At 63.0% G+C, this 227,987-nt stretch carries 216 protein-coding genes, 1 other RNA gene and 1 pseudogene (2 of these 218 running past the window's edge); 95 read left to right on the top strand and 123 right to left on the bottom strand.

From position 1 onward, the window contains the following. Window positions 1-306: the 3' portion of a flavin reductase family protein gene (locus SB756_RS12950; RefSeq protein WP_341796664.1), read on the top strand. 300 nt of this gene lie to the left of the window's left edge; only the last 306 of its 606 coding nucleotides appear in the window; the start codon falls outside the window, past its left edge; it ends in the stop codon at window positions 304-306. Here the strand turns inward: SB756_RS12950 and SB756_RS12945 are convergent, their stop codons facing one another. Then, window positions 307-540, bottom strand: a complete 234-nt coding sequence (locus tag SB756_RS12945; RefSeq protein ID WP_041167964.1) for a hypothetical protein — start codon at window positions 538-540, stop codon at window positions 307-309. It abuts the gene before it with no gap. 49 nt (window positions 541-589) lie between these two features. Continuing rightward, window positions 590-883 carry a putative quinol monooxygenase gene (locus tag SB756_RS12940; protein ID WP_049278214.1) on the bottom strand — a complete coding sequence of 98 codons (294 nt, stop codon included), beginning with the start codon at window positions 881-883 and terminating at the stop codon, window positions 590-592. A 202-nt stretch (window positions 884-1,085) separates the two neighbouring features. On the opposite strand from SB756_RS12940, the gene SB756_RS12935 reads away from it, so the two are divergent. After that, window positions 1,086-2,006, top strand: coding sequence for an AraC family transcriptional regulator (locus SB756_RS12935; RefSeq protein ID WP_341796665.1), 921 nt, complete (start codon window positions 1,086-1,088; stop codon window positions 2,004-2,006). Window positions 2,007-2,078: 72 nt separating this feature from the next. On the opposite strand, the gene SB756_RS12930 is transcribed toward SB756_RS12935, so the two are convergent. Next, complete coding sequence (locus SB756_RS12930) at window positions 2,079-3,716, bottom strand: 5-guanidino-2-oxopentanoate decarboxylase (RefSeq protein WP_410910922.1); 1,638 nt, start codon at window positions 3,714-3,716, stop codon at window positions 2,079-2,081. 114 nt (window positions 3,717-3,830) lie between these two features. On the opposite strand from SB756_RS12930, the gene SB756_RS12925 reads away from it, so the two are divergent. Next, on the top strand, window positions 3,831-4,706 hold the full coding sequence (locus SB756_RS12925) for a LysR substrate-binding domain-containing protein (RefSeq protein WP_341796667.1): 876 nt from the start codon (window positions 3,831-3,833) through the stop codon (window positions 4,704-4,706). A gap of 98 nt (window positions 4,707-4,804) precedes the next feature. On the opposite strand, the gene SB756_RS12920 is transcribed toward SB756_RS12925, so the two are convergent. Together SB756_RS12920 and SB756_RS12915 are read right to left on the bottom strand one after the other, a co-directional pair. Further along, window positions 4,805-5,419, bottom strand: a complete 615-nt coding sequence (locus SB756_RS12920) for an NAD(P)-dependent oxidoreductase (protein WP_341796668.1) — start codon at window positions 5,417-5,419, stop codon at window positions 4,805-4,807. 28 nt (window positions 5,420-5,447) lie between these two features. Further along, a complete protein-coding gene (locus SB756_RS12915; protein WP_016498135.1) occupies window positions 5,448-6,323 on the bottom strand; it encodes an MBL fold metallo-hydrolase in 876 nt (291 codons plus the stop codon). 102 nt (window positions 6,324-6,425) lie between these two features. Here SB756_RS12915 and SB756_RS12910 point away from each other — a divergent pair, with 102 nt between their 5' ends. Then, window positions 6,426-7,331: a LysR family transcriptional regulator gene (locus tag SB756_RS12910; RefSeq protein ID WP_341796669.1), complete on the top strand. Its 906-nt coding sequence runs from the start codon at window positions 6,426-6,428 to the stop codon at window positions 7,329-7,331. A 252-nt stretch (window positions 7,332-7,583) separates the two neighbouring features. Here the strand turns inward: SB756_RS12910 and SB756_RS12905 are convergent, their stop codons facing one another. Continuing rightward, on the bottom strand, window positions 7,584-8,453 hold the full coding sequence (locus tag SB756_RS12905) for an oxaloacetate decarboxylase (RefSeq protein WP_016498133.1): 870 nt from the start codon (window positions 8,451-8,453) through the stop codon (window positions 7,584-7,586). A 362-nt stretch (window positions 8,454-8,815) separates the two neighbouring features. Between SB756_RS12905 and SB756_RS12900 the strand changes: the two genes are divergently transcribed. Next, on the top strand, window positions 8,816-10,267 hold the full coding sequence (locus SB756_RS12900; RefSeq protein ID WP_410910921.1) for an MDR family MFS transporter: 1,452 nt from the start codon (window positions 8,816-8,818) through the stop codon (window positions 10,265-10,267). 99 nt (window positions 10,268-10,366) lie between these two features. Here the strand turns inward: SB756_RS12900 and ttgR are convergent, their stop codons facing one another. Continuing rightward, complete coding sequence (ttgR, locus tag SB756_RS12895; protein ID WP_016488872.1) at window positions 10,367-10,999, bottom strand: efflux transport transcriptional regulator TtgR; 633 nt, start codon at window positions 10,997-10,999, stop codon at window positions 10,367-10,369. A gap of 257 nt (window positions 11,000-11,256) precedes the next feature. On the opposite strand from ttgR, the gene ttgA reads away from it, so the two are divergent. The 6 genes from ttgA (at window position 11,257) to SB756_RS12865 (ending at window position 20,375) form a co-directional block, all read left to right on the top strand. After that, complete coding sequence (gene ttgA / locus SB756_RS12890) at window positions 11,257-12,411, top strand: toluene efflux RND transporter periplasmic adaptor subunit TtgA (RefSeq protein WP_341796671.1); 1,155 nt, start codon at window positions 11,257-11,259, stop codon at window positions 12,409-12,411. Window positions 12,412-12,414: 3 nt separating this feature from the next. Continuing rightward, on the top strand, window positions 12,415-15,567 hold the full coding sequence (gene ttgB / locus SB756_RS12885) for a multidrug efflux RND transporter permease subunit TtgB (protein WP_410910920.1): 3,153 nt from the start codon (window positions 12,415-12,417) through the stop codon (window positions 15,565-15,567). Then, the gene (locus SB756_RS12880; RefSeq protein WP_016498128.1) at window positions 15,564-17,018 is read left to right on the top strand and encodes an AdeC/AdeK/OprM family multidrug efflux complex outer membrane factor; all 1,455 of its coding nucleotides are present in this window, start codon (window positions 15,564-15,566) and stop codon (window positions 17,016-17,018) included. The genes ttgB and SB756_RS12880 overlap by 4 nt, the downstream gene beginning before the upstream one ends. 318 nt (window positions 17,019-17,336) lie before the next feature. Beyond that, on the top strand, window positions 17,337-18,593 hold the full coding sequence (locus tag SB756_RS12875) for an OprD family porin (RefSeq protein WP_016498127.1): 1,257 nt from the start codon (window positions 17,337-17,339) through the stop codon (window positions 18,591-18,593). Between the two features lie 202 nt (window positions 18,594-18,795). Then, window positions 18,796-19,719, top strand: coding sequence for a LysR family transcriptional regulator (locus SB756_RS12870; RefSeq protein ID WP_410910919.1), 924 nt, complete (start codon window positions 18,796-18,798; stop codon window positions 19,717-19,719). A gap of 131 nt (window positions 19,720-19,850) precedes the next feature. Then, the gene (locus SB756_RS12865) at window positions 19,851-20,375 is read left to right on the top strand and encodes a DUF962 domain-containing protein (protein WP_410910918.1); all 525 of its coding nucleotides are present in this window, start codon (window positions 19,851-19,853) and stop codon (window positions 20,373-20,375) included. 113 nt (window positions 20,376-20,488) lie between these two features. Here SB756_RS12865 and pcaC read toward each other — a convergent pair whose 3' ends face one another. The 7 genes from pcaC to pcaR form a co-directional block, all read right to left on the bottom strand. Beyond that, window positions 20,489-20,884, bottom strand: a complete 396-nt coding sequence (pcaC, locus tag SB756_RS12860; RefSeq protein WP_016498124.1) for a 4-carboxymuconolactone decarboxylase — start codon at window positions 20,882-20,884, stop codon at window positions 20,489-20,491. Between the two features lie 10 nt (window positions 20,885-20,894). Next, window positions 20,895-21,686, bottom strand: coding sequence for a 3-oxoadipate enol-lactonase (pcaD, locus tag SB756_RS12855; protein WP_410910917.1), 792 nt, complete (start codon window positions 21,684-21,686; stop codon window positions 20,895-20,897). Window positions 21,687-21,697: 11 nt separating this feature from the next. Next, window positions 21,698-23,050 carry a 3-carboxy-cis,cis-muconate cycloisomerase gene (locus tag SB756_RS12850; RefSeq protein ID WP_341796676.1) on the bottom strand — a complete coding sequence of 451 codons (1,353 nt, stop codon included), beginning with the start codon at window positions 23,048-23,050 and terminating at the stop codon, window positions 21,698-21,700. Between the two features lie 9 nt (window positions 23,051-23,059). Further along, window positions 23,060-24,349 (bottom strand): MFS family transporter, encoded by a 1,290-nt coding sequence (locus SB756_RS12845; protein ID WP_341796677.1) that lies wholly within the window; start codon window positions 24,347-24,349, stop codon window positions 23,060-23,062. A gap of 185 nt (window positions 24,350-24,534) precedes the next feature. Then, a complete protein-coding gene (gene pcaF / locus SB756_RS12840; protein ID WP_016498120.1) occupies window positions 24,535-25,737 on the bottom strand; it encodes a 3-oxoadipyl-CoA thiolase in 1,203 nt (400 codons plus the stop codon). A 260-nt stretch (window positions 25,738-25,997) separates the two neighbouring features. Continuing rightward, window positions 25,998-27,344 (bottom strand): MFS transporter, encoded by a 1,347-nt coding sequence (locus SB756_RS12835; RefSeq protein WP_016498119.1) that lies wholly within the window; start codon window positions 27,342-27,344, stop codon window positions 25,998-26,000. 326 nt (window positions 27,345-27,670) lie between these two features. Next, a complete protein-coding gene (gene pcaR, locus SB756_RS12830) occupies window positions 27,671-28,480 on the bottom strand; it encodes a pca regulon transcriptional regulator PcaR (RefSeq protein WP_033732052.1) in 810 nt (269 codons plus the stop codon). A gap of 539 nt (window positions 28,481-29,019) precedes the next feature. On the opposite strand from pcaR, the gene SB756_RS12825 reads away from it, so the two are divergent. Both SB756_RS12825 and SB756_RS12820 read left to right on the top strand, forming a co-directional pair. Beyond that, complete coding sequence (locus tag SB756_RS12825) at window positions 29,020-29,220, top strand: hypothetical protein (RefSeq protein ID WP_016488886.1); 201 nt, start codon at window positions 29,020-29,022, stop codon at window positions 29,218-29,220. A gap of 311 nt (window positions 29,221-29,531) precedes the next feature. Then, complete coding sequence (locus SB756_RS12820; protein ID WP_341796678.1) at window positions 29,532-31,004, top strand: inorganic phosphate transporter; 1,473 nt, start codon at window positions 29,532-29,534, stop codon at window positions 31,002-31,004. A gap of 151 nt (window positions 31,005-31,155) precedes the next feature. Here SB756_RS12820 and SB756_RS12815 read toward each other — a convergent pair whose 3' ends face one another. Further along, window positions 31,156-32,631 (bottom strand): helicase HerA-like domain-containing protein, encoded by a 1,476-nt coding sequence (locus tag SB756_RS12815; RefSeq protein WP_341796679.1) that lies wholly within the window; start codon window positions 32,629-32,631, stop codon window positions 31,156-31,158. A 170-nt stretch (window positions 32,632-32,801) separates the two neighbouring features. Here SB756_RS12815 and SB756_RS12810 point away from each other — a divergent pair. The 5 genes and pseudogenes from SB756_RS12810 to SB756_RS12790 form a co-directional block, all read left to right on the top strand. Beyond that, window positions 32,802-33,818 (top strand): annotated as a pseudogene (locus SB756_RS12810) (cache domain-containing protein); the annotation flags it as partial. Window positions 33,819-33,911: 93 nt separating this feature from the next. Continuing rightward, window positions 33,912-34,676: a methyl-accepting chemotaxis protein gene (locus SB756_RS12805; RefSeq protein WP_370453622.1), complete on the top strand. Its 765-nt coding sequence runs from the start codon at window positions 33,912-33,914 to the stop codon at window positions 34,674-34,676. A gap of 237 nt (window positions 34,677-34,913) precedes the next feature. Then, window positions 34,914-36,035 (top strand): glycosyltransferase family 4 protein, encoded by a 1,122-nt coding sequence (locus SB756_RS12800; protein WP_341796681.1) that lies wholly within the window; start codon window positions 34,914-34,916, stop codon window positions 36,033-36,035. Beyond that, window positions 36,028-36,792 (top strand): DUF2334 domain-containing protein, encoded by a 765-nt coding sequence (locus SB756_RS12795; protein ID WP_410910916.1) that lies wholly within the window; start codon window positions 36,028-36,030, stop codon window positions 36,790-36,792. The genes SB756_RS12800 and SB756_RS12795 overlap by 8 nt, the downstream gene beginning before the upstream one ends. After that, window positions 36,789-37,781 carry a lysylphosphatidylglycerol synthase transmembrane domain-containing protein gene (locus tag SB756_RS12790; protein WP_016498112.1) on the top strand — a complete coding sequence of 331 codons (993 nt, stop codon included), beginning with the start codon at window positions 36,789-36,791 and terminating at the stop codon, window positions 37,779-37,781. Before SB756_RS12795 ends, SB756_RS12790 begins: the two co-directional genes overlap by 4 nt. 187 nt (window positions 37,782-37,968) lie before the next feature. Here SB756_RS12790 and purU read toward each other — a convergent pair whose 3' ends face one another. After that, window positions 37,969-38,820, bottom strand: a complete 852-nt coding sequence (purU, locus tag SB756_RS12785; protein ID WP_063422272.1) for a formyltetrahydrofolate deformylase — start codon at window positions 38,818-38,820, stop codon at window positions 37,969-37,971. A 285-nt stretch (window positions 38,821-39,105) separates the two neighbouring features. Between purU and mvaT the strand changes: the two genes are divergently transcribed. After that, complete coding sequence (gene mvaT, locus SB756_RS12780; RefSeq protein ID WP_016498109.1) at window positions 39,106-39,483, top strand: histone-like nucleoid-structuring protein MvaT; 378 nt, start codon at window positions 39,106-39,108, stop codon at window positions 39,481-39,483. Between the two features lie 73 nt (window positions 39,484-39,556). On the opposite strand, the gene sbcB is transcribed toward mvaT, so the two are convergent. From sbcB to SB756_RS12765, 3 genes are all read right to left on the bottom strand, one after another. Next, a complete protein-coding gene (sbcB, locus tag SB756_RS12775; protein ID WP_041167573.1) occupies window positions 39,557-40,990 on the bottom strand; it encodes an exodeoxyribonuclease I in 1,434 nt (477 codons plus the stop codon). Between the two features lie 42 nt (window positions 40,991-41,032). Then, the gene (locus SB756_RS12770; RefSeq protein ID WP_016498107.1) at window positions 41,033-41,392 is read right to left on the bottom strand and encodes a PilZ domain-containing protein; all 360 of its coding nucleotides are present in this window, start codon (window positions 41,390-41,392) and stop codon (window positions 41,033-41,035) included. A 123-nt stretch (window positions 41,393-41,515) separates the two neighbouring features. Then, the gene (locus SB756_RS12765) at window positions 41,516-41,902 is read right to left on the bottom strand and encodes a tetratricopeptide repeat protein (RefSeq protein WP_410910915.1); all 387 of its coding nucleotides are present in this window, start codon (window positions 41,900-41,902) and stop codon (window positions 41,516-41,518) included. 179 nt (window positions 41,903-42,081) lie between these two features. Here SB756_RS12765 and pyk point away from each other — a divergent pair, with 179 nt between their 5' ends. Continuing rightward, on the top strand, window positions 42,082-43,536 hold the full coding sequence (pyk, locus tag SB756_RS12760; RefSeq protein WP_016498105.1) for a pyruvate kinase: 1,455 nt from the start codon (window positions 42,082-42,084) through the stop codon (window positions 43,534-43,536). A 35-nt stretch (window positions 43,537-43,571) separates the two neighbouring features. Here pyk and SB756_RS12755 read toward each other — a convergent pair whose 3' ends face one another. After that, on the bottom strand, window positions 43,572-44,492 hold the full coding sequence (locus SB756_RS12755; protein ID WP_063422274.1) for an iron-sulfur-binding ferredoxin reductase: 921 nt from the start codon (window positions 44,490-44,492) through the stop codon (window positions 43,572-43,574). 296 nt (window positions 44,493-44,788) lie between these two features. On the opposite strand from SB756_RS12755, the gene SB756_RS12750 reads away from it, so the two are divergent. Continuing rightward, window positions 44,789-46,312: a fumarate hydratase gene (locus SB756_RS12750; protein WP_016498103.1), complete on the top strand. Its 1,524-nt coding sequence runs from the start codon at window positions 44,789-44,791 to the stop codon at window positions 46,310-46,312. Window positions 46,313-46,355: 43 nt separating this feature from the next. On the opposite strand, the gene SB756_RS12745 is transcribed toward SB756_RS12750, so the two are convergent. Both SB756_RS12745 and SB756_RS12740 read right to left on the bottom strand, forming a co-directional pair. Next, entirely contained in the window at window positions 46,356-47,228 is an 873-nt protein-coding gene (locus tag SB756_RS12745) for a carbon-nitrogen hydrolase family protein (RefSeq protein WP_410910914.1), read from the bottom strand. After that, window positions 47,225-47,815, bottom strand: coding sequence for a GNAT family N-acetyltransferase (locus SB756_RS12740; RefSeq protein ID WP_016498101.1), 591 nt, complete (start codon window positions 47,813-47,815; stop codon window positions 47,225-47,227). Before SB756_RS12740 ends, SB756_RS12745 begins: the two co-directional genes overlap by 4 nt. A gap of 115 nt (window positions 47,816-47,930) precedes the next feature. Here SB756_RS12740 and SB756_RS12735 point away from each other — a divergent pair, with 115 nt between their 5' ends. Then, on the top strand, window positions 47,931-48,329 hold the full coding sequence (locus SB756_RS12735; RefSeq protein WP_016498100.1) for a nuclear transport factor 2 family protein: 399 nt from the start codon (window positions 47,931-47,933) through the stop codon (window positions 48,327-48,329). A 126-nt stretch (window positions 48,330-48,455) separates the two neighbouring features. Here the strand turns inward: SB756_RS12735 and SB756_RS12730 are convergent, their stop codons facing one another. From SB756_RS12730 to SB756_RS12705, 6 genes are all read right to left on the bottom strand, one after another. Continuing rightward, window positions 48,456-49,034 carry a DJ-1/PfpI family protein gene (locus tag SB756_RS12730; RefSeq protein WP_016498099.1) on the bottom strand — a complete coding sequence of 193 codons (579 nt, stop codon included), beginning with the start codon at window positions 49,032-49,034 and terminating at the stop codon, window positions 48,456-48,458. A gap of 44 nt (window positions 49,035-49,078) precedes the next feature. Next, the gene (locus SB756_RS12725; protein ID WP_341796686.1) at window positions 49,079-50,236 is read right to left on the bottom strand and encodes a phospholipase D-like domain-containing protein; all 1,158 of its coding nucleotides are present in this window, start codon (window positions 50,234-50,236) and stop codon (window positions 49,079-49,081) included. A gap of 1 nt (window position 50,237) precedes the next feature. Continuing rightward, window positions 50,238-50,819 (bottom strand): YceI family protein, encoded by a 582-nt coding sequence (locus tag SB756_RS12720; RefSeq protein ID WP_016498097.1) that lies wholly within the window; start codon window positions 50,817-50,819, stop codon window positions 50,238-50,240. A gap of 44 nt (window positions 50,820-50,863) precedes the next feature. Beyond that, window positions 50,864-51,169, bottom strand: a complete 306-nt coding sequence (locus SB756_RS12715; protein WP_410910913.1) for an amidase — start codon at window positions 51,167-51,169, stop codon at window positions 50,864-50,866. After that, window positions 51,166-52,248, bottom strand: coding sequence for a serine hydrolase domain-containing protein (locus tag SB756_RS12710; RefSeq protein ID WP_410910912.1), 1,083 nt, complete (start codon window positions 52,246-52,248; stop codon window positions 51,166-51,168). Before SB756_RS12710 ends, SB756_RS12715 begins: the two co-directional genes overlap by 4 nt. A gap of 94 nt (window positions 52,249-52,342) precedes the next feature. Further along, on the bottom strand, window positions 52,343-53,230 hold the full coding sequence (locus SB756_RS12705; RefSeq protein WP_341796689.1) for an acyl-CoA dehydrogenase: 888 nt from the start codon (window positions 53,228-53,230) through the stop codon (window positions 52,343-52,345). Between the two features lie 157 nt (window positions 53,231-53,387). Between SB756_RS12705 and olsB the strand changes: the two genes are divergently transcribed. Further along, window positions 53,388-54,143 carry an L-ornithine N(alpha)-acyltransferase gene (olsB, locus tag SB756_RS12700; RefSeq protein WP_410910911.1) on the top strand — a complete coding sequence of 252 codons (756 nt, stop codon included), beginning with the start codon at window positions 53,388-53,390 and terminating at the stop codon, window positions 54,141-54,143. Beyond that, window positions 54,143-54,931 carry a lysophospholipid acyltransferase family protein gene (locus SB756_RS12695; RefSeq protein ID WP_341798923.1) on the top strand — a complete coding sequence of 263 codons (789 nt, stop codon included), beginning with the start codon at window positions 54,143-54,145 and terminating at the stop codon, window positions 54,929-54,931. The genes olsB and SB756_RS12695 overlap by 1 nt, the downstream gene beginning before the upstream one ends. 259 nt (window positions 54,932-55,190) lie before the next feature. Here the strand turns inward: SB756_RS12695 and SB756_RS12690 are convergent, their stop codons facing one another. Further along, window positions 55,191-55,778: an ACP phosphodiesterase gene (locus SB756_RS12690; RefSeq protein ID WP_410910910.1), complete on the bottom strand. Its 588-nt coding sequence runs from the start codon at window positions 55,776-55,778 to the stop codon at window positions 55,191-55,193. 150 nt (window positions 55,779-55,928) lie between these two features. Here SB756_RS12690 and SB756_RS12685 point away from each other — a divergent pair, with 150 nt between their 5' ends. Then, window positions 55,929-56,231: an ArsR/SmtB family transcription factor gene (locus SB756_RS12685; RefSeq protein ID WP_016498090.1), complete on the top strand. Its 303-nt coding sequence runs from the start codon at window positions 55,929-55,931 to the stop codon at window positions 56,229-56,231. Between the two features lie 17 nt (window positions 56,232-56,248). Next, a complete protein-coding gene (locus tag SB756_RS12680) occupies window positions 56,249-57,298 on the top strand; it encodes an alkene reductase (protein WP_016498089.1) in 1,050 nt (349 codons plus the stop codon). A gap of 115 nt (window positions 57,299-57,413) precedes the next feature. Here SB756_RS12680 and SB756_RS12675 read toward each other — a convergent pair whose 3' ends face one another. The 3 genes from SB756_RS12675 to SB756_RS12665 all read right to left on the bottom strand — a co-directional run bounded on the left by SB756_RS12675 (window position 57,414) and on the right by SB756_RS12665 (window position 60,306). Beyond that, window positions 57,414-58,283 carry an ATPase gene (locus SB756_RS12675; RefSeq protein WP_341796692.1) on the bottom strand — a complete coding sequence of 290 codons (870 nt, stop codon included), beginning with the start codon at window positions 58,281-58,283 and terminating at the stop codon, window positions 57,414-57,416. Between the two features lie 87 nt (window positions 58,284-58,370). After that, window positions 58,371-59,366: an NAD-dependent epimerase/dehydratase family protein gene (locus SB756_RS12670; RefSeq protein ID WP_341796693.1), complete on the bottom strand. Its 996-nt coding sequence runs from the start codon at window positions 59,364-59,366 to the stop codon at window positions 58,371-58,373. Between the two features lie 49 nt (window positions 59,367-59,415). Continuing rightward, a complete protein-coding gene (locus SB756_RS12665) occupies window positions 59,416-60,306 on the bottom strand; it encodes a LysR family transcriptional regulator ArgP (RefSeq protein WP_410910909.1) in 891 nt (296 codons plus the stop codon). A 99-nt stretch (window positions 60,307-60,405) separates the two neighbouring features. Between SB756_RS12665 and SB756_RS12660 the strand changes: the two genes are divergently transcribed. The 9 genes from SB756_RS12660 to SB756_RS12620 all read left to right on the top strand — a co-directional run bounded on the left by SB756_RS12660 (window position 60,406) and on the right by SB756_RS12620 (window position 74,014). Further along, window positions 60,406-61,005, top strand: a complete 600-nt coding sequence (locus SB756_RS12660) for a LysE/ArgO family amino acid transporter (protein ID WP_049273246.1) — start codon at window positions 60,406-60,408, stop codon at window positions 61,003-61,005. A 238-nt stretch (window positions 61,006-61,243) separates the two neighbouring features. Beyond that, window positions 61,244-61,840, top strand: a complete 597-nt coding sequence (locus tag SB756_RS12655; protein WP_341796694.1) for a superoxide dismutase — start codon at window positions 61,244-61,246, stop codon at window positions 61,838-61,840. 248 nt (window positions 61,841-62,088) lie between these two features. Beyond that, on the top strand, window positions 62,089-64,143 hold the full coding sequence (locus tag SB756_RS12650; protein WP_016498084.1) for a putative bifunctional diguanylate cyclase/phosphodiesterase: 2,055 nt from the start codon (window positions 62,089-62,091) through the stop codon (window positions 64,141-64,143). A gap of 158 nt (window positions 64,144-64,301) precedes the next feature. Further along, a complete protein-coding gene (locus SB756_RS12645; protein ID WP_341796695.1) occupies window positions 64,302-65,639 on the top strand; it encodes an imelysin family protein in 1,338 nt (445 codons plus the stop codon). Window positions 65,640-65,916: 277 nt separating this feature from the next. Further along, entirely contained in the window at window positions 65,917-67,344 is a 1,428-nt protein-coding gene (locus SB756_RS12640) for a di-heme oxidoredictase family protein (protein WP_016498082.1), read from the top strand. Between the two features lie 20 nt (window positions 67,345-67,364). After that, window positions 67,365-68,429: an imelysin family protein gene (locus SB756_RS12635; RefSeq protein ID WP_341796696.1), complete on the top strand. Its 1,065-nt coding sequence runs from the start codon at window positions 67,365-67,367 to the stop codon at window positions 68,427-68,429. 2 nt (window positions 68,430-68,431) lie between these two features. Beyond that, a complete protein-coding gene (locus tag SB756_RS12630; protein WP_341796697.1) occupies window positions 68,432-69,529 on the top strand; it encodes a DUF1513 domain-containing protein in 1,098 nt (365 codons plus the stop codon). Window positions 69,530-69,808: 279 nt separating this feature from the next. Continuing rightward, window positions 69,809-70,957 (top strand): efflux RND transporter periplasmic adaptor subunit, encoded by a 1,149-nt coding sequence (locus tag SB756_RS12625; RefSeq protein WP_341796698.1) that lies wholly within the window; start codon window positions 69,809-69,811, stop codon window positions 70,955-70,957. A 12-nt stretch (window positions 70,958-70,969) separates the two neighbouring features. Further along, complete coding sequence (locus SB756_RS12620; RefSeq protein ID WP_341796699.1) at window positions 70,970-74,014, top strand: multidrug efflux RND transporter permease subunit; 3,045 nt, start codon at window positions 70,970-70,972, stop codon at window positions 74,012-74,014. A gap of 168 nt (window positions 74,015-74,182) precedes the next feature. Here SB756_RS12620 and SB756_RS12615 read toward each other — a convergent pair whose 3' ends face one another. From SB756_RS12615 to colR, 5 genes are all read right to left on the bottom strand, one after another. Next, entirely contained in the window at window positions 74,183-74,416 is a 234-nt protein-coding gene (locus SB756_RS12615) for a hypothetical protein (RefSeq protein WP_341796700.1), read from the bottom strand. Then, on the bottom strand, window positions 74,416-75,114 hold the full coding sequence (locus SB756_RS12610; protein WP_341796701.1) for a lipopolysaccharide kinase InaA family protein: 699 nt from the start codon (window positions 75,112-75,114) through the stop codon (window positions 74,416-74,418). Before SB756_RS12610 ends, SB756_RS12615 begins: the two co-directional genes overlap by 1 nt. A 6-nt stretch (window positions 75,115-75,120) precedes the next feature. Next, entirely contained in the window at window positions 75,121-75,801 is a 681-nt protein-coding gene (locus tag SB756_RS12605) for a class I SAM-dependent methyltransferase (RefSeq protein WP_341796702.1), read from the bottom strand. Between the two features lie 108 nt (window positions 75,802-75,909). Further along, window positions 75,910-77,214 (bottom strand): sensor histidine kinase, encoded by a 1,305-nt coding sequence (locus tag SB756_RS12600; RefSeq protein ID WP_084966573.1) that lies wholly within the window; start codon window positions 77,212-77,214, stop codon window positions 75,910-75,912. Further along, the gene (gene colR, locus SB756_RS12595) at window positions 77,204-77,887 is read right to left on the bottom strand and encodes a two-component system response regulator ColR (protein ID WP_016488935.1); all 684 of its coding nucleotides are present in this window, start codon (window positions 77,885-77,887) and stop codon (window positions 77,204-77,206) included. The genes SB756_RS12600 and colR overlap by 11 nt, the downstream gene beginning before the upstream one ends. A gap of 183 nt (window positions 77,888-78,070) precedes the next feature. Here colR and SB756_RS12590 point away from each other — a divergent pair, with 183 nt between their 5' ends. Continuing rightward, window positions 78,071-78,799, top strand: a complete 729-nt coding sequence (locus SB756_RS12590; protein ID WP_341796703.1) for a phosphatase PAP2 family protein — start codon at window positions 78,071-78,073, stop codon at window positions 78,797-78,799. A 185-nt stretch (window positions 78,800-78,984) separates the two neighbouring features. On the opposite strand, the gene groL is transcribed toward SB756_RS12590, so the two are convergent. The 5 genes from groL to SB756_RS12565 form a co-directional block, all read right to left on the bottom strand. After that, window positions 78,985-80,628 carry a chaperonin GroEL gene (gene groL, locus SB756_RS12585; protein WP_016498071.1) on the bottom strand — a complete coding sequence of 548 codons (1,644 nt, stop codon included), beginning with the start codon at window positions 80,626-80,628 and terminating at the stop codon, window positions 78,985-78,987. Between the two features lie 48 nt (window positions 80,629-80,676). Beyond that, window positions 80,677-80,970, bottom strand: a complete 294-nt coding sequence (locus SB756_RS12580; RefSeq protein WP_016488938.1) for a co-chaperone GroES — start codon at window positions 80,968-80,970, stop codon at window positions 80,677-80,679. Between the two features lie 242 nt (window positions 80,971-81,212). Then, window positions 81,213-81,674 (bottom strand): FxsA family protein, encoded by a 462-nt coding sequence (locus SB756_RS12575; RefSeq protein WP_341796704.1) that lies wholly within the window; start codon window positions 81,672-81,674, stop codon window positions 81,213-81,215. A gap of 65 nt (window positions 81,675-81,739) precedes the next feature. Then, on the bottom strand, window positions 81,740-82,471 hold the full coding sequence (locus SB756_RS12570; protein ID WP_016498069.1) for a HugZ family protein: 732 nt from the start codon (window positions 82,469-82,471) through the stop codon (window positions 81,740-81,742). Between the two features lie 190 nt (window positions 82,472-82,661). Next, on the bottom strand, window positions 82,662-83,672 hold the full coding sequence (locus SB756_RS12565) for a DUF481 domain-containing protein (RefSeq protein ID WP_041167566.1): 1,011 nt from the start codon (window positions 83,670-83,672) through the stop codon (window positions 82,662-82,664). 151 nt (window positions 83,673-83,823) lie between these two features. Between SB756_RS12565 and SB756_RS12560 the strand changes: the two genes are divergently transcribed. Both SB756_RS12560 and SB756_RS12555 read left to right on the top strand, forming a co-directional pair. Then, window positions 83,824-84,177: an MGMT family protein gene (locus SB756_RS12560; RefSeq protein WP_016498067.1), complete on the top strand. Its 354-nt coding sequence runs from the start codon at window positions 83,824-83,826 to the stop codon at window positions 84,175-84,177. Between the two features lie 43 nt (window positions 84,178-84,220). Next, a complete protein-coding gene (locus SB756_RS12555) occupies window positions 84,221-85,768 on the top strand; it encodes an AmpG family muropeptide MFS transporter (protein ID WP_016498066.1) in 1,548 nt (515 codons plus the stop codon). Window positions 85,769-85,903: 135 nt separating this feature from the next. On the opposite strand, the gene SB756_RS12550 is transcribed toward SB756_RS12555, so the two are convergent. The 3 genes from SB756_RS12550 to SB756_RS12540 all read right to left on the bottom strand — a co-directional run bounded on the left by SB756_RS12550 (window position 85,904) and on the right by SB756_RS12540 (window position 88,791). Then, window positions 85,904-87,148, bottom strand: coding sequence for an MFS transporter (locus tag SB756_RS12550; RefSeq protein ID WP_410910908.1), 1,245 nt, complete (start codon window positions 87,146-87,148; stop codon window positions 85,904-85,906). Window positions 87,149-87,348: 200 nt separating this feature from the next. Beyond that, the gene (locus SB756_RS12545) at window positions 87,349-88,191 is read right to left on the bottom strand and encodes a mechanosensitive ion channel family protein (RefSeq protein WP_016498064.1); all 843 of its coding nucleotides are present in this window, start codon (window positions 88,189-88,191) and stop codon (window positions 87,349-87,351) included. A 114-nt stretch (window positions 88,192-88,305) separates the two neighbouring features. Further along, on the bottom strand, window positions 88,306-88,791 hold the full coding sequence (locus SB756_RS12540) for a YajQ family cyclic di-GMP-binding protein (RefSeq protein WP_016498063.1): 486 nt from the start codon (window positions 88,789-88,791) through the stop codon (window positions 88,306-88,308). A 100-nt stretch (window positions 88,792-88,891) separates the two neighbouring features. Between SB756_RS12540 and SB756_RS12535 the strand changes: the two genes are divergently transcribed. The 3 genes from SB756_RS12535 to SB756_RS12525 are packed head-to-tail and all read left to right on the top strand — an operon-like array spanning window position 88,892 to window position 92,440. Continuing rightward, window positions 88,892-89,809, top strand: a complete 918-nt coding sequence (locus tag SB756_RS12535; protein ID WP_341796706.1) for a putative 2-dehydropantoate 2-reductase — start codon at window positions 88,892-88,894, stop codon at window positions 89,807-89,809. A gap of 38 nt (window positions 89,810-89,847) precedes the next feature. After that, entirely contained in the window at window positions 89,848-91,872 is a 2,025-nt protein-coding gene (locus SB756_RS12530; RefSeq protein ID WP_341796707.1) for an ATP-binding protein, read from the top strand. 1 nt (window position 91,873) lies between these two features. Further along, window positions 91,874-92,440: a cob(I)yrinic acid a,c-diamide adenosyltransferase gene (locus SB756_RS12525; RefSeq protein ID WP_016498060.1), complete on the top strand. Its 567-nt coding sequence runs from the start codon at window positions 91,874-91,876 to the stop codon at window positions 92,438-92,440. Between the two features lie 31 nt (window positions 92,441-92,471). Here the strand turns inward: SB756_RS12525 and SB756_RS12520 are convergent, their stop codons facing one another. The 4 genes from SB756_RS12520 to secA form a co-directional block, all read right to left on the bottom strand. Next, entirely contained in the window at window positions 92,472-93,416 is a 945-nt protein-coding gene (locus SB756_RS12520; protein ID WP_341796708.1) for a Nudix family hydrolase, read from the bottom strand. Then, complete coding sequence (locus tag SB756_RS12515; protein ID WP_019471522.1) at window positions 93,413-94,045, bottom strand: glutathione S-transferase family protein; 633 nt, start codon at window positions 94,043-94,045, stop codon at window positions 93,413-93,415. Before SB756_RS12515 ends, SB756_RS12520 begins: the two co-directional genes overlap by 4 nt. 54 nt (window positions 94,046-94,099) lie before the next feature. Then, on the bottom strand, window positions 94,100-95,317 hold the full coding sequence (argJ, locus tag SB756_RS12510; RefSeq protein ID WP_410910907.1) for a bifunctional glutamate N-acetyltransferase/amino-acid acetyltransferase ArgJ: 1,218 nt from the start codon (window positions 95,315-95,317) through the stop codon (window positions 94,100-94,102). Between the two features lie 195 nt (window positions 95,318-95,512). After that, complete coding sequence (secA, locus tag SB756_RS12505) at window positions 95,513-98,248, bottom strand: preprotein translocase subunit SecA (RefSeq protein ID WP_341796710.1); 2,736 nt, start codon at window positions 98,246-98,248, stop codon at window positions 95,513-95,515. A 302-nt stretch (window positions 98,249-98,550) separates the two neighbouring features. Between secA and SB756_RS12500 the strand changes: the two genes are divergently transcribed. Beyond that, the gene (locus SB756_RS12500; protein ID WP_043198044.1) at window positions 98,551-99,006 is read left to right on the top strand and encodes a DUF721 domain-containing protein; all 456 of its coding nucleotides are present in this window, start codon (window positions 98,551-98,553) and stop codon (window positions 99,004-99,006) included. Window positions 99,007-99,053: 47 nt separating this feature from the next. Here the strand turns inward: SB756_RS12500 and lpxC are convergent, their stop codons facing one another. The 18 genes from lpxC to rsmI form a co-directional block, all read right to left on the bottom strand. Next, entirely contained in the window at window positions 99,054-99,965 is a 912-nt protein-coding gene (gene lpxC / locus SB756_RS12495; RefSeq protein WP_003251873.1) for a UDP-3-O-acyl-N-acetylglucosamine deacetylase, read from the bottom strand. 112 nt (window positions 99,966-100,077) lie between these two features. Next, complete coding sequence (gene ftsZ, locus SB756_RS12490) at window positions 100,078-101,274, bottom strand: cell division protein FtsZ (RefSeq protein WP_016488958.1); 1,197 nt, start codon at window positions 101,272-101,274, stop codon at window positions 100,078-100,080. 55 nt (window positions 101,275-101,329) lie between these two features. Continuing rightward, complete coding sequence (ftsA, locus tag SB756_RS12485; RefSeq protein ID WP_016488959.1) at window positions 101,330-102,592, bottom strand: cell division protein FtsA; 1,263 nt, start codon at window positions 102,590-102,592, stop codon at window positions 101,330-101,332. 14 nt (window positions 102,593-102,606) lie between these two features. Continuing rightward, entirely contained in the window at window positions 102,607-103,476 is an 870-nt protein-coding gene (locus SB756_RS12480) for a cell division protein FtsQ/DivIB (RefSeq protein WP_016498051.1), read from the bottom strand. A 5-nt stretch (window positions 103,477-103,481) separates the two neighbouring features. Next, window positions 103,482-104,438: a D-alanine--D-alanine ligase gene (locus SB756_RS12475; RefSeq protein WP_063422306.1), complete on the bottom strand. Its 957-nt coding sequence runs from the start codon at window positions 104,436-104,438 to the stop codon at window positions 103,482-103,484. After that, window positions 104,435-105,883 (bottom strand): UDP-N-acetylmuramate--L-alanine ligase, encoded by a 1,449-nt coding sequence (murC, locus tag SB756_RS12470; protein ID WP_016498049.1) that lies wholly within the window; start codon window positions 105,881-105,883, stop codon window positions 104,435-104,437. Before murC ends, SB756_RS12475 begins: the two co-directional genes overlap by 4 nt. After that, window positions 105,876-106,955 (bottom strand): undecaprenyldiphospho-muramoylpentapeptide beta-N-acetylglucosaminyltransferase, encoded by a 1,080-nt coding sequence (gene murG, locus SB756_RS12465; RefSeq protein ID WP_059395143.1) that lies wholly within the window; start codon window positions 106,953-106,955, stop codon window positions 105,876-105,878. The genes murC and murG overlap by 8 nt, the downstream gene beginning before the upstream one ends. Beyond that, window positions 106,945-108,159 (bottom strand): putative lipid II flippase FtsW, encoded by a 1,215-nt coding sequence (gene ftsW, locus SB756_RS12460; RefSeq protein ID WP_016488963.1) that lies wholly within the window; start codon window positions 108,157-108,159, stop codon window positions 106,945-106,947. The genes murG and ftsW overlap by 11 nt, the downstream gene beginning before the upstream one ends. Then, a complete protein-coding gene (murD, locus tag SB756_RS12455) occupies window positions 108,156-109,502 on the bottom strand; it encodes a UDP-N-acetylmuramoyl-L-alanine--D-glutamate ligase (protein ID WP_341796712.1) in 1,347 nt (448 codons plus the stop codon). Before murD ends, ftsW begins: the two co-directional genes overlap by 4 nt. 6 nt (window positions 109,503-109,508) lie before the next feature. Then, window positions 109,509-110,591, bottom strand: coding sequence for a phospho-N-acetylmuramoyl-pentapeptide-transferase (gene mraY / locus SB756_RS12450; RefSeq protein WP_016498046.1), 1,083 nt, complete (start codon window positions 110,589-110,591; stop codon window positions 109,509-109,511). Next, window positions 110,591-111,958 (bottom strand): UDP-N-acetylmuramoyl-tripeptide--D-alanyl-D-alanine ligase, encoded by a 1,368-nt coding sequence (locus SB756_RS12445; protein WP_341796713.1) that lies wholly within the window; start codon window positions 111,956-111,958, stop codon window positions 110,591-110,593. Before SB756_RS12445 ends, mraY begins: the two co-directional genes overlap by 1 nt. Continuing rightward, entirely contained in the window at window positions 111,951-113,441 is a 1,491-nt protein-coding gene (locus tag SB756_RS12440; RefSeq protein ID WP_410910906.1) for a UDP-N-acetylmuramoyl-L-alanyl-D-glutamate--2,6-diaminopimelate ligase, read from the bottom strand. Before SB756_RS12440 ends, SB756_RS12445 begins: the two co-directional genes overlap by 8 nt. Next, a complete protein-coding gene (locus SB756_RS12435) occupies window positions 113,438-115,177 on the bottom strand; it encodes a peptidoglycan D,D-transpeptidase FtsI family protein (protein WP_162471779.1) in 1,740 nt (579 codons plus the stop codon). Before SB756_RS12435 ends, SB756_RS12440 begins: the two co-directional genes overlap by 4 nt. Next, window positions 115,177-115,470 carry a cell division protein FtsL gene (gene ftsL, locus SB756_RS12430; RefSeq protein WP_063422309.1) on the bottom strand — a complete coding sequence of 98 codons (294 nt, stop codon included), beginning with the start codon at window positions 115,468-115,470 and terminating at the stop codon, window positions 115,177-115,179. Before ftsL ends, SB756_RS12435 begins: the two co-directional genes overlap by 1 nt. Beyond that, window positions 115,467-116,414 carry a 16S rRNA (cytosine(1402)-N(4))-methyltransferase RsmH gene (rsmH, locus tag SB756_RS12425; protein WP_016488970.1) on the bottom strand — a complete coding sequence of 316 codons (948 nt, stop codon included), beginning with the start codon at window positions 116,412-116,414 and terminating at the stop codon, window positions 115,467-115,469. Before rsmH ends, ftsL begins: the two co-directional genes overlap by 4 nt. Further along, the gene (gene mraZ, locus SB756_RS12420; protein WP_019439042.1) at window positions 116,411-116,866 is read right to left on the bottom strand and encodes a division/cell wall cluster transcriptional repressor MraZ; all 456 of its coding nucleotides are present in this window, start codon (window positions 116,864-116,866) and stop codon (window positions 116,411-116,413) included. The genes rsmH and mraZ overlap by 4 nt, the downstream gene beginning before the upstream one ends. A 309-nt stretch (window positions 116,867-117,175) precedes the next feature. Then, window positions 117,176-117,551: RNase P RNA component class A (rnpB, locus tag SB756_RS12415), an RNA gene on the bottom strand. Between the two features lie 67 nt (window positions 117,552-117,618). After that, window positions 117,619-118,494: a 16S rRNA (cytidine(1402)-2'-O)-methyltransferase gene (rsmI, locus tag SB756_RS12410; protein ID WP_341796715.1), complete on the bottom strand. Its 876-nt coding sequence runs from the start codon at window positions 118,492-118,494 to the stop codon at window positions 117,619-117,621. Between the two features lie 186 nt (window positions 118,495-118,680). On the opposite strand from rsmI, the gene SB756_RS12405 reads away from it, so the two are divergent. From SB756_RS12405 to SB756_RS12385, 5 genes are all read left to right on the top strand, one after another. After that, window positions 118,681-120,498: a penicillin-binding protein activator gene (locus SB756_RS12405; RefSeq protein WP_410910905.1), complete on the top strand. Its 1,818-nt coding sequence runs from the start codon at window positions 118,681-118,683 to the stop codon at window positions 120,496-120,498. Continuing rightward, window positions 120,498-120,869: a YraN family protein gene (locus tag SB756_RS12400; RefSeq protein ID WP_341796717.1), complete on the top strand. Its 372-nt coding sequence runs from the start codon at window positions 120,498-120,500 to the stop codon at window positions 120,867-120,869. The genes SB756_RS12405 and SB756_RS12400 overlap by 1 nt, the downstream gene beginning before the upstream one ends. Before the next feature lie 86 nt (window positions 120,870-120,955). Then, the gene (locus SB756_RS12395; protein WP_012274070.1) at window positions 120,956-121,549 is read left to right on the top strand and encodes a phosphoheptose isomerase; all 594 of its coding nucleotides are present in this window, start codon (window positions 120,956-120,958) and stop codon (window positions 121,547-121,549) included. After that, a complete protein-coding gene (locus tag SB756_RS12390; protein ID WP_016498037.1) occupies window positions 121,546-122,124 on the top strand; it encodes a BON domain-containing protein in 579 nt (192 codons plus the stop codon). The genes SB756_RS12395 and SB756_RS12390 overlap by 4 nt, the downstream gene beginning before the upstream one ends. A gap of 100 nt (window positions 122,125-122,224) precedes the next feature. Next, a complete protein-coding gene (locus SB756_RS12385) occupies window positions 122,225-122,443 on the top strand; it encodes a YgdI/YgdR family lipoprotein (RefSeq protein WP_016488976.1) in 219 nt (72 codons plus the stop codon). A gap of 48 nt (window positions 122,444-122,491) precedes the next feature. Here the strand turns inward: SB756_RS12385 and SB756_RS12380 are convergent, their stop codons facing one another. The 7 genes from SB756_RS12380 to rplM form a co-directional block, all read right to left on the bottom strand. After that, complete coding sequence (locus SB756_RS12380; protein ID WP_258653920.1) at window positions 122,492-122,920, bottom strand: ClpXP protease specificity-enhancing factor; 429 nt, start codon at window positions 122,918-122,920, stop codon at window positions 122,492-122,494. A gap of 10 nt (window positions 122,921-122,930) precedes the next feature. Next, on the bottom strand, window positions 122,931-123,554 hold the full coding sequence (locus tag SB756_RS12375) for a glutathione S-transferase N-terminal domain-containing protein (protein WP_016498035.1): 624 nt from the start codon (window positions 123,552-123,554) through the stop codon (window positions 122,931-122,933). 117 nt (window positions 123,555-123,671) lie between these two features. Continuing rightward, complete coding sequence (locus SB756_RS12370) at window positions 123,672-124,451, bottom strand: cytochrome c1 (protein WP_341796719.1); 780 nt, start codon at window positions 124,449-124,451, stop codon at window positions 123,672-123,674. Next, a complete protein-coding gene (locus SB756_RS12365) occupies window positions 124,451-125,662 on the bottom strand; it encodes a cytochrome b (RefSeq protein ID WP_003251825.1) in 1,212 nt (403 codons plus the stop codon). Before SB756_RS12365 ends, SB756_RS12370 begins: the two co-directional genes overlap by 1 nt. Further along, on the bottom strand, window positions 125,662-126,255 hold the full coding sequence (gene petA / locus SB756_RS12360) for a ubiquinol-cytochrome c reductase iron-sulfur subunit (RefSeq protein WP_016498033.1): 594 nt from the start codon (window positions 126,253-126,255) through the stop codon (window positions 125,662-125,664). Before petA ends, SB756_RS12365 begins: the two co-directional genes overlap by 1 nt. 262 nt (window positions 126,256-126,517) lie before the next feature. Continuing rightward, window positions 126,518-126,910 (bottom strand): 30S ribosomal protein S9, encoded by a 393-nt coding sequence (rpsI, locus tag SB756_RS12355; protein ID WP_003260797.1) that lies wholly within the window; start codon window positions 126,908-126,910, stop codon window positions 126,518-126,520. Window positions 126,911-126,924: 14 nt separating this feature from the next. Then, window positions 126,925-127,353 carry a 50S ribosomal protein L13 gene (gene rplM, locus SB756_RS12350; protein WP_003251819.1) on the bottom strand — a complete coding sequence of 143 codons (429 nt, stop codon included), beginning with the start codon at window positions 127,351-127,353 and terminating at the stop codon, window positions 126,925-126,927. A gap of 258 nt (window positions 127,354-127,611) precedes the next feature. Here rplM and SB756_RS12345 point away from each other — a divergent pair, with 258 nt between their 5' ends. Further along, window positions 127,612-128,652 (top strand): NADP(H)-dependent aldo-keto reductase, encoded by a 1,041-nt coding sequence (locus SB756_RS12345; protein WP_341796720.1) that lies wholly within the window; start codon window positions 127,612-127,614, stop codon window positions 128,650-128,652. Window positions 128,653-128,841: 189 nt separating this feature from the next. Continuing rightward, window positions 128,842-129,762 carry a GlxA family transcriptional regulator gene (locus tag SB756_RS12340; protein WP_341798924.1) on the top strand — a complete coding sequence of 307 codons (921 nt, stop codon included), beginning with the start codon at window positions 128,842-128,844 and terminating at the stop codon, window positions 129,760-129,762. Between the two features lie 32 nt (window positions 129,763-129,794). Here the strand turns inward: SB756_RS12340 and zapE are convergent, their stop codons facing one another. The 3 genes from zapE to SB756_RS12325 form a co-directional block, all read right to left on the bottom strand. Continuing rightward, a complete protein-coding gene (zapE, locus tag SB756_RS12335; RefSeq protein ID WP_016498030.1) occupies window positions 129,795-130,889 on the bottom strand; it encodes a cell division protein ZapE in 1,095 nt (364 codons plus the stop codon). A gap of 84 nt (window positions 130,890-130,973) precedes the next feature. After that, window positions 130,974-132,323, bottom strand: a complete 1,350-nt coding sequence (locus SB756_RS12330; protein WP_341796721.1) for a tryptophan--tRNA ligase — start codon at window positions 132,321-132,323, stop codon at window positions 130,974-130,976. A gap of 25 nt (window positions 132,324-132,348) precedes the next feature. Beyond that, window positions 132,349-132,984, bottom strand: a complete 636-nt coding sequence (locus SB756_RS12325; protein ID WP_410910904.1) for an alpha/beta hydrolase — start codon at window positions 132,982-132,984, stop codon at window positions 132,349-132,351. 135 nt (window positions 132,985-133,119) lie between these two features. On the opposite strand from SB756_RS12325, the gene SB756_RS12320 reads away from it, so the two are divergent. Then, the gene (locus SB756_RS12320) at window positions 133,120-133,557 is read left to right on the top strand and encodes a YhcB family protein (protein WP_016488987.1); all 438 of its coding nucleotides are present in this window, start codon (window positions 133,120-133,122) and stop codon (window positions 133,555-133,557) included. A 288-nt stretch (window positions 133,558-133,845) separates the two neighbouring features. Here SB756_RS12320 and SB756_RS12315 read toward each other — a convergent pair whose 3' ends face one another. Continuing rightward, the gene (locus tag SB756_RS12315) at window positions 133,846-135,042 is read right to left on the bottom strand and encodes a methionine gamma-lyase (protein WP_410910903.1); all 1,197 of its coding nucleotides are present in this window, start codon (window positions 135,040-135,042) and stop codon (window positions 133,846-133,848) included. 127 nt (window positions 135,043-135,169) lie between these two features. Here SB756_RS12315 and SB756_RS12310 point away from each other — a divergent pair, with 127 nt between their 5' ends. Then, a complete protein-coding gene (locus tag SB756_RS12310; protein ID WP_016498026.1) occupies window positions 135,170-135,649 on the top strand; it encodes an Lrp/AsnC family transcriptional regulator in 480 nt (159 codons plus the stop codon). A 76-nt stretch (window positions 135,650-135,725) separates the two neighbouring features. Here SB756_RS12310 and cysN read toward each other — a convergent pair whose 3' ends face one another. From cysN to SB756_RS12295, 3 genes are all read right to left on the bottom strand, one after another. Continuing rightward, window positions 135,726-137,627 carry a sulfate adenylyltransferase subunit CysN gene (cysN, locus tag SB756_RS12305; RefSeq protein ID WP_341796724.1) on the bottom strand — a complete coding sequence of 634 codons (1,902 nt, stop codon included), beginning with the start codon at window positions 137,625-137,627 and terminating at the stop codon, window positions 135,726-135,728. A gap of 16 nt (window positions 137,628-137,643) precedes the next feature. Continuing rightward, complete coding sequence (cysD, locus tag SB756_RS12300) at window positions 137,644-138,561, bottom strand: sulfate adenylyltransferase subunit CysD (protein WP_003251799.1); 918 nt, start codon at window positions 138,559-138,561, stop codon at window positions 137,644-137,646. A gap of 276 nt (window positions 138,562-138,837) precedes the next feature. Beyond that, window positions 138,838-139,596 carry a Nif3-like dinuclear metal center hexameric protein gene (locus SB756_RS12295; protein WP_049274848.1) on the bottom strand — a complete coding sequence of 253 codons (759 nt, stop codon included), beginning with the start codon at window positions 139,594-139,596 and terminating at the stop codon, window positions 138,838-138,840. Between the two features lie 168 nt (window positions 139,597-139,764). On the opposite strand from SB756_RS12295, the gene algW reads away from it, so the two are divergent. Then, complete coding sequence (gene algW, locus SB756_RS12290) at window positions 139,765-140,925, top strand: Do family serine endopeptidase AlgW (protein ID WP_063422316.1); 1,161 nt, start codon at window positions 139,765-139,767, stop codon at window positions 140,923-140,925. Between the two features lie 166 nt (window positions 140,926-141,091). Here the strand turns inward: algW and SB756_RS12285 are convergent, their stop codons facing one another. The 4 genes from SB756_RS12285 to SB756_RS12270 form a co-directional block, all read right to left on the bottom strand. Beyond that, window positions 141,092-141,856 (bottom strand): amino acid ABC transporter ATP-binding protein, encoded by a 765-nt coding sequence (locus tag SB756_RS12285; protein ID WP_016498022.1) that lies wholly within the window; start codon window positions 141,854-141,856, stop codon window positions 141,092-141,094. A 10-nt stretch (window positions 141,857-141,866) separates the two neighbouring features. Continuing rightward, window positions 141,867-142,964 carry an amino acid ABC transporter permease gene (locus SB756_RS12280; RefSeq protein WP_341796725.1) on the bottom strand — a complete coding sequence of 366 codons (1,098 nt, stop codon included), beginning with the start codon at window positions 142,962-142,964 and terminating at the stop codon, window positions 141,867-141,869. 10 nt (window positions 142,965-142,974) lie between these two features. Then, window positions 142,975-144,153, bottom strand: coding sequence for an amino acid ABC transporter permease (locus tag SB756_RS12275; RefSeq protein WP_341796726.1), 1,179 nt, complete (start codon window positions 144,151-144,153; stop codon window positions 142,975-142,977). 67 nt (window positions 144,154-144,220) lie between these two features. Continuing rightward, window positions 144,221-145,249, bottom strand: a complete 1,029-nt coding sequence (locus SB756_RS12270) for an amino acid ABC transporter substrate-binding protein (protein WP_043197986.1) — start codon at window positions 145,247-145,249, stop codon at window positions 144,221-144,223. A 332-nt stretch (window positions 145,250-145,581) separates the two neighbouring features. Here SB756_RS12270 and SB756_RS12265 point away from each other — a divergent pair, with 332 nt between their 5' ends. Together SB756_RS12265 and rhlB are read left to right on the top strand one after the other, a co-directional pair. After that, a complete protein-coding gene (locus tag SB756_RS12265; RefSeq protein WP_341796727.1) occupies window positions 145,582-146,238 on the top strand; it encodes an alpha/beta hydrolase in 657 nt (218 codons plus the stop codon). Between the two features lie 100 nt (window positions 146,239-146,338). After that, window positions 146,339-147,808 carry an ATP-dependent RNA helicase RhlB gene (gene rhlB / locus SB756_RS12260; RefSeq protein WP_341796728.1) on the top strand — a complete coding sequence of 490 codons (1,470 nt, stop codon included), beginning with the start codon at window positions 146,339-146,341 and terminating at the stop codon, window positions 147,806-147,808. Between the two features lie 137 nt (window positions 147,809-147,945). On the opposite strand, the gene moaE is transcribed toward rhlB, so the two are convergent. The 5 genes from moaE to SB756_RS12235 form a co-directional block, all read right to left on the bottom strand. After that, window positions 147,946-148,392: a molybdopterin synthase catalytic subunit MoaE gene (gene moaE / locus SB756_RS12255; protein WP_012274094.1), complete on the bottom strand. Its 447-nt coding sequence runs from the start codon at window positions 148,390-148,392 to the stop codon at window positions 147,946-147,948. A gap of 2 nt (window positions 148,393-148,394) precedes the next feature. Next, entirely contained in the window at window positions 148,395-148,640 is a 246-nt protein-coding gene (locus tag SB756_RS12250; protein WP_061202735.1) for a MoaD/ThiS family protein, read from the bottom strand. Then, window positions 148,640-149,110, bottom strand: coding sequence for a cyclic pyranopterin monophosphate synthase MoaC (moaC, locus tag SB756_RS12245; protein ID WP_016498014.1), 471 nt, complete (start codon window positions 149,108-149,110; stop codon window positions 148,640-148,642). The genes SB756_RS12250 and moaC overlap by 1 nt, the downstream gene beginning before the upstream one ends. Window positions 149,111-149,320: 210 nt before the next feature. Continuing rightward, entirely contained in the window at window positions 149,321-150,715 is a 1,395-nt protein-coding gene (locus tag SB756_RS12240) for a PhoH family protein (RefSeq protein WP_016498013.1), read from the bottom strand. Between the two features lie 271 nt (window positions 150,716-150,986). After that, complete coding sequence (locus SB756_RS12235) at window positions 150,987-152,123, bottom strand: polysaccharide deacetylase family protein (RefSeq protein ID WP_341796730.1); 1,137 nt, start codon at window positions 152,121-152,123, stop codon at window positions 150,987-150,989. Window positions 152,124-152,260: 137 nt separating this feature from the next. Between SB756_RS12235 and yaaA the strand changes: the two genes are divergently transcribed. The 15 genes from yaaA to SB756_RS12160 all read left to right on the top strand — a co-directional run bounded on the left by yaaA (window position 152,261) and on the right by SB756_RS12160 (window position 171,541). Next, window positions 152,261-153,040: a peroxide stress protein YaaA gene (gene yaaA / locus SB756_RS12230; RefSeq protein ID WP_341796731.1), complete on the top strand. Its 780-nt coding sequence runs from the start codon at window positions 152,261-152,263 to the stop codon at window positions 153,038-153,040. A gap of 863 nt (window positions 153,041-153,903) precedes the next feature. Next, a complete protein-coding gene (locus SB756_RS12225; RefSeq protein ID WP_016498010.1) occupies window positions 153,904-155,220 on the top strand; it encodes a nucleotide sugar dehydrogenase in 1,317 nt (438 codons plus the stop codon). A 74-nt stretch (window positions 155,221-155,294) separates the two neighbouring features. Further along, the gene (locus SB756_RS12220; RefSeq protein ID WP_016498009.1) at window positions 155,295-156,776 is read left to right on the top strand and encodes a glycosyltransferase family 2 protein; all 1,482 of its coding nucleotides are present in this window, start codon (window positions 155,295-155,297) and stop codon (window positions 156,774-156,776) included. A gap of 37 nt (window positions 156,777-156,813) precedes the next feature. After that, on the top strand, window positions 156,814-157,980 hold the full coding sequence (locus SB756_RS12215) for an alginate biosynthesis protein Alg44 (RefSeq protein WP_016498008.1): 1,167 nt from the start codon (window positions 156,814-156,816) through the stop codon (window positions 157,978-157,980). A gap of 12 nt (window positions 157,981-157,992) precedes the next feature. Further along, on the top strand, window positions 157,993-159,420 hold the full coding sequence (algK, locus tag SB756_RS12210; protein WP_410910902.1) for an alginate biosynthesis TPR repeat lipoprotein AlgK: 1,428 nt from the start codon (window positions 157,993-157,995) through the stop codon (window positions 159,418-159,420). Beyond that, window positions 159,417-160,895: an alginate export family protein gene (locus SB756_RS12205; RefSeq protein ID WP_410910901.1), complete on the top strand. Its 1,479-nt coding sequence runs from the start codon at window positions 159,417-159,419 to the stop codon at window positions 160,893-160,895. Before algK ends, SB756_RS12205 begins: the two co-directional genes overlap by 4 nt. Window positions 160,896-160,917: 22 nt before the next feature. Then, a complete protein-coding gene (algG, locus tag SB756_RS12200) occupies window positions 160,918-162,477 on the top strand; it encodes a mannuronan 5-epimerase AlgG (protein WP_016498005.1) in 1,560 nt (519 codons plus the stop codon). Window positions 162,478-162,490: 13 nt separating this feature from the next. Then, complete coding sequence (locus SB756_RS12195; RefSeq protein WP_410910900.1) at window positions 162,491-163,930, top strand: alginate O-acetyltransferase; 1,440 nt, start codon at window positions 162,491-162,493, stop codon at window positions 163,928-163,930. 8 nt (window positions 163,931-163,938) lie between these two features. Beyond that, entirely contained in the window at window positions 163,939-165,042 is a 1,104-nt protein-coding gene (locus SB756_RS12190; protein WP_410910899.1) for a mannuronate-specific alginate lyase, read from the top strand. A 198-nt stretch (window positions 165,043-165,240) separates the two neighbouring features. Further along, on the top strand, window positions 165,241-166,698 hold the full coding sequence (locus SB756_RS12185) for an MBOAT family O-acyltransferase (RefSeq protein ID WP_016498002.1): 1,458 nt from the start codon (window positions 165,241-165,243) through the stop codon (window positions 166,696-166,698). A 10-nt stretch (window positions 166,699-166,708) separates the two neighbouring features. Next, the gene (locus SB756_RS12180; protein ID WP_049274672.1) at window positions 166,709-167,866 is read left to right on the top strand and encodes an alginate O-acetyltransferase; all 1,158 of its coding nucleotides are present in this window, start codon (window positions 166,709-166,711) and stop codon (window positions 167,864-167,866) included. 20 nt (window positions 167,867-167,886) lie between these two features. Then, a complete protein-coding gene (locus tag SB756_RS12175) occupies window positions 167,887-168,534 on the top strand; it encodes an alginate O-acetyltransferase AlgF (RefSeq protein WP_016489019.1) in 648 nt (215 codons plus the stop codon). Between the two features lie 34 nt (window positions 168,535-168,568). Next, on the top strand, window positions 168,569-170,023 hold the full coding sequence (locus tag SB756_RS12170) for a mannose-1-phosphate guanylyltransferase/mannose-6-phosphate isomerase (protein ID WP_016497999.1): 1,455 nt from the start codon (window positions 168,569-168,571) through the stop codon (window positions 170,021-170,023). 153 nt (window positions 170,024-170,176) lie between these two features. After that, window positions 170,177-170,641, top strand: a complete 465-nt coding sequence (locus SB756_RS12165) for a multidrug transporter (RefSeq protein WP_341796737.1) — start codon at window positions 170,177-170,179, stop codon at window positions 170,639-170,641. A gap of 87 nt (window positions 170,642-170,728) precedes the next feature. Beyond that, complete coding sequence (locus tag SB756_RS12160; protein WP_410910898.1) at window positions 170,729-171,541, top strand: SDR family oxidoreductase; 813 nt, start codon at window positions 170,729-170,731, stop codon at window positions 171,539-171,541. A 58-nt stretch (window positions 171,542-171,599) separates the two neighbouring features. Here the strand turns inward: SB756_RS12160 and SB756_RS12155 are convergent, their stop codons facing one another. From SB756_RS12155 to SB756_RS12140, 4 genes are all read right to left on the bottom strand, one after another. Then, window positions 171,600-173,051: an efflux transporter outer membrane subunit gene (locus SB756_RS12155; protein ID WP_410910897.1), complete on the bottom strand. Its 1,452-nt coding sequence runs from the start codon at window positions 173,049-173,051 to the stop codon at window positions 171,600-171,602. Continuing rightward, window positions 173,048-174,109 (bottom strand): HlyD family secretion protein, encoded by a 1,062-nt coding sequence (locus tag SB756_RS12150; protein ID WP_341796740.1) that lies wholly within the window; start codon window positions 174,107-174,109, stop codon window positions 173,048-173,050. Before SB756_RS12150 ends, SB756_RS12155 begins: the two co-directional genes overlap by 4 nt. A 28-nt stretch (window positions 174,110-174,137) precedes the next feature. Continuing rightward, window positions 174,138-175,679, bottom strand: a complete 1,542-nt coding sequence (locus SB756_RS12145; RefSeq protein ID WP_341796741.1) for an MFS transporter — start codon at window positions 175,677-175,679, stop codon at window positions 174,138-174,140. Window positions 175,680-175,795: 116 nt separating this feature from the next. Beyond that, window positions 175,796-176,701 carry a LysR family transcriptional regulator gene (locus tag SB756_RS12140; protein ID WP_016497993.1) on the bottom strand — a complete coding sequence of 302 codons (906 nt, stop codon included), beginning with the start codon at window positions 176,699-176,701 and terminating at the stop codon, window positions 175,796-175,798. Between the two features lie 273 nt (window positions 176,702-176,974). On the opposite strand from SB756_RS12140, the gene SB756_RS12135 reads away from it, so the two are divergent. Next, window positions 176,975-177,424, top strand: a complete 450-nt coding sequence (locus SB756_RS12135) for a universal stress protein (protein ID WP_410910896.1) — start codon at window positions 176,975-176,977, stop codon at window positions 177,422-177,424. A gap of 24 nt (window positions 177,425-177,448) precedes the next feature. Here SB756_RS12135 and SB756_RS12130 read toward each other — a convergent pair whose 3' ends face one another. The 5 genes from SB756_RS12130 to SB756_RS12110 all read right to left on the bottom strand — a co-directional run bounded on the left by SB756_RS12130 (window position 177,449) and on the right by SB756_RS12110 (window position 183,087). Continuing rightward, the gene (locus SB756_RS12130) at window positions 177,449-178,225 is read right to left on the bottom strand and encodes an RHS repeat-associated core domain-containing protein (protein WP_341796743.1); all 777 of its coding nucleotides are present in this window, start codon (window positions 178,223-178,225) and stop codon (window positions 177,449-177,451) included. 97 nt (window positions 178,226-178,322) lie between these two features. Then, window positions 178,323-179,183 carry an efflux RND transporter periplasmic adaptor subunit gene (locus tag SB756_RS12125; protein WP_234227734.1) on the bottom strand — a complete coding sequence of 287 codons (861 nt, stop codon included), beginning with the start codon at window positions 179,181-179,183 and terminating at the stop codon, window positions 178,323-178,325. 10 nt (window positions 179,184-179,193) lie between these two features. Then, on the bottom strand, window positions 179,194-179,394 hold the full coding sequence (locus SB756_RS12120) for a DUF1656 domain-containing protein (RefSeq protein ID WP_009685040.1): 201 nt from the start codon (window positions 179,392-179,394) through the stop codon (window positions 179,194-179,196). Continuing rightward, window positions 179,384-181,561 (bottom strand): FUSC family protein, encoded by a 2,178-nt coding sequence (locus tag SB756_RS12115; RefSeq protein WP_341796744.1) that lies wholly within the window; start codon window positions 181,559-181,561, stop codon window positions 179,384-179,386. Before SB756_RS12115 ends, SB756_RS12120 begins: the two co-directional genes overlap by 11 nt. Then, window positions 181,558-183,087: an efflux transporter outer membrane subunit gene (locus SB756_RS12110; RefSeq protein ID WP_341796745.1), complete on the bottom strand. Its 1,530-nt coding sequence runs from the start codon at window positions 183,085-183,087 to the stop codon at window positions 181,558-181,560. Before SB756_RS12110 ends, SB756_RS12115 begins: the two co-directional genes overlap by 4 nt. Window positions 183,088-183,279: 192 nt before the next feature. On the opposite strand from SB756_RS12110, the gene SB756_RS12105 reads away from it, so the two are divergent. Both SB756_RS12105 and SB756_RS12100 read left to right on the top strand, forming a co-directional pair. Further along, window positions 183,280-184,227 (top strand): LysR family transcriptional regulator, encoded by a 948-nt coding sequence (locus tag SB756_RS12105; protein ID WP_410910895.1) that lies wholly within the window; start codon window positions 183,280-183,282, stop codon window positions 184,225-184,227. Window positions 184,228-184,421: 194 nt separating this feature from the next. Then, window positions 184,422-185,396 (top strand): 2-hydroxyacid dehydrogenase, encoded by a 975-nt coding sequence (locus SB756_RS12100; protein WP_016497986.1) that lies wholly within the window; start codon window positions 184,422-184,424, stop codon window positions 185,394-185,396. Window positions 185,397-185,468: 72 nt separating this feature from the next. On the opposite strand, the gene SB756_RS12095 is transcribed toward SB756_RS12100, so the two are convergent. Further along, entirely contained in the window at window positions 185,469-186,371 is a 903-nt protein-coding gene (locus SB756_RS12095) for a DMT family transporter (protein WP_341796746.1), read from the bottom strand. A 274-nt stretch (window positions 186,372-186,645) separates the two neighbouring features. Here SB756_RS12095 and SB756_RS12090 point away from each other — a divergent pair, with 274 nt between their 5' ends. Further along, window positions 186,646-187,521 carry an AraC family transcriptional regulator gene (locus SB756_RS12090; RefSeq protein WP_341796747.1) on the top strand — a complete coding sequence of 292 codons (876 nt, stop codon included), beginning with the start codon at window positions 186,646-186,648 and terminating at the stop codon, window positions 187,519-187,521. Window positions 187,522-187,620: 99 nt separating this feature from the next. Here SB756_RS12090 and SB756_RS12085 read toward each other — a convergent pair whose 3' ends face one another. From SB756_RS12085 to SB756_RS12060, 6 genes are all read right to left on the bottom strand, one after another. Continuing rightward, window positions 187,621-190,011, bottom strand: a complete 2,391-nt coding sequence (locus SB756_RS12085) for a TonB-dependent siderophore receptor (protein ID WP_410910894.1) — start codon at window positions 190,009-190,011, stop codon at window positions 187,621-187,623. 168 nt (window positions 190,012-190,179) lie between these two features. After that, window positions 190,180-191,160 carry a FecR family protein gene (locus SB756_RS12080; RefSeq protein WP_410910893.1) on the bottom strand — a complete coding sequence of 327 codons (981 nt, stop codon included), beginning with the start codon at window positions 191,158-191,160 and terminating at the stop codon, window positions 190,180-190,182. Further along, a complete protein-coding gene (locus SB756_RS12075) occupies window positions 191,157-191,732 on the bottom strand; it encodes an RNA polymerase sigma factor (RefSeq protein ID WP_059395166.1) in 576 nt (191 codons plus the stop codon). The genes SB756_RS12080 and SB756_RS12075 overlap by 4 nt, the downstream gene beginning before the upstream one ends. A gap of 4 nt (window positions 191,733-191,736) precedes the next feature. After that, window positions 191,737-192,063, bottom strand: coding sequence for a DUF3325 domain-containing protein (locus tag SB756_RS12070; RefSeq protein WP_410910892.1), 327 nt, complete (start codon window positions 192,061-192,063; stop codon window positions 191,737-191,739). After that, window positions 192,063-193,637, bottom strand: a complete 1,575-nt coding sequence (locus tag SB756_RS12065; protein WP_410910891.1) for a PepSY-associated TM helix domain-containing protein — start codon at window positions 193,635-193,637, stop codon at window positions 192,063-192,065. The genes SB756_RS12070 and SB756_RS12065 overlap by 1 nt, the downstream gene beginning before the upstream one ends. Further along, window positions 193,634-193,939, bottom strand: a complete 306-nt coding sequence (locus tag SB756_RS12060) for a DUF3649 domain-containing protein (RefSeq protein WP_016497978.1) — start codon at window positions 193,937-193,939, stop codon at window positions 193,634-193,636. The genes SB756_RS12065 and SB756_RS12060 overlap by 4 nt, the downstream gene beginning before the upstream one ends. Window positions 193,940-194,414: 475 nt before the next feature. Here SB756_RS12060 and SB756_RS12055 point away from each other — a divergent pair, with 475 nt between their 5' ends. After that, window positions 194,415-194,762 carry an HPF/RaiA family ribosome-associated protein gene (locus SB756_RS12055; protein WP_016489041.1) on the top strand — a complete coding sequence of 116 codons (348 nt, stop codon included), beginning with the start codon at window positions 194,415-194,417 and terminating at the stop codon, window positions 194,760-194,762. 75 nt (window positions 194,763-194,837) lie between these two features. On the opposite strand, the gene SB756_RS12050 is transcribed toward SB756_RS12055, so the two are convergent. Both SB756_RS12050 and SB756_RS12045 read right to left on the bottom strand, forming a co-directional pair. Continuing rightward, window positions 194,838-195,245, bottom strand: coding sequence for a response regulator (locus SB756_RS12050; RefSeq protein ID WP_341796753.1), 408 nt, complete (start codon window positions 195,243-195,245; stop codon window positions 194,838-194,840). A gap of 22 nt (window positions 195,246-195,267) precedes the next feature. After that, window positions 195,268-195,438, bottom strand: a complete 171-nt coding sequence (locus SB756_RS12045) for a Flp family type IVb pilin (protein WP_016497973.1) — start codon at window positions 195,436-195,438, stop codon at window positions 195,268-195,270. Window positions 195,439-195,730: 292 nt separating this feature from the next. Here SB756_RS12045 and cpaB point away from each other — a divergent pair, with 292 nt between their 5' ends. From cpaB to SB756_RS12005, 8 genes are read left to right on the top strand one after another with little or no spacing between them, the layout of a single operon-like run. Then, window positions 195,731-196,681: a Flp pilus assembly protein CpaB gene (gene cpaB, locus SB756_RS12040; RefSeq protein WP_410910890.1), complete on the top strand. Its 951-nt coding sequence runs from the start codon at window positions 195,731-195,733 to the stop codon at window positions 196,679-196,681. Between the two features lie 18 nt (window positions 196,682-196,699). Further along, window positions 196,700-197,938 (top strand): type II and III secretion system protein family protein, encoded by a 1,239-nt coding sequence (locus SB756_RS12035; protein ID WP_410910889.1) that lies wholly within the window; start codon window positions 196,700-196,702, stop codon window positions 197,936-197,938. Then, on the top strand, window positions 197,935-199,125 hold the full coding sequence (locus tag SB756_RS12030) for a pilus assembly protein (RefSeq protein WP_410910888.1): 1,191 nt from the start codon (window positions 197,935-197,937) through the stop codon (window positions 199,123-199,125). Before SB756_RS12035 ends, SB756_RS12030 begins: the two co-directional genes overlap by 4 nt. Next, window positions 199,122-200,378 carry a CpaF family protein gene (locus tag SB756_RS12025; protein WP_016497969.1) on the top strand — a complete coding sequence of 419 codons (1,257 nt, stop codon included), beginning with the start codon at window positions 199,122-199,124 and terminating at the stop codon, window positions 200,376-200,378. The genes SB756_RS12030 and SB756_RS12025 overlap by 4 nt, the downstream gene beginning before the upstream one ends. Next, on the top strand, window positions 200,375-201,256 hold the full coding sequence (locus SB756_RS12020; protein WP_410910887.1) for a type II secretion system F family protein: 882 nt from the start codon (window positions 200,375-200,377) through the stop codon (window positions 201,254-201,256). The genes SB756_RS12025 and SB756_RS12020 overlap by 4 nt, the downstream gene beginning before the upstream one ends. Window positions 201,257-201,258: 2 nt before the next feature. Then, window positions 201,259-202,146 (top strand): type II secretion system F family protein, encoded by an 888-nt coding sequence (locus SB756_RS12015; protein WP_410910886.1) that lies wholly within the window; start codon window positions 201,259-201,261, stop codon window positions 202,144-202,146. 10 nt (window positions 202,147-202,156) lie between these two features. Further along, window positions 202,157-202,858, top strand: a complete 702-nt coding sequence (locus tag SB756_RS12010; protein ID WP_016497966.1) for a tetratricopeptide repeat protein — start codon at window positions 202,157-202,159, stop codon at window positions 202,856-202,858. 15 nt (window positions 202,859-202,873) lie between these two features. Continuing rightward, window positions 202,874-203,137, top strand: a complete 264-nt coding sequence (locus tag SB756_RS12005; RefSeq protein WP_341796758.1) for a DUF3613 domain-containing protein — start codon at window positions 202,874-202,876, stop codon at window positions 203,135-203,137. 57 nt (window positions 203,138-203,194) lie between these two features. Here SB756_RS12005 and SB756_RS12000 read toward each other — a convergent pair whose 3' ends face one another. Continuing rightward, on the bottom strand, window positions 203,195-203,632 hold the full coding sequence (locus SB756_RS12000; protein WP_341798925.1) for a prepilin peptidase: 438 nt from the start codon (window positions 203,630-203,632) through the stop codon (window positions 203,195-203,197). Between the two features lie 75 nt (window positions 203,633-203,707). Between SB756_RS12000 and SB756_RS11995 the strand changes: the two genes are divergently transcribed. Further along, window positions 203,708-204,151, top strand: a complete 444-nt coding sequence (locus SB756_RS11995; protein WP_341796759.1) for a TadE/TadG family type IV pilus assembly protein — start codon at window positions 203,708-203,710, stop codon at window positions 204,149-204,151. Then, a complete protein-coding gene (locus tag SB756_RS11990) occupies window positions 204,148-206,793 on the top strand; it encodes an ATP-binding protein (protein ID WP_410910885.1) in 2,646 nt (881 codons plus the stop codon). Before SB756_RS11995 ends, SB756_RS11990 begins: the two co-directional genes overlap by 4 nt. Here the strand turns inward: SB756_RS11990 and SB756_RS11985 are convergent. Beyond that, the gene (locus SB756_RS11985) at window positions 206,778-208,736 is read right to left on the bottom strand and encodes a pilus assembly protein TadG-related protein (protein ID WP_410910884.1); all 1,959 of its coding nucleotides are present in this window, start codon (window positions 208,734-208,736) and stop codon (window positions 206,778-206,780) included. The two genes, SB756_RS11990 and SB756_RS11985, sit on opposite strands and share 16 nt — an antisense overlap. 142 nt (window positions 208,737-208,878) lie before the next feature. On the opposite strand from SB756_RS11985, the gene SB756_RS11980 reads away from it, so the two are divergent. Beyond that, window positions 208,879-209,169, top strand: a complete 291-nt coding sequence (locus tag SB756_RS11980) for a DUF3509 domain-containing protein (RefSeq protein ID WP_341796762.1) — start codon at window positions 208,879-208,881, stop codon at window positions 209,167-209,169. A 3-nt stretch (window positions 209,170-209,172) separates the two neighbouring features. Here the strand turns inward: SB756_RS11980 and SB756_RS11975 are convergent, their stop codons facing one another. Then, window positions 209,173-209,643, bottom strand: a complete 471-nt coding sequence (locus SB756_RS11975) for a phosphate-starvation-inducible protein PsiE (protein ID WP_016497960.1) — start codon at window positions 209,641-209,643, stop codon at window positions 209,173-209,175. Window positions 209,644-209,940: 297 nt separating this feature from the next. Here SB756_RS11975 and SB756_RS11970 point away from each other — a divergent pair, with 297 nt between their 5' ends. Next, window positions 209,941-210,204 carry a YebG family protein gene (locus SB756_RS11970; protein WP_341796763.1) on the top strand — a complete coding sequence of 88 codons (264 nt, stop codon included), beginning with the start codon at window positions 209,941-209,943 and terminating at the stop codon, window positions 210,202-210,204. Window positions 210,205-210,266: 62 nt separating this feature from the next. Here SB756_RS11970 and SB756_RS11965 read toward each other — a convergent pair whose 3' ends face one another. Continuing rightward, entirely contained in the window at window positions 210,267-211,286 is a 1,020-nt protein-coding gene (locus tag SB756_RS11965) for a Leu/Phe/Val dehydrogenase (RefSeq protein WP_258653978.1), read from the bottom strand. Between the two features lie 124 nt (window positions 211,287-211,410). Between SB756_RS11965 and SB756_RS11960 the strand changes: the two genes are divergently transcribed. Next, window positions 211,411-212,217 (top strand): SirB1 family protein, encoded by an 807-nt coding sequence (locus SB756_RS11960; RefSeq protein WP_410910883.1) that lies wholly within the window; start codon window positions 211,411-211,413, stop codon window positions 212,215-212,217. On the opposite strand, the gene maiA is transcribed toward SB756_RS11960, so the two are convergent. Genes maiA through hmgA form a run of 3 tightly spaced genes read right to left on the bottom strand, consistent with a single transcriptional unit; the run spans window position 212,211 to window position 215,453 of the window. Further along, on the bottom strand, window positions 212,211-212,843 hold the full coding sequence (maiA, locus tag SB756_RS11955; RefSeq protein WP_410910882.1) for a maleylacetoacetate isomerase: 633 nt from the start codon (window positions 212,841-212,843) through the stop codon (window positions 212,211-212,213). The two genes, SB756_RS11960 and maiA, sit on opposite strands and share 7 nt — an antisense overlap. A 12-nt stretch (window positions 212,844-212,855) precedes the next feature. Continuing rightward, the gene (fahA, locus tag SB756_RS11950; RefSeq protein ID WP_410910881.1) at window positions 212,856-214,148 is read right to left on the bottom strand and encodes a fumarylacetoacetase; all 1,293 of its coding nucleotides are present in this window, start codon (window positions 214,146-214,148) and stop codon (window positions 212,856-212,858) included. A gap of 3 nt (window positions 214,149-214,151) precedes the next feature. After that, on the bottom strand, window positions 214,152-215,453 hold the full coding sequence (gene hmgA, locus SB756_RS11945; RefSeq protein ID WP_410910880.1) for a homogentisate 1,2-dioxygenase: 1,302 nt from the start codon (window positions 215,451-215,453) through the stop codon (window positions 214,152-214,154). Between the two features lie 174 nt (window positions 215,454-215,627). Between hmgA and SB756_RS11940 the strand changes: the two genes are divergently transcribed. Next, entirely contained in the window at window positions 215,628-216,410 is a 783-nt protein-coding gene (locus SB756_RS11940; protein ID WP_016497953.1) for an IclR family transcriptional regulator, read from the top strand. A gap of 273 nt (window positions 216,411-216,683) precedes the next feature. Here SB756_RS11940 and SB756_RS11935 read toward each other — a convergent pair whose 3' ends face one another. From SB756_RS11935 to SB756_RS11920, 4 genes are all read right to left on the bottom strand, one after another. Next, window positions 216,684-217,595 carry an SDR family oxidoreductase gene (locus SB756_RS11935; protein ID WP_341796767.1) on the bottom strand — a complete coding sequence of 304 codons (912 nt, stop codon included), beginning with the start codon at window positions 217,593-217,595 and terminating at the stop codon, window positions 216,684-216,686. 114 nt (window positions 217,596-217,709) lie between these two features. Continuing rightward, window positions 217,710-218,615, bottom strand: a complete 906-nt coding sequence (locus tag SB756_RS11930) for an alpha/beta fold hydrolase (RefSeq protein WP_341796768.1) — start codon at window positions 218,613-218,615, stop codon at window positions 217,710-217,712. A gap of 176 nt (window positions 218,616-218,791) precedes the next feature. Beyond that, window positions 218,792-219,478, bottom strand: coding sequence for an LrgB family protein (locus SB756_RS11925; protein ID WP_016497950.1), 687 nt, complete (start codon window positions 219,476-219,478; stop codon window positions 218,792-218,794). Next, window positions 219,468-219,854, bottom strand: a complete 387-nt coding sequence (locus SB756_RS11920; RefSeq protein WP_016497949.1) for a CidA/LrgA family protein — start codon at window positions 219,852-219,854, stop codon at window positions 219,468-219,470. The genes SB756_RS11925 and SB756_RS11920 overlap by 11 nt, the downstream gene beginning before the upstream one ends. Before the next feature lie 98 nt (window positions 219,855-219,952). Here SB756_RS11920 and SB756_RS11915 point away from each other — a divergent pair, with 98 nt between their 5' ends. Then, entirely contained in the window at window positions 219,953-220,846 is an 894-nt protein-coding gene (locus SB756_RS11915) for a LysR family transcriptional regulator (protein WP_341796769.1), read from the top strand. 69 nt (window positions 220,847-220,915) lie between these two features. Here SB756_RS11915 and SB756_RS11910 read toward each other — a convergent pair whose 3' ends face one another. After that, window positions 220,916-221,371 (bottom strand): flavodoxin, encoded by a 456-nt coding sequence (locus SB756_RS11910; RefSeq protein ID WP_174369724.1) that lies wholly within the window; start codon window positions 221,369-221,371, stop codon window positions 220,916-220,918. A 116-nt stretch (window positions 221,372-221,487) separates the two neighbouring features. Between SB756_RS11910 and SB756_RS11905 the strand changes: the two genes are divergently transcribed. Next, window positions 221,488-221,916 (top strand): PAS domain S-box protein, encoded by a 429-nt coding sequence (locus tag SB756_RS11905; RefSeq protein WP_341796770.1) that lies wholly within the window; start codon window positions 221,488-221,490, stop codon window positions 221,914-221,916. A gap of 59 nt (window positions 221,917-221,975) precedes the next feature. Further along, the gene (locus tag SB756_RS11900; RefSeq protein WP_049275444.1) at window positions 221,976-222,593 is read left to right on the top strand and encodes a PilZ domain-containing protein; all 618 of its coding nucleotides are present in this window, start codon (window positions 221,976-221,978) and stop codon (window positions 222,591-222,593) included. Here the strand turns inward: SB756_RS11900 and SB756_RS11895 are convergent. Further along, a complete protein-coding gene (locus tag SB756_RS11895) occupies window positions 222,578-223,513 on the bottom strand; it encodes a MerR family transcriptional regulator (RefSeq protein WP_410910966.1) in 936 nt (311 codons plus the stop codon). The genes SB756_RS11900 and SB756_RS11895 overlap by 16 nt on opposite strands. 218 nt (window positions 223,514-223,731) lie before the next feature. Here SB756_RS11895 and SB756_RS11890 point away from each other — a divergent pair, with 218 nt between their 5' ends. From SB756_RS11890 to SB756_RS11875, 4 genes are all read left to right on the top strand, one after another. After that, window positions 223,732-224,292, top strand: coding sequence for an antibiotic biosynthesis monooxygenase (locus tag SB756_RS11890; RefSeq protein WP_049275446.1), 561 nt, complete (start codon window positions 223,732-223,734; stop codon window positions 224,290-224,292). A gap of 77 nt (window positions 224,293-224,369) precedes the next feature. Continuing rightward, on the top strand, window positions 224,370-225,062 hold the full coding sequence (gene folM, locus SB756_RS11885; RefSeq protein WP_059395190.1) for a dihydromonapterin reductase: 693 nt from the start codon (window positions 224,370-224,372) through the stop codon (window positions 225,060-225,062). 9 nt (window positions 225,063-225,071) lie between these two features. Further along, window positions 225,072-225,368 (top strand): DUF1244 domain-containing protein, encoded by a 297-nt coding sequence (locus SB756_RS11880; protein ID WP_341796771.1) that lies wholly within the window; start codon window positions 225,072-225,074, stop codon window positions 225,366-225,368. Next, complete coding sequence (locus SB756_RS11875; protein WP_016497941.1) at window positions 225,361-225,702, top strand: HopJ type III effector protein; 342 nt, start codon at window positions 225,361-225,363, stop codon at window positions 225,700-225,702. The genes SB756_RS11880 and SB756_RS11875 overlap by 8 nt, the downstream gene beginning before the upstream one ends. 44 nt (window positions 225,703-225,746) lie before the next feature. Here SB756_RS11875 and SB756_RS11870 read toward each other — a convergent pair whose 3' ends face one another. Both SB756_RS11870 and fabV read right to left on the bottom strand, forming a co-directional pair. After that, window positions 225,747-226,649 carry an alpha/beta fold hydrolase gene (locus tag SB756_RS11870; protein WP_410910879.1) on the bottom strand — a complete coding sequence of 301 codons (903 nt, stop codon included), beginning with the start codon at window positions 226,647-226,649 and terminating at the stop codon, window positions 225,747-225,749. Between the two features lie 166 nt (window positions 226,650-226,815). Next, a protein-coding gene (gene fabV / locus SB756_RS11865) for an enoyl-ACP reductase FabV (protein ID WP_016497939.1) crosses the window boundary here: on the bottom strand, window positions 226,816-227,987 show its 3' portion. Its footprint extends 40 nt past the window's final position; only the last 1,172 of its 1,212 coding nucleotides appear in the window; the start codon falls outside the window, past its right edge — the gene reads right to left on this strand; its stop codon occupies window positions 226,816-226,818.

The raw sequence follows: 227,987 nt of genomic DNA, 5'->3' as shown, positions 1-227,987 counted from the left end.
AGCGAGTTCGAGTTGAGCGGCCTTACCGCCACGCCGTCGAGCATCGTCAGCGTGCCCCGCGTAGGCGAAACCCCGGTGGCGTTCGAGTGCAAGGTCAGCCAGATCGTCCAGCTCAAGCGGGCCGACCAGGCACTGGTGCCCAGCTGGCTGATCCTCGGTGAGGTGGTGGCGGTGCACATTGCCGAGCACCTGCTGAAAAACGGCATCTACGATACCGCGGCCGCCGAACCGATCCTGCGTGGCGGTGGCCCGGCGGACTATTTCGAGCTGGGCAACCTGTTCAAGATGGGACGCCCGCCGGCCTGATCACCAGATCAGTTCACCCTCTTCGCTGACGCCTTGCAGGCGCTGCAGCTCGGCCGTGGCCGCTTCGTCGGCGGCCACGGCGCCCTTGAACACCTGCCCGTCCAGGACCTTGTGAAAGCGCGGCGCGCCGCCCATGGCCAAGGCCTTGACCGCAATGGCCGCGTTGTAGCCGCCACCTTCCACCGGCACCATCGCCGATACCGCTTCGAAATGAGTGAATTCCCTACGTGCCATGTTGCTATCCGCGTGGTTGAACAAGGGCGCTACTTTACCTCATCCACCCTCAATCGAAGGTGTGCAAGTCCAGGCTGCTGACCACCTGTGCCTGCACCAGCTCGCCAAACACATCCAGTGTCGGCGAAGCAAAGTAGCCACTCATCGCCTGCTGATCCTGCCAGCTGCCACTGAGCAACCACAGGTCGGCATCGGCCTGGGAGCGCTGTACCGTGAAGCTCAGGCAGCCCGGCGCACGCAGCGAGGGCTCGAGCAGGTCGCGCAGGCGCGCGCCCAGTTCTGCCGAGCGCCCGCTGCTGGCACGGATGAAAGCAAGATGGGTGACCGGTTGTTTTAGGGTCATTGCACAATCTCCTTGAAGCAGGCGGACGAAAAAGCCAGGCTGCCAAGGTTAGGGGCTCACCCGCGCGCCGCGTTAGGCCATTACTGCTCGCCGATTGCCTGATCCTGCTGCGCGGCAGGATCAGGCAAGCGACGTGCAGCTTTCGACTAGCGCCCCTCTTTGCCCAAACCTATGCTGCGTCGGTCAGCAGAGGAAAGCCATCATGACCACCGTCACGTCCATCGACCCGACCCTGGAACTGCAGCGCCTGGAACTGGCCGAGCTGATCCGCCGCCATGCCGGCGACCCCCATGGTCCCGCATCGGCCATCGATGACCTGTATCTGGTGCGCTACACCGAGAACGTGCGCTCGGTGCCGACCCTGGCGCAACCGGCGCTGTGCATCCTTGCCCAGGGCAGCAAAAGCCTGTTCCTTGGTGACGAGCAGTACGCCTACGACCCCCTGCACTACATGGTGGTGTCGGTGACCTTGCCGCTGAGCGGGGTGAGGCTCGACGCCAGCCCGGAAAACCCCAGCCTGGGCCTGCGCATGGACCTGGACCCGGCCGAGATCAGCCAGCTGATCGCCGAGAGCGGGCCGATGCTGGTACCCAACCGGCCTTCAGGCCGTGGTTTGTATGTGGAAAGGACCGATGCCGCATTGCTCGACGCCTTGCTGCGGCTGCTACGCCTGCTGGATACCCCGCGCGACATCGCCATGCTCGCGCCACTGTTCCGCCGCGAGATTCTCTATCGCCTGCTGCGTGGGCCGCAGGGTTGCCGGCTGTATGAAATTGCCTTGGCCAACAGCCAGACTCACCGGGTGTGCCAGGCCATTACCTGGCTCAACAACAACTACCAGTTGCCCCTGCGCATCGAGGACCTGGCCCGGGAGGTCAACCTCAGCACTTCGACCTTGCACCATCGCTTCAAGGCCGTGACGTCGATGAGCCCGTTGCAGTACCAGAAGCAGCTGCGCCTGCAGGAGGCGCGGCGGTTGATGCTCAACGACGGGCTAGAGGCGGCGGTGGCAGCCTACAGGGTGGGGTATGAAAGCCCGTCGCAGTTCAGCCGTGAATACAGCCGGCTGTATGGCGCACCACCGATTCGGGATGTGGCGCGGCTGCGGGCTACTGCTGGCTGAGTCCTGTTTTTCCTGTACCGGCCTCTTCGCGGGCTTGCCCGCGAAAGGGCCAGTACAGGCAATAGCTTGAATTCAACCCGCCACGGTTTCCTGCCACTGATTCTGGTCAACCTGGATCAAGGTCGGCCCCTTGCGCTCCACCGCCTGCCCCAGCGCCGCCTGCAGCTGCTTCACGTCGGTCACATGCTCCGCCGCAGCCCCCAGCGCCCGCGCCACGCCGATGAAGTCCGGGGTATGGATATCTACCCCGACCGGCTCGATCGCCCGGTTGACCATGTACTTCTTGATCTCCTCGTACCCCTGGTTATTCCACAGCAGCACGATCAGCGGCACCTGCGCCTCCACCGCACTGGCCAGCTCCGGCAGGGTGAACTGCAAGCCGCCGTCACCAATCAGGCACACCGCAGGCGCGCGCTGGCCGATTTGCTCCGCACTCCCCAACCACGCGCCCATGGCCGCAGGCAGCGCATAACCCAGGGTGCCGTAGCCGGTTGAGGCATTGAACCAGCGACGTGGCTGATGCATGTCCAGGGTCAGGTTGCCGGTGTACACCGGCTGGGTCGAATCGCCCACCAGCACGGCATTGGGCAGTCGCTCCAGGATCGCGCTCAGCAGACGCGTCTGGCTCAGGGTTGGCTGGTCCCAACCTGCCGCGAGTGCCTGGCGCAGGTTGGACACGCGAGCCACACCCCAGGTGCTTTCGCGCACAGGTTGCGGCTGGGCCTGCAAGGCAGCGAGCAATGCCTCGGCGGCCAGCTCGGCATCGGCTACCAGCGCCAGCTCCGGCAGGTAGTTACGCACGGTCTGGTCCGGATCGATATCGATGCGCAGCAGGCGACCCGGGATCTCGAAGCCACCCTTGAAGGTCACGTCATAATCGGTTTCAGCCAGTTCGGTACCGATCGCCAGCACCACGTCCGCTTCAGCCACCAGCTCTCGAGTAGCCGGCAGTGACTGGGTCGAACCGATCTGCAGCGGGTGGCTGGCCGGGAGCAAACCCTTGGCATTGATGGTCAGGGCCACCGGGGCCTGAAGGTGTTCGGCCAGGCGCGCCAGCGCAGCACCCGCGGCCAACGCGCCACCGCCCGCCAGGATCAACGGCCGCTTGGCACCTGCCAGGCGCTCGGCCATCTGTGCCACGGCCTGCGGCGCTGCCCCTGCCCGGCTGCCACGCACCGGGCGGCCCGGCAGCAGGAAGTCGGCCGGTTCGACCAGCACGTCCAGCGGGATTTCGATATGCACCGGGCGTGGCCGGGCGCTCTCGAACACGGCAAATGCCCGCGCCAGCACCTGCGGCAGGTCTGCAGCACTCATCAAGGTGTGAGAAAACGCCGCCACTCCCGACACCAGCGCCGACTGGTTGGGCAGTTCGTGCAGCTTGCCGCGGCCACCGCCCAGCTGATCACGGGACTGCACACTGGAAATCACCAGCATCGGGATCGAGTCGGCATACGCCTGGCCCATGGCAGTGGTGATATTGGTCATGCCAGGGCCGGTAATGATGAAGCAAACCCCAGGTTTGCCACGGGTGCGCGCATAGCCGTCAGCCATGAACCCTGCACCCTGCTCATGGCGCGGGGTGATGTGGCGAATGGACGAGCCCGCCAGGCCACGGTAGAGCTCAACGGTATGTACACCGGGAATGCCGAAGACATGGTCGACGCCATAGCCTTCAAGGAGATTGACCAGTACTTCGCCGCAGGTTGCCATCGGGTTTCACCATGAATCTTGTTGGAGTATGCCCTTATTGGACCCAAGCCACGGCTATCGCCACAATGCAAAAAAACACATACTAGCCATGTCCTGTCATCATGGCTTAGTGCGATGAAACGCCTCCCGCCCCTGCCCGCCCTGCACACCTTTCTGGTCACCGCCCAGCACTGCAACTTCACCCGTGCAGGGCAACAGCTGCACATCACCCAAGGCGCCGTCAGCCGCCAGATCGCCGCCCTCGAAGAGCACCTGGGTTATGCCCTGTTCCAGCGCCAGGCCCGCGGGCTTAGCCTGACCCGTGAAGGGCAGGACTGGCTGCCTCGGGTGCAGCAGGTGTTCGCGCTCATCGAGCAAGGCGTGCGTGAAGTGGGTGGGCGCAGCACGACCTTGCAGCTCAAGGCCCCGACGTGCGTGATGCGCTGGCTGCTACCGCGCCTGATGGAATGGCAGGCACTGCGCCCGGATGTACCGGTGGAATTGACCACCACGGTGCAGCATGGGGTGGATTTTCGTCGCGAGGGCTTCGATGCGGCGGTGGTCTACGGCGATGCGCCGAACCACGGGCTGCAGGTGCGCAAGCTGTTCGATGAACAACTTACGCCAGTGTGCGCCCCCTCGCTGCGTGAGGGGCCGATACCGTTGCGCCAGGTGGAAGACCTGGCGCGACACATGCTACTGCACCCCTCGCGGGATGAACATGACTGGCAATTGTGGCTACAGGCCGCTGGGGTGACGTTGGCCACTCATGGGCCGAAGCAGCATTTCGAGACACTGGACATGGCGATGGCCATGGCCTCGCAGGGGACAGGCGTGGCCATCGGCGACTGGTCGCTGATTGGCGATGACTTGCGCGGGGGGCGGCTGTGCATGCCGTTTGCGCTGAAGGTGGTGACCGGGAAAGGGTATTACCTGGTGAGCCAGGCCAGAAGCTTGCCGCCGGGGTTGGTGGAGTTACTGGACTGGCTGGAGAGCCAGGCTAGCCAATAAGGGTCTCTTCGCGGGCGCGCCCGCTCCCACAGGTACAGCCAGGGCCTCGGAGTCTGTGCTGTACCTGTGGGAGCGGGCATGCCCGCGAAGCAGGCGACTCAATACCCGACGGTAAACCGCTGCCGCGAATGCGCCGGCTTTTCCAGCTCGTCGAGCATGGCAATCGCATAGTCGGCAAAGGTGATCCAGCTTTTGCCATCCGCACCGATCAGCAGATGATCCTTGCCCACTTTGTAGCGCCCGCTGCGCTCACCTTCAACAAACTCCGCCGACGGCGAGAGGAAGGTCCAGTCCAGGTTCGGGTCGCGCTGCAACGCTTCCAGAAAACGCACCCCGGCCGTGGCCTCGGCCTTGTAGGCTTCCGGGAAGTCCGGGCTGTCGATCACCCGATGCCCCGACGGCAGCAACAAGCTGCCGGCACCCCCCACCACCAGCAGGCGCTTTACCCCGGCCCGCTTGACCGGCTCGATGATGGCATGCGGCTCGATGGTCGAGAAATGCGCCGCGCTCACCACTACGTCCACACCCGTTACCGCCGCTTGCAGGGCGGCACTGTCCTTGGCATCCAGCGCCTTGACGGTCACCCCTTCACGCCCCTGCAGTGGCGAAGGGTCGCGGGCGATGGCCAGCACACTGTGGCCACGGCGCAGGGCTTCTTCCAGCAACTGGCTACCAGCGCGGCCAGTGGCACCGATGATTGCGATCTTGCTCATGGGAACACTCTCCATCAATTGAACGGAATTACCACTTCATCTCGCCCTTGGCGACCTTGGCCCCGAGCTCCAGCGAGCTTTCATCGGCCAGGCCCGGGTAACGCTGCTTCATGGCCTCGATCAGCGCGTTGGCGTCTTTCGCCTTGGCGGTTTCAGCATCGAACCCACGAATGTAGTCTGCAGTGAAGCGAACAGCTTTCAGTGAACGGCTGCTGTCTCCCAGGTAGTGCCCAGGGATGACCGTGCGTGGCCCCAGCGCTTCGATATGCGCCAATGTGCCAAGCCAGTCGGCGTGGGACTTGGCCGATTGAGTATCGGCCATCCACACATGAATGTTCTCGGCCACCACCACGCCACCCACCACCGCCTTGATTGACGGGATCCACACGAAGCTGCGGTCTGGCTGCGGGCCGTCCAGGCCAACCACGTCGAGGGCTTGCCCTTCCAGTGTCAGGCGCTGGCCTTCGAGCACCTGCGGCACCACCAGTCGCGCCGGTTTGTCTGCCCCCATCTGCGGCCCCCAGTACGCCAGCTTGGCATCCATGGTCTGGCGGATATGTGCAACCGTGGCGGCAGAGGCCAGCACCTTGGCGTCGGGGAAGGCCTGGGTCAGGGTGTCCAGGCCAAAGTAATAGTCCGGGTCGCCGTGACTGATGTAGATGGTGGTCAGGTGTTTGCCGCCAGCCTGCAGGCGCTGCACCAGTTGCTGGGCCTGGGCCTTGCCGAACTGGGCATCGACCAGCACGGCATCGTGCTCGCCACTGACAATCACCGAGCTGACCGGGAAAATGGCCGCGTGCCCGGGGTTGTAGACGTCCAGTTGCAACGGTTCGGCAGCCAGCGCCGGGCCGGCCAGGGTCACGCAGGCCAGTAGCAGGCCACGCAGGGGGGTGAACAGGGACATGGGCAAGGCCTTCAGTTGAACGATGCCCAGCAGCTTAGTTGCCCGATCCGTTGCAAAAAATGCGATGCTCGAACATAGTTTGTTTCTAAAACCGGGCAAATCATGGACCGTCTCAACGCCATGCGCGTTTTCGTCACCGTCGTCGACCTGGGCAGCCAGTCAGCAGCGGCAGACCATCTGCAGCTGTCTCGCCCCGTGGTGTCGCGTTACCTGGCAGAGCTGGAGGACTGGGTTGGCGCGCGGCTCATGCAGCGCACCACTCGCAAACTCAGCCTCACCGCAGCCGGCCAGGAAACCCTGCCCCGCTGCCGGCAACTACTGGAACTGGCCGGCGACCTGCAGGCCGCAGTGCAGCAGCCGGATGACGCGCCAAAAGGCGCGCTGCGCATCAGCGTCAGCACCTCGTTCGGCCAGGCGCAGCTGGTGGACGCGGTGGCTGCCTATGTGCGGCGCTATCCTGGGGTGAAGGTGGAACTGCAAATGCTCGACCGCACCGTCAACCTGGTGGATGAACGCATCGACCTGGCCATCCGCACCAGCAACGAGCTGGACCCCAACCTGATCGCCCGGCGCCTGAGCGTGTGCCGCTCGGTGGTGTGCGCGTCCCCGGCCTACCTGAGCGAGCACGGCGTGCCGCAACGGGTCGAGGACCTGAGCCGGCACAACTGCCTGACCCATGCCTATTTCGGCCATAGCCTTTGGCAGTTCGAGGTAGCCGGCCAGCCGGTCGCCGTACCGGTCGCGGGAAACATCAGCGCCAACGAAGCAATGACATTGCAGAAGGCGGCACTGGCCGGCGCTGGCATCGCCATGCTGCCGAGCTACCAGACCGCCGACGCCCTGCGCAGGGGCGAACTGGTGCGCCTCCTACCCGAAGCGCAGCCGCGTACACTGAACCTGAATGCGGTTTATACGTCGCGCAAGCACATGCCGGCGACCTTGCGCAGCATGCTGGATTTTCTGGTGCAGCGGTTCAAGGACGAACCGGAGTGGGATCGGCATCTGTGACGCTTGAATTGGCCTAAGCTGGAAGGTATCACCTAGCGCTGTAACAGGAGGTGAGTACCATGGGCATCAAGTCCAGAAGAGTCGCCCTCGTCATGGCCCTGACGGCCGTCGCAGGGCTGTACGGTTCTGCCTGCTGGCGCGCCGAGCTGCTACGCAGCCAGCCCAGCGCCGCAGCCAGCTGCGAGCAGGCACATTGCGTGCCTCACACTGCAACCTTGAGCGCCGTCCGTTGAGTTGACGGCGCCCTGCCGGTCACTCTTCGACGCTCATGTATTCCTTGGCCCAGCGGATGTAATCCTCGGGCTGGGTGTAGGTGTGCGAGAGTTCGGTGGCGCTCAGGTTTTCCGACTTGTTCTGCTTGCCACGCTGCAAGCGCAGGCAATCGTAAGTGGCCTTGATCGCAGCGAAGTAGGCGCCATGGCCGTCGACTGCGATACGCACACCCAGGCGCGCCAGGCGTTCATCGTCATGCAGGTTGGGGTTGCCATAGGTGACCAGCATCAGCGGCACCGTCAGGTGCTCGGCAATCTGCTCGAGCTGCTCGAAGTCCTTCACGCCCACCATGCAGATGCCATCGGCACCGGCCTTCTGGTAGCTCTGGGTGCGCACGATGATTTCTTCGGTGGTGAGCACGCCAGCGTTGGTGCGGGCGATGATCGACAACGACGAATCGACCCGTGCCTCCAGCGCCGCACGAATCTTGCCAACGCCTTCCTCGACCGGGATCAGGTCAGTGGACTTGCGCCCGAACTGGGCAGGCAGCAAGGTGTCCTCGATGGTCAGCCCGGCCACGCCGGCGCGCTCCAGTTCGATCACCGTGCGCATCACGTTCAGCGCGTTGCCGTAGCCGTGGTCGGCATCAGCCAGCACGGGCAATTGCGCTACCCGGCCAATACGGGTGGCCTGCTCGACGAACTCGCTGAGGGTAATCAGGGCGAAGTCCGGCGCGGCCAGTACCTGCAACGAAGCGACAGACCCCCCCAGGATGCCGACCTCGAAGCCCAGGTCTGCGGCAATGCGTGCCGACATCGGGTCGAACACCGATGCCGTGTGGTAACAGGAACCTGAAGCGAGCAGTTCGCGGAAGGCAAAACGCAGATCTTGATGGGAAGCCTTGGGCATGATCACTCCGCAAATAAGTTGAAATTTGAACGGTAACTACCGACCCCTGTAATCGGGTCTACCTGACCTGTTCCAACCGTCGCCATCTGGGCGGTCATGCTCGACATGCAGGCAGAGGAATAAAAGGTGTGGGAGACAGCGGGCTGAAAAACCTGCGGCATATTGTTGCACCAAGCTGGTGCAAGCCCCGGATTTCAGCCCCTGTGGCATACCAACGATATCACGCAGCCATGCTGCACTGGATGAATGCGCCAATGCCGATTCGGCATAGGGGATGCAGATAGTACATAGGAAGCTACCTAACTCAGGTTACAATCCGACTTGCCCGCGAAGAGGCCGCCACAGACAAACAAGGTATTCCCGTGACCGCCGCCCTGCCCCCCACCACACTGCGCAATGTGCTGACCGCCCTGATGCTGGCGATCTTCCTCGGCGCACTGGACCAGACCATCGTCGCCGTTTCGCTGCCCGCGATCTCGGCTCAGTTCAACGATGTCGGCCTGCTGGCGTGGGTCATCTCCGGCTACATGGTGGCCATGACCGTGGCCGTGCCGATTTACGGCAAGCTGGGTGACCTCTACGGGCGGCGGCGGATGATCCTGACCGGCATCAGCCTGTTCACCCTGGCCTCGATCGCCTGCGCCCTGGCCCAGGACATGCAGCAACTGGTGCTGGCCCGGGTACTGCAGGGCATTGGCGCGGGCGGCATGGTTTCGGTCAGCCAGGCAATCATCGGCGACTTCGTGCCCCCGCGTGAACGCGGCCGCTACCAGGGCTATTTCAGCAGCATGTATGCAGTGGCGAGTGTCGCCGGGCCGGTGCTGGGAGGATGGTTGACCGAGTACCTGTCATGGCGCTGGGTGTTCTGGATCAACCTGCCGCTGGGGCTGGTTGCCTTGTGGGCGATCCACCGGGCCCTGGGCGGCATGCCGGCGCAGCGCCGCGAGGCACAGGTGGACTACCTCGGCGCCGTGCTGCTGATCCTCGGCCTGGGCAGCCTGTTACTGGGCATCACCCTGGTTGGCCAGGGCCACGCCTGGGTTGACCCGGCCGTAGTGGCCCTGTTCGCCTGCGCCGTGCTTGGCCTGGCGCTGTTCATCATTCATGAGCGCCGCTGCCCGGAGCCGCTGCTGCCCTTGGGCCTGTTCGGCAACCGGGTGGCGGTGCTGTGCTGGGGCGTGATCTTTTTCGCCAGCTTCCAGTCGATTTCGCTGACCATGCTCATGCCGTTGCGCTACCAGGGCATCACCGGCGCCGGTGCCGACAGCGCCGCCCTGCACCTGCTGCCACTGGCGATGGGGCTGCCCCTGGGCGCCTTCACCGGCGGGCGCATGACCAGCCGCACCGGGCGCTACAAGCCGCAGATTCTGGCGGGCGCACTGCTGATGCCAGTGGCCATTTTTGCCATGGCGCTGACCCCGCCGCAGTCTGGGTGGCTCAGTGCATTGTTCATGCTGCTGACCGGCATTGCCTGCGGGTTGCAGTTCCCGACATCGCTGGTGGGCACGCAAAGCGCGGTGGACAGCAAGGACATCGGGGTGGCCACCAGCACCACCAACCTGTTCCGTTCGCTGGGCGGGGCGATGGGCGTGGCCTGCATGTCCAGCCTGCTGCTGGCGCTGCTGCACCAAGGCGGGTTCGAAATGCTGGGGAATCCATTGCTGGGGAGCCTGAAGGCCGGGGAGGTGGACCTGGTGACGCAGGGCCGGTTGACGGAGACGTTCCGGCATTTGCTGATGGGGAGTGCGCTGGTTGCGGTGCTGGGGGTGTTTGCGGCATTTGCGCTGCCCGACCGGCAATTACGCGGCCGCTGAAGGGTGCGCTGTTCCTGTGCTTCGTTCAGGGCACCCCGGAAGTATTAATCCTCTCTTAATACAGACGGGAAACACTCCCTCACAATCCTTCACAAAGTGTCATTTGCGCAGCGCCGGGCTCAAGCGCAGCATATCCAGCCCGGTGTCGACCCATTTTTCGACATCACCCAACAGATCGACACTGTCCGGCAGCAACAACCAGCGCCCGATCAGGCCATCGACATAGGCAAACATGGCCACCGCCGCGCGCTCCACGTCCAGCTCGCCAGGCAACTGGCCCCGGCGCACGGCATTGGCCAACGCCAGGGCAATGCCCTTGTGGCAATCCAGCACTGCGCCTTGGCGCTGCTGGCGAATTTCACACATGTCATCGGTGAACTCGCACTTGTGATGCAGGATTTCATTGATACGCCGGGTTCGGGCATCGAGCACAAGCTCGTTGAACACTTGCAACAGCAGCTTGCGCATGCAGCCAAGCGGGTCGACTTCGTCCTCGCTTTCACTCGCCCGCGCCAAGTGGTCATGGGTTTCGTGCAGGCTGTCGAGCAACGCCTGCACCAGCTCTGCCTTGTTGTTGAAATGCCAGTAGATCGCCCCGCGCGTCACACCCGCCAGCTCGGCGATGTCGGCCAGGGTGGTTCGCGCAACCCCGCGCTTGTAGAAGGCCTTTTCCGCCGCCTCGATGATCTGGGCGCGGGTTTCCTGGGCTTCTTCTTTGGTTCGACGGACCATGGCAGTACAACCTCATCTGGCCCGAACGCGCGGCGCGTGCGGGGGACGCTCCGGGGCTCCTCTGCAGGGAACCTCGCGGATGAGCTAATCAAGAGCTGTGGCAGTACCTGAGTACAACCCAGCGGTATTTACAAACAACCATGAATGTAAGTATATTCCTTAGCAAGCTATTTATCCACCGGATAGCAATTTTTCCAGATCAAGATCTCTTCCATTACTCTTGAGCGTCTCCCTGCTCCAGCGACCCGAGGATCCTCATGCAATTCAAGCCAGCCGTTACCGCTCTGGTTTCCGCCGTCGCCCTGGCAACCCTGCTCAGTGGCTGTAAGAAAGAAGAAGCAGCGCCAGCGGCGCAGGCTCCTCAGGTCGGCGTGGTTACCCTTCAGCCGCAAGCCTTCACCCTGACCTCGGAACTGCCGGGGCGTACCAGTGCCTACCGGGTCGCCGAAGTGCGCCCGCAGGTCAACGGCATCATCCTCAAGCGCCTGTTCAAGGAAGGCAGTGAGGTGAAGGAAGGCCAGCAGCTGTACCAGATCGACCCTGCCGTGTACGAAGCCAACCTGGCCAACGCCCAGGCCAACTTGCAAGCTACTCGCTCCCTGGCCGAGCGCTACAAGCAGCTGATCGACGAACAGGCGGTGTCCAAGCAGGAATACGACGACGCCAATGCCAAACGATTGCAGGCCGATGCCTCGCTCAAAAGCGCCCAGATCGACCTGCGCTACACCAAGGTGCTGGCGCCCATCAGTGGTCGCATCGGCCGCTCGTCGTTTACCGAAGGCGCGCTGGTGAGCAATGGCCAGACCAACGCCATGGCCACCATCCAGCAGCTCGACCCGATCTACGTCGACGTCACCCAGTCCACCGCCGAGCTGCTGAAGCTGCGCCGTGAACTGGAAAGCGGCCAACTGCAGAAGTCTGGCGCCAACACCGCATCGGTTCAGCTGGTGCTGGAAGACGGCAGCCTGTTCAAGCAGGAAGGTCGCCTGGAGTTTTCCGAAGTGGCGGTCGACGAGACCACCGGCTCGGTGACCCTGCGTGCCATCTTCCCCAACCCGGACCACACCCTGCTGCCAGGCATGTTCGTGCATGCGCGGCTCAAGGCCGGGGTCAACAGCCAAGCCATCCTGGCACCGCAACAGGGCGTGACGCGCGACCTCAAAGGCGCCCCAACCGCCCTGGTGGTCAACCAGGAGAACAAGGTCGAACTGCGCCAGCTGAAGGCCAGCCGTACCCTGGGCAGCGACTGGCTGATCGAGGAAGGCCTCAACCCAGGCGACCGCCTGATCACCGAAGGGCTGCAGTACGTGCGCCCGGGCGTCGAGGTCAAGGTCAGCGAAGCCACCAACGTCAAGAAGCCGGGCAGCCCTGATCAGGCCAACGCGGCGAAAGCAGACGCCAAAGCGGAGTAAACCATGTCGAAGTTCTTTATCGATCGCCCGATCTTCGCCTGGGTGATCGCCTTGGTGATCATGCTGGTCGGCGCCTTGTCGATCCTGAAGCTGCCTATCAACCAGTACCCCAGCATCGCGCCGCCGGCCATCGCCATCGCCGTGACCTACCCGGGCGCCTCGGCGCAAACCGTGCAGGACACCGTGGTGCAGGTGATCGAGCAGCAGCTCAACGGTATCGACAACCTGCGTTATGTGTCGTCGGAAAGCAACTCCGACGGCAGCATGACCATTACTGCCACCTTCGAACAAGGCACCAACCCCGACACCGCCCAGGTCCAGGTACAGAACAAGCTGAACCTGGCCACCCCATTGCTGCCGCAGGAAGTGCAGCAGCAAGGTATCCGCGTCACCAAGGCAGTGAAAAACTTCCTGCTGGTGATCGGCCTGGTGTCCGAAGACGGCAGCATGACCAAGGACGACCTGGCCAACTACATCGTCTCCAACATGCAGGACCCGATCTCGCGTACTGCGGGTGTGGGTGACTTCCAGGTGTTCGGTGCGCAGTACGCCATGCGTATCTGGCTCGATCCGGCCAAGCTGAACAAGTTCCAGCTGACCCCGGTCGACGTCAAGACCGCCGTGGCCGCCCAGAACGTGCAGGTTTCGTCCGGCCAGCTCGGCGGCCTGCCAGCCCTGCCTGGTACCCAGCTGAACGCCACCATCATCGGCAAGACCCGCCTGCAAACCGCCGAGCAGTTCGAGAAGATCCTGCTCAAGGTCAACAAGGATGGCTCCCAGGTACGACTGGGTGACGTCGCGCAAGTGGGCCTGGGCGGTGAAAACTACGCGGTCAGCGCCCAGTTCAACGGCAAGCCGGCTTCCGGCCTGGCCGTAAAACTGGCTACCGGCGCCAACGCGCTGGACACCGCCAAGGCACTGCGCGAGACCATCAAAGGCCTGGAACCGTTCTTCCCGCCTGGCGTGAAAGCGGTATTCCCGTACGACACCACCCCGGTGGTCACCGAATCGATCAGCGGTGTGATCCACACCCTGATCGAAGCCGTGGTCCTGGTGTTCCTGGTGATGTACCTGTTCCTGCAGAACTTCCGCGCCACCATCATCACCACCATGACCGTACCGGTGGTGTTGCTGGGTACGTTCGGCATCCTTGCCGCCGCAGGCTTCAGTATCAACACCCTGACCATGTTCGCCATGGTCCTGGCCATCGGCTTGCTGGTGGACGACGCCATCGTCGTGGTGGAGAACGTCGAACGGGTCATGTCCGAGGAAGGGTTACCGCCCAAGGAGGCGACCAAACGTTCGATGGAACAGATCCAGGGCGCCCTGGTGGGTATTGCCCTGGTACTGTCGGCGGTACTGCTGCCCATGGCGTTCTTCGGTGGTTCCACAGGTGTGATCTACCGGCAGTTCTCCATCACCATCGTGTCGGCCATGGGCCTCTCGGTGCTGGTAGCGCTTATCTTCACCCCGGCACTGTGCGCCACCATGCTCAAGCCGCTGAAGAAAGGTGAGCACCACACTGCCAAAGGCGGGTTCTTTGGCTGGTTCAACCGCAACTTCGACCGCAGCGTGAACGGCTACGAGCGCAGCGTGGGCACGATCCTGCGCAACAAGGTACCGTTCCTGCTCGGCTACGCGCTGATCGTGGTCGGCATGATCTGGCTGTTCACCCGCATCCCTACTGCTTTCCTCCCGGAAGAAGACCAGGGCGTACTGTTTGCCCAGGTACAGACCCCGGCCGGCTCCAGTGCCGAACGTACGCAGGTTGTGGTTGACCAGATGCGTGAGTACCTGTTGAAGGAAGAGGCCGACACCGTGGCATCGGTGTTCACTGTCAACGGCTTCAACTTCGCCGGCCGCGGCCAGAGCTCGGGCATGGCGTTCATCATGCTCAAGCCGTGGGGTGAACGCTCCAAGGAAAACAGTGTGTTCGCCCTGGCCGAACGTGCCCAGAAGCACTTCTTCACCTTCCGCGACGCAATGGTGTTCGCCTTCGCGCCGCCTGCGGTACTCGAACTGGGTAATGCTACCGGCTTCGACGTGTTCCTGCAGGACCGCGGTGGTGTCGGCCATGCCAAACTCATGGAAGCGCGCAACCAGTTCCTGGCAAAGGCCGCACAAAGCAAGGTGCTCAGCGCCGTGCGCCCGAACGGCCTGAACGATGAGCCGCAGTACCAGCTGACTATCGATGACGAACGTGCAAGCGCCCTGGGCGTGACCATTGCCGACATCAACAACACCCTGTCGATTGCGCTGGGTGCCAGCTATGTCAACGACTTCATCGACCGTGGCCGAGTCAAGAAGGTGTACATCCAGGGCGAACCAAACGCGCGGATGAGCCCGGAAGACCTGCAGAAGTGGTACGTGCGCAACGGTGCAGGCGAAATGGTCCCGTTCTCGTCGTTCGCCAAAGGCGAGTGGACGTACGGTTCGCCCAAGCTGTCCCGGTACAACGGCGTAGAGGCGATGGAAATCCTGGGTGCTCCGGCCCCGGGCTACAGTACCGGTGATGCCATGGCCGAGGTGGAACGCATCGCGGGCGAGTTGCCGGACGGTATCGGCTTCTCCTGGACCGGCATGTCTTACGAGGAAAAACTCTCCGGCTCGCAGATGCCGGCACTGTTCGCCCTCTCTGTGCTGTTCGTGTTCCTGTGCCTGGCTGCACTGTATGAAAGCTGGTCGATCCCGATCGCCGTCGTGCTGGTAGTACCGCTGGGTATCATCGGTGCACTGATCGCCACCAGCCTGCGCGGGCTGTCCAACGACACGTACTTCCTGGTCGGCCTGTTGACCACCATCGGTCTGGCGGCGAAAAACGCCATTTTGATCGTCGAGTTCGCCAAGGAACTGCACGAGCAAGGCCGCAGCCTGTACGACGCAGCGATCGAAGCGTGCCGCATGCGTCTGCGCCCGATCATCATGACCTCGCTGGCGTTCATCCTCGGCGTGGTACCGTTGACCATCGCCAGCGGCGCCGGCGCCGGCAGCCAGCACGCCATTGGTACTGGCGTGATCGGCGGCATGATCAGTGCGACCGTGCTTGCTATCTTCTGGGTACCACTGTTCTTCGTCGCAGTGTCGTCGCTGTTCGGCAGCAAAGAGCCGGAAAAAGACGCCACCCCTGAAACTCCACGTTATGAGGCTGGGCAATGACCAAGTCTTTGTTGTCCCTGGCGGTAACCGCTTTCATTCTTGGCGGCTGCTCGCTGATCCCTGACTACCAGACCCCGGAAGCGCCGGTGGCAGCGCAGTGGCCGCAAGGCCCTGCGTACTCGCCGACGCAATCGGCAGACGTTGCTGCCGCCGAACAGGGCTGGCGCCAGTTCTTCCACGACCCGGCACTGCAACAGCTGATCCAGACTTCGCTGGTCAACAACCGCGACCTGCGCGTCGCGGCGCTGAACCTCGACGCTTACCGCGCGCAGTACCGCATCCAGCGTGCCGACCTGTTCCCGGCGGTTTCGGCCACCGGCAGCGGCAGCCGCCAACGCGTACCGGCGAACATGTCGCAAACCGGCGAATCTGGCATCACCAGCCAGTACTCGGCCACCTTGGGCGTCAGCGCTTATGAGCTGGACCTGTTCGGCCGTGTGCGCAGCCTGACCGAGCAGGCGCTGGAAACCTACCTGTCCAGCGAGCAGGCGCGTCGCTCCACGCAAATCGCCCTGGTGGCCAGCGTGGCCAACGCCTACTACACCTGGCAGGCCGACCAGGCCCTGTTCAAGCTGACCGAAGAAACGCTGAAGACCTACGAGCAAAGCTACAACCTCACCCGTCGCAGCAATGAAGTCGGCGTGGCTTCTGCCCTCGACGTCAGCCAGGCGCGCACCGCTGTGGAAGGCGCCCGGGTCAAGTACTCGCAGTACCAGCGCCTGGTCGCCCAGGACGTCAACAGCCTGACCGTGCTGCTGGGTACCGGCGTTCCTGCCAACCTGGCGAAGCCGCTGGAGCTCAACGCCGACCAGCTGGCCGAAGTGCCGGCCGGCCTGCCGTCGGACATCCTCCAGCGTCGCCCGGACATCCAGGAAGCCGAGCACCTGCTCAAGGCCGCCAATGCCAACATTGGTGCCGCCCGTGCAGCGTTCTTCCCGAGCATCAGCCTGACCGCCAACGCTGGCAGCCTGAGCCCCGACATGGGTCACCTGTTCGCCGGTGGCCAAGGCACCTGGCTGTTCCAGCCGCAGATCAACCTGCCGATCTTCAACGCCGGCAGCCTGAAGGCCAGCCTGGACTACTCGAAGATCCAGAAGGACATAAACGTCGCCAAGTACGAAAAAACCATCCAGACCGCCTTCCAGGAAGTCTCCGATGGCCTGGCGGCGCGCAAGACCTTCGAAGAGCAGCTGCAGGCCCAGCGCGACCTGGTGCAGGCGAACCAGGATTACTACCGCCTGGCTGAGCGCCGTTACCGCATCGGGATCGACAGCAACCTGACCTTCCTCGACGCCCAGCGCAACCTGTTCAGCGCCCAACAGTCGCTGATTACCGACCGCCTTTCGCAGCTGACCAGCGAGGTCAATCTGTACAAGGCGCTCGGCGGTGGCTGGTATGAGCAGACCGGGCAGGCCAACCAGCAGGCATCGGTGCAAGCACCGAAAGGCTGATTGAGTTTGTAGCAGCATCGAGCCCACCTTTACGGTGGGCTTTTTGTTTGTCGCTGCCAGTGCAGGGCTCGTAGGCAAGGGTTCATCGAGGCATCGAACCGCCGCGAAACGTCTGTCAAAGCAAAACAATTAACCAGCTGGAACATTCCGTTCGATTATCGCCCCGTTCCGTTTGCGGCGAATTGCCTCACCCCCGCACTACCCCGCAACATCCGCTTACGCAACGTTGCCCAAGTTCATCAAAAAAAAGACCCGCACCTGCAGGCTTGATCCAGCAGTGCACCGGCTCGCCCCATAAAAACAAGAGATCCACGACAGATGAGCACTTTGCAACCCGCACGCCAGCTGCTGCCCGGCCTGTTGGCCATGTCCTGCGCCCTCCCCGTCTTCGCCGCCAACGAAGGTGGTTTCATGGAAGACGCCAAGGCCACCCTCAACCTGCGCAACTTCTATATCAATCGCAATTTCGTCGACCCGGCCAACCCGCAGGGCAAGGCCGAAGAATGGACGCAAAGCTTCATTCTTGACGCCCGCTCCGGCTTCACCCAAGGCACCGTCGGTTTCGGGGTGGACGTGCTGGGCCTGTACTCGGTCAAGCTCGACGGCGGCAAAGGCACCACCAACACACACCTGCTGCCCGTGCATGACGACGGCCGCCCGGCCGATGACTTCGGCCGCCTGGGTGTGGCACTGAAAGCCAAGTTGTCCGAAACCGAGCTGAAAGTCGGTGAATGGATGCCGGTACTGCCCATCCTGCGCTCGGACGATGGCCGCTCGCTGCCGCAAACCTTCCGTGGTGGCCAGTTGACCTCCAAGGAAATTGCCGGCCTGACGCTGTACGCCGGGCAGTTCCGCGGTAACAGCCCGCGCAACGACGCCAGCATGGAAGACATGTCGATGAACGGCAAAGGCGCGTTCACCTCCGATCGTTTCAACTTCGGCGGTGGTGAGTACACCTTCAACGACAAGCGCACCATGATCGGCCTGTGGGATGCCCAGCTCAAGGACATCTACCGTCAGCAATACCTCAACCTGACGCACAGCCAGCCGCTGGGCGACTGGACCCTGGGCGCCAACCTGGGCTACTTCATCGGCAAGGAAGACGGCGCAGAGCGCGCCGGCAAGCTGGATAACCGCACCGCCTCGGCCATGCTTTCGGCGCGTTACCAGGGCCACACCTTCTACGTCGGCCTGCAAAAGGTCAGCGGCGACGACGCCTGGATGCGGGTCAACGGTACCAGCGGCGGCACTCTGGCCAACGACAGCTACAACTCCAGCTTCGACAATGCCAAGGAGCGTTCCTGGCAAGTGCGCCATGACTTCAACTTCGCTACCGTTGGCGTGCCTGGGCTGACCCTGATGAACCGCTACATCAAGGGTGAAAACGTCACCGTGGGCAGCGTGGATGATGGCAAGGAATGGGCTCGCGAGACCGAACTGGCCTATGTGGTGCAGTCGGGGAGCTTGAAGGACCTGTCGGTGAAATGGCGCAACTCCACCATGCGCCGGGACTTCAGTACCAACGCCTTTGACGAGAACCGGCTGATCGTGAGTTACCCGCTGAATCTCCTTTGAATGCTTCGCGGGCACGCCCGCTCCCACAGGGATTGCACCAGCCTTGAATTCTGCGCCCTACCTGTGGGAGCGGGCATGCCCGCGAAGAGGCCAGAAGCCCTTGCAAATAACCAAAAGAAATAACCAAATCCATAAACCTTCTTGGACGACATAAGCTGTAACAGCTTGAATAGGGCCCTGATCCCCGCCCCAGAGCCGTGACATGGACCTCCGCCAGCTGCGTTACTTCATCGCCCTCACCGAATACCGCAGTTTCGTCCGTGCCGCCGAGGCCATGGGCATCACTCAACCCGCCTTCAGCCGCGCCATCCAGGGCCTCGAACACACGTTCGGCTGCCCGCTGGTGGACCGCGCCAGCAAAGCCCTGCTGCCAACCCCCGAGGGCCTGGTGGTACTGCAGCACGCCCGCCGCCTGGTGCAGGGTGCCGCGCAACTGAGCAACGAAGTACTGCAAATGACCAAGCTCGACGCCGGCGAGCTGCATTTCGGCAGTGGCCCGGCGCTGGCCGTGCGCCTGGTCCCCGACGCCTTGCGCCATTTCATCGAACGCCACCCGGGCATCCGCACCTCGCTGCTGGTAGATAATGCCGAACGCCTGGGCCAGGCCCTGCGCCGTGAACAGATCGAGTTTTTCGTCGACGATATCCGACCGTTCGAAGCCGACCCCAATTTCCACACCGAGCCCCTGTCGCCACGGCCCGGCCTGTTCTTCTGCCGGCCTGGCCACCCGTTGCTGGCCAAGGACAGCCTGTCGACCAACGACCTGTTCAGCTACCCGCTGGCCAGCGCCCTGCTCGCCCCCGGCGTGCGCAAGCGCCTGGCCAACCTGAGCGGGCGCAGCGACTTCATCCCGCACCTGCAGACCGAGCACCTGGCGATACTGCGCAGCGTGGTGCAGGCCAGCGACGCCATTGGCACGGCCAGCGAGGAGGCCGTGGCCGAAGACCTGGCCACCGGCACACTGGTGCGCCTGCACTGGCGCAACCTGCCGCCGGCGCTGGAGGTACTGAGCGTGCGCTGCGGCGTGGTCAGCCGTAGCGGTTACCGGTTGTCGCCGGCGGCGCGGGCGATGATCGAGACACTGGTAGGGCTGGATACGCCGGTACGGGCTGCTGCCATTCGCTGAGCTGATGATAGTAGTAGCTGCGGGCTATCCTGAGCTATATGGGTTACCAGTGCCGGCCCTTTCGCGGGTTCACCCGCGAAGGGCCGGTACAGGCAATACACCTAGATCAGGCACACCAGGGAGGCACAACAATGAAAACCCTCGTCGACCACCTGAGCCAATACGCCAGCTACCACCGCGACCCACGCAACATCGCCACCCACTTCGCAGGCATCCCGATGATCGTGTTGGCAGTCACCATCCTGCTGTCACGCCCAGGCTGGGAAATAGTTGGCATGTGGCTGTCCCCTGCCCTGCTGGCAGCGGCGGCTTCGGTGTGGTTTTACCTGCGCCTGGACCTGCGCTTCGGGCTGGTGATGGGGCTGTTGCTGGGACTGTGCCTGTGGGTCGGCCAGGTGCTGGCAGTACAGACGACAACACTGTGGCTCAGCGCCGGGCTGGGGGCATTCCTGGTGGGCTGGATCATCCAGTTCGTCGGCCATTACTACGAAGGCCGCAAACCTGCATTTGTCGACGATGTCAGCGGGCTGATCATCGGGCCGCTGTTCGTGGTGGCAGAAGCGGCATTCATGCTCGGCCTGTGCCCGAACCTGAAACACGCCGTAGAAAACAACGCAGGCCCGGTAGCCATGCGTCAGAAGAATACGGTCATGTAAACATTCCATGGCCCTATCGCCTGCAAGCCAGCTCCCACAGGGAGTGCACTGCCCTCAGGCCTGATGCAATCCCTGTGGGAGCTGGCTTGCCGGCGATAGGGCCAGTGCAGGCATTACTGCTGTCGAGACTCTACACCCAGTTCATCCCACACCGACTCAGCCAAGTGGAACGTGGCATTGGCCGCCGGGATGCCGCAATAGATCGCGCTCTGCATCAGCACTTCCTTGATCTCTTCGCGGGTCACGCCATTGTTGGCTGCGGCGCGCAGGTGCAGTTTCAGTTCATCATTGCGGTTCATGCCGATCAGCATGGCGATGGTGATCAGGCTGCGGGTATGGCGCGGCAGGCCGGGGCGGGTCCAGATATCACCCCAGGCGTGGCGGGTGATCATCTCCTGGAACTCGCCGTTGAAGTCATTGAGCTTTTCCAGGCTACGGTCCACGTGGGCATCGCCAAGTACCGCACGGCGCACTTGCATGCCCGCGTCGTAACGTTGTTTCTCATCCATGGCGTTGTCCTCAGTGAGCCAGCAGGAAGTCGAGCACGCGGCGGCTGAACGCCTCACCGATTTCGACGTTGGACAGGTGCGCTGCCGGGAAGTCGACGTACTCGGCACCTTTGATACCGGCCTGCATGAAGCGGCCATGTGCAGGGGTGGTGACCACGTCTTCGGTGCCAGCAACGATCAGCGCGGGCACCTGGATGCGGCCCAGTTGCTCACGGTAATCGGCATCACGCACCGCTGCGCAGTTGGCGGCATAACCTTGCGGGCTGGTGTGCGCCAGCATCTGGCAAATGCGCTGGGCTTGCTCAGGCTGGGCCTGGACGAAGCCCGGGGTGAACCAGCGGGCGATAGAGCCATCGCGCAGGTCGACCATGGCCTGCTGGCCACCCTTGAGCACGGTGTCGATACGGGGGTTCCACACCTCGTCACTGGCGATCTTGGCGGCGGTGTTGCACAGGGTCAGGCTGTGCAGGCGCTCACCGGCGTTGATGCCCAACCACTGGCCGATCAGGCCACCCATCGACAGGCCGACGAAATGCGCTTTCTGGATGTCCAGGCCATCAAGGAGGGCGAGCACGTCACCGCCCAGCTGTTCGATGGTGTAAGGGCCTTCGGTGACCAACGATGCGCCGTGGCCACGGGTGTCGTAGCGCAGCACGCGAAAGTGCTGGCTCCACAGCGGAATCTGGGTGTCCCACATGCCCAGGTCGGTGCCCAGCGAGTTGGACAGGACCAGCACCGGAGCGTTTTCCGGGCCATCGATCTGGTAGTTCAAAACGCCATCGGCCAGTTGCAAATGCGCCACAGCAGTCTCCTTCAGGCAGTGAAATGTTGATGTTCGGATACGGCGCGCGCGACCCAGACGCGGGCTTGGCCCAGGTAATGGGCAGGGTCGAGCAGGCGATCAAGTTCTTCGGCAGACAGCTCGGCACTGACCTGCGGGTCATCACCCAGCACCGCACGCAGGTGGCGCTGTTCGGCCACGGCGCGCTGGCAGCATTGTTCCAGCAAGTGGTGGGCACGGTCGCGGCCCAGGCGTTGGGCCAGGACGATACTCACCGCTTCTGCCAGCACCAGCCCTTGGGTCAGGTCGAGGTTACGGCGCATGCGCGCTGCGTCCACTTCCACGCCCTCGGCAATCACCTGGGCCTGGCGCAGCGCGCCGGAGACCAGGCAGCAGATGTCCGGGAGGGTTTCCCATTCGGCATGCCACAGGCCCAGGCTGCGCTCGTGCTCCTGGGGCATGGCGGCGAACAGCGTCGATACCAGCCCCGGCACGCGGGTCGCGGCACCGATCAGCACCGCAGCGCCCACCGGGTTGCGCTTGTGTGGCATGGTCGAAGAGCCGCCCTTGCCTGGTGCGGAAGGCTCGAATACCTCCCCCGCCTCGGTTTGCATCAGCAGGCTGACATCGCGGCCGAACTTGCCCAGGCTGCCGGCCACAAGGCCAAGCACCGAGGCAAACTCTACCAGGCGATCACGCTGGGTGTGCCAGGGTTGCTCGGGCAGGGTCAGCTTCAGTTGCTCGGCCAGGGCCTCGGCCACCGGCATCGCCTTGCTGCCCAGAGCGGCCAGGCTGCCCGAGGCGCCGCCGAACTGCAGCACCAACAGGCGCGGGCGCAGCTCTTGCAGGCGCTGACGGTGGCGGGTCAATGCCCCCAGCACGCCAGCCAGTTTCATGCCCAGGGTCACCGGGGTAGCGTGTTGCAGCCAGGTGCGGCCCACCATTGGCGTATCGGCGTGCTTCAAGGCCTGCTGCGACAGGGTATCGGCCAGTTTGCCCAGGTCCGCTTCGATCAGGTCGAGGGCATCGCGCAACTGCAACACCAGACCGGTGTCCATCGCGTCCTGGCTGGTGGCGCCCAGGTGCACATAGCGCTCGGCCTCGGGCACGCCACTGGCAATCACCCTGCCCAACGCCTTCACCAGCGGGATTGCCGAGTTGCCAGCGGTTGCGATGGCATTGGCCAGCGCCCCCACGTCATAGCGCTCGGCCTTGCATGCCGCCTCGATGGCGGCCACGGCGCTGTGCGGGACCAGCCCCACAGCAGCTTCGGCACGGGCCAGCGCGGCTTCGAAATCGAGCATGCCCTGTAAGCGGCCACGGTCGGAGAAAATCTCGCGCATGGCCGGCGCGGTGAAGTAGGCGTCGAACAGTTGGTTGGTCATGCCACGTCCTTAGTCATCGTGGTGCAGGTACGCGGCCTGCCTCGGCAGGCGCAGGCTGAACAGGAAGGCAATCGCCATCATGGCCGTCACGTACCAGTAGAAAGTGTTTTCCATGCCCAGGGTCTTCAGGCCCAAGGCCACGTACTCGGCGGAGCCGCCAAATGCCGCGTTGGCCACTGCGTAGGCCAGGCCTACACCCAGCGCACGTACTTGTGGCGGGAACATCTCGGCCTTCACCAGGCCGCTGATCGAGGTGTAGAAACTGACAATACACAACGCCAGGCTGATCAGCACGAAGGCCATGAACGGACTGGTGACTGTTTTCAGCGCCATCAGCAGCGGCACGGTGCACAAGGTCCCGAGCGCGCCAAACAGCAGCATCGAATTGCGTCGGCCGATGCGGTCGGACAGCATGCCGAAGAACGGCTGCACCACCATGAACAGGAACAGCGCGCCGGTCATCACGTAGCTGGCGTTTTTCGCCGTCATACCCGCGGTGTTGACCAGGTACTTCTGCATGTAGGTGGTGAAGGTGTAGAAGATCAGCGAGCCGCCGGCGGTGTAGCCAAGCACGGTGATGAAGGCCGCCGCATGGTTGCGGAACAGGCCCTTGATGGTGCCTGCATCTTTGTCGTTGCGGGTTTCGGCGCTGCTGGTCTCGTGCAGCGAGCGGCGCAACATCAACGAGATCAGCGCGGCGATGGCCCCTACCACGAATGGAATGCGCCAGCCCCAGGCACGCAGTTCATCCTCAGTCAGCAACTGCTGCAGGATCACCACCACCAGCACCGCCAGCAACTGCCCACCAATCAGGGTGACGTACTGGAACGAGGCAAAGAAGCCACGCTGCCCACGCAGGGCCACTTCACTCATGTAGGTGGCGGTGGTGCCGTATTCGCCACCCACCGACAGGCCCTGGATCAGGCGGGCCAGCAACAGCAGCGCCGGGGCCCAGGTGCCGATGCTGTCATAGGTGGGCAGGCAGGCGATCATCAGGGAGCCGAAGCACATCATCAGCACCGAGATCATCAGGGAATTCTTGCGACCATGGCGGTCAGCGAGGCGGCCGAAGATCCAGCCACCGATGGGGCGCATCAAAAACCCTGCGGCGAACACACCAGCCGTGTTCAACAGCTGGACGGTAGGGTCGTCGGAAGGGAAGAAGGCCGGGGCGAAGTAGATTGCGCAGAAGGCGTAGACGTAGAAGTCGAACCATTCCACCAGGTTGCCTGAGGAGGCACCGACGATAGCGAAGATGCGCTTGCTGCGTTCTTCGCCGGTGTAATAGGTTGAGGTCATGACGGTTTTACTCCTGGAGGGTCCTAGGTAAGTCTAGACATACCTGGTAACACACTCGTTCCGCTATCTGGCTGGCAATTGGCCTTATGTCGAAGCTACCGGCCCTATCGCGGGCAAGCCCGCTCCTACAGGGAGAGCGTGGTTCCTTGTAGGAGCGGGCTTGCCCGCGATAGGGCCGGTACAGGTCAAACCCGCTCGATGGCCAGCGCCAGACCTTGTCCGACACCCACACACATGGTCGCCAGGCCCTTGCGCCCGCCACTTTTCTCCAGCTGATGCAGCGCAGTCAGCACCAGGCGCGCACCGCTCATGCCCAGCGGGTGCCCCAGGGCGATTGCGCCGCCATTAGGGTTCACCTGCGGCGCATCGTCGGCCACACCCAGCTCACGCAGCACCGCCAGGCCTTGGCTGGCAAAGGCTTCGTTGAGCTCGATCACGTCGAAATCACTTACCGCCACACCCAGGCGCTCGGTCAGTTTACGCACCGCCGGCACCGGGCCAATGCCCATCACCCGTGGTGCAACACCGCCGCTGGCCATGCCCAGTACCCGGGCACGCGGGGTCAGGCCGTGCTTCTTCACCGCTTCTGCCGACGCCAGGATCAGCGCCGCAGCACCGTCGTTCACGCCCGAGGCGTTGCCGGCGGTGACCGTCTTGTCCGGGCCGTTGACCGGCTTGAGCTTGGTCAGCGCCTCCAGCGTGGTTTCCGGGCGCAGGTGCTCGTCACGCTCGACGATGGTTTCGCCCTTCTTGTGGGCAATGCGCACCGGCACGATCTCTTCGGCGAAGAAGCCGGCAGCCTGGGCGGCTGCAGCCTTCTGCTGGCTGCGCAGGGCGAAAGCGTCCTGGTCAGCGCGCGAAACCTGGTAATCATCGGCTACGTTATCGGCGGTTTCCGGCATGGAGTCCACACCGTACTGGCTCTTCATCAGCGGGTTGATGAAGCGCCAGCCGATGGTAGTGTCTTCCAGCTTCATGTTGCGCGAATAGCCGCTTTCAGCCTTACCCATGACGAACGGAGCGCGCGACATCGACTCGACGCCGCCGGCAATCGCCAGCTCCATTTCGCCGCTGGCGATGGCGCGGAAGGCAGTGCCGATGGCATCCATGCCCGATGCGCACAGGCGGTTCAGGGTGACGCCCGGGATGCTCTCCGGCAGGCCGGCCAGCAGCAGCGCCATGCGCGCCACGTTGCGGTTGTCTTCACCGGCCTGGTTAGCGCAGCCGAAGAACACTTCATCAACCTGGTCCCACTGCACCGCAGGGTTGCGCTCGATCAGCGCTTTCAGCGGCACGGCAGCCAGGTCGTCGGCACGCACACCCGCCAGGGCGCCGCCGAAGCGGCCGATGGGGGTGCGGATGGCGTCACAGATAAATACGTCGCGCATTAGGCTTCTCCTGCCACTGGCCATGGGCCGCGGCGGTACGTGTGGAGGCTACTGGTCAGGGTGCTTCGATGAGCTCAGATTAAGGAGAGTAGCGGTAGGCTTACAATCCGATAATCGACTATTTGTGCGATTATCGAACTATTTGTTGCGCTGCTACTAATCTGCAGGCCGGGCTGCTGCGCAGCCCTATCGCGACACAAGGCCGCTCCCTGTAGGAGCAGCCTTGTACTGCGAAGGGTCCACAAAGTGGCCCCCGCTTCTCAGGTCGCGTCGGCGTGGCTGACCAACCCTTTGACGATCACACCTACGGTCGCCAGCGCCGCAGGCACCAGCAACGCGGTCAGCACCTGCTCGAAGTTCCAGCCCAGGCCCAGTAGCGTTGCGCCGCTCCAGGCCCCCAGAATCGCACCAAAGCGGCCGATACCCAGCATCCACGATACACCCGTGGCACGGCCCTGGGTCGGGTAGAAGCGTGCCGCCAGCGACGGCATTGCCGATTGCGCGCCGTTCACGCACATGCCGGCGATCAGCACCAACGTGGCCAACACGGTGATGTTGCCCAGGCTCTGCCCCACGGCGTAGGCGAACACCCCAGCCAGCAGGTAGAAAATGCCGATCACCTTGTGTGGGTTGTAACGGTCCATGGCCCAGCCCACACCCACGGCACTCAGCACGCCGCCGAACTGGAACAACGCACCGATGAATGCGGCCTGCTCCATGCTCGCGCCGCTATCACGCATCAGGGTTGGCAACCAGCTGGTCAGCAGGTAGACGATTACCAGGCCCATGAAGTAGGTCAGCCACAGCAGCATGGTGCCCAGGCCATAAGTGCCGGAGAAAATCACCGCAAACACGCTGCGCGCGGCCACGGCCTTTTGCTCTGGCACGCTAAAGCTGCCCGCCTCGGCCACCACCTGCGGCGCAATGGGCGAGAGGGTCTTGCGGATCTTGTCGGTACCACGGTTGCGCACCACCAGGAACCGCGCCGACTCCGGCAACCACACCATCAACACCAGCGCCAGCAGCAGTGGCAGCACGCCGCCGATCACCAGCAGGCTGTGCCAGCCATAGGCCGGGATCATCTTGGCGGAAATGAAGCCACCACCGGCCATGCCCAGGTTGAAGCCGCAGAACATGCTGGTCACCAGCAGCGACTTGAGGCGTTCGGGGGTGTATTCGGACAGCAGCGTGGTGGCATTGGGCATGCCGGCACCCAGGCCCAGGCCAGTCAGGAAGCGCAGCACCAGCAACTGGTCGACGTTGGTGGCATAGGCCGAGGCCAGGCTGAAACCGCCAAACACCAGCACCGCGCCCACCAGCACACCTTTGCGGCCGAAGCGGTCAGCCAACGGCCCGGAGCCCAGGGCACCGAACACCATGCCGATCAATGCGGCGCTCATCACCGGGCCAAGGCTGGCCCGGTCGATGCCCCACTCCTGCGACAGCGCCGGGGCGATGAAGCCCATGGCGGCCGTGTCCAGGCCGTCGAGGAAGACGATCAGAAAGCACAGCAACACGACCCGCCACTGGTAGCGGGACAGCGGCTGCTGGTTGATGAATGACTGGACGTCGAGGCTTTTGCCGACGCTGTTTTGTGCTTGGTTCATTGTTGTTATCCAGAATGTAGGGCACAGCCAGACCACTGCACACGGGCAACCGGTACAGGGGACGATGATTGGGGAATATGGCCTGCGTCAGCCTGGATACAACGGTACTGCGTGCGGGTGCGGCCGCAGCAATAAGTGGACAGTATTCATGGTAAGTGCCTCTTGTATTTTTTGTTCGGTCGGCTTGGCCGACCGTTGCGAGAGACATTAATCAGCGGGCGGCGGTGGCGCAATTCGCCCGGAGCGACACTGTGCGTTTATCGCACAAGAAACCGTTTTGCCTGTTCTAAATGTGAAAGGGGGCCGCTTGGCGCCCCCCTGCAATCTCAGCCAAACAACTGATGGCAAAGGTCCCGGCTGGCCGCCAGCAGGATCGGCAGGAAGCGCTGTTCCAGCTCGCTACGCGTCACCCGACCCACATGGGTGCTCACGTTCAGCGCCGCCAACACCTGCCCCGACGCGTCGTAGATCGGCACGGCAATCGAACGCAGCCCCTGCTCCAGCTCCTGGTCCACCACGCACCAGCCCTGGGCGCGCACCTGCTGGATGCAGGCGAACAGTGACTCAGGGTCATGCAGCGTACGGCTGGTGCGCGCTTTCAGGTCGGCACGCTCCAGGTATTCACGCAGGCTGGTGTCGTCCATCGCCGCCAGCAGGATGCGCCCCATCGATGTGCAATAGGCCGGCAGGCGCCCGCCCACCGACAAGTCGACCGATATCAGCCGCTCCACCGTGGCCGAACGGGCTATATAAAGAATGTCGTCGCCTTCGAGGGTGGCCATGTTGGCCGCTTCGTGCAGTTGGTCACTGATACGGTCCAGATAAGGCTGGGCAGAAATCGCCAACGGCGTCGACGACAGGTAGGCATGCCCCAACGTCAATACTTTGGGCAGCAGCGAATAGGTACGCCCGTCGGAGGTGGCGTAACCCAGCTTGATCAGCGTGTGCAGGCAACGGCGCACCGCTGCGCGAGGGATTTCGGTGCGGTGGCTGATCTGGGCGATGGTCAGGTGGCGCTTGCGCTCCTGAAAGGCCTGGATCACGGCCAGGCCACGTGCCAGGGAGGTCATGAAGTCGGGATCGCCGGTAAACGCCTGGATGCGCTTGGCCGGGGAAGCCACGATCGGCGGCGCCATGGCGGCCGAAGCGGGTCGCGCCGGCTCTGGATTGACCGGATCGTTGACCAGGGTTTCGTCACTCATCGCACACCTCAAAAAAAACGCCCGTTCGTGCGATTATCGAACAAACGGCCGATAATCGCAATTGACCGCTGACACTTTTGCTTATACCTTTCTCCTGCCACTTGTGGCTTCTTTGGAGAGACTGGTCAGGTACCCACCGTAGAAGTCCCCAGGCAACGGCCTCGCCTTTTGGCGAGGCCGTTTTTCATTCGGGCCTCACCCCGGCGTTGCATCGAACTATCCGCCATGCCTTTCAAACTTGTACGAAACGTCCAAACTGTTTGCCGACACCTGCCACTACTTGCGTCAGATGATGTCAGGGCTGTTAAATAACGATGTTCGGCGAATTATCGGTTGCTATAATCGATTGCGCAGGCCCCGACGCTAGCGTAGTAATGGAACCTTCCGTTGTATCTAGCCGTTGCGGCCAGCGAGGCATGTGCATGCTGCACAATGCATAACAACAGTCATCACACTTAATTCAGGTACTGCATGTGACGAAAGATGAACTGCGCGCAGAACTCGAGCGCCAGGCTGAACGTTACAAGGATGTTTACGGTGGTGAAGTCACCACTTACGCCGCACAACCGGATCCAGAGCGCAAACCTTGGCGCAAACGTGCCAGCGTGCGCGACCAGGCGTTCAACCAGGAACTGGAACGCATTGAAAAGGAACTGCGCAGCGACAATCCCTGACCCTGGACCACGCCAGCGCGTCGTCGCCCGGCCAGCCCGGGCGCGGTCGATCTTTACCATCTGACCGATGATGAAATGGAATTACACAAATTTCATACGCCCGTTTGAATGATGGCGAATCGGCCATTTCTTCGTTTTTCTGCCTGATTTAGCCACGCTTTGCGCTTTTTAGCCGATATTTCCCTGCCTCAGCGCCCCTACGTGCACCGTGCGCTCACCCCATGAAGATTGCCATCGGTCTGTAGCAGGTGCATCGATTGCCAAGGTTTTCTGGCATAATCCCGCCCCCCTATACCCGCCAGACAACCTTCATGATCGATTTATTCAGCGGACTGGATGCCTGGGTGTTGGTGAGCCTGCTGCTCGCCTTGACCTTCGTACTCGCCTTCGAGTTCATCAATGGCTTTCATGACACCGCCAACGCGGTAGCTACCGTCATCTACACCAAAGCCATGCCGCCGCACCTCGCCGTGTTCTTCTCCGGCGTGTTCAACTTCCTTGGCGTTCTGCTCGGCGGTGTCGGGGTGGCCTATGCCATCGTGCACCTGCTGCCGGTAGAGCTGCTGATCAATGTGAACACCGGACACGGCCTGGCCATGGTCTTCTCGTTGCTGGCTGCGGCCATCACCTGGAACCTGGGCACCTGGTACTTTGGTATCCCCGCCTCCAGTTCGCACACGCTGATCGGCTCCATTCTCGGTGTCGGCCTGGCCAACGCCCTGATCAACGACATCCCGCTGGCCGATGGCGTCAACTGGCAGAAGGCGATCGACATCGCGATGTCGCTGGTGGTTTCGCCAATGGCCGGCTTCGCCGTCGCAGCCCTGGTGCTGATCGGCCTTAAGTGGTGGCGCCCGCTGTCGAAGATGCACAAGACCCCCGACCAGCGCCGCAAGCTCGACGACAAGAAGCACCCGCCATTCTGGAACCGCATGGTACTGGTGGTTTCGGCCATGGGCGTGAGCTTCGTGCACGGTTCCAACGACGGTCAGAAAGGCATCGGCCTGATCATGCTGGTGCTGATCGGTATCGTCCCGGCCAAGTTCGTCCTCGACCTGAACAGCACCACCTACCAGATCGAGCGTACCCGCGACGCTACCCTGCACATGAGCCAGTTCTACCAGCGCAACGCCGCCACCCTTGGCGAGTTCCTGGCACTGGGCAAGGCCAAGTCCAACGACCTGCCGGAGCAGTTCAGCTGCAACCCGCAGCAGACCGAGCCGACCATCGCCGCGCTGCAGTCCTCGCTTCAGGGCGTGACCGACTACCACAGCCTGGATACCGACAAGCGCGTTGAAGTGCGTCGCTATCTGCTGTGCCTGGATGACACCGCGAAGAAGGTTGGCAAGCTGCCAGGCCTCGACGCCCGTGAAAAGGCCGACCTGGAAAAACTGCGCAAAGACCTGACCGCCACCACCGAATACGCACCGTTCTGGGTGATCGTGGCCGTCGCCCTGGCCTTGGGCCTGGGCACCATGGTTGGCTGGAAGCGTGTGGTACTTACCGTTGGCGAGAAGATCGGCAAGCAGGGCATGACCTATGCCCAGGGCATGTCGGCACAGATCACCGCGGCCTGCGCCATCGGCATGGCCAACGTGTTCGCCCTGCCGGTATCGACCACCCACGTGCTGTCGTCAGGCGTGGCCGGCACCATGGTCGCCAACAAGAGCGGCCTGCAAGGCGGCACGGTGAAGACCATCCTGCTGGCCTGGATCCTGACCCTGCCGGCCTCGATGGGCCTGGCCGCCGGCCTGTTCTGGCTGGCATCCAAAGCCATTGGCTGAGTGACACTGCTCTCAGTATAAAGGCGCCTTGGGGCGCCTTTTTCATTTGTGCTTTTCTGCACCGGCCTCTTCGCGGGTAAACCCGCTCCCACACGGGCAACGAGATCCCTGTGGGAGCTGGCTTGCCGGCGATAGGGCCGGTACAAGCAAACTACCTTTTCTTGCCCCCCAGCAACGACCCCATCAACCCGCGCACCAGTTGCCGCCCCAACTGGTTGGCGGCTTGGCGCACAGCCGACTTGATAGCCTGCCCCGCCGCACTCTGCAGGAAGTCACCGGCCTTGTCGGCAAAGCTCTCCTCATCCGCCTTCGGCTGCGGGGCTGGCTCCACCGCCTCGCCCTTGCGCTGGGTCAGCATTTCATAGGCCGACTCACGGTCCACCGGCTTGTCATAGCGCCCCGCCAGCGGCGAAGCGGCAATCAGCGCACTGCGCTCGGCCGCACTCAGCGGCCCGATACGCGACTGCGGCGGTGCAATCAGCACCCGCTGCACCATGGCAGGCGTACCCTTCTCTTCCAGTGTCCCCACCAACGCCTCGCCAATCCCCAGCTCGGTCAGCACCGCCAGGGTTTCGAACGCGGGGTTCGGGCGAAAGCCATCGGCCACTGCTCTCAGCGACTTTTGCTCCTTGGCGGTAAAGGCCCGCAGGCCATGCTGAATGCGCAACCCCAACTGGGCCAGCACCGCATCCGGCAAGTCACCCGGTGACTGGGTGACGAAGTACACCCCCACGCCCTTGGAGCGGATCAACCGCACCACCTGCTCCAGGCGGTCCTGCAGCGCCTTGGGCGTACCGTTGAACAGCAAGTGCGCTTCATCGAAGAACAAGGCCAGTACCGGCTTGTCGGCATCTCCACGCTCGGGCAATTGCTCGAATAGCTCGGCCAGCAGCCACAGCAGGAAGGTTGCGTACACCTTGGGTGCCTCATGCACCAGCCGGCTGGCGTCGAGCAGGTGGATGCGCCCACGGCCATCCGAGCCCGGCCGCAGCAGGTCTTCAAGCTGCAATGCCGGCTCGCCAAACAGCGCCTCGGCGCCCTGCTGCTCCAGGGTCGCCAGCCGCCGCAACAAGGCCTGGGTAGAGGCCGTGGTCATCAGTGCACTGTCTTCACCCAGCAATTGCGGGTTGTCCTTCAGGTGCGCCAGCAGCGCCTTGAGGTCCTTGAGGTCCAGCAGTAACAGGCCCTCTCGGTCGGCAACCTTGAAGGCCGCATACAGCGCCGCCTGCTGGCTGTCGGTCAGCTCCAGGAGGTTGCCCAGCAGCAACGGCCCCATTTCACTGAGGGTAGTGCGCAGCGGGTGGCCGGACTGCCCGGCGATGTCCCACAGGCTTACCGGGTAGGCCTGGGGCGTGTGCCCGAGCCAAGGCATACCGGCAATTCGCTCGGCCACCTTGCCCTGTGGTGTGCCAGCGGCACCCAGGCCACACAAGTCACCTTTGACATCGGCCGCGAATACGGCAACCCCTGCGTCGCTGAACACTTCCGCCAAGTGCTGCAAGGTCACGGTCTTGCCGGTGCCCGTCGCGCCCGCCACCAGGCCATGGCGGTTGGCCAGCCGCATCGCTTGCCCGACTGGCTGGCCATCCGGGCCAGCACCTACAACTATGGTCGATGTTTCCGACATCTCTGTAATCCTCTGCTCAAGCTTTACCTTAATTCGGCCGATACCTTTGGGTGATATTCGCCTTAATTAGAGAGGAACAACCGAAAAGGGACTTTTCGGGATGTTGCACTGCTTTGCGGCTCCACCCGTGCGAACGCCTGATATAACACCTTAGCGGAACCGATTACGCCATGAACAAAAGCCTTCGTTTCAGCCACAAGATTCTTTTGGCAGCATCATTGATCGTGATACTCGCCTTCAGCCTTTTCACGCTCTACAACGATTACCTCCAGCGTAATGCGATCCGCGAGGACCTGGAAAACTATCTGGCTGAAATGGGCGCCTCCACTTCGACCAACATCCGCAACCTGTTCGACGGCCGAATCAAGCTGGTGGAAAACCTGGCACAGAACATTGCCCAGGACCCCACCAACGCCGAAACCCTGATGGCCCAGAACGCGCTCATTTCCAGCTTCCTCACCGTTTACCTGGGCAAGGTGGACGGCGGTTTCAGCGTACGCCCGGACGCAAAAATGCCCGATGGCTACGACCCGCGCACGCGCCCCTGGTACAAGGACGGCATGAGTGCCGCCGGCGCGACACTGACCGAACCGTACATCGACATGACCACCAACAAGATGGTCATTGGCATCCTCAGCAAGGTTTCCAGCAGTGTCGGCGTGGTCGGTGGCGACCTGGCCCTGGATGGCCTGGTGCAGATCATCAACTCGCTGAACTTCGGCGGCATGGGCTACGCCTTCCTGGTCAACGACCAGGGCAAGGTCCTGGTGCACCCTGACAAAGACCTGGTGATGAAGTCGCTGTCGGACCTGTTCCCGCAGCACACGCCAAAACTGACCGGTGAGCTGACCGAAGTGCAAAGCGATGGCCAGGCCCGCCTGCTGACCTTCACCCCGATCACCGGCCTGCCTTCGGCCAACTGGTACATCGGCCTGTCGGTGGACAAGGACAAGGCCTTCTCGATGCTCAGCACCTTCCGCACCTCGGCGGTGATCGCCACGGTAGTGGCGGTGGTGATCATCATCGGCCTGCTCGGGCTGCTGATAAACGTGCTGATGCAGCCGCTGCACACCATGACCCGCGCCATGGAAGACATCGCCGAAGGTGAAGGCGACCTGACCAAACGCCTGCGCATTCACAACCACGACGAGTTCGGCATCCTGGGCACCGCCTTCAACCGTTTCGTCGAGCGCATTCACAGCTCGATCAGCGAGGTGTCCTCGGCCACCGAACAAGTCAACGAAGTAGCCCTGCGTGTCATCAGCGCCTCGAACTCGTCGATGACCAACTCTGACGAGCAGTCCAACCGGACCAACAGCGTGGCGGCCGCCATCAACGAACTGGGCGCCGCCGCACAGGAAATCGCGGGCAACGCCGCCCAAGCGTCGCAACATGCCAGTTCGGCTCGCCTGCTGGCCGAAGAGGGGCAACAGGTGGTCGAGCGCAACATTGCGGCGATGAACCGCCTGTCCGACCTGATCGTCAGTTCCAGCGGGCACATCGAGACGCTGAACAACAAGACCGTCAACATTGGCCAGATCCTCGAAGTGATCACCAGCATTTCCCAGCAAACCAACCTGCTGGCGCTGAACGCCGCCATCGAAGCGGCCCGTGCCGGTGAAGCCGGCCGTGGTTTTGCGGTGGTGGCCGATGAAGTGCGCAACCTGGCGCACCGCACCCAGGAATCGGCGCAGCAAGTGCAGACCATGATCGAAGAGCTGCAGGTTGGCGCCCGCGCGTCGGTCGAGACCATGGACCAGAGCCAGCGCCACAGCCAGGACAGCGTGCAGATCGCCAACCAGGCCGGTGAGCGGCTGGACAGCGTTACCGTGCGCATCAGCGAGATCGACGGCATGAACCAGTCGGTGGCCACCGCCACCGAAGAGCAGACCGCCGTGGTCGAGGCGATCAACATGGACATCAACGAGATCAACATGCTCAACCAGGAAGGCGTGGAGAACCTGCAAGCCACCCTGCGCGCCTGCTCGGACCTTGAGCAGCAGGCCGGCCGCCTGAAGCAACTGGTGGGCAGTTTCCGCATCTGACCGGAGCTACACCCTCCTCTGCAGGAGCAACCTTGTGTTGCGAAGAGGCCAGTACAGGCAGTACTGCCATGTTGCCTTCACCGGCCTCTTCGCAGCACAAGGCTGCTCCTACAAGGATTCCGAACTCCCCCTCTCCTCAAACCGATCGAACAAACTATCCTTCTGAAAGGTCCACCTTTAGGCGCGTCATCGCCGGCAGTTACCGCCGAATGACAGACCGAAGATGATCCCGGAGGGATGCTGATCGTGCACATCGCCGACATCACCATGTTCTACGCCCCGGCCAGCGGCGGCGTACGTACCTATCTTGATGCCAAACACCGCCGCCTTGACGCCATGCACGGCGTACGCCACAGCCTGCTGATCCCCGGTGCCAGTGCACAGCACGCCGATGGCATCTATCAAGTGCCCGCCCCGCCTCTGCCATTCGGCAAGGGTTACCGCTTCCCGGTACGCCTGGCCCCCTGGTGCAGTGAACTGCGACGGCTCAAGCCCGACCTGATCGAAGTCGGCGACCCCTACCTGACCGCCTGGGCAGCGCTGGAGGCACGGCGTCAACTGGATGTGCCGGTGATCGGCTTCTACCATTCCGACCTGCCGTTGCTGGTCAGCAACCGTATGGGCAACTGGTTCACGCCCAATGTCGAGGCCTATGTCAGCAAGCTGTACGGCAATTTCGACCGGGTGCTGGCGCCCAGCCAGGTAATGGCCGACAAATTGCGCCGCTTGGGCGTTCGCGATGTGCATGTGCAGCGCCTGGGCGTGGACCTGGCCACCTTCAACCCCGGCCAGCGCGACCCGCACCTGCGCGCAGAACTGGGCATTGCCGACACCAGCCGTTTGCTGATCTATGCCGGCCGCGGCTCGCGGGAAAAGAACCTGCCGGTGCTGCTCGACTGCATGAAGCAGCTGGGTGCCCCCTACCACCTGCTGCTGGTGGGTTCGAACATGCCGGCCAACGTGCCGCGCAACGTCAGCGTGATCGACCACTTCTGCCCGGCCCCGGAAGTTGCCCGGCTGCTGGCCAGCGCCGACCTGCTGGTGCACGCCGGAGACCAGGAAACCTTCGGCCTGGTCATCCTCGAAGCGATGGCCAGCGCCACCCCCGTGGTGGCCGTGCGCGCCGGCGCCTTCGGCGAAATCGTCAACGAACAGTGCGGGCGCCTGTGCCGCCCCAACGATGGCCAGGCCATGGCAGCGGCCGTGCGCGAAGCGTTCGAGGCCGGCGTACGCTCACTCGGGGCGCAGGCTCGCCGCCACGTGGAGCAGCACTATTCATGGGACAACGTGGTCTGCGGCCTGCTGCAACACTATCAGGCCGTGCTCGGCCACCCGCCGCAGGTGCGCGCTCATGGTTGAGGCACGGCCGGCGTCACGTAGCCTGATGCTGGTGCTGCATGATGTTGCGCCCGAGACCTGGCCGGACTACCAACCCTTCGTCGAAGCCGTCGACAGCCTCGGCGGCGTCCCGATGACCTGGCTTGTGGTGCCGGACTTCCACCAGCGCAACCTGCTGCTGCGTTCTCCCACCTTCTGCCGCTTGCTTGACCGGCGCCTGGGTCAGGGCGACGAACTGGCCTTGCACGGCTATTACCATGCCGACAACGGCCCGCCGCCCCGCACGCCCGGCGACTACTTCATGCGCCGTATCTATACCCACGAAGGTGAGTTCTACGGCCTCGACCAGCAGCAGGCCCTGCAACGGCTGGAGCGCGGCCTGGCAATGTTCCACCAGCAGGGGTGGCCTGTGGCCGGCTTTGTCGCGCCAGCCTGGCTGATGAGCGAGGGCACCCGCCAGGCCTTGCGCCGCCTGCCGCTGCGTTACACCAGCACGCCACAGCACCTGTACCGCTTACCGGACTTCACCGCGATCGAAGCCCCGGGGCTGGTGTGGAGTGCCCGCAGCGCCTGGCGCCGAGGGCTTTCAAGGGTTTTGTGCGACTGGCAATGCCGCCGTTGGCGCGATGCCGAGACCCTGCGCCTGGGCTTGCACCCGGTGGACATGCGCCACCGCACCTCCCGTGAATACTGGCTGAACACCTTGCGCAGCCTGCTGGCTCAAGGCCGCGAGCCACTGACCAAATCGGCCTGGCTGGACCGCCAGGCCAGCGCATGAACCGCCTGGCCTGGCTGGGCCTGGCACTGCTCGCGGCATTGCTGGTGCCGATCCTGCTCGGTGGCAGCGAGCTGCTGCCGAGGCTGCAACGCTTCGACCCTGTGCTGATGCTCACTCTGCTGGGCATGATCCTGCTGTGCTGGGCGATCAACGCCATTCGCTTGCGCCTGTTGCTCGGCCAGCAAGGTGCCAGGCTTGGGCCACTGCGCAGCCTGGGCGTGGTCATGGCCACCGAATTTGCCATCTGCACCACCCCCGGCGGCAGCGGCGGGCCCTTGACCCTCATGGCCCTGCTGGCGCGTGACCGCATCAGCCCGGCACGCAGCGGCGCTGTATTCGCCATGGACCAGTTGAACGACCTGGTGTTTTTCTTCTGCGCAATGCTGGCGATAGCCGGTTACGCACTGTTCCACAGCCTGGGCCGCAGCCAGGAAAGCATGTTGCTGGGCAGTGCGCTGCTACTGTGCACAGCACTGGCCGGGGTGGCCGGGCTGCTGCGCTATCGCCGCCAGGTCATGCGCTTGAACGGCAGGCTGCTGCGGCGCCTGGGCATGAGCCAGCAGCGCAAACGACGCTGGGCACGCAAGCTGTTGCACTTCATGCACGCGCTGGCGCAGACCTGGCAGTTGCCCAAGCGCACGTTAAGCCTGGTGTTCACCTTGACCTGCCTACACTGGGGCCTGCGCTACAGCGTTTTGTATCTGGTATTGAGGGGGTTGGGGGTGGACCTGGCATGGATCCCCAGCTTTCTGGTGCAGATGCTGTCGCTCAGTGCCGGCCAGTTCAGCCTGCTGCCAGGGGGCGCCGGTGCCGCCGAGCTGACTTCGGCCAGCCTGCTGACGCCATGGGTGGGCAGTTCTACCGCAGCGGCGGCGATCCTGATATGGCGGGCGGTTACTTACTACTTTTATCTGCTGGCAGGCGGCCCGGTGTTCGTGTGCCTGCTGGCGCGTCCGTTGCTGGAGCGCTGGCGGCGTCAGGCGGGTTGAGCTGTTGCCAGAGTTCGGCAGCGCCGGGGAAGTCGGTGCCGTCGGTGTCATCCAGGGCTTCGGGGTCGTAGCGGGCCAGGCAACCTTCGCCGAGAGTGGGAGGTGGTGAGGCGGTAGGGGTGTTGCGTTGTTTGGCCATCAGTGTTCCTTTCAAGATTGCCGGGGGCGCTTTGCGCCCCCTGCATCATCAATCGAAAACGACAGTCTTGTTGCCATGCACCAGCACCCGGTCTTCCAGGTGATAACGCAGGCCACGGGCCAGCACCATCTTCTCCACATCACGGCCAAAGCGGACCATGTCCTCGATGCTGTCGGCATGGCTGACACGCACCACGTCCTGCTCGATGATCGGGCCGGCGTCGAGCTCTTCGGTGACGTAGTGGCAGGTCGCGCCGATCAGTTTCACCCCACGCAGGGAGGCCTGGTGGTAAGGCTTGGCGCCGACGAACGACGGCAGGAAGCTGTGGTGGATGTTGATCACCTTTTCAGCAAAGTCCCGGCACAGTTGCGGCGGCAGGATCTGCATGTAACGGGCCAGCACCACCACATCGGCGGCGTGCTCCTGGACCAGGCGCGACACTTCGGCAAAGGCCGGTGCCTTGTCCTTGGGGTCGACCGGTACATGGAAGAACGGAATGCCATGCCACTCGACCATGCTGCGCAGGTCGTCGTGGTTGGAAATCACGCAAGGGATCTCGCAATCCAGTTCATCGGTGTGCCAGCGATGCAGCAGGTCGGCCAGGCAGTGCGACTCACGGCTGGCCATCAGTACCACACGCTTTTTCTGCGCCGAGTCGGTAATGCGCCAGGTCATGGAGAACTCTTCGGCGATCGGCGCAAACGCCTCGCGGAAGGCTTCGATACCGAACGGCAGCGATTCGGCACGGATTTCATGGCGCATGAAGAACCAACCGCTCTGCTCATCAGAGTGGTGGCTGGCTTCGTTGATCCAGCCATTGTACAAGGCCAGGAAATTACTGACTTTCGCCACGATGCCTACACGGTCGGGGCAGGCGATCACCAGACGATAGGTGCGCATGAATGAGACTCCAGAACTTCGCAAAGGCGCCTATTCTAGCGGTCCGCCAGAAAAAACGCAGTATTGATCGCAGCGGCGATGGCGTATGCCGACCCGCATACCCGGCGCAGGCATTGCCTGACAGAGATGACGAAATGCAGGGTTTGTAAGTAAATTTTTGTTCACGTAGCGAAATGTTGTCACAGCTTAATTAACAGTTAATCGCGGAATATCATGTTTACTTGCGAGTATGGCCTGTCTATTATTGCCCCACACATTTCTGAACACGCATTAAAGGAACACTCCATGTCCCTGATCAACGAGTACCGCGCCACCGAAGAAGCCATCAAGGAACTTCAGGCCCGCCTGGCCAACCTGTCGCAGGATGACAAGCTGAAGAAAGAACTGGAGTTCGAAGGCAAACTGCGCACTCTGATGGGCGAGTACTCCAAGTCGCTGCGCGACGTGATTGCCCTGCTCGACCCAGAGTCGAAACTGAGCAAGGCACCTCGCGGCGCGGTCAAACCTACTGCCACCAAACGTGCGCGCAAGGTCAAGCAATACAAAAACCCGCACAACGGTGAAGTGATCGAAACCAAAGGCGGCAACCACAAGACCCTGAAAGAGTGGAAAGCCACTTGGGGTGGTGATGTGGTTGAGAGCTGGGCAACCCTGCTGGACTGATTGTCAGCATTTGCCTTTTGCTTAACGCAACAAAAACGCCGGCACATTGCCGGCGTTTTTGTTTGCGCCGCTGTCAGTCAATTGCAAATTGTGTCTGCAATTGCCGGGCATGCATTTGCCAAGCCTCCAGTACACGCCGGCCAGCCTCGTCAGCGCCTTCCCAGGCTTGCTGACGCGCCTGCTCGAAGTCGCCCAGCGTATTGGGTGCTCCCCACTGCGGGTCACTCAGTCGTTGCTGACAGAAGCCATACCAGCGCTGGCGTTCTTCGCTGGTCAAGGTCTCAGGGAAGTTGCGCGCCCGATAGCGGAACAGCAATTCCGGTAAACGCGGGTCATCGAACATCCACTGGCCACGGCCCAACTGCGCGGGTTCCAGCGCACGCACTTGCTCACATAAGCGGCGGTCTCGGTCCCCCACAAAACCGTCATACAACTGCTGTTCCGGGTCTTCACTCGGGGCGAAGTCTTCCTTGCCGTAGATGTGCTCCAGCTTGTCTTGCCATTGCGCCTGTTGATTAGCCAACTGTTCGCCGCGCAATTGTAACAACGTCAAGTCCAGGCCCAATCGTTGTTGATCGGCCGGGCGCAATACCGACAATGGCGCCAGTACCGGGCAGCGATTGATCTGCACCAATTTGAGCGGCACCGGTAATTCACCCTCGGCCAGCGCATCGTGACGGGTATACAAGCGCTGGCGTAGAACCTCAGCACTTTCCCTCAGTAACGGTAGGGATTCCTGATGCAAGTCGCAGACGATCAGCGCATTGCGATTACGCGGGTGCCAGGCTAATGGCAATACGACACCCAGGTAATTACGCGCCGCCGAAAAGCGCCCGGATATATGCACCAGTGGCTGCAACAAACGGATCTGTTCCATCACCTTATGCTTGCTGCGCAACTGGAAGAGCCAGTCATACAACTTGGGCTGTTTTTGCCGAATCAGACGGGCCAGGGCAATGGTTGCCCGCACGTCGGAAAGCGCCTCGTGGGCATGCCCATGGTCAATGCCATTGGCCTTGCTCAACAGTTCAAGGCGCAGGCTGGTGCGCCCATCCTGTTGTGGCCATTGAATACCGTCAGGACGCAAGGCGTAGGCGGTCCGCACGATGTCGATCAGGTCCCAGCGGCTGTTGCCGCCCTGCCACTCCCGGGCATACGGGTCGAAAAAGTTACGGTACAAACTGTAGCGGGTCACTTCATCGTCGAAGCGCAGGGTGTTGTAGCCAGCGCCACAGGTACCCGGCTGCGCCAGTTGCGCATGCACCCGGGTCATGAACTCGGCCTCGCACAGGCCTTGCTCGGCCAGCAACTGCGGGGTGATGCCTGTCACCAGGCAAGCCGCCGGGTGCGGCAGGATGTCGTCGGAAGGCCGGCAATAAAGGCTGATCGGCTCGTCGATTTCGTTAAGGTCGAAATCGGTGCGCACGCCGGCCACCTGCAGTGGCCGGTCGCAACGCGGGTTGATGCCGGTGGTTTCGTAGTCGTGCCAGAAAATGCTTGAGGTCACGGGGTCTTCCTGTATCAAGGTCGACCCGATTCTAGCGCAGCCTCAGACAGAAGCGTTGGCAGGAAGGAAACTGAAATAATCACGCAGTGAGCGCACGAACTCGTCGAATTCGCGGGGGGCCTGCAACAGCATGAAGCCCGAATCGTAGTGCCCGGGCGTCTGGTCTTCGCGGCACCACAGGCAACTGGCGGTCAGGTTGACGAACTGATGCCCGCCGCCGACCAGCGGCAAGCGCAATTGCAGTTCGTAATCGGGCCCTACCAGCACAGGCAGCTGGCTGATTACCATCAGGCCATCCTCGGAGGCATTACCCAGCTGGCCGATTTCTTGACCGGTAAAACGGTTGAATACCTTGAGGACACAAGGCAGTTGATGGCGTTCGATGTGGCGCTTGTTGAACATGATCGCGAGTGTATTCCGTACCTGATGCCAGGAATACAAGGTACTGGCGGTTGTTGTAACAGCTGAGTTACAGATTAGCGCAGGGCGCGCCGCAAATCTCGTGAAATAAACCACACCTTGGTGTTATCGCCAAGGTGTGGTCGTCACCGGGTTGGCCACAGCCGCTTCGCCGCTACGGGCATGACCAAGTTTTTCAAGGGTCTGCAGGCGTGCCCGGGCACGATAGGCGTACTCGTTGCCCGGGTAATTCTGGATCAGGTACTGGTAAGTCTGCGCGGCATCCACGTAAAGCGCCTGGCGCTCCAGGCACTGGCCACGCAGCAGCGACACCTCCGGATGGATGAACGGCCGCGAACGGCTGGTGCGATCGACCTGCGACAGCTCCAGCATGACCCGTGCGCAGTCGCCACGATCATAGGCGCGGTAGGCATTGTTCAGGTGGTGGTCCATGGACCAGCGGGTGCAGCCGACGGCGCTGGCCGCCAGGGCTAAAACGATCAGGGCTCGCATGGGGATCTCCTTTGATGCCTGTGTATCGGCCAACGCCAACAAATCTTCACAGGCTTTTGCAAGGATACCCCGACCGTTCAAATGCCACCCTGCCTTGGTCGCAGGTAGTGCAACGGAACAATGACTACAGCGAGATTCAGGAGTAGCCTTTCGCTGCGCTTCACTATAGGAGTCTGTGCATGACCATCCGCCGTACCAAAATCGTCGCCACCCTTGGCCCCGCCAGCAACTCGCCGGAAGTGATCGAGCAACTGATCCTTGCCGGCCTGGACGTGGCACGCCTGAACTTCTCCCACGGCACTCCGGACGAGCACAAGGCCCGCGCCCGCCTGATCCGTGACATCGCCGCCAAGAACGGCCGCCATGTCGCGCTGCTGGGCGACCTGCAGGGTCCGAAGATCCGCATCGCCAAGTTCGCCAACAAGCGCATCGAATTGAAGATCGGTGACAAGTTCACCTTCTCCACCGCCCACCCGTTGACCGAAGGCAACCAGGACATCGTCGGTATCGACTATCCCGACTTGGTCAAGGACTGCGGCGTCGGTGACGAACTGCTGCTCGACGATGGCCGTGTGGTCATGCGCGTCGAAACCGCCACTGCAGACGCCCTGCACTGCGTGGTGATCATCGGTGGCCCGCTGTCGGACCACAAAGGCATCAACCGTAAAGGTGGCGGCCTGACCGCGCCGGCCCTGACCGAAAAAGACAAGGCCGACATCAAACTGGCTGCGGAAATGGACCTGGACTACCTGGCCGTTTCCTTCCCGCGTGACGCCAGCGACATGGAATACGCACGCAAGCTGCGTGACGAGGCCGGCGGCAGCGCCTGGCTGGTGGCCAAGATCGAACGCGCCGAAGCGGTTGCCGACGACGAGACCCTCGACAAGCTGATCGCCGCCTCCGACGCGGTGATGGTTGCCCGTGGCGACCTGGGTGTGGAAATCGGCGACGCCGAGCTGATCGGCATCCAGAAAAAGATCATCCAGCACGCCCGCCGCAACAACAAGGCGGTGATCGTGGCGACCCAGATGATGGAGTCGATGATCCAGAACCCGATGCCGACCCGCGCTGAAGTGTCCGACGTGGCCAACGCCGTGCTGGACAACACCGATGCGGTGATGCTGTCGGCCGAAAGTGCTGCCGGTTCCTACCCGATCGAAGCCGTACAGGCCATGGCGCGGATTTGCCAAGGTGCCGAAAAGCACCCGACCAACCAGAAGTCCAGCCACCGCCTGCACACCACCTTCGAGCGTTGCGACGAAAGCATCGCCCTGGCGGCCATGTACACGGCCAACCACTTCCCGGGCGTGAAGGCGATCATCGCCCTGACCGAAAGCGGCTACACCCCGCTGATCATGTCGCGCCTGCGTTCGCACGTGCCGATCTTCGCCCTGTCGCCGCACCGCGCCACCCAGGCTCGCGTCTCGATGTTCCGCGGCGTCTACCCGATCGCCTTCGACCCGGCCTCGCTGCCGGCCGACAAGGTAAGCCAGGCGGCAGTCGACGAACTGCTCAAGCGCGGCCTGGTGGAACAGGGTGACTGGGTGATCCTGACCAAAGGTGACAGCTACCACACCATCGGTGGCACCAACGGCATGAAGATCCTGCATGTCGGTGATCCGCTGGTCGGCTGATCTACCCCGGGGGCCGCTTTGCGGCCCCTTTTTGTTCAAGCATGCTCGACAAACACATCGGCAAACACCTGGTTCCTGGGCACCCCTGCAATAAACAGCCGCCGTGCAAACTGCTCCACGCTCGCCGGCGAGCCACATACCAGTGCAACCGTCTGCCGTGATGTCGGCCGCAATGCCGCAAGCGCTTCATCCAACTGCTCCGCCAGCACCAGCTCGACACTCACGCCTTCAATCCCCTGCAACGGCTCAGCCAGGTAGTGCTGAACGTGGCCATGCGCCACATGCATCACCTTGATTTCCCCCTGATGCCCCTGCCGCATCGCCTCGCGCAAAATGCCCCACAAAGGCGCAAGCCCGGTACCCGCAGCCAGCAACCAGAGCGGTCGTCCTTGCCAGTCCGGGTCGTAATGCAACGCTCCGCCCCTGAGCTCCCCCAAGCGCATCGAGTCGCCAACCTTGAACCCGCGGGCCTTGCTGCAAAAAGCACCGGGCCGCTCGCAGTCGATATGAAATTCAAGGAAGTCGTCTTCACCCGGCAGGCTTGCCAGGGAATAGGGCCGCGCTACCGCCCCGCTCCACAACACCACATGCTGGCCCGCCTGATATCGCACTGCGCGCTCTGGGCGCAGGCGCAGGCGCAGCACGTCACCGAACCAGTCCAGCGCGCAAACCTGTGCGGGAATGCCATCCTGCTGCGGGTCGAACACCGCCACACGCAGGTCACCTACTACCCGACACTGGCAAGCCAGTCGCCAGCCCTGGGCGTGTTTCTCCAGCGCCAATGCCTCGGGCAAGGCGTCCGCTGGCAGCCCGTCCAGGCAATGCACCAGGCAGGCATGGCAGCTACCGGCGCGGCAACTGTAGGGCACATTCAACCCGGCCTCGTTCAAGGCATCGAGCAGGTTGCTGCCGGTCGGCACCGCCCAGCGGCGCTCGCCCACGCATATTTCGGGCATTGTCAGCTATCTCTCCTGGCTCTATATCTTGCCGGGGCCGCTTTGCGGCCCAATCGCCGGCAAGCCAGCCCCCGTCAAGCATCCTATCTCTTCAGCCAGACAGCAAGAACAGTGCCTGCCCGCGGCCGACCATGGTCCAGACCGGCCGAAGGTGTGCCCGGCACAGATGCGCGCTATACTGCCGCGCCTTTTTCCGCCGGCCTGACCTGCCGGCGCCTTGCAAGGCGTTTCGACATGCTGGTCGGCACCGTCGAGCGTCTTTATGAATGTTCCCGTCTTTAAGAGGAGCGCGCTGCATGACCGTGATCAAGCAAGACGACCTGATTCAGAGCGTCGCCGACGCCCTGCAATTCATTTCGTACTACCACCCCGTCGATTTCATCCAGGCCATGCACGAGGCCTATCTGCGTGAAGAGTCGCCTGCTGCGCGTGACTCCATCGCCCAGATCCTGATCAACTCGCGCATGTGCGCCACCGGCCACCGCCCGATCTGCCAGGACACCGGTATCGTCACCGTGTTCGTGCGCGTGGGCATGGACGTACGCTGGGACGGCGCCACCCTGAGCGTCGACGACATGATCAACGAAGGTGTGCGTCGCGCCTACAACCTGCCTGAAAACGTGCTGCGTGCTTCGATCCTGGCCGACCCGGCCGGTGCCCGCAAGAACACCAAGGACAACACCCCGGCAGTGATCCACTACTCCATTGTCCCTGGCGACAAGGTCGAGGTCGATGTCGCAGCCAAAGGCGGCGGCTCGGAGAACAAGTCGAAGATGGCCATGCTCAACCCGTCCGACTCGATCGTCGACTGGGTGCTGAAGACCGTTCCGACCATGGGCGCTGGCTGGTGCCCGCCTGGCATGCTCGGCATCGGCATCGGCGGTACCGCCGAGAAGGCCGCCGTCATGGCCAAGGAAGTGTTGATGGAATCCATCGACATCCACGAGCTGAAAGCCCGTGGCCCGCAGAACCGTCTGGAAGAAATCCGCCTGGAGCTGTTCGAGAAGGTCAACCAGCTGGGCATCGGTGCCCAGGGCCTGGGTGGCCTGACCACCGTGCTCGACGTCAAGATCATGGACTACCCGACCCACGCCGCATCGCTGCCGGTGTGCATGATCCCCAACTGCGCCGCCACCCGTCACGCCCACTTCGTGCTCGATGGCTCCGGCCCGGCCGAACTGGAAGCGCCGTCGCTGGACGCCTACCCGGAAATCGTCTGGGAAGCCGGCCCAAGTGCCCGCCGCGTCAACCTCGACGACATCACCCCGGAAGAAGTCGCCAGCTGGAAACCGGGCGAAACCATCCTGCTCAACGGCAAGATGCTGACCGGCCGCGATGCCGCGCACAAGCGCATGGTCGAAATGCTCAACCGTGGCGAAGAGCTGCCGGTGGACCTGAAAGGCCGCTTCATCTACTACGTAGGCCCGGTCGACCCGGTCGGTGACGAAGTGGTAGGCCCTGCCGGCCCGACCACCGCTACCCGCATGGACAAGTTCACCCGCCAGATCCTTGAGCAGACCGGCCTGCTGGGCATGATCGGCAAGTCCGAGCGTGGCCCGACCGCCATCGAAGCGATCAAGGACAACAAGGCCGTGTACCTGATGGCCGTTGGTGGCGCTGCCTACCTGGTGGCCCAGGCCATCCGCAAGTCGAAGGTCCTGGCCTTCGCCGAACTGGGCATGGAAGCGATCTACGAGTTCGACGTCAAGGACATGCCGGTTACCGTTGCCGTAGACAGCAACGGTGAATCGGTACACATCACTGGCCCTGCCCTGTGGCAGAGCAAGATTGCCGAGAGCCTGGCAGTCGAAGTGAAGTAAGCCTGATGTAGCATTGGCGCCTGCTTTGCGGGCGCCACTGTTTTCACAAGACTCTGTCAAACTGCTCCGGCCAGTCCCTGCGGGTAAACACCTGCCCTTCCCGCCTCACACGCCGCACTTCCTCCAGGTCCACCTCACACACCAGCCACTGGCTGCACGCCGGGCTCAGTGCCTCGCTCAACGCCACCACTCCATCCCCCGGCAGCCCGTGATCCGGCGGAACGAACAACCCTGCCCGCCCGATATTCTCGTCCAACGCAGGCGACCATGGCGCATGCCCCACCGTAGGGCTCTGCAATACGGCAATCTGGTTCTCCAGTGCCCGCGCCTGGGCGCCGATACGTACCCGGTGGTAACCCGCCTCGGTATCGGTACAGCTGGGCGCCAGGATCAGGTCGGCACCCGCCTCTGCCAGGCCCCTGGCCAGCATGGGGAATTCGTTGTCATAACAGATCAAAATCCCCAGGCGCCCCAACTCGGTGTCAAACACCTGTAGCCCCTGGCCCGCCGCGATGTCCCACTGCTCTCGCTCGAACCGGGTCATCATCAGCTTGTCCTGGTAACCCAGCACACCCTTGGGGCCGAACAGCCAGGCACGGTTGCGGTACCGCCCATCGCTGTCCAGCACCGGCACGCTGCCCGGTTGCAGGTAGATTCCCCAGCGCCGCGCAAGGCTCTCGCACAGCGCCCTCCACGGCTCGATCAACGGCTGGATGCCGGCAATCGAAGCCTTCAGGTCACCCCGCTGCTCGGCACTCAGTTGGCCGCTCAATACCAGACCGGCGTATTCCGGCAGCAGCAGCAAGCCTGCGCCCGCCTCCACGGCCTCGGCGCACAGGCCCTGCAGGTGGTCGGCGTAGGCGTCCCAGGTTTCATGCAGTTCGATGGCGTACTGGCAGGCCGCCAGGCGGATCATATCGGCAGTTCCTTCAGCCAGAACGACATCAGCTTGTCGGAGCTTTCCTGTTCATCCAGGTCGCGCCAGGCGTAGGTGGTACGCAATGACGGGTCATGCAGGAAGCCGCGGTTGCGCCAGAAACCGTGCAAAGGTTTGTAGTCTGCCGGCCGTCGCGGGTGCACACCTGGCCGCTCCACCGCGCAGAACGCGCAGTAATCGAACTCGGCCAGTTTGTGCGCATAGGACTCGCGTTCGATGAAGAAGCGCACGCCCAGGCCCTGGCCTCGGTACTCCGGCAGCACCAGCGACTCACCGAAGTAATACACGCTGGCCGGGTCGCGGCCCTGGGCCAGGAACGGCTGCTGGAACTCGGGGGCGACATCCACCAGCGGCAGGCCGGTGGAAGCGCCTACCACTTTGCCATCGTCCAGCGCCAGCACCACCAGGCTACGCCCGGAGCGCGCATAGGCGGCCAGGTAGTCAGCCTCGTACTCCGGGGTACCGTCATACAGGTAGGGAAACTCGCGAAACACGCTAAGGCGCAGGCGAGCGAGGTCATCGATGTATGGCGCGATAGCGGCGCCGTGCAACAGGCGTATTTCCATGCGTGGCGGTCGTTTTGTCGATGTGGATGACGCGCTCGGCTAAGCCGGGCTTGAAGGGAAACCCTATCATCCGAGGCAGCGACCCGCCTTTTCCCTACACGACAGGTACTGTTCCATGACCGCTACCGAACTGGTAAATGCTTACTACGCCGCGTTCAACGCCGGCGACATGCCGGGCTTTCTCGCCCTGCTGAGCGAGGACGTGATCCACGACATCAACCAGGGCGAGCGGCAAATGGGCAAGGCCCGGTTTGCCGCGTTCATGGACAAGATGAACCGCTGCTACCGCGAACGCCTGGCCGATATCGTGGTGATGCAGAATGCCGACGGCAGCCGCGCGGCGGCGGAGTTCACCGTGCATGGCGAGTACCTGGCCGATGACCAAGGGTTGCCGGCAGCCAACGGGCAGACCTATGTGCTGCCGGCGGGGGCGTTTTTCTATATCCACTGCGGCAAGATTGCCCGGGTGACCAACTACTACAACCTCAATGACTGGGTTGAGCAAGTAGCCTAAGCCTGAGAGAGCTGCATTGCCTGTACCGGCCTCTTCGCAGCACAAGGCTGCTCCTACAGGGCCAGCACAAGACCTGAGTGTTGTGGGGTCCCTGTAGGAGCAGCCTTGTGCTGCGAAGGGGCCCGGTCAGACGATACGGGTACCCAGCACTTTCAGGAAGGCCGCCAGCCACGCCGGGTGGGCTGGCCAGGCCGGTGCAGTCACCAGGTTGCCATCCACATGGGCCTGGTCCACCGCGATGTCGATGAACGTGCCGCCCGCCAGACGCACTTCCGGCGCACACGCGGGGTACGCGCTGCATTCGCGCCCCTCCAGCACACCCGCCGCCGCCAACAGCTGGGCACCATGGCACACCGCCGCAATCGGCTTGCCGGCCTGGTCGAACGCCCGCACCAGCTCCAGCACTTTCTCATCCAGGCGCAGGTACTCCGGCGCACGGCCACCCGGGATCAGCAGCGCGTCGTAACTCTCGGGCCGCACCCGCACGAAGTCGTAATTCAGGGCAAAGTTGTGCCCCGGCTTTTCGCTGTAGGTCTGCTCACCCTCAAAATCATGGATGGCAGTGCGCACAGTCTGCCCCGCCAATTTCTCCGGGCACACCGCATGCACGGTATGGCCCACCATGCTCAAGGCCTGGAACGGCACCATCGCTTCGTAATCCTCGACGTAGTCGCCCACCAGCATCAGAATCTTCTTCGCCGTCATCGCACCCACTCCTTCGGTAAACAGTCAATGCACGATAGCCGCTGTCAGTCACGGCGGTCGAGCACGTTGACCACCAGTCGGTCGATCCAGCCCCAGATCCGCTGCTTCACCCTGCGCCAGAGGGGGCGGGCATGCCAGTGGTCGAGGTCGACTTCCTGGCTCAAGGCAAAGTCGCGCTCGAAGCTGGCCACCACCGCCGCTGTCAACGGCGGGTCCAGCGCCTCGATGTTGGCCTCAAGGTTGAAGCGCAGGTTCCAGTGGTCGAAGTTGCACGACCCGACGCTGACCCAGTCGTCTACCACGGCCATTTTCAGGTGCAGGAAGCACGGTTGGTATTCAAAAATTCGCACGCCGGCGCGCAGCAGGCGTGGGTAATAGCGGTGCCCTGCATAGCGGACCGACGGGTGGTCGGTGCGTGGGCCGGTCAGCAACAGGCGCACATCAAGCCCCTTGCTGGCGGCACGGCGCAAAGAACGGCGCACGCTCCAGGTCGGCAGGAAGTACGGCGTGGCCAGCCATACCCGTTGCTTGCCACTGTTCAGCGCCCGCACCAGCGAATGCAGGATGTCCTGGTGCTGGCGGGCGTCGGCATAGGCCACCCGGCCCATGCCCTGCCCATGGGCCGGCACCTTGGGCAGGCGCGGAAGGCCGAAGCCTTCGGCAGGGCGCCAGGCGGTGCGGCGGTTGTTGGCGGACCACTGGCGGTCGAACAGCAGTTGCCAGTCGGTTACCACCGGCCCCTGAATCTGCACCATCACCTCATGCCATTCGCTGGTCGCGTCGCCCGGCTTCCAGAACTCGTCGGTTACGCCCGTACCGCCCACCACCGCCCAGCGTTCGTCCACCAGCAAAAGCTTGCGGTGGTCGCGGTACAGGTTGCGCAGGCCACGCTTCCAGCGTAGGCGGTTGTACCAGCGCAGGTACACACCGGCTTCCAGCAGGCGCTGGCGCAGGGCGCTGTTGAAGGCCAGCGAGCCATAGTCATCGAACAGGCAACGCACCCGCACACCACGCCGGGCGGCCTGCTCCAGCGCTTCGACCACGGCCTCGGCACAGGCCCCGGCCTCGACCAGGTACAGCTCCAGGTCAACCTGAAACTCGGCACCCACGATTGCCTCCAGCATGCGCGGAAAGAACTCGGGGCCATCGATCAGCAGTTCGAACTGGTTGCCATCCCGCCAGGGGAAGACCGGCCCCGGCATGTCAGCGGGCGGTGAAAATCAGCACCGCGCTAACCGGCACCGACGGGTTGATGGACTTGAGCCCGGCAAACTTGCGCAGGCTTTCCAGCCCCGGCAGCAAACCGAAATCCTCGGCGCGCAGCAGCAGCGGTTCCAGGGTCACAACCTGGAACCGCCGCGCATCCAGGCGAGTGGCCAGCAGCAAGGCGTTGTAGCTGTGCGACTGGCCATGCAACGTGACCGTCAGCGGCAGGCGCAACTCGATCTGTGCACCATCGGCCAGGTCATTGATCGGCCGCAGATCGATCTGCGCCTTTACCGTGGCCTCGGCGAAGCGCCCGACCTCGAACAGGTTGTCGCGCATTTGCTCATCACGCAGCGGGATGCCGCTGCTGACAGAGTCCATCTCGATGCTCAGCCCCGCCACGCCTTTGCGGTCGACCGTACCGTGCAGCACCAGGAAGCGGTGCACTTCGGCGGTGTCACCGTTCTTGCCGGTAATGAACGACAGGCGCGACGATTCGCCATCGAGGTGCCAATTGGCGTGGGCGGGCAGGCACAAAGCCAGCAACAAGGCGGGCAGTAGACGGGGCAGTTTGAACATGACAAATCTCGTGAAACCAAGCCGCCAACCTTACCCGCCCGCCTTCATGGCAGCAAGCGGCAACCCTCGCGCAGGCCCTGCCAGGCAGCCTGGTTGCGCCGCCCAAGCCCCTCGGCAGTGACTAGCCGCTGCTGGCTGTTTTCCTCCAGCAGGCTCAGCGGCAGCCACTGCTTTACATAACCTTGGCAGTAGGCCTGCTCGAAGCCCATGACGAAGCGGCACGAGCAGTATTCCTTGGCCGAGTAGGCCGAGAGGAGGCCGGGGAAATCCGCCAAGGCCTGACGCTCCTGCCAGGCCCAGAACAACAGGCCCAGCAGCATCACCAGTAGCAGCAACAAGGCCCGCTTCATGTGCCCTCCCGGGCCATCGCCGCCAGTACCCGCTTAAGCAGTTCGTCATGCTGGTAACTGCCGTCGCGGTCATCGGCATAGCGCACGACCACCAGCTTTTGCGCGGGCAGCACGTACAGCGCCTGGCCCCAGTGGCCAAGGGCGGCGTAGGTGTCTTCGGGCGCACTTGGCCAAGGCCGCGCGGCGCCGGCCAGCGGCTGGTTGAGCCACCAGTGGCCGCCAGGGTTGGCCTCACCCGGCACAGGCTCGGCATGGTCAAACGCTGTGCGGTTGAAGGCCACCCAGTCCTTGGGCAGCAGTTGCCGGCCTTGCCAACGGCCGTCGCGCTGCATCAGCAAGCCGATACGCGCCAGGTCACGGGCGCTGAGGTACAGATAGGAAGAGCCCACGTAGGTGCCCGCCCGGTCACGCTCCCACACTGCGCTGTCGATACCCAGCGGGGTGAAAAGCGCGTGCCAAGGGTAATCGGGATATTGCCCGGCATCCAGCATGCCGCGCAGCGCGGCGGCCAGCAGGTTGCTGTCGCCACTGGAGTAGAGGAATCGCTGACCGGGGCTGGCCGACGCGCCCCGCGCCGCCGTATAGGCCGCCATGTCCTCGCGGCCACGGGTATACAGCATGGCCACCACCGAGGACTTGAGCGGGGCGTATTCGTAGTCTTCCTGCCAGTCCAGGCCACTGGCCCAGTGCAGCAGATCGGCCATGCGTATGCCCGGATGACCGCGCATGGCGGGGTAGAAACGGGTGACCGGATCTTCCAGCTCGAAGCGCCCTTCGCCTTGGGCCACGCCCATCAGCGTGGCGAGTACGCTCTTGCTTACCGACCAGGTCAGGTACGCGGTGGCGGCAGTAGTGGGGGCGGTGTAGCGCTCGTGGAGGATACGGCCGTCGCGGATGATCAGCAGCGCGTCGGTGCGGATGCCGCTGCGGTCGGGGGCAGTGCGAGGGGGGAAGGCGTAGGCGTCGACGGCTTGCCAGTCGAACGTGGCAGGGTCGTTCCGCCAGGCAGGGTCAGGCCAGTCCTCGGCTTCGGCGGTTGCCAGGGCCAGGCAAAGAACCAATAGCAGACCTTTCAGCATTGCGTTTCAGGCTCGCAGTTTTGGGGCTGCTGCGCAGCCCATCGCCGGCAAGGCGGCCCCCGGTATCATCGGTTCACAAAAACCTATCAGGCCTTCATGACAATCCCGCAGCAGCCCAAGCCTTGTTCAGCCGCTTCTCTCTCGCCGCCGCGGCCAGCGTCATCACCCCTTGGTCACGCTGCCAGATTTGTGCCCAATGCACCGGCCCTGCCGCCAAGGCCGCATCGATCGCCCCCCGCAATGCCTGGAACTGCGCAAACAACCCGCCCAGCAACAAATGGCAACTCACGCTATCGGCACACTGCCGACTGCCCTCGGCGCACCCTGCCAGCAGCCCAAGCAGCTGCAGCCGTAAATCCTGGGGCCAGGCGCTTTCCTGCCCCACGCCATACAGCCAGGCCGTAAGCGACGTGAGCACATACAAGTCCTCCAGCGAGCGGAACGGCTTCACATAGGCATCCCAGCCGTCACCGGCCAGCAACTCGCACGTTGCCTGCTCCAGCAGCAAGCGCCCGTGGCCCACCTCCGGCATCAGCGGCAGGGTCGGCAATGGCTCCAGCGTCACGCCAGGCTCCCCGGGGTAGACCACCGCCAGGTTCAATTGTGGCGCCGCGCCTGCGGTTTCGCTGCGCGCCGCCACCAGCAGCCACTCCGCCTCCAGCCCGGCTGTGACGAAGTCCTTGCTGCCGCTCAGCCGCAAACCGTCCAGGCGCGTATGCATGTCCGCCGGCCTTACGCTGCGCCGCTCAGTGGCGCACAGGGCGCCGAGGCTGGGCGGTGCACTGGGCCACAGCACGCGCAAAGCGGCCTGGTAACCCACCAGAAAAGCCAGGCCCGGCGTGGCCATCGCGCGCCCGCCCAGTGCCGCCAGTTCGAAGGGGGCAACCGGGCCGAGGCGCTCGAGCAGCGCGGCATAGGTTTCGCCCAAAGTGCCCGCCGGCGCGTGGCGAAGCGGGTCGTTCAATCGTTGCAACCAGGCCATGGGACGGCTCCTTGCTGGGGCTTTCTGGTCAAGGTTCGGGAGTGTCACGCAAGCATCACCAAAGATTCACAGGGGTGACACCGCGCCTACCTAGGCTGACTTTGCACAACAAAGCCGACCGGCCGCAACCCTCATGGCTGGCTTATGGAGACTCGTAATGACTCGGATCGCTCATTCTGGCGACAACAGCACTGAACGCCGTCTGCAAGCCGAACGCCTGGTTGGCGCCGCGGCGCTGCAAGAGGCCCAGGCCCTGCGTTTCAAAGTGTTCAGCGCAGAATTCAAGGCCAAGTTCAAGGGTGCCGAGCAGGGCCTGGACATGGACGACTACGACGTGCACTGCCGCCATATTGGTGTGCGTGACCTGAGCACCGGCGAGCTGGTGGCCACCACCCGTCTGCTCGACCACCAGGCCGCCAGCAGCCTGGGCCGCTTCTACAGCGAGGAAGAATTCCGCCTGCACGGCCTGTTGCAGCTGCAGGGCCCGATCCTGGAGCTGGGCCGAACCTGCGTAGCCCCCGACTACCGCAACGGCGGCACCATCGCCGTGCTGTGGGGTGAACTGGCCGAGGTGCTCAACGAGGGCCGCTACAGCTACCTGATGGGCTGCGCCAGCATCCCCATGCAGGATGGCGGCATACAGGCCCATGCCGTGATGCAGCGCCTGCGTGACCGCTACCTGTGCAACGAGCACCTGCGTGCCGAACCGAAGAAGCCGCTGCCAAGCCTGGCCCTGCCGGGTAACGTCATCGCCGAAATGCCACCGCTGCTCAAGGCCTACATGCGCCTGGGCGCGAAGATTTGCGGCGAACCGTGCTGGGACGAGGACTTCCAGGTGGCCGACGTGTTCATCCTGCTCAAGCGCGACGACCTGTGCCCGCGCTACGCCCGCCACTTCAAGGCAGCGGTGTGATGCCGAAGCTGCGGGTAGTAGCCCGCCTGAGCAGACTGCTGCTGGTACTGTTGCTGGGCATGTTGATGGCCAGCCTTATCGCCCTCGGTGAACGCCTGGGCTTCAAGGCCCCCATCGAACGCCGCCAGCGCTGGACCTGCCTGTTCATGAAACGCCTGGTCGCCGCCCTGCCCTTCGATGTGCGGGTGGTGGGTGAGTTGCCGCAACGGCCGATGCTGTGGGTCAGCAACCATGTCTCGTGGACCGATATCCCCCTGCTCGGCATGCTGCTGCCGCTGTCATTCCTGTCCAAGGCCGAGGTGCGTCATTGGCCGGTGGCGGGTTGGCTGGCGGAAAAAGCCGGCACGCTGTTCATTCGCCGTGGCGGGGGTGACAGCCAGCGCCTGCGCGAACAGATCGCCGGGCAACTGGGGCTGGCCCGGCCGCTGCTGATCTTCCCCGAAGGCACCACTACCAGCGGTCGCACCTTGCGCACCTTCCATGGCCGCCTGCTGGCAGGTGCCATCGATCGCGGCGTGGCGGTGCAGCCGGTGGCTATCCAGTATTTGCGTGATGGCCAGATCGACCCGATTGCGCCGTTCATTGGCGATGATGACCTGGTGTCGCACCTGATGCGCCTGTTTGCCCAGCCGCGGGGCGAGGTGTGCATTCACCTGCTGCAACCTGTCGGCAGCGTGGGCAAGGAACGGGCGGTGCTGGCGTTGCAGGCGCAGCAGGCAATTCACCTGGCGTTGTTCGGGGTTGAGGAAGTTGAAGCAGTGCCAAGGCGGCAGGCGCGGGCTGCCTGAGCCTGGCGTGGGCAAGCTGGCGCCTGCGAGATCGAGCGCCGCCCGCGCGGCGCTTCGCAGCACAAGGCTGCTCCTACATCTGTTTCGGGCCAATTACGCCTGTACCAATGCGCGCGACCGCCTTGTTTGTCCGACACGATATCGAGGTGAACACCAAGGGACCGCGCGCCTATGCCCCAGGAATAACTGGCCCGAAACATATGTGGGAGCAGCCTTGTGCTGCGAAGCGCCGCGCGGGCGGCGCTCGATCTCACAGGCGCTACAGGTCCTCAGCCCTACGCTGCGCCGCTGCAAAGGCCTGCAGCTGCGGATAGAACTCGCGAAAATCCGCCAGCAGCGGCTCATACAGCCGCTCAAGCTCCCCCATCACCCCCGCCATGCCCTCAGGCCGCGACAAGCGCCGGGCAATGCCGTTGAACACCTGCTCCAGGGTGGCAAAATCGCCATACGCCCCTAGCCAGTCATCCGCTGCCATGAACGGTGCAATCCGCGCCAGCCGCCCCGGCAGCTCTGGCTCCGCCAGCAGCACCCGATAAAACGCGCCAGTAAACTGCTCAAGGGGCTGCTCGGCGTAGTTGCCCCAATCCCGCGCCAGGCAATGGTCGAAGAATACATCCAGGACGATGCCGGCAAAGCGCCGCCGCTCACGCGGAAAGCGCGCCAGTGCGGCCAGCACCAACGGGTGCTGATCGGTGTAGCTGTCGATATGCCGGTGCAGCCGAATAGCCGCCTCCAGCGCAGGTGGAAAGCGCCCTTCCAGCGAGCCTTTGACGAAGTCGCCATACAGGCTGCCAAGCAGTTGTTGCGGCGCCGGGCCGCCCAGGTGCAGATGTGCGAGGTAGTTCATGGGCGCAGTCTAGCACCGCTCACCAGCATATCGTTATAACGCGATATAGCGATTCGTACTCAGCTCAGAACCTCTTCGTATTTGTGTATCGGGATCGGGCGATTTACATTTCGCCCTATCGCGATATACCGCTACAACGAGCCTCAACCCATGCCTCTCGATCTCGACGAAATCATAAAAGCGCTGGCCCATCCGGTCAGGCGAGAAATCCTCAGCTGGCTGAAAGACCCGGCAACGCAGTTCCCCGACCAGTACCACAGCACCGAAAACGGTGTGTGTGCCGGGCAGATCGACCAACGCTGCGGCTTGTCGCAGTCGACCGTCTCCGCCCACCTGGCCACCTTGCAGCGCGCCGGGCTGATCAGCAGCCAGAAGATTGGCCAATGGCACTTCTTCAAACGCAACGAAGCCACCATCGAGGCGTTCCTCGAACAACTGCGCCAAGCACTTTGACAAGGCAGGTAACCGCTATGACCACGCTTTTCGATCCGATCACCCTGGGCGACCTGCAACTGCCCAACCGCATCATCATGGCCCCGCTCACCCGCTGCCGGGCCGACGAAGGCCGCGTGCCCAATGCGCTGATGGCCGAATACTATGTGCAGCGCGCCAGCGCCGGGCTGATCCTCAGCGAGGCGACTTCGGTCAGTGCCATGGGCGTCGGCTACCCGGATACCCCCGGCATCTGGAACGATGAGCAGGTGCGTGGCTGGAACAACGTCACCAAGGCCGTGCATGCCGCCGGCGGGCGCATCTTCCTGCAACTGTGGCACGTTGGCCGTATTTCCCACCCCAGCTACCTGAACGGCGAGCTGCCGGTTGCCCCTAGCGCGATCCAGCCCAAGGGCCATGTAAGCCTGGTGCGCCCGCTAAGTGACTATCCCACCCCGCGCGCGCTGGAAACCGAGGAAATCAACGACATCGTCGAGGCCTACCGCAGCGGTGCCGAGAACGCCAAGGCTGCCGGTTTCGATGGTGTAGAGATTCACGGCGCCAACGGTTACCTGCTCGACCAGTTCCTGCAAAGCAGCACCAACCAGCGCACCGACCGCTATGGCGGGTCGCTGGAAAACCGTGCACGCCTACTGTTGGAGGTGACCGATGCGGCCATCGAAGTGTGGGGCGCGAACCGCGTAGGCGTGCACTTGGCGCCGCGTGCCGATGCTCACGACATGGGTGATGCCGACCGCGCCGAAACGTTCAGCTATGTGGCTCGCGAGCTGGGCAAGCGGGGCATTGCCTTTATCTGCTCGCGGGAGCGGGAAGCGGATGACAGCATCGGCCCATTGATCAAAGAAGCGTTCGGCGGCTTGTACATCGTCAACGAGCGGTTTGACAAAGCCAGCGCCAATGCGGCCCTGGCCAGTGGCAAGGCCGATGCGGTGGCGTTTGGCGTGCCGTTCATCGCCAACCCCGACCTGCCGGCGCGGCTGGCGGCGGATGCGCCGTTGAACGAGGCGCGGCCTGAGACTTTCTATGGCAAGGGGCCGGTGGGGTATATCGATTATCCGCGGTTGTAATCACGATTGCCGGGGCCGCTTTGCGGCCCTATCGCGACGCTCCTACAGGGGAACGCGATCTCCGGTAGGAGCGGCCTTGTGTCGCGATAGGAGGGCAACGCCCTCCCCTGCCATGTCAGGGCCTGGCACTGATCTGCTGCTGCAAGTTCTGGATCTGGCTCTGCAAGGTATTCAGGTTGCGGGTCATCTGCGCCCGGAAGGCATCGAACTCCTGCACCGACGCACCACCGGACGCTGCCGCAGCCGGGCGGTTGTCGATCTGGCTCTTCAACACAAGGATATCCTGTTCCAGGCCCTGGATTGCCGCGCTCGGGTTGCCCTGCTTCTTCAGTGCCGCCACTTCGCTGCCCAGGCTCTTGAGCTGCCCGTCCAGCTTGCCGCCATCCACCTGCGCGGCCTTCAGCGCGGCAACCTGCTCGTTCAGGCCTTTGAACTGGGCATCCAGCTTGCCGCCATCAACCTGACCCGAACGCAACGCGGCCAGCTCGCCGTTCACCAGCTTCAGCTGCGCCTGCAGCTGGCTTTGCAGCTCGGTCACAGCCTTCTGCTGTTCACGGGTATCAGCCAACACTTGCTCCAGGCGTTTACCCAAGTCACCGGTCTGACCGGCCACACCCTTCTGCAACTGGCGCAACTGCAGCTTCAGCGCCTCGCTACTGCTAGTAACGCCGGATTCGCTGGCCTCCACCTTGCCACTGATCGCCTGCAAACGCCCGGCGGCTTCTTCACTGATGCGGGCAAAGCTCTCCTGGGTCGCCACCAGCTGCTGCTCCATCAGCGAGATCTGCTGGAAGCTCCACCAGCCCAGGCCCGCCAACGCGATGAACGAAGCGCCGAGCAGCGCCCACAACGGCGCCGTGCTGGCCCCGCGGGCGGCTTTCTGGCGGCTGCGCACCACGTGCGCCGGCATCAGTTCGTCATCATCAACGGTGCCCGCCCGCAAGGTAGGCACGTCATCGTAGTCATCGTGAGCATGGTTACGCATGGATACATTCAACCGCGGTAGTCGCAAAGAGGCACGAGTATAAACCGCAAGCGCGGCGTGTTGATGACCATTGTCACGCCAGCGGCTTTACTGCCCAGGCGGCAAATGCTTCCACCAACCGCAGAATTCATCCAGCGCCGTCCACAGGCTGACCTTGGGCTGGTAGTCCAGGTACTGCCGCGCACGGCTGATATCCAGGGTGAAATCACGGCTCATCACCTGCATCCCCAGGCGCGACAGGGTGGGTTGCGGGCGCCCTGGCCACAGCATGCAGGCGGCCTCGTTCACCGCGGCCAGGCTGTAGGCCAGGCCATAGGAACGGTAGCGCGTAACCTGCGGCAGCTGCATCTGGCGCATCACGTAGTTGACCACGTCCCACAGCGGCAACGGCTGGCCGTTGCTGATGTTGTAGGCCTGGCCCAGCGCACGGTCATCGGCGAACAAGGCGCTGAGCAGTGCCTCGTTGAGGTTGTGCACGCTGGTGAAGTCGACTTTGTTCAGGCCGTTGCCGATGATTGCCACGCGGCCTTTGCGCTGCATCTGCATCAGCCGCGGGAAGATACTGGCATCGCCGGCACCTGTGACGAAGCGCGGGCGCAGCGCCAGCACTTCAAGGCCGAACTCCTGGGCCCCGAACACTTTTTGCTCCGCCAGGTGCTTGGTTTGCCCATAGTGGTCGTGAAAACGACGCGGCACCTGGTCTTCACGGATGTCCAGGCGCGAGCGGCCATTGAAGTAGATCGACGGCGACGACAGGTGCACCAGGCGCCGCACATGTTCCTTCAGGCAGCCCTCGACCACGTTTTCGGTGACGACCACATTGCCTTGGTAGAAGTCCTGGTAGCGCCCCCAGTTGCCCACCGCGCCGGCACAGTGCACTACAGCCTCCATGCCCTGGCACAGGCGGCGGGCCAGCTCGGGATCACCCAGGTCGCCAGGGATGAACTGGGCGCCGCGCCTGACCAGGTGCTCGACCCCTTCGGCGCGGCGGCCGCTGACCCGCACGTCCAGGCCCTGCTCCAGGGCGAAGCGCGCAAAGCGCCCGCCAATGAAGCCACTCGCGCCGGTGACCAGAATTCGCATGTAAGACTCCGTCTTGCCAAATTTCAGATGCAACTGACGCCAGCCGTGGCTACAAGGGCACCAGCCATTGCTGCGCGGTGTGCCGCAGGTGGTCGGTCAGTTGCGCGAGCAATTGCCCGCCATTGCGCCAATGATGCCAGTACAGCGGCACGTCGATGGGGGTATCGCTGCAGATTTCCACCAACTCCCCGCTGGCCAGCTGCTCCCGAGCCTGCAGTTCGGGCACCAGCCCCCAGCCCAGCCCGGCCTCGGTCATGCGCAGGAAGCCTTCGGACGACGGGCACAGGTGGTGCAGGAAACCGTCCTCGATGCCCAGTGATGCCAGGTAACGATGCTGCAGGAAATCATCCGGGCCGTACACGATAGCGGGGGTTCGGGCCAAGCGGCTGGCGACAAAACCCTGGGGGAAATGCCGCGCCATGAAGCCGGGGCTGGCCAACGCCCGGTAGCGCATGGCCCCCAGCAGCAGGCTGCGCGCCCCGGCAACCGGGCGTTCACTGCCACACAGGCAGGCCGCCACCTCGCCGGCACGCATGCGTTTCAGGCCCACTTCCTGGTCTTCTACCACCAGGTCGGTCAGCACGTTCTGCTGCGCACAGAAGTTGCCCACCGCACCGGCCCACCAGGTGGCCAGGCTATCGGCGTTCAGGGCGATGCGCAGGCGCTCCGGCATGCCCTCTTCGTCCAGCGCCGGCACCTGGCGCTGCAAGTCACGTTCAAGCAGGCGCACCTGCTGCACATGGTTGAGCAACTGGCGGCCGACTTCGGTCGGGCTGGGCGGCATGGCACGCACCAGCACCGGTTGCCCGACCCGCGCTTCAAGCAGCTTGATGCGCTGGGAGATGGCCGACTGCGACAGGCCCAGTACTTGCGCGGCACGCTCGAAACCACCCTGTTCGATCACCGCCGCCAAGGCGGCGAGCAACTTGTAGTCGAACATCGATTTCCCTAATGCCTGATCAGCTTTATTTGTTTTTCTTATACAGCGCCAACCACCACAATGGCCAGCATCTTTAGTTTCCTTTATGGAGGGCACGCCATGTGGCAAAGCTATCTCAACGGCATGCTGGTGGCCTTCGGCCTGATCATGGCCATCGGCACCCAGAATGCCTTCGTCCTCGCCCAGAGCCTGCGCCGCGAGCATCACCTGCCGGTAGCGGCGCTGTGCATTGTCTGTGACGCTCTGCTGGTGGCTGCCGGGGTATTCGGCCTGGCCACGGTGCTGGCGCAAAACCCGACCTTGCTGGCCGTTGCGCGCTGGGGCGGCGCGTTGTTCCTCATCTGGTACGGCGCCAAAGCCCTGCGCAGTGCCTTTTCCAAACAAAGCCTGCAGCACCAGGAAGGCCAAGGCATGCGCTCGCGCCGTGCCGTACTGCTCAGTGCGCTGGCGGTAACGCTGCTGAACCCGCACGTCTACCTTGATACGGTGTTGCTGATCGGCTCGCTGGGCGCCCAGCAGACCGAGCCTGGCGCCTATGTGGCCGGGGCGGCCAGTGCCTCGCTGCTGTGGTTCTCGACCTTGGCGATCGGTGCGGCCTGGCTGGCACCGTGGCTGGCCCGCCCGGCGACCTGGCGCATGCTCGACCTGATGGTGGCGGTGATGATGTTCGCGGTGGCGGCGCAGTTGATCTTCAACTGAGCTCTGGCCTGCATGGCCCGGCACACATCGGTTGGCCTGGAAACGACCACCACTGGTCGGTACCCGCCAACCGCTGCGGAACCTCTATTCCCTATGTTTGTTGCGTGGTTATGCGCCGGGGCTGGTGCTATGATCGCCCCCTTGCGTCGCAAAGAGTACAAACTCGCCGACGCTCAGAGGGCCGCCCGTGATCGGCCCTGCGCAAACCGCGAACTAGACCTGAATCAGGAGATCCACCATGGCTTTTGAATTGCCGCCGCTGCCGTACGCCCACGATGCCCTGCAGCCGCACATCTCCAAGGAAACCCTGGAGTATCACCACGACAAGCACCACAACACCTATGTCGTGAACCTGAACAACCTGGTCCCAGGCACCGAATTCGAAGGCAAGACCCTGGAAGAGATCGTCAAGACCTCTTCGGGTGGCATCTTCAACAACGCCGCTCAGGTCTGGAACCACACCTTCTACTGGAACTGCCTGTCGCCAAACGGCGGCGGCCAGCCTACCGGTGCCCTGGCTGAAGCCATCAACGCCGCTTTCGGTTCCTTCGACAAGTTCAAGGAAGAGTTCACCAAGACTTCGGTTGGCACCTTCGGTTCCGGCTGGGGCTGGCTGGTGAAGAAAGCTGACGGTTCCCTGGCCCTGGCCAGCACCATCGGCGCCGGTTGCCCGCTGACCAGCGGCGACACCCCACTGCTGACCTGCGACGTCTGGGAACACGCCTACTACATCGACTACCGCAACCTGCGTCCGAAGTACGTCGAGGCGTTCTGGAACCTGGTCAACTGGGCCTTCGTTGCCGAGCAGTTCGAAGGCAAGACCTTCAAGGCCTGAGTCCTTCAGCCCTGAACGTAAAGACCCGGCCATGTGCCGGGTTTTTTTATGCCTGTGCCCGCGCAGAGGCCGGCACGGTTTTGCTTGCTCAGCCCGTATACCGCGCTAACATCAAACCTCTGGAAGATTGACACAGCGCACTCAAGTTGCGGGGTCAGGCAACCGATACACTGCTCATGATCGGCCGGTAGTGTATCGTCATCGTTGATGGCAAAATGATGCCATGCGCATGGATTAAGGAAACCCCATTGAAGCTGGAATTGCGGAACAGCTTGTCGGTCAAGTTGCTCAGGGTCGTGCTGCTGTCGGCGTTGGCGGTTGGCGTCGTGCTCAGCTGTGCGCAAATTGTCTACGACACTTACAAGACCCGCCAGGCCGTGAACAACGATGCCCAGCGCATCCTCGACATGTTCCGCGACCCCTCCACCCAGGCGGTGTACAGCCTCGACCGCGAAATGGGCATGCAGGTGATGGAAGGCCTGTTCCAGGACGAGTCGGTGCGCATGGCGTCCATCGGCCACCCCAACGAAACCATGCTGGCAGAAAAGTCCCGCCCGCTGCAGGACATGTCCATGCGCTGGCTGACCGACCCGATCCTCGGCCAGGAACGCACCTACACCACGCAACTGGTCGGCCGCGGCCCCTACAGCGAATACTACGGCGACCTGAGCATTACCCTGGACACCTCATCCTACGGCGAAGACTTCCTGATCAACGCGGTGATCATCTTCATTTCCGGCGTACTGCGGGCCTTGGCCATGGGCCTGGTGCTGTACCTGGTCTACCACTGGCTCCTGACCAAGCCGCTGTCCAAGATCATCGAGCACCTCACCCAGATCAACCCCGACCGCCCCAGCCAGCACCAGATACCGCTACTCAAGGGCCACGAAAAGAACGAACTGGGCCTCTGGGTCAATACCGCCAACCAGCTGCTGGCATCGATCGAGCGCAATACCCACTTGCGCCATGAAGCCGAAAACAGCCTGCAGCGCATGGCCCAGTACGATTTTCTCACCGGCCTGCCCAACCGCCAGCAACTGCAGCAGCAACTGGACAAGATTCTCGTCGACGGCGGCCGCCTGCAACACCGTGTGGCGGTGCTGTGCGTGGGCCTGGACGACTTCAAGGGCATCAACGAGCAGTTCAGCTACCAGGTCGGTGACCAGCTGCTGCTGGCCCTGGCCGACCGCCTGCGGGCCCACAGCGGCCGCCTGGGCGCTTTGGCGCGGCTGGGCGGTGACCAGTTTGCCCTGGTGCAGGCCAATATCGAGCAGCCCTACGAGGCGGCCGAACTGGCGCAAAGCATCCTCGACGACCTGGAAGTGCCCTTCGACCTCGACCACCACCAGCAGATCCGCCTGCGCGCCACCATCGGCATCACCCTGTTCCCCGAAGACGGCGACAGCACCGAGAAGCTGCTGCAGAAAGCCGAACAGACCATGACCCTGGCCAAGGCCCGTTCGCGCAACCGCTACCAGTTCTACATCGCCAGCGTCGACAGCGAGATGCGCCGCCGGCGCGAGCTGGAAAAGGACCTGCGCGAAGCCCTGCCGCGCAACCAGCTGTACCTGGTGTACCAGCCACAGATCAGCTACCGCGACCACCGCGTGGTCGGCGTCGAGGCGCTGCTGCGCTGGCAGCATCCGGAGCTGGGCATGGTCCCGCCGGACCAGTTCATTCCGCTGGCCGAACAGAACGGCAGCATCATCAGCATCGGCGAATGGGTACTGGACCAGGCCTGCCGGCAACTGCGCGAATGGCACGACCAAGGCTTCAGCGAGCTGCGCATGGCGGTCAACCTGTCCACCGTGCAGCTCCACCACAGTGAACTGCCGCGGGTGGTCAACAACCTTCTCCAGGCCTACCGCCTGCCGCCACGCAGCCTGGAGCTGGAAGTGACCGAGACCGGCCTGATGGAAGACATCAGCACGGCCGCCCAGCACCTGCTGAGCCTGCGCCGCTCCGGGGCGCTGATTGCCATCGACGACTTCGGCACAGGCTATTCGTCGCTCAGCTACCTGAAATCACTGCCGCTGGACAAGATCAAGATCGACAAGAGCTTCGTCCAGGACCTGCTCGACGACGATGACGACGCCACCATCGTTCGGGCCATCATCCAGCTGGGCAAGAGCCTGGGCATGCAGGTGATTGCCGAAGGGGTGGAAACCGCCGAACAGGAAACCTACATCGTTGCCCAGGGATGCCACGAGGGCCAGGGCTATCACTACAGCAAGCCGCTGTCGGCCCGTGAGCTGACCAGTTTCCTCAAGCAGGCGCAGCGGAATCAGGTTTCGATGCTCTGAGCCGGCCTGCCGGGTTACAGGCTGTGACCGGCAATTACATGAATTGCACGCCCGCCCCTTTACAGCAAATGCAAATCTTTCGCATGATGTTGCGGTTTCGCGTGCCACGGCGCACGGTCCACCCCTTGGTCCAACCACACGATGCAGGAAAACCAATAATGATTCGAATGCCTCTGGCCTCCGCCAGTCTGCTGGCCATTGCCATCGCTCTCGCCGGTTGCGGTGAAAAGGACGACAAAGCCGCCGCGCCGCAAGCCCAGGCACCTGCTGCTGCCGCCAGCACCACCGCTGCTGCGCCAGGGGCTGTCGACGAAGCCGCCGGCAAAGCCGTGGTCAAGCACTACGCCGAAATGGTCTACGCCGTGTACAGCGACTCGCTGAGCACCGCCAAGGCCCTGCAGACTGCAGTCGACGCGTTCCTGGCCAAGCCCAACGACGAAACCTTGAAGGCCGCCAAGGAAGCCTGGTTCGCCTCGCGCGTACCGTACCTGCAGACCGAGGCCTTCCGCTTCGGCAACACCATCATCGACGACTGGGAAGGCCAGGTGAACGCCTGGCCGCTGGACGAAGGCCTGATCGACTACGTCGACAAGAGCTACGAGCACGCCTTGGGCAACCCGGCCGCCGGCGCCAACATCATCGCCAATACCGAGATCCAGGTGGGCGAAGAGAAGGTCGACGTCAAGGACATCACCCCCGAGAAGCTGGCCAGCCTGAACGAACTGGGCGGTTCTGAAGCCAACGTCGCCACCGGCTACCACGCCATCGAGTTCCTGCTCTGGGGCCAGGACCTGAACGGCACCGGCCCAGGCGCTGGTAATCGCCCTGCGTCGGACTACCTGGAAGGCCAGGGCGCCACTGGCGGCCACAACGATCGCCGCCGTGCCTACCTGAAAGCGGTCACCGACCTGCTGGTCAAGGACCTCGAAGAGATGGTCGGCAACTGGGCGCCGAACGTTGCCGACAACTACCGTGCCAAGCTGGAAGCAGAGCCTGTCAACGACGGCCTGCGCAAGATGCTGTTCGGCATGGGCAGCCTGTCGCTGGGCGAACTGGCTGGCGAGCGCATGAAAGTTTCGCTGGAAGCCAACTCGCCGGAAGACGAGCAGGACTGCTTCAGCGACAACACCCACTACTCGCACTTCTATGACGCCAAAGGCATCCGCAACGTCTACCTGGGCGAGTACACCCGCCCGGACGGCACCAAGGTGGCCGGCCCGAGCCTGTCGTCGCTGGTCGCCAAGGCTGACCCGGCCGCCGACGCCACCCTCAAGGCCGACCTGGAAGCCACCGAAGCCAAGATCCAGGTGATCGTCGACCACGCCCTCAAAGGCGAGCACTACGACCAGCTGATCGCCGCCGACAACGCAGCCGGCAACCAGATCGTGCGTGACGCCATCGCCGCCCTGGTCAAGCAGACCGGTGCGATCGAGCAGGCTGCAGGCAAGCTGGGTATTGCCAACCTGAACCCGGACACCGCAGATCACGAATTCTGATCTTGCTGTAGCGGTTCTCAGAAAAGGCGGCCTTCGGGTCGCCTTTTTGGCATCTGGCCCTATCGCAGGCAAGCCAGCGCCCACAGGTACTCAACAGGTTTTGAGGCTGGTGGTTTACCTTTGGGAGCTGGCTTGCCGGCGATAGGGCCCGACCAGGCCATCAAAAACACTGGCCAACTGACACCGATTTCATCCAGCAATTGCAAATTGCTCTTATTCAAACACCCCCACTTTGCTAAGCTTGCACGCCGGTTTTCGCTCACGCCCAGGATCCTTGATGTCCTCGTCGCTGTCCCGACTTTCCCCCCTGCTGCTAACCCTTGCCCTCGCCGCCTGTGACGACGCCCCGCGTTTCACCCAGGCCGAGCCCGGCGAAGCGTTGTCGGGTGGCAAGGCGACCGTGCAGCGCAGCGACCGCAACGCCTATTCATTGCCCTCGGCCAACCTCTCGCCCGAGCGGCGCCTGGACTTCGCCGTGGGCAACAGCTTCTTCCGCAACCCCTGGGTGATCGCCCCGTCCACCACCACCGCACGTGATGGCCTGGGCCCGCTGTTCAACACCAACGCCTGCCAGAACTGCCATGTGCGCGATGGCCGTGGCCACCCGCCAGAGCCGGATGACAGCAACGCGGTGGGCATGCTGGTACGCCTGTCGATCCCCGACCAGCCCTACCTGGCCAAAGTCATCGAGCGCCTCGGCGTGGTGCCGGAGCCGGTGTACGGCACCCAGTTGCAGGACATGGCCATCCCTGGCGTGGCGCCAGAAGGCAAGGTGCGGGTGAGTTACACCCAGGAAACCGTGTCGTTCAAGGACGGCCACCAGGTCGAGCTGCGCAAGCCAACCCTGCAGATTACCCAGCTCGGCTATGGCGTGATGCACCCCGACACCCGTTTTTCGGCGCGGGTAGCCCCCCCGATGATCGGCTTGGGCCTGCTCGAAGCCATCCCCGAAGCCGACCTGCTGGCCAACGAAGACCCGGACGACCACAACCGCGACGGCATTCGCGGGCGGGCCAACCGGGTGTGGGACGACGCCCAGGGCAAGACCGTGGTCGGTCGCTTCGGCTGGAAGGCCGGGCAGCCCAACGTCAACCAGCAGAACGTGCACGCCTTTGTCGGCGACATGGGCCTGACCAGTACCCTGCAACCCAAGGACGATTGCACCCCTGCCCAGGCCGACTGCCTGGCCGCGCCCAACGGTGACGGTGCCGATGGCGAAAAGGAAGTCAGCGACAACATCCTGCGCCTGGTCACCTTCTACACCCGCAACCTGGCCGTACCGGCCCGCCGCGATGTGAACGCGCCGCAGGTGCTGGCGGGCAAGAACCTGTTCTACCAGGCCGGCTGCCAGGGCTGCCACACTCCGCAGTTCACCACCGCCGCCGATGCCGCCGAGCCAGAGCTGGCCAACCAGGTCATCCGCCCTTACACCGACCTGCTGCTGCATGACATGGGCCCGGGCCTGGCTGACGAACGCACCGAATTTGCCGCCAACGGCCAGGACTGGCGGACCCCGCCCCTGTGGGGCGTGGGCCTGAACGAAACGGTCAGCGGCCACAGCCAGTTCCTGCACGACGGCCGCGCCCGCAACCTGCTTGAAGCCGTGCTCTGGCATGGTGGCGAAGCCGACGCGGCACGCAACTTCGTACTCACTTTCAATGCCGAGCAGCGCGCCGCGTTGCTGGCGTTCCTGAACTCACTTTAAAACGCGCAAAGGAGCCGGGCATGTTCCGACCCAAACTGTTGTTCACCAGCCTCGCCGCACTCGCCCTCGGTGCCTGCTCGCCGCAGGATCCGCAAGCAGTGACCTCTGCCGCCATCGCCAAACAGGTCATTCTGCCCACCTACAGCCGCTGGGTCGAAGCCGATCGCGCGCTGGCCGCCAGCGCCCTGGCCTACTGCGAAGGCAAGGAAAACCTGGACAAGGCCCGCGCCGACTTCCTCAACGCGCAAAAGGCCTGGGCCGAGTTGCAGCCGCTGCTGGTCGGCCCGCTGGCCGAAGGCAACCGCGCCTGGCAGGTACAGTTCTGGCCCGACAAGAAGAACCTGGTCGGCCGCCAGGTCGAACAGCTGGTCAATGGCGACAAGCCGGTCGATGCCACGACCCTGGGCAAGTCCAGCGTGGTGGTTCGTGGCCTGTCGGCCTACGAGTACATCCTGTTCGACAGCAAGCCGGACATCGCCACGGCCGAGCAGAAAGCCCGCTACTGCCCGCTGCTGGTGGCCATCGGTGAACACCAGAAGGTCCTGGCCGAGGAGATCCTCAAGGGCTGGAACAGCACCGACGGCATGCTTTCGCAGATGACCAAGTTCCCGAACCAGCGCTACGCCGATTCCCACGAGGCAATCGCCGACCTGCTGCGCTCCCAGGTCACCGCCCTGGATACCCTGAAGAAGAAGCTGGGTGCGCCGATGGGTCGCCAGAGCAAGGGCATCGCGCAGCCGCTGCAAGCCGAAGCCTGGCGCAGCCACAACTCGCTGAAAAGCCTGGAGGCCACCCTCAAGGCCGCCGAAACCGTTTGGGTCGGGGTCGACAACCAGGGCCTGCGTGGCCTGCTGCCCAGCGATCAGAAAGCGCTGGCGGACAAGATCGACGCCGCCTACGCTACCTCGCTCAAACTGCTGGCCGACAATCAGAAAACCCTCGGTGAGCTGTTGGCCGACGACGCTGGCCAGCAAACCCTCAACCAGATCTACGACAGCCTCAACGTCGTCCACCGCCTGCACGAAGGCGAGCTGGCCAAGGCGTTGAACATCCAGCTGGGCTTCAATGCCAACGACGGTGACTGATCATGCTGCGACGCCAGGCACTCAAAATCGGTAGCGTATTGCTCAGCGCCCTCACCTTGGGCGGCTGGAGCCTGTTCCGCAACAAAGGCAGCGAACCCTTGCTGCTCTCGGCGCGTGACGATGGCGACGGCAAGCACTATGCCGTCGGTTTCCGCCTGGACGGCACCCAGGTGTTCAGTACCCAGGTCGCACAGCGTTGCCATGCCATCATCCACCACCCCGAGCAGCCGATCGCCCTGTTCGTCGCCCGTCGCCCAGGTACCGAAAGCTACCTGGTCGACTTGCGCGACGGGCGCCTGCTGCAAACGGTAGCCTCGCAGCCGAACCGGCACTTCTACGGCCACGCCGTGGTGCACAAAGGCGGCGAATGGCTGTATGCCACCGAGAACGACACCACCGACCCGGGCCGGGGCGTGCTCGGCGTGTACCGCTTCGAAGGTGAACGCCTTGTACACACCGGCGAGATCCCGACCCACGGCATCGGCCCGCACGAGGTGGCCTGGCTGCCCGATGGCGAAACGCTGATCGTGGCCAACGGCGGTATTCGCACCGAAGCCGAAAGCCGGGTGGAGATGAACCTTGACGCCATGCAGCCGAGCCTGGTGCTGATGCAACGCGACGGCACCCTGCTGAGCAAGGAAACCCTGGCCCAGCAGATGAACAGCGTGCGCCACCTGGCGGTGGGCAGCGATGGCACCATCGCCGCCTGCCAGCAGTTCATGGGCGATGCCGATGAAACTGCCGAGCTGCTGGCGATCAAGCGCCCGGGAGAGCCGTTCAAGGCCTTCCCGGTGCCAGAGCGGCAGTTGCAGGCCATGGCCCAGTACACCGCAAGCGTTGCCATCCACAGCGAACTGCGGCTGGTGGCACTGACCGCGCCCCGGGCCAACCGCCTGTTTGTCTGGGACCTGGACAGCGGCGCAGTTCGCCTGGATGCACCCATGCCTGATTGCGCAGGGGTTGGCGCGGTGAAAGACGGCTTTATCGTCACCTCCGGGCAGGGCCGTTGCCGGTTCTACGATTGCCGCAAGGCCGAACTGGTCGGGCAACCGATGAACCTGCCATCCGGCTTCTGGGACAACCATCTGCATCTCGTCTGATTCCCACAGGCACACTCGGTCGTTGTAGGAGCGGCCTTGTGCCGCGAATGGGCCGCAAAGCGGCCCCAGGATTTCTGCATCTGCGTGTTGCTTTCCGGGGCCGCTATGCGGCCCATTCGCGGCGCAAGGCCGCTCCTACAAGGGGCTGTGCAGGCCGCGCCATCGCAATCCATTTCCCGGCCAGCCAAAAACAGTCAATACTTCCCCCATCCACACGTGGGCAGGATCGCCCGTTGTCGTGTCCAGGCTAATAACAACCGTATCCAAGGAACCGGACCTATGCTGCGCCGCCGCATGCTGATCATGTTGGCCGTGGTTCTGCTGATCGTGCTGGCCCTGGGGGGCTACAAGGCTTTCTCGATCTATCAGCAGATCCAGATGTTCACTGCCCCCAAGCCGCCCATCACCGTAGCGGCAGCCTTGGCCGAACAGCGCCAGTGGCAAGAGCGCCTGCCCGCCGTCGGCAGCCTCAAGGCACTGCAAGGTGTGGAGCTGAGCCTGGAGGTGGAAGGTATCGTCAAATCCTTGCACTTCGACTCGGGCCAGCAGGTCAAGGCCGGGCAACTGCTGCTGCAACTCAACGACGAGCAGGAAACTGCCCTGCTCGGCACCGCCCAGGCCGACCTGGGCCTGGCCAAAGTCGATTTTGGCCGTGGCAGCCAACTGGTCGGCGACTCGGCCATCTCCCGTGGCGAGTTCGACCGCCTTAGCTCCCAGTACCGCCGAAACCAGGCGGTGGTCGAGCAGCTCAAGGCGCAGAAGATCAAGAAGAGCATCAATGCCCCGTTCAGCGGCACTATCGGTATCCGCCAGGTGGACATCGGCCAGTACCTGGCCGCCGGCACGATGATCGCCACCCTGCAGGACACGTCCAGCCTGTACGTAGACTTCAATGTGCCGGAGCAGGCCCTGCCGAAGTTGAGCCTGGGCCAGCAGGTGCTGTTGCAGGTGGCCGCCTACCCGGGCCAGACCTTCCCCGCCAGCCTCAGTGCCATCAACCCCAAGGTCGAGGAAACCACGCGCAACCTGCTGGTGCGTGCCACCTTGGCCAACCCCGACGGCAAGCTGCTGCCCGGCATGTTCGCCAACCTGCTGATCCTGCTGCCCAACCCGCAACCGCAAGTGGTAGTGCCGGAAAGCGCCATTACCTACACCCTGTACGGCAACTCGGTGTACGTCGCCGCGCCGAAGAAGGACAAGGACGGCAAGCCAGAAAACGACGACAAGGGCCAACCCCAGCTGGTCGCCGAACAACGCACGGTCCAAACCGGCGAGCGCCGCGACGGCGTGGTGGTGGTCAGCAAGGGCCTGCAAGCCGGCGAACAGGTGGTCACCGCCGGGCAACTGAAGCTCACCCCCGGCGCCGCGATCCGCATCGGCCAGGACAAAGCCCTCAAGCCCGAACAGGGCGCGGCGGGCAAGGACTGACAGGAGGCTGGCATGGCGTTTACCGATCCGTTCATCCGTCGCCCGGTACTGGCCAGCGTGGTCAGCCTGTTGATCCTGCTGCTGGGCTTCCAGGCCTGGAACAAGCTGCAGATCCGCCAGTACCCACAAATGGAAAACGCCCTGATCACGGTAACCACCGCTTACCCCGGGGCAAACGCCGAGACCATCCAGGGCTACATCACCCAGCCACTGCAGCAAAGCCTGGCAAGTGCCGAAGGCATCGACTACATGACCTCGGTGAGCCGGCAGAACTTCTCGATCATTTCCATCTACGCGCGCATCGGTGCCGACAGCGACCGGTTGTTCACCGAGTTGCTGGCCAAGGCCAACGAAGTGCGCAACAAACTCCCTCAGGACTCCGAAGACCCAGTGCTGAGCAAGGAGGCCGCCGATGCCTCGGCGCTGATGTACGTGAGTTTCTACAGCAAGGAAATGAGCAACCCGCAGATCACCGACTACCTGTCACGGGTCATCCAGCCCAAGCTGGCCACATTGCCAGGCATGGCCGAGGCGGAGATTCTCGGCAACCAGGTGTTTGCCATGCGAATCTGGATCGACCCGGTGAAGCTGGCCGGCTTCGGCCTGTCGGCCACCGACGTGACCAATGCCGTACGCCGCTACAACTTCCTCTCTGCTGCCGGTGAGGTGAAAGGCGAATACGTGGTTACCAGTATCAACGCCAGTACCGAGCTGAAGTCGGCCGAAGCGTTCGCCGCCCTGCCGGTCAAGACCAGCGGCGACAGCCGCGTGCTGCTGGGCGATGTGGCGCGGGTAGAGATGGGCGCAGAAAACTACGACACGGTCAGCTCGTTCGACGGCACGCCATCGGTGTATATCGGCATCAAGGCCACCCCGGCCTCCAACCCGCTGGAAGTGATCAAGGAAGTGCGGCGTATCATGCCTGAGCTGGAAAGCCAGTTGCCCTCGGCGCTGAAGGTGTCGATCGCTTACGACGCCACGCTGTTCATCCAGGCCTCAATCGACGAAGTGATCAAGACCCTCGGTGAAGCGGTATTGATCGTGATCGTGGTGGTGTTCCTGTTCCTCGGTGCCCTTCGCTCGGTGCTGATCCCGGTGGTGACCATTCCCCTGTCGATGATCGGCGTGCTGTTCTTCATGCAGATGATGGGCTACTCGCTGAACCTGCTGACACTGCTGGCGATGGTGCTGGCCATCGGCCTGGTGGTGGACGATGCCATTGTCGTGGTGGAGAACATCCACCGGCACATGGAAGAAGGCAAGTCGCCGTTCGACGCGGCACTGGAGGGCGCCCGCGAGATCGCCATGCCGGTGGTGTCGATGACCATCACCCTGGCCGCCGTGTATGCACCCATCGGCTTCCTCACCGGGCTCACAGGGGCCTTGTTCAAGGAGTTCGCCCTGACCTTGGCCGGGGCGGTGGTCATCTCCGGCATCGTGGCCCTCACCCTGTCGCCGATGATGTGCGCCCTGCTGCTGCGCCAGGAGCAGAACCCCAGCGGCCTCGCCCATCGCCTGGACAAGATCTTCGAGCACCTGAAGGTGCGCTACCAGCGCCTGTTGCACGCCACCCTGGATAGCCGCCCGGTGGTGCTGGTGTTTGCGGTGATCATCCTGTGCCTGATCCCGGTGCTGCTCAAGTTCACCCAGAACGAACTGGCGCCCAACGAAGACCAGGGCGTGATCTTCATGATGAGCAGCTCGCCGCAGCCGGCCAACCTCGATTACCTCAACGCCTATACCGACGAGTTCACCACGCTGTTCAAGGCCTTCCCCGAATACTACTCATCCTTCCAGATCAACGGCTTCAATGGCGTGCAGACGGGTATCGGCGGCTTCCTGCTCAAACCCTGGAACGAGCGCGAGCGCACACAGATGGAGCTGTTGCCACTGGTGCAGGCCAAACTGGAGGAAATCGGCGGCCTGCAGATCTTCGGCTTCAACCTGCCCTCCCTGCCCGGTACCGGTGAGGGCCTGCCGTTCCAGTTCGTGATCAATACCGCAGGTGACTACCCGGCACTGCTGGAAGTGGCCCAGCGCATCAAGACCCGCGCCCAGGAGTCGGGCAAGTTCGCCTTCCTCGACATCGACCTGGCCTTCGACAAGCCCGAAGTGGTGGTCGACATCGACCGGGCAAAAGCAGCGCAGATGGGGGTGTCGATGGACGCCTTGGGCGGCACGCTGGCAACCTTGCTGGGCGAGGCGGAAATCAACCGGTTCACGCTGGAAGGACGCAGCTACAAGGTGATAGCCCAGGTCGAGCGGCTGTACCGTGACAACCCCGGCTGGCTGAACAACTACTACGTGAAGAACGACCAGGGCCAACTGCTGCCGCTGTCGACCCTGATCACCCTCACCGACCGCGCCCGCCCGCGCCAGCTCAACCAGTTTCAGCAGTTGAACTCGGCGATCATCCAGGGCGTGCCCATGGTCAGCCTGGGCGAAGCGCTGAAGACGGTGCAGGACATCGCCCGCGAAGAGGCCCCGGAAGGCTTTGCCTTCGACTACGCCGGCGTGGCCCGCCAGTACGTTCAGGAAGGCAGCGCGCTGTGGGTTACCTTCGGCCTGGCACTGGCGATCATCTTCCTGGTGCTGGCAGCACAGTTTGAAAGTTTCCGCGACCCACTGGTGATCCTGGTGACGGTGCCATTGTCGATCTGCGGGGCGCTGCTGCCGCTGTTCCTGGGTATATCGAGCATGAATATCTACACCCAGGTCGGGCTGGTGACCTTGATCGGGCTGATCAGCAAACACGGCATCCTCATCGTCGAGTTCGCCAACCAGCTGCGTGAGGAACGCGGCCTGAGCGTGCGCGAGGCGATCGAGGAAGCGGCGGCGATTCGCCTGCGGCCAGTGCTGATGACAACGGCGGCAATGGTGTTCGGCATGGTGCCGCTGATTCTGGCGACCGGCGCCGGGGCGGTCAGCCGTTTTGACATCGGGACGGTGATCGCCACCGGGATGTCGATTGGCACGCTGTTTACCTTGTTTGTGCTGCCTTGTATCTACACCCTGTTGGCACACAGGGCGGTGGCTAAAGAACCTGCTGTAGCCTGATCCGGCCCCTTCGCGGGTAAACCCGCTCCCACAGGTACTGCACAGGTTCCGTACCTGAGCTTTACCTGTGCGAGCGGGTTTACCCGCGAAGAGGCCGGTGAGGCAGACACAAAAATGCCAGAGGCCCCGCGATTGCGGGGCCTCTGGCGTTTCTAGCTCACACCGGGTTCAGCCAAATGGCCGCAACCCTTGACGCAGACCGAACAGGAACAACAAAAGGTCCTGATCCGGCGCGACCTTTGCCTGCTGCTGCGGTTTCGCTTCCCGCGGCAACGCGCACTGGTCGGCCATCTCAGCCTTGCTGAACACGGTCGGCCTCGGCTCTTCCCAGGCAGCCACCGCCACGGTGGTCACGGCCAGGCCAGCTACCAGGAACAAAGCTCGAGCTATTTCTAGTTTCATTACCCTAACCCTTTGACAGCGCTGCCAAACGCCATCTTGTAAAAGTAGAGCAGCGTCTGCCATTCCGCGTCATTGAGCGACGAATGGCGGCGCAGCTGGCGCAGGTCGTTACCTGCCGCACGCTGACAACTGATACGCCGCCGGCACTTTTCCAGGTCCAGCAGCGCCACTTCGACGCGCGCTTGCTCGCCTTCGCCAACCACCTTGATGAATACGTGCTTGCCATACAGGCAGCCGTGCTGCCAGTGCCCCAGGTGCATGCGCGCAAGGTTGTCCGCCAGGTCCTTGAGCATGCGCTCATGCACCACCTGCGGGTAACGCTCACGGGCACCTTCGGCATGCCAGTTGTCGAGTTCGATAAACCCGTCCAATGCTTCGCTCACCAGCAGCGCACGCCATTGGTGGTCGGCATCGCGTTCGGCACCACAGAAGACGATGCGCGGTACACGCACGCCCAGTTGCTCGAAGCTGTTCAGCGCATCGAGTTCACGCAATACGGTCGGCCGGCCAAAAGGGTGCAGCAGGCTGCGGTAGATATGCCCGACCTGACGCTTGGCATACAGCAGCTTGCCATTGGCATCGTTGAGACGTTGCACACCACTCTCACCACCGCGGCGCTGGTTAGGTTCCTCCACCCACTCGCCTTGCTGGCGCCAGTAAAAATCAAACCGCGACTCCCCTTTCTGGGCTACAGCCATCAAACACTACCCCTTACGCAATACGTAAACCCGCCACATGGCATAGAACGGCAGGAAGTCGAGGCGTTCCTGGATTCTGAAGCCTGCGGCCCTGAATTCTTCTTCGACCGTTTCGGCCGGTAACACAAAACGGTTCTGGTAATTGTCCTGGTCAGCCTTGGCACTGCGACGCTCTTCGAGTTTTTTTCGGCGCCAGGCCTTGAAGTTGCCATCCACCCACAGGGACAGAATCACACTATCACGGCTAACCCGCTGAAATTCCGAAAGAATGGTCTTTCTGTGGGCGGATTCGCCAATGTGGTGGAACAGTCGCATACAGAAAATGCTGTCCACCGAGTTGTCCGGCAGGTCAATGGCAAACGCAGAAGTCTGCAAAGGGCGTACCCGTGCCACCACTTCTGGCGGTTGGGCGGCGCACGCTGTCTCGATCATCGCCTCGGAGTTGTCGGCGCCGATGATTACCCGATTGGTTTTTTCCGCTAGCAGCGCCCAGAAACGGCCAGCACCGCACGGCAGGTCCAGTACCAGGCCAGGTTCGCCAGCCAATGCCAGGGCGCGACGCGCCAGTTGCTCATCTCGCTTGTGGGAAAGGCGTCGCGCCAGGCCGTCCTGGTGCTTGAGAAAGTACTCACGCGCATGGTCTTTGTCGTACTTCTCGGAAAATTCAAGCTTGATGGGGCTACGCATTGGGCATCTCCTGACTCCAGTGCTGCTCACCTTAGGTAAGCAAGCGTCGGAATCAGGTCATGCCAATGTGAAAAAAATGTTGCGCGCCAATTGACCTGTTACAAACCATTACTCGGCCATGCCGTCGCCTTTGGCAGCGGTATTGCTCAGGTCGACCTGGAAGCGGCAACCATGCGGCAGGGTAGACGTGAGGGTAACGCGCCAGCCCTGGTCATCACAGATCCGCTGCACCAGCGAAAGCCCCAGCCCCAGGCCCTCGCCGCGCCGCTCGTCGCCGCGTACAAATGGCTTGAACATGGCTTCGCGCTGCTCCTCGGGGATGCCCACACCGCTGTCCTCCACACTGAAGCCGTTGGCTTCCAGGCTCAGGCGGATATAGCCGCTGTCGGTGTAGTGCGCAGCATTGCGCAGCAGGTTGCCCATCACCGACTGCAGGAAAGTGGCGTTGTACAGCACCGGGCTCGCGCTGACGCGGCCATCGAAGTACAGGGTCAGGCCCTTTTGCTCAATGGTGTCGCGCCACACGCCGATCAGTTCGTCGGCCACTTCGCGAAGGGTCGCCTGCGAGGCCACCGCGCCCTCATCACGCTGCGCCCGCGCCAGCATCAGGAAGGTCTTGACCAGCTCGCGCATCTCTTCCGTGGCCCGCGCCACGCGCTCTACCTGGCTGCGCGCGCGGGTGTCGAGGTTGGGGTTTTCCATAAGCAGTTCGCAGGACGTTGCCAGCACCATCAACGGCGTGCGCAGCTCATGGCTGACGTCACTGGTGAACAGCCGTTCGCGGGTCAGCGCGTCGCGCAGGCGGCCCAGGGTATCGTCGAAGGCCACTGCCAACTGGCCGACTTCGTCTGCGGCATAGTCCGGTGCCAGCGGCGGGGCCAGGCCCAGCAGCTGGTCGCGGTGACGCACCTGGCGGGCCAGGCGGATCACCGGCGCCATCACCCGGCGCGCCACCAGCCAGCCGAGGATGACGGCCAGCACCAGGCTGAGCACGAAGCCCACCACCACCACCGCGAACAGCACGCGCTCGCGCTCTTCGAAGTCGCTCTGGTCCTGCAGCAGTACATACCGGCGGCCATCGACGATCTCGACCATGGCGTGGTACGAGAGCTGGTCGCGAAACACCTCGTGGAAGCCCCGGTCGAGGTGGCGCAGATCCTTGGGCAGCTCGAAGTCGTCACGCCCGCCGCTGAAGTAGAACAGCTGATCGGGGCGTGGCCGGTGGCTCCAGTCGCTGACGCTGTCCATGCGCAGCAGGCGCTGCAGGTCACCGCCCAATACCGAGGAAATCAACCGTTCTTCGACCAGGTGTACAGTGGCAACGATGCCGAAGGCGAACGCCCCGGCCACCAGCGCGCTCATCAAGGCAAAGGCGATGATGATGCGCTGGGCAAGGCTTTGCTTAAACTCCATCGCGGCCCTCGGCGAGGCGATAGCCGACGCCATGCACGGTATGCAGCAACGGTTTTTCAAACGGTTTGTCGATCACCTGGCGCAGCTGGTGCACATGGCTGCGCAGGCTGTCGCTGTCAGGGCAGTCGTCGCCCCACAAGGCTTCTTCCAGCACTTCGCGGCGCAACACGTGCGGGCTTTTCTGCATCAACACTGCCAGCAGCTTGAGGCCGACAGGGTTGAGCTTGAGCAGGCGCCCCTGGCGGGTAACCTCCAGGGTGTCGAGGTCGTAGCTGAGGTCGGACACCTGCAGCGTACGGCGCCCGCCGCCTTGGGCACGGCGCAGCACCGCTTCAATGCGCGCCGCGAGCTCCGACAGCGCGAACGGCTTGAGCAGGTAGTCGTCGGCCCCGGAGCGGAAACCTTGCAGACGGTCGTCCAACTGGTCGCGGGCGGTAAGCATGATCACCGGCGTGTCGCGGCGGGCGTCTTCACGCAGGCGCTTGCACAGGGTGTAGCCATCGATGCCGGGCAGCATGATGTCCAGCACGATCAGGTCGTAGTGTTCGGTGGCAGCCAGGTGCAGGCCGGACAAGCCATCCTGGGCGCAGTCAACGGTGTAGCCTTTCATGCCCAGGTAATCGGCCAGGTTGGCCAGGATATCGCGGTTGTCTTCAACCAAAAGAATGCGCATCGGTTTCTCCTGTGCGGCGCTTCTCGCTGTGGTGCGCGGCAGGCGCAGCTTAAGGCCTATACCTGCACGGTGCCAGCCCCCGGAAAAATTCACCGCACTTGACGGTTTTTTCACTGATCCTTCACGGACACAGGATAGCGGGCAGCCGACAATGCCCGATCTTTTTCGTGCCCTGGAGCCGTCATGCCGCAACGAACCCGCCCTCGCCCGATCAACCACTGGCTGTACCTGGGCATACCCTTGGCGACCGCGCTGGCCTTGATCCTGCTGGAGCTGACTTCGGTCGACATGGATGTGGCCAACCTGTTCTTCGACCCCGCTGCCGGACAGTTCATTGGCCGCCACAGCTACCTGCTGGAAAACATCCTGCACGACCGGGTCAAGCAGGTGGTGATCTTGCTCGGGGTGTTGTCGCTGCTGGCGTTTGCCGCCAGTTTCTTCTGGAAGCGCCTGTTCGGCTGGCGCCGCGAGCTGGGCTGCCTGGTGCTGGCACTGGGCCTGTCCACGGCGTTTGTCACGCCGCTGAAAAAAGTCACCCAGGTGCAGTGCCCATGGAGCCTGACCCAGTTTGGCGGCACCGAAACCTACAGCAAGTTGCTGGAGCCGCGGCCAGCCACCGACAAGCCAGGGCTGTGCTGGCCGGGTGGGCATGCAGCGACCGGGTTCTGCCTGTTCGGCCTGTTCTTCATGCTGCGTGATCGCAAGCCACGGTTGGCGCGGGTGGCGCTGGTGGTGGCGTTTGTCGCCGGGTCGGTGCTGTCGGTGGGCAGGATGATGCAGGGGGCGCACTTCCTGTCGCACAATGTGTGGACGGCGGTGTTCTGCTGGTTGATCGGGTTGGGGTCGTATTACCTGGTTCTGTATCGGCGGGGCGTGGTGGAAGCGCCAGCTGTCGAGCGTAGCGTCGCCTGACAGAGGGGCCGCTTTGCGGCCCATTCGCAGCACAAGGCTGCTCCTACAAGGGTACGCGTCGGTGCCGGACTGTACGCGATACCTGTAGGAGCAGCCTTGTGCTGCGAACAGGCCCTCCCAGAAAACAAAACAGCCCCGGTTCTCACGAACCGGGGCTGTTTTATGGTGCAGGGGGTAAGGCTGGCTTACATCATGCCGCCCATGCCACCCATGCCGCCCATGTCTGGCATGCCGCCGCCAGCTGGGGCTTCGCTCGGAGCGTCAGCAATCATGGCTTCGGTGGTGATCATCAGACCGCCAATCGAAGCAGCAGCTTGCAGGGCCGAACGGGTGACCTTGGCTGGGTCCAGGATGCCCATCTCGATCATGTCGCCGTATTCGCCGGTAGCAGCGTTGTAACCGAAGTTACCCGAACCTTGCTTGACCTTGTCAGCGACAACGCTTGGCTCGTCGCCGGCGTTGGCAGTGATCTGGCGCAGCGGCGCTTCAACAGCGCGACGCAGCAGGGCGATACCGACGTTCTGGTCTTCGTTGTCGCCTTTCAGGTCAACGATCGCGTTCAGGGCGCGAACCAGTGCAACACCACCGCCAGGCACCACGCCTTCTTCAACGGCTGCACGGGTAGCGTGCAGGGCGTCTTCAACGCGGGCTTTCTTCTCTTTCATTTCAACTTCGGTGCCGGCACCGACCTTGATCACGGCAACACCGCCAGCCAGCTTGGCCAGACGCTCTTGCAGCTTCTCACGGTCGTAGTCCGAGGAAGTCTCTTCGATCTGGGCACGGATCTGCTTGACGCGAGCCTGGATGTCATCTTCAACGCCAGCGCCGTCGATGATGGTGGTGTTTTCCTTGGACAGGATGACGCGCTTGGCGTTACCCAGGTGCTCCAGGGTAGCGGTTTCCAGGGACAGGCCGATTTCTTCGGAGATGACCTGGCCGCCGGTCAGGACAGCGATGTCCTGCAGCATGGCCTTGCGGCGGTCGCCGAAGCCTGGTGCCTTGACAGCTGCAACCTTGACGATGCCGCGCATGTTGTTGACTACCAGGGTAGCCAGCGCTTCACCTTCAACGTCTTCGGCAACGATCAGCAGTGGGCGGCCGGCCTTGGCAACGGCTTCCAGAACTGGCAGCAGCTCACGGATGTTGGAGATTTTCTTGTCGACCAGCAGCAGCAGCGGGCCTTCCAGCTCGGCAACCATGGTGTCCGGCTTGTTGACGAAGTACGGCGACAGGTAGCCACGGTCGAACTGCATGCCTTCTACGACGGACAGTTCGTTATCCAGGCCCGAGCCTTCTTCAACGGTGATCACGCCTTCTTTACCGACTTTTTCCATGGCTTCGGCAATGATGTTGCCGATGGAGTCGTCAGAGTTGGCGGAGATGGTGCCTACCTGGGCGATGGCCTTGGAGTCGGCGCATGGCTTGGACAGGTTCTTCAGCTCGGCAACAACGGCGGCGGTAGCCTTGTCGATGCCGCGCTTCAGGTCCATCGGGTTCATGCCGGCAGCGACGGCTTTCAGGCCTTCGTTGACGATGGCCTGAGCCAGAACGGTAGCGGTGGTGGTGCCGTCACCGGCAGCGTCGTTGGCCTTGGAAGCAACTTCCTTGACCAGCTGGGCGCCCATGTTTTCGAAGGCGTCTTTCAGCTCGATTTCTTTGGCGACGGAAACGCCGTCCTTGGTGATGGTTGGCGCGCCGAAGCTCTTGGCCAGTACCACGTTACGGCCTTTCGGGCCCAGGGTCGCTTTTACCGCGTCAGCCAGAACGTTGACGCCAACCAGCATTTTCTTACGAGCGGAATCGCCAAATTTTACGTCTTTAGCAGCCATGATCGTTTAATCCTTGGAATTCTTTGGAGTAACGGGAAGTCGGGGAAATCAGCCTTCGACAACGGCGAGGATTTCGTTCTCGGCCATGACCAGCAGGTCTTCGCCATCGACTTTCACGGTGTTGCTGCCCGAGTAAGGGCCGAATACCACTTTGTCACCCACTTTCACGGCCAGCGCGCGAACTTCGCCGTTGTCCAGGATGCGACCGGTGCCGACGGCAACAACTTCGCCGCGGTTTGGTTTTTCAGCGGCCGAACCCGGCAGGACGATACCGCCAGCGGTTTTCGATTCTTCTTCGCTGCGACGGATGACTACGCGGTCATGCAGAGGACGAAGCTTCATTGTCGATCTCTCCCAAATTGTGGTTTTCATCGGCCGGTATCGACACCGGCGGGTTGATGCTGTCCGGCGTTGCCGGGAAGTGGCCCGCGATGGGCGAACCACTTGTGTAATGTCTGGCGTTGCCACCAGAAACCTTGCGGTGACCACATACATGAGGCCGCCAGATTCAATTACAAGGCTTGATATACAAAATTTTTGATCCGGCTGAAAAGATCGGGGCCGCTTGCGCGGCCCCGGAGGTTTTACTTGTCGCGGCGCTCATACTCGCCTTCGATCACGTTTGGACGGTGGCCCCCCTCACGCGGCTGCGCCTGGAACGGGTCATCCTGAAACGCACGCTGGCGCATGGCCTGCGCCTCGGCACGCTCGCGCATCTTGCGCGCGGCCAGGCGGCGGGTGAACGGCAGCAGGCACAGCAGGCCCAGCACGTCGCTGATGAAGCCTGGCAGCAGCAGCAGGCCGCCACCGACGGCCAGCATCATGCCCTGGAACATGTCCTCGGCGGGCAACTCGCCGCGCTGCAGGCTTTCACGGGCGCGCAGTGCGGTGGCCAGGCCGGCCACCCGCATCACCAGCACACCCAGGGCGGAGCCAGCGATGATCAGCAGCAGAGCCGGGAAGAAACCGATTGCCGCGCTGACCTTGACGAAGACGAAAAGCTCCAGCACAGGAAAAACCAGAAACAGCAGTAGAAAAGCACGCATCAAGGGTTCCTCGACGGAAGATAACCTTCCAATAAGACCTCAAATGGATGCCGGCGCTCCGGATTTCAACCCTCGACTTGCGTCGCATGCGGCCATTGGTCGGCCCGAGCCAGCAAAACCAAGGCTTCCCGGACTTGTGTCGGCGTGTTGCAAGTAGCCGGAAAAGGCAGCCAGTGCACGGCCTGACCAATGCGAAGGTGCATGCCTTCGCTGTCTACCCCAGCCATCTGCGCCGGTGCATGCCGTGGCAAGTCGGTCAGTTCGACGTAATGAGCAATAGCGTTGGCGTGATCGCTGTTCATATGCTCGACCATGCTCGCCTCGGCCTTGCCGGCGAACGGGTTGGCCAAGGTCACCTGATCGAGCCAGTGGATCGCGCCAAAGCCACCAATGTAGCGGTGACGCACTGGCTGCAGCACCCAGAAGTCGAAGTCGTGGGCCTTGTGGTAGTTGGCGGCGTCCGGGAAATAGCGGTAGTAGCGCTCGGCAGCCGCTTCGACAGCAGCCTCGTCGACCAGCTTGTGCGCTTCGGCCATCACGGTCAGGCGCCCTACGGCCTGCACATCCTCAGCCTCGCGCTCACCCACCAGCAGCGAACACTTGGGGTCTTTCTGCAGGTTGTGGGTGTGCTGGGCGATACGGCTGATGAGGATCAGCGGGTTGCCGTTGGCATCGAGGCAATACGGCACGACCGAGCCGAACGGGTAGCCGGGCATCGACTTGGAATGGGTCGAGAGCACGCCGCGGTACTCCTTGAGCAGCAATTCCCGGGCTGGGCGGATGGCGTTGGTACTCACTTGAGGGCGGCTCCTGGCGGCAGACTGGATGGGCACAAGATAGCATTATCAGGCCCACTGCCAATGGGGCTGCTGCGCTGCCCTTTCGCCGGCAAGCCAGCTCCCATAATGACCGCGAAATGGCCAAGCCTGTTCGGTGCCTGTGGGAGCTGGCTTGCCGGCGAAAGGGGCGCAAGGCGCCCCCGGCGATCTACCAGGTAACGCCGAACCCTGCGGTGTAGCGGGTCTTGTCCAGGTCACTTTCACGCGTGCCGGTAATGATGTCCTTCTCGGCCTTGAGGTTGAGCGAGGCCCACTCGGTGACCTTGTAGCGCAGGCCAACCTCGGCATCCAGCGAGTAGTCGGCTACGCCGCCCAGCGGCTTGGCGAACTCGCCATTGGTGAACAGCTGCACGTTCTTGCCGATCAGGTAGCGGGTGTAGTCCCACTTCACCGCCGCGGAATAGAAGTTGTCCTTGCCGCCATCCTGGTATTCGAAGTCGGTACGGTTGATCAGCGAGCCCAGCGAGAACGCCCCCAGCTCATCGTCCCAGAACTGGTAACCCGGGCCGGTACCGACGGTGCGCTGGCGGGCCAAGTCTTCGATGCGGTCACGCTTGTATTCCGCACGCCCCTGCCAGAACCACTTCTCGGTGATGAAGCGGTCCAGGGCGTACTCGGCGCTCCAGTTGTCGGTGGTGGTGACGTCGTCCTTGGTCTCGCGGTTGTATTCACCTTCGGCATTGTGCCGCCAGCGGCCATGGCGAGCGGTGGTCTTGAACCCTACGTCGTAATCGTCGGTGTCGTTCTCGGCACGCTTGTAGTCCAGCGCCACATCGACGTTGCCTTTCCACACGAAGTCCTCGACCAGCGGCTTGGGCTTCATGATCTGCTCGATGCTGGCCAGTTCCACGGTCTTGGGCGCTTCGCCATTGGCCAGCGTTACCTTGCCAGGCTCGGCGGCTTTCAGCGACTTGGCTTTTTCACCGGTGTAGGCGTCTTGCTTGACCAGCATCTCCTGGTCGCTTTCCAGGGTCTGGACCTCTTTCCAGTCCAGCGCGATGGAACCGCCATAGGGGGTTTCCAGCAGCAGCTTACCGCCGTCGAAGACTTTGATCTTGCCGCTGAGCCGGTCACCGTTCTTCATCCACACGGTATCGGCCAACACCGGGGAGGCGCACAAGGAGGCAGCTAGCAGGCACAACAAGGATCTAGAATACATAGGCGGACTACGGGTTCGTTTTGACAAAAAAGCCGGGCATTATCCAGATACCGACGACCAGAGCAAGGACAGACCGGGCATAAGGCGTTGAGTTCAACTCTCATTTGCCGGACCATCGGTCCAGTTTCATCTACAGCCCAAGGGGGGCGTGATGTCTGATGGATACGAGCACGCCCTGGACAGCGCCGAGGGCCGACGAACGGTGCTGTATTCGGTACTCGGCCAAGTGCCGCCCGGCAAGGTGGTGAGCTACGGCCAGCTGGCGGAGCAGGCGGGACTGGGCCGCGCGGCACGCTGGGTTGGCCGCACGCTTGGTCAGTTGCCGGCAGATACCCGGCTGCCCTGGCACCGGGTGCTTGGCGCAGGTGGGCGGTTGAGCCTGGCATCAGGGACGCCGTCAGGGGATGAACAACGGGCGCGTTTACGCGCGGAGGGTGTGAATGTAACCAACAATCGTGTGGATATGACGCGCCATGGCTGGCGCCCAATGGAGCACAGCGGTTAGAGTGCGCGCTTTGTTTTCGCAAACTTGAGGCAGATGTTGGCCCATGCCCCGTAAAACCTGGCGCGCTGCGCTTGCTGCCTATGCCAGCCCGTCAACCTTGGTACTTTTGCTGCTTGGTTTCGCCGCCGGCCTGCCCTACATGCTGGTGTTCTCGACCCTGTCCGTGTGGTTGCGCGAAGCTGGCGTTGCCCGTGAGACCATTGGTTACGCCAGCCTGATTGGCCTGGCTTACGCCTTCAAGTGGGTGTGGTCGCCGCTGCTCGACCAATGGCGCCTGCCACTGCTCGGCGGCCTGGGCCGACGGCGGTCGTGGTTGCTGCTGTCGCAAGCGCTGGTGGTGGTCGGGCTGGTTGGCATGAGCCTGTGCGACCCGCAACAGCACCTGTCGTGGTTGATCGCCATGGCGGTGCTGGTAGCGTTCGCCTCCGCCACCCAGGATATCGCCGTCGACGCGTATCGCCTGGAAATCGCCGACGACCAACGCCAGGCCGCGCTCGCCGCCAGCTACATGGCCGGCTACCGGGTGGCAGCGTTGCTCGCCACGGCCGGCGCGCTGTTCTTTGCCGAGTGGTTCGGCTCCACCGGTTTCAGCTACCTGCACAAAGCCTGGGCCGGCACTTATGTCATGTTCGGGGTGATGATGCTCCCCGCCCTGTTCACCACGCTGGTGATGCGCGAGCCGCCAGTGCCCATGCGCACGCAGTTGTCTGCAGCGCGCTACGGCCTGGTGCACCAGTTGGCGTCGGTGTTCGTGCTGATCATCCTGCTGGTGTCGGTACCGGCCAGCTTTACCCAGATGTTCAATACCGGCTGGTCCAGCGTCATTTCCGGTGACGCAACGCCACTCGACCTGCTGCTGGAAGATCGCGCCTTCCTGCGCCTGATCCTTTATGTGCTGCTGAGCTGGGCGTGCCTGTCCAGCCTGGGCCGTCGCGGCCTGGCCCCGGTGCTGACCCCGGTCAACGACTTCATCACCCGCTACCGCTGGCAGGCCCTGTTGCTGCTTGGCCTGATCGCCACGTATCGCATGTCGGACACCGTGATGGGCGTGATGGCCAACGTGTTCTACATCGACATGGGCTTCACCAAGGACCAGATTGCCAGTGTCAGCAAGATCTTCGGCCTGATCATGACCCTGGTCGGCGCCGGGGTCGGCGGCCTGCTGATCGTGCGCTTCGGCATCATGCCGATCCTGTTCATCGGCGGTGTCGCCTCGGCCGGTACCAACATCCTGTTCCTGATGCTGGCCGACATGGGGCCGAACCTGGAAATGCTGGTGGTGACCATCTCGCTGGACAACTTCAGCTCGGGCATGGCCACGTCGGCCTTTGTGGCCTACCTGTCGAGCCTGACCAACCTGAAGTTCTCGGCGACGCAGTACGCGCTGCTCAGCTCGATCATGCTGCTGCTGCCGCGGCTGATCGGCGGGTATTCAGGGGTTATGGTGGAGAAGTTCGGCTACCACGATTTCTTCCTGATCACCGCATTGCTGGGCGTGCCTACGCTGATCCTGATCGCCCTGCAGTGGCGTCAGGAGGCTGGTCGGGGTACGCCGGTGGCAGAGGACAGTTCAGCGGCCGAGCGGCCCTGAAAGGCTTCTATAGCCTGTACCGGCCTCTTCGCAGCGCAAGGCTGCTCCCACAAGTACACCACAGCGTTCAAAACCTGTGACGTGCTTGTAGGAGCAGCCTTGCGCTGCGAAGAGGCCGGGGCAGGCAATCAAACATTACTGCGCGACAGCCCCCTCATCAGGCCGCCCACCTACCACAAACCACAACGGCCACAACGCCAATGCCCCCGCCACACCCGCCGCCAGGGCAAAGTGCAGCAAGCTGGCCCCGGCGCCGATCATCGCCAGCACCGCCCCGCCCAACCCCAGCAAGGCAATGGTGATCATCCCCAGCATGGCCGAGACCAGGCCTTTGCTCTGCTCGCTGGAGAACAGCGTCATGCGGTACAGCACCGCGTTGGCCACACCCAGCCCCAGCGCGTACAGCGACATGCCCGCCACCACACTGGTAACGCTCGGCCAGTACCAGGTCGCCAGCAGCATCAGGCACAGGCCGGCCAGGTAGGGCCACAGCGCGCCCCGCACCAGGGCAGGCAGCGGGTAGCGATCGGCGATGCGGTTGATGATCAGGTTACCGAGGATCAGCCCGCCAAATACCGGCAGCTGCCACAAGGCGTAAGCCATCGTGCTCAGCCCCTCATCGTGAATGAGCAGCACCGGCGACAGGCCGATCCAGCCAATCAGCGGCAAACCGACCAGGCCCAAGGCAGCGCTGCCCGCGACAAAACGGCGGTTGGCCAGCAACTGACCATAGCCAGCCAGCAGTGGCAGCAGGTGAATCGGCGTAAACGCCAGGCGCGAGCCGTCACGGCGTTCCACACCGAGGGTTTCCGGCATCAGGCGGTACAACAGCCCCCAGACCAGCACTGAGCCGATTGCAAAGGCCACGAACAGCCAGCGCCAGTCCAGCCACTGCAGCAGCAAGGTGCCCACTAGCGGCCCGAGCAGGGGTGACAGCAAGGCGATATTGGCCAGCAAAGCCATCATGCGCACGGCGTCAGCCTCGCTGAAAGCTTCGTTCAGGGCGGGATAGCTGACTGTGACCACAAAGCCCAGGCCGATGCCCTGCAGCAGGCGCAGCAGGTTGAACAGGCCAATGTCGTGGACCCAGAAGCTGGCCAGGCAGGCCAGGCCGAAGAATGCGCAGCCAACCAGCAGGAGCGGGCGCCGGCCATACCGGTCGGCCAGCGGGCCGATCAACCATTGCAGTACCACGCCCCCCAGCAGGTACAGATTGAGGGCATGGGGAATGTATTCGGGGCTGGCGTTCAGGTCGCTCACCACCACCGGCATGGCGGGCATGACCGCGTCGCTGGCCAGGTAGGTGAGCAGTTCGAACAGGGCCAGGGTCAGGCCGAACAGCAAAGCGCGCAGGGGGGTGATGTACAGCAGTGGTTTCATGATGGCATATCGGGTGTGGCAGGTGGGGCCAGGGTATATGCCAGAAAAGCCGAGCAATTGCTGTGAACAAGTGTAAAAACTGGGGCCGCTTCGCGCCCCTTCGCGGGCTTGCCCGCTCCCACACGGATTACGGAATCTCTGTGGGAGCGGGCAAGCCCGCGAAGGGGCGCGAAGTGGCCCCGGTCGATGACAAAGCGGTATTACTGCGCTGCAGTCTCCTGCACCACACGGATCACCCGCTGTGGAAACGGAATGTCGATCCCTTCGGCCTTCAACCGGTCACGCGCATGCTCGTTGAGCATGAACATCACGTCCCAGTAATCGGACGTCTTGGTCCACAAGCGCAGCGAGACGGTAATCGAGCTGTCGCCCAGCGTCGCCACTACAGCCTGCGGTGCCGGGTCGGGCAGGACACGCGGATCCTTGGCCAGCTCCAGCAGCACGTTGCGGGCCTTTTGCAAGTCGGCCTCGTAGTCCACACCCACATCGAACACCACCTTGCGCGTCGGCTGGCGGTTGGTGTTGGTGATGATGCCGTTGGACAGGCTGCCGTTAGGCATGATCACAGTCTTGTTGTCACCGGTACGCAGCACGGTGTGGAAGATCTGGATGCTGTCGACGGTGCCGGCAACGCCCTGCGCCTCGATCCAGTCACCGATACGGAACGGGCGGAACATCAGAATCAGCACACCGCCGGCGAAGTTCGCCAGGCTGCCCTGCAAGGCCAGGCCGATGGCCAGACCAGCGGCACCGATGGCGGCAACGAACGAGGTGGTCTCGATGCCGATCATCGACGCCACGCTGACCATCAGCAGCACCTTCAGCACGATGTTCGCAAGGGTGCTGATGAAGCCCTGCAGCGCCAAGTCGGCGTTGCGCAGGCCAACCAGCTTGCCGAGGCGGGCGCTGACCTTGTTGATGATCCACCAGCCGACCGCCAGGGTCAGCAGCGCCAGCAGCACGCGGCTGCCGTACTCCATGATCAACGGGATCCAGGTCTGGGATTGGCGGACGAGCTGATCGACTTCAGCGTTCAAATCCATATTCATCTCCTGATGCCGAGCGGCAAGTACACGGTAGAACAGGCTGCGCGCATTTACACAGTCCCGGCCCCCATGGACATCATTACGCCATCGGGGTTCCGGGCAGCACCTGCATTAGTCGCGGAAGTTGTTGAACTGCAGCGGCATATCGAATTCCTTGGTGCGCAGCAGAGCAATGGCTTCCTGCAAGTCGTCACGCTTCTTGCCAGTTACACGCACCTGCTCGCCCTGGATGGCGGCCTGTACTTTCAGCTTGCCATCCTTGATGGTGGCAACGATCTTTTTCGCCAGGTCCTTGTCGATGCCTTCGCGGAACTTGGCTTCCTGCTTCTTTTCCTTGCCGGATGGGTACGGGTCCTGGGTTTCCAGGCATTTCACGTCGATCTTGCGCTTGACCAGTGCAAGGCGCAGGATTTCCAGCATCGCTTCGAGCTGGAACTCTTCCTCGGCGGTCAGCAGAACGGTCTGATCTTTTTCCTTGAACTCGAAGGTGCCCTTGCCTTTCAGGTCGTAACGGCGATCAAGTTCCTTGATGGCGTTATCAACGGCGTTCTGCACTTCGTGCTTGTCCAGTTCCGATACCACGTCGAACGAAGGCATGGTTGTTCTCCAAAAAATAAAGCGCGCTCGGTCTGAAGATGGAGCACGCTGAGTTAGACGGTTAAAATGCGGGCTCATTATAACGGGTTGCGAAACGCATATGAGCAGCACCTGGCATATTCTCGGCGCCGGCAGCCTCGGTAGCCTGTGGGCCTGCCGCCTGGCGCGCGCGGGTAAGGCCGTGCGCCTGATCCTGCGTGACGGGCAACGCCTGCACGCCTATCAGCAGTCCGGCGGCCTGACCCTGGTCGAACAGGACCAGCCCCGCCACTACGCCATCCCCGCCGAAACCGCCCAGGCGCAGGGCCCCATCCACCGCCTGCTGGTGGCCTGCAAGGCCTACGACGCGGCGCAGGCCATTGCCGGTGTGGCACCGCGGCTGGCCGAGGGTGCCGAAGTGCTGTTGCTGCAGAACGGCCTGGGCAGCCAGGACGAAGTGGCCGACCTGGTACCCCACGCACGCTGCATCTTCGCTTCCAGCACCGAAGGTGCCTTTCGCGAGGGGGAGTGGCAGGTGCGCTTTGCCGGCCACGGTTTCAACTGGCTGGGCGACCCACGTAACCCTGCAATGCCCGCCTGGTTCGATGACCTGCACGAAGCCGGTATCCCTGCCGAATGGACGGTGGACATCCTCACCCGCCTATGGCGCAAGCTGGCCCTCAACTGCGCCATCAACCCGCTGACCGTGCTGCACGAATGCCAGAACGGCGGCCTGCTGGGGCATCTGGGAGAAGTCGATGCGCTGAGCGCCGAACTGGTCCAGTTGCTGCGGCGCTGCGGCCAGCCGGAAGCGGCAGATGAGCTGAGCGAAGAAGTACAGCGGGTGATCCTTGCCACCGCGGCCAACTACTCTTCCATGTACCAGGACGTCCGCGCGGGCCGACGCACCGAGGTGCACTACCTGCTCGGCCATGCCTGCCGAGCGGCCGGGCGCCATGGCCTGCAATTGCCACTGCTGGAACGCTTGCAACAGCGCCTGGTCGATAACTTGCGCACGCGTGGCTTGCCCTGCGACTGACGCGGCCCTTTCAACCGGATACGGACATTGCCTAGCCCATGACCTTGCGCCAACGCCTGGAAAACCTCCCGGTCGGGCAGAAGCTGCTGGCGGCCCTGCTGGTATTGCTGGTGACCATCCTGCTGGTGGCCAACCTCACCTTCATCAGCGCCGCCTACTGGATCACCCAGGAAAGCATGGCCCCCCAGGCACTGCAGACCATCGGCCGGCTGGTAGCCAACCCGCAGCTTGCCGCCCGCGCCGGCGACACCCCGGAAACCGCCAGCGCCCTGCTCAAGGAACTGGACAGCTACACGCCACTACGCGCCGCCGCCGTCTACGGCGGCGATGGGCGTATGCTGGCGCAGCTGCAGCATGGCGAGCCGCTGGCCCTGCCCAAGCGTTTTCGCAACATCGACGGCTGGCGCCTGATGGAGTTTCGCAGCACCCAGCTGATCCGCATACCGCGCGACGCCAACCCGCCGGCGCACATGCTGCTGGTGGCCAGCAGCGAGCTGCCCACGGCGTTCTACACCGGCACCCTGAGCGCCAGCATGGGCATCCTGGTGTTCAGCATCCTGCTGTGGATTGTGGTCGCCCGGCAGATAAAGCGCCTGATCACCCAGCCAATCAACCAGCTCGAGGAGCTCAGCCGCCAGGTTACCCGCGAAGAGAGCTATGCCCTGCGCGCCAAGCGCGGCAACGACGACGAAATCGGCAGCCTGGCCGAAGCCTTCAACACCATGCTCTCGCGCATCGAAGGCCGCGAGCAGCAGCTGAAACGCGCGCGGGACGAATTCCAGAGCGCCTACGACCAGGCCCAGGGCCTGGCCGAGGAAACCCGCCATACCAACCGCAAGCTTGAGCTGGAAGTGCAGGTGCGCAGCAAGATCGAGAAAAAACTCACAGGCTTCCAGAACTACCTCAACAGCATCATCGACTCGATGCCCTCGGCGCTGATCGCCCTCGACGAACAGCTTTACGTGACCCAGTGGAACCACGAAGCCACGGTGCTTTCCGGTACGCCACTGGACGAAGCGCTGAACCAGCCGGTGTTCATCGCCTTCGAGCCGCTCAAGCCGTTTTTGCCGCAGTTGAAGGAAACCGTGGAAAAGCACCGGGTAGCGAAGATCGAGCGGGTCACCTGGGCCAAGGGCGATGACCTGCGCCACTACGCCCTGACCTTCTACCCGCTGACCGGCGGCGGTGGGCGCGGGGTGGTCATCCGCATCGACGACATTACCCAGCGCCTGTCGCTGGAAGAGATGATGGTGCAATCCGAGAAGATGCTCTCGGTCGGTGGCCTGGCAGCAGGCATGGCCCACGAGATCAACAACCCGCTGGGCGCCATCCTGCACAACGTGCAGAACATTCGCCGGCGCCTGTCGCCCGAGTTGCCGCGCAACCAGGAGCAGGCCGAAGAACTGGACATCGACCTGGCCACGGTCAACCGCTACCTGGAAAGCCGCGAGGTGCCACAACTGCTCGATGGCATTCAGCAGGCAGGCGCCAGGGCAGCGAAGATCGTCACCCACATGCTCAGCTTCAGCCGCCGCAGCAACCGCCAGCTGGCGCCGTGCGACCTGCCGGCACTGATCGACCAGGCGGTGGACATTGCCGGCAATGACTTTGACCTGACCATCGGCTTCGACTTCAAGGGCCAGGCCATCGTGCGCCAGTTCGACCCTGAACTGGGGCCCGTGCCCTGCACGGCCAACGAACTGGAACAGGTACTGCTCAACCTGCTGAAAAACGCGGCGCAGGCCATCCACGTGCGGCCACAGCCCTGCGAGCCCGGGCGCATTACCCTGCGCACCCGGCTAAACCCGCCATGGGCGGAAATCCAGGTTGAGGACAACGGCGTCGGCATGCCCGAGGCCGTGCGCAAACGCACCTTCGAGCCGTTCTTCACCACCAAGGAAATCGGCCAGGGCACTGGCCTGGGCCTGTCGGTTTCGTATTTCATCATCACCAACAACCACAAGGGGCAGATGGAAGTGCAGTCCACGCCCGGCCAGGGCACCTGCTTTACCCTGCGCCTGCCCCTCGTCCAGCCGGCGACGCCGGCCAACACGGAGAAGTGACATGGGCTATCGCCTGTCGAAGATCTACACACGCACCGGCGACAAGGGCGAAACCGGCCTGGGCGACGGACGCCGGGTGCCCAAGGACCACCCACGGATCGAGGCGATTGGCGAGGTGGACAGCCTGAACAGCCAGTTAGGCCTACTGCTGGCGGGCCTGGACGAGCAAGGCCTGGACGAGGTGAGCACCGTGCTGGTGCCGTGTCAGCACCGCTTGTTCGACCTGGGGGGTGAGCTGGCGATGCCGAGCTACCAGGCGTTGACCCTGGCAGAGGTGGAGCGCCTGGAGGCGGCCATCGATGTGTGGAACGAAGAGCTGGGGCCGTTGAAGAACTTCATCTTGCCCAGTGGTTCGGCGCTGGTGGCGCAGGCGCATGTGTGCCGCAGCCTGGCGCGCAGTGCGGAGCGGCGGTGCCAGCAGTTGAATGCCGTGGAGCCACTGGAAGGCGTTGGCTTGGCGTATATCAACCGGCTTTCCGATCTACTGTTCGTGGCGGCGCGGATCATCGGGCGGCGCCAGGGGGTGGCTGAGGTTTTGTGGCAGCCTGCGCCAAAGCCTGAGGGCTGATATTACCGGGGCTGCTTTGCAGCCCCCTTACTCAGGCCTCGGGCCAGAACGCCCGGATACCGGCTACACCCTGTGCACCGGCTTCCCAGGCATGCTCGCGCTCACCCGGCCCTACGCCACCCAGCAGGTAAACCGGCTTGTTGAAGCCGGCAATCAACCGCTGCGCCTCATCCCATCCCAACGGCACCGCCTCTGGGTGAGTCTGAGTCGCCTGCAACGGCGACAAAGTGACAAAGTCCACGCCCATCTGTTCAGCAAGCGCCAGCTCCTCGGCGCTGTGGCAGGACGCCGCCAGCCAGCGCTCCTTGGGGAACGGCCGGCCCTTGGCAGCGTACTTGCGCAACTGCGCTGCCGTCAGGTGCCAACCGGCCGACGGGAAATCACCCAGCCATTCCAGCGGCCCCTTTAGCATCAGTTGCGCCTTGCCCCCACACAACCCCACAGCATCCACCGCCACATCACGGTACTTGGGGTCGTACATGTCCGGCGCCCGCAACTGGATCAGGCGAGTACCATTAGCCACCGCCTTCTGGATGCCCTTGAGCATCTGTGGCACTTCCAGGCCATCCGGGGTAATCAGGTATTGGTCCGGCAGACGCGCGGCAGCCACGATCGGCTTGTTGGCCTCGGGGAACTCGTATTGCGCCAGGTCCCGTGGCGACACCCACTCCAGCGGCTGCCCTTCTGCGCCATGAGGCTCGCCCGTGAACGCTTCGACTTCGCGCACGTCCAGCAGCACCTGTTTGTCCGGGTAGTCATGGCTGACCTTGATCAGCGCACGCGAGCGGGTCACCTCGATGCCCAGCTCCTCGCGCAGCTCACGGGCCAGCGCCGCTTCCACGCCTTCACCCTCTTCCACCTTGCCACCGGGAAACTCCCACAGGCCGCCCTGGTGCTGGGTATCGGCCCTGCGTGCAATAAGAATGCGGCCATCAGTACCGCGAATGACCGCCGCTACAACATGTATCCGTTTCACCCTTCACGCTCCGCCAGGCCGGCCTGCTGCCACGCCTGGAAGGCTGGCCACTGATAAATGGTTTCGATGTAGGCTGCCGCCTCTGCCGGCACTTCCACGCGGTAGGTGCGCAGGCGCACGGCCACCGGGGCGAAGAAGGCATCGGCCAGGCTCGGCTTGCCGAACAGGAACGGGCCGCTGTCCTTGGCCACCACGCGGCATTCGGACCACAGCGCGACGATACGGTCGATGTCGACCTGCACGTCCAGCGGCACATTGTCCAGCGCCTGGTCACGCGACAGGTCGAACGGCATGGCACCGCGCAGGGCGAAGAAACCGCTGTGCATCTGCGCGCAAGCCGAACGGGCCTGGGCGCGGGCGGCTGCGTCGACAGGCCACAGCTGGGCCTCGGGGTGCTGTTCGTTGAGGTATTCGGCGATGGCCAGGGAATCGGCGATCACACCGTGCTCGCTCTTGAGCAGCGGCACCTTGCCGGTGGAGGAAAAAGCGAGGATGCGCTGGCGGGTATCAGGCTGGTTCAGCTTGATCAGGGTTTCTTCGTAGGGCACGCCAGCCAGCTCGAGGGCCAGGGCGCCACGCAGCGACCAGGAGGAATACAGCTTGTCGCCGATGATCAGGTGATAGCTCATTGTTCGGCTCCATCGGTTTGGAATGCTGGGGCTGCTTTGCAGCCCCATTTTCGATCAGGTACGGTACTCGGCGTTGATCTTCACGTACTCGTGGGACAGGTCGGTGGTCCAGATGGTTTCGCTGCACTGGCCACGGCCCAGCTCGATGCGGATGGTGATCTCTTCCTGGGCCATCACTGCCGAACCCTGCGCTTCGGTGTAGCTCGGGTTGCGGCCGCCTTTGCTGGCGATGCATACGCTGTCCAGGTACACGTCGATCAGGCTGACATCCAGCTCCGGCACGCCAGCGCGGCCAACGGCGGCCAGAATGCGGCCCCAGTTCGGGTCGGAGGCGAACAGTGCGGTCTTGATCAGTGGCGAGTGGGCCACGGCATAGCCGACGTCCAGACATTCCTGGTGGTTGCCACCACCGTTGACCTGCACGGTCACGAACTTGGTCGCGCCTTCGCCGTCACGGACGATGGCCTGGGCCACCTCCATGCACACTTCGAACACGGCCTTTTTCAGGGCTTCGAACAGCGCGCCGCTGGCTTCGGTCACTTCCGGCAGGTTGGCCTTGCCAGTTGCAATCAACATGCAGCAGTCGTTGGTCGAGGTGTCGCCGTCGATGGTGATGCGGTTGAACGACTTGTTGGCGCCGTCCAGCATCAGGTCCTTGAGCACTGCCGGGGCAACCTTGGCATCGGTGGCGATGTAGCCGAGCATGGTGGCCATGTTCGGGCGGATCATACCTGCACCCTTGCTGATGCCGGTGACGGTAACAGTCACGCCATCGTGCTGGAACTGACGGCTGGCGCCCTTGGGCAGGGTATCGGTGGTCATGATGCCGGTGGCAGCTTCAGCCCAGTGGTTTTCCGACAGGTTGTCGAGGGCGGCCTGCAGTGCACCTTCGATCTTCTCGACCGGCAGTGGCTCGCCGATCACGCCGGTAGAGAACGGCAGTACCGACTCGGCCGGCACGCCAGCCAGCTCGGCCAGCTTGGCGCAGGTACGTTCGGCGGCGGCCAGGCCTGGCCCGCCGGTACCGGCGTTGGCGTTACCGGTGTTGGTCAGCAGGTAGCGCACGGTGCCCTGTACACGTTGCTTGGACAGGATCACCGGCGCTGCGCAGAAGGCGTTGAGGGTGAACACGCCAGCCACGCTGGAGCCTTCGGCACAGCGCATGACCACTACATCCTTGCGCCCCGGGCGCTTGATGCCGGCAGAAGCGATGCCGAGTTCAAAACCCGGAACCGGGTGCAGGGTAGGCAAAGGACCAAGACCAACAGCCATTAGAGCGCTCCTAGAAAAACGGTGAAGTGATGATGGAAGAGCGGGGCCGCTTCGCGCCCCATTCGCGGCACAAGGCCGCTCCTACAGGGGCATCGCAACCATTGGGTCGGGCGCGGTCCCTGTAGGAGCGGCCTTGTGCCGCGAATGGGCCGCAAAGCGGCCCCCGGTTTGTGACGTTACAGCAAATGAATCAGATCACTCGATCTGCCCGTGGCAATGCTTGAACTTCTTGCCCGAACCGCACCAGCACGGCTCGTTGCGGCCCAGCTTCTGGTCGTTGCGCACTGGCGCTGCGACGACCGCCGCTTCGGCGCCCTCCTCGCTCAGTTGCTCGCTTTCCAGACCCGGGGCAGGGGCATGCTGGAACTGCATGCGGCTGGCCAGTTCCTCGGCCTCGCGGCGCAGGCGGGCTTCTTCTTCGATCGGATCTTCGCGGCGAACCTGAACGTGCGACAGCACGCGGATGGTGTCGCGCTTGATCGACTCGAGAAGCTCCTGGAACAGGCTGAACGACTCGCGCTTGTACTCCTGCTTCGGGTTCTTCTGCGCATAGCCACGCAGGTGAATACCGTGACGCAGGTGGTCCATGGTCGACAGGTGGTCTTTCCACAGGTCGTCCAGCACGCGCAGCAGAATCTGCTTCTCGAAGGTACGCAGGGCGTCGATACCGGCCTGGTCTTCCTTCTCGGTGTAGGCGGTGGTGATCTCGTTCAGCAGCTTCTCGCGCAGGGTCTCCTCGTAGAGGTGATCGTCCTCGTCGAGCCACTGCTGGATCGGCAGCTTAATGGCGAAATCGCTGGCCAACGCAGCTTCCAGGCCGACCACATCCCACTGCTCGGGCAGCGACTGCGGCGGGATGTGCTGGCTGATGGTAGCGTCCAGTACTTCCTGGCGGAATTCTGCGATGGTGTCGCCGATGTTCTCGGCGGCCAGCAGGCTGTTGCGCATGTGGTAGATCACCTTGCGCTGCTCGTTGGCCACGTCGTCGTATTCGAGCAATTGCTTACGGATGTCGAAGTTACGGCCTTCGACCTTGCGCTGGGCCTTCTCGATGGCGTTGGTGACCATGCGGTGTTCGATGGCCTCGCCCGACTGCATGCCCAGTGCCTTCATGAAGTTCTTCACCCGGTCAGAGGCAAAGATGCGCATCAGGCTGTCTTCCAGCGACAGGTAGAAGCGGCTGGAACCCGGGTCACCCTGACGGCCCGAACGGCCACGCAGCTGATTGTCGATACGGCGCGATTCGTGGCGCTCGGAAGCGATCACGTGCAAGCCGCCCGACTCGATCACTTGCTGGTGACGTTTCTGCCAGTCCGACTTGATCTGGGCGATCTGCTCGGGTGTCGGGTTTTCCAGGGTGGCCACTTCAGCCTCCCAGTTACCGCCCAACAGGATGTCGGTACCACGACCGGCCATGTTGGTGGCGATGGTCAGTGCGCCTGGCGCACCGGCCTGCGCGATGATCTCGGCTTCCTTCTCGTGGTACTTGGCGTTCAGTACCTTGTGCTCGATGCCTTCCTTGAGCAGCAGGTTCGACATGTGCTCGGAGGTTTCGATGGTGGCAGTACCCACCAGCACCGGGCGGCCGTGGGTCATGCTTTCCTTGATGTCGGCGATGATCGCGGCGTATTTCTCGTCGGCAGTCAGGTACACCAGGTCGTTGAAGTCTTTACGTGCCAGCGGCTTGTTCGGCGGGATCACCATCACGTTGAGGCCGTAGATGGACTGGAACTCGAACGCTTCGGTGTCGGCGGTCCCGGTCATGCCGGACAGCTTGGTGTACAGGCGGAAGTAGTTCTGGAAGGTGGTCGAAGCCAGGGTCTGGCTCTCGGCCTGGATATTCAGGTTCTCTTTCGCCTCGATGGCCTGGTGCAGGCCCTCGGACAGGCGACGGCCTGGCATGGTACGGCCGGTGTGCTCGTCAATCAGCAGGACCTGGCCGTCCTGGACGATGTATTCGACGTTGCGGTGGAACAGCTTGTGCGCGCGCAGGCCAGCGTAAACGTGGGTCAGCAGGCCCAGGTTGTGCGAGGAATACAGGCTCTCGCCCTCGGCCAGCAGGCCGGCCTGGGTGAGCATCTCTTCGATGAACTGGTGACCGGCTTCGTTGAGCTCGACCTGGCGGCTCTTCTCGTCGATGGTGAAGTGGCCTTCCTGGGTGACCTGGCCTTCGACTTCTTCGATGTGCTGGGTCAGGCGCGGGATCAGGCGGTTGATCTCGATGTACAGCTTGGAGCTGTCTTCAGCCTGGCCGGAAATGATGAGCGGGGTGCGCGCCTCATCGATGAGGATGGAGTCGACTTCGTCGATTACCGAGAAGTTGAGTTCACGCTGGAACTTCTCTTCCTGGCTGAACGCCATGTTGTCGCGCAGGTAGTCGAAACCGAATTCGTTGTTGGTGCCGTAGGTAATGTCGGACGCATAGGCGGCGCGCTTTTCTTCCGGCGGCTGGAAGGCCGAAACGATACCTACCGACAGGCCGAGGAATTCGTACAGCGGGCGCATCCAGTTGGCGTCACGGCGAGCCAGGTAGTCGTTGACGGTGACCACGTGCACGCCCTTGCCGGACAGTGCGTTGAGGTACACGGCCAAGGTACCGACCAAGGTCTTGCCTTCACCGGTACGCATTTCTGCGATCATACCCTCGTGCAGGGTCATGCCACCGATCAGCTGCACATCGAAGTGGCGCATGCCCATTACGCGCTTGCCGGCCTCTCGGGCCACGGCGAAGGCTTCAGGCAGCAATTGGTCCAGTGTCTCGCCTTTGGCCAAACGCTCCTTGAACTCTGCGGTCTTGCCCCGCAGTTGCTCGTCGGAGAGGGCCACCATCTTCTCTTCGAAGGCATTGACGATACTCACCGTCTTGAGCATGCGTTTCACTTCACGCTCGTTCTTGCTTCCAAAAAGTTTTTTTAACAAAGGCGCAAACATATCGGCAGGATCTTCCACACGTAGGGATGGAGGGCGGCCCCATGAGTCGCCCGTGCAGCCCTGAGGCCGCATGCGAACGAGCATTCTACCCGGAAACGATGGTGAGGAAAGTGGTGGATTTCCACGATGCTATTACAGCGTTTTGGCAGGGGCCTGTCTTAGATAGGGGCATTTTCCCTGAGTTCAAGCCTTGGCAACATGAAAGCTATCGAGAATTAGTCTTATCTTCTATTACCCGCGAAGAGGCCGGCACAGGCTATAGAGGTGTTAAACTGCTGCCCTTGCAACCTCATGCGTACCCCATGGCCTACAAACCCTCCCCTGCCCAGCCACCCTCCGCACTGCTGCGCCAGGTGCGCCCGTTGCGCCTGCTGCTGAACCAGGCCGAACGCCTGGAGCACCTGCAGCGCCTGCTGGAAAGCCAGCTGCAACCAGCTGCCCGGGAGCACTGCCATGTGGCATCGTGGCGCGATGGCACTTTGTTGCTGGTGGTTACCGACGGCCATTGGGCAACCCGCCTGCGCTACCAGCAGAAGCGCCTGCTGGCAGCATTACAAGCCATGGAAGCATTCGGCAACCTCAGGCGCATCCTCTACAAGGTGCAGCCACCGCTGGTGCCAGCCAAGCGAGGTGGGCATGCTGCAGAGCTGTCGATCAGCGCCGCCGAAAGCCTGCGCGACACCGCCGAGGGCATCACCGACCCCAAGCTGCGCGCAGCGCTGGAACGGTTGGCCGCCCACGCCAGGAACAAGCCATAAAAAAGGCCACCCGAAGGTGGCCTTAATGAACTAGAGAGTGTTCGAACTTACACGGCCGCAACAGGGCGCATGTACGAGATCGGTGCCGTGCTGGCATCTTCGAAAGTGACCACTTCCCAGGCATCGGTTTCTGCAATCAGCTTGCGCAGCAGCTGGTTGTTCAGCGCGTGGCCGGACTTGAAGCCCTTGAACTCGCCAATCAGGCTGTTGCCCAGCAGGTAAAGGTCGCCAATGGCGTCGAGGATCTTGTGCTTGACGAATTCGTCTTCGTAACGAAGGCCGTCCTCGTTGAGCACGCCGTCCTCATCGACCACGATGGCGTTCTCGACACTGCCACCCAGCGCAAGGTTGTGCTTGCGCAGGTACTCGATGTCACGCATGAAGCCGAAAGTACGCGCGCGGCTGACTTCTTTCACAAACGAGGTGCTGGAGAAATCGACGCTGGCGCTCTGGGTCCGGTTGCGAAGCACCGGGTGATCGAAGTCGATCTCGAAGCTCACCTTGAAACCTTCGAAAGGCAGGAACGTGGCGCGCTTGTCGCCCTCTTCCACGGTTACCTCACGCAGGATGCGGATGAACTTCTTGGCTGCGTCCTGTTCTTCCAGGCCGGCAGACTGAATCAGGAATACAAAGGGTCCGGCGCTGCCATCCATGATCGGCACTTCCGAGGCGGAGAGCTCGACGTAGGCGTTATCGATGCCCAGGCCCGCCATGGCGGAGAGCAGGTGCTCGACCGTATCGACCTTGACGTCACCGTTGACCAGCGTCGTCGACATGGTTGTCTCGCCGACGTTGGCCGCACGCGCAGGGATTTCGACCACAGGGTCGAGATCGGCGCGGCGGAAGACGATGCCGGTGTCAACAGGTGCAGGCTTGAGGGTCAGGTAAACCTTCTCCCCGGAGTGCAGACCGACACCTGTGGCACGGATGGTATTCTTCAGGGTGCGTTGTTTAATCATGGCATTGGCCGCTTCAGCGCAAATTGCGAACAGGTATCAACAAAGGCTGGGGATGATAACAGACCCAACCTTTGATGAATACCAATCACCTTTATACCCCTGATAAATTCCATTAATCAGCCTGACGACGCAGGAATGCCGGGATATCGAGGTAGTCCAGGTCATCCTGAGGGTTCAGTTTAGCGGCTGCGGCAGCACCTGCATGCGCCTGGTTGCGCATCACGGTCGGGCGCTCCAGGTCGCGGTAGTTGACCGCTGGCTGCTCCTGGCGCACCGGCGCAGGATTGGACGCTTCGTACGCTTGCTGGGCAGTCTGCAGGGTATTGTCGACCACCTTCACAGGCTTCTCGATGCGCGCGCCCAGGCCAGTGGCCACAACGGTCACGTGCAGTTCGTCGCGCATGTCCGGGTCGATCACGGTGCCGACCTTGACCATGGCGTGGTCAGAGGCGAAGGCTTCGATGATGCTACCCACATCGGAGTACTCACCCAGCGACAGGTCCGGGCCTGCGGTGATGTTCACCAGGATGCCACGGGCGCCCTGCAGGTTGACGTCTTCCAGCAGCGGGTTGCGAATCGCCGCCTCGGTGGCTTCACGCGCACGGTTCGGGCCGCTGGCACAGCCAGTACCCATCATCGCCATGCCCATTTCACCCATCACGGTACGCACGTCGGCGAAGTCGACGTTGATCATGCCAGGGCGTTTGATGATGTCGGAGATACCGCGAACGGCACCGGCCAGTACATCGTCGGCCTTGGCGAAGGCGGACAGCAGGCTGGCATCCTTGCCCAGGATTGTCAGCAGTTTCTCGTTGGGAATGGTGATCAACGAGTCGACGCTTTCAGCCAGCATGCGGATGCCTTCATCGGCGATCTGCATACGTTTGCGGCCTTCGAACGGGAACGGACGGGTCACCACGGCTACGGTGAGAATGCCCATTTCCTTGGCCACTTCGGCAATGATCGGCGCTGCACCTGTACCGGTACCGCCACCCATGCCAGTGGTGATGAACACCATGTTGGTGCCCTGCAGCACTTCGGCGATGCGCTCACGGTCTTCCAGCGCAGCCTGACGGCCGACTTCCGGATTGGCACCGGCACCCAGGCCCTTGGTCACACCAGTGCCCAATTGCAGGATGGTGCGCGCGCCAATACTTTTCAGCGCCTGGGCATCAGTGTTGGCGCAGATGAATTCCACGCCTTCGATGCTGCTCTTGACCATGTGGTTGACGGCGTTGCCGCCACCACCACCAACGCCGATCACCTTGATGACCGGACTTTGCGGGACGTTGTCTACGAGCTCGAACATTTTCCCTCTCCTTACAGTTCTCTAGTTGTTGCGCCTACCACTACTGCTTTGAAACTTAGAAGTTGCCCTGGACCCACTTCTTGAAGCGCTCAAGCACTGGGGCCTTCGGTTCATCGCCATAGCTGTTGTTGCTGCTGTTGGTGTTACCGGTCAGGATCAGGTCCTCGGACTGCTTCAGCAGACCGTAAGTGAGCAAGCCCACACCGGTGGAATAGATCGGGTTGCGAACCACGTCGCTCAGCCCCCGAACGCTGTGCGGTACGCCCAGGCGTACCGGCATGTGGAAGATTTCCTCGGCCAGTTCCACGGCACCTTCCATCTTCGCGGTGCCGCCGGTGAGGACGATGCCGGCTGGCACCAGGTCCTCGTAGCCGCTGCGGCGCAGCTCGGCCTGGATCAGGGTGAAGAGCTCGTCGTAACGTGGCTCCACCACCTCGGCCAGGGCCTGGCGCGACAGCTCGCGCGGTGGGCGGTCGCCCACGCTCGGCACCTTGATGGTCTCGCCGGCGCCAGCCAGTTTGGCCAGGGCGCAGGCGTAGCGGATCTTGATTTCTTCGGCGTACTGGGTAGGGGTACGCAGGGCCATGGCGATATCGTTGGTCACCTGGTCGCCAGCAATCGGGATGACTGCGGTGTGACGGATGGCGCCCTCGGTGAAGATGGCGATGTCAGTGGTGCCGCCACCGATGTCCACCAGGCACACGCCCAGTTCTTTTTCATCGTCGGTCAGCACCGAGTAGGCCGAGGCCAGCTGCTCAAGGATGATGTCGTCGATTTCCAGGCCGCAGCGGCGTACGCATTTCTCGATGTTCTGCGCCGCGTTGACTGCGCAGGTGACCACGTGGACCTTGGCTTCCAGGCGCACGCCGGACATGCCCAGCGGCTCGCGCACGCCTTCCTGGTTGTCGATCACGTAGTCCTGCGGCAGGGTGTGCAGCACACGCTGGTCGGCCGGAATCGCCACGGCCTGGGCGGCGTCGAGTACACGTTCCAGGTCGGCCAGGCTGACCTCGCGGTCGCGGATGGCGACGATGCCGTGGGAGTTCAGGCTGCGGATGTGGTTGCCGGCTACCCCGACGAAGGCCGAGTGGATACGGCAGCCGGCCATCAGCTGCGCCTCTTCCACGGCGCGCTGGATCGACTGCACGGTGGACTCGATGTTCACCACCACGCCTTTCTTCAGGCCGCGGGACGGATGGGTGCCGATCCCGACGATTTCCAGGGTACCGTCTTCGCCCACTTCGCCCACCAGCGCCACCACCTTGGAGGTGCCAATGTCCAGCCCGACGATCATTTTGCCGCTATGCGCGTTTGCCATGGTCCTGCCTCTCTCTAATTCTTCGCAACGGCGGGTTGGGCCGTCGTCGGTGCAATCGGTTCCCGCCAACCAACGGCAAGTCCGTTGGAATAACGCAGATCAATGCGGGCGATAGTGGTGATCTGGTCTTTGAGTGTCTTGTCGTAAATGGCAATGAAACGGCGCATCTTCTCCACCAGATGGTCACGCCCCAACAGGAGCTCGATGCCTGGCCCGGCGCTGCTTGCACCGGTGGTCAGGAACCAGCTGCCTCGCTCGCGCAGCTCCAGGCGAGCAATGGAAAAGCCCATGGGGCGCAGCATCTGGCTCAATACCTGGTACTGCTGCATGACTTGTTGCTGAGCACGCTGGGGCCCGGCCAACTGCGGCAGGTGCTCGTAGTTGGCCAGTTCGCGCGGGGTGAAGGCCTGGCCCTGGTTGTTGAGCAAGGCTTCGTCACCCCAGCGCGCCACCGGCAGCTGTTCTTCCAGGCGGATCACCACCTCGTCAGGCCACACCCGGCGCACTTCGGCGTGGGCGATCCATGGCATCTGTTCGAGCTCCGCACGCATCGCTGGCAGGTCGACGCTGAAGAAGCTTGCCGCCACGTAGGGCGCGATGCGCTGCTGCACCGACTGCTGGCTGATGTAGCTGAGGTCGCCTTGCACGTCGATCTTGGTGATCGGCCGGTCGGCATACGGCATCAGGCGAATGGCGCCTTCGTAGGCACCAAAGCCGGCCGCCACCAGCAGCACCGGCCACAGCAGGCGCTTGAGGCCTCCCAGGCTTGGCCGCGGCAGGCGCGCCGATACGGGCTCGTCGGCCACCAGCCGGCTGGCACCACGCGGCACCGGCTTGCTACGGCCGGTAACGGGTTGCTGCTGACGTATCATCGCGCCTTGCATGGTTGTTAACCTCGCGTCGTCACGCTTTCAGCCAGGATTGCCAGCACCAGTTGCTGGAAGTCCAGGCCAGCCGCGCGGGCCGCCATTGGCACCAGGCTATGATCAGTCATGCCCGGTGCGGTGTTGACTTCGAGCAGCCAGAACCGGCCCTGCTCGTCCTGCATCACGTCCAGCCGCCCCCAGCCTTCGATGCCGATGGCATCACAGGCGCGTGCGGTCAGGTCGATCAGTTCCTGTTCCTTGACGCTATCCAGGCCGCACGGGATGCGGTACTGGGTATCGTTGGCGATGTACTTGGCGTCGTAGTCGTAGAACACGTGCGGCGTACCCAGGGCGATCGGCGGCAGCACCTGGCCGCGCAAGACCGCGATGGTGAACTCCGGGCCGTGGATCCACTGTTCCACCAGTACCTGGGAATCGTATTTGGCGGCGTCCTGCCAGGCGGCGACCAGTTCCTGGGCGCTGTTCACCTTGGCCATGCCGATGCTAGAGCCTTCATGGGCGGGTTTGACGATAAGCGGGAAGCCCAGTTCCGTACTGGCCAACAAACAATCGTTTTCGCTCGCCAACACCGCGTGACGCGGGGTCGGAATGCCCAGGCTCTGCCACACCTGCTTGGTGCGCAGCTTGTCCATGGCCAGCGCCGAGGCAAGGATGCCACTGCCGGTGTAAGGGATGCCCAGGCACTCCAGCAGGCCTTGCATGCTGCCGTCTTCACCGCCACGGCCGTGCAGGATGATGAAGGCGCGGTCGATCTTTTCGCTTTGCAGGCGCGTGAGCAGGTCGTCACCGACGTCGATGGCGACCACGTCGACACCGGCAGTGGTCAGCGCGTCGATCACCGCCGCACCGGACTTCAGCGACACTTCACGCTCGGCGCTTTTGCCACCGTACAGCACGGCGACGCGGCCGAACGCCTTGACGTCCAGGGTCGAGTGCAGTTTTTCGTAGGCGCTGGTCATTTCGACTTCTCCTGCTTGGCGCCAGCGAACAGCGGGCTTTTCATCAATTGCGGGGCCAGGCCGCCGACATCGCCGGCACCCTGGCAGATCAGGATGTCGCCAGCGCGCAGCAGTGGCTTGACTAGCGGTGCCAGCTCGGCGCCGCGCTCGATGTAGATCGGGTCCAGCTTGCCGCGCTGGCGGATGCTGTGACACAGCTGACGGCTGTCGGCACCCGGGATCGGCTCTTCGCCCGCCGGGTAGACCTCCATCAGCAGCAGCACGTTGGCATCGCCCAGCACCTGGACGAAATCGTCGTACAGGTCGCGGGTGCGGCTGTAGCGGTGGGGCTGGTAGACGATCACCAGGCGGCGGCTTGGCCAGCCACCGCGCACGGCCTTGATCACCGCAGCCACTTCGGTCGGGTGGTGGCCGTAGTCGTCGACCAGCATCACGCTGCCGCCTTCCACCGGCAGCTCGCCGTACACCTGGAACCGGCGACCGACACCCTGGAAGCCGGACAGGCCCTGGACGATGGCTTCGTCGCTGATGCCTTCGTCGGTGGCGATGGCGATGGTGGCCAGTGCGTTGAGCACGTTGTGGTTGCCAGGCATGTTCACCGACACTTCCAGCGGCTCGCAGTCACGGCGCAGCACGGTGAAGTGGGTCTGCATGCCCTGCTGGCGCACGTTGATGGCGCGAATGTCGGCCTCTTCGCTGAAGCCGTAGGTCACCGTCGGGCGTTTCACCTGTGGCAGGATTTCGCGCACCACCGGGTCGTCCAGGCACATCACCGCCAAGCCGTAGAACGGCAGGTTGTGCAGGAACTCGACGAAGGTTTTCTTCAGCTTGTTGAAGTCACCTTCGTAGGTCGCCATGTGGTCGGCGTCGATGTTTGTGACCACGGCCACCATCGGCTGCAGGTGCAGGAAGCTCGCATCGCTTTCGTCTGCTTCGGCGATCAGGTAGCGGCTGGTGCCCAGCTGGGCATTGGTACCGGCAGCGGTCAGGCGGCCACCGATAACGAAAGTCGGGTCCAGGCCACCGGCAGCGAACACCGACGCCAGCAGGCTGGTGGTGGTGGTCTTGCCGTGGGTACCGGCAACGGCCACACCATGACGGTAGCGCATCAGTTCGGCGAGCATTTCGGCACGTGGCACTACCGGAATGCGTCGCTCGAGGGCGGTAGCCACTTCCGGGTTGGCCGGGTTGATGGCACTGGACACGACGAGCACGTCAGCGGTAGCGGCGTTCTCGGCGCGGTGGCCGACGAAGATCTCGGCGCCGAACGATTCCAGGCGCTCGGTCACCGGCGAAGCTTTCAGGTCCGAACCGGACACTTCATAGCCCAGGTTCAGCAACACTTCGGCAATGCCGCACATGCCCACGCCGCCGATACCGACGAAGTGAATACGGCGGATACGGCCCATCTTCGGATGGGGCATGGCTTTCTGGCTTTCAACCATGGGCCACCTCCAGGCAGATATCGACCACGGTGCTGGTTGCAGCAGGTTTGGCCAGGCGCCGTGCGGTGCCTGCCATGACGTTGAGTTTCTCGGGTTGCATCAGCACCTCGTTCAGGCGTTCAGCGAGCTGCGCTGCGCCAGTTGTCGCTTGTGGCATCAGGAAGGCAGCGCCTTCGCGGGCCAGATATTGGGCGTTGTGGGTCTGGTGGTCGTCGATGGCGTGGGGCAAAGGCACCAGCATCGAAGGCAGGCCTGCTGCCGCCAGCTCGCTGACGGTCAGGGCACCGGCCCGGCACACCACCATGTCGGCCCAGCCATAGGCTTGAGCCATGTCCTTGATGAAGGGCTCTACCTGAGCCTCGACGCCCGCCTCGTGATAACGCTCGGCGGTGATTGGCGCGTGTTGCTTACCGGCCTGGTGGAACACCTCTGGCCGCAGCGCGGCAGGGACCTCGGACAGGGCCTTAGGCAACAATTTGTTCAATGGTTCCGCACCCAGGCTGCCACCGAGCACCAGCAGGCGCGCACGGCGCTGGGCCAGGGGCGCGCGTTGTGCATCCATGAACAGCTCCGGGCGCACCGGGTTGCCGGTGGTGCGACGCTTGTCGCTGGCCTCGAAGGTGTTCGGGAAAGCTTCGCAGACCCGCGCCGAGAGTGGCACCAGCAACCGATTGGCGGTACCGGCACGGGCGTTCTGCTCGTGGATCACCAGCGGCACGCCGCACAGCCGCGCGGCCACACCGCCGGGGCCGGTCACGTAGCCGCCAAAGCCCAGCACGCAGACCGGCTTGAGCTGGCGAATGATGCGTCGCGCCTGCAGCACGGCCTTGATAAGGGTGAATGGCGCCTTGAGCAATGACAGTTTGCTTTTGCCGCGCAGGCCGCTGACCTGGATCAGGTGCAGTGGCAGGCCAGCCTGTGGCACCAGCTCGTTCTCGATGCCACGCGGGGTGCCCAGCCAGTGCACGGTAAAACCACGCGCCTGGAATTCACGGGCGCAGGCCAGGGCCGGGAATACGTGGCCCCCGGTGCCGCCCGCCATGATCAGTATGTTCTTGCCGTCAGCGGCCATGACTGGTCTCCTCGGCAAAATCGCTTTCGCTGAACTCGTGTTCCTCGCTGCCCAGGTGCGTGCGGCTCTCCCACTCGATACGCAGCAACAGGCCTACGCAGGCGCAACAGATCACCAGCGAACTGCCCCCGTAACTGAGGAACGGCAGCGTCAGGCCCTTGGTTGGCAGCAGGCCGACGTTCACCCCGATGTTGATCAGGAACTGGCCGATCCACAGGAACGCCAGGCCGAAGGCCACATAGGCGGCAAAGAACTGCTTGGCCTTCTCGGCCCACAGGCCGATGTACAGGGCACGCACGGTCACGAACACGAACAGTGCAATGGTCAGCAGCGAACCGACCACACCCAGCTCTTCGGCCAGTACCGAGAACACGAAGTCGGTGTGCGCTTCGGGCAGGTAGAACTGCTTCTGCACGCTGTTGCCCAGGCCAACACCCAGCCACTCGCCACGGCCGAAGGCGATCAGCGCCTGGGTCAGCTGGTAACCCGAGCCGAACTGGTCGGACCACGGGTCGGTGAAGGTGATAAGCCGCGCCATCCGGTAGGGCTGCGCCTGTACCAGCACAAACACCGCCAGCACCGCCAACACCACCATGAGGCTGAAGCGGAACAGCCCAACCCCGCCGAGGAACAGCATGGCCGCCGCCGCGCCCATCATCACCACGGTGGCACCGAAGTCCGGCTCCATCAGCAGCAGGGCGGCCATGGGCAGCAGCACGATGAACGGCTTGAAGAAGCCCATCCAGGTTTCGCGCACTTCGGTCTGCCGGCGCACCAGGTAACCCGCCAGGTAGACGACCACGAACACCTTGGCGATTTCCGAAGGCTGGACGTTGAAGAAGCTGAAGCCGATCCAGCGCATGGAGCCGTTCACTTCGCGACCGATACCCGGCACCAGCACCAGCACCAGCAGGCCGAAGGCGCCCAGCAGCATCATGAAGCCCATGCGCTGCCAGGTGGCGATCGGCACCAGCATGGTCGCGCCGCAGGCAACCAGGCCAAGGAACACGTAAACCAGGTGGCGGAACATGTGGTAAAGCGGGTTGCCCGACTGCACCGCGGCCACTTCCGAGGACGCCGAGGTGATCATCACCAGGCCCAGGCCAAGCAAGGCCAGGCAGCCGGCGAGCATCGGGAAGTCCAGGTCGATGCCACGACCGCTGATCAGCGGCGACGGGTAGGGCTTGAAGATGCCGAAGATCATGCAAGACCTCCCGCTGCCTGGGCAAACAGGCGCCCGCGCTCTTCAAAGTTCTTGAACATGTCGAGGCTGGCGCACGCCGGCGACAGCAGCACCGCATCGCCGGCCAGGGCCAGTTCGGCACACTGCTGCACGGCGTCCTCGAGGGTCTTGACCCGTACCAGCGGCACGTCATTACCCAACGCTTCGGCCAGGCGCTCGGCATCACGGCCAAGCAATACCACGGCGCGGCAGAAGCGCTTGACGGGCTCGCGCAACGCAGTGAATTCAGCACCTTTGCCGTCGCCACCGGCGATCAGCACCAACTTGCCTTCGATATCGGCACCCAGGCCTTCGATGGCGGCCAGGGCAGCACCGACGTTGGTGGCCTTGGAGTCGTCGTACCAGTTCACGCCATTACGCTCGCGCACCCACTGGCACCGGTGGGCCAGGCCACCGAACTCACGCAGGGCTTCGAGCATGGGCTCGAACGGCAGGCCAGCGGCATGCCCCAGGGCCAGTGCCGCCAGGGCGTTGGACTGGTTGTGGGCACCGCGAACCTTCAGCTCGCGCGCCGGCATCAGCGCCTGGAATTCGAACGCCAGGTATTTTTCACCGTCCACTTCACGCAGGCCAAAGGCCTTGAAGTCGGGTTGGTTGAGGCCGAAGGTCCAGCATGGGCGGCCTTCCACCGGCAGTGGCCGGCTCAGGGCGTCCTGGCGGTTGACCACCACCTGGCGGGCACCGCGGAAAATCCGGTGCTTGGCCAGGTGGTAGGCCGGCAGGCCGCTGTAGCGGTCCATGTGGTCTTCGCTGATGTTCAGCACAGTGGCCACTTCTGCGTTGAGCTGGTCGGTGGTTTCCAGTTGGAAACTGGACAGCTCCAGCACGTACAGCTCGACGTCATCAGCCAGCAAGTCCAGCGCCGGGGTACCGAGGTTGCCGCCCACCGCCACGCGCTTGCCGGCCTTGGCGGCCATTTCGCCGACCAGAGTGGTCACGGTGCTCTTGGCGTTGGAACCGCTGATGGCAACGATCGGCGCCTTGGCGTGCCGGGCGAACAGCTCGATGTCACCGGACAGCTTCACGCCACGCGCGGCTGCCTGCTGCAGGGCCGGGGTGGCCAGGGCCAGGCCAGGGCTCACGTACAGCTCGTTGGCGCGGCACAGGAAGTCCACGTCCAGCTCGCCACAGCGCACTTCCACCTGCGGGTAATCACGGCGCAGGGTGTCCAGTTCCGGCGGTAGCTCGCGGGTGTCGGCGACCGCAAAGGCAATGCCCCGGTTCGCCAGGAAGCGAACCAGGGACATGCCGCTCTTGCCGAGGCCGACAACGATGCGGAATTGGTCGGAAGCGATCAAAGACACGCTCATCTACCTCAGTTTCAGGGTTGCAAGGCCAATCAGCACCAGAATCACGGTGATGATCCAGAAGCGGACGATCACCCGAGGCTCTGGCCAGCCCTTGAGTTCAAAATGGTGGTGGATCGGCGCCATGCGGAACACGCGCTTGCCGGTCAGCTTGAAGGAGGCGACCTGGATCACCACCGACAAGGTTTCCACCACGAAGATGCCGCCCATGATGAACAGCACGATTTCCTGGCGGACGATCACGGCGATGGTGCCCAGCGCGGCGCCCAGCGCCAGCGCGCCGACGTCACCCATGAAGACTTGTGCCGGGTAGGTGTTGAACCACAGGAAGCCCAGGCCGGCACCGATCAGCGCGCCGCAGAACACGATCAGCTCGCCCGAGCCCGGTACGTAAGGGATCAGCAGGTATTCGGCGAACTTCACGTTACCCGACAGGTAGCAGAAGATGCCCAGGGCGCCGCCGACCATCACCGTCGGCATGATTGCCAGGCCGTCGAGGCCATCGGTAAGGTTGACCGCGTTGCTGGAGCCGACAATGACGAAGTAGGTCAATACGACGAAGCCGACGCCCAGCGGGATGGTGACATCCTTGATGAACGGCAGGATCAGCGTGGTCTCGACGCTGGTCGGCGCGGTCTTGTACAGGAACACGGCTGCAGCCAGGCCGAACACCGACTGCCAGAAGTACTTCCAGCGGCTTGGCAGCCCACGGGAGTTCTTTTCGATCACCTTGCGGTAGTCGTCAACCCAGCCGATCGCGCCGAATGCCAGGGTAACGATCAGCACCACCCACACATAGCGGTTGGACAGATCAGCCCACAGCAGTGTGCTGATGGCGATGGCCGACAGGATCAGAGCACCACCCATGGTCGGGGTGCCGGACTTGGACAGGTGCGATTGCGGGCCGTCGTTACGCACGGCCTGGCCGATCTGGCGAATTTGCAGGGTACGGATCATCCACGGCCCCAGCCACAGCGCCAGGGACAACGCGGTCAGTACACCAAGGATCCCGCGCAGGGACAGGTACTGGAAGACCGCGAAGCCTTTGTGGAACTGTTGCAGATACTCGGCCAACAGCAGCAGCATTAATGTTTCTCCCCGCTGGCACCGCACAATGCCGCCACGACGTTTTCCATCGCAGCGCTGCGCGAGCCCTTGATCAAGATAGTGGTATCGCTGGCATTTTCGGCGCTAACCGCGTCGATCAGCTCAGCTTGAGTAGCGAAATGACGGCCATTGGCGCCGAACGCCTTGACCGCATGTGTCATGTTGGAACCCACTGCGTACAGGGCGTCGACCTTGCCACGCGCGTAGTCACCCACCTGACGGTGGCCTTCTTCCGCCCATTGCCCTAATTCGCCGATATCCCCAAGCACCAGGACGGTGCGTCCGGAAAAGCCGGCGAGTATATCAATGGCTGCGCACATGGAGGTGGGATTTGCGTTGTAACTGTCATCGATCACCCGCACGCCGTTAGGCGCGATCTGCGCCACGGTGCGGCCCTTGACCGGCTGCACGGCATTCAGGCCGGCGGCGATGCCGCTCAGGCTCAGACCAACGGCATGGGCCGCGGCTGCGGCGGCCAGGGCGTTGCTGACGTTGTGCTCACCCAGCACGTTGAGTTGCACAGCCACCGAGTCACCGGCGCCATGCAGCGTGAACGACGGGCAGCCACGGGCATCGCGACCAATGTCGCTGGCGTAGAAGTCAGCCTTGATATCGCTGCGGGCGAAACTGATGACCTTGTGCGCACCGGCACGGGCTTTCCAGGTATCGAAAGCCTTGTCGTCCAGATTCAGAATGGCCGTACCGCCCTCGCCCAGGCCTTCGAGGATTTCGCCCTTGGCTTCGACGATTTTTTCTGGGCCGCCGAACTCGCCGACATGGGCGGTACCGGCGTTGTTGATAATGACCACCTGTGGCCGGGTAAGGCCGACGGTGTAGCGAATTTCACCAATGCGCGACGCACCCAGCTCGATCACCGCAACGCTGTGCTCCGGGGCGATTTCCAGCAGGGTCAGCGGTGCGCCGAGGTCATTGTTCAGGTTGCCGCGGGTGGCGTGCACCAGGCCACGGGTGCGCAGGATGCTGGCAAGCATTTCCTTCACCGTGGTCTTGCCACTGGAACCGGTAATGGCCACTACGGGCTTGTCGAAAGCAGCGCGGTTCAGGGCACCGAGCTGACCCAGTGCTACCCGGCAATCCTTGACCAGCAGTTGGGGCAGGTCGACACCGGCCACTTCACGCTCGACCAGCGCAGCAACCGCGCCCTTGGCTTTAACGTCAGCCAGGTAGTCATGGCCATCGAAACGTGGGCCGGCCAAGGCGACGAACAGCTGCCCGGTGCTGACGCTGCGGCTGTCGATGCTGACGCCGGTGAAGGTGGCGTCGGCACCGACTTGTTGACCACTCAGTGCTGTGGTCAGCTGGCTGAGTGTCATCGGCTTAAGCATGTGGAGCCTCCCAGGCTTCAAGGGCCTTCTCGGCTTCGATCAGGTCGGAGAAGTCATGGCGCTCGCCATTGATCTCCTGGTAATCCTCATGCCCCTTCCCGGCCAGCACGATCACATCGTTGGCAGCGGCTGAGGCGATCAGGTGCGCAATGGCTTCGCCACGGCCGGCGACGAACTCGACGTCGTCAGGCTTGGTGAAACCGGGGCGGATGTCATCGAAGATGCGCAGCGGGTCTTCCGTGCGCGGGTTGTCGTCGGTGACCAACACGCGGTCGGCCAGGCGCTCGGCGACTTCAGCCATCAAAGGGCGCTTGCCGCGGTCACGGTCGCCGCCGCAGCCGAACAGGCACAACAGCTTGCCGTGAGCATGCGGGCGCAGGGCTTCAAGGACTTTTTCCAGGGCGTCCGGGGTGTGTGCGTAGTCGACCACCACCAGCGGCTTTTGGCCGCCACCCAAGCGCTGCATGCGGCCTACCGGCCCTTGCAGTCGCGGGGTGACCTCCAGGATTTCGTCCAGCGCGTAATCCAGCGCCAGCAGGGTTGCCACGGCGGCCAGCATGTTGCTCAGGTTGAAGCGGCCCAGCAGCTGGCTGCGCAGGGTGCGCTCACCCTGGGCGGTGACCAGCGTGGCGCGCACGCCATCGTCAGTGAACACGGCTTCGCGGCAGAACAGCGAGGCTTCCGGGTTTTCCAGGCTGTAGCTGAGCAGCCGGGTCTCGACAAGGTCGACACTCGGGCGGCAAGCAAAGTCTTCGGCCAGGCGACGACCAAAGTCGTCATCCAGGTTGACCACCTGGCAACGCAGGTTCGGCCAGGCGAACAGCTTGGCCTTGGCCGCCTCATAGGCTTGCATGCTGCCGTGGTAGTCCAGGTGATCACGGGACAGGTTGGTCATGACCGCGATGTCGAACGCCAATGCGGCGACACGCCCCTGCTCCAGGGCGTGGGAGGAAACCTCCATGGCCACGGCCTTGGCGCCCTGCTTTTTCAGGTCGTAAAGGGTCGACTGCACGGCAATCGGGTCTGGCGTGGTCAGCCGACCACTTTGCAGGTCACCGTAGAAACCGGTACCCAAAGTGCCAATAAGGCCGCAGCGCTGGCCGAGCACATCAAGCGCCTGGGCTACCAACTGGGTGACGCTGGTCTTGCCGTTGGTACCGGTCACGCCCACCAGGTTCAGCTGGCGGCTGGGCTCGCCATAGAAGCGCCCGGCGATGTCCGACAGCTGCGCGATCAGGCCCTTGACCGGAATCAGCGGCACATCGGTCAACGGCAGAACGTTGGCGCCATGCTCTTCATAGGCCACGGCGGCAGCGCCACGGGCCAAGGCATCGGCGATATGCTCGCGGCCATCGACCTTGGCACCCGGCACGGCCAGGAACAGATCGCCCGGGCGCACATTGCGGCTGTCCAGGGTCAGTTCACGAATCAGCGGGTCGCGGCTGGCGTGAGCGAAAAGTTTGCTTAATGGCATTGTCATCATCCACGCCCTCCCTTGGCGGCTGCTGCATTGACTTGCGACTGTTCGGCGGGTGCTGGTGGCGGCAGGTTGTCTGGCGGCACGTTCATCAAACGCAGGGTGCCGGACATGACCTTGCTGAAGACCGGCGCCGAAACCAGGCCACCGAAATAACCACCCTTGCCCGGCTCGTCGATGACCACGACGATGGCGTAGCGCGGGTCACTCATTGGCCCGAAGCCTGCAAACAGCGAGCGGTAGGCGTTTTCGGTGTAACCCTTGGAACCCACGGTGGCTTTACGCGCGGTACCGGACTTGCCGGCCACGTGATAGAACGGCACCTGGGCACGGAACACGCCACGCGGCGCTTCAATCACCTGCTGCAGCATGCCCTGAACGGTTTCGGCGGTTTCTTTCGGAATGGCCTGCACGGCTTCCGGCGCCTTGTCCACCTTGATGATCGACAGCGGCACCATCTTGCCGTCGTTGGCCAGCGCCGCGTAGGCATGCACCAGTTGCAGGGCAGTCACCGACAGGCCGTAGCCATAGGAAAGGGTCGCGGTCTCGGCCTTGCGCCACTCGCGGTGGTTAGGCAGGTTACCGACACGCTCCCCCGGGAAACCAAGGCCGGTGTACTGGCCCAGGCCGACTTGGGACATAACCCGGTAGATGGCCTCGCCGCCGATGTCGAAGGCGATCTTGCTCATGCCGACGTTACTGGAGTTGATCAGGATGCCGGTCAGGTCGAGGATCGGGCCCTCGCTGCGCGACACATCCTTGATGGTGTAGCGGCCGATCTGCAGGCTGCCCGGGTAAACCTCGACCTTGTCGGTCGGCTTCCAGCGGCCGCTTTGCAGTGCCGCACTCATGGAAATCGGCTTGACCGTGGAACCGGGCTCGAACACGTCGATGATCGCCCGGTTGCGCATCGCTGCCGGGAACATGCTGCGGCGGTTGTTCGGGTTGTAGGTTGGCTGGTTGACCATGGCCAGAACTTCACCGGTCTTGACGTCCATGATCACCAGGCTGCCGGCCTTGGCGTCCTGTTCGGCAATGGCGTTGCGCAGCTCGCGGGTAGCCAGGTATTGCAGGCGCAGGTCTATCGACAACGCCAAGGTCTTGCCGGCCTTGGCGTTCTTGGTTACCTGGATGTCCTTGATCAGCCTGCCACGCCGGTCCTTGATCACCTGGCGCTTGCCGGGCACGCCGGCCAGCCACTCGTCATAGGCCAGTTCCACCCCTTCACGACCGTGGTCGTCGAGGTCGGTGAAACCAACCATGTGCGCAGTGACATCACCGGCCGGATAGAAGCGGCGGAATTCTTCCAGGCCGTATACACCTGGCACCTTCAGGTCGAGTACGTGCTGGCCCTGCTCCGGGGTCAGGCCGCGGACCAGGTAGATGAACTCCTTGCTGGCCTGCGCGGTCAGGCGCTCGACCAGTTGCTGCGGGTTTTGCCCCAACGCTGCAGCCAGCTGTGGCCAGCGGTCTTTGGACGCCTGCATTTCTTTGGGGTTGGCCCACAGGGTAGTGACCGGGGTACTCACGGCCAATGGCTCACCGTTGCGGTCGGTAATCAGGCCGCGGTGCGCCGGGATAGGAATATGACGCAGGCTGCGCGCATCGCCCTGCCCCTTGAGGAAGTCACGGTCGACCACCTGCAGGTCGATGATGCGCCAGCAGATGGCACCCACCATGATTGCCAGCAAGCCGATCACCACGCGGAAGCGCCACGGGTAGAGTGCGCCTTCGAGCTTCATCATGGCGCCACCATCCGCACTTCGTCAGCCGAAGGCACGCGCATCTTCAACTGCTCGGAAGCCAGGTTTTCGATACGGCTGGCGGCGGTCCAGGTGCTCTGTTCCAGAATCAGCCGGCCCCACTCGGCCTGGGCCTTGTCACGCTCGTTCAACTCCCCGTAAAGGGTGTTGAGCAACTGACGGTTCCAGTGCGCGCTGTAGGACACGGCGACGGCCGAAACCAGCACGCCGACAAACAGCAGAAGCATCAGGAAGCTTCCGCCTGGCAATGGCTTGGCGAAAAGCCTGCTCACCGCAGCTTCTCCGCCACACGCATCACGGCGCTACGCGACCGCGGGTTGGCCTTGAGCTCGGCTTCGGAGGCGAACTGGGCCTTGCCGATGAGCTTGATTTTCGGCTCGAAGACCTTGTGCTGTACCGGCAGGTTACGGGGCAGGTTGTCGGCCTCGCCCTTGACCAGCTTGCGCATGAACAGCTTGACGATACGGTCCTCGAGAGAGTGGAAACTGATCACTGCCAGGCGACCACCGACCTCGAGCGCATCGAGTGCGGCCTCAAGGCCAGCCTCCAGGTCACCCAGTTCGTTGTTGACATGGATCCGCAGCCCCTGGAAGGCACGGGTAGCCGGGTTCTTGCCTTTTTCCCAGGCAGGGTTGGCAACCTTCAGCACTTCAGCCAGGTCGGCAGTGCGGGTGAACGGCTCCTTTTCGCGGCGCTCGACCACGGCACGCGCCATGCGGCCGGAGAAGCGCTCTTCACCGTACTCCTTGAAGACGCGGGCAATTTCTTCGACAGGCGCCGTGGCGATGAACTCGGCGGCACTGATGCCCTGGTCCGGGTTCATGCGCATGTCCAGCGGGCCATCATTGAGGAAGCTGAAGCCACGCTCGGGGTCATCCAGTTGCGGCGAGGACACGCCCAGGTCCAGCAGCACACCGCTGACCTTGCCGTGCAGGCCGCGCTCGGCCACTTCCGCGCCCAGCTCGGCAAAGCTGCGCTGCACAATGACAAAGCGGCCGTCTTCGGCCGCCAGCGCTTGCCCCGTGGCAATCGCCTGTGGATCTTTGTCGAAGCCCAGCAGCCGCCCTTGCGGCCCGAGCTTGCTGAGAATCAGCCGGCTGTGTCCGCCACGGCCGAAGGTGCCGTCCAGATAGCAACCGTCGGCGCGCAGGGCCAATGCCTCGACAGCTTCGTCGAGCAGGACGGTAATGTGGTTGAAGCCGCTATCTATGGTCACAGGATCAGGTCACGCAATTCGTCGGGCATGGCGCCCGGTTGTTGAATAGCTGCAAGGTCGGCTGCCGAAACCGTGTTCCAGGCATCTTCATCCCACAGCTGGAATTTGTTCAGTTGCCCCACCAGCATCGCCTTCTTGTCGAGCTTGGCGTACTCACGCAGGCGGGGCGGCACCAGGAAACGCCCACTGCCATCGAGCTCCAGGTCAACCGCATTACCGATCAGCAAACGCTGCAGACGGCGGTTTTCCTCACGCAACGATGGCAAGGCTCGCAACTTGGCTTCTATCTGTTCCCACTCATCGAGGGGGTATACGCACAAGCAGGGGTCAACGGCGTCAATGGTCACGATCAGCTGGCCATTGCAACGCGAATCGAGCTCGTCACGGTACCGGCTCGGCATGGCGAGACGTCCCTTGGCATCGAGGCTGACGGCGTTGGCTCCGCGGAACACGGCTGCGATTCCCCACAATATTAGCTTTTTTGTGCCAGAAAACCCACTTCATCCCACTTTCTGCCACTTGCGCACACTATAGGAATCCGCCCGCAGCACCGTCAAGGCACGTTCATAAGGAAAAGCCTTACAGGACCGAGATTTAGCGCGATAAGGGAATGTGGAACGATTACCAAGGAGAAGAAAACACGAGAAAAATCAAACCCACGCAAGCAAATGGAGTTCGAAGTTAAAGTGATTTATGAAGAGTAAGATTTTTTCGGTATTACCAGAGAGGATCTGCTATCGAATCAAGCAGGGGAGGAAAAGGTGGAGAGTCGATCTGTAAGCCGGGTTTTGTCGAGGACAGTCATTCCTCTACGACGGCCATCACTGGACGCCTCTAGCAACCTACCCGGTTCCGACGCGGGCCACGCCTGATGGAACCCTATTTGGTCTTGCTCCGAGTGGGGTTTACCTAGCCACGAACTGTTGCCAGCCGTGCGGTGCGCTCTTACCGCACCTTTTCACCCTTACCGGCACCGAAGTGCTTAGGCGGTTATTTTCTGTGGCACTTTCCGTAGGCTCGCGCCTCCCAGGCGTTACCTGGCACTCTGCCCTATGGAGCCCGGACTTTCCTCCCCCTGCTGCTCACACAACAAAAAGTTGCGGAACGAAAACAGGCAGCGACTGTCCGATCGACTCTCCGCCGCCAAGGTTACCGGCACGCGCGCACAAGAACAAGCAATACCGGCATTTATATCAAACTGCCACTATTCGGCTTTCTGCTTTTCCAGGGCAAGTTGATACAAAAGGTTCTTGCGCACCCCGGTAATTTCCGCCGCCAGCGCCGCCGCCCGCTTCAGTGGCAACTCGGCCAATAGCAGGTCGAGCACTCGCTGGGCCTCGCCACTGATGGCCTGCTCGCCTTCCGGCGCGCTCCAGCCGCCCACCAGTACTACGCATTCACCGCGCTGCTGGTTGCTGTCGCCAGCAACGAACGCGCGCAGTTCGGCCAGCGGCAGGCCCTTGAGGGTCTCGAAGGTCTTGGTCAGTTCACGGGCCAGCAGTGCCGGGCGTTCGCCACCAAATACCAGCTCCATGTCTTCAAGGCATTCGAGGATACGGTGCGGGGCTTCATAGAAGATCAGCGTACGCGGCTCTTCCTTCACCTGCTCGAGGCGCGCCCGGCGCCCTGCCTGCTTGGCCGGCAGGAAGCCTTCGAAGATGAAGCGGTCCGACGGCAAGCCGGCCGCCGACAGTGCAGCGATCAAGGCGCAGGCGCCCGGCACCGGCACCACGCTCACCCCCGCAGCCCGCGCCTGGCGCACCAGGTGGTAGCCCGGGTCGGAAATCAGCGGTGTGCCGGCATCGGAAACCAGCGCCACGTTCTCGCCAGCCAGCAGCTTGGTGAGAAAACGCCCGCCCTCGTCACGCTCGTTGTGTTCATGACAGGCCGCCAGCGGCGTGTCGATGCCAAAGTGTTGCAGCAGGCGGATCGAATGGCGGGTGTCTTCGGCAGCGATCAGCGCCACATCCGCCAGCACCTTCAGCGCCCGGGCGCTCATGTCGTCGAGGTTGCCGATGGGGGTTGCCACCACATACAGCGTCCCCACCGTGGATTTCGAAGCCCCTGCCACATCAGTCACTGCGCACACCTGTCATTCGGATCAAAGGCGCCATTGTAGCCCGAGCGCCTGCAACAGGGCGCAAAGAACTTCGCCGGCGATCAGCTGCAAGCCACCTATAGTGAAGGATCAGCACAGCAACATCGCGCCCCGGCCAGTGCTTGGGTACAATTGCCGGCCAACTTGATCGAGTAACAGGACCTTTACATGATCGCTTGCCTGCGGCTGCTCACAGCCCTCTGCCTCGCTGCCCTGCTGGCAGCTTGCGCCAGCTCGCCCTCATCCAGCCTGGGCGAACTGCCGCGCACCCCGGACGCCAGCATCGAGCAACTGCTCGAAAAGGCCGCTTCCAGCAAGTCTGCGGAAGACGCCGCACTGCTGCGCCTGAGCGCGGCCGACCTGGCCTACAAGCAGAAGGATTTCCCACGCGCCGCACGCATTCTTGAGCAAGTCCCGCTGGACACGCTCAAGCCGGCCCAGCAAGTGTTCGCCAGCACCCTCGCGGCTGAGCTGGCCATGAGCCGCAACCAGCCCAAGGCGGCCCTCACCGCCCTGGCTCACCCCAGCCTGCAACGAGTACCCGAGCTGCCGGCAGAGCAGCAAGCGCGCACCTACAACGTGCACGCCGCCGCCCTGGAAGCCGACGGCCAGGCCCTGGCTGCCGCGCAACAGCGCGTGCTGCTGGCCCCGCTGCTCAGCGGCCAGGCTGCCAGCGCCAACAATGACGCTATCTGGGCCTTGGTCGCCTCGTTGCCGGCAGAACAACTGCAGCAGCCCGCCAACGACCAGACCCTGGCCGGCTGGACCAGCCTGGCCTTCGCCGTGAAAAGCGCCGGCACCCTGGAACAGCAGCAAGCGGCCATCGACACCTGGGTCAAACAGCACCCGGACCACCCTGCTGCCCAGCAACTGCCGCAGGCACTGACCAAGCTCAAGGAACTGGCCAGCCAGCCACTGACCAAAATTGCCCTGCTGCTGCCCCAGGAAGGCCCGCTGGCCGGTGTTGCCCGCGCCCTGCGTGACGGCTTCATGGCCGCCCACTTCCAGGCCCAGCAAGCCGGTCAGCCAGCGCCTGCGGTGCAGGTGTTCGACAGCTCGCGCATCGGCTCGCTCGACGATTTCTACAGCCAGGCCCAGGCCGCCGGCGTGCAACTGGTCATCGGCCCGCTTGAAAAGCCACTGGTCAAACAACTCGCCGCCAAACCACAACTGCCGATCACCACCCTGGCCCTGAATTACGCCGACGCCGGTCAAAAGGCCCCGCCGCAACTGTTCCAGTTCGGCCTGGCTGCCGAAGACGAAGCGCGCGAAGTAGCCCGCCGCGCCCGCGCCGACGGCATGGTCCGCGCCGTGGCTCTGGTGCCGAGTGGCGAATGGGGTGACCGCGTGCTGGCCGCCTTCCGCCAGGACTGGGAAGGCAATGGCGGCACCCTGCTCGCCGCCGAGCGCATCGCCCAGCCGGTTGCCCTGGCCCAGCAGATCGCCGACCTGTTCCAGCTGCGCCAGAGCGAAGGCCGCGCCAAGAGCCTGCAAAGCACGGTAGGCGGCAGCATTGCCGCACAACCGTCGCGCCGCCAGGATATCGATTTCATCTTCCTGGCCTCGACCCCGCAACAGGCCCAGCAGATCAAGCCGACCCTGAACTTCCAGTACGCCGGTGACGTACCGGTATACGCCACCTCGAACCTGTACAGCGCCAGCGGTGACGTCAACCAGTACAACGACATGAACGGCATCCGCTTCTGCGAAACGCCGTGGCTGCTCGACACCAGCAACAGCCTGCGCCAGCAGGTGGTACAGCAATGGCCGCAGGCCGCTGGCAGCCTTGGCCGCCTGTACGCCATGGGCGTCGATGCCTACAGCCTGGCGCCGCGCCTGGGCCAGCTGAAAGCGCTGCCGGACAACCGCGTCCAGGGCCTTTCGGGCAGCCTGAGCATCAACGCCAACCAGCGTATCGAGCGCCAGCTGCCATGGGCCGAGTTCGCCGGCGGCCAGGTCAAGCGCCTGCCTGACACCGCACGCTGATGGCAACAGCGTCGCCCACCAGCGCCGGGCAAGCAGCAGAAACCCAGGCCCTTGAGTACCTTCAAGGGCAGGGCCTGCAGCTGCTGGCGCGCAATTGGCGATGCAAAGGCGGTGAGCTTGATCTGGTCATGCTTGACGCCGATACAGTAGTATTCGTCGAAGTCCGCTACCGGTTGCACGCGTGCTTCGGTGGCGCCCTCGAAAGCATCGACGGGCGCAAGCAGAAACGGCTGGTGCTCGCCGCCAGCCTGTACCTGCAGAAGGCGCCCCACTGGGGCAACCACCCCTGCCGCTTCGACGTAGTCGCCCTGCAGGGCAGCCACCATGCAGGCAAACCGCTTCAATGGCTGAAAAACGCCTTCGAATGCTGAACCCACTTCGTTTTTTTTGCTCTATGTTTCGCGGGCTGGTCGTTGATGCGCGCAGCAAAGGCCACCGCCCCACTTAAGGTCACCAGATGGACATGCAATCCCGAATTCGCCGGCTGTTCCAGGCCAGCATCGATACCAAGCAACAGGCAATGGACATCCTGGCACCGCACATCGAGCAGGCCAGCCTGGTCATGGTCAATGCGCTGCTCAACGAGGGCAAGATGCTCGCCTGTGGCAACGGCGGCTCGGCCGGTGATGCCCAGCACTTTTCGTCGGAACTGCTCAACCGTTTCGAGCGCGAGCGCCCGAGCCTGCCAGCCATCGCGCTGACCACCGACAGCTCGACCCTGACCTCGATCGCCAACGACTACAGCTACAACGAAGTCTTTTCCAAGCAGATTCGCGCCCTGGGCCAGCCCGGCGACGTTCTGCTGGCGATCTCTACCAGCGGCAATTCGGCCAACGTGATCCAGGCGATCCAGGCTGCACACGACCGCGAAATGATTGTCGTAGCATTGACTGGCCGCGACGGCGGCGGCATGGCTTCACTGCTGCTGCCCGAAGACGTGGAAATCCGCGTACCTTCGACGGTTACCGCACGCATCCAGGAAGTCCACCTGCTGGCGATCCACTGCCTGTGCGATCTGATCGACAGCCAACTGTTCGGGAGTGAAGAATGACCCCTATGCGCCTCGGCCTGATGGCCCTGACCCTGTGCCTGAGCGTCACCGGTTGCAGCTCGGTACTCACCTCTACCCGCAATTCGCCGATCGAAGACGATCGCGGTACGCGCACCATTGGCAGCAAGATCGACGATTCGCTGATCGAGACCAAGGCCTCGGTGAACATTTCCAAGGCCAGCCCTGACCTGGACAAGGGCTCGCACATTGTTGTCAGCAGCTACAACGGCATCGTCCTGCTGGCCGGCCAAACCCCACGCGCCGACCTCAAGAGCCTCGCCGAGCAGACCGCCGGCCAGGTACAGCGCGTCAAGAAAGTGCACAACGAGCTGCAGGTGATGCAGCCCTCCTCCATCCTGGCACGCAACAACGACGCCTGGCTGACCACCAAGATCAAGACCCAGATGCTGGGTGACAGTGCCGTGCCAAGCTCGCGCATCAAGGTGATCACCGAGAACGGTATCGTCTACCTGCTCGGCCTGGTAACACAAAAGGAGGCCAACTCGGCCACCGCAGTGGTGCAGGGCGTGTCGGGCGTGCAGAAGATCGTCAAGCTGTTCGAGTACATCGACTGATTCATTGCTGTCTGCACCGGCCTCTTCGCGGGTTTACCCGCGAAAGGGCCAGTACAAGCAACAACAATGCCCCACCTTTCAGAAACCCAGGAAACACCGCATGAAAAAGCTTCTGCTGCCTGCCCTGCTGATCGGCACCTTCGCCACCCTGGCCGGCTGCTCCACCCCAAGCCTGATCACCCTCAACGATGGCCGTGAAATCCAGGCTGTCGACGCACCGAAGTACGACCGCGACGCAGGCTTCTACGAGTTCCAGCAACTCGATGGCAAGCGCACCCGCATCAACAAGGACCAGGTACGCACTATCAGCGACCTGTAACCCGAAGTCGGCAAAGAAAAAGGCGATCCGGTTGGATCGCCTTTTTTGTTACTTGACCACTTTCAGGCTTGGCCGACCACTTGGGCGCGGCGGTTGGCCCCCACCTTCTGGCGGGCCATCGTCGTCCGGCTGTACATCATCGTCTTCCAGCTCGTCGCCATCCATCGATGACTCCAGTTCGAAGACCATGCCCTGGCCATTTTCGCGGGCATAAATACCCAGGATGGCGCCAACCGGCACAAACAGCGAATGGGCCACGCCACTGAAGCGGCCCTCGAAGCTGACCGCGTCGTTATCCATGTGCAGACTGCGCACGGCACTTGGCGAAATATTCAGGACGATCTGGCCATCACTGGCGAAACCATCCGGCACCTGCACTTTCGGGTATTCGGCATTGACCAGCATATGGGGCGTGCAATCGTTGTCGACGATCCACTCATACAGTGCTCGAACCAGATAGGGGCGACTGGAGTTCATCAACAGCTCCTTAAAGCTTGCGCATTTCACGTTCTACGGAGGACAGGCTCGCCAGGAAAGGCTCGCGGGCAAACTGCCGCTCCATGTAATCCAGCAGCGGCTTGGCTTGCCGCGGCAATTCGATACCCAACACTGGCAAGCGCCAGAGTATGGGCAATAGACAACAATCGACCAGGCTTTGATCCTCACTCATGAAACAGGCGTACTCACCGAACAATGGCGAGACGCCGGTGAGGCTTTCGCGCAGGGCCTTGCGCGCCTCGACACGGGCTGCCTCGGTGCTGCGCGAGTCCAGCACGGTGTCGGCCAGGGCACACCAGTCGCGCTGGATGCGGTGCATCAGCAAACGGCTGTTACCCCGTGCAACCGGGTACACCGGCATCAGCGGCGGGTGCGGGTAACGCTCCTCGAGGTATTCCATCACCACGGTCGACTCATACAACGCCAGGTCACGGTCGACCAAGGTCGGCACACTGCCGTAAGGATTTACCTCGGCCAGCTTGGCCGGCAGGCGACTGGGGTCGACATCGATGACCTGCACGCTGACACCCTTCTCGGCCAGCACAAGGCGTACCCGATGAGAATAGTGATCAGCGGGATCGGAATAGCAGGCTAACCTGTTGGTTGCGCCCATGTAGCGGCTCCTCGCACGGGATGCTTGTACAACTGTAAATGAAAACGCGCCTGGGGCCCCCTGGCAAAACTGCCAGGGCGCCCCAGGCGCGTTCAACAACCAGAAACTACTGCGTGATCAGTGCACGTCCTTCCAGTATTCACGCTTGAGCAAATAGGCGAATACGAAGAAGAAAGCCAGGTACAGCAACACGTAGGTACCAATGCGCTGGCTTTCCAGTTTGACCGGGTTGGCCGAATAGGCCAGGAAGGTCACCAGGTTCTTGACCTTCTCGTCGAACTGCTCGGTGGTCAGGGTACCGGATTTCGGCGTGATGGTCAGCTGGTCACAGGCTTCGTGGGTGATCGGGCTGCCGGTCAACGGGTCGAATTGCTTCTTGCCATCGATTACCGTCTGCACCTGCTTGCAGCCAATCACCTGGTTACCCTGCAAGCCAACCAGCACGTTAGGCATGCCCACGTTCGGGAACACCTTGTTGTTCACCCCGTAAGGCCGCGATGGGTCCTCGTAGAAGCTGCGCAGATAGGTGTACAGCCAGTCGGTACCCCGCACACGGGCGACCAGGGTCAGGTCGGGCGGCGCGGCACCGAACCAGGTCTTGGCGTCACTGGGCTTCATGCCGATCTGCATGTGGTCACCGATCTTGGCACCGGTGAACACCAGCTTTTCGAGCATCAGCTCGTGGGGGATACCCAGGTCATCGGCCACCCGCTCGTAACGCTGGAACTTGGCACTGTGGCAGCCCATGCAATAGTTGGCAAAGGTGCGCGCACCGTCCTGCATGGCGGCCTTGTCGGTCAGGTCGATATCGGCCTTGTCCAGCTCCAGGCCGTGTTCGGCAGCGAAGGAAAAGGCAGGCATCACTGCCAGCAAAAATACTGCAATAAACTTTTTCATCAGCCAGTCACCCTTTCCGGAACCGGTTTGGTCTTCTCAAGCCTTGTGTAGAACGGCATTAGCAGGAAGTAGGCGAAGTACAACACCGTGCACACCTGCGACAGCAAGGTACGCCCAGGTGTCGGCGCCAGTACGCCCAGCACGCCGAGGATGACGAAGGCCACGCAGAACACCAGCAGGAAGACCTTGCTGATCCAGCCCTTGTAACGCATGGAACGCACCGGGCTGCGGTCGAGCCAGGGCAGTACGAACAGCACGGCGATGGCCGCGCCCATGGCAATGACGCCCATCAGCTTGTCAGGCACCGCCCGCAAGATTGCGTAGAACGGTGTGAAGTACCACACCGGTGCGATGTGCTCAGGCGTCTTGAAGGCGTTGGCCTGCTCAAAGTTCGGTTTTTCCAGGAAGTAACCGCCCATTTCCGGGAAGAAGAACACCACGGCGCAGAACACGAAGAGGAACACCACCACGCCGACGATATCCTTGACGGTGTAGTACGGGTGGAACGGAATGCCGTCCAGCGGAATGCCGTTTTCGTCCTTTTTCTTCTTGATATCGACACCATCGGGGTTGTTCGAACCCACTTCGTGCAGGGCAAGAATGTGCAGCACTACCAGGCCAAGAATCACGATTGGCAGGGCGACCACATGCAGGGCGAAGAAGCGGTTCAGGGTGATGCCCGAAATCAGGTAGTCACCACGGATCCACTGGGTGAGATCGTCACCGATCACCGGAATGGCACCGAACAGCGAGATGATCACCTGGGCACCCCAGTACGACATCTGGCCCCACGGCAGCAGGTAGCCCATGAAGGCTTCGGCCATCAGCGCCAGGTAGATCAGCATGCCGAAAAGCCAGACCAGCTCGCGCGGCTTCTGGTAGGAGCCATAGAGCAGGCCGCGGAACATGTGCAGGTAGACCACGATGAAGAACGCAGACGCACCGGTGGAGTGCAGGTAGCGCAGGATCCAGCCGTATTCCACGTCACGCATGATGTACTCGACCGAGGCGAACGCCTCTTCCGCCGAGGGCGTGAAGCTCATGGTCAGCCACACACCGGTGACGATCTGATTGACCAGCACCAACAATGCCAGGGAGCCGAAGAAGTACAGGAAGTTGAAGTTCTTGGGCGCGTAATACTTGCTCAGGTGGTCTTCCCACATCTTGGTGGCGGGGAAGCGAGCATCAATCCAGTCCATGAACTTGCTCATCATGCGTTCTCCTGATCGACGCCGATGACAATGATGTCGTCCGTCTCGTAAGAGTGCGGCGGCACTGGCAGGTTGAGAGGTGCCGGCTGCGACTTGTAGACACGGCCAGCCAGGTCGTAGTGGGAACCGTGGCACGGGCAGAAATAGCCACCCACCCACTTCGGACCAAGGTCAGCAGGCGCAACTTCCGGGCGGAAGGTGGGCGAACAGCCCAGATGCGTGCACAGGCCGACGAGAATGAGGATTTCCGGCTTGATCGAGCGAACCTCAGGGTCGACGTAGGTCGGCTGCACCGAGGCCTTGGACTCGGGATCAGACAGGTCACCCGTGATTTTTTTCAGGTTGCCGAGGATTTCCTGCGTTCGCCGCACGATGAATACCGGCTGACCACGCCATTCGGCCACCATCTGCTGCCCGGCCTCGACCTTGGCGATATTGACCTTCACCGGTGCACCCGCGGCTTTCGCCTTGGCACTGGGAAACCATGACCCCACGAACGGTACCGCAGCCCCCACTGCCCCCGCCGCCCCGACCACGGATGTCGCGGCTACGAGGAAGCGGCGCCGGCCTGCGTTGACGCCGTCATTGCTCATTCAGTCCTCTCCCATCAGCTTGCTTGGCCTGTTGAATCAGGCTCGTACTTAGGTTGTGTCAATGGCACTAAAATTTGGCCGTCATGGTAAGAAACAAATCCACACACTGACAAGGTGATTACCCCGACATGGGCGACAACCCGCGCTTTGCTTGATCTGCGTCTATGCGACAAGCGGCCACTGACATGCTGACAGGTTAGTTCAAGCCAAAAAAAAAGCCCGGTTCCAAGGAACCGGGCTTTTTTCGACTGCCGAAGCGGTATTAACGCTTGGAGTACTGAGGACGCTTACGCGCTTTACGCAGACCCACTTTCTTACGCTCGACTTCACGAGCGTCGCGGGTGACGTAGCCAGCACGACGCAGAGCGCCACGCAGGGTTTCGTCGTATTCCATCAGAGCGCGGGTGATACCGTGACGGATCGCACCGGCTTGACCGCTGACACCACCACCGGAAACGGTGACGTAGATGTCGAACTTCTCAACGGTTTCGGTCAGCTCGAGTGGCTGGCGAACAACCATGCGAGCGGTTTCGCGACCGAAGAACACGTCCAGAGAACGGTTGTTGATGGAGATGTTACCAGTACCCGGACGCAGGAATACGCGAGCGGTTGCGGTCTTGCGACGGCCAGTGCCGTAATTTTGAGTCGCCGACATAATGAACTATCCCGTTAGATCTTCAGTTCTTGAGGCTGCTGAGCAGTGTGTGGGTGAGCAGCACCCGCGTACACTTTCAGCTTGCGGTACATGTCGCGACCCAGCGGGTTCTTAGGCAGCATGCCTTTGACCGCGGTTTCGATAACACGCTCAGGGGCCTTGGCGATCAACTTCTCGAAGTTGATTTCCTTGATACCGCCCGGGAAGCCGGAGTGGGAGTAGTACATTTTGTCGGAAGACTTGGCACCAGTCACACGAACCTGCTCGGCGTTGATAACGACGATGTAGTCGCCGGTGTCAACGTGAGGGGTGTATTCTGGTTTGTGTTTGCCACGCAGACGGGTAGCGATTTCAGTAGCCAGACGACCCAGGGTCTGGCCAGCGGCGTCGACTACGAACCACTCGCGCTTTACTGTTTCCGGTTTAGCAGTAAAAGTTTTCATTCTCTAAAGCCTCAGAGGCCGCCCAGCGAAAAATAGACGGCGAATCTTACTGGATAGTGCACACGTTGCCAAGAGCAAGCGCGCAGCCGAACACAGACGCTTTTGGGGGCTCGGGTCGGGCACGCCAATGTTCGACGGGGTTCTTCCTGCGTGATGGTGCATCACTTCCGCCACGCGGAGAGGGGCTGAATTATCCAGATTGCGAGAAAAATTTCAACCTGCTTTGATAGGTATCTATTGCCAAGGAGTGTCTAACCGATGGAATACCGCCAGCTCGGCCGTACCGACCTCAATGTCAGCGCCCTGTGCCTGGGCACCATGACCTGGGGCGAACAGAACGTTCAGGCCGAAGCCTTCGAACAGATTGCCCGGGCCAAGGCCGCCGGGATCAACTTCATCGACACCGCCGAGATGTACCCGGTGCCGCCCCGCCCGGAAACCTACGCAGCCACCGAGCGCATCATCGGCAACTGGTTCCGTGACAACGGTGATCGCGACGACTGGGTGCTGGCCAGCAAGGTTGCAGGCCCTGGCAACGGCATCAGCCACATCCGCGACGGCCAGCTCAAGCACAACCGCCAGCACATCGTCGCGGCCCTGGAGGAGAGCCTGAAGCGCCTGCAGACCGACCGTATCGACCTGTACCAGCTGCACTGGCCGGAACGCAGCACCAACTTCTTCGGCAAGCTGGGCTACCAGCACCTGCCCCAGGACCACTTCACTCCGCTGGAAGAAACCCTCGAAGTACTCGACGAGCAGGTGCGGGCGGGCAAGATCCGCCACATCGGCCTGTCCAACGAAACGCCGTGGGGCACCATGAAGTTCCTGCAACTGGCCGAAAGCCGAGGCTGGCCGCGGGCGGTATCGATCCAGAACCCGTACAACCTGCTAAACCGCAGCTTCGAGGTGGGCCTGGCGGAAGTGGCCATCCGTGAGCAGTGCGGCCTGCTGGCCTATTCGCCGCTGGCGTTCGGCATGCTCTCGGGCAAGTACGAGAACGGCGCACGGCCGGGCAACGCGCGCCTGACCCTGTTCAGCCGCTTTGCCCGCTATTCAAACCCGCAGACCGTGGCAGCCTGCAGCCGGTACGTGCAACTGGCCCGCGAGCACGGCCTGGACCCGGCGCAGATGGCCCTGGCGTTCGTCACCCGGCAGCCGTTCGTGACCAGCAACATCATTGGCGCGACCAGCCTGCAGCAGCTGGACAGCAACCTGGCGAGCCTTGACCTGAGCCTGAGCGATGAGTTGCTGGCAGCAATCGAGGCGATTCACCAGGAGCAGCCGAACCCGGCGCCTTGAGCTGAAAGGGGCCGCTTCGCGGCCCCGCTGTTACACGGGGTAGACACAATCGCCAAAAAATAAGACGATCCAGCCGGTGATTGACCACTCTACCCTATAAGAACAATGACAATGATGTTTACCCAACCCTCCGCGTCGCTGCGGCGCGTCAGCATCCTGGCCATTGACAAGGTGTTTGCTTCGACCTTGATGCAGGCCAAGGATTTCTTCCATCTCGCCAGCCTGCGTTACAGCAAGCAGCTGGGCCTGGGCTTGCAGCCCATGTTCGAGATCCACCTGGTGAGCCCCGACGGCCAGCCCGTGGACAGCTTCAGTAATGTTCAGCTACCGGTCGACGGCGGCCTGGACGACGCCGATGTGATCATCCTCCCGGCCTACTGGGACGATTTCGACAACCTCCTGCAACGTTACCCACAGGTGCTGCCATGGCTGCGTGAACAGCATGCCCGCGGTGCGGTGCTGTGCGCCGAGGCCAGTGGTGTGTTCTGGCTCGCCGAATCCGGCCTGCTCGATGGCAAGGAGGCGACGACCTACTGGCGCTTCTTCACCAGCTTTGCCGAACGCTTTCCGAAGATCCGGCTGAACCAGGACAAGCACCTGACCGACGCCGACAATATCTATTGCGCCGGCGGCGCCACTTCGGCCTGCGACCTGTACATCTACCTGATCGAGCGCTTCTGCGGCGCCAATGTGGCCCGCGCCGCGGCCCGCGACATCCTCTACGAAGTGCAGCGCAACTACACCCCGGGGCGCATGGGCTTTGGCGGGCAGAAGCTGCATCAGGACCTGATCATTCTGCAGATCCAGCATTGGCTGGAGGAACACTTCGCCGACAAGTTCCGCTTCGAGGATGTGGCCCGCAACCACGGCATGAGCATCCGCAACTTCATGCGCCGCTTCCAGGGCGCGACAGGTGACAAGCCGCTGCACTACCTGCAACGGCTGCGGATCGAGACCGCCAAGGGGTTGCTGTCGAGCACGCGCAAGAGCATCAAGACCATCAGCTACGAAGTTGGCTATGACGATGCCAGTTTCTTTGCGCGGCTTTTCCGTCAGCACACCGAGCTGTCGCCGAACCAGTATCGGCAGCAGTTCATGCAAGAGGCTTGAGCGCCATGGGGCTGCTTTGCAGCCCCAGGTTCTTATGGCTTGTGCGCGCGCGACAGGAATTCGTGCGACTGCATCTCCAGCAACCGGCTCAGGGTGCGCTGGAACTCGAAGCTCAGGCGCCCGCCGGTGTACAGGTCTTTGAGCTCCACCTCGGCCGAGATGATCAGCTTGACGTTGCGGTCGTAGAACTCGTCCACCATGTTGATGAAACGACGGGCGATGTCGTCGGTGGCGACACCCATCTGCTCCACATTGCTCAACAGCACGGCGTGGAAGATCTTGCCCAGTTCGATGTAGTCGTTCTGGCTGCGCGGCCCATCGCACAGGGCGCGGAAGTCGAACCAGGCGACATCGTCACAGGTGCGCAGGGCATTGATCGGACGGTTCTCGATCATCAGCACATCGTTCTCGACCGCCTGGGTGCACTCAGGCGTCAGCGCCTTGAAGCTGGCGCGCATGCTCTGGTGCGCCGCATCGTTGAGCGGGTAGTGGAACAGTTCGGCCTGCTCCAGGTGACGCAGGCGGTAGTCGACCCCACTGTCAACGTTCACCACGTCGGTGAACTGCTTGATCATGGCAATGGCAGGCAGGAAGCGTGCGCGTTGCAGGCCGTCCTTGTACAGGCCGTCCGGCACGATGTTGGAGGTGGCTACAAGCGACACGCCGTTCTTGAACAGCTCTTCCATCAGGGTGCCGAGGATCATGGCGTCGGTAATGTCCGACACGAAGAATTCGTCGAAGCAGATCACCCTGGCTTCGTCGCTGAAGCGCTTGGCGATGATGGTCAGCGGGTTCTTCTCGCCCTTGAGGGTTTTCATTTCCTCGTGCACACGCTTCATGAAGCGGTGGAAGTGCGTACGCATCTTCTGCTTGAACGGCAGCGCTTCGTAGAAGGTATCGACCAGGTAGGTCTTGCCTCGCCCTACCCCACCCCAGAAGTACAGGCCCTTGACCGGGGTCTGCTCCTTCTTGCCGAACAGCTTGCCAAACACGCCCGGCTTGTTGTTCTGCGCCTGTACCAGGTCGTCGTACAGGCGCTGCAGGTGACGCACCGCAGTTTCCTGCGCCGCGTCATGGAAGAAGTCGGGACGTTTCAGATCTGCTTGATAGCGTTCTAAGGGAGTCATGATTCGTTAGCGAGGCAACAAAAAACGGGCCGTCACTGTAGCGACAGGCCCGCTTAATGGCAATCAGACTTGCGTCAATATGCCTCAGTCCTGCTGTGGTGCCAGGGCATCACGCAGGCTTTGAATGGCCGCATCACGGGCTTGGGCGCTGTCGAACTGCGGCCCGTCGGCAACCTGCTCGCCATTGAGCCACAGGCCGAAGCTCAAGCCTTCGACCCGTACATCAGCCTCGCCACCCTGCTGAAGCTGCTTGCTCACGGCGCCGGCGCTCTTGCCGTCGGCGAAGCTGCGCGACAGCAGCAGTTGCTCGCCGTCAGCGGCCAGCAGGCGGAAGCGGAAGCTGCCGTCTTCGTCGCGGAAGCTGACGAAGCGTGCGCTCTTGGCGGCCTTCTTCTTCACCTCGGTGCCGGCTTGCACACCGCTACGGAACGAACGCAGGCCAACGGCTTCGCGCAGTTGCTCGAGGAACGGCGTGGCAATCTTGCGTGCCTTGGCGGCGCCGGCCAGCAGGATGTCTTCCAGGTCCGCCGGGCGGGCGATCAACTGGTGGTAGTACTCGCGTTTTTCGGCCAATTGGCCATCCAGCAGCTGGAACAGGCGCTGCTTGGCATCGCCCCAGCCCAGGCCCTGCAGCAGCTCTTCGCGGAATTCGGCGCATTGCTGCGGCGTCGAGAAGGCCTGGTACAGGGTGAACAGGTGCGAATTGTCCGGATCTTTCGCTTCGCCTGGCGCGCGCGAGTCAGTGACGATGCGCGAGATGGCGTCCTTCATGTCCTTGGCGCTGGTAAACAACGGGATGGTGTTGTCATAGCTCTTGGACATCTTGCGCCCGTCCAGGCCTGGCAACGTGGCCACGCTTTCCTCGATCACAGCCTCCGGCAGGGCGAAGAAGTCCCGGCCCTGGCCGAACAGGTGGTTGAAGCGCTGGCCGATGTCGCGGGCCATTTCCACGTGCTGGATCTGGTCACGGCCGACCGGCACCTTGTGGGCGTTGAACATCAGGATGTCGGCGGCCATCAGTACCGGGTAGCTGAACAGGCCCATGGTCACGCCGGCGTCCGGGTCTTCGCCGTTCTCGACGTTCTTGTCCACCGAGGCCTTGTAGGCATGCGCGCGGTTCAGCAGGCCCTTGGCGGCAACGCAGGTCAGCAGCCAGGTCAGCTCGGGGATTTCCGGGATGTCGGACTGGCGGTAGAAGGTCACCTTGTCCGGGTCCAGGCCACCAGCCAGCCAGGTGGCGGCTATCTCCAGGCGCGAACGCTGGATACGCAGCGGGTCGTCGCACTTGATCAAGGCGTGGTAGTCGGCCAGGAAGTAGAACGAGTCGGCACCGGGCTGCTGGCTGGCACGGATCGCAGGGCGAATGGCGCCGGCGTAGTTGCCCAGGTGCGGAGTGCCGGTGGTGGTGATACCGGTAAGAATGCGCGTGGTCATGGGTGTTCGCTTATTCAGGCTTGGCTCAGTTCGAAAGGCGCGGCAGCAGCAGATCCTTCAGATCGGTCAGCTTGCCATGGAAGAAGTGTCCGCATTCTGCCACTTTCAGCAGCTCATGGGGGCGCGACAGGCTATCGGACCATTCGTAAACCAACTGCGGCGCGACCACTTCGTCGGCATCTGGCTGCACCACGGTGATCGGGCAGTGCTGTGGCAGCGGGAATTCGGCCGTCAGGCGCATGACTGCCGGGGCAATCATGAACAATTGTTGCAGCGTTACCCCGGCGGCTTCCAGGCGGCCGGCCAGGCTGGTGGCAACGAAACCGCCGAACGAGAAGCCCATCAGCACCAGTGGCAGGTCGGGGTGCCTGGCACGCAGCCAGGCGGCGGCGGCCTCGGCATCGGCCACTTCGCCGGCCCCCATGTCATGGCTACCGGCGCTCTGGCCGACGCCACGGTAGTTGAAACGCAGGGTCACATAGCCGGCATCGCGGGCGGTGCGTTGCAGGGTCGAGACCACCTTGTTGAGCATGGTGCCGCCCTGGACCGGGTTGGGGTGGCAGATCAGCACCGCGCCACGGGCATCGGCCACGTCCAGGTACAAGGCTTCCAGCTGGCCGCTGGGGCCATCGATGAACAAGGGGGTTTCGCGGACAAGCAAGGCACTACTCCGTGACCTCGGGAAGGGTCGATTCGTCTAGGTGAGGAATTCTGTTCTGATTTGCGATCGCTCGCGGTATACAGCGCAGGTCTGAGCCGTTAACGTAAAGCAAAGCCGTTTATAGAGGAAGGACTCGTGGAACTCTCGCTCCTTGTTTGGTTGTTGCCAACCCTGGCCCTGGTCATCGGTGTGGCGGTCGGTTTCATTGTTGCCCGCCTGCTGCCCAACGCGGCGCCGAGCAACACCCAGCGCCAACTGGATGACATCCAGAAGCGCTTCGACAGCTACCAGAACGAAGTGGTCACCCACTTCAACAGCACCGCCATGCTGGTCAAGAAACTGACCCAGAGCTACCAGGACGTACAGGATCACCTGGCCGAAGGCGCCAACAGCCTGGCCCTCGATGAAGTCACTCGCCAGCGCCTGCTGGCTGCACTGCATTCCGAAGCGCCGCAAGGCCCGCGTGACCGCCTGACCCCACCGAAAGACACCGCCGAAGTGCCGCGCGACTATGCGCCAAAAGCGCCAAATTCGCCGGGCATGCTCGATGAGAGCTACGGGCTCAAGCGTTGATCTGCTGAACATGAAAAAGGCCTCGCAAGAGGCCTTTTTTGTGCTTTGAATCGCCAAGAGAACCCCGCCAGTGCGGGGTTCCCAGTTCAGATCAAGGCTTGCGCCAGGACTGGCCACCTTCATCATCGTCACCGCCACTGCGGCAAATGAACAGGTCGATGTATTTCGGGAATACGCTCATTGTCAAACTCCTCTTGGATAAGCCGGCCAATTCACCAGCTCATCCAAAGTGCCATCGCCTGATCCCGTAAGGCATTGGGCAAGTATTCCCGATCCTGCAAGGCAAGGTCATGCACACGCCTTCAACGCCACCTCGATATCTGCCAGCAGGTCCTCCACATCCTCCAGCCCCACTGACAACCTCACCAGCCCCTCTGATATCCCGTGATGCGCCCGCTCTTGTGGCGTGTAACTGGAGTGCGTCATGCTCGCCGGGTGCTGAGCCAGCGACTCCGCATCCCCCAGGCTCACTGCCCGGGCAAAAAGCTGCAGCGCATTCATGAAACGCCGCCCTGCCTCTATCCCCCCCTTGAGCTCAAAGGCAATCATCCCGCCCGGCAGACGCATCTGCCGCTGTGCCAGTTCGTACTGGGCAAACGACGGCAACCCTGGGTAGTGAATCAGCTCCACCTGCGGCTGCCGAGCCAGAAACTGCGCAACCTGCAACGCATTGGCGCAGTGGCGGTCCATGCGCAGAGCCAAGGTCTTGATACCGCGCATCAATAGCGAGGCGTCATGCGGCGACAGCACAGCCCCGGTCATGTCTTTGAGCCCTTCAAGGCGAATCCGGTCGACCAGCGCCTTGCGCCCCACCACCAGGCCTGCGGTGATGTCCCCATGGCCACTGAGGTACTTGGTCGCCGAATGCACCACCAGGTCCGCCCCCAGTTCCAGTGGCCGCTGCAGGTAGGGCGTGCAGTAGGTGTTGTCGACCACCACAAGCACATCACTCCCCCGCACCGCCTCGACGACCGCCGCTATATCCACCAGTTGCATGTTGGGGTTGGCCGGTGTTTCGAAGTAGATCATCCGCGTTTTGCTGTTGATCGCCGCTTTCAGTGCCTTGGCATCGTTAAGGTCGACATGGTGGATCTTGACCCCGAACTCGCCAATGCCATGGTGCAGGAACGCGAAGGTGCAGCCATACAAGGTGCGCCCCACGATCAGCTCATCACCAGGCCGCAGCAGGGTCCAGAGCGTCGAAGTAATGGCCCCCATCCCCGACGCCAGCGCCAATCCCGCCTCACCACCCTCCAGCGAGGCCATGCGTTGCTCGAGCAAGGCCAAGGTGGGGTTGGAGATGCGGCTATAGAAGTGCCCCGCCTCCTCCCCGGCGAAGCACGCAGCGCCGTATTCGACAGTCGGGAAGGCATAGGTAGCGGTCTGGTACACCGGCGGCACCAGGGCACCACCGTGGGAAAGCGGGTCGTAGCCATGGTGAATGGCCCGTGTGGAAAAACCGGTGTTGTTAGGGGAGCCGCGCATGGCAACAGCCTCTTGTGGTTTGTTATAAGCTTATGCCACCGAGCTGCCCGATTTTTTCCAAAATAGCCCACGCATCTGCGTGCTTGCTGGAACAAAAACAACAATTAACGGACCAGGAGGGCAAAACATGCCTTCAAGCCTCGACCGCACCGACCGCGCCCTGCTCGCCGCCTTGCAGGACAACGCCCGCCTCACCGTCGCCGAACTTGCCGACCAGGTGGCATTGACCACCTCGCCCTGCTGGCGCCGGGTCAAGCTGCTGGAAGACAACGGCTATATCACTGGCTACCAGGCCATCCTCTCGCCCAAGTCGCTGGGGTTTGGCGTGACCGCGTTCGTCAGCATCATGATGGACTCGCACACCAAGGACATGGCGCTGGCGTTTGAGCAGCGGCTTATGGAAATCCCCGAAATCGTGGCCTGCCACAACATCTCCGGGCGCTATGACTTTTTGCTGGAGATCCTGGCCCGGGACCTGGAGTCGTTCGGGGAGTTCACCCGCGAAGTGCTGCAGCGGCTGCCGGGGGTGAAGGAGATCTATTCGAGTTTTTCCTACAAGGCGGTGAAGGAGCGGCGGGTGATTCCGGTGTCGGAAAAACATATCTGAACCGGATACGCAGCACCTGCGGGAGCGAGAAATAAAAAAACCCCGCCGAAGCGGGGTTTTTCCTGCTGGCCAGCGCTTAGATAGCGCCACGCTGGCGCAGTACGTCCAGCACCAGTTTCACACCTTCGTCCACGCTAGTGGCCTGGGTGTCGATCACAAGGTCTGCATCCAGCGGCACATCGAACGGGAAGCTTTCGCCCGGGATGTTTTCGCCACCGGCAGCGTACAGGCCTTGCGGGTCGCGCTCGCGGCAAGCCAGCGGCGAGGCCTGGACGTAAACGGTCACCAGGCGCTCTTTGCCGATCAGGGCCTTGGCCTGTTCGCGGCCTTCGGCATCCGGGGCCACGAACGCAGCCAGGGTCAGCAGGCCGGCTTCGTTGAACTGGCGCGCCACATGGGCGGCGCGGCGCCAGTTTTCGGTGCGACCGGCGCGGTCTTGCGGCAAACCCTTGTTCAGGTCGTGGCGCAGGTTCTGGCCGTCGAGCACGTATACCGCACGGCCCATGTCGAACAGCTTGCGCTCCACGGCATAGGCCAAGGTGCTCTTGCCAGCGCCGGACAGGCCGCTGAACAGCACGGTGGCTGGCTGCTGGCCGAAGCGCAGGGCGCGCTCTTCGGTAGACACGTGGGCCTGCTTGCCATGCTGGCCGGTGCTGCCGTGTGGCAGAACAGGCGGAGCGATGATCATGCCGGCGCCGACGGTGCCGTTGGTCAGGCGGTCGATCACGATGAACGCACCGGTGGTGCGGTTGCTGTCGTAGCCGTCCAGGGCGATCGAGGCGTCCAGCGCAACTTTCACGCGGCCGATCTCGTTCAGTTGCAGTGCGCTGGCAGCGCCCTGCTCCAGGGTGTTCACATCGACCTTGTGGGTGATGCTGGCAATCGAGCCCGGCACGTAGCTGGTGGCGCGCTTGATGTCGTACTTCTTGCCCGGGAGCATTGGCTCTTCGGCCATCCACACCAGCATGGCATCGAACTGGTCGGTCACCGGCGGTACGTTGTCGGCATGTACCAGCAGGTCGCCACGGGAGATGTCGATCTCGTCTTCCATGGTCAGGGTCACGGCCTGGCCTGGGCCGGCGTTTTCCAGTTCACCTTCGTAGGTGACGATGGACTTGACGCGGCTGCTCTTGCCCGACGGCAGCACGACGATTTCGTCGCCCTTGTGCACCACGCCGCTGGCAATGGTGCCGGCGAAGCCGCGGAAGTTCAGGTTCGGGCGGTTCACGTACTGCACCGGGAAGCGCAGGTCGGTGAAGTTGCGGTCGGCCGCAACCTCGACAGTTTCGAGGATTTCCATCAGCGTCGGGCCGGTGTACCACGGCGAACGCTCGCTATGGTTGACCACGTTGTCGCCCTTGAGCGCCGACATTGGAACGAAGTGCAGGCTGCTCGGGGTCAGGTTGATGGCTTCGGCAAACTTCAGGTAGTCGGCCTTGATCGACTCGAATACGCCTTCATCGAAGCCCTTCAGGTCCATCTTGTTGATTGCGACCACGATGTGCTTGATGCCCAGCAGCGAGGCAATGTAGCTGTGGCGACGGGTCTGGGTCTGCACGCCGTAGCGGGCATCGACCAGGATGATCGCCAGGTCGCAGGTGGACGCACCGGTGGCCATGTTGCGGGTGTACTGCTCGTGGCCCGGGGTGTCGGCGATGATGAACTTGCGCTTGGCGGTGGAGAAGTAGCGGTAGGCGACATCGATGGTGATGCCCTGCTCACGCTCGGCCTGCAGGCCGTCGACCAGCAATGCCAGGTCGATTTCTTCGCCGGTGGTGCCGACTTTCTTCGAATCACGGGTGATGGCTTCGAGGTGGTCCTCGTAGATCATCTTCGAATCGTGCAGCAGGCGCCCGATCAGGGTGCTCTTGCCGTCATCCACGTTGCCGCAGGTGAGGAAACGCAGCAGTTCTTTGCGCTCGTGCTGAGCCAGATAAGCGAGGATGTCTTCGCTGATCAAATCGGATTGGTGCGACATGGAGTAACCCTGAAAATTAGAAGTAGCCCTGACGTTTTTTGTCTTCCATGGAACCGGCGCCATCGTGGTCGATGACCCGGCCCTGGCGCTCGGAAGTGCGCGTCAGGAGCATTTCCTGAATGATGTCGGTCAGCGTTTCTGCTTCCGACTCGACAGCACCCGTCAACGGGTAGCAACCGAGGGTACGGAAACGCACCTTCTTCTTGACGATACGGGCCTTCTCTTCCTCGGAAAGGTGCTCGAGGATGCGCTCGTCGTCGATCATGATCAGGGTGCCGTTCTTCTCGATGACTTCACGCTCGGCGGCGAAGTACAGCGGCACGATCGGGATGCCTTCAAGGTAGATGTACTGCCAGATGTCCAGCTCGGTCCAGTTCGACAGCGGGAAGACGCGGATCGACTCGCCCTTGTTGACCTTGCCGTTGTAAACGTTCCACAGCTCGGGGCGCTGGTTTTTCGGGTCCCAGCGGTGCTTGCTGTCGCGGAACGAATACACACGCTCTTTGGCCCGCGACTTCTCTTCGTCGCGGCGCGCGCCACCGAAGGCGGCGTCGAAACCATGCTTGTCCAGTGCCTGCTTCAAGCCCTGGGTCTTCATGATGTCGGTGTGCTTGGAGCTGCCATGGGTGAACGGGTTGATGCCCTGCGCCACACCCTCAGGGTTGACGTGGGTGATCAGTTCCAGGCCCATTTCCTCGACCATCTTGTCGCGGAAGCTGTACATCTCCTGGAATTTCCACTGGGTGTCGACGTGCATCACCGGGAACGGCAGCTTGCCCGGGAAGAAGGCCTTGCGCGCCAGGTGCAGCATCACGGCGGAATCCTTGCCGATCGAGTACAGCATCACCGGGTTGTCGAACTCGGCGGCCACCTCGCGGATAATGTGGATGCTTTCCGCCTCCAGCTGTTTCAAGTGCGTCAGTTTGTCGACCATGGCTACTCACGAAAAACGATCTTATGGACGGCCTGCGGGCCGTGTTCGAGCGAGCCACTTTATCACAGCGGCTGCTTCTATTTAGGAGGCGGGCTAGATCGAAAAGGTCTAACGATATGACTGCGGGTTTGGGCTCTGCCTGCCCAGCACCGAGCCCTGCAGGAGCAGCCTTGTGCTGCGAAGAGGCCGGTACAGCAGATAGGGATCTATTGCTTGCGTCGACCCTTCGCAGCACAAGGCTGCTCCTACAACGAACCGCATGCAACTCCGAAAGCCTCAGATGGGATTGGGGCAATCGATGAACAGGTGCTCCACGGCAAACCGCCGCGCAAGGTAATCGCCCAGCGCCTGCACCCCGTAACGCTCGGTGGCATGGTGCCCGGCAGCAATGAAGCTGACGCCATTCTCGCGCGCGCTGTGGTAGGTCTGCTCCGACGCCTCGCCGGTCAGGTACAGGTCCACCCCGGCGGCAATCGCCGTGTCGATGTAACCCTGCCCGCCACCGGTGCACCAGCCGACCCTGCGGATCATCTGCTCGCCGTCCACCAGCAACGGCTCACGCCCCAGCACTTCCTGAACCCGCCGGGCAAAATCGCGCGCAGTCACAGGTTCAGCCAGTGAGCCGACCAACCCCACCACCTTGGGGTTCTCCGGGTCCAGCGGGCCTTCGACGGTGATGTCCAGTTGCCGCGCCAACTGCACGTTGTTGCCTACCTCCGGATGCACATCCAGCGGCAGGTGAAACGCCAGCAGGCTGATGTCGTTGTTCAGCAAGGTTTTCAGGCGACGCTGGCGGATACCGGTAATGCACGGGTTCTCACCCTTCCAGAAGTAACCATGGTGCACCAGCACCAGGTCGGCCTGGGCCTCGACCGCAGCATCCAGCAACGCCTGGCTGGCAGTAACGCCGCTGACGATACGACTGACCTGCGGCCGGCCCTCCACTTGCAGGCCATTGGGGCAATAATCCTGGATCTTCGCGCTGCCCAGGTAACGCTCGGCTTCCTCGACCAGGATGTTTAGAGCGACGGCCATGAAAATCTCCTCGAAAACTTCGCTTTTCTCGGGCGCAACGCCAATGGAACGCCCGTATAATGCCGGCCATTATGGGCCGTCGCCGGCACTGGGGGAACCGGTGTATGATCGCGCGCGCTCATGCCCCACTGCGCGGCCACTGGCCCTCGCTCTTTCCAGGATTCGTTCATGTTCAAGGCTTTGCGTTACTTTGGCTGGCCCCTGCTAACCGGCGTACTGATCGCCATGCTGATCATCCAGCGCTTCCCGGAGTGGGTAGGCCTGCCCAGCCAGGACGTCAACCTGCAACAGGCACCGCAGACCACGCGGATCATGCAGGGCCCGGTGTCGTATGCCGACGCCGTGACACTGGCCGCCCCCGCCGTGGTCAACCTGTACACCACCAAAGTGGTGAACAAAAGCGCCCATCCGCTGTTCGAAGACCCGCAGTTCCGCCGTTTCTTCGGCGACAACCTGCCCAAGCAACGCCGTTGGGAATCGAGCCTGGGCTCGGCGGTGATCATGAGCCCCGAGGGCTACCTGCTGACCAACAACCATGTCACCAGCGGCGCCGACCAGATCGTCGTGGCCCTGAAAGATGGCCGCGAAACCCTGGCCCGCGTGATCGGCAGCGACCCGGAAACCGACCTGGCGGTGCTGAAGATCGACCTGAAGAACCTGCCGGCGATCACCATCGGCCGTTCCGACACCATCCACATCGGCGACGTGTCGCTGGCCATCGGCAACCCGTTCGGGGTCGGCCAAACCGTGACCATGGGCATCATCAGTGCCACCGGCCGTAACCAGCTGGGCCTGAACAACTACGAAGACTTCATCCAGACCGACGCAGCGATCAACCCCGGCAACTCGGGCGGCGCACTGGTCGATGCCAGTGGCAACCTGGTCGGCATCAACACCGCGATCTTCTCCAAGTCCGGCGGTTCGCAGGGCATCGGCTTCGCCATCCCGGTGAAACTGGCACTGGAGGTGATGAAGTCGATCGTCGAGCACGGCCAGGTGATCCGTGGCTGGCTGGGCATCGAGGTGCAGCCGCTGAGCCAGGAGCTGGCCGAATCGTTCGGCATGAAGGACCGCCCGGGTATCGTGGTGGCCGGTATCTTCCGCGAAGGGCCGGCGGCCAAGGCCGGGTTGCAACTGGGTGACGTGATCCTGAGCATCAACGGCGAACCGGCCGGTGACGGGCGCAAGTCGATGAACCAGGTGGCGCGGATCAAGCCCACCGACAAGATCACCATCGAGGTGATGCGCAATGGGCAGCAGCTGAAGCTGATTGCCGAGGTGGGGCTGCGGCCGCCACCGGCGCCGGCTGCAACGCAAGAAGAAAAGTAACCCTCCCGTGTAGAAGCGGCCTTGTGCCGCGAAAGGGCCGCATGGCGGCCCCAGCCATATCAGCGGCGAAGCTGAAACCCTGGGGCCGCTGCGCGGCCCTTTCGCGGCACAAGGCCGCTCCTACAGGGATCGCGACAGCCCCCTCAATAGTGCAGCACCAGTTGCCTCAATGCAGGATCTGGCTCAGGAACAACCTGGTCCGGTCACTGCGCGGCCGGTCGAAGAAGTCATCCGGCGCCGCCTGCTCCACGATCTCCCCCTTGTCCATGAAGATCACCCGGTTCGCCACGGTGCGGGCAAAGCCCATCTCGTGGGTCACGCAGAGCATGGTCATGCCGTCTTCGGCCAGGCCCACCATGGTATCGAGCACTTCCTTGACCATTTCCGGGTCCAGCGCCGAGGTCGGCTCGTCGAACAGCATGATCTTCGGCTTCATGCACAGCGCACGGGCAATGGCCACACGCTGCTGCTGGCCACCCGACAACTGCCCCGGGTACTTGTGTGCCTGCTCGGGAATACGCACACGCTCCAGATAATGCATGGCAATTTCCTCGGCCTTGCGCCGCGGCATCTTGCGCACCCACATGGGCGCCAGGGTGCAGTTTTCCAGAATGCTCAGGTGCGGGAACAGGTTGAAGTGCTGGAACACCATGCCCACTTCGCGGCGGATGGCCTCGATCTGCTTGAGGTCGTTGGTCAGCTCGACGCCATCGACCACGATACGCCCCTGCTGGTGCTCTTCCAGGCGGTTGAGGCAACGGATGGTGGTGGACTTGCCCGAGCCGGACGGCCCGCACAGCACGATGCGCTCGCCCTGGCGCACGTTCAGGTTGATGTCCTTGAGCACATGGAACTGGCCGTACCACTTGTTCACACCCTGCATCTGGATGATGCCTTCGGGGCCGGCAGGCTGCTTGATCGCTTCACTCATTTCGAAACTCCTAACGCTTGTGGCCAGTGTCCAGCTTGCGCTCCAGGTGCATGGAGTAGCGGGACATACCGAAACAGAAAATCCAGAACACCAGGGCGGCGAACACATAGCCCTCGGTAGCCATGCCCAGCCAGGCCGGGTCGGCGGCAGCTTGCTTGACGCTGTTCAGCAGGTCGAACAGGCCGATGATGATCACCAGGCTGGTGTCCTTGAACAAGGCAATGAAGGTGTTGACGATGCCGGGGATCACCAGCTTGAGCGCCTGCGGCAGAATCACCAGGCCCATCGAGCGCCAGTAGCCCAGGCCCATGGCCGCAGCGGCTTCGTACTGGCCCTTGGGGATGGCCTGCAGACCGCCGCGCACCACCTCGGCGATATACGCCGACTGGAACAGGATCACGCCGATCATTGCCCGCAGCAGCTTGTCGAAGCTCATGCCTTCGGGCAGGAACAACGGCAGCATCACCGACGACATGAACAGCACGGTAATCAACGGCACGCCGCGCCAGAACTCGATGAAGGTCACGCACACCACCTTCACGGCCGGCATCCTCGAACGCCGGCCCAGGGCCAGCAGGATGCCCAGCGGCAAGGCGCCGACAATACCCACGGTGGCGATCACCAGGGTCAGCATCAACCCGCCCCACTGGCTTGTCGGTACGCTTTCCAGGCCCAGGTACCCACCGTGCAGCAGGGTGTAGGCCAGTATCGGGTACAGCACCAGGAAGCCCAGGCCGTAGAAGGCCTTGCGCGGGAAGCGCTTGATGAACAGCGGCGCAGCGCCGATGACGGCAAGCCACACCGTCAGGTCCACCCGCCAGCGCAGCTCGGCCGGGTAGTAGCCGTACATGAACTGGCCAAAGCGCTGCTGCACGAACACCCAGCAGGCGCCCTCCTTGGTGCAGTCGGCGCGGGTGGTGCCGACCCAGTTGGCGTCGATCAACGCCCACTGCAGCAGCGGTGGCACGATCAGCCATACCAGGTAGATGGCGAGCAGGGTCAACAGCGTGTTGTGCCAGCTGGAGAACAGATTGGCACGCATCCATGCGAGCACGCCGACGGTTTTCACCGGTGGCGGCATATCGGGTTTGAAAACATGGGCATTCACGGGCGTATCCTCACCGCTCGATCAGCGCTATGCGCTTGTTGTACCAGTTCATCAGCAGCGAAATGCTGATGCTGATGGCGAGATAGACACTCATGGTGATCGCAATCACCTCAATGGCCTGGCCGGTCTGATTGAGCACGGTGCCGGCGAACAGCGAGACCATCTCCGGGTAACCGATACCGGCCGCCAGCGAGGAGTTCTTCGCCAGGTTCAGGTACTGGCTGGTCAGCGGCGGAATGATCACCCGCAGTGCCTGGGGAATGATCACCTTGCGCAGGGTCGGCCCCTCGCGCAGGCCCAGCGAGCGCGCGGCTTCGGTCTGACCATGGCTGACCGAACGGATGCCGGAACGCACGATTTCAGCAATGAAGGCTGCCGTATAGATAGTCAGCGCCAAGGTCAGCGCCAGCAGCTCGGGGATCAGCACCCAGCCACCGACGAAGTTGAAGCCCTTGAGCTGCGGCACTTCCCAGCTGACCGGGCTGCCGAACAACAGCACGCTCAGGCCCGGGATGACCAGCAGCAGCGCCAGCCCCACCCAGAACTTGTGGAACGGCACGCCAGTCTCGTCGAAGCGCTTGTTGGCCAGGCGCACCATCACGACAATGGCGGCAATTGCCACCACCAGGGCAATGATGAATGGCCAGAAGCCATCAGCCATGGATGCGCCAGGCATGTTCAGGCCACGGTTGCTGATGAAGAACATATCGTCGATGTTGATGCTGCCCCGCGGTCCCGGCAGCGTCAGGAACACGGCGAAGTACCAGAACAGGATCTGCAGCAACGGCGGGATGTTGCGGAAGGTTTCCACATACACGGTCGCCAGTTTGTTGATCATCCAGTTGGGTGACAGGCGAGCCACACCGATGATGAAGCCCAGAATGGTCGCCAGGATGACGCCGATGAAGGTCACCAGCAGGGTATTGAGCAGGCCGATGACGAACACCCGCGCATAGCTGTCGGATTCCACATAGGGGATCAGGTGCTGGGCGATGCCGAAGCCTGCACTGCGGTCGAGGAAATCGAAGCCCGAGGTGATACCCCGGTGTTGCAGGTTGGTTTGTGTGTTGTGGAACAGGTACCAGCCCAGGCCGACCACGAAGACGATCGTGAGGATCTGGAACAGCCACGCGCGCACACGCGGATCGTTAAGGGACAAGCCCTTGGGTGCGCCGATTTGATTTTGCATGAAGTGCCCCGGACAGTAGGGATTCGAACAGCCTGCGGCGGCGGGATGCCGCCGCAGGATGCAACCATCAGCGCACAGGTGGCGCGTACTGGATGCCGCCGTTGTTCCACAGGGCGTTCATGCCACGGTCGATCTTCAGGTCGGTGCTCTGGCCCAGGTTCTTCTCGAACACTTCGCCGTAGTTGCCGACTTGCTTGACGATCTGAACTACCCAGTCTTTGGGCAGCTTGAGGTCCTTGCCGTACTCACCATCCGCACCCAGCAGGCGGGCGACGTCAGGGTTTTTGGTGCCTTTGGCTTCGGCCTCGACATTCTTCGAGGTGACGCCCGCCTCTTCGGCGTTGAGCATGGCGAACAGGGTCCACTTGACGATGCTGAACCACTCCTCGTCGCCTTTACGCACCACCGGGCCCAGCGGCTCCTTGGAGATGGTTTCCGGCAGCACCACGTAGTCGGTCGGCGCTGCCAGCTTGGAACGCTGGGCGAACAGCTGCGACTTGTCCGAGGTCAGCACGTCGCAACGGCCCGACTCCAGCGACTTGGCGCTTTCGTCCGAGGTGTCGAAGGTGATCGGGGTGTACTTGAGGTTATTGGCGCGGAAGAAGTCCGACACGTTCAGCTCGGTGGTGGTACCGGCCTGGATACAGATGGTTGCGCCATCAAGCTCCTTGGCACTGGATACACCCAGCTTCTTGTTGACCAGGAAGCCAACGCCGTCGTAGTAGGTGACACCGGCAAACACCAGGCCCATGCCGGCATCGCGCGAACTGGTCCAGGTGGTGTTGCGCGATAGCACGTCGACCTCGCCCGACTGCAGGGCGGTGAAGCGTTCCTTGGCGTTGAGCTGGCTGAACTTGACCTTGGTCGCGTCGCCGAACACGGCGGCGGCCACGGCGCGACAGACATCGGCGTCGATACCGACGATCTTGCCCTGCGCATCAGGTACCGAGAAGCCCGGAAGACCGTCGCTCACGCCACACTGGACGAAGCCCTTCTTCTTTACCGCATCGAGGGTGGCGCCGGCCTGGGCAGTGCTCACGGCGCCCAGTGCGGCGGCAGCGGTCAGGACTGCCAGGGTGGTTTTCAACATCTTCATTCACAACCTCCAAATCGCTCTTGTTGTATCGAGCCGGAATTGCACCGCACCCTTTTGAGGCGTATCCGACCCGTATTGGCTTGTTATTGGGTCAATTGGCGCAATGGACTGTTCTGTGACAGCCTTCGCGTACAAAGGGTGTTACCGTCTCGGCCTGCCCTTTGCATCACAGATTGAATTGCAAAGCGCGTACCAGATTCTGTGGCTGTAGCGTTTAAGCGCTCGTCAAGTAGGGAAAGTTGTATCGTTGCGACATTCTTTTTCCGACAATCATTTCCAGCGCCTTCTTTTCACGCACGCCATAACAAGACCCGCACACTTTCGGAGCAGTCATGACCAACCCGCTGATTCTCGAACCACAGAAAACCGCTGACGCCTGTGTGATCTGGTTGCACGGTCTGGGGGCCGACCGTTACGACTTCCTACCTGTGGCCGAATTCATGCAGGAGCGTCTGCTCGGCACCCGCTTCATCATGCCCCAGGCCCCGACCCGTCCAGTTACCATAAATGGCGGGTATGCCATGCCCAGCTGGTATGACATCAAGGCCATGACCCCGGCCCGCGCCATTGACGAAGCGCAGCTGGAAGCGTCGGCCGAGCAAGTGGTTGCCCTGATCAAGGCTGAGCAGGCCAAAGGCATCAACCTGTCGCGGATCTTCCTGGCCGGCTTCTCCCAGGGTGGCGCGGTGGTGCTGCACACTGCCTATATAAAGTGGCAAGAAGCACTGGGCGGGGTAATTGCCCTGTCCACCTATGCCCCCACCTTCAATGACGCGCACCAGTTGAGTGCCTGTCAGCAGCGCACCCCGGCCCTGTGCCTGCATGGTGTGCATGACCCGGTGGTGATCCCGTCCATGGGCCGCACCGCCTTCGAGTACCTGAACACCTGGGGCGTCGCCGCCCGCTGGTACGAATACCCGATGGAACACGAAGTGGTAGTCGAAGAACTGAACGACATCCACAACTGGCTCAGCGAGCAACTGCAATAGGCTGGCTCTCTTGTAGTTGTGGGAGTATTCCGCTACGCCGCGCCCGGATCTTGCATTACACTGCCCGGCGTACATTCCTTAATCAGTTGATGAGACGATCGTGCTCAAAGCACTCAAGAAAATATTCGGCAAGGGAGACGCCGCGCCACAGGCCGTCGCTCCTGCTGCCAGCGTGACGCCGCCTGCGCCCGCACCCGCCAGAGAGGCCCGGCCCGCAGCAAAACCGGCCGTACCGCATGCCAACACCGCCCCCGAGGCTGAACAAACCGCAACCGCTACCGCTACGCCACCTGCCGACAAAGCGGGCAAGGACAAACCGCGTCGCGAGCGCAAGCCCAAGCCGCAGGCCAGCCTGTGGAAGCCGGAAGACTTCGTGGTCGAGCCGCAGGAAGGCAAGACCCGCTTCCACGACTTCAAACTGTCCAACGAGCTGATGCACGCCATCCACGACCTGGGCTTCCCGTACTGCACGCCGATCCAGGCGCAGGTGCTGGGTTATACCCTGCGTGGCCAGGACGCCATCGGCCGGGCACAGACCGGTACCGGCAAGACTGCGGCGTTTTTGATTTCGATCATTTCCCAGCTGCAGCAGACGCCACCGCCCAAGGAACGCTACATGGGCGAACCGCGTGCGCTGATCATCGCGCCTACCCGCGAGCTGGTGGTGCAGATTGCCAAGGACGCCGCTGCGCTGACCAAGTACACCGGGCTGAACGTCATGAGCTTCGTCGGCGGCATGGACTTCGACAAGCAACTGAAGGCCCTTGAAGCACGCCACTGCGACATCCTCGTAGCTACCCCAGGCCGCCTGCTGGACTTCAACCAGCGCGGCGAGGTGCACCTGGACATGGTCGAGGTGATGGTGCTGGACGAAGCCGACCGCATGCTCGACATGGGCTTTATCCCCCAGGTACGCCAGATCATTCGCCAGACGCCGCCGAAAAGCGAGCGCCAGACCCTGCTGTTCTCCGCCACCTTCACCGACGACGTGATGAACCTGGCGAAGCAATGGACCACCAACCCGGCCATCGTCGAGATCGAACCGGAAAACGTGGCCAGCGAAACGGTCGAGCAGCACGTGTATGCGGTGGCTGGCAGCGACAAGTACAAGCTGCTGTACAACCTGGTGACCCAGAACAACTGGGAACGGGTGATGGTGTTTGCCAACCGCAAGGACGAAGTGCGGCGCATCGAGGAAAAACTGGTGCGCGACGGCATCAATGCCGCCCAGCTGTCGGGCGACGTGCCGCAGCACAAGCGCATCCGCACCCTGGAAAACTTCCGCGAGGGGCGCATCACCGTGCTGGTGGCCACCGACGTGGCCGGGCGTGGCATCCATATCGATGGTATCAGCCACGTGATCAACTTCACCCTGCCAGAAGACCCGGACGACTACGTGCACCGCATTGGCCGTACCGGCCGGGCGGGGGCCAGTGGCGTGTCGATCAGTTTTGCCGGGGAGGATGACTCGTATCAGTTGCCGGCCATCGAAGAACTGCTGGGGCGCAAGATCAAGTGCGAAATGCCGCCCGATGAACTGCTAAAGCCAGTGCCGCGCAAACACCACTGATGCTGGGGCTGCTTTGCAGCCCAATCGCCGGCAAGCCGGCTCCCACATGTACTGCACAGGCTTCGGCAGCTGCGGATTACCTGTGAGAGCGGGCTTGCCCCGCGAACCGGGGCAAGCCCCGGCCATCAGACAGAAATCTACCAGCGCCCCGCCGCATCCTGGTCACTCTGCTTGCCTTCAACCCACCGCGGCCCTTCCTCGGTATTCTCCTTCTTCCAGAACGGCGCCCGGGTCTTCAGGTAGTCCATGATGAAGTTGCAGGCATCGAACGCGGCCTGCCGATGGGCACTGGCCACACCGACAAACACGATCGGCTCGCCCGGCTCCAGCGCCCCGATGCGGTGCAACACCTCCACCTTGAGCAACGGCCAGCGCTGCTCGGCCTCGACAACGATCTTGGCCAGCGCCTTTTCGGTCATGCCCGGGTAGTGTTCAAGGAACATCCCCGCCACTTCGCGGCCATCGTTGAAATCCCGCACATAGCCGACAAAACCAACCACCGCGCCCACGCCAACATTGGCCGCATGCATGGCATTAACCTCGGCGCCCGGGTCGAACGCGCCTTGCTGCACTCGCACTGCCATGTTCAGCCTCCGGTCACCGGCGGGAAGAACGCCACTTCATCACCCTCTTCCAGTGGCTCATCAAGCTTGCACAGCTCTTCGTTGCGCGCGCACATCAGGTTCTGCTCAGCCAGCACCGCATAGTGCCCACCCTTGCCCACCAGGGCCTGGCGCACATCGTCCAGCACCTTGAACGCGCCTTCTACACGCTCGCCATCCACACCCAGCAGTTCGCGGTAGCGGGCGAAGTACATCACCTTGACCTTCATCATGCCTGCACCTTGTAGTGGCCACTCTTGCCGCCGAGCTTTTCCAGCAGGCGCACCTGTTCGATGACCATGCCCTTGTCCACAGCCTTGCACATGTCGTAGATCGTCAGCGCGGCAACGCTGGCAGCGGTCAGTGCTTCCATCTCCACGCCGGTCTGCCCAGCCAGCTTGCAACGGGCGACAATACGCACGGCGTCCTCGCCCTCGGCGCTGAGCTCGACCTTGACGCTAGTCAGCATCAGCGGGTGGCACAGCGGGATCAGGTCGCTGGTCTTCTTCGCCGCCTGGATCCCGGCAATGCGTGCCACGGCGAACACGTCGCCCTTGGGATGTTCGCCGTCGACGATCATCTGCAGGGTCTGCGGCAACATGCGCACCCGCGCCTCGGCGATGGCCTCACGCTCGGTCACGGCCTTTTCAGTGACGTCGACCATGTTGGCCCGCCCCTGGGAATCAAGATGTGTCAGCACTGCTCTGCTCCTGTGAAGGGAACAGCCAGTGTAAACCTGTGGGTCAGGTTTGAGCAGAGGTATGAGGCATGCACATCACCTGCAGGAGCAACCTTGTGCTGCGAAAGGGCCGGCATGACTGGAAAATAGCTATGCCTGTAATGGCCTCTTCGCAGCACAAGGCTGCTCCTACAAGGGAAGGCCGGGCGGCGAACCGCCCGGCGGTGAAGGTTACAGATGCGACTCGGCGTACTCGGCCAGCACCGAGCGTGGCACGCCCTGCAGGGTGATGTGCACGCCATGGGGGAAGTCCTTGAAGCGCTCGGTCAGGTAGGTCAGGCCCGAGCTGGTCGCGGACAGGTAGGGGGTGTCAATCTGCGCCAGGTTGCCCAGGCAGACCACCTTGGAACCGGAGCCGGCACGGGTGATGATGGTTTTCATCTGGTGCGGCGTCAGGTTCTGGCACTCGTCGATCAGGATCAGGCTTTGCTGGAAGCTACGGCCTCGGATGTAGTTCAGCGACTTGAACTGCAACGGCACGCGCTCAAGGATGTACTCGACGCTGCCATGGGTGCTTTCGTCATCCATGTGCAAGGCTTCGAGGTTGTCGGTGATGGCGCCCAGCCAAGGCTCCATCTTCTCGGCCTCGGTGCCCGGCAGGAAGCCGATTTCCTGGTCCAGCCCCTGCACGCTGCGGGTGGCGATGATGCGCCGGTAGCGCTTGCTGACCATGGTCTGCTCGATGGCCGCGGCCAGGGCCAGGATGGTCTTGCCGGAACCGGCCGCGCCAGTCAGGTTGACCAGATGGATATCCGGATCGAGCAACGCGAACAGCGCCAGGCTCTGGTGGATATCGCGTGGCTTCAGCCCCCAGGCCTCCTGGTGCAGCAGCGGCTCCTGGTGCAGGTCGAGCAGCAGCAGTTCATCGTTGCGGATACCCTTGATCCAGCCGACGAAGCCCTGTTCGTCGATGATGAACTCGTTGATGTGAACCGCGGGCAGGTTGTCGATCATCTGCACCCGATGCCAGGTGCGGCCGCGCTCCTGACGGGTATCAACCTTGCTGACCCGGTCCCAGAACGAGCCGGTGACCGAGTGGTAGCCCTTGGACAGCAAGGACACGTCATCCACCAGCTGGTCGGTGCTGTAGTCCTCGGCCGCAATGCCACAGGCGCGCGCTTTCAAGCGCATGTTGATGTCTTTGGTAACCAGCACCACGTCCAGGTCGGTGCGCCGCGCCCGTACTTCAAGCAGCTGGTTGATGATGATGTTGTCGTTGAGGTTTTCCGGCAGCAGCTTGTTCGGCTCGTTGCGCGGGGTCATCAGGATGGACAGGAAGCCTTTGGGCCCGCTCTTGTTGCGCTGGATCGGCACGCCCTGCTCGACATCGTTGGGCGAGGCGTCGCCCAGGGTCTGGTCGATCAGGCGGATGGCCTGGCGGCATTCGGCGGCGATGGTCTGTTTGCCGGTCTTGAGCTTGTCGAGTTCCTCCAGCACCGTCATCGGGATGGCGACATGGTGCTCCTCGAAGTTCAGTAACGCGTTGGGGTCGTGAATCAGGACGTTGGTATCGAGCACATACAGGATTGGCTTGCTGGAGGAAGGGTTGCGTCCTTGGTCATCCATACTCGGTCACCTTATGTCGAAGCCACACGGCGCGGTCTGTTGCGCCGCAGAGTGACTACCGGTCTCCCCTGCACCGCGTTGTTACGGGCGGGAAGCGAACCTGGCTAGGTGGGCCTGGATGACGCCACCTGTGCTGCAGGAATCGGCTGTCTGGTTTCTTCATACCGCAAAACCGATGAACGAAAAAAGTATTTTTATGTGTTTTGAAGTTTATTTTTCTGATTGATGAAGAAGCCTTGGCGGCGAAGCCAGAGGGGACTACGCTCAGAAGTCATACCCCCTCTTCGCGATAAGCATAATCCCGGCAATCCGCCCAGCCAATGCCGCTCTGGGCGGTGTTGCGCAGCAACCACTCCACCGCTGGCTGCGCCTTGGGCAGGCTGTCATGGAGCTGGATCACGCCCTTGCGCCACAGCAGCATCAGGGTCAGCACCCGCTGCGCAGAGGCCTCTGCGCTCAGTGCGCCATCGTCCAGGGCATCGATATCCCACAACGATACCCGCAGCTGCTGGCTGGCCATGAACGCCTCGCCATCGGCACGACGCTGCCCGTAGGGTGGCCGGAACAACGGCACATACTCTGCCGGCAGGTCGGCCTGCACCCGTGCCTGGCTGCGCCGCAACGAGTCCTGCCAGTCCGTCCACTGGGCATGGGAACGGTATTCCCAACCCTGAATGCCCACACACTGGCCGCGGTAGACCTGGCGCAAGGCATTTGCCGCCCCGGCGTCACGGCGTTGCTGTAAGCGGTTCCCCAACACGAAGAATGTGCCTTCAAGCTTCTGCCGGCGCAGGTAGTCGGCAAGCAGATCGGTGTTGCCACCCTCTGGCCCGGGGCCGCCGACGAAGGTCAGCAGGAACATACGGTCGTTCAATTCATCACCATTGCGCTCCCGCGCAGAAAGCCGCTCCACCTCACTGGTAGTCTGCGGCAGCAAGGCAGCCTTGCGCAGTTGTTCGTCCAGGTAACGCACATGGAACTGGTGGCTCGGCTCGATCCAGTTTGTATAGAACGTGCCGACATCGGCAGCGAACGTCGCGGCTTGCGTGCGCAGATCCGCCATTGATGTCACCGGGTAGCAGAATGAGGCATCCTGCTCGCAGCTGCGCTGCGCCTGTTCATACCCTTGCCACAGCCGCTGCCACATGCGCGCACGCACAAGGCGTACCTTCTGCAGGTTGATCTGCCGTAACCCAAGCCGCGCCGCCAGCGCTGCGTCGTCTAGCAACTCGCTTTCGTGCAGTACCTGAGCAAACGACAGGATCTCTGCCCGCGAGGCTACATCGAACAACGCCGGGCTGTTCAGTTGCTCGGGCCACAGGCTGCGGTCCAGGCTCACCTGGGGTAAAGGGGCGGCTTGCACGGCCAGGCTCAGCAGAGCGGCCAGCAAGGCAAAGGCAATGCGCACGGTGGAAGGCTCCGTAACGGCAAAACGCGAACTATAGCGCCTGCACCGGCCATGGTCTGTGACTATCGTCGCCATAGTTTGGACTTGCACCGCCCAGCCCGTAGAATCTGTGGCCAACGATGCCAGGAGCCGACCCGATGCTGACGGTGATTTCCCCCGCCAAGACCCTCGACTACGACACCAAGCCTGTAACCGAGCGTTTCACCCTGCCCGAGTACCTGGACGACTCCCAGGAACTGATCCAGCAACTGCGCGAACTGTCGCCGGCGCAGATCAGCGAACTGATGCACCTGTCCGACAAGCTCGCAGGCCTGAACGCCGCCCGCTTCGGCAGCTGGACTCCGGACTTTACCCCGGCCAATGCCAAGCAGGCCCTGCTGGCGTTCAAGGGTGACGTGTACACCGGCCTCGACGCAGAGAGCCTGGGCGAGGACGACTTCAGTTACGCGCAAGACCACCTGCGCATGCTTTCGGGCCTGTACGGCCTGCTGCGCCCGCTCGACCTGATGCAGCCCTACCGCCTGGAAATGGGCACCAAGCTGGCCAACGCCCGCGGCAAGGACCTGTATGCCTTCTGGGGTACACGCATTAGCGAATGGCTGAACCAGGCCCTGGCCGAACAAGGCGATGACGTGCTGCTGAACCTGGCCAGCAACGAGTACTTCAGTGCAGTGAAACGCAGCGCGCTGAAGGCCCGGGTGATCAATGTCGACTTCAAGGACCTGAAGAACGGCCAGTACAAGATCATCAGCTTCTACGCCAAGAAAGCCCGCGGCATGATGAGCCGCTTCGTCATCCAGCAGCGCATCAGCGACCCGGAACAGCTCAAGCAGTTCGACGTGCAGGGGTACTACTACAGTGCCGAGCAGTCCAAGCCGGACCATCTGGTGTTTTTGCGGGATCATCCCTCGGACTGACCCTGTGACGCCCTCTTCGCGGCTAAAGCCGCTCCCACAGGATGCGCGATGAGCTACCGGCCAGCGCCACACCTGTGGAAGCTTCTTTAACTGCGAAGAGCCTGCTGCCATGAAACGTCCCCCCCGCCCTGCAATGGGGCTCGCTGCAAATCGCCACCATGTCACTATTTCGGCGCCAAAAAACCACCATGCATACATTTATCGCCAAACGCCATAAGACCGTTCATACCTTTTTTGACGAATTCTGAAAATTTTTTTCGGATGCTGGCATAAAAATATCTCGTAACAGTTTCACCCTTGATACACGGGGGTGAAACACCCGTGTGCTATCAATTTGAAACTGCCCATAACTGAATAAATATTTAGAAATCTTTCATTCGGGCGAAACCCGCTCAGGAACTTCTCCTGCGGGAGATCGCTCATAGTGCCGTAACGATTTTCCTGCCTACGGGCTGTGAGAGATGACTTACAGATGACAACGGCAGGTATCTACTACCCGCCCTGGTAACTTCGACAGGTAGCACGGGATCCCCCGAGAACCTTGTCCCATGCAGGAGAAGCGTCCCTTACACATCGTCCTAGTGGTTGATTTCAAAGGATTTATCCACTTGAAAAAACAAGCACAGCAACGCGCCAAGTAGCGCATTGCAATAAAGACGGCTGCATTTCAGGGCACGTTTTTTAATTAATGGCTTTTTACTGCCAACTTTGAGTGCATAACTTTTTGCGCTCCAGATTTATTTTGCCTGCGCTCGGCGAAGTGTGCATTCGCCATGGACCCGTGCGCCCGAAAACTGATGTTAATCAATCCAGCCCGGCTCTCTGCGGAGGCGTCGGCGTGATAAACACATGAGGTGATAGCGATGCGTATCAGCATCTTTGGTTTGGGTTATGTAGGTGCAGTCTGTGCAGGCTGCCTGACGGCGCGTGGCCATGAAGTGATCGGTGTGGACGTGTCCAGCACCAAGATCGACCTGATCAACCAGGGCAAGTCGCCCATCGTCGAACCTGGCCTGGAAGCACTGCTGCAACAGGGCATCGCCAACGGCCGACTGCGTGGCACCACCGACTTCGCTGAAGCCATCCGTGCCAGCGACGTGTCGATGATCTGCGTGGGCACGCCCAGCAAGAAGAACGGCGACCTGGGCCTGGAGTACATCGAGTCGGTATGCCGTGAAATCGGCTACGTACTGCGTGACACCACTCGCCGTCACACCATCGTGGTGCGCAGCACCGTGCTGCCGGGCACCGTCAAGAACGTGGTCATCCCGATCCTCGAAGACTGCTCGGGCAAAAAAGCCGGCGTCGACTTCGGTGTCGCAGTCAACCCGGAATTCCTGCGTGAAAGCACCGCAATCAAGGACTACGACCAGCCACCGATGACCGTCATCGGCGAACTGGACACTGCCAGCGGCGACATCCTGCAAGCCCTGTACGAAGAACTCGACGCACCGGTCATCCGCAAGCCGATCGAAGTGGCCGAGATGATCAAGTACACCTGCAACGTGTGGCACGCCACCAAGGTCACCTTCGCCAACGAGATCGGCAACATCGCCAAGGCGGTAGGCGTTGATGGGCGTGAAGTGATGGACGTGGTCTGCCAGGACACGGTGCTGAACCTGTCCCAGTACTACATGCGCCCTGGCTTCGCCTTCGGCGGTTCGTGCCTGCCAAAGGATGTGCGCGCCCTCACCTACCGTGCCGCCAGCCTCGACGTGCGTGCACCGCTGCTCGACTCGCTGATGCGCAGCAACGAATCGCAGGTGCAGAACGCCTTCGAGCTGATTGAAGCCCATGACAAGCGCAAGGTCGCCCTGCTCGGCCTGAGCTTCAAGGCCGGTACCGACGACCTGCGCGAAAGCCCCCTGGTAGAGCTGGCCGAGCGCCTGATCGGCAAGGGCTACCAGCTGGACATCTACGACGAGAACGTCCAGTACGCCCGTGTACACGGCGCCAACAAGGACTACATCGAGTCGAAGATCCCGCACGTGTCGTCGCTGCTCAATGCCGACTTCCAGCAGGTGATCGACAACGCCGACATCATCGTCCTCGGCAACCGTGACGAGCAGTTCCGCGCGCTGGCCCAGCAAGCGCCAGCCGGCAAGCAGGTGATCGACCTGGTCGGCTTCATGAGCAAACCGACCTGCACCACCAGCCGTACCGAAGGCATCTGCTGGTAAGCCCTCGGCCGGGCGGTGCAGGCCTCACAGCCTGCGTCGCCCACCCTTTCCCGAATTCTCGACGGATGCTGAACATGCAAAGGCTCCAGACCGTGCTGTTGCAGTGCGCCGGGTGGCTGCTCTACATGAGCCTGCTCATGCTGATCGCCCTGGCCCTGCCAGCCGATATCTTCGACTCGCAGTCGAAGCACTTCATCTTCCTGGTCGGCGCAGTCGGCATCTGGCGCTATTCCATGGGCGCCACCCATTTCATCCGCGGCATGATCTTCCTCTACGGCGTGTACCCGTACCTGCGCCGCAAGGTGCAGAAAATGGGCGATGCCACCGACCCGTCGCACGTATACCTGATGGTCACCAGCTTCCGTATCGAGGCGTTGACCACCGCCCAGGTGTACAGCTCGGTGATCCGCGAGGCGATCAACTGCGGCTTCCCCACCACCGTGGTCTGCTCGCTGGTGGAAATGTCGGATGAACTGCTGGTGAAGAGCCTGTGGGCCAAGTACAACCCGCCGGCCCACGTGAAGCTGGACATCGTGCGCATTGCCGGTACCGGCAAGCGCGATGGCCTGGCCTACGGCTTCCGCGCCATCTCGCGCATGCTGCCGGACGAGAACGCCGTGGTGGCCGTGATCGACGGCGACACCGTGCTGGCCGATGGCGTGGTCCGCAAGACCGTGCCGTGGTTCAAGCTATTCCCCAACGTTGGCGGCCTGACCACCAACGAGTTCTGCGAAGTACGTGGCGGCTACATCATGAGCGAGTGGCACAAGCTGCGCTTCGCCCAGCGCCACATCAACATGTGCTCTATGGCCCTGTCCAAGCGCGTGCTGACCATGACCGGGCGCATGTCGATGTTCCGCGCAAGCGTAGTGACCAACCCCGAATTCATCGCCGACGTCGAAAGCGACTCGCTGATGCACTGGCGCCTGGGCCGCTTCAAGTTCCTTACCGGTGACGACAAATCCAGCTGGTTCAGCTTGATGCGCCTGGGTTACGACACCTTCTACGTGCCGGACGCCGCCATCAACACGGTCGAGCACCCGCCAGAAAAGAGCTTCTTCAAGGCCAGCCGCAAGCTGATGTACCGCTGGTACGGCAACAACCTGCGGCAGAACTCCCGTGCGCTGGGCCTGGGCCTGGGCCGTCTGGGGCTGTTCACCAGCATCGTGTTGTTCGACCAGCGCGTGTCGATGTGGACCAGCCTGCTGGGCCTGACCGTGGCGGTGATCGCCAGCCTCAAGTTCGGCCTGGCCTTCTTGCTGGTGTACCTGCTGTGGATCGGCATCACCCGCCTGATCCTCACCATCATGCTGCTGTGCTCCGGCCACAACGTAGGCCCGGCCTACCCGCTGATTCTCTATTACAACCAGATCATCGGCGCGCTGATGAAGATCTACGTGTTCTTCCGCCTCGACAAGCAGTCGTGGACGCGTCAGCCCACTGCCCTCAAGCGTGACCTCGCCAGCTTTCAACAATGGTTCAACACCTGGTCCTCGCGGACCATGACCTTCTCGGCTGCCAGCATCTTCGTTGCTGTGCTGTTCATGGTCGTGTGAGCCAAACCCGGATCGGATCTAACAGGAACAAACCACCATGAATACCGCCGTGAACGTCAATGTCGTGCATGAGTCCGAAGCCCAGCGCCAACACGCCCGGGTACGCATTCCCGCCAAACTGCGTTTCCTGGACGCCCAGCGCCAAACCCACGAAGTGAAGGTCGACGACCTTTCCGCCGGTGGCCTGAGCTTCCACACCAAGCAGCCACTGTCGGTGGGCGATGTGCTGCGCGGGCGCCTGCAGTTCGTGGTCGACAACCTGGGCCTATCGATCGACATCGAGTTCCAGGTGCGCTCGTACAATCCGGACAATGGCCGTACCGGTGCGCAGTTCCAGAACCTTGAACCACGCGACATCGCCACGCTGCGACACATCATCACCAGCCACCTGTCGGGTGAGCTGATCAGCATCGGCGATGTGCTCAGCACCTTGCAGCGCGACAACTTCACCAAGGCACGCAAGCAGAAGGACGGTGGTTCGGGCCTGAGCGCCTTCGGCCGACTCAAGGCGGTTACCGTCACCCTCGGCGTGTTCGTGGTTGGCGTTGCGGCGTTCGGCTTCGTCGCCAAGTCGCTGTACGGCATGTACTTCGTCAGCCACGCCGAAGCCGGTGTGGTCGCGGTACCGACCACCACTATCACCATGCCGCGCGACGGCACTGTGAGCAGCCTGGTCGAAAGCGGTGGGCAGATCGCCAAGGGCGCACCACTGGCCAGCTTCACCACCAGCATGCTGGACATGCTCAAGGGCAACCTGGACGACGCGCAGCTGGAACCGGCGAAGATCGAGGAACTGTTCGGCAAGCAGCTGTCAGGCACCCTCACCAGCCCCTGCGATTGCGTGGTCGCCCGCCAGCTGGTGGACGATGGCCAGTACGCAGCCAAGGGTCAGGCGATCTTCCAGCTGATCCCGCGCACCACCACGCCGATGGTCGAGGCGCGCTTCAGCTACCGCCAGTTCGACGAGGTCAAGCCAGGTACCCGGGTCAACTTCCAGGTCGCCGGCGAAGACGAAGTGCGCACCGGCCAGATCGTCAGCAGCACCAGCCTCAACAGCGAAGACCTGTCCTCCGACATCCGCGTGCAGATCAAGCCTGACAGTGGCATGCCCGCCGAACTCGCCGGCCGCCCGGCAGCGGTCAACAGCGACCGTGGCCCGTCAATGAACTGGCTGATCGACAAAGCCGTGGCCCGTGGGCTGTAAGAGGATCACCGCATGATTCCCTACAAGAAGCGCGCAAACCTGGGCCTGTGTGCCCTGGCTGCGGCCATCACCCTGGCCGGCTGTGCCGGCCTGCCCGACCAGCGCCTGGCCAACGAAGCCCTGAAGCGCGGCGACACAGCATTGGCCGAGCGCAACTACAAGGCCCTGGCCGACCTGGGCTACAGCGAAGCGCAGGTGGGCCTGGCGGACATCAAGGTGGCCACCCGCGACCCGTCGCAAATCAAGGAAGCCGAGGCCACCTACCGCGCCGCGGCCGCCACCTCGCCCCGTGCCCAGGCGCGCCTTGGCCGCCTGCTGGTGGCCAAGCCCGACAGCACCCAGGCCGAACGCGAGGAAGCCGAAACCCTGCTCAAGCAGGCCGCGAAACAGGGCGAAAGCAACACCCTGATTCCGCTGGCCATGCTCTACCTCAGCTACCCGCAAAGCTTCCCCAAGGTCAATGCACAGCAGCAGATCGACCAGTGGCGCGCCGCCGGCAACCCCGAAGCGGGCCTGGCCCAGGTGCTGCTGTACCGCACCCAGGGCACCTACGATCAGCACTTGGGCGACGTGGAAAAGATCTGCAAGGCCGCGCTGAGCACCACCGACATCTGCTACGTCGAACTGGCCACCGTTTACCAGAAACGTGGCCAGGCCGACCAGCAAGCCGCCCTGCTCGGCCAGCTGAAATCCGCCTACGCCCGTGGCGCCGTACCGGCCACCCGGGTCGACAGCGTTGCCCGGGTACTGGCCGACCGCAGCCTGGGCCAGACCGACGAGAAAACCGCCAAGGAACTGCTCGAACAGGTAGCCCCGGCCAACCCGGCATCCTGGGTCAGCCTGGCGCAACTGTTGTACGACTTCCCCGAACTGGGCGACACCGACCAGTTGCTGGCTTACATCGACAAGGGCCGCGAGGCCGAACAGCCACGCGCCGAACTGTTGCTGGGCCGCCTGTACTACGAAGGCAAGACCCTGCCGGCCGACGCCAAAAAAGCCGAGCAGCACCTGCAAGCCGCCGCCGACGCCGGTGAAATCAGCGCCCATTACTACCTGGGCCAGCTGTACCGCCGCGGCTACCTGGGCAATGTCGAGCCGCAGAAGGCCGTCGACAACCTGCTGGCCGCCGCGCGTGGCGGGCAGAACAGCGCCGACTATGCGCTGGCCCAGTTGTTCAGCGAAGGTCATGGCATCCGCCCGCAACCAGGCAACGCCTGGGTGTTCGCGCAATTGTCCCAGGCCAACCCGACGCCGCAATCGACAGAAATGCTCCAGCAGCTCGACCAGCAACTGACCCCTGACCAGCGCAGCCAGGCCCAGCAACTGCTGGCGCAAGAGAAACAGGCGCGCGGCAGCATGGCGCAGGGGGGCAACAGCACCCTGGCCATCGAAGCCCTGCAAGACGACGAAAAAGAAGTAGACGGTGAGGACTCGCTATGACGCTTAATCCCTTCGTGAAAGCTGGCATCGGCCTGAGCTTCGCCCTGCTGTGGTCCTGCCCGACCCTGGCGGAAATGACCGCCGAGAAAAACTTCGGCCTGGATGTGAAAATCACCGGCCAGTCGGAGGACGACCGTGACCTGGGCACCCGTTCTGGCGGCGACGTCAACGGCCTGGGCCTGGACCTGCGCCCCTGGGTGTACGGCGAGCGCGGTAACTGGAGTGCCTATGCAATGGGCCAGGCAGTCGCCGCCACCGATACCATCGAAACCGACACCCTGCGCCAGAACGACGACGGCACCAGCACCGAAACCGGTGACGACAGCCGCCAACCTGACAAGAACTACCTGGCCATGCGCGAGTTCTGGGTCGGCTACAGCGGCCTCACCGCCTACCCAGGCGAGCAACTGCGCCTGGGTCGCCAACGCCTGCGCAGCGACGATGGCATGTGGCGCGACACCAACATCGAAGCGCTGAACTGGACCTTCGACACCACCCTGCTCAAGGCCGACCTGGGTGTGGCCCAGCGCTTCAGCGAGTACCGCACCGACCTCACCGAACTGGCCCCGGAAGACAAGGACCGCACGCACATCTACGGCAACGTAGCCACGCAGTGGACCCCCGGCCACTGGGTAGGCGTACGCGCCCACCACACCCATGACAGCGGCAGCCTGAAGAACCCGGGCGAAACCGTCGATGCGCTGGACAAGACCCGTACCGGTGACCTGACCTGGCTGGGCCTTGAGGCCAACAGTGACGCCTACAACTGGCGCAACGACCACACCGTCAACTACTGGGGCAGCGTCACCTGGCTGACCGGTGACCGCGACACCCTCAGCAGCCAGGCCGTAGGCAACGAGCAGGTTGCCACCGGCAAGCAAAGCGGCGACGTGAATGCCTGGGCCACCGACCTCGGCATCCGCCTGCGCCTGGACCCGCAATGGCAGGTCGGTGCGGCCTACGCCCGTGGCAGCGGCGGCGGTGGCGACGACGGCTCGAACAACTTCGAGCAGACCGGCCTTGAAAGCAACCGCTCCAACTTCACCGGCACCCGCTCGCGCGTGCACCGCTTCGGCGAAGCCTTCCGCGGCGAGCTGGGCAACCTGCAGGCGGCCACCCTGTTCGCCTCGTGGCAGCTGCGCGACGACTACGACGCCAGCCTGATCTACCACAAGTTCTGGCGTGTCGACGGCAACCAGAACATCGGCTCCAGCGGCATCAACGCGGTGGTCAACGACAACGGCGTGAACCGCCCGCTGGTCGATGGCGAAAAAGACCTTGGCCAAGAGATGGACGTAGTCGTGACCAAGTACTTCAAGCAAGGCCTGCTGCCAGCTTCCATGAGCCAGGCCATCGACGAACCGTCCGCCCTGGTGCGCTTGCGTGCCGGTGTGTTCAAGCCGGGCGACGCCTACGGCAAGGAAGCGGACTCGTACATGCACCGCGCCTTCGTCGATGTGATCTGGCGCTTCTGAGGCCGGTAGGGGACTGACCGTTATGAACCTTCACCCGCACTTACGTCACAGCCTGTTGGCCAGCGCCTTGCTGCTGGCCAGTGGCCTGGTCGCTGCCGCAGAACCTAAGGTGATCGCCAAGGAGCTGCAGCAGGCCAAGACCTATACCGTGGCCAGCGCACCGATCGAGCCGCTGCAGATGGACCCGCCAAAGCTGCCCGACCTGACCGGCTTCACCGCCGAAGCGGTGCAGAAGAAAATCGACCGCCGCCACAAAGGCAAGGTCAGCCTGCGCCGCATGTTCCAGGAGGACACCCTCAAGGAGTTCGTCGGCGGCGACAACAAGGCAGCCGAGTGGGTGCAGCGCCAGCACGGCATCCCGCAGGCGATCTTCGTCGATGACGGCCATATCGACCTGGTCGAGCTGAGCAAGAAGGTGCCCAAGCAATACCTCAGCGAGGTCGAGCCAGGGGTTTACCTGGCACGTCTGCCGATCGTGGTCGGGCAAAAGGGCATCCTTGAGATCGACGGTAAGGTCAAGCAGCTGCGCCTGTCCCAGGAGGGCGGTTCGTTCCTGGTCAATGACGGCAAGCTGTTCGTCACCGACACCCAGGTGACCGGCTGGCGGGAAAAGGACAACGGCCCGGCGACCTTCCGCTCACCCAAGGAATTCCGCCCGTTCCTGTTGTCGTGGGGCGGTACCGAGACCTACATCGTCAACACGAAGATGGCCAGCTTCGGCTATGCCAAGTCCAAGTCGTATGGCGTGAGCATTTCGCAGTACACGCCGAACATGGCCAAGCGCATGGGCCGCCCGGAACCTACCGGCTGGATCATCGGCTCGGAGTTCAGCGACATGTGGTACGGCTTCTACTGCTACGAGACGCAGGACTTCGTGGTCAAGGACAGCACCTACCGCGACAACATCGTCTACGGCATCGACCCGCACGACCGTTCGCACCGCCTGATCATCGCCGGCAACACCGTGTACGGCACCAAGAAGAAGCACGGCATCATCGTTTCGCGTGAGGTGAACGACAGCTGGATCATCAACAACAAGAGCTACGACAACAAGCTCTCGGGCGTGGTGATCGACCGTAACAGCGTCAACAACCTGATCGCCTACAACCAGATCTACCGCAACCACACCGACGGCATCACCCTGTACGAAAGCGGCGACAACCTGATCTGGGGCAACAAGCTGATCAACAATCGCCGCCACGGCATCCGCGTGCGCAACAGCGTGAACATTCGCCTGTACGAAAACGTCGCCATGGCCAACGGCCTGGTGGGCGTGTACGGACACATCAAGGACTTGTCCGACACCGACCGCGACATCGCCCTTGACCCGTTCGACACCAAGGTGTCGCTGATCGTGGTGGGTGGCGAGCTGGCGGCCAATGGCTCCGGCCCACTGTCGATCGACTCGCCGCTGTCGGTCGAGCTGTACAAGGTGTCGATGCTCGCCCCGCGCAAGGCCAGCGGCATCAGCCTCAACGGCATCCTCGGCGAGCGCCAGGACGAAATCCTCGACCTGCTGGTGCGCCAGCAAAAGGCTGTGCTGATCGACCCGGTCGAACGCCAGACCGAAATGATCGATTAAGGAAGCCCAGACCATGACTCCACACCTGATGAAACTGCTGGGCCTGTCCGCTGCCCTCCTGACGATCAGCCAAGGCGTGCGCGCCGAAGAAGTGAAGGCCCCCACTTTCAGCGCCGAGCCCTGCTGCCAGCTGTGCCCCGAAGCGCACGACGCCAGCCGCTACACCACCCGTTACCAGCAGAACTTCACTACGCTGGTGCAGGCCAAGGGCGACTGGCTGTTCCGTACCCGCGAAGACCTGCGCACCGAGTTCAACACCACCCCGGCCGGCTACAAGCGCCTGCAACAAGTGCATGACGCCTTCAAGAAGCGCGGCGTGGAACTGGTGGTGGTGTACCAGCCGACCCGTGGCCTGGTGAACCGCAACATGCTCAACCCGGCCGAGAAAGCCGCCTTCGACTACCAGAAGGCCTTGGGCAACTACCAGGCCATGCTCAAGCGCTTCGCCAGCATGGGCTACAACGTGCCCGACCTGTCGCCGCTGACCAACGAGCAACTGGCCGCCGCCGACCAGGGCAAGGATTTCTACTTCCGTGGCGACCAGCACTGGACGCCATATGGCGCCGAGCGCGCTGCCAAAATCGTGGCCGACACCGTGCACAAGATGCCGGCCTTCGAAGGCATCCCGCGCAAGGAATTCGAGACGAAGAAATCCGGGCGCATGGGCAAGACCGGCACCCTGCACAACGTCGCCGGCCAACTGTGCGGCACCAGCTACGCGGTGCAGTACATGGACCAGTTCGCCACCGAGCCGAAAGGTTCCAGCGGCGGCGACGACCTGTTCGGTGACAGCGGCAACGCGCAGATCACCCTGGTCGGCACCAGCCACAGTGGCAAGAACTACAACTTCTCGGGCTTCCTCGAGCAATACATCGGCGCCGACGTGCTCAACGTCGCCTTCCCTGGCGGCGGTCTGGAAGGCTCGATGATCCAGTACCTGGGCAGCGAGGAATTCCAGAAGAACCCGCCGAAGATCCTGGTGTGGGAATTCTCCCCGCTGTACCGCCTGGACCAGGAAACCATCTGGCGGCAAATCCTTGGCCTGCTTGATGACGGCTGCGACGACCGCCCGGCCCTGATGAGCGCCAGCACCACCCTCAAGCCCGGCAAGAACGAACTGATGGTCAACGGCAAGGGCGGCGTGATCAAAGACCTGATCAACCGCAACCTGCAGATGGACGTCAAGTTCGAAGACCCGTCGGTGAAGGTGTTGCAAGCCACCCTGTGGTACCTCAACGGGCGCCATGAGGACATCAAGCTGGAAAAACCGGAAACCTCCGACACCGACGGCCGCTTTGTCTTCCAGATGCGCGAAGACGAAGACTGGGCCAGCCAGAGCCTGCTGGCGTTCGAGGTACAGGGGCCGGAAAACGGCACCCAGAAGGTCGAGGCCAAGCTCTGCAAACGCAACAACTTCGCCGTGCCTGCGCAAACCGCGCAGGCCGGCCAGTGAGGCGACCCATGACCCATCTGAAGCACATCTTTCGCCCCGCCCTCCTCGCGTTGGCCCTGTTCGGCGGTGCCGCGCACGCCGCGCTGGTACCGCCCCAGGGTTACTACGAGGGGATCGAAAAGCTCAAGACCGGTGACGGCAACTTCCGCTGTGAAGCGGCGCCCAAGCCCTACACCGGCGCACTGCAGTTCCGCAGCAAGTATGAAGGCTCGGACAAGGCACGGGCGACGCTCAACGCAGCCTCGGAAAAGGCCTTCCGCAAGTCGACCGAAGACATCACCACCCTTGAGAAAGGCGTGAGCAAGATGGTTGGCCAGTACATGCGCGACGGCCGCCCGGCGCAGCTCGACTGCACCCTTGAGTGGCTGGGCACCTGGGCCCGCGCCGATGCGCTGCTGTCCACCGACTACAACCACACCGGCAAGTCGATGCGCAAATGGGCGCTGGGCAGCATGAGCGGTTCGTGGCTGCGCCTGAAGTTCTCCAATTCGCAGCCACTGGCCGCACACCGGGCCGAGGCCGAGCTGATCGAAAAATGGTTCGCCCGCCTGGCCGAACAGACCGTGCGCGACTGGAGCGACCTGCCGCTGGAGAAGATCAACAACCACAGCTACTGGGCCGCCTGGTCGGTCATGGCTACCGCCGTCGCCACCGACCGCCACGACCTGTTCGACTGGGCCGTGAAGGAATACAAGGTCGGCGCCAACCAGATCGATGACCAAGGCTTCCTGCCCAACGAAATCAAGCGCAAGCAGCGTGCGCTGGCTTACCACAACTACGCCCTGCCGCCGCTGGCGATGATTGCCAGCTTCGCCCAGGCCAATGGCGTCGACCTGCGCGCCGAGAACAACTTCGCCTTGCAGCGCCTGGGTGAAGGCGTGCTGGCCGGTGCCCGCGATCCCAGCCACTTCAAGGCGCGTGCCGGTGAGAAACAGGACATGACCGACCTCAAGGTCGACGGCAAGTACGCCTGGCTCGAGCCCTGGTGTGCGCTGTACCACTGCGTTGGCGACACGCTTGAGCGCAAGCACGACATGCAGCCATTCAACAGCTTCCGGCTGGGGGGCGATGTGACCCGGGTCTACGACCCGAGTGCAGAGAGCAAGAAATGAATTGACCCCCATTGCGGGGGCGGAACCTGTGGGAGCGGGCATGCCCGCGAAGAAGCCACCGCGGTGCATGGCAAGGGCTTCGCCCTTGTTCGCGGGCTTGCCCGCTCCCACAGGGATCTAAGTTGCCTTCCAGTCTTGCACTGGGGGGTTTGGGGGGCGCTTTGCCCTGGATGCTGTGAACAAATTAGGAGAACCGGGATGGTCTTCTCGTCCAACGTGTTCCTGTTCCTGTTCTTGCCGATCTTCCTCGGCCTGTATTACTTGAGCGGGCAACGCTATCGCAATCTGCTGCTGCTGGTCGCCAGCTACATCTTCTATGCCTGGTGGCGGGTGGACTTCCTGGCCCTGTTCGCCGGGGTCACCCTGTGGAACTACTGGATCGGCCTGAAAGTGGGTGCCGCCGGCGTACGCACCAAACCCGCCCAGCGCTGGCTGCTGCTCGGCGTGGGCGTCGACCTGGCAATTCTTGGCTACTTCAAGTACGCCAACTTCGGCGTCGACAGCCTGAACGCGATCATGACCTCGTTCGGCCTGGAGCCGTTCATCCTCACCCACGTGCTGCTGCCGATCGGTATCTCGTTCTACATCTTCGAGTCGATCAGCTACATCATCGACGTGTACCGCGGCGACACCCCGGCTACCCGCAACCTGATCGACTTCGCAGCATTCGTGGCGATCTTCCCGCACCTGATCGCCGGCCCCGTACTGCGCTTCAAGGACCTGGTCGACCAGTTCAACAACCGCACCCATACCCTGGACAAGTTCTCCGAAGGCTGCACCCGCTTCATGCAGGGCTTCATCAAGAAAGTGTTCATCGCCGACACCCTGGCCGTGGTCGCCGACCACTGCTTCGCCCTGCAAAACCCGACCACGGGTGACGCCTGGCTGGGCGCGCTGGCCTACACCGCGCAGCTGTACTTCGACTTCAGCGGCTACAGCGACATGGCCATCGGCCTGGGCCTGATGATGGGCTTCCGCTTCATGGAGAACTTCAAGCAGCCGTACATCAGCCAGTCAATCACCGAGTTCTGGCGGCGCTGGCACATCAGCCTGTCGACCTGGCTGCGCGACTACCTGTACATCACCCTGGGCGGTAACCGCAAAGGCACCTTCAACACCTACCGCAACCTGTTCCTGACCATGCTGCTGGGCGGCCTTTGGCACGGTGCCAACTTCACCTACATCATCTGGGGCGCCTGGCACGGCATGTGGCTGGCCATCGAGCGTGCGCTTGGCCTCGACACCAACCCGCAGCGCTTCAACCCGGTCAAATGGGCCTTCACCTTCCTGCTGGTGGTGGTCGGCTGGGTGATCTTCCGCGCCGAAAACCTGCACGTGGCCGGCCGTATGTATGGCGCCATGTTCAGCTTCGGCGACTGGCAGTTGTCCGAACTCAACAGCGCCCAGCTGACCGGCCTGCAGGTGGCCACCCTGGTAGTCGCCTATATCTCCCTGGCGTATTTCGGCCTGCGTGATTTCTACCGCAATGCCAAGCCAGCGCCCCAGGCCACGCCGGTGCAGGTCAACAACGACGGCTCGATCGGCCTGGACTGGACCCGGGTGATGACCCGCGCCCTGGTGCTGCTGCTGTTCGTGGCCTCGATCCTCAAGCTTTCGGCGCAGAGCTACTCGCCGTTCCTGTACTTCCAGTTCTGAGGCCGATGACATGAACCGCACATTACGCATTACTTACTCCCTGTCGTTCCTCGGCTTGCTGGTGGGCATGGGCGTGTGGTCCACCGGTGGCCTGCAAAGCTTTCAGCGCACCGAGCAGATGACCCTGCTCAACGGCAAGCTGGCCAAGGCCGCCGAGACCCACTACGACGCCGAGTTCCCGATCAAGCGCCTGGGCACCAACCTTTGGGCGGCCATGGACTTCAAGCTGTTCAACGAGGGCCGCCCCGGCGTGGTGCTGGGCCGCGACCAATGGCTGTTCAGTGACGAAGAGTTCAAGCCCACGGCTGGCGCCGAACAGCTGATGCAGGAAAACCTGGCGCTGATCCGTGGCGTGCGCGACACCTTGCAGCAGCACGGCAGCCAGCTGGTGCTGGCGATCATCCCGGCCAAGGCTCGCCTGTATTCGGAATACCTGGGCAAGGAACAGCCGGCCAGCCTGCACGATGACCTGTACAACCAGTTCCATGCCCAGGTGCGCCAGGCCAACGTGTTCGCCCCGGACCTGCAAGCGGCCATGGAACAAGCCAAAGCTCGCGGCCAGGTATTCCTGCGCACCGACACCCACTGGACACCGATGGGCGCCGAAGTCGCGGCCCAGGCGCTGGCCGAGGCTGTAAGCCGGCAGAACCTGCTCAACGGTGACCCGCAAACCTTCGTCACCGAAGCCGGCAGCACGGCGCCCTACAAAGGCGACCTGACCAACTTCCTGCCACTGGACCCGCTGTTCAGCAACCTGCTGCCGGCCCCGGACAACCTGCAACAACGCAGCACCCGCCCGGCGCAAGCCGAGGGTGAAGGCGACGATGCACTGTTCGCCAACAACGAGATCCCGGTCGCACTGGTGGGTACCAGCTACAGCGCCAACCCGCACTGGAACTTCCTTGGCGCGCTGCAGCAGGCCCTGCGCAGCGACGTCGCCAACTACGCCGAAGACGGCCACGGCCCATTGCTGCCGATGCTCAAGTACCTGCAAAGCGATGCCTTCAAGAACGCCGCACCGCAAGTGGTGGTGTGGGAATTCCCCGAACGTTATCTGCCCATGAAAAACGACCTCAGCAGCTTCGATCCGCAGTGGATCGCCCAGCTGAAAAACTCCCGTAAATCCGAAGAAAACCTGGCCTTGTCGTCCACCCGGACGAACCACTGAACGATAGAGAGGAAATGCACATGACTACCAAGACTTCCATTGCCAAAGCCCTCACCCTCGCGGCCGGCCTTTCCCTTGCTTCGATGCAGGCCTTCGCCGGTGCCGACGCCGCCCTGTACGGCCCTAGCGCACCGAAAGGCTCGACCTTCGTGCGCCTGTACAACGCAGCTAGCGCACCGGCCGCCGCGTCGGTCGGCAACACCCAGATCAAGCAGGTTGGCGCCCAGGCCAGCAGCGACTTCAGCTTCCTGCCAGGCGGTGACTACACCGCCCAGGTCGGCGGCAAGAGCGTGCCGGTGAAGCTGGCCTCGGACAAGTACTACACCCTGGTCAACAGCGGCACCGGCAACCCGCAGCTGATCGAAGAACCACCGTTCAAGAACAAGCAGAAAGCCCTGGTGCGCGTGCAGAACCTGAGCGACCAGCAGCTGACCCTGAAAACCGCCGACGGCAAGACCGAAGTGGTCAAGCCGGTGGCCGCCAACGGCCGAGGCGAACGCGAAATCAACCCGGTCAAGGTCAACCTGGCGCTGTACCAAGGTGACAAGAAAGTGGGTGACGTGAAACCCGTCGCTCTGGAGCGCGGCGAAGCCGCCGTGCTGTACGTAACCGGTTCCGGCAACGCCTTGTCGCCGGTGTGGGTAACTCGCCCCGTGGCTAGCAACTGATCCCCCTGCCTTTAACGACTATTGGAGAAACATGATGATCCCGGTAATTCTTTCTGGTGGTAGCGGTTCGCGTCTGTGGCCTCTGTCGCGCAAGCAGTTCCCCAAACAGTTCCTGGCCCTGACCGGCGAACACACCCTGTTCCAGCAAACCATCGAGCGCCTGGCGTTCGAAGGCATGGACACGCCAATCGTGGTCTGCAACAAGGACCATAAATTCATCGTCCAGGAACAGCTGGCTGCGCTGAAGCTGGAAACCCAAGGCATCCTGATGGAGCCGTTCGGCCGTAACACCGCGCCGGCCGTGGCCATGGCCGCCATGAAACTGATCAACGAAGGCCGCGACGAGCTGATGCTGGTGCTGCCCGCCGACCACGTGATCGACGACCAGAAGGCCCTGCAGCGCGCCCTGGCCCTGGCCACCATCGCCGCCGAGCGTGGCGAAATGGTGCTGTTCGGCGTGCCGGCGACCAAGCCGGAAACCGGCTACGGCTACATCCGCTCCAGCCAGGACGCCCTGCTGCCCGAGGGCGTGGCGCGCGTGGCGCAATTTGTTGAAAAACCCGATGAGAAACGCGCCGCCGAGTTTGTCCAGGCCGGTGGCTACTTCTGGAACAGCGGCATGTTCCTGTTCCGCGCCAGCCGCTTCCTCGAAGAGCTGAAAAAGCACGACGGCGATATCTACGACACCTGCGTGCTGGCCCTGGAGCGCAGTGAGGAAGAGGGCGATGTGCTGAGCATCGACGAAGCCACCTTCGCCTGCTGCCCGGACAATTCCATCGACTACGCGGTGATGGAAAAGACCCAGCGCGCCTGCGTGGTGCCGATGTCGGCCGGCTGGAGCGACGTGGGCTGCTGGTCGTCGCTGTGGGATGTGCATGAGAAGGACGACAACGGCAACGTCACCAAGGGCGACGTGGTGGTGCAGGACAGCCGCAACTGCATGATCCACGGCAACGGCAAGCTGGTGTCGGTGATCGGCCTGGAAAACATCGTGGTGGTCGAGACCAAGGACGCCATGATGATTGCCCACAAGGACAAGGTCCAGGGCGTCAAGCAGATGGTCAAGACCCTCGACGAGCAGGGCCGTACTGAAACCCAGAACCACCTGGAAGTGTATCGCCCGTGGGGCTCGTACGACTCGGTGGACATGGGCGGCCGCTTCCAGGTCAAGCACATCACCGTCAAGCCGGGTGCCAGCCTGTCGCTGCAGATGCACCACCACCGTGCCGAGCACTGGATTGTGGTGTCTGGTACTGCCGAGGTCACCTGTGACGAGAACGTGTTCCTGCTGACCGAGAACCAGTCGACCTACATCCCGATCGCCTCGGTGCACCGCCTGCGCAACCCGGGCAAGATCCCGCTGGAGATCATCGAAGTGCAGTCCGGCAGCTATCTGGGCGAGGATGATATCGAGCGTTTCGAGGATGTGTATGGTCGCACCTCCACGCCGGTCGAGCGTGGGGTATCGGTCAAGACCATCGCGCAGTAAGTAGGCGCCGGGGCCGCTCCCACAAAGGTCACGCGATCTCCTGTGGGAGCGGCCTTGTGTCGCGAAAGGAGGGCAAAGCCCTCCCGCTTTTGAGCCCTCCCCCATTTCAGGCTACGATGGTCAGACCCCGCGCAACCTAGGTCTGCAAGCCCCATGATCATCGGTGCCTTCCTCATCCTTACCTGGCTGGTACTACTGTTGCGCTACCCGGCCAAGGCCCTGCCGATCTCGCTGGCCGCCGTGTTTGGCCTCGGCCTGGTGGCGCTGTTCGTCGCCTGGCAAGACACCCGCGAAACCTCGCAACTGGCCCGGCTGGACCTGCGCCTTGCCTATGCCCCCGAACAATGCCCGGCCGACCGTGCGTTGCAGATACACATGAAAAACGGCAACAAGGCCCCGCTGACCGAACTGCGCTGGCGAGTGGCGGCATACGCACCAGGCGACACGGTGAACCTGGCCGAAAGCACCTACAACGCCCCGCGCTACCGGGGGCCGGGTGATTTGCAGCCGGGGGCCGAGTGGAAGGACTGCCTGCCGCTGCCCCCCCTGCGCGCCGGGTACCGGCCACAGACCCTGGAATTTCGTGCCGAGCACCTGCAAGGTACATTTGCCAATTGATATATCGCCTGTACCGACCCTTTCGCGGGTGAACCCGCGAAGAGGCCGGCACAGGAAAGCCAATCCTCCTTACAACAGGCCCCAACCATGCCCACCGTCCTGATCACCGGTTGTTCCAGCGGCATCGGCCGCGCCCTCGCTGACGCCTTTCGCGATGCCGGCCACCACGTCTGGGCCACTGCTCGCAAGGCAGAGGATGTTGAAGTGCTGAACGCCGCCGGCTTCACTGCCCGGCAACTGGATGTGAACGACAGCGAGGCACTCGCCCGCCTGGCCGAAGAACTCGAAACCCTGGATATCCTGATCAACAACGCCGGCTACGGCGCCATGGGCCCGTTGCTGGACGGTGGTGTGGAGGCCCTGCGCCAACAATTCGAAACCAACGTGTTCGCCGTGGTCGGCGTGACCCGCGCGCTGTTCCCGCTGCTGCGCCGCTCACGCGCAACGGTAGTGAACATCGGCAGCGTTTCCGGTGTGCTGGTCACGCCATTCGCCGGTGCCTACTGCGCCTCGAAAGCGGCCGTGCATGCGCTGAGCGATGCCTTGCGCCTTGAACTGGCGCCGTTCGGTGTGCAGGTGATGGAAGTGCAGCCGGGGGCGATAGACACGCATTTCGCCAACAATGCCCAGCGCCAGGCCGAGCAGGTACTGGCGGCGGACTCACCATGGTGGCCGTTGCGTGAACATGTCCAGGCGCGGGCGCGGGCTTCGCAGGACAGGCCGACTTCGGCGGCGGTGTTTGCCCAGGGTGTGTTGGCGGCAGTCGGCAAGTCGCCGGTACCGGGGGTGGTGCGGTTGGGGAATGGCAGTACGGCGTTGCCATTGATGGCGAGGTTGCTGCCTCGGCGGTTGCTGGATTGGGCACTGCGCAAGCGCTTTGGCCTGCTGCGCCCGCTCTGAGATCTCGGCTGCCTTGGGGCTGCTTGTGCCGCGATGGGCCGCAAAGCGGCCCCTGCCTTTACGCTTTCTTCGCGGGCTGCTCATCAAACGCCTGCCAGCCACCACCCAAGGCCTTGTACAGCCCCACCAACGCCTGCGACACCGCCGCCGAGCTGTCGATCCACTGCTCCTCGCTGGCCAGCAATGCGCCCTGCACCGTCAGCACATTGAGAAAGTCCACCGCCCCTTCCACATACTGGCGCTGGGCAGTTTCCAGGGCGATGCGGTTCTGCCGCACGGCCTCGGCCAGGTGGTCACGGCGCAACTGGCTGGCGTTGTACAGGCGAAGCACATCGTCAATTTCATGCCAGGCACCCAGCACCACCTTGCGGTAGTTCAGCGCCGCTTCCTGCTGCTGCGCCTCGCGCAGTTCCAGGGTGCCCTTGAGCCGGCCGCCCTCGAAGATCGGCAGCGACAGCTGCGGCCCGAAGGCAAAACGGCGCGAATCCCAGCCACCGAAATCAGACAACTGCATGGCCTGGAAGCCGACACTGCCCGACAGCCGGATGCTCGGGTAGAAATCCGCCTTGGCCACGCCAATGCTGGCGGTGGCGGCATGCAGGCGGGCTTCGGCCTGGCGGATGTCAGGGCGGCGCTCGGCCAATTCGGACGGCACGCCGATGGCGAACTTCTGCTGCGGCGCGGGCAGCTCGCCGCCCTGCAGCAATTCGGCCTGCAAGCTGCGCGGCGGTTCGGCGGCAAGCAAGCTGAGCGCGTTGATCAGGTCATCACGACGGGCTTCAAGGCTTGGCAGTCGCGATTCGATCGAAGCAACCTGGGCGCTGGCCTGGGCCACGTCCAGGCGCGTGGCAACGCCTTCGGCCTGGCGATTCTGGGAAAGCTGCAGGCTGTGCTGGGCAACCTTCAGGTTGTCCTGCGTCACATCCAGGGTGTGCTGCACGGCGCGCAGCTGGATGTAATTGCCGGCGGTTTCCGAAAGCAGGGCCAGCAGCACTCCCCGGCGGTCGTTCTCGGCCACTTCGACGGTGGCATCGGCAGCCTCGACCTGGCGCCGCACGCGCCCCCACAGGTCCAGCTCCCAACCGGCCACCAGGTCGCCTTGCCAAAGGTTGTACGCCGCTTTGCCCGCCTTGCCAGACGGATCGCTCAGGCCTTCGGCGCTGTTGCGGGCGCGGCTGTAGCCGGCGTTTGCATCCACCGACGGCACTTCATCGGCGGCCACGGTACTGCGCAAGGCGCGGCTTTGCAGCAACCGTGCACTGGCCATTTGCAGGTCGAGGTTGCGCTCGGCAACGCGCTGGATCAAGGCACTGAGCTGTGCGTCATGGAAGGTTTCCCACCAGCGCAGTTCCAGCGGTTCGGCCTGCGGCTGGCTGGCCGCCGCTTCGCCTTGCAGCGGCGCCCACTGCTGCGGTGCCTGGCTGTCGGGGCGCAAGAAGTCCGGGCCCATGGTGCAGCCGGCCAGCAACACGGCCAGCAGCAACGCGCTAAAGCGTAATGCCGGTTTCATCGTGCGCTCACCTCTTTGCCGTCCAGCTTGTCGCCACGGGTATCGATGGTCGCTTCTACCGACATGCCCACACGCAGGCGGGTGAGCAGTGGCTGGCCGTCATCGAAGACGATCTTCACCGGAATGCGCTGCACCACCTTGGTGAAGTTGCCAGTGGCGTTGTCCGGTTTGACGGCGGCGAAGGTGACGCCGGTGGCCGGGGCGATGCTTTCCACATGGCCTTGCAGCTTTTCGCCGGAGAAGGTGTCGACGCTGATGCTCACCGGCTGGCCAGGCTGCACGTGGGTCAGCTGGGTTTCCTGGAAGTTGCCCACCACATAGGCCTGTTGCAACGGCACCACCGACAGCAGGCGGGCACCCGGGTTGACGTAGGCGCCTATGCGCAGGGCACGCTCGCCGACCATGCCGTCCACCGGCGCAGTAATGCGTGTGTAGGACAGGTCGAGCTGGGCCTTTTCCACGCCCGCTTCGGCACGTTTCAGCTGGCCATCGGCGCTGGCCACTTGGGCCGTGAGAATGTCCACCTGCTTGCGCGCCGCCACTAACGCTGCCTGGGCATTTGCCAAGCGTGCGCGTGCCTGGTCTACACCGCTGCGCGCCTGCTGGGCGTTCTGCACGGTACCGGCGCCCTGCTCGGCCAGGCGGCTGTAGCGGTTGACCTCGTGGTCGGCGAACGCCGCTTCGGCCTGGGCGGCTTTGACAGCAGCCTCGGCCTGGGCAATCAACGATGCCTGGCGCTCAAGGGTGGCGCGGGCATCGGCGCTTTGCGCCTGGGCTACCAGCAACTGCGCCTGTGCGGCGTCCAGGGCGGCCTGGTAATCGCGGGGGTCGATGGTCGCCAGCAACTGGCCGGCCGTAACCTGCTGGTTGTCCTCCACCAGCACGTCCTTGATAAAGCCGGCCACCTTGGGCGCGACCACGGTGTAGTCGGCGATCACATAGGCGTCGTTGGTGCTCTGGCGATGGTCGCTGCCAAACATCCAGGGGCCGACGATGCCAGCCAGCACGGCCACGGCCAGCACCGAGCCGATGAACAGGGTTTTGCGGTTGTTGGTCATTTCAGGTGTTCTCGAATTCATCCAGGGTTCAGGCCACCGCACGCGGCGGATAGACCCGGGTAGGCACGAAAGGAATCAGGCAGATCAGGGCCACGGCAATGCAGGCCATGACCAGGTACAGGTCGGCGGAAGTGAGTACCAGCGCCTGATCGTGGATGCGCCTGGCCAGGCCGGTAGCGCTGTCGTCGACCAGCGGGGCATTGCCCAGGCTGTCCACCAGGTGGTTGGAATGGAAATGCCGGCGCAAGGTGCCAAGGGCATCCAGCAGGCCACCGGCGATCACTGCGGCCAGGCCCTTCACGGTGTTGAACCAGCTGGAGGCGAACGGGCCTTCCTGCGGGGTCATGCCGTTGGTGGACAGCATCAGCAACGGCAGCACCGCCATCGGCTGGCCGAACACCTGCAGCAGGTAGAACGGGTAGAAGTCGCCACGGATCCACTCGCTGGTAAGCAGGCTGCTGCCGACACAGGACACCGCCAGCATCGCCAGGCCGATGCCCAGCACCCAGCGGCAGTCCACCGCACGGATGTTGCACAGCGCCGCCGTCAGCGGCAGGGCGATCAGCTGCGGCATGGCCACCAGCATCATCAGCGGGCTGGTCTGCGCAGGGCGGTAGCCCTGGATCTGCGCCAGGTAGGCCGAGGGGATGCTGCCCACACCCGACAGTACGATCAGCACACCGGCCAGGGTCACCAGGGCAAAACTCAGGTTGCGCCGCTTTAGCATGCGCAACTGGAAGAACGGCAGCGGCTCGGACCACTCGTTGTACATGAACAGCACCAGCAACAGCAGGCCACCGCCCAGCAGCCAGCAGATCAGCGGCGAATCGAACCAGCCCCAGCGGTCGCCCAGCGACAGGCCCAGCACGATGCAACTGATGGCCGGCAGCCCGAGCAGTACGCCACGCCAGTCAAACTGCTTGAAACGCTCCAGGCGCAGCGGGTCCTGCGGCAGGCCCCAGCCGACGCAGACGATGGCCAGCAGCGAGGGCAGGATGATCTGCCAGAACGCCCATTGCCAGCCGACGTACTCGGTCCACAGCCCCGCCAGCGGCGTGCCGAGGTTGGGGCCGAAGGTGGCGGTCAGGGCATAGCAGGCCAGGCCGTAAACCTTTATACCCGGCGGCAAAAAGCGCAGGGCCACGCTCATCAGCATCGGTGGCAAGGCCCCCGAGGCAAAGCCCTGCAGCACCCGCAGCAACATCAGGCTGTGCAGGTTGGGGGCGAACGGTTGCAGCAGGCCAAGTACGGCAAACAGGGCGATGGCGCTCATGGTGAAGCGCCGCAGCGAGAAGGTGGTGGCCAGCCACGGCGCAAAGGCCATGGCCGAGACCGAGGCGGCGCTGTACACCGCCAGCAACCAGGCGCCTTCGTCGGCACCGATGCCCATGGCACCGCGGATATCGGCAAGGGAAATCTTGGTGACCGACTCGTTGAGACCTGCACACAGCACGGCCAGCAACACACCGAACAGCCCGACCACCACCTGCAGGCCAAACGCCGTCTGCGCAGGCGCGGCCGGCGCAGGGGCGGCGGCCAGCGCCGCAGAGGGCGCCGTCAGGGAAGTCATGAGAATACATCTCCAGCAACAATTTCAGGGCTGGGGCAAGTTTAAGAAGGTCGAATGCTGACGAAAACTGACTTGTCGGTAGTTTTATATTGCGTCAGACGCAATCCATGCCTGAATCACGGATCGATGCGGCCACACGCTTTCAACGTCTGGCGCAACCAACGGTGCGCGGGGTCGTTGTCGAAGCGCGGGTGCCACGCCTGCATCACATTGACCTTCTCCAACGGCACCGGGATCTCGAACGAGCGCAATGGCAACTTCAACCGCTGCACACTGTTGAGGATATTGGCGGGTATCGGCAGGATCAGGTCCGAATCCGGCAGCGAGAACATCGCCGAGTGGAAGCTGGTGGTGATCAGGGCCACGCGCCGCTCCACCTTGTGGTTGGCCAACGCCACATCGATCGGCCCGTTGGCACGGCCGCGCCGCGATACGCTGATCTGCGGGTAGGCGGCAAAACGCTCAGGGGTGATCGGGGCGTCGAAGATCGGGTGCCCCACACGCGCAAGGCCCACGAAGTAGGTGTTGAACAGGCTCTGCACCTTGATTTCCGGGCCCAGCTCAATGGCCGAGCTGATGATCAGGTCGATATGCCCGTTGCGCAGCACTGCATCATCGTCACCACTGCCCTCCGGGACAAACCGCAACACCGTACGCGGCGCCTGGGCCAGCATCATGCGCAGCAGCTGGGCGCCGTAAAGGGCAATGAACAAATCATTGGTGCGGATGTTGAAGGCACGGTCCAGGTTGACCAGGTCGACATCGTCACGGCTGCGGAACACCTGCCCGGCCTGCTCCACCAGGCCATGCACCTGCTCGCGCAGGGCCAACGCACGCGGCGTAGGCACCAGGCCACGGCCAGCGCGCACCAGGATCGGGTCACCCAAGGCATCGCGGATACGCCCCAATGTCCGGCTCATTGCCGCCGGGCTCAGGTTCATGCGCTGCGCTGCGCCCACCACGCTGCCCTCGTCGAGCAAGGCATCGAGGGCGACGAGCAGGTTCATGTCCGGGAGTTGCATGGCCGTTTTCCGTTACAGCTGTGGGAAACGCGATGGTAGCAGGTTGGTGGATTGCATCAGACGCAATGCGCTCTTGCGTGGTGGGGCATTTATTCACTGGGCATGTTCGGCCTTAAATGAAGCATTGGCAGGTCTGGCCTTTTCGCGGGCGCGCCCGCTCCCACAGGAACCCCACAATGCCCGAATGTTGTGCGGCACAGCTGTGGGAGCGGGCATGCCCGCGAAAGGGCCGATCCTGCAGACACACAAGCCAGCCTCTGCCAAGGATCCCACATGCCCAGCCCCGTCCTGATCGCTATCGACGCCTCCCCCGCATCCAGCGCCCTGCTCACCCTCGCCCGCCGCTACTGCCGCCCCGGTGAACACGAAATGCACGTGCTGCTGGCCATCGATTCCACCTTCGCCGTGCATGAGCCACCTGCGCCCTACACCGCCGAGGAGCTGGAAGAATACCCCGCCGCCTGCGAGGAACAGCAGCATGCCGACCACGCCGTAGCCGAGGCCGTGCGCGAGCTGCAGCAAGCCGGCTTCACCAGCCTGGGCTGCATGGTGGCCGGCCAGCCGGTTGAAGCGATTGTGGCCAAAGCGCAGGAATTGAACTGCGAACTGATCATCATGGGCCACCGCCACCTGTCGCGGTTGGGGCGGTTGCTGGACCCGTCAATCAGCGCGAAGGTGATTGACCGGGTCACAGTGCCCGTGATGGTGGGAGCCGCGGAGTAGAGATCGCAGCATCTGACAGCTCTCCTATTGATCAGCCAAATAGGATTGCCGCGTGATTTTTATCCCAATACCGAGCTGCTCCATGTGCATTTTGACAGGCCATAACCTGTCGTATGGCGTCTTATAGTGACCACTGTAGTTGGTCATTATCAGGCGACGGTCCTTCATCGCAAACTCCCCCGCTGCGACGACATTGGGACTTGTGCGATGATCACGGGCCGCAATTTGGGCAAAGCTGGCGTGAGTCGAGTAAACCTCAGCATGCTGGAAGCTACCGACAATTAACTCCCCTCTGTCGGTGATCAACCACTTGTGCGTCACGGAGTTACCCTCCTTGAAGAGAGTGCTCATATCTGCCGAGTCGTTTACAACTGTCAGCCATGCCAGTTGGCGCTTGATATTCTTGTCAGTGGTCGAGACTTCATATTTGAGACGGTCCTGATTCGTATTGACCAAGCGCTGCATCTTTTGCACCTTCTTCGGCCCACCGGTGACTTGTTGCCAAAAGCGGCGCAGCCCAGAACGCCCAGAAGGGTCGACCCGATTGACAGGGTCTCCCGAACAATAGGAATAGGCGTTCAAACCACCGCGGCTGAAGGGGCTTAGCTTGTCGGCGCTCTGGAACCGCATAAGCCTGGGGTTATAAACCCGATGGCCATTTCCGAGCATGTAGGTACGGGTGATCAAATCAACGACAGCACCGTTAAACGCCGACATGGCCATCAAGTGTCCTTGGAACAGGACATGACCATAAGCGTCATAGGACCGCCAATCGGAAGCTTGAGCAGACGCGGTGTTCATTGTCGGCGCCCTCCATCGGAAGTATGGTCACTATCGCCTATCTGCATCATCTGGGTAACTGGCAAAAATACCAGGCGCGATCAGTGCCAGCCCCGGCTTACCCCTCGCTCGGCTTAACTACCACCGTACAAGTCGTCCCCGCCGCCAGCAAAAACCCTTCCGGCACTTCATCAATGTGGATCCGCACCGGCACCCGCTGCGCCAGGCGCACCCAGTTGAAGGTGGGGTTAACGTCGGCGATCAGCTCGCGACTTTGTGGGTTGTCGCGGTCGTAGATGCCGCGGGCAATGCTCTCCACATGCCCCTTGATGCGCTCGCCGCTCATCATCTGCAACTCGGCCTGGTCACCCACCTTCACGTGGGGCAGCTTGGTTTCCTCGAAGAACCCGTAGACCCAGAACGAATTTTCGTCGACCACCGCCATCACCGCCTCACCCGTGCGCGCATAGTCGCCCTTGTGGATGTTCAGGTTGGTCACGTAGCCATCCACCGTGGCGACAATATGGGTGCGCTTGAGGTTCAGCTCGGCTGCAGCCAGTTCGGCAAGGGCTTGCTGGTAATCGGCCTGGGCGGAGTTGGCGATATTGCTGGCGTCGTCGCGGTTTTCCTTGGAGATCACCAGGTTGTCCATGTCGGCACGGCGCTTGGCGTTGACCTTGCGCATTTCCCAGGTGGCCTTGCGCGAGGCGACCATGGCTTTGGCCTGGTCTACCGCCAGTTGGTAGTGCTCGGGGTCGATCTGGATCAGCAGGTCGCCCTTCTTCACCCGCTGGTTGTCCTTGACCGGCACATCCACCACGTAACCCGGTACGTCGGCGGCGACGTTGATGATGTCGGCGCGCACGCGGCCGTCGCGGGTCCATGGCGTGGTCATGTAGTGCAGCCACAGCTGGCGACCGATGGCCACGGCAGCGACCAGCACCAGCAGGGTGGCGATCAGGCTGAAGAACTTTTTCATCGAAGGTTTCTCACCAGTAGACAGTAAGCGCCATGGCGCCGAACAGGCAGACGAACAGGCTCAGGCGCAACAGCGCCGGGTGCCAGAAGAAGCGGTAGCCATCATGGCTGGCGATGAACCGGTCCAGGCCCCAGGCCAGGCCAAGGGCGAACAGGAACATCAAGGTCATGGTGGGCATGTACACGCCATGGAAGGCGATTTCACGGGGCATGGTGCAATCCTTTCGCCGGTGCCAGTGGCGACTGTGGGTCCAGCAAGGAGGAACGGATGAAGTGCAGGTAGCTTTGCGCTCGGCGCAGTACCGAGGTGTCGAAGTGCCGGGCGAACGGTTCGTCGGTGGCCTGCACGCGGGCAATGGCATGGTCCACGGCGACCAGGGCCCGTTCGTGGTTGCTCGCACTGGGCTGCAAGAACAACCGCGTCAGGGCACGACCCATGACGCGGATGGCCTGGCGCCACGGCTGTGACTCGGCGTAGGCCGGGTGCACCGGTGCGCGGGCTTGTTCCTTGCGCAGCTCGATCACGGCGTGGCCGATTTCCAGCACGGTGAACATCCAGCCCATCAGCTGGCTCTGCACTTGCGGCTTGCCGGCCGCCAGGCCATAGGCCTGGTGCAACAGGTCGCGGGTGCGGCTTTCGAACGCCGTGCCGATGCCGCGCAGGCGCCCGCTGATGGCAAACAGCACCTGCTCGCGCAGTTCTTGCTCCAGGCGGCTCCACAACCAGCGGCTGTTGGGCGGCAGGATGATCGCCCCGGCGGCGGCGCAGACAAACATGCCGATGACCATGCCGATGTAGTCGTTGATGAAGGTGTACGGGTCATACACAGTGAGGTTGTTCGGCACCGAGCCAATCGCAAAGAACACCAGCAGGCCGATGCCGTAACCGGCGTAGGCCGGGCGTGACGAGAGAAACGCGCCCAGCACGAACACCGGCGCCAGCACCATGCACAGCAGCGGGAAGCCGTCGATCCAGGGGAACACGAAGAAGGTTTCGAAAAAGCCGATGAAAGCGCCGATGGCGGTGCCGCAGGCCATCTGGAACGACATGCGCTTAGGGTTCGGCGAGGCCGCCGAAAGGCCCACGGTGACGGTGGCGATCAGGGTCATCATGGCGCCACTGGGCCAGTCACTGAGCAGCCAGTAGCTGCCCAGCAGCAACAACACCGCCGAGGCGCGGATACCTGCAGCCAACGACACTAGCCAGCTGGTCTGCGCCACGTAGGGCTCGTCCCACTGCTCGCGTTCGTGCTTGTGCGCAGCCAGCGAGGCGTGGGTTTCGGCGTAGCTGTACATCTCGTCGACGAAGCGGTACAGCAGTTCGAATGCGGTGTGGAAGTCGAGCAGGTCGGATTCGCTGGGGTCGGTTGCCAGGTACTCGGCACGCAGGCCGCGCACCTGAGCTTGCAGGCCTTCCTTGTAGGCCGCCAGCTCCAGGGTCAGGCGCAGTGCATCGGCGTCGGTCAACGCCCGGCCCACGTAAGGCTGCAGCAGCTCCACCAGGGTGTTCAGGCCCGGCTCGATGGCACTGACGATCTGCAGCGGGCCACGGGCACGCAGGCGTTCGAGCAGGCGATGCAGGGCATTGAAGCGCGTGGTAATGGCCATGAACTCGCTGTTCATCCGTACCAGCCGACCACTGCGGCGACGCATGTGCGGGTCTTCGAAGGCGGTGACGTTGCGCAGGCTCTCAAGGCCCACGGCCTCGGCAACGAAGCGCACGTTGCTGCTCTCGAAACGGTCCTTCTGGCTATCGCCACGCAGGGCCTCGACCACCACCCCGGCGAACACGCCAAAGCGCTGGTACAAAGCGTTGCGCATGGCGGCACTGGCCGACTGCGGCAGGATTGCGGCACTGACGAAGGTCGACACCAGAATCCCCAGGGCAATTTCCAGCACCCGCCATACCGCGGCCATGAAGGCCTGGTCGGGGTGCTGCAGCACCGGCAGGCCGATCATCGCAGCGGTATAACCGGCGAGCACGAAGCCATATGCGCGGAAAGTGCGGTAGCGCATGGCGCCGGCCGAACACAGCCCCACCCACAAGGCCAGGCTGGGCAGGAACAGCTCGGTGTTCTGCGGGAAGATGGCGATCAGCGCCACCATCATCGCCGAGCCGGCCAGGGTGCCGAGCACCCGGTAGAAGCTCTTGGCGAACACATGCCCGCTTTGCGGCTGCATGACGATGAACACGGTGATCATGGCTGTGCGCGGTTGCGGCAGCTCCAGGCGCATGGCCAGCCACAGGGTGATGAACGCGGCGACCAGCACCTTGAAGATGTACACCCAGGTCACGCCGTCGGTGCGTGCCCAGGCAAAGAAGCCCCGGCGCCACTCCAGGCTTTGCAGCCAGCGCACGGGCAAACTGGAAGTGCTCATTCGGCGTTATCCGGCTTCTTGTCGAAAATGGCCAAGGTGGCCGGGGTTTTCGGCGCGGCCTGGCGTTCCTCTTTCGGCGCATCCTGACCGGCCTGCAGGCCACCACCCAGGGCGGTGACCAGCTCGGCATGGGCGATCAGGCGGGCGGCCTGCACCTGCTGCTGCACTTGTTGCTGGCGGAACAGCAAGGTCTGCGCGTTGAGCACGTTCAGGTAGTCGGTAAGGCCGCGCTGGAAGGCGACCATGGCGATGTCATAGGTTTTCTGCGCGGCGGCAACCGACTCGGCAGCGAAGTGCGACTGTTCTTTCATCGACTCGCGGCGGATCAACTGGTCGGAGATGTTCTTCAGTGCCCCCACCACGGTCTGGTTGTAACGGGCCACAGCCACGTCATACCCCGCCGAGGCCACACCCAGCTCCGAGCGCAGGCGGCCACCGTCGAAGATCGGCAAGCTGATGGCCGGCCCGACGTTGTAGTTGAACTTGCGCCCGGTCAAGAATTCCAGCGGGCCACCGCCGGTGGCCATGAAGCCGAGGCTGCCAACCAGGTCGACGTTGGGGAAAAAGCCGGCGTGGGCGACGTCGATACCTCGCGCCTGGGCGGCCACCTGCCAGCGGCTGGCGACCACGTCGGGACGCTGGCCGACCAGTTCGGCAGGCAGGTTCGATGGCAGTTTCAACGGCGCGGCCAAGGCCAGGGCCGGGCGCTGCAATTGCGCGCCCTCCCCCGGGCCCTTGCCGGCCAGTGCGGCCAGTTGGTTGCGGGTCAGGGCAATTTCTTCGTTCAGGCTGTCGAGCTGGCGGTGGGTTTCCGGCAGCGGCGCTTCGGCCTGGCTGACTTCGAAATGGGTACCGATGCCGGCATCCAGGCGGCGTTTGGCCAGGGCCAGGATCTGCTCCTGCTGCTCCAGTTCGGCCTTGACGATATCGCGCTGGGCAAAATGCAGGCTCAGCTGGATATAGGCGCGCACCACGTTGTTCTGCAGCTCCAGCTGCGCCTGGCGGGCTTCGGCCACGCTCATGTGTGCCTGGTCGACGGCCTGCTCGCTGGCATTGCGTTCGCGGCCCCAGAGGTCGAGGGCGTAGCTGAAGCCGATGGCGGCGTTGTTGTCCCAGGTGTTGGCGCCCGACAGCGCGCCCGGGCCGTAGAACTGGTCCTCAGGCCAGTTGTGGCGCTTGAGGGTGGCCTGGCCGTTGGCCTGGAGCTTTTCGGCCGACTCGACCACGCCGGCCATGGCCTTGGCCTCACGTACCCGCGCTGCGGCCATGGCCAGGCTCGGGCTGCCGGCCACGGCCAGGTTGAGCCAGCGATCCAGCTGCGGGTCGCCATAGGCGTGCCACCACTGCTGGTCGGGCCAATGGGCGTCGGTCGCGGCTTCGCGTATGGCCGCGTCGGTGGTCAAGGTATGGGCTTGCAGCGTCTTGCTTTGCGGGGCGATGCCCCAGGTTCCGATACAGCCACTCAAGGTGAGGGCAAGGGCACAGGCACTGAACGCATTGAGCGTTCTGATGATGCGACGCGGCACAGCTGCGATTTCCCGAGGAAGAGGTGAAGGGGGCTGGGCAATTCTAGGGGGCGGCAGCACTGGCGATAAGCGCAGATTCCTGCGAATCTTTGTTACCAAAACAGCGATAATCCGCCTTTGGTCGAAGGCAACTTTTCAGCTTTTCTGCGTTACTTCGTGACACAATTTTGTCCTCTGCATCGAGAGTGACCCATGGACACCCTGCAAAACATGCGTGCTTTCAGTTGCGTAGCCCAGCTTGGCAGCTTTACCGCTGCTGCCGCGCAACTGGATACGACCACCGCGAACGTGTCGCGGGCGGTCTCCAACCTGGAAGCCCATCTGCAAACAAGGCTGCTCAACCGTACCACCCGCCGCATTGCGCTGACCGAGGCCGGCAAGCGCTACCTGATGCGCTGCGAACAGATTCTTACCTATGTGGAAGAAGCCGAAGCCGAAGCCAGCGATGCCCATGCCCGCCCGGCCGGGCAGCTGAAGGTGCACTCGATGACCGGGGTGGGCCAGCACTTCGTGGTCGATGCCATTGCCCGCTACCGCGAATCGCACCCGGACGTCACCTTCGACCTGACCATGGCCAACCGCGTACCCGACCTGCTTGACGAGGGCTATGACGTGTCCATCGTGCTGGCCACCGAACTGCCCGACTCGGGGTTCGTGTCGCAGCGCCTGGGCATCACCTACAGCATCGTCTGCGCCTCGCCCGACTACATCGCCCGCCACGGCAGTGCGCAAAAGCCCGCCGACCTGCTCAAGCACGCCTGCCTGCGCATGGTCAGCCCGGTGATACCGCTGGAAAAATGGCTGTTCGACGGGCCGGAAGGTCAGGAGATGGTCAACATCACCAGCTCGCCGTTCATGGTCAATACCGCCGATGCCATGAAGACTGCGATCCGCAGCGGCATGGGCGTAGGCGTGCTACCGATCTATTCGGCCATCGATGGCCTGCGTGATGGCAGCCTGGTGCGGGTGCTGCCCGAGTACCGCCTGCAGGAGCTGAACCTGTACGCCATCTACCCGTCGCGGCAGTACCTGGATGCCAAGATCAAGACGTGGGTCGAGTACCTGCGCAACTCGCTACCGGAGATTCTCGCGGCCCATGAGGCCGACCTGAAAACCCATCAGGTGCTGGTCGCCAACTAAAAAGCTGCTGCATTGCGGGGGTGGACAATGGTAGGTTGCTAACCATTGTCGGCCCATTCGCGGGCACGCCCGCTCCCACAGGTACAGCGCTGCTCACGAGGCTTGTGCAAAACCTGTGGGAGCGGCGGTGCGGCGATCCGATTTACCCGCGAAGAATCCACCCTCGTCCTACCGCCTTGCAGAGAAGTTGCCCGATGAAAAAGACCGTCCTGGCCTTCAGCCGTATCACCCCGGCCATGGCCGAGCGCCTGCAGCAAGACTTCAACGTGATTTTGCCCAACCCCAAGCTCGGCGACATCAACGCCCAGTTCAACGAAGCCCTGCCGGAGGCCCACGGCCTGATCGGTGTCGGGCGCAAGCTGGGCCGTGCGCAGCTTGAAGGCGCGGCCAGGCTGGAGGTGGTGTCCAGCGTGTCGGTCGGCTACGACAACTACGACCTGGACTACTTCAACGAACGCGGCATCGCCCTGACCAATACCCCAGACGTGCTCACCGAAAGCACCGCCGACCTGGGCTTCTCGCTGGTCATGGGCTGCGCCCGCCGCACTGCCGAACTGGATGCCTGGACCAAGGCCGGCAACTGGCAGGCCACCGTGGGCCCGGCCCTCTTCGGTAGCGATGTGCATGGCAAGACGCTGGGTATCGTCGGCATGGGCAACATCGGTGCCGCCATTGCCCGTCGCGGCCGGTTCGGCTTCAACATGCCGGTCATCTACGCGGGCAACAGCCGCAAGACCGCGCTGGAGCAAGAGCTGGGCGCGCAGTTCCGCAGCCTGGAGCAGTTGCTGGCAGAAGCGGACTTCGTCGTCATTGTGGTGCCATTGTCCGACGCCACCCGCAAGTTGATCAGTGCGCGTGAACTGAAGCTGATGAAGCCAAGCGCGTTCCTGATCAACATCGCCCGCGGGCCGGTGGTGGACGAAGCCGCGCTGATCGAAGCGCTGCAGAACGGCACCATTCGTGGGGCAGGCCTGGATGTGTACGAGAAAGAGCCGCTGAGCGATTCGCCGCTGTTCAAACTGCCCAACGCGCTGACCTTGCCGCACATCGGTTCGGCCACTGCCGAAACCCGTGAGGCCATGGCCAACCGCGCGATGGAGAACCTGCGCGCGGCACTGCTGGGTGAACGGCCGCGGGACCTGGTGAACCCGCAGGTGTGGAAGGGCTGATAGCCTTACTTTGCCTGTACCGGCCTCTTCGCGGGCTTGCCCGCGAAGAGGCCGGTACAGGCAACAGATTATCTATTTGGCCACCAAAATACCGTCAGCCACCTTGGCCTTGGGCTTGCGAAACACCAGCACATTCCCCGCCATCACCGCCACCAGCCCCAACAAGGCCGGCGCCGTCCACTGATACCCCTCGGCCACCGCCGACACATTCAACGCCACCAACGGGAACAGCACCGTGCAATAGGCTGCCCGCTCCGGCCCCATGCGCCCGACCAGGGTCAGGTAGGCAGTGAAGCCGATCACCGAACCCGGAATCACCAGGTACATCAGCGAACCGATGTAGCGGGTGTTCCACTCCATGGTGAAAGGAATGCCGCTGAACAGGCAATAAACCATCAGCATGGCGGCCCCGTAGACCATGCCCCAGGCATTGGTAGTCATGGGCTTGAGCCCCGCCTTCTGCTGCATGCTCGACAGCATGTTGCCTGCCGAGAAACACAGCGTGCCGAGCAGGGCAAGGCCGAGCCCGAACAGGGTCTCGCGGCTGGCGGCATGGTGGGACAGCTCTGGCCAGAACAGCAGCCCCAGGCCGATCAGGCCCAGGGCACCGCCGCCCAGCACATTGGCGGCGATCTTCTGGCCGAAGAAGACCCGCGCGTTAAGTGCGTTCCACAGGGTTGCAGTGGAGAACACCACGGCGATCAGGCCACTGGCAATCCACTGGCTGGCAGTGAGGAAGCACATGAAATTGACGCAGAACAGGCACAAGCCTTGGGCCAGGCAGATCTGGTGGCCGCGGCGGTTCATGGGTTGCAGGCGGCGGGTGAGCAGCAGGATGGCGAACAGGATGAGGCCGGCCAGGGCGAAGCGATAGACGATCGAGACCGGGATGGCGACAACGCCCAGCTGGAGCTTCAAGGCGATCCAGGTGGTGCCCCAGATCAGGACGGTAAGCAGGTAGAGTGACAGGTTCATGGGTAGGGCTCCTCAAGCGGTCGTCCATTCACACCGGGGCCGCTTCGCGCCCCATCGCCGGCAAGCCAGCTCCCACAGGTACAGTGCCCGGCTTGAGGCAGATGCTGTACCTGTGGGAGCTGGCTTGCCGGCGATCGAGGGTGCAGCCCTCGCCAGTGCCACCAGTGTTCGCCCTGTGCGGCGCCTGGCGCTTGCACAAACTTGCGCTTTTCCTTTGCCGGTAGATGTCACTCGATGCAAGGCGCAGTAGGATGGCTGGCAAGAGGAGCCCCCCATGACGCCACTCACCCAACTGCAAGTGTTCAACGCCATGCATGCCTCGCCCCACGCCAGGCTGGAGCTGAGCGCGCACCTGGGCGACGGGCTGGCGGCGGCGCTGTGGAGCAACCGCGACGATGCCCGCGACTATCAGGCCCCGACCCACCACACCCTGTCGTGCTACATCGCCGACGGCACCGGCACCTTTCGCCGCCAGCGCCCGGCCGACAAGGGCGCGCCCGGCAAGCTGTGCGTGATGCCAGCCGGGCAGGAGTCGAACTGGGTGGTCAATGGTGCAATCCGCCTGGCGCACTTGTATGTCAGCGAGGTGCAGTTCGCCCTGGGTTGTGTGCGCCTGCTCGACCGGGAACCGCGTGAACTGCAGTTGCAGGAAGCGACTTTTCTGGACGACCCGCAACAGGCCGTGCGCTTTCGCCAACTGATCCAGCTGGACTGGGACGAGCCCGGCGAGCGCTTGCTGGCCAGCAGCCTGGCCCACGAGATCGTCGACCATGCGCTGCTCAACCAGGTCGGGCTGCGCCAGGGCCTGCGCCTGAAAGGCGGGCTAGCGCCGAACCTGCGCCGGCAACTGGTCGATTACATCGAGGCGCACCTGGACCAGCCGATTACCCTGGGCGAACTGGCCTTGCGCTGCAACCTGTCCGAATACCACTTTGCGCGCATGTTCCGCAGCAGTTTCGGCCTACCGCCGCACCAGTACCTGCTGGCCCGGCGACTGCACCGGGCCTGCCAGCTGCTGCAGCTGGGCGTGATGCCGCTGGGGGAGATTGCCCTGCTGTGCGGGTTTGCCAGTGCCAGCCATTTCAGCAACCGGTTCAGGCAGGCGCTTGGTGCAACACCTGGGGAATACCGTTCGGCATTCAAGGCGTGAAATGGGGCCGCTTTGCGGCCCTTTCGCGGCACAAGGCCGCTCCTACAGGGATCATGGATTCCTTGTGCCGCGAAAGGGCTGCAAGGCAGCCCCAAATACCTAGAATTCGAAGGTGCTGGACAGGCTCACCTGCCGCGCATCGCCGATAGCCACGAAGTACTGGTTCACCGCCGAGCTGTAGTAAACCTTGTCGAACAGGTTCTTTACGTTCAGCTGCAAACGCACGTTGTGCTCATCCAGCTTGGTCTCGTAGCTGGCGAACGCATCGGCCACGGTGTACGACGGCAGGTCGAAGGTGTTGGTCGAATTGCCCGCCCGCTCACCCACGTAACGCGCGCCTGCACCTACACGTAGCTTGTCGCCACCGAACAGGCTGCCGAAGTCGTAAACAGCCGACAGCGAACCACTGTGTTTGGCAACGTTCTGCAAGCGGTTGCCCTCAAGGTCCGGGTCTTTTGTAACCTTGGCATCGGTAAAGGCATAGCTGCCGATCAAGCTCCAGTGATCGCTGAGCTGGCCGGTCAGGTCAAGCTCCACACCTCTTGAATTGACCTCACCGGCATTGCTGTAGACCGTCTCGCCAGTCCCGCTGTCGAAATTGGCAACCAGCACATTACGCTTGGTGATATCGAACAGCGCCAGCGTACCGGTCAGGCGACCGGGCATGTCCAGCTTGGCGCCCAACTCCCACGACTTGCCTTCCTCTGGTGCAACGGACGCGTCCAGCACCACACCGCCAGTCAGCGGCGCAATGCTGGAGTTGGGCTTGAACGACTCGCTGTAACTGCCGTAGAACGACAGCTGCTCATCAAGCTTGTAGACGATGCCGGCATGCGGCACCCAGGCCTGGCCGCTGTTATCGGTATTGGCCGTGAACGGGCGGCCGCGGCCGGCGTACTGGTCGAACTGCTGGAAGCGTGCGCCGGCCACCAGGATCCAGTGGTCATCCAGGTGCAATGCGTCCTGCACGAACAGTGCATCGGTGCGCAGCTTGTCGGTCTGGTCGCTGTCGCTGGCACGCACCGTGCTGCCTTCCACTTCCTGGCCGTAGACCGGGTCCACATAGCTGAAAGTGGACTTGGCAGTCTGGCGAATCAGGTCGCCGCGATACACCTTGCGGTCTTCATGGTCGACGCCGAACAACAGGTCATTCTCCAGGCCGGCCAACTCCACATTACCGGCCAGGCTCAGGGTAGCGAACTGGTCACGGCTCATGGCGTTGTGGGTGCCATCGATGCTGCGTGTCAGCGTGCCTTTGGCTTCATTGACGCCGGTCACCCGTACCTGGCTGGCATCATAGGTCTCGCGGTTGAAGCTGTAGCCAAAGTGCAGCTTCCAGTCATTGGCCAGCTGATGGTCGACCTCCAGGCGATACAGGTCGGAGCGCCCTTCCATGTCGTTGAACGGCTCGTCCAGGCGGCGCGTGGCGGGGATGTTCAGCGGGTGGCCATCGCTGCCGAACGCGGTGCCCCGGTCGAAGGGGTAGAGAAACTCGCGGTGCTCGTAGGCCAGTACCACCTGGGTGTCTTCACCCAGCCAGGCCAGCGACGGCGCCACCAGCGATTCGCGGTGCACGCCGTAGTTGCGCCAGTAGTCTTCGTCTTCATGGTCGACGATCAAGCGGTAGGCGAAGTTGCTGTCGCCCAGCGCACCGGTACTGTCGAGCCCGCCGCCACTGCCATTCTTGCCGCTGCCGTAGGTCGAGCCGCGCACGTCCAGGGCGTTGTACTGCTGCAGTTGCGGGCGCTTGCTGACCACGTTGATCACCCCGCCCGGATCCTGGATGCCGTACAGCAGCGAGGCCGGGCCCTTGAGCACTTCAACCCGCTCGGTGCTGGCGTTGAGGCTACGCCCCTGCACGATGGGCATGCCATCGCGCATGATCGAGCCGTCGCGGTTGTCGCCAAAGCCGCGCTTCATCACCGTGTCGGACGTGCCGCCAAAGTTGTTGCCCTGGGTAATGCCGCTGACGTTGGCCAGCGCATCGTCGAGGTTGCGCGGTGCCTGGTCGTGAATGACCTGGGCCGGTACCACGTTGATGGCCTGGGGGATGTCCTGGTTCGGCCCCTGCCCGCGCATGATCGAAGCGCTGGCCGGGGGCTGGTAGCTGTAGTCGTCCAGCTGCGAGGTTACGTTGGTGGCCTGCAGGTTGAGGGCGCCTGAGGTGTCGGCGGGTTCGAGGGTCAGGGTGCGTGCGTCGACGCGCCGCCAAGCCAGCCCGGTGTTGCCCAGCAGCTGTTGCAGCGCCTGCTCGGCGCTGAAACGGCCATTCAACGCGGGCGCTTGCACGCCCGGCAGTTCGAGGGTGTAAACCACACTCTGGCCGGTGGTGCGGCTGAAAGCGTCGAGGGCCTGGGCCAAGGGTTGGGCCGGCTGGGCGAAGGCATAGGCCTGCAACTGCTCGGCGGCGCTTGCCAGAGGGGCGACAGCCAAGGCCGGGACCGCAGCCAGGCCGAGCCAGAGAGGGACGCAACGCGAGGAGAACTTCATGGACGCTGACCTGTGAGAGGGTGACGATTGCGAATGAATCGCACTTTCACTCATTACACGGATGCCACGTCCTGTTACCTCACCCGTTGATTGAAATTATTTTTCCTGTGCCGGCCTCTTCGCAGCACAAGGCTGCTCCTACAGGTACTGCATGGCCGGTGCAGGCTGCTACCGAACCAGGGTCAGACGCCCCAACACGGTCTGCCGCGAAAAACCCATCACCTTGCCCAGCGAATCCAGCGCCAGCAGCGGCTCGGTCACCGGGAAGCTGCCGCTGACCTTGCGCTGCCCCAGTTCGCCATCCAGCAACAGGATGCGCCCCGGGTAATAGCGCCCAAGGTCTTCGACCACCTGCGCCAGCGGCACCTGGTAATAGTTCAGCCACCCCTGGCGCCAGGCCAGGCGGTTTTCACTGTCCACCCCCAGGGTGTCGCCTACCCTGCCTGCGCTGAAGGCCACCTGCTGATTGGCCGTCAGCTCACGCGCCAGAGTGCCTTGCGCAGCGCTCACGCCCACACGCCCGCTGCGCACCGTCACCTGGGCGCCGTCGCCTTGCTCACGCACCTCGAACTGAGTGCCGAGCACCCGCACTTCGCCACCGCCGGCTTCGACCAGGAACGGCTCGCCGGTATGCGTGACCTCGAAGAACGCTGCGCCATGCAACAACCGCACACGGCGCTCTCCCTGGGCAAAATCGACCGCAATGGCGCTGCCGGCATCAAGCGTCACCTGCGACTGGTCGGCCAAAGTCACCTGGCGAACCAGCCCGGCACTGCTGTAGTCGGCCTGCAGGTCCTGCAACCAGTACGCCGGGTGCCAGCCACCGGCAACGCCCACGGCCAGCAGCAGGCAGGCCGCCATCGCCAGTGCTGCCACCTGCCGCCACGGGCCGCGGGTCGGCGGCTTGGCCATGGCATCGAGGTAGCGCTGCAGGGCGTCCTGTTCTTCGTCCGCCAGGCGCGCCGCCGGGGCGGCGCTTTTCTGCCACAGCGCCTGGGCCTGTTGGTAGGCGTCACGGTGCACGGGGTCGGCCAGCAACCAGCGCTTGAACGCAGCCCCTTCGGCTTGCGCGGGCTGCTCATTGATGCGGCTGAGCCATTGCAGGGCGGCCTGGGACTGCGCCTCGGTGATCGGGGGCAAACGGCTCATCGACGGGCACTCCCAGGCCGGCGTGGGGTGGACGCGGGCTCGGCAACACTCGCCTTGCACGCTTCAAGGGCGCGCATCATATGCTTTTCCACGGCGCTCTGGGACAGCTGCATGGCCTTGGCAATTTCGCCGTACTTGCAGCCATGGATGCGGTTGAGCAGAAAGATCTGCCGGGTGCGCTCGGGCAATGCGCGCAAGGCAGCTTCGATGCGCTGCAGGTCGTGGTCGACCTCCAGCGCCTGCTCCGGCGCCTGAGCCATTGCCGCCTCGTCCATGGGCAAAGCGGCTTCTGCCACCCGTTCGCGGCTGCCTTCACTGCGCAGGTGGTCGATGGCCAGGTTGCCGGCACAGCGCAACAGGTAGGTGTCCAGCGCCTCGACCTTGACCTCGGGGCGGCGCCAGAAACGCAGGAACAGTTCCTGCACCAGGTCTGAAGCCGTGGCGCGGCAGCCAACGCGCCGGCTGACCAGCGCCTCCATGCGCGCCCGTTGGGCCAGGAACACCTGGACGAAACGTGCGCGCCCTCCACTGCTGTCGGCTTCGGGCTCGATGATATCCCCCTGCTCGCTCACAGGTTCACACGGCAAACACGGCCAGCAATGGGCCCAGCACCACGCTGGCGGCGGCCAGGCCCAGCAGCAGACGTGGCTGGTACGGCAGGCCGAACACCCACACGGTCACCCCGGCCATCATCACTGCCGTCCATTCCACCAGGCCATGGGCCCAGCCACGCAGGTGCACGCTGAGGATCAGCGACAGCATCAGCAGCAGCCAGCCGGCAACGTGCAGCAGCTGCAACTGCCTGGGGCGCGGCTTGCGCCCGAGCAAATCGCTGAAGTGCTTTTCCATGGCCAGGCACAGGGCGACAAAACCTGCGAATGCAATCAGTGCGTTACCCAGCATCAGCTCACCTGCGCCGTTTCAGTGCCCGCTTTTTTTGCCGCGCGTGGCCGCTTGGCAACCGGTTTGGGGCTGCGCAGCATCTTGCCGGCCAGCCAGGCCAGGAACAGGCCAGTACCCAGGGCCGTCAGGTCGAAGCCGGCCATGGCCCAGTCACCTGCCTGCAACGAATGGTTCAATCCCCGGTCGGTGCTCAAGCCATTGAGCAGCGGCAGCAGAACAAAGGCCAGCGCCCCCAGCGCCAGTTGCTCGCCCCACGCCCGGCGCCCGCTGCGCAGCACGGCATGCACCAGTGACAAGCCCCAGGCGATGAAGAAGGCATTGACCTCCCAGCCAGCGCGGCCCTCGACGCCCACCGGGATCAGGCGGTTGGCCCAGAAGAAGCCCGCCGCCGCCAGCAGCAGCCCGCTCATGCTGGCGATATTGAGCACCTCGACCAGGCGCAATTCACCCGGCATGTGCGCGCTCTTGGCATGCTTGAGCTGGCGCTTGCCCAGCCACATCACCAGCCCGGTGCCGATCACCGCAGTCCCGGCGACGCCAAAGAAGAAATACAGCCAGCGCAGCCACGGCCCGGCGAAATTGCCCATGTGCAGCCCGGCAAAACTGAAGGCAGTCATCATCGCCCCGCTCTCTGGCTTGCCCTGGCTCAGCAGCGCACCACTGGCGCCGTCGAACGTCCAGTTGGCACTGCGCCGATAAGCCACGTGGTCGGCAGCCGACTGGGTGAAGGTGACGCGGGCATTGCTGTCGCCGGGGTTCTGCACCTGGATGAAGCCGATACGCGCGCCCGGTTGCAGTTCCTGGACCTTGGCGTACAGGGTTGGCAGCGCAACCAGCGGCGTGGGCACCTGGGCCGCTTTGGGCGCATCGTCGCGGCCGAACAGGTCGTTGAAGTACTTACCGGTGTCATTGCCATAGCTGGCCATGATGCCAGCCGGCATCACCATGTACATGAACAGCACCAGGCTGCTGTAACTGATCATCAGGTGGAAGGGCAGCACCAGCACGCCGATGGCGTTGTGCCCGTCCAGCCAGGAGCGCTGGCCCTTGCCGGGGCGGAAGGTGAAGAACTCCTTGAAGATCTTCTTGTGGGTGATGATGCCGGTGACCAGCCCCAGCAGCATGATGAAGGCGCAGAAGGTCGACAGCCAGCGGCCAAACGGGTACGGCATCTGCAGCTGGAAGTGGAACCGGTAGAAGAACTCGCCACCCCGGCTGTCGCGTGCTTCCACTGGCAGGCCGGTCTGGGTGTCGAGGGTTTTGTTGACGAAGCCACGCGGCCCGCCGTTGGGGTCGCGATAGCCCACGCTCAGGGCCGCCTCACGCTCGTTGGGCATGTCGATGAACCAGGAGGCGGAATGCCCGGCATTGTCCTGCAGGTATTGCTGGGCCTTGTCCAGACTGAGGGCCGGGTCCAGGGTATGACGGCGCACCTCGGGCTGCGCCCAGTGGGTGATTTCATCCTTGAAGTACGACAGCGTGCCGGTGAGGAAGATGGCAAACAACAGCCAGCCAAAGATCAGGCCGGTCCAGGTGTGCAGCCAGGCCATCGCCTGGCGGAAGCCTTCTTTCATGGGTTTTTCATCCAGTAGGCAACGCCGCTGATCATGCCCAGCAACAGGCTCGGCGCCAACACCCCCAGCCAGGCACGCCAGGCGCTGCGACAGGCGAAGCACCAGATGAATGCCAGCAGGTAGAAGACGAACGACAACAGCAGGCCGGTCAGCGTGGCATCGACCTTAGGCAGTGGCGCCACCAAGGCAATGCAGACGCTGGCCATGGACGCCAGCAGGTAGCCGCCCAACAGCGCGGCCAGGCTGCGTGAGGCAACGGCCAGCCGATAGCTGAGCGAGAGGCCGGCGGTTTTGCGCGTCATGGCGAAAGTCCGGGTGTTTTGGGGGTTGCAATAATAATGATTTCAATTCTCATAGGCAAAGAGTTAGCGATGTGTTGCCTGTCCTGGCCCTATCGCCGGCAAGCCAGCTCCCATAGGTATTGCACAGGGCTTGAAGACAGCGGGGTTGTGTGGGAGCGGGCTTGCCGGCGATAGGGCCGGTGGAGATTGCCGAGCATTCTGCCCTGCAATACAATGCGAACAATTCTTACTACCAGTTGCGCTACCTGGCGCCGGAGTATCACGGTGCCCAGCGCGCTCACATCCACGGTCGAACGGCCATGCAGCCCTGCCCTCCGCCATGCATCGATGGATTTGCAACAAGAAATTTATTTTCAAAAAGGGCTTGAATTCGGTCCGCGGTTGCCTGACCTTAGAGTCAAGAGGCGCAGAAATTCCAAGGGTCTCAAGGGCCTAGGCGCGTCTCCATGCGAGCAAGCTGAATAAGGATTGAATCATGCAAATCCAGGTCAACAGCAGCAACCATTTCGAAAGCAACGCCCGTCTCGATCAGTGGGTCCGCAGTACCCTGCAGAGCTCTCTGGAACGTTACGAAGAAGACCTCACCCGCATCGAGGTTCACCTGCGCGACGAGAACGGCGCCAAGCCCGGACCGCATGACAAACGCTGCCAGATGGAGGCTCGCCCCAAAGGCCACCAACCGATTTCCGTGACCCACACTGCCACTTCGGTAGACCAGGCAGTCGACGGTGCCGCCACCAAACTCAACCACGCGCTGGAACACTTCTACGGCAAGCTGCGCAGCAAGCGCGGCGCCCTGGAACTGAGCGACCCGGACGCCTGACCCCAGCAATGAAAACGCCCGGCCAAGTGCCGGGCGCTTTTATTAAAGGCCATTAAAGGCCATTCAAGGGCTCCCTCAATTCACTACCCTCAGCCTTGGCACGGGGAACAGGTTCTCCAGGGTTGTCAGCAAACGCTTGTGATAAAGCGGCTTGCGGAAAAAATCCACCACCTGCAGGTGCAGCAGTTCGCTGACATCATCCAGGTCGGCCTGCCCGGACATGACAATCACCGGCAGGTGCAGGCGGGCCGTATGCTCGCGCATGCGCCTGATCAAACCGATGCCGCTTTCCTCGGGCATACGCAGGTCGGTGATCACCAGGGCAACGTCCGGATGACGGGTAAGCTGTTGCAAGGCAGCCTGTACCGATGTCGCGGTCAGGCAGGCGAAGCCTTCGTTCTCTAAAAGTTCGGCCAGCTCCAGCAGAACGTCCTGCTCGTCATCCACCAAAAGGATCTGCTGGCGCGAGGAAGCGTCCTGCATGGCGTTGGCTCCTGTTCAATGGTCAAAGGGCATTTTTGATCGTGGTGAAGGTGGCGTTGACCGCCGTGGAGATGTCCCCGACGAATGCCGCCAACACCACTGCAACCATCGTCGCGATGACCGCGTATTCGATACCGGATGCTCCGTCCTTGCGATGCAGGAAGTTCATGCAGTGCAGAATGAACAGTTTCATGGCTCAGCTCCTTGCGGCATGCATGCCGGCGATGGCGGTATCAAAGTGACACCTATTTGCCATCAGCATCGTCAAGCTGGAAAGGTCTGCAAATGTATTAAAGGATTAATTACAAAGTATTAATTCCCGAGAATTAACACCCATAAAAATGCTAACCCTCTGTATTACCTTGACTTAATCACGATCCCGAAAAAAACCACTCCAGCTCATGGCAAATGGTGATGGCTGGGCTACCGTCCTATAGCGAAATAGTGACTTTTTGCCATCAGTCGACGCGTGCAGGGAGGCTGAGATGAGTAGTCGCTTGACCCTGATACTGGCGGCATTCTTCCTGCTGGCAGCACTGCTGGCAGGCTACTGGGGCATTGTGCTCAGCCGCCCTGCTGCTGTGCCTGCACCGGTTACCCCTACGGGCGAACAACCGGTTGTCGCCGTCGCCCCACCCCCCACCGCTCCACCGGAACCACTGCGTACAGCCGTCGTCGTCCTGCGCAAGGCACTGCCCGCCAATACGCCGGTCACTGAAGACGATGTGCTGATCGAGCGCCTGCAGGTTGCCCCCGCCGGGGCCTACCAGCAAACCGCCCAGGTGATCGGGCGAACCAGCGCCAGGCCACTTGCCGCGGGCACCTGGCTGGATGAGTCCAGCTTCCAGGCCGGCGGCCCGCTGGCGCGGATGATCCGCGCCAACGAGCGCGCCGTGGCAGTCGGTGTGGACGAAGTGGTCGGCGCTGCCGGCCAAGTGCGCCCGGGTGACTACGTGGACGTGTTGCTGTTCCTGCGTGAAGAGCCTAACAACCCGCAGTCCTCCGCCCAGGTGGTACTGCCGGCCTTGCGCGTGCTCAGCGTCGGCGAGCAGACGGGCCTGGCCAACGATGGCCGCCCGGCGCAGACCGCCGAAGAGCAAAAGGCCCGGCGCGAACAGGCCAGCATGAGCGGCAACGGCACCCGCACGGTAGCGCTGGCAGTACCCGAGGCCTTCGCCAGCCGCTTGATGCTGGCTGCACAGGCCGGCACGTTGCGCCTGGCCGTGCGCAGTGCCGATGAACAACGCCTGGCTCGGTACTGGAACGAACCCGATGTCAAACCGCAGGTAGAAGCCGCCAACCGCGAACTCTACCGCTTCAGCCAGCTGTCCCAGTCGCCGGTGGTCAACGCTGCCAGCCTGGCGACCCGTAACCCCACACCCGCCATGCACATCATCCGTGGCGCACAGGCTGACGATACGAATAAAAGCCCCTGACCCGGCAAGGATGCAGCGATGCGTAGTTCCTTTTTGAGACAAGCATGTTGTACCGGGCTGCTGGCCGCGCTGTTGCCCCAGGCGCAGGCGGCGGGTAAAGGCTGCGAAGCGGTCAGTCAGCTGCCTTCGGTCATCGAGATAGACCAGGGCCTGCAGCAGGAGCTACGCCTGCCGCTGGCGATCAGCCGGGTTGCCGTGGGTGAGCCGAAGGTGGCCGATGTGCAGTCCAGCGGCGAGCGCGGCGTGGTAATTACCGCGGTGGGCCAAGGCAATACCACCCTGATGCTGTGGACCACATGCGCCCCGTCACCTCACAGGGCCATGGTGTTCGTCAAAGGCCGGGCCAGTGCCGACATGGCCGAAGACAGCTTCTTGCCGTCGCAGGATGCGCAACTGATAAGCCAGGTGCAGGCCGACATCCGCTTCGTGGAAGTACGCCGCACCAAATACAAGGAGGCCGGTGCACGGTTGTTCTTCAAAGGCTCCAACAATAGCCTGATCGGCTCGCCGGGCACCGTGCCCGGCACGTCCGTCAGCCCCGGTTCGGTCCCCAACGTAACCCCGTCGATCCCCCTCGACGACACCGTCTTCAACATCGTCTGGGGCGGCGGCAGCAGCCGCTTCCTGGCCATGATCAACGCCCTGGAAAACAGCGGCTTCGCCTACACCCTGGCCCGCCCCAGCCTGACCGTGCTCAGCGGCCAGACTGCGAGCTTTCTGGCTGGCGGTGAAATCCCGATCCCGGTGCCCAGCGCGGGCAGCGACAACGTGTCGATCGAATACAAGGAATTTGGCGTACGCCTGGCGCTGACACCGACCGTCATCAGCCAGGGCAGGATCACCCTCAAGGTGGCGCCGGAGGTCAGCGAGCTGGACTACAGCAACGTGGTGACCATCGCCGGCACGCAGGTGCCGGGTTTGACGGTAAGGCGCACCGACACCAGCATTGCCCTGGCCGATGGCGAGAGCTTCATCATCAGCGGCCTGGTCAGCAACAACACCCGTTCCGCCGTAGACCGCCTGCCTGGCCTGGGGAGCCTGCCGGTACTGGGCGCGTTCTTCCGCAACTCGGCCATGCGCCGCGAAGAAACCGAACTGCTGATGATCGTCACCCCGCACCTGGTCCAGCCGCTGGCCGCCAACGCCCGGCTGCCGCAACTGCCGGGCGAGAACCTGCGCACCTACGACCCCAGCTGGGGGCGCCTGTTCTTCCTGGAGAACGGCAACTTCGATGGCCAAGGCGGGTTATCCCAATGAACGAGAGCCTGAACCCCACCTTCCTCGCCATCACCCGCAACGAGGAGGACCTGCACTGGCTGCAAGGCGCACTGGCGCCGCAAGGCCAGGTGATCGGTGCCAGCGCCGGCAGCCTCGACGAGCTGCTGGCGCTGGTCAACGCCACCTTCAGCAACCTGATGTTCATCGGCCTGGACCGCGAACAACTGGTCAGCCAGTGCGCCTTGATCGAGGGGGTGCTGGAGGCCAAGCCGATGCTGGCGATCGTCGCCCTCGGCGATGGCATGGACAACCAACTGGTGCTGCATGCCATGCGCGCTGGCGCCCGCGACTTCGTCGCCTATGGCTCGCGCGCAAGCGAAGTGGCCGGGCTGGTGCGCCGCCTGGGCAAGCGCATGCCGGCGGTGGCCAGCAACCCCGCCCTCGGCGGGCTGACGGTGCTGTTCGGCGTACAAAGCAGTGCCGACGGGGCATTGCTCACTACCCACCTGGCCCGGGTGGTGCAGGAGAGCGGCCAGCAAACCCTGTTGCTGGACCTGGGCCTGCCGCGTGGCGACAGCCTGGCACTGCTCGGCCTGGAAGCGTCGTTCTTCTTCGGCGACGCCCTGCGCCACTTGCGCCGCCTCGACACCACACTGATCGACAGCGCATTCACACGTGACAAGAAAGGCTTGCGCCTGCTGACCTACGCCGAGGCCGACGACCCGCTGCAGCAGACCAGCGCCGCCGAGCTGTACATGCTGTTGAGCGCCCTGCGCCAGCATTTCCAGCACATCGTCGTGAACCTGACCGGGCATGCCGACAGCGAAGCCCTGCGCACGCTGGTGAGCCATTGCGACAAACTGATCGTCTACACCGACCAGAACATCCTCGACTGCCGGCGCAACCTTGAAGTGCTCGACCTGTGGCGTGACCACGGCATGAAGCTGGAGCACGCCAGCCTGTTGGTGGACCGTTATCTGAACAACGTTGCACCCGACGCCGATACCCTGGCCAAACGCTACGGGCTGCCCTTGCTCAAGGCCATCCCCTGCAGCCCGGAAGTGCGCCTGAACGTGAAAAACCAAGGCCTGAGCCTGTTCGAACTGGCCCCGCGTGAAAACCTCACTCAAGCCCTGCGCAGCCTGGGCGAACGCCTGGCACAGCGCTCGGAAAACCTCGCACCACCAGCCTTCACCTGGCTGCGTCGGCTTTGGGGGAGCAAATGAGCAATGACCAACCCTTTGGTGGCCCGCAACACGCCTCCGGCGACCCCTACGCGCTAAAGCGTGCACTGCACCGCTTTGCCATCGACGCCATCGAGGACAGCGGCCGTAACCTGCTCGAAGGCGCCCGGCCAGCGCTGACCCAGTTCGTGCTGGAGCAGGTGGGCGATTACGTCGCGCGGCTACGCCTGGCCATGTCGCGCTACGAAATGGAGCGCCTGGCCGAAGAGCTGGTGGATGAGCTGACCGGTTTCGGCCCGCTGGAAGTGTTGTTGCGTGACCCCACCGTCACGGAAATCCTGGTCAACGGGCCACACCGGGTGTTCGTCGAACGGGCGGGCCTGTTGCAGCAAACCGACCTGCGCTTTATCGACGCCCACCATGTGGAGCGGGTGATGCAGCGCATCCTCGCCCCGCTTGGCCGGCGCCTGGATGAATCCTCGCCAATGGTCGACGCGCGCATGCCCGATGGCAGCCGGGTGAATGCGATCATTCCGCCTGTGGCACTGGACGGCCCGTGCCTGTCAATCCGCAAGTTCCGCCAGGACATGCTCAAGAGTGCCGACCTGCTGGCCACCCGCGCCATCGACCAGCACATCTTCGACTTCTTCGAGCGCGCCGTGGGCAAACGTTGCAACATTCTGGTCAGCGGCGGTACCGGCACCGGCAAGACCACCCTGCTGAACATCCTCAGCCAGATGATCGCGCCCCGCGAACGCCTGGTGACCATCGAGGACGTCGCCGAACTGAATTTGCACCATCCCCACGTGGTGCGCCTGGAAACCCGTCCGCCGAATGCCGAAGGGCATGGCGAAGTCAAAGCCAGCGAACTGATCCGCAACGCCCTGCGCATGCGGCCCGACCGCATCATCCTGGGTGAGATACGCGGCAGCGAAGTGCTCGACGTGCTCACCGCAATGAACACCGGCCACGATGGCTCGATGAGCACGGTGCACGCCAACACCGCCCAGGATGCGCTGCTGCGCCTGGAAACCCTGGTCGGCCTGAGCGGCCGGCAAATTGCCGAAAAGACCATGCGGCAAATGGTTTGCGCGGCGCTGGATGTGGTGATCCAGCTGACCCGCCTGCCCGATGGCCGACGCTGCGTCAGCGAGGTGCTGGAAGTGGTCGGCGTGCGCGATGAGGTGTACGTGACCAACACCCTGTTCCGCCTCGATCGTCGTGGCGGCGATACCTTTCTGCGCGAAGCCCCCAACCCGGCAGGCAGCAAGCTGCACGCAGAGGGCCTGCTGTGACCGGCCCCGTGTTGCTGGCACTGTCCCCGCTGTTGCTGGGCGTGGCCTTGCTGCTGCTGCGCCGTGGGCTGTACAAGCGGCACGAAGAGCGCATCCTGCAACGCCTGGGGCGGGCGTTCAGCATTGTGCGCAATGGCACCGCCCGGCGCGAATGGCTCGACGCCCTGCTGCAACGCGCCGGTTTGGGGGCTATCGACTTTGAGCCACAACGCTGGTTGCTGGCGTGGCTGGCCGTGGTGCTGCTGGCGCTGATCGTTGCCGGCTGGGTGGCTGCCTTGATGCTGTTGATCGGCCTGCCGACCCCGGCGTACCTGATCCTGAGCTGGCAAAGCCGCCGGCGGATGCGGCAAATCGTCGACCAGTTGCCCAGCCTGCTGGACTACAGCGTTCGCAGCCTAAAGGCCGGCCGCACCCTCAATGACGCGGTGCTGGGCGGCATCGACAGCAGCCGCGACCCCCTGCGCTCCGCCATGGCGCGGGTGCGGCGCAACGTACAGTTGGGCGTGGCGCTGGAGGATGCCGTGATCGAGCTGGCCGAACTGCACCAGCAGGACGAACTGCGGCTGTTCGCCCTCGGCTTGCGCATCAACCAGCGCTACGGCGGCAATGCCAGCGAACTGATGGAAAACCTGATCAAGCTGATCCGCGAGCGTGAACAAGGGGCGCGTCAGCTCAAGGCGATGACCGGCGAAACCCGCATTACCGCGATCATTCTCGGGTCGTTGCCGCTGGCCATGGTCGGCTACTTCATGATGGCCAACCCGCATTACCTGTTGGCCATGTGGCGCGACAGCAGCGGCCAGATGATGCTGTTGCTGGCCTTTGCCCTGCAGGTGCTCGGTTGCCTGGTGCTGTGGCGGATGATGAGGAGCTTGTGACCATGGCCTTGCTGATCTGCGCCCTGTGCCTGTTCATCGCCGCCAGCCTGTTTGGTCTGCAGGTTATTCGCCAATGGCGAGCGCGGGTACTGGTGACCCGACGTCTGCAAGGGCGACTGACCCGCGACGAACGCCTGGGCGACTGGCTGCAGTGGCTGGGCAGCAGCGCGTGGGGGCAGCGGCTACAGAAATTCGACGGCGAAAGCCACGCCCTGCTTGAGCGGATCGGCTGGCGCCGCAGCCGCCAGCGCGCCCTGTTTGCGGCTGTTCAGCTGGGCCTGCCGCTGCTGGCGGTGGCGCTGACGCTGTTGTTGCAACAGGGGTTCAAGGGCAGCGCCGCGGCCGGCTGGATGGTCTGGCCATTGTGCGCGCTGGGCGTCGGTTACCTGTTGCCCAAGCGCCTGTTGGCCGTGGCTGCGGCCCGCCGCCAGCGGCGCATCGCAGAAGAGGTCAGCCTGATGATCCCCTTGCTGCGGATTCTCTTCGAGACCGGCCTGGCCGTTGAACAGACCCTGCGCGTGCTGAGCCACGAAGGCCGGACGTTGATCCCGCACATCAGCGCAGAGCTGCGCCAGGTGCTGCAGCGGGTGGATTCGGGCATGGCGCTCGGCGCGGAACTGGAAAAGGTCGCCCAGTTGCTGGCTGTGGATGAGTTCACCGATACCTGCGTGATCCTGCGCCAGTTGCTGACACAGGGCAGCGGCGCGATGAAGTCGTTGCAGGCACTGAAGGCGCTGCTCGACGACCGTCGCCTGACCCGCCTGCAAGAACGGGTATCGATGATGTCGGCAAAGATGTCGGCAGTGATGATGGTGTTCCTGTTTCCGGCCTTGCTCATTGTCCTTGCCGGGCCAGGCTTTTCTGCATTGGCGCGGGCGTTGAGCCCATGAGGACTGATTGATGAAGACAATCCTGTTGTGCGCAAGCCTGGTGTTGCTGACCGGATGCGCCGGGCAACAGCCCGAAGGCCTGCGCCAGTTGTTCGCCACCGCCAGTTGCAGCAAGCCGGACGCCGACCAGCAACTGGCACTGAACCTGGCAGACGAAATGCTCAACGACGGGCGCCCGCACGCCAGCCTTGCCCACCTGCAGCAACTGCCGGACACCTTCGACCAGGTGCGCCTGCGCAAGGCCAAGGTGTCACGGCTGCTTGGCCTCAGCGAGGCCGAGCCCTTGTACCGCAGCCTGCTCGGCGGTTGCCTGGCTGCCGAAGGCGAGCACGGCCTGGGCCAACTGGCATCGGCCCGCGGTGACGACGTACAGGCCCTGCAGAACCTGCAACGCGCCGTACGGCTTGCGCCTACCGACGAGCGGGTGCGCAACGACCTTGGCGTGGTGCTGATGAACCTGGGGCGCTATGACCAGGCGCGCTTCGAGTTGCTGACGGCAATCGAACTGAAGGACGACAACACGCTGTCTGCGGTCAACCTGGTGACCTTGGCGCTGGTGCAGGACAACTGGCAGCAGGCCACCGACCTGGTCGGCCGGCTGCAGCTCAAAGCCGGGCAATTTGCCGAAGCCCAGGCGCGGGCCGGCAAGATCAAGGCCGGCGGCCGAGGCCCGATTGCATCGGCCAGGGCCCCGGACATGATGGTCAATTGATACGCGGAGGTGATCATGATCAGGTACGTGATGCTACTGGCCTGCTGCGTAGGCAGCGCGACGTTGATGGCCGAGGAATACCCGCGCCATGCCGCTACGGATGAGACGGCCACCGAACGGCTGTTGCGCGTGCAGTCCAGCGGCGAACAGGCATCCACGCGCCTGCAGGTGCAAACCGCGCGGGAGCGTGACCAGTCCATGCAGCGCTGGCTGGATACCTACAAGTACGAAATCCCCGACTTCTACCGCTGGACCAAGATGACAGAGCGGAATAATTAGTTCGCGGGTATTTTTGCGTCGCCTGTTAGATCGAGCGCCGCGCGGGCGGCGCTCGATCTAACAGCCGCCGCGACACTCAAGCCAGGCAAGCGAAACGGCAAAACCGGCCAGCAAAAAAGGCGCAAACGGCCTCTTCTCCCCCGGCTGGCGTGCCCTGCGCCGCACCATCTGCCATGCCACCAGTGCCACTCCGGCACCAATGAAGGTACCGAGCACGTGGTCCACGCTGGTAGCCAGCGCCAGCGCGCCAAGCAGCTTGACGTCCCCAGCCCCGAACTGGCCGAGCATGTAGCCAGGCAGCGTCAGTAACAGGACGATGACGAAAGCCAGCGCTGCATCGCTGCCCTGGGCACCTAGCCAACTGTTCCCGGTGGCCAGCAACCAAACCAGCGCACAGGCGGCAACACCGAGCGTCAGGACATTGGAAATCTGCCGCTCCCGGGCATCCTGACCGGCGCACAACGCAAGCCAGACAAGCACTGCAAGGCTGTGTATAGGCAATTGGCCATCCCTGTTCGTCGATCGGTTCTATGCTGTTACTCAGGATTCATGGTCAGGGTAGACGCAATCATGAAAGCAGGCCCGGCAAAACGGCAAAACGGCGCAGCGGCCATTGAGTTCGCGGCCGTATTCATGATTTTTTTCGCGGTGTTCTACGGCCTGGTCAGCTACACCTTGCCCATGCTGATGCTGCAGTCATTCAACCAGGCCAGCGCCGAGGCCGTGCGGCGCTGCGTGGCCCTGGACCCGAACAGCGCCAGCTACACCACCGATGTGCAGGACCTGGCCCACCAGGTCATCGGCCAACAGTTGCAGTGGATGCCTGCCGCGTTCAACTTCCAGCCCGCCAGTGACGCGCAGGTAACCCTGGGCGCCAACAAATTGCTGACCGTGACCATCAATTACCCCAAAACGAAACTGACCAACGTGCTGCCGATGCTGGTCCTGCCGCTGATCGGTGAAGTGCCGCACCTGCCCGATCGCCTGCGGGCCGAAGCGAGCTTGCAGCTATGAGCGGCCTTTTCGATCGCTGGCTGGGCGGCCCGGCCACCGCGCAGGCCGAGCCGGCCCCGCAGGCGGTGGGGCTGCAACTCTGGCTGGATGACCAGGGGCACGTGCTGCGCCTGGCCGGGCCCCTGCGCACGGTGCTGCCTGCAAATTCACACAGCGCCCCGCGTGTGCATGACTACCTGCAACGGCAAAGCTGGCTGGTACTTGAAGGCCTCCCCGCCGACTGGCAGGGGCAACCGCTGGACCTTGATTTTGCGACCGTTCACGGCCCTGCCCTGCACACCCGTGGCTGGCTTCAGCGACAGGCCGATGGCTGGCTGCTGCAGGTGTTCGATATCGGTGACCTGCTGGGCGAACGCGAGCAGCACGGCCATCGCCTCACCCAGCAGAAGCTGGCAACGGAGCTTGGCCGCAGGCTGCGTGACTGCGACGAAGAACGCCTGCTGCTGACAGCCACCGAACAACTGCAGCAACTGGCCGAGCACTGGCATGCCGGCTCTGTGCGCCTGATGCTGCCGGGCGATAGCGGCTGGTACACCTACACCTGCAGCGACAACGACTGGCCCTGGGCCGAGGACGAGCGCTTGCGCCCCTGGCTGCAAACACTACCGCCTCGGGGCCGCGAAATAGCTGCTGGAAACCCGCTGTTGCAGCCATGGTGCGCCGGTTTGCCATTGTTGGCCGTGCCCTACCTGCACGGCCATACCGTGCAGGCCTGGTTGCTGTGCGCGGGCGCGCCACGGCCGCCGACCAGCGAAACGGTCGCTGCCCTGCTGCAAGCGCTGATCGAACCCCTGCTCACTCGCCTGCGTCAGCAGCAGTTGCGGCAACGCTCACGCCACCTGGATGAACTGCAACAGCAACTGGGCGCTGGCTGGTGGTCATGGCCCCTGCAGGGGCCGCTGCAGTTTGACCCGGCCCTGGCCTTGCGCCTGGGCGTGCCGCCGGAAGCGACCGCCGAGCAATGGTTGGAGCGCTTGCACCCGGCCGACCGCGAAGCCGCACGCATGGCGCTGGAGCAACTGCGCGAAGGCATTGCCTTGAACCTGAACCTGCGCCTTCTGCCAGCCAACAGCCTGGCAAGCCCGCGCTGGCTGCAGTGGGTAGGCCAGTTGCACGGCCGTCAGGTCCAAGGATTTCTGCTCGATATCAGCGCGCTGAAGGCCCAGGAGCTGCAGGCCGGCGCCGCACGCGCGCGGCTGGAAAACCTGATCGCCAGCTCGCCCGCAGTGATTTACGTCCAGCGCTATGCCGAAGGTGCACTGCACAGTGAATTCTTCAGCGCCAGCCTGACGCCGCTGCTGGGCTGGGAGCCGGACAGCGAACAGGCCCGCCAGCCAGGCCAGACGCTGCACCCCGACGACCGCTGGTTGTGGCTGGAACGCACCCGCACGCTGTTGCGCGACGGCCAGGCCCGCAGCCGCTACCGCCTGCGCGACCACCTTGGCCGCTACCACTGGATACTGGACGAAGCCCGCCTGCTGCGTGACGACCTGGGCCAGCCTGTCGAGGCAGTCGGCCTGTGGCTGGACGTCAGCGAAGCGACCGAGGCGGCCGAGCAGGTGCGCCAGAGCGAGGAGCGCTACCGCGTGCTGGTAGAAGACTCGCCGGCCATGATCTGCCGCTACCGCCCAGACCTCGAACTGCTGTTTGGCAACCACCCGCTAGCCGAACAGCTGGAGTGCGCACCACAACAATTGACGGGCATGAACCTTGGTCAGTGGCTATCCGACAGCCAACATTCGGCCTTTCTCCAGCGCCTGGCGCGGTTGACGCCGGCGCAGCCCTTGGCCAGTGCCGAAATCTGCCTGCAACTGCCTGGGCGCAGAACAGCCTGGTGGGTGTGGGCCGAGCGTGGCCTGTTCGATGAGCACGGCCAGTTGCAGGAAGTGCAGGCGGTGGGGCGCGACAATACCGAAGTACGCCACAGCCAGCAGCAACTGCGGCAAGGGGCCAAGATGGCCACCTTGGGCGAATTGGCAACGGGCCTGGTGCATGAAATCAACCAGCCGTTGAGCACCATGCGCCTGGCGTTGGTCAATACCATCAAGCGCCTGGAAAGCGGTGAGGTCGATGCCGAGTATGTGACGGGCAAGCTGCAACGCATCGACGCCCAGGTCGAGCGCGTGGCGCACCTGGTGGAGCACCTGCGCACCTATGGGCGCCGCTCCGAGGTCGAACAGCATGTGTTCGCGGCGTGGGTAGCAGTGCACGGTGCGCTGGGGTTGCTGGCGGAAGGGTTGAGCGGCAAAGGCGTGGCATTGCACATCGAAGAGCCCGACCTGTGCCCGGAAGTACTGGGCCATGAGGACCAGCTCGAACAGGTACTGATCAACCTGCTGGTCAATGCCCGTGATGCGCTGCTCGAACGGCGGGTTGCCAAGCCGCGGATCAGCGTGAGCCAGCGCGTCGAGGACGGGCAACTGTGCCTGCTGGTGGAAGACAACGGCGGTGGCGTCGACCCGCGCCTGCTCGAACGCATCTTCGAACCGTTCTTCACCACCAAGCCCGCCGGCATGGGCACCGGCCTCGGTTTGTCGGTCAGCCACAGCATCGTCGAAGCAATGGGCGGCCGGCTGGAAGCGCACAACGGCAATGAAGGTGCGTGCTTGCGGGTGTGGTTGCCGCTCTACAACGCCAACTGAGCGCGGCCGCTGGAGCAACTGAGGTTGGCGCCGACTTCGGCGTTGACCAGGTCGATGCCCAATACTTTCAGCAGCACGTTCACCAAGGGGTCAAGCAACGGGCTCAGCAGGTTTTTGATAAGGGGCTCGACAATGCCCTTGACGCCGCTAAGCACGCTGCCAACGATAACCAGCACGTCGCCGAGGCCGCTATTGACGGTGGGTTTGTAAGCTTCCAGTTGTATGCCTTGCAGCGTGTCGGTGAGGCTGCCAACCACGTTGCTGTTGGCGGTTTGCATGCTTTGGTAAGCGGGGGTAAGGCCAATGTTTGGTGGGGTGCTGTTGGGCGCCTGGAAGATCAGCGGGCGCTCGACGGCACCGCTGCCCAGCAGCTTGCTGTTGACCCGCAGGCCGAGGCCGCCGCCGACGAAGGGAATACGGGCCTCACAGGTTGCAGGCAGTATCAAAAGCCGAGTGCATCGCTTGGAACCAATGTCTACCAACGGCAAAGCCTTTACGGCCGTGGTGCCATTGGTGAAGAACGCATTGGCGGACTCAAAACGCCCGACTGCAACCTTGGCCGCTGAGCTCTGGGTTTGCGTCGTCAGACGCTTGGGTGAGCAACTGAATGTATCGGGTGATTGGGGGTTGAGACGCGTGGTGGCCTCGGCGACCTCCAGCCCTATATCCAGCGACAGTTTATCCGGCACCAGAATGATGTCACTGACCGTGCAGGGTATGCCCACCAGGCAGAGCACCGATTGCAACGTGCTGGCCAGGTTCAGGCTGAGCAGGTTATTGATCACGTTGGTCAGCGGCGACACCAGGTCGAGCACTGCGTTAGCGAGCCCGAACACAGAATCCAGCAACGGCAACTCTAGCGAAATCATCGCCCGCACCTGTGCGGTATGCACCCGCAACTCGTTCGTGCGCGGGTCGCCCACCGCCGAAATCTGCTGAGGCTCGATCACCATCAGACGCACCCGGCCATTGACCAGCCCTAACACGGTTATTGGTAAATCCACCGTTGCAGCACTTTCGGTGACCGCCAGCTGAATGACCCCCTGCACCAATTGCAGCAACTGAATATTGGCATCCAGCCCGGCCTGCGCCGTACCGTTCTGAATATCGAGCAAGTCGCCCAGCTGCAGCAACGTACTGTTGCTGGCACCAAGGGCCAGCTTGCCAAGGTTGGTCACCACATTTGCCGCTGCACCGCTCTGCTGCAGCACCTTTACAGCCGCTTGCAGCAATTGCGTAGCGGTGGCGTTGGCAGTGAGCAATTGCTGGTAGTCGCCTGCCTTGAGCTTGAGGTCGATGGCCAGCTGGTCGAGATAGCGGAGCAAATTGAGTTGGGTGCTGGCGATGCCTTGCCAGCCGGCTACATCCAGCTGAACGGAACCGCCCAAGGCGCCGAGCAGTGCATTGAGCAAAACCGACTGCCGCGAATCGACGGTCGCCAGCGTGGTCCGAATGGTCAACATCGCCTGCGGCGGCAGAGGCGACGATGCCACCGCGTGCGCCTGCAAGGTCGTGGTCAACGGCACACCACTGCCCTGCGCCAGGCTATACACCCCCGCCGCAACACTGGTGGGCACCGTGTTGCTCACATCCACGCGGATGGCTTCATTGCGATTGTTGTCACTGGTGAAGGTGCGCAAGCTGTTGGCGCCGGTCTGCAAGTACCCGCAACTGGCGGTCAGCGGGTTGCTGGCCGCGTGGCCGTTGCGGGTGGCGGCTGTGCGGGCAATCGCGTTGGCCTGGGGCCCGCTGCCGGTGCACACGGCAAACTGGCCTGCCGCCTCCAGCGCCGACATGTCGGCAATGCGCTGCAGCTTGCGCTGCTCCAGGTACAAGCGGCCGCTGTCGATCACCACCAGCATGAACAACAGGGCAAGGCCCAGGGTTATCACCGCCATGAGGCCAATTGCGCCACGTTGACGGGCAGCAGATGAGGGAACCACGGGCACTCCTTTGCCGGCCACTGGCCATGCGTCGCGGCTGCGGTTCAAGGAGTGTAGTTGCGATGATGGCTAATTGCCTTGCAGGAACCAACCTGGCAGTGCCCGGTCAACTTCTGCAGACATTCTTAGCAGGGCCCCAGGCATGAACAACCCTTTCGACCGAATCAGTGCTGCATTCGCCCCCGAATACCGGGTCAACCTGAGCATCGCCAACCTCGACGGCAGCATCATGCTGACCCTCTCGGACGACGCCGGCGTAGTCGCCAAGCGCCTCATCACCCAGGCCCAGCGCAACGACCCGGTACGCCTGCAACGGGTGATCGACAGCATCCGCCTGGGCCTTGCGATCGAACTCAGCCAGAACCCCATGCAGGTGCTGGCCGCGCTCACCCGTGACGCCCGTAACGAGCCGCGCCATTTCGTTGCCAACTGAGGGCTACTTGCCCTCCTCCACTGCCTTGCCATTGGCATCCAGCACCTTGGTCGAGGGGTAGCGGTACGAGGCGTAGCGCACCACCAGGATCGAGAACGCCAGCAACAGGATGCCCCCACACAGGTACAGCAGCCCTTCGTCCGGCGCCTTGTGGTGCGAGACATCACCGATCAGCAGGCGGGTCAGCGCGGTGATGGCCACGTACAGCAGGAAGCGGATCGGCATGTGGTTGGTCTTGAAGTAGATACCGACCATCGCCCCCAGCTCCAGGTAGATGAACAGCAGCAGGATGTCATCGACACTGATCCCGCCCTTGCCCAGCATTTCCAGGAACGTCGCCACCGCCGCGTAGGCGGTGATCGCGCCAATGCCGAACAACGCCAGGTAATGGAACGCCTCGACGCACAGGTTGCCCAGCGAGTCGGCCGAGCCGTGCAGGCCCTTGCGCAGTTTTTCTGCCCATTTGATGTTCACGATGTTCCATTCCCCGATACGACTTTAAGGATGATGCGTCACCGGTGTGACGCTTGTGCCATGCAGTTAAAGGGCCAGGCCCCTGTCTTGGAAGGCGACCGATTGCCGCAAGGCACTTTGGGCATGGCAAGAAGACAGGTCGCCTGGGCCGGCCCTTCGCGGGTGAACCCGCTCCCACAGGTACTGCTTCCCTTGGCCACGCTACAATTTCTGCTTGCGAAACAACCAATATTGCCATTACTGTATATAGATACAGTAAATCGCAACACAACCAGCAAAAAGGCATAGAGGTGATGAATGGCCGTCGAAGTGGTGTACCGCAGCAGCCGCGACCCGGAGCGATTGTTTATGGATAAGGCCGAAGCAGACCGTCACGACAAGATGCTCGAGCTGGCCGAGCGCCTCGCTGAAGTGCTGCACAAGGCGGTGCCGTCACTGACGGAGCAGCAGGTCGAGGAAGCCGGTATCTACATGGCCAAGAATCGCGATGTGTTCGCTCGGGCGTTCAAAAGCCAGCCGGATGCGTTGGCCGAACTGCTGGAAGGTGGCGCAACCGAGTAACATCGGCGCCGCCTGCTTCGCGGGTTCACCCGCGAATAGGCCAGCAAAGCCAGTATCAACCTTCAGCCATACAGCAACCGCTCCGCCAGCATCTGCGCCACCCGCGCCGGCGAACGCTTTTCCGCCTGCGCATGGCCAAACACTTCGGTCAGCCGTGAAGGAATGCGCGCCAGGTGCGCGGTGATGGTGCCCAGGTCTTCGCCACGGTGGGTCAGCGCCACATAGATCAGCCCGCCAGCGTTTATCACGTAGTCTGGCGCATACAGTATCCCGCGGGATTCCAGCTGGTCTGCCACCTGCAAGGTAGTCAGCTGGTTGTTGGCCGCCCCCGCCACTGCCGCACAGCGCAGCTGCATCACGCTCTGCCCGTTCAGTACCGGCCCCACGCCGCAGGGTGCGAAGATGTCGCAAGGGGTGCTGATCAACGCATCGTTGGTCACAGGTTTTGCATCGAACTGCTCCATCGCCAAGCGCACACGCCCTGGGTCCAGGTCGCTGACCAGCAGCTCCGCGCCCACCGCATGCAGTTGCTCCGCCAGCGCATACCCGACATTGCCCAGCCCCTGTACCGCTACCCGCAGCCCTCTGAGGTCATCGCTGCCCAGCCGGAACGAGGTGGTGGCACGAATGCCGGCGAACACCCCCATCGCCGCATGCGGGGAGGGGTCACCCGAGGCCGTGGTGCTGGTCACATGGGGGGTACTCTGGGCGATGCAGTCCATGTCCAGGGTCGAGGTGCCGCTGTCTACGGCGATGATGAAACGCCCATGCAAGGTATCGATGAAGCGGCCAAAGGCCTCGAACAGCGCGGCGCGGTTCTCCACATGCGGGTTGCGCATGATCACCGCCTTGCCCCCACCCAGCGGCAAGCCCGCCAGCGCCGCCTTGTAGCTCATGCCTTGGGCCAGGCGAATGGCGTCGGTCATGGCGCTTTCGTCATCGGCGTAAGGCAGATAGCGGCAACCGCCCATGGCTGGGCCCAGCTGCTCGCTGTGGATCGCCACGACCGCTTTCAGGCCCGTAGACGGGTCGTTGAACAGGTGCAGTGACTGGGTACGGGTGCTTTGCATCAGTGCGAACATCGACGGGCTCCCCCACGAGGTGCTCCTTCCAGTATAGGCACCGCCCCAAAGCTGGCGTGGTCGCCGGACCACTGGACGAAACCGCCCGCCACAGCTAATACTCAAGCGTGTGTGGAGATACCCCATGAAGCCACGTCAAGCCTGCCTGGCCTGCCTGGAACGCGAGCCTGTCGCCCTGCTGGAAGCCGCATTGTGGATGGCCGCCGAGCACGACCTCAGCGTCGAGCCCGCGGCCAGCCTTGCCATTCTGCATGACCTGCAGCGTGAGATCAGCGCCAACCTGCCGATGCTGCCACTGTGCGAACTGGCCCAGCCACTGCTGCGCCAACTCAATGCCCTGGGCTTTCAGCAGGATGAGTACCACCCCCTGCGCCCGCAGGCCGCGATGATGGACAAGGTGCTACAACGCCGCCGTGGCCAACCACTGACCTTGGCCATCCTTGCCCTGGAGCTGGCCCAGCGGCTGTCCATCCCGCTGGAGGGTGTGGGCTTCCCTGGCCATTTCCTGCTGCGCGTGCCGGGTGCCGACCACCTGCTCGACCCCTGTGGTGGCCGGCGCCTGTACCCCAATGATTGCCGTGAGCTGCTGGCGCGCCAGTTTGGCCCGCACGTTGCGCTGACGGCGGAGCACCTGCGCAGCGCCAGCCCGCTGCAGATGCTGCAACGGCTGTCACGCAACCTGCGCCAGCTGCACATCAGCAACGACAACCACCTGGCGGCCTTGATCGACGCCGAGCGGATCATGCAGCTGGGCCCGGTTCAAGTCAGCGACTACGTGACCCGCGCCTCGCTGTACCAGCACCTGGACTGCCCACAGGCCGAGCGCTTCGACCTGGAGCATGCGTTACTGCTCACGGAAGACCCGATCCAGCGCCTGAAGCTGTCCGAGCGGATCGGCAAGCTTCCGACGGCGAACCGTTCGCTTCACTGAACCGGGCTGTCCGGCTGCTGGGCTGGGTGGGCCTTGGCGAATGCCGGGTGCACGGCCGCCAGGGCGGCAACCCGGAGGATGCGCGGGAAGCTGTCGAGGTCGATATTGAAACGCTCGGCGGCATAAAGCTGCGGGATCAGGTACACATCCGCCAGCCCCGGTTGCTCACCGAAGCAAAAGCCATGGTCACCGATCAGTTGCTCCACCGCTGCCAAACCCTGGCTGATCCAGTGGCCGATCCACTGGTTGACCTGGCCTTCGTCCTGGCCGGCCTGGCGCAACCGGTTGAGCACGCTGACGTTGTGTAGCGGATGAACGTCGCAGCCAATGATTGCCGCCACGCCGCGTACCTTCGCGCGCGCTTCGGCCGTGGCCGGCAGCAGTGCAGGCTGTGGATAAACCTCTTCCAGGTACTCGATGATCGCGGGTGACTGCACCAGCAATTCGCCGCCGTCGGTGCGCAAGGCCGGCACGCGGCCCTGCGGGTTGACGGCGACATAACCCGCACCGCGCTGCTCACCCTGTAGCAGGTTGACCGGCAAGGACTGGTAGGCCAGCCCCTTCAGTGCCAGGGCAATGCGCACCCGGTAGGACGAGGTGGAACGGTAATAGGTGTACAGCTCCATGCCCCTGCCTCCTCAGTGGGCCGCGATGACCGTGCCACGGCATTCGCCGAAGCCGATGCTGGCCACGCCGTCACGCGTGCAGCGGCCACGCAGGATGATCTCGTCGCCGTCTTCGAGGAACTTGCGCACCTCGCCGCTGGCCAGTTCAACCGGCAGCTTGCCGCCTTCGGTGATCTCCAGCAGGCTGCCGTAAGAACCCGGCGTGGCGCCCGACAATGTGCCCGAACCGAACAGGTCGCCCGGCTGCAGTTGGCAGCCGTTGACGCTGTGGTGCGCCACCAGCTGCGCCACGGTCCAGTACATGCTGCGGGTGTTGCTCAGGGTCAGGCGGTGCGGGGCAGCGCCCTGCTCGCGCATGCGCTCGGTCAGCAGCAGCACTTCAAGTTCGATATCGAATGCACCGGCGGCCTGGTCGCGCTTGTCCAGCAGGTACGACAGTGGCTGCGGGTCGCCATCCGGGCGTGCCGGCTGGGCGCAGCGGAACGGCTCCAGCGCTTCAGCCGTGACTACCCAAGGCGAGATGGTAGTAATGAAGCTTTTGGACAGGAACGGCCCCAATGGCTGGTATTCCCAAGCCTGGATATCACGCGCCGACCAGTCGTTGAGCAGGCACAGGCCGGCTACGTGCTCGGCAGCATCGCCAATCGGGATCGCCTGGCCCATGTCATTGCCCTGGCCAATCCAGATGCCCAGTTCCAGTTCGTAGTCCAGCCGCGCGCAAGGGCCGAAGCTCGGCTCGGTGTGCCCGGCCGGCAAGGTCTGGCCCTTGGGCCGGCGTACATCGGTGCCGGACGTGCGGATGGTCGAGGCGCGGCCGTGATAACCGATCGGCACGTACTTGTAGTTTGGCAGCAGCGGGTTGTCGGGGCGGAACAGCTTGCCCACGTTTTTTGCGTGCTCGATGCCCACGTAGAAGTCGGTGTAGTCACCGATCTGCGCAGGTACATGCAACTGGCAGGCACTGGCCGGGTACAGTGCGGCTTGCAGCGCCGCCTGGTGTTCGCTGTGTTCGCCAAGCAGTACCTGCAAGCGCTCGCGCAGGGCGACACGGGCGCTGCGGCCCAGCGCGAAGAATGCGTTCAGTGCACCCCCACGGGTGGCTTCCACGGCGGCCTTGGCGGCGCCGTCGAACAGGCCGGCGGCCAGTACCGCCTCCAGGTCAAGGATCGCGTCGCCGATGGCCACGCCACAGCGCCTGGCTTCACCTGGCCGGCTGAAGATACCCAATGGCAGGTTCTGCAGCGGGAAGTCGTTGTGCCCGTTGGCGTGCTCGACCCAGCTACGGGCATTGGCAGTGTGGTTCATCGGTTATCTCCGGTTCGGGTTGAAGGTGCTCGGCAAGGTGGCCCAGCAACTATCGTAGTCGGCCTGCAATTGCGGGCATTCAAGGGCCTGCTGGCTCGGGCGCAGCACTTGGCTGGTCTCGAACATGAAGGCCATGGTGTTATCGATCTTGTGCGGCGCCAGGTCGGCGGCAATGGCTTTTTCGCAGGTTTCGGCGTCGGGGCCGTGGGCGCTCATCACCCCGTGCAGCGAGGCACCACCGGGCAGGAAGCCCTCGGCCTTGGCATCATAGGCACCGCTGATCAAGCCCATGAACTCGTTCATGAGGTTGCGGTGGAACCATGGCGGACGGAAGGTGTTCTCGGCCACCATCCAGCGTGGTGGGAAGATCACGAAGTCCATATTGGCCAGGCCATGCACGCTGGTCGGCGAAGTCAGCACCGTGAAGATCGACGGGTCCGGGTGGTCGAAGCTGACGGTACCGATGGTGTTGAAACGGCGCAGGTCGTATTTGTACGGCACGTTGCTGCCGTGCCAGGCAACCACATCCAGCGGCGAGTGCTGCAGTTCGCAGGCCCAGTGCTCGCCGAGGAACTTCTGTACCAGTTGCACCGGCCCTTCGGCCTCTTCGTAGTGCGCCACCGGGGTGAGGAAGTCGCGCGGGTTGGCCAGGCCGTTGCTGCCAATCGGGCCCAGCTCCGGAATACGCAGCGGTGCACCGTGGTTTTCGGCGATATAGCCACGGGCCTGGCCGTCGAGCAGTTCGACGCGGAACTTCATGCCGCGCGGAATTACCGCGATTTCCAGGGGGCCGACTTCCATTACACCCAGTTCGGTGGCAATGCGCAGGCGGCCCTGTTCCGGCACCAGCAGCAGTTCACCGTCGGCGTTGAAGAACACCCGCTCCATGGAACGGTTGGCGCAGTAGATGTAGATGCTCACGCCGGCCGGTTTCTGCGCCGGGGCATTGGCCACCATGGGCAGCCAGCCTTCGATGAAATCGGTGGGCTCGGCAGGTATCGGCTGGGGGCTCCAGCGCAGGCGGTTGGGGTTGATGGCCCCCAGCGGCGCGGTCAGCGCCTGGCGCGCCAGCCGCTCGAAACGCGGGTGCAATGCAGACGGGCGAATGCGATACAGCCAGGTACGGCGCAGCTCGCTGCGGGCCATGGTGAACGCCGTGCCCGAGAGCAATTCGGCGTACAGCCCATAAGGCGCCTTCTGCGGCGAGTTCTGCCCGACCGGCAAGGCACCCGGCAGCGCTTCGCTGGCAAACTCGTTGCCGAAGCCGCTGAGGTAGTGAAGGTCGGGTGATGTGTCGCGAGTCATCGATGCCTCCGGGCTCTGACCGAGCCGTTGCTGGCAGCTGGCTGCTGGCCCGATGCGGGGTGACAGCGCGTCTGCATTGTTTTTATCGTAATCAGATTACGAATAACGTAATTTGCTACGGGCATGGCGTCAAGCTATAAAGGCGCGACTCGAAGAATCCGGAAGCAGATGTCCATGACCAAAGCCAGCTCCTCCGCCGACAACGGCAAGCAGAAAGTCCGCTCGGCGGAGGTTGGCACAGACATCCTCAAAGCCCTTGCCGAACTCTCCCCCTCCACCTCGCTGTCGCGCCTGTCGGAGCATGTGCAGATGCCGGCGAGCAAGGTGCACCGCTACCTGCAGGCGCTGATTGCCAGCGGTTTTGCCGAGCAGGATGCGGCCACCAACCATTACGGCCTGGGCCGTGAGGCATTGCGGGTCGGGCTGGCGGCGCTGGGCAGCATCGATGTGCTGAAGATTGCCGCACTGCCGCTGTCGCAGCTGCGCGACGAACTGAACGAGAGCTGCTTCATTGCGGTGTGGGGCAACCAGGGCGCAACCGTGGTCAGCATCGAACCTGCGGTGCGTGCAGTTACCGTGGTCACGCAGATGGGCTCGGTGCTGCCGCTGCTCACCTCGTCCACCGGCCTGGTGTTCGCCGCCTACCTGCCGGAACGCGAGACCGTGGAGCTGCGTGACCGGGAACTGGCCGCCCTGCAGCAGAGTGCCGACGATTACCAGGCGGTATTGGCGGGCATTCGCGAACGCGGCCTGCACCATGTGCACGGGCTGCTGATGCCGGGCGTGGATGCGCTGTCGGCGCCCGTGTTCAATGCCATGGGGCAGGTTGCGGCGGTGATGACCGTGGTCGGGCCGACGTCGATCTTCCACGCCGACGAACATGGCCCGGCGGCGCAACGGCTGCTGGCGGCTGCGCGGGAAACCAGCTGGCGCATGGGCTACTCGCCCGCTGCCTGAGAGCCTGCGGCACTATTGCCCGATACGTAAAGGTGAATGTCATAAGCCGCTATTTTTCCCATGGGATCAAGCGCTTATTCTTGACTCACTGGCCGGCATGAAGGGCTCTCCCCCCGCTTTTCATGCCTGCGAGGTTCACCGACGTAGATTTTGAAGCTCCTTGATCTGACGTCTCGATTGGCCGCTGCGGCTTGCAGCGGCCTTTTTTTTTGCACTGAACAACATGCGCTCTCGACTGGATGACGCGGTCCCACAAAGTACCCTGCAAGCTCTCTACAGCGGATACTTCTGCAGGTTCGCCATCATCTGCTGCAGCGCCTGCAAACTGTCCTGCGGATGCACCGCCCCGTCAAAGTCACCGATCCGGGCCCAGTTCTCGGCCACCTGCTCCGGGGTAAAGCCTTCGCGCGGATCGAAGCCCACCCCCAGGCTGCGCTCCCAACGCACCTTGCCCACCCAGCCGCCGCCTACCTCGAACAGCTCACCCGTGCCCTGGCACTGCTCGCTGCCCAGGTACACCACCAGCGGGCTGACCAGCTCGGGCTTGAGCCGCTCGAATACCTGGGGCGGGATCAGCCCTTCGGTCATGCGCGTGCCACCGGTGGGGGCGATGGCGTTGACCAGGATGCCGTGCTTGCGCCCTTCGATCGCCAGGGTGCGGGTCAGCCCGTACAAGCCCAGCTTGGCCATGCCGTAGTTGGCCTGGCCGAAATTGCCGTAAATGCCAGAGGTAGAAGCGGTGAAGATCACCCGCCCCCAGTTCTGCTCGCGCAGGTGTGGCCAGGCAGCCCGGGTGACTTTGTAGGCCCCTTCGACATGCACCTGGTAAACCTGCTCCCAGTCGCTGTCGTCCATCTTGTGGAACGTCTTGTCACGCAGGATACCGGCATTGTTCACCAGCACATCAACCCGGCCAAAGCTGTCCAGGGCCTGCTCGACAATACGTGCACCCTGGCTGACCGAGTCGTGGTTGGCGATGGCGGTGCCACCAGCGGCGCGTATCTGCTCCACCACACGATCGGCGGCCGAGGCGCTGGCACCTTCACCGTGGGTAGAGCCGCCGAGGTCGTTCACCACCACCTTGGCGCCACGTGCGGCGAACAGCAGCGCATGGGCACGGCCCAGGCCACCGCCGGCTCCGGTGACAATCACCACGCGATCTTGCAGACGGACAGGCTCGCTCATGCTCATGGCTCCAGGCAGGTTCAGGTAAGCCGAGTGTCCGCCGCAAACAACGGGCGGACAACAAAGCTCACGCAGGCTGAATGCCTGGCAATAACGCAGGGCGATGCGGCCCGATCAGGACCACGCCACTTTCTGCGTATAGAAGCTCACAAGCTGCTCACGAAAGGCCAGGTAGTGACGCAGCACCTGCACTGGCGCTTCGGTGTGCGGGTAATGGCCGATACCTGGTAGCTGCACGGTGTCCGCCTCCGGCACCAGTTGCCGGTAGCGCTCGAGCATGTGCGCGCCGGACAGCGGGTCGACCACGCCATTGATCAGGCGCAGTGGCACGCCTGTGCGCTGCATCGCCCCAACCCAGCGCTCGCGGTGCAATCTGCGTTCGGGCATGTAGCTCACCAGCTTGTGCAGGATACGTGTGCCCCGGTTGGCGGTGATCAGGCTCCAGAAATCATCCAGGGCACTTTCGCTGGGGTGGGTGCAAGGGCCATAGACCTGGGTCACGTTGCGCACCAGGTCGTCACGCCCGAACGAACGCCCCACCAGCCAGCCGAACCGGCTGAGCAGCAGCTTCTGGATCAGCAACATGCGGCAGCTTTCGGGGAACAGCCCGCTGTTGAGGAACACACAGCTGGCAACCTCGGCACGCTGCTCATGGTGCCGCGCCAGCAGCTCCTGGGCGACGCTGCCGCCGTAGTCGTGGGCCAGCAGGTGCACCGGCTGGTCGACCTGCAGGTGGCCAAGCAAAGCCTGCTGCAAGTCTGCCTGCTCCATCAGGCTGTAGGCGTGATCGACCGGCTTGGCCGAATCGCCAAAGCCCAGCATGTCGCAAGCGATCACCCTGAAGCGTTGGCTCAAAGGCCCCCACAAATAGTGCCAATCCCAGCTGGCGGTGGGGAAACCGTGTAACAGAAGCAGGGGCTCTCCTTGCCCTGCGGTCCAGTAGCGGATGCTCTGGCCCCGGAAAGTGAAACTCTGTCCCCGGGTACGCCAGACGCACAATGGAATTTCGGCCATAGGCATCAGAACGGTCCCGGTGAAGTGGTGTTGGCGGAATAGGGCAAGGCTGCGGTCATTGCATGTCACCTCGGCACATACATGTGCTCTCTATGTCGAGGCAGAGTCTAGCCAGCAGGCCATGGGCTGAAACTTGCGTTGCCAGCCAGCTTGATGACTGAGCGAGTCAGTGGCACGAACGGTCAGAGCAGCATGGCCAGCAGCGGTGCCGCGAACAGGTTCAACAACCCGGTCAGGACCATGACCAGGCCGGCAACCGAGCCTTCCTCGCGGCCCACCTCCTGAGCCCGGCTGACCCCGGCGCCGTGCGCCCCGACGCCAAACAGTGCACCCCGTGCCAGGGGCGTGCGCAACGGCAACCAGCGCAGCAGCACGCCACCGAACATGGCGCCGAGCACGCCGGTGAACATCACGAACACCGCCGTCAGTTCCGGCACGCCACCCAGGTCATGGGCCAAGGGCATGGCAAACGGCGTGGTGATCGAACGCGGCACCAGCGACAGGCTGGTTGCACTGTCCAGCGCCAGCAGATGCGCAAGGCCCCAGGAGCTGGCGATCGAGGCACTGCTGCCTGCCACCATGCCCACCATCAGGGCCGGCCAATGGCGCGCCAGCATGGCCCGCTGCTGCCAGATCGGCACCGCGAAGGCCACAGTCACCGGGCCGAGCACGCTCATCAACCAATGGGTATTGCGGGCATACTCTGCATAGGCGGTATGCAGCGGCACCGCCACGGCCAGCAGCAGCACGGGTACCAATATCAACGGCGACAGCAGGTATCGCTTGCTGCGCCGGTACAGCCAACGGCTGCCCAGGTAAGCCAGCAAGGTCAGGGCCAGCCAGAACAGCGGCATGGGTTCAAGGCTCATGGCGCAAGCTCCAGCGGCACACCAGTTCCACGGTCAAGGCAGTCACCACCATCACCATCAGCGTGCTCACGGCGATCACCAGCAAGATGCGCCAGCCTTCTTCACGGATGAGCGAGCCGTAATCCAGCAGGCTCATCAGCGCCGGGATGAAAAACAGCAGCATCTCGGCCATCAGCCAGCCCGCGCCCAGTTGCAACATGGCCGGCTTGAGCACACCCGAAGCGAACAGTATCAACAACAGTGCCAGGCCCATCACGCCGCCAGGAATCGGCCAGCCCAGCCAACTGGCAAGCTGGCCTCCGAGCAGGAACAAAGAACAAAGGATCGCCAGCTCGACAAGCAGGCGCAGGGCTTTTTTCAACAACGCGGGTTTCATGATGCGGGTTCCTCGACAGACCCTTATTTTAAGATTCGGCTGCCTAGGCCAGAAGCGAATTGTTAGACTGATCGCCATTCCATAATGGAATTCAGAGGATGGAATTCAAACAGCTACGCAGCTTTATCGAAGTGGTCCACCGCGGCGGTTTCACCCAGGCGGCGCACACCCTGCACATCAGCCAGTCGGCTGTAAGCAAGCAGGTGGCCCAGCTGGAGCAAGATGTGGGCCAGCCACTTCTGGAGCGCCAGGCCTCGCAGCTGCACCTGACGGCAGCCGGGCGCATTGTGCTGGAGCGTGGCGAAGCCCTGCTGCGTCAGCGCCAGGCACTGCTCAACGAGCTGGACGACCTCAGCCAGATGGAGCGTGGCGAGCTGCGCCTGGGCTTGCCCATGCTGGGCAGCGACGCCTTGTTCGCCGGTTTGTTCGCCGAGTACCGGCGGCGTCACCCGAACATTGCGATCCAGTTGCTCGAAGGTGGCAGCCGCAGCGTCGAGCAGGCGGTCAGGAGTGGCGAACTGGAATTGGGTGGCAGCCTGACGCCCAGCGACGAAGCGTTCGACTACCAACCGTTTTGCAACGAACCGCTGGATGCCCTGCTGCCGGCTGGCCATGCCTTGGCGGGCCTGGACGGGGTGGACCTGGCGCAACTGGCCGATACACCGTTCCTGCTCTATCAGCGCAGCTTCGTGCTCAATGACCGGCTGCTGAAGGCGTGCCAGCAGCAAGGCTTTACCCCGAAGGAAGGCGGGCGCAGCGGCCAGGCGGATTTTTTGGCAGCGCTGGTGGCGGCGGGCCAGGGTGTGGTGTTGCTGCCCCGGGTGGTGGCAAAAGCGCTTGAGCGCCCCGGGGTGGTGCGTTTGCCGCTGCGTTCGCCGCAGGATTTACGTTGGGATATTGCCTTTATCTGGCGGCGCGGGGCGTACCTGTCACGGGCGGCGCAGGCCTGGTTGGCGTTGCTGCGCGAGTGGCCGGTGCCGGGCAGTAGCTAATGATTTAGCCAGTGCCGGCCCTTTCGCGGGTTTACCCGCAAAGAGGCCAGACCAAGCGAAAATGCCCCGTCAGGCTTTCAACGCTTGAACAAGCTCCGCCAACCACGGCTCCGCATCGGCTTCCGGGGTCACGGTCTCGCTGGCATCCAGGCGCAGCATCGGCTGCACTTCGCGCACACCCAACTCGGCAAACAGCTCGCGCATTTGTTCGCCACCACCACAGTAGGTGTCACCGTAGCTGGCGTCGCCCAGCGCAATGACTGCACCCGGCAGGCCACGCCAGGCCGCAGGCAGGGTGTCACGAATGGCGCAGTACAACGGCATGAGGTTGTCCGGCAGCTCGCCCATGCCGGTGGTCGAGGTCACAGCCAGCAAGGCGTCTGGGGCAAAACCTTCAAGATCCTGCAGGGTGGCACGCGCCGCATGCCAGGCCTCCAGGCCTCCAGCCTTCAACAGCGATTCGGCGTGACGGGCGACTTCTTCGGCGGTGCCATAGACCGATCCGGAAATAATGGCGACTTTCATCGGGTAGAGGATTCCGAAACTGAGTGAAAACGTAGGATACTAGCATCCAGCGCTGGCAAAAGGCCGCCTCTACCAAAGTCGCCGCCTTCAGCCTTTCTTTGCTCAATGGCCCAGACATGATCAACGCGCAATTGCTGCAATCGATGGTCAATGCGTCCAATGACGGGATCGTGGTTGCCGAACAGGAAGGCGACGACACCATCCTGATCTACGTGAACGCCGCTTTCGAACGCCTGACCGGCTATAGCCGCGACGAAATCCTCTACCAGGATTGCCGCTTCCTGCAGGCCGACGACCGTGACCAGCTTGGCCGTGCCCGCATCCGCAGGGCCTTGGCCGAAGGCCGCCCCTGTCGCGAAGTGCTGCGCAATTACCGCAAGGATGGCAGCGCGTTCTGGAACGAGCTGTCGATCACCCCGGTAAGGCTCGACGCTGAACAGCGGACCTATTTCATCGGTATTCAGAAGGACGTCAGCCGCCAGGTCCAACTTGAGCGGGAGCTTGCCGAACTGCGCGTTTGTCCGAAACCCGACGAACGCGCCTGAACCAAATACGCCACGCACGGTCAATTTCGTTGAAGAAATCGCCACCACCGAGTTCGATCATGCAAGCAGACGCGCTCCTGACCCAGGACGAACTGGATTTCATCCAGAGCATGCAGCATTCGCCGCAGCTGAACCTGGCAGACTCCATGTCGAGTCTGCTGGTCAATGGCGACCGTCGTATCCAGAGCTTGCTGACCCGCCTGGTGGCCAACGAACAGGTGACTTTGCAAGCCCAGTTCAACAACCAGCAGATCAGCTTCCCGCTGCAGTTGGTGGAAGACGAGTTCCACGCCCTGCACCTTCAAGTGGGTTCACCCGAAATCTACGAAGACGGCCCCATGCTGCGCGCGTGGCGCCTGTCGATGGAAACCCCAAGCCCGTTGCTCGATAGCCATGATCAGCAAAGCGGCCTGTGGGTTCGCGATATTTCGTTCAAAGGTGTACTGGTGGAGATCCGCGGCTTGCCAGCGGCGCCCACCCGTTTCGAGTTGCGCTTCGCCCCGGGCGATATCAGCCCGATCGAATTGCATGGTGTACTGGGCCGGCGCATCGGCCCGGACCTGGCGGCCTACGACCTGGGCCAGAGCCCGGCCGAAGAGATCGACCGCCTGCGCGACTATATCCTCCAGGCCCATCGCCAGGCGCACCCCGAACTGCACACTCAGGTATCGAGCTGACCGGCCAGAAACTGCCGCAAGCGCTGGCGCATCACACTACCCTGCGCACCAAGGCACGCTACCAGGCTGCCTGCCAGGTGGTCCTGTGCCACTTCTGCAGCTTCGCCGGCCAGCAACAACGGGCATTCCAGTACCGCAGCCATGCGCACCAGTCGTCGGGTGAGCTCCGCCGTGGGTGGGTGGTGGGAAAACAGCACCAGGGCATCTGGTTTCAGGCGTTCGCAGACCAGCGCCAGCTCCTGCAGCGGCTGCCCGCTCGCCAAGGGCGTCACGCCAATCTCGTCGCTGCCCAGGCTCAGGCCGGTCACCAGTAATTCCAGTTCGTGGCATTGCCCTGGCAACGCTGCCAGCAGCACTGTGCGACCACGCGGCACGTGGGCGAGCTGCAAACGGGCAAATACCCGGCCACGCAAGAACTGGTCGAGGAACAACCACTCGCTGGCCTCCCCATAGCCGCCCTGCCCCGCCGCCAGGTCGTGCCAAACCGGCATGAACACCTCGGCGAACACCTGGTCCAGGGTGTTGGCAGCAAACACCTCGTCGAACAGCCGGTCCAGGCCGGCCATGTCAAACTGCTGCACGGCCTGACGCACCTGGTGCTGCCAGCGCAACCAGACGTCCGTCGCCCCGCTGACCTGCTCGGCAAGGGCATGAGCGCGAGCGAGGATGCTGCCCACTTTACTCACCGCCACACCGCGCTCAAGCCAGCCGAGGATACGGCGGATGTCATCGATGTCCGCTTGGGAATAAAGGCGGTGGCCACTGTCGGTGCGGGTTGGCTGAATCAGCCCGTAGCGGCGCTCCCAGGCACGCAGGGTCACGGCGTTGACACCCGTCAGTCGGGAAACTTCGCGGATCGGAAACAGCTCCTGCTGCTCAAGACCCACTTCGATCAGCGGATCACGTCCCTGTTCGTTCATCTGCACGGCGTACCCTGAGTGCGGAAGTTGAGCGCTCATTCTACTACGCCGACACCGATCGCAGGGTGCAACCGTTTGCCGGCTGACATTCGGCGAAGATCACACATGCGCGATAATCCGCGCCCGATTCTTGCATGCACACCTGCGTTGCCCACCACCCCGGGCCACGTAGCCAAAGGGGCCAGCTACCCGCCAGCCCCGTTGCCAGGAGATACACGATGTCTACCCCACCCGTCACCTTGATGGTGTCGCGCCGCGCCGCCCATGGCCGCTACCAGGACCTGCTGGCCTGGCTGCATGAAGGCGAGCAGCTGGCCACCGACTTCCCCGGCTACCTCGGTTCGGGCATCCTCGCCCCGCCCCGCGATGGCGACGAATTCCAGATCATCTTCCGCTTCAGCGACGAACCCACCCTGCATGCCTGGGAGCATTCCGCCTCGCGCCGGGCTTGGCTGCAACGCGGCAACGGCCTGTTCGAACGCCCCAAAGAAGCGCGCGTCAGTGGCATCGACGACTGGTTTGGCACCAATACGGTGCAAAAACCGCCGCGCTGGAAGCAGGCCGTGGCCATCTGGCTGGCGTTCTTCCCGGTGTCGCTGGCGTTCAACCTGCTGTTTGGCCCCTGGCTGGCCACGCTGGACCTGCTGCCCCGGGTAATGCTCAGCACCCTGGCCCTGACGCCGGTCATGGTGTACCTGTTCATCCCCCTGTCCACCCGCCTGCTGGCCAGTTGGCTGCATGCCTCACCTGCCACCACTGGCGCCCTGCGCAGCCGCTGAGGCCAGGCCATACAACAGGGAAACAGTTCGGGTATGCTGGGCGGCAACCAAACGACAGACAAGTTGACCGCCCCGAAATGAACAGCCCCATTCTCGTTACCGGAGCCAGCCAGCGCGTCGGGCTGGCCCTGGCCCTTGAACTGGCACAGGCCGGCCATACGGTGGTAAGTGCCAGCCGCAGCGTCCAGCCACACACGGCCCACCCGAACATCGTGCAGTTTCAGGCCGACCTGTGCCTGGCGGCCGACCGCCAGGCCCTGATCGATCACCTGCACAGCCATTACGACGGCCTGCGCGCCATCATCCACAACGCCTCGCTGTGGCTCGATGACGGGCTCGACAACCTCGATACCATGTTCCGCCTGCACGTCGAAGCGCCCTACCACCTCAACCTGGCCCTGGGCGACTTGCTTGCCAAGGTGGAAAAGGCCGACATCATCCACATCTGCGACGAAACCTCTTCGCGCGGCAGCAAAAGCCATATTGGCTACGCCGCCACCAAGGCTGCGCTGCAGAACATGGTGCTGTCGTTCGCTGAAAAATATGCACCCACGGTGCACGTGAACGGTATCCTGCCCGGGCTGCTGATCCTCAAGGAAGGGGGCGACGAAGCCTACCGCCAGCAAACCCTGAAAAAGGCCCTGCTGGAGTTCGAACCCGGCGCCGGCCCGCTGATCGAGACAGTCAAATACCTGCTCGCCAGCCAGTACAGCACCGGTAGCCAGGTGGTCATCAATGGTGGCCGCCACTTGAAGAACCGCATGACCTGAGAGAAGCCCATGACCCCACAGCAAAAGCTCGAACTCGAAGCCGCCGCGTTCCGGCGCCTGGTCGAACACCTGCAAAAGCGCACCGACGTACAGAACATCGACCTGATGAACCTGTCCGGTTTCTGCCGCAACTGCCTGTCCAAGTGGTACAAGGCCGCGGCCGACGAGCGCCAGCTCGACCTGAGCCTGGACGACGCCCGCGAAGCGGTATATGGCATGCCCTACGCCGAGTGGAAAGCCCAATACCAGAAAGAAGCCAGCGCCGACCAACAGGCGGCGTTCGAAAAAGGAAAACCTCGTGACTGATCTGAACACCCTGCGCGCCAGCCTGGCCAGCGGCCAACATGTATTTGCCGATACCCTGGCGTTCATTGCCGACAACTACAGCTACCAGCCGCAGGCCTTCAACAACGGCGGCGTGGAGAACGCGGCCGGGCAGAACGAAGGTTCGTGCAAGACCTTGGGCCTGGCTTTGCTGGAAGGGCTGAGCGACCAGGAAGCGCTGCTGGCCTTTGGCGAGCACTACCGTGATGTGGTGGCCACGCCTGAGGGCAGCGACCATGGCAATATCCGTGCGCTGATCGAGCATGGTTTGGCCGGTGTGAAATTTGCCGGGCAGCCGCTGTCGCGCAAGGCTTGAGATAGCTGGGGCCGCTTTGCGGCCCCAAAATCCTGAACCCACCCTCAATCCATGAGGGTGCCGGGTACCCCGTGGTCCAGCGCTCCCCGTTGCAACCACTGCAAGGCCACCGGCCACAGGCTCTCGCGAAACCGGTCATGGAAAAACGCGAAATGGCCAATCTCCACGACCGAGATATCCACAGGCGCGATACGCAGGTGCCGGGCACCCTGTAGATAACTCAGCAACCGCTCGGTCGCCGCCACAGTGCCAAACGGGTCATCGGACAAGCTGATGGCCAGCGTCGCTGCCTGGACGTGTGCAAACGGTACCCTCTCCAGCCGGCGCCCACTTGGCCGGTGCTCATAGCGTGGCGTACGGGTGGTCCAGTCATCCACCACCCCTGCCGGGGTGTCTTCCATCCAGCCCAGACGCTTGCCGGGGAAGTAGCCCAAAGCGCGGGTAAGCAAAGGCATCACCACATGCCATTTGCCGAACAGCCGCCAGCGTTGATCAGCCGCGTAATCGCGCCAGTAGGCAAACTGTGCGCCTACCATCACTACCCTGCGTATCTGGCCAGCCGACGGTGCCAGGCCTACTGCACAACCGCCAAAACTGTGCCCCACCACGTCTATTGGCTGGCCGGGGAAACGCTCGGCTGCATGCGCCAACATCGCTTCGAAATCCAGACGGCCCCAGTCGCTCCACGATGCCTGGAAGCCGCGCAACGAAACCGGGCGAGATTCGCCGATGCCACGGTAGTCGTAGGTCAGCACATCGCAGCCCTGGGCAAACAGGTAGTCGGCAAAGCGGGAGTAGTAGCGGCAGCGTACCGAAGTGGCCGCGTTGATGATCACCAGCGGGCGCTGGGGGTCAGGCTGGGCGTGACGCCAGCAGAAGCCGCCGAGGCTGTAGCCATCGGCTGTGGCCTGGCGAAAGGGGGTGGCGGGTTGGGTGAGGCTGCTCATGGCGCATTCCCTGTTGTTGTGCGCCAAAACTAGCAAAGATTTTGTAGCCTGTACCGCCCTCTTCGCGGGTAAACCCGCTCCCACAGGTATTATGCCAAGCTCGAAAGCGGTGCATTTCCTGTGGGAGCGGGTTTACCCGCGAATGGGCCAGTACAGGTAAATACTCTTACAGCTCGATGCAGTCGAACTTCACATCGGTGGCCACGTCGTCGTCGTAGTTGACGTCAGCGCGCTCGAAGCCGAACAGGTTGAGGAACTGCTTCTTGTAACCGGCATAGTCGGTCAGGGCGAACAGGTTCTCGGTGGTGACCTGTGGCCACAGGGCCTTGCACTCGTTCTGCACGTCGTCGCGCAGTTCCCAGTCGTCCAGGCGCAGACGGCCCTTCTCGTCGACTTCGGCCGGCGCACCATCGGCGCGATACAGGCGGTCGCGGTACATGCGGTCCAGTTGGTCCTGGGTGCCTTCGTGAACGCCTTTCTCCTGCATGATCTTGAAGACCATCGACAGGTACAGCGGCATTACCGGAATGGCCGAGCTGGCCTGGGTAACCACCGACTTCAGCACGGCCACGTTGGCGCCGCCTTTCACTTCGCCGGCCAGCTTCTGGTCCAGGCGCAGGGCAGTTTCGTCCAGGTCCTGCTTGGCCTGGCCCAGCGCACCGTGCCAGTAGATTGGCCAGGTAATGTCGCTGCCGATGTAGCTGAAGGCCACGGTGCGAGCGCCTTCGGCCAGCACGTTGGCGCCTGCCAGGGCGTCGATCCACAGCTGCCAGTCCTGGCCGCCCATGACGGTCACGGTGTCGGCAATTTCCTGCTCGGTGGCCGGCTCGATGCTGGCCTCGATGATGGTGTCCTTGTTGGTGTCGATGGCGGTCGACTTGTAAGGCTCGCCGATCGGCTTCAGGGCCGAGCGGATGACTTCACCGGTCTGCGGTAGTTTGCGCACAGGCGAGGCCAGCGAGTAGATGACCAGGTCGACCTTGCCACCCATCTCGTTCTTGATCAGCTCGATGACCTTGGCACGGGCCTCGTCGGAGAAGGCGTCACCGTTGATCGACTTGCTGTACAGGCCCTCGGCCTTGGCAAACTTGTCGAAGGCAGCGGAGTTGTACCAGCCAGCAGTGCCGGCCTTGGTTTCAGTGCCTGGTTTTTCGAAGAACACGCCCAGGGTGTCGGCCTTGAAACCGAACGCTGCGGTGATACGCGCTGCCAGGCCGTAGCCACTGGAAGCACCGATGACCAGGACCTTCTTCGGGCCATCCTCGCGCACGCCCAGCTTGCGGGTGGCTTCAATCTGGTCACGGACGTTGAGCTCGCAGCCCTTCGGGTGAGTCGTGG

This window comes from Pseudomonas sp. SIMBA_068, from assembly GCF_046534705.1.
In the GTDB taxonomy this organism is placed as follows: domain Bacteria; phylum Pseudomonadota; class Gammaproteobacteria; order Pseudomonadales; family Pseudomonadaceae; genus Aquipseudomonas; species Aquipseudomonas putida.
Note: the sequence above shows the minus strand (reverse complement) of the source record. Positions and strands in the feature narration are given on the sequence as shown.

Coding starts and splice junctions, on each gene's coding strand:
- SB756_RS12945 (WP_041167964.1), bottom strand. CDS start 540: ATGGCACGTAGGGAATTCACTCATTTCGAAGCGGTATCGGCGATGGTG.
- SB756_RS12940 (WP_049278214.1), bottom strand. CDS start 883: ATGACCCTAAAACAACCGGTCACCCATCTTGCTTTCATCCGTGCCAGC.
- SB756_RS12935 (WP_341796665.1), top strand. CDS start 1,086: ATGACCACCGTCACGTCCATCGACCCGACCCTGGAACTGCAGCGCCTG.
- SB756_RS12930 (WP_410910922.1), bottom strand. CDS start 3,716: ATGGCAACCTGCGGCGAAGTACTGGTCAATCTCCTTGAAGGCTATGGC.
- SB756_RS12925 (WP_341796667.1), top strand. CDS start 3,831: ATGAAACGCCTCCCGCCCCTGCCCGCCCTGCACACCTTTCTGGTCACC.
- SB756_RS12920 (WP_341796668.1), bottom strand. CDS start 5,419: ATGAGCAAGATCGCAATCATCGGTGCCACTGGCCGCGCTGGTAGCCAG.
- SB756_RS12915 (WP_016498135.1), bottom strand. CDS start 6,323: ATGTCCCTGTTCACCCCCCTGCGTGGCCTGCTACTGGCCTGCGTGACC.
- SB756_RS12910 (WP_341796669.1), top strand. CDS start 6,426: ATGGACCGTCTCAACGCCATGCGCGTTTTCGTCACCGTCGTCGACCTG.
- SB756_RS12905 (WP_016498133.1), bottom strand. CDS start 8,453: ATGCCCAAGGCTTCCCATCAAGATCTGCGTTTTGCCTTCCGCGAACTG.
- ttgR (WP_016488872.1), bottom strand. CDS start 10,999: ATGGTCCGTCGAACCAAAGAAGAAGCCCAGGAAACCCGCGCCCAGATC.
- ttgA (WP_341796671.1), top strand. CDS start 11,257: ATGCAATTCAAGCCAGCCGTTACCGCTCTGGTTTCCGCCGTCGCCCTG.
- ttgB (WP_410910920.1), top strand. CDS start 12,415: ATGTCGAAGTTCTTTATCGATCGCCCGATCTTCGCCTGGGTGATCGCC.
- SB756_RS12880 (WP_016498128.1), top strand. CDS start 15,564: ATGACCAAGTCTTTGTTGTCCCTGGCGGTAACCGCTTTCATTCTTGGC.
- SB756_RS12875 (WP_016498127.1), top strand. CDS start 17,337: ATGAGCACTTTGCAACCCGCACGCCAGCTGCTGCCCGGCCTGTTGGCC.
- SB756_RS12870 (WP_410910919.1), top strand. CDS start 18,796: ATGGACCTCCGCCAGCTGCGTTACTTCATCGCCCTCACCGAATACCGC.
- SB756_RS12865 (WP_410910918.1), top strand. CDS start 19,851: ATGAAAACCCTCGTCGACCACCTGAGCCAATACGCCAGCTACCACCGC.
- pcaC (WP_016498124.1), bottom strand. CDS start 20,884: ATGGATGAGAAACAACGTTACGACGCGGGCATGCAAGTGCGCCGTGCG.
- SB756_RS12850 (WP_341796676.1), bottom strand. CDS start 23,050: ATGACCAACCAACTGTTCGACGCCTACTTCACCGCGCCGGCCATGCGC.
- SB756_RS12845 (WP_341796677.1), bottom strand. CDS start 24,349: ATGACCTCAACCTATTACACCGGCGAAGAACGCAGCAAGCGCATCTTC.
- pcaF (WP_016498120.1), bottom strand. CDS start 25,737: ATGCGCGACGTATTTATCTGTGACGCCATCCGCACCCCCATCGGCCGC.
- SB756_RS12835 (WP_016498119.1), bottom strand. CDS start 27,344: ATGAACCAAGCACAAAACAGCGTCGGCAAAAGCCTCGACGTCCAGTCA.
- pcaR (WP_033732052.1), bottom strand. CDS start 28,480: ATGGCGCCGCCGATCGTGGCTTCCCCGGCCAAGCGCATCCAGGCGTTT.
- SB756_RS12820 (WP_341796678.1), top strand. CDS start 29,532: ATGATCGATTTATTCAGCGGACTGGATGCCTGGGTGTTGGTGAGCCTG.
- SB756_RS12815 (WP_341796679.1), bottom strand. CDS start 32,631: ATGTCGGAAACATCGACCATAGTTGTAGGTGCTGGCCCGGATGGCCAG.
- SB756_RS12805 (WP_370453622.1), top strand. CDS start 33,912: ATGACCAACTCTGACGAGCAGTCCAACCGGACCAACAGCGTGGCGGCC.
- SB756_RS12800 (WP_341796681.1), top strand. CDS start 34,914: ATGCTGATCGTGCACATCGCCGACATCACCATGTTCTACGCCCCGGCC.
- SB756_RS12795 (WP_410910916.1), top strand. CDS start 36,028: ATGGTTGAGGCACGGCCGGCGTCACGTAGCCTGATGCTGGTGCTGCAT.
- SB756_RS12790 (WP_016498112.1), top strand. CDS start 36,789: ATGAACCGCCTGGCCTGGCTGGGCCTGGCACTGCTCGCGGCATTGCTG.
- purU (WP_063422272.1), bottom strand. CDS start 38,820: ATGCGCACCTATCGTCTGGTGATCGCCTGCCCCGACCGTGTAGGCATC.
- mvaT (WP_016498109.1), top strand. CDS start 39,106: ATGTCCCTGATCAACGAGTACCGCGCCACCGAAGAAGCCATCAAGGAA.
- SB756_RS12770 (WP_016498107.1), bottom strand. CDS start 41,392: ATGTTCAACAAGCGCCACATCGAACGCCATCAACTGCCTTGTGTCCTC.
- SB756_RS12765 (WP_410910915.1), bottom strand. CDS start 41,902: ATGCGAGCCCTGATCGTTTTAGCCCTGGCGGCCAGCGCCGTCGGCTGC.
- pyk (WP_016498105.1), top strand. CDS start 42,082: ATGACCATCCGCCGTACCAAAATCGTCGCCACCCTTGGCCCCGCCAGC.
- SB756_RS12755 (WP_063422274.1), bottom strand. CDS start 44,492: ATGCCCGAAATATGCGTGGGCGAGCGCCGCTGGGCGGTGCCGACCGGC.
- SB756_RS12750 (WP_016498103.1), top strand. CDS start 44,789: ATGACCGTGATCAAGCAAGACGACCTGATTCAGAGCGTCGCCGACGCC.
- SB756_RS12745 (WP_410910914.1), bottom strand. CDS start 47,228: ATGATCCGCCTGGCGGCCTGCCAGTACGCCATCGAACTGCATGAAACC.
- SB756_RS12740 (WP_016498101.1), bottom strand. CDS start 47,815: ATGGAAATACGCCTGTTGCACGGCGCCGCTATCGCGCCATACATCGAT.
- SB756_RS12735 (WP_016498100.1), top strand. CDS start 47,931: ATGACCGCTACCGAACTGGTAAATGCTTACTACGCCGCGTTCAACGCC.
- SB756_RS12730 (WP_016498099.1), bottom strand. CDS start 49,034: ATGACGGCGAAGAAGATTCTGATGCTGGTGGGCGACTACGTCGAGGAT.
- SB756_RS12725 (WP_341796686.1), bottom strand. CDS start 50,236: ATGCCGGGGCCGGTCTTCCCCTGGCGGGATGGCAACCAGTTCGAACTG.
- SB756_RS12720 (WP_016498097.1), bottom strand. CDS start 50,819: ATGTTCAAACTGCCCCGTCTACTGCCCGCCTTGTTGCTGGCTTTGTGC.
- SB756_RS12715 (WP_410910913.1), bottom strand. CDS start 51,169: ATGAAGCGGGCCTTGTTGCTGCTACTGGTGATGCTGCTGGGCCTGTTG.
- SB756_RS12710 (WP_410910912.1), bottom strand. CDS start 52,248: ATGCTGAAAGGTCTGCTATTGGTTCTTTGCCTGGCCCTGGCAACCGCC.
- SB756_RS12705 (WP_341796689.1), bottom strand. CDS start 53,230: ATGGCCTGGTTGCAACGATTGAACGACCCGCTTCGCCACGCGCCGGCG.
- olsB (WP_410910911.1), top strand. CDS start 53,388: ATGACTCGGATCGCTCATTCTGGCGACAACAGCACTGAACGCCGTCTG.
- SB756_RS12695 (WP_341798923.1), top strand. CDS start 54,143: ATGCCGAAGCTGCGGGTAGTAGCCCGCCTGAGCAGACTGCTGCTGGTA.
- SB756_RS12690 (WP_410910910.1), bottom strand. CDS start 55,778: ATGAACTACCTCGCACATCTGCACCTGGGCGGCCCGGCGCCGCAACAA.
- SB756_RS12685 (WP_016498090.1), top strand. CDS start 55,929: ATGCCTCTCGATCTCGACGAAATCATAAAAGCGCTGGCCCATCCGGTC.
- SB756_RS12680 (WP_016498089.1), top strand. CDS start 56,249: ATGACCACGCTTTTCGATCCGATCACCCTGGGCGACCTGCAACTGCCC.
- SB756_RS12675 (WP_341796692.1), bottom strand. CDS start 58,283: ATGCGTAACCATGCTCACGATGACTACGATGACGTGCCTACCTTGCGG.
- SB756_RS12670 (WP_341796693.1), bottom strand. CDS start 59,366: ATGCGAATTCTGGTCACCGGCGCGAGTGGCTTCATTGGCGGGCGCTTT.
- SB756_RS12665 (WP_410910909.1), bottom strand. CDS start 60,306: ATGTTCGACTACAAGTTGCTCGCCGCCTTGGCGGCGGTGATCGAACAG.
- SB756_RS12660 (WP_049273246.1), top strand. CDS start 60,406: ATGTGGCAAAGCTATCTCAACGGCATGCTGGTGGCCTTCGGCCTGATC.
- SB756_RS12655 (WP_341796694.1), top strand. CDS start 61,244: ATGGCTTTTGAATTGCCGCCGCTGCCGTACGCCCACGATGCCCTGCAG.
- SB756_RS12645 (WP_341796695.1), top strand. CDS start 64,302: ATGATTCGAATGCCTCTGGCCTCCGCCAGTCTGCTGGCCATTGCCATC.
- SB756_RS12640 (WP_016498082.1), top strand. CDS start 65,917: ATGTCCTCGTCGCTGTCCCGACTTTCCCCCCTGCTGCTAACCCTTGCC.
- SB756_RS12635 (WP_341796696.1), top strand. CDS start 67,365: ATGTTCCGACCCAAACTGTTGTTCACCAGCCTCGCCGCACTCGCCCTC.
- SB756_RS12630 (WP_341796697.1), top strand. CDS start 68,432: ATGCTGCGACGCCAGGCACTCAAAATCGGTAGCGTATTGCTCAGCGCC.
- SB756_RS12625 (WP_341796698.1), top strand. CDS start 69,809: ATGCTGCGCCGCCGCATGCTGATCATGTTGGCCGTGGTTCTGCTGATC.
- SB756_RS12620 (WP_341796699.1), top strand. CDS start 70,970: ATGGCGTTTACCGATCCGTTCATCCGTCGCCCGGTACTGGCCAGCGTG.
- SB756_RS12615 (WP_341796700.1), bottom strand. CDS start 74,416: ATGAAACTAGAAATAGCTCGAGCTTTGTTCCTGGTAGCTGGCCTGGCC.
- SB756_RS12610 (WP_341796701.1), bottom strand. CDS start 75,114: ATGGCTGTAGCCCAGAAAGGGGAGTCGCGGTTTGATTTTTACTGGCGC.
- SB756_RS12605 (WP_341796702.1), bottom strand. CDS start 75,801: ATGCGTAGCCCCATCAAGCTTGAATTTTCCGAGAAGTACGACAAAGAC.
- SB756_RS12600 (WP_084966573.1), bottom strand. CDS start 77,214: ATGGAGTTTAAGCAAAGCCTTGCCCAGCGCATCATCATCGCCTTTGCC.
- colR (WP_016488935.1), bottom strand. CDS start 77,887: ATGCGCATTCTTTTGGTTGAAGACAACCGCGATATCCTGGCCAACCTG.
- SB756_RS12590 (WP_341796703.1), top strand. CDS start 78,071: ATGCCGCAACGAACCCGCCCTCGCCCGATCAACCACTGGCTGTACCTG.
- groL (WP_016498071.1), bottom strand. CDS start 80,628: ATGGCTGCTAAAGACGTAAAATTTGGCGATTCCGCTCGTAAGAAAATG.
- SB756_RS12580 (WP_016488938.1), bottom strand. CDS start 80,970: ATGAAGCTTCGTCCTCTGCATGACCGCGTAGTCATCCGTCGCAGCGAA.
- SB756_RS12575 (WP_341796704.1), bottom strand. CDS start 81,674: ATGCGTGCTTTTCTACTGCTGTTTCTGGTTTTTCCTGTGCTGGAGCTT.
- SB756_RS12565 (WP_041167566.1), bottom strand. CDS start 83,672: ATGTATTCTAGATCCTTGTTGTGCCTGCTAGCTGCCTCCTTGTGCGCC.
- SB756_RS12560 (WP_016498067.1), top strand. CDS start 83,824: ATGTCTGATGGATACGAGCACGCCCTGGACAGCGCCGAGGGCCGACGA.
- SB756_RS12555 (WP_016498066.1), top strand. CDS start 84,221: ATGCCCCGTAAAACCTGGCGCGCTGCGCTTGCTGCCTATGCCAGCCCG.
- SB756_RS12550 (WP_410910908.1), bottom strand. CDS start 87,148: ATGAAACCACTGCTGTACATCACCCCCCTGCGCGCTTTGCTGTTCGGC.
- SB756_RS12545 (WP_016498064.1), bottom strand. CDS start 88,191: ATGGATTTGAACGCTGAAGTCGATCAGCTCGTCCGCCAATCCCAGACC.
- SB756_RS12540 (WP_016498063.1), bottom strand. CDS start 88,791: ATGCCTTCGTTCGACGTGGTATCGGAACTGGACAAGCACGAAGTGCAG.
- SB756_RS12535 (WP_341796706.1), top strand. CDS start 88,892: ATGAGCAGCACCTGGCATATTCTCGGCGCCGGCAGCCTCGGTAGCCTG.
- SB756_RS12530 (WP_341796707.1), top strand. CDS start 89,848: ATGACCTTGCGCCAACGCCTGGAAAACCTCCCGGTCGGGCAGAAGCTG.
- SB756_RS12525 (WP_016498060.1), top strand. CDS start 91,874: ATGGGCTATCGCCTGTCGAAGATCTACACACGCACCGGCGACAAGGGC.
- SB756_RS12515 (WP_019471522.1), bottom strand. CDS start 94,045: ATGAGCTATCACCTGATCATCGGCGACAAGCTGTATTCCTCCTGGTCG.
- argJ (WP_410910907.1), bottom strand. CDS start 95,317: ATGGCTGTTGGTCTTGGTCCTTTGCCTACCCTGCACCCGGTTCCGGGT.
- secA (WP_341796710.1), bottom strand. CDS start 98,248: ATGTTTGCGCCTTTGTTAAAAAAACTTTTTGGAAGCAAGAACGAGCGT.
- SB756_RS12500 (WP_043198044.1), top strand. CDS start 98,551: ATGGCCTACAAACCCTCCCCTGCCCAGCCACCCTCCGCACTGCTGCGC.
- lpxC (WP_003251873.1), bottom strand. CDS start 99,965: ATGATTAAACAACGCACCCTGAAGAATACCATCCGTGCCACAGGTGTC.
- ftsZ (WP_016488958.1), bottom strand. CDS start 101,274: ATGTTCGAGCTCGTAGACAACGTCCCGCAAAGTCCGGTCATCAAGGTG.
- ftsA (WP_016488959.1), bottom strand. CDS start 102,592: ATGGCAAACGCGCATAGCGGCAAAATGATCGTCGGGCTGGACATTGGC.
- SB756_RS12480 (WP_016498051.1), bottom strand. CDS start 103,476: ATGCAAGGCGCGATGATACGTCAGCAGCAACCCGTTACCGGCCGTAGC.
- SB756_RS12475 (WP_063422306.1), bottom strand. CDS start 104,438: ATGACCAGCGCCTACGAAAAACTGCACTCGACCCTGGACGTCAAGGCG.
- murC (WP_016498049.1), bottom strand. CDS start 105,883: ATGGTTGAAAGCCAGAAAGCCATGCCCCATCCGAAGATGGGCCGTATC.
- murG (WP_059395143.1), bottom strand. CDS start 106,955: ATGGCCGCTGACGGCAAGAACATACTGATCATGGCGGGCGGCACCGGG.
- ftsW (WP_016488963.1), bottom strand. CDS start 108,159: ATGATCTTCGGCATCTTCAAGCCCTACCCGTCGCCGCTGATCAGCGGT.
- mraY (WP_016498046.1), bottom strand. CDS start 110,591: ATGCTGCTGCTGTTGGCCGAGTATCTGCAACAGTTCCACAAAGGCTTC.
- SB756_RS12445 (WP_341796713.1), bottom strand. CDS start 111,958: ATGCTTAAGCCGATGACACTCAGCCAGCTGACCACAGCACTGAGTGGT.
- SB756_RS12440 (WP_410910906.1), bottom strand. CDS start 113,441: ATGATGACAATGCCATTAAGCAAACTTTTCGCTCACGCCAGCCGCGAC.
- SB756_RS12435 (WP_162471779.1), bottom strand. CDS start 115,177: ATGAAGCTCGAAGGCGCACTCTACCCGTGGCGCTTCCGCGTGGTGATC.
- SB756_RS12405 (WP_410910905.1), top strand. CDS start 118,681: ATGATCGCTTGCCTGCGGCTGCTCACAGCCCTCTGCCTCGCTGCCCTG.
- SB756_RS12400 (WP_341796717.1), top strand. CDS start 120,498: ATGGCAACAGCGTCGCCCACCAGCGCCGGGCAAGCAGCAGAAACCCAG.
- SB756_RS12395 (WP_012274070.1), top strand. CDS start 120,956: ATGGACATGCAATCCCGAATTCGCCGGCTGTTCCAGGCCAGCATCGAT.
- SB756_RS12390 (WP_016498037.1), top strand. CDS start 121,546: ATGACCCCTATGCGCCTCGGCCTGATGGCCCTGACCCTGTGCCTGAGC.
- SB756_RS12385 (WP_016488976.1), top strand. CDS start 122,225: ATGAAAAAGCTTCTGCTGCCTGCCCTGCTGATCGGCACCTTCGCCACC.
- SB756_RS12380 (WP_258653920.1), bottom strand. CDS start 122,920: ATGAACTCCAGTCGCCCCTATCTGGTTCGAGCACTGTATGAGTGGATC.
- SB756_RS12375 (WP_016498035.1), bottom strand. CDS start 123,554: ATGGGCGCAACCAACAGGTTAGCCTGCTATTCCGATCCCGCTGATCAC.
- SB756_RS12370 (WP_341796719.1), bottom strand. CDS start 124,451: ATGAAAAAGTTTATTGCAGTATTTTTGCTGGCAGTGATGCCTGCCTTT.
- SB756_RS12365 (WP_003251825.1), bottom strand. CDS start 125,662: ATGAGCAAGTTCATGGACTGGATTGATGCTCGCTTCCCCGCCACCAAG.
- petA (WP_016498033.1), bottom strand. CDS start 126,255: ATGAGCAATGACGGCGTCAACGCAGGCCGGCGCCGCTTCCTCGTAGCC.
- rpsI (WP_003260797.1), bottom strand. CDS start 126,910: ATGTCGGCGACTCAAAATTACGGCACTGGCCGTCGCAAGACCGCAACC.
- rplM (WP_003251819.1), bottom strand. CDS start 127,353: ATGAAAACTTTTACTGCTAAACCGGAAACAGTAAAGCGCGAGTGGTTC.
- SB756_RS12345 (WP_341796720.1), top strand. CDS start 127,612: ATGGAATACCGCCAGCTCGGCCGTACCGACCTCAATGTCAGCGCCCTG.
- SB756_RS12340 (WP_341798924.1), top strand. CDS start 128,842: ATGCAGGCCAAGGATTTCTTCCATCTCGCCAGCCTGCGTTACAGCAAG.
- zapE (WP_016498030.1), bottom strand. CDS start 130,889: ATGACTCCCTTAGAACGCTATCAAGCAGATCTGAAACGTCCCGACTTC.
- SB756_RS12330 (WP_341796721.1), bottom strand. CDS start 132,323: ATGACCACGCGCATTCTTACCGGTATCACCACCACCGGCACTCCGCAC.
- SB756_RS12315 (WP_410910903.1), bottom strand. CDS start 135,042: ATGCGCGGCTCCCCTAACAACACCGGTTTTTCCACACGGGCCATTCAC.
- SB756_RS12310 (WP_016498026.1), top strand. CDS start 135,170: ATGCCTTCAAGCCTCGACCGCACCGACCGCGCCCTGCTCGCCGCCTTG.
- cysN (WP_341796724.1), bottom strand. CDS start 137,627: ATGTCGCACCAATCCGATTTGATCAGCGAAGACATCCTCGCTTATCTG.
- cysD (WP_003251799.1), bottom strand. CDS start 138,561: ATGGTCGACAAACTGACGCACTTGAAACAGCTGGAGGCGGAAAGCATC.
- SB756_RS12295 (WP_049274848.1), bottom strand. CDS start 139,596: ATGGCCGTCGCTCTAAACATCCTGGTCGAGGAAGCCGAGCGTTACCTG.
- algW (WP_063422316.1), top strand. CDS start 139,765: ATGTTCAAGGCTTTGCGTTACTTTGGCTGGCCCCTGCTAACCGGCGTA.
- SB756_RS12285 (WP_016498022.1), bottom strand. CDS start 141,856: ATGAGTGAAGCGATCAAGCAGCCTGCCGGCCCCGAAGGCATCATCCAG.
- SB756_RS12275 (WP_341796726.1), bottom strand. CDS start 144,153: ATGCAAAATCAAATCGGCGCACCCAAGGGCTTGTCCCTTAACGATCCG.
- SB756_RS12270 (WP_043197986.1), bottom strand. CDS start 145,249: ATGAAGATGTTGAAAACCACCCTGGCAGTCCTGACCGCTGCCGCCGCA.
- SB756_RS12265 (WP_341796727.1), top strand. CDS start 145,582: ATGACCAACCCGCTGATTCTCGAACCACAGAAAACCGCTGACGCCTGT.
- moaE (WP_012274094.1), bottom strand. CDS start 148,392: ATGGCAGTGCGAGTGCAGCAAGGCGCGTTCGACCCGGGCGCCGAGGTT.
- SB756_RS12250 (WP_061202735.1), bottom strand. CDS start 148,640: ATGAAGGTCAAGGTGATGTACTTCGCCCGCTACCGCGAACTGCTGGGT.
- SB756_RS12240 (WP_016498013.1), bottom strand. CDS start 150,715: ATGGATGACCAAGGACGCAACCCTTCCTCCAGCAAGCCAATCCTGTAT.
- yaaA (WP_341796731.1), top strand. CDS start 152,261: ATGCTGACGGTGATTTCCCCCGCCAAGACCCTCGACTACGACACCAAG.
- SB756_RS12225 (WP_016498010.1), top strand. CDS start 153,904: ATGCGTATCAGCATCTTTGGTTTGGGTTATGTAGGTGCAGTCTGTGCA.
- SB756_RS12220 (WP_016498009.1), top strand. CDS start 155,295: ATGCAAAGGCTCCAGACCGTGCTGTTGCAGTGCGCCGGGTGGCTGCTC.
- SB756_RS12215 (WP_016498008.1), top strand. CDS start 156,814: ATGAATACCGCCGTGAACGTCAATGTCGTGCATGAGTCCGAAGCCCAG.
- algK (WP_410910902.1), top strand. CDS start 157,993: ATGATTCCCTACAAGAAGCGCGCAAACCTGGGCCTGTGTGCCCTGGCT.
- SB756_RS12205 (WP_410910901.1), top strand. CDS start 159,417: ATGACGCTTAATCCCTTCGTGAAAGCTGGCATCGGCCTGAGCTTCGCC.
- algG (WP_016498005.1), top strand. CDS start 160,918: ATGAACCTTCACCCGCACTTACGTCACAGCCTGTTGGCCAGCGCCTTG.
- SB756_RS12195 (WP_410910900.1), top strand. CDS start 162,491: ATGACTCCACACCTGATGAAACTGCTGGGCCTGTCCGCTGCCCTCCTG.
- SB756_RS12190 (WP_410910899.1), top strand. CDS start 163,939: ATGACCCATCTGAAGCACATCTTTCGCCCCGCCCTCCTCGCGTTGGCC.
- SB756_RS12185 (WP_016498002.1), top strand. CDS start 165,241: ATGGTCTTCTCGTCCAACGTGTTCCTGTTCCTGTTCTTGCCGATCTTC.
- SB756_RS12180 (WP_049274672.1), top strand. CDS start 166,709: ATGAACCGCACATTACGCATTACTTACTCCCTGTCGTTCCTCGGCTTG.
- SB756_RS12175 (WP_016489019.1), top strand. CDS start 167,887: ATGACTACCAAGACTTCCATTGCCAAAGCCCTCACCCTCGCGGCCGGC.
- SB756_RS12170 (WP_016497999.1), top strand. CDS start 168,569: ATGATCCCGGTAATTCTTTCTGGTGGTAGCGGTTCGCGTCTGTGGCCT.
- SB756_RS12165 (WP_341796737.1), top strand. CDS start 170,177: ATGATCATCGGTGCCTTCCTCATCCTTACCTGGCTGGTACTACTGTTG.
- SB756_RS12160 (WP_410910898.1), top strand. CDS start 170,729: ATGCCCACCGTCCTGATCACCGGTTGTTCCAGCGGCATCGGCCGCGCC.
- SB756_RS12155 (WP_410910897.1), bottom strand. CDS start 173,051: ATGAAACCGGCATTACGCTTTAGCGCGTTGCTGCTGGCCGTGTTGCTG.
- SB756_RS12150 (WP_341796740.1), bottom strand. CDS start 174,109: ATGACCAACAACCGCAAAACCCTGTTCATCGGCTCGGTGCTGGCCGTG.
- SB756_RS12145 (WP_341796741.1), bottom strand. CDS start 175,679: ATGACTTCCCTGACGGCGCCCTCTGCGGCGCTGGCCGCCGCCCCTGCG.
- SB756_RS12140 (WP_016497993.1), bottom strand. CDS start 176,701: ATGCAACTCCCGGACATGAACCTGCTCGTCGCCCTCGATGCCTTGCTC.
- SB756_RS12135 (WP_410910896.1), top strand. CDS start 176,975: ATGCCCAGCCCCGTCCTGATCGCTATCGACGCCTCCCCCGCATCCAGC.
- SB756_RS12130 (WP_341796743.1), bottom strand. CDS start 178,225: ATGAACACCGCGTCTGCTCAAGCTTCCGATTGGCGGTCCTATGACGCT.
- SB756_RS12125 (WP_234227734.1), bottom strand. CDS start 179,183: ATGAAAAAGTTCTTCAGCCTGATCGCCACCCTGCTGGTGCTGGTCGCT.
- SB756_RS12120 (WP_009685040.1), bottom strand. CDS start 179,394: ATGCCCCGTGAAATCGCCTTCCATGGCGTGTACATGCCCACCATGACC.
- SB756_RS12115 (WP_341796744.1), bottom strand. CDS start 181,561: ATGAGCACTTCCAGTTTGCCCGTGCGCTGGCTGCAAAGCCTGGAGTGG.
- SB756_RS12105 (WP_410910895.1), top strand. CDS start 183,280: ATGGACACCCTGCAAAACATGCGTGCTTTCAGTTGCGTAGCCCAGCTT.
- SB756_RS12100 (WP_016497986.1), top strand. CDS start 184,422: ATGAAAAAGACCGTCCTGGCCTTCAGCCGTATCACCCCGGCCATGGCC.
- SB756_RS12095 (WP_341796746.1), bottom strand. CDS start 186,371: ATGAACCTGTCACTCTACCTGCTTACCGTCCTGATCTGGGGCACCACC.
- SB756_RS12090 (WP_341796747.1), top strand. CDS start 186,646: ATGACGCCACTCACCCAACTGCAAGTGTTCAACGCCATGCATGCCTCG.
- SB756_RS12085 (WP_410910894.1), bottom strand. CDS start 190,011: ATGAAGTTCTCCTCGCGTTGCGTCCCTCTCTGGCTCGGCCTGGCTGCG.
- SB756_RS12080 (WP_410910893.1), bottom strand. CDS start 191,160: ATGAGCCGTTTGCCCCCGATCACCGAGGCGCAGTCCCAGGCCGCCCTG.
- SB756_RS12070 (WP_410910892.1), bottom strand. CDS start 192,063: ATGCTGGGTAACGCACTGATTGCATTCGCAGGTTTTGTCGCCCTGTGC.
- SB756_RS12065 (WP_410910891.1), bottom strand. CDS start 193,637: ATGAAAGAAGGCTTCCGCCAGGCGATGGCCTGGCTGCACACCTGGACC.
- SB756_RS12060 (WP_016497978.1), bottom strand. CDS start 193,939: ATGACGCGCAAAACCGCCGGCCTCTCGCTCAGCTATCGGCTGGCCGTT.
- SB756_RS12055 (WP_016489041.1), top strand. CDS start 194,415: ATGCAAATCCAGGTCAACAGCAGCAACCATTTCGAAAGCAACGCCCGT.
- SB756_RS12050 (WP_341796753.1), bottom strand. CDS start 195,245: ATGCAGGACGCTTCCTCGCGCCAGCAGATCCTTTTGGTGGATGACGAG.
- SB756_RS12045 (WP_016497973.1), bottom strand. CDS start 195,438: ATGAAACTGTTCATTCTGCACTGCATGAACTTCCTGCATCGCAAGGAC.
- cpaB (WP_410910890.1), top strand. CDS start 195,731: ATGAGTAGTCGCTTGACCCTGATACTGGCGGCATTCTTCCTGCTGGCA.
- SB756_RS12035 (WP_410910889.1), top strand. CDS start 196,700: ATGCGTAGTTCCTTTTTGAGACAAGCATGTTGTACCGGGCTGCTGGCC.
- SB756_RS12030 (WP_410910888.1), top strand. CDS start 197,935: ATGAACGAGAGCCTGAACCCCACCTTCCTCGCCATCACCCGCAACGAG.
- SB756_RS12025 (WP_016497969.1), top strand. CDS start 199,122: ATGAGCAATGACCAACCCTTTGGTGGCCCGCAACACGCCTCCGGCGAC.
- SB756_RS12015 (WP_410910886.1), top strand. CDS start 201,259: ATGGCCTTGCTGATCTGCGCCCTGTGCCTGTTCATCGCCGCCAGCCTG.
- SB756_RS12010 (WP_016497966.1), top strand. CDS start 202,157: ATGAAGACAATCCTGTTGTGCGCAAGCCTGGTGTTGCTGACCGGATGC.
- SB756_RS12005 (WP_341796758.1), top strand. CDS start 202,874: ATGATCAGGTACGTGATGCTACTGGCCTGCTGCGTAGGCAGCGCGACG.
- SB756_RS11995 (WP_341796759.1), top strand. CDS start 203,708: ATGAAAGCAGGCCCGGCAAAACGGCAAAACGGCGCAGCGGCCATTGAG.
- SB756_RS11990 (WP_410910885.1), top strand. CDS start 204,148: ATGAGCGGCCTTTTCGATCGCTGGCTGGGCGGCCCGGCCACCGCGCAG.
- SB756_RS11980 (WP_341796762.1), top strand. CDS start 208,879: ATGAACAACCCTTTCGACCGAATCAGTGCTGCATTCGCCCCCGAATAC.
- SB756_RS11970 (WP_341796763.1), top strand. CDS start 209,941: ATGGCCGTCGAAGTGGTGTACCGCAGCAGCCGCGACCCGGAGCGATTG.
- SB756_RS11965 (WP_258653978.1), bottom strand. CDS start 211,286: ATGTTCGCACTGATGCAAAGCACCCGTACCCAGTCACTGCACCTGTTC.
- SB756_RS11960 (WP_410910883.1), top strand. CDS start 211,411: ATGAAGCCACGTCAAGCCTGCCTGGCCTGCCTGGAACGCGAGCCTGTC.
- maiA (WP_410910882.1), bottom strand. CDS start 212,843: ATGGAGCTGTACACCTATTACCGTTCCACCTCGTCCTACCGGGTGCGC.
- fahA (WP_410910881.1), bottom strand. CDS start 214,148: ATGAACCACACTGCCAATGCCCGTAGCTGGGTCGAGCACGCCAACGGG.
- hmgA (WP_410910880.1), bottom strand. CDS start 215,453: ATGACTCGCGACACATCACCCGACCTTCACTACCTCAGCGGCTTCGGC.
- SB756_RS11940 (WP_016497953.1), top strand. CDS start 215,628: ATGACCAAAGCCAGCTCCTCCGCCGACAACGGCAAGCAGAAAGTCCGC.
- SB756_RS11935 (WP_341796767.1), bottom strand. CDS start 217,595: ATGAGCGAGCCTGTCCGTCTGCAAGATCGCGTGGTGATTGTCACCGGA.
- SB756_RS11930 (WP_341796768.1), bottom strand. CDS start 218,615: ATGCCTATGGCCGAAATTCCATTGTGCGTCTGGCGTACCCGGGGACAG.
- SB756_RS11925 (WP_016497950.1), bottom strand. CDS start 219,478: ATGAGCCTTGAACCCATGCCGCTGTTCTGGCTGGCCCTGACCTTGCTG.
- SB756_RS11920 (WP_016497949.1), bottom strand. CDS start 219,854: ATGAAACCCGCGTTGTTGAAAAAAGCCCTGCGCCTGCTTGTCGAGCTG.
- SB756_RS11915 (WP_341796769.1), top strand. CDS start 219,953: ATGGAATTCAAACAGCTACGCAGCTTTATCGAAGTGGTCCACCGCGGC.
- SB756_RS11910 (WP_174369724.1), bottom strand. CDS start 221,371: ATGAAAGTCGCCATTATTTCCGGATCGGTCTATGGCACCGCCGAAGAA.
- SB756_RS11905 (WP_341796770.1), top strand. CDS start 221,488: ATGATCAACGCGCAATTGCTGCAATCGATGGTCAATGCGTCCAATGAC.
- SB756_RS11900 (WP_049275444.1), top strand. CDS start 221,976: ATGCAAGCAGACGCGCTCCTGACCCAGGACGAACTGGATTTCATCCAG.
- SB756_RS11895 (WP_410910966.1), bottom strand. CDS start 223,513: ATGAACGAACAGGGACGTGATCCGCTGATCGAAGTGGGTCTTGAGCAG.
- SB756_RS11890 (WP_049275446.1), top strand. CDS start 223,732: ATGTCTACCCCACCCGTCACCTTGATGGTGTCGCGCCGCGCCGCCCAT.
- folM (WP_059395190.1), top strand. CDS start 224,370: ATGAACAGCCCCATTCTCGTTACCGGAGCCAGCCAGCGCGTCGGGCTG.
- SB756_RS11880 (WP_341796771.1), top strand. CDS start 225,072: ATGACCCCACAGCAAAAGCTCGAACTCGAAGCCGCCGCGTTCCGGCGC.
- SB756_RS11870 (WP_410910879.1), bottom strand. CDS start 226,649: ATGAGCAGCCTCACCCAACCCGCCACCCCCTTTCGCCAGGCCACAGCC.